164 protein-coding genes, 1 pseudogene and 1 riboswitch are annotated in these 179,052 nt (G+C 65.4%); of the genes and pseudogenes, 80 read left to right on the top strand and 85 right to left on the bottom strand.

Annotated elements, in window-relative coordinates:
- The 3 genes from RM96_RS40475 to RM96_RS40470 form a co-directional block, all read right to left on the bottom strand.
- Positions 1-242, bottom strand: a 242-nt coding sequence (locus tag RM96_RS40475) for a hypothetical protein (RefSeq protein WP_039016418.1), incomplete at its 3' end; no start/stop codon positions are given.
- A gap of 28 nt (positions 243-270) precedes the next feature.
- Positions 271-1,428 (bottom strand): methyl-accepting chemotaxis protein, encoded by a 1,158-nt coding sequence (locus tag RM96_RS35430; RefSeq protein ID WP_238587518.1) that lies wholly within the window; start codon positions 1,426-1,428, stop codon positions 271-273.
- Between the two features lie 45 nt (positions 1,429-1,473).
- Positions 1,474-1,992, bottom strand: a complete 519-nt coding sequence (locus RM96_RS40470; protein WP_238587517.1) for an MCP four helix bundle domain-containing protein — start codon at positions 1,990-1,992, stop codon at positions 1,474-1,476.
- Between the two features lie 412 nt (positions 1,993-2,404).
- On the opposite strand from RM96_RS40470, the gene flhC reads away from it, so the two are divergent.
- The 5 genes from flhC to RM96_RS35405 all read left to right on the top strand — a co-directional run bounded on the left by flhC (position 2,405) and on the right by RM96_RS35405 (position 6,115).
- Positions 2,405-3,010: a flagellar transcriptional regulator FlhC gene (gene flhC, locus RM96_RS35425; RefSeq protein WP_052279926.1), complete on the top strand. Its 606-nt coding sequence runs from the start codon at positions 2,405-2,407 to the stop codon at positions 3,008-3,010.
- 143 nt (positions 3,011-3,153) lie between these two features.
- Positions 3,154-3,504, top strand: a complete 351-nt coding sequence (locus RM96_RS35420) for a hypothetical protein (RefSeq protein ID WP_039016417.1) — start codon at positions 3,154-3,156, stop codon at positions 3,502-3,504.
- A gap of 196 nt (positions 3,505-3,700) precedes the next feature.
- Positions 3,701-4,450, top strand: a complete 750-nt coding sequence (locus RM96_RS35415; RefSeq protein WP_039016416.1) for an SDR family oxidoreductase — start codon at positions 3,701-3,703, stop codon at positions 4,448-4,450.
- 12 nt (positions 4,451-4,462) lie between these two features.
- Complete coding sequence (locus RM96_RS35410) at positions 4,463-4,786, top strand: putative quinol monooxygenase (protein WP_039016415.1); 324 nt, start codon at positions 4,463-4,465, stop codon at positions 4,784-4,786.
- A 183-nt stretch (positions 4,787-4,969) separates the two neighbouring features.
- Positions 4,970-6,115 carry an MFS transporter gene (locus RM96_RS35405; RefSeq protein WP_082016857.1) on the top strand — a complete coding sequence of 382 codons (1,146 nt, stop codon included), beginning with the start codon at positions 4,970-4,972 and terminating at the stop codon, positions 6,113-6,115.
- A gap of 302 nt (positions 6,116-6,417) precedes the next feature.
- Here the strand turns inward: RM96_RS35405 and RM96_RS35400 are convergent, their stop codons facing one another.
- The 8 genes from RM96_RS35400 to gtdA all read right to left on the bottom strand — a co-directional run bounded on the left by RM96_RS35400 (position 6,418) and on the right by gtdA (position 15,253).
- A complete protein-coding gene (locus tag RM96_RS35400; protein WP_338011449.1) occupies positions 6,418-7,824 on the bottom strand; it encodes a DASS family sodium-coupled anion symporter in 1,407 nt (468 codons plus the stop codon).
- A 50-nt stretch (positions 7,825-7,874) separates the two neighbouring features.
- On the bottom strand, positions 7,875-8,822 hold the full coding sequence (locus RM96_RS35395) for a lactate/malate family dehydrogenase (protein WP_039016414.1): 948 nt from the start codon (positions 8,820-8,822) through the stop codon (positions 7,875-7,877).
- 345 nt (positions 8,823-9,167) lie between these two features.
- Positions 9,168-9,950: a crotonase/enoyl-CoA hydratase family protein gene (locus RM96_RS35390; RefSeq protein ID WP_039016413.1), complete on the bottom strand. Its 783-nt coding sequence runs from the start codon at positions 9,948-9,950 to the stop codon at positions 9,168-9,170.
- A gap of 95 nt (positions 9,951-10,045) precedes the next feature.
- A complete protein-coding gene (locus tag RM96_RS35385) occupies positions 10,046-11,389 on the bottom strand; it encodes an MFS transporter (RefSeq protein ID WP_039016412.1) in 1,344 nt (447 codons plus the stop codon).
- A 114-nt stretch (positions 11,390-11,503) separates the two neighbouring features.
- Positions 11,504-12,718: a 3-hydroxybenzoate 6-monooxygenase gene (locus tag RM96_RS35380; RefSeq protein WP_039016411.1), complete on the bottom strand. Its 1,215-nt coding sequence runs from the start codon at positions 12,716-12,718 to the stop codon at positions 11,504-11,506.
- Positions 12,719-12,745: 27 nt separating this feature from the next.
- The gene (maiA, locus tag RM96_RS35375; protein ID WP_039016410.1) at positions 12,746-13,387 is read right to left on the bottom strand and encodes a maleylacetoacetate isomerase; all 642 of its coding nucleotides are present in this window, start codon (positions 13,385-13,387) and stop codon (positions 12,746-12,748) included.
- Positions 13,388-13,411: 24 nt separating this feature from the next.
- Entirely contained in the window at positions 13,412-14,110 is a 699-nt protein-coding gene (locus RM96_RS35370) for a fumarylacetoacetate hydrolase family protein (protein ID WP_039016409.1), read from the bottom strand.
- Between the two features lie 96 nt (positions 14,111-14,206).
- On the bottom strand, positions 14,207-15,253 hold the full coding sequence (gtdA, locus tag RM96_RS35365) for a gentisate 1,2-dioxygenase (protein WP_039016408.1): 1,047 nt from the start codon (positions 15,251-15,253) through the stop codon (positions 14,207-14,209).
- A 134-nt stretch (positions 15,254-15,387) separates the two neighbouring features.
- On the opposite strand from gtdA, the gene RM96_RS35360 reads away from it, so the two are divergent.
- On the top strand, positions 15,388-16,326 hold the full coding sequence (locus tag RM96_RS35360; RefSeq protein WP_039016407.1) for a LysR family transcriptional regulator: 939 nt from the start codon (positions 15,388-15,390) through the stop codon (positions 16,324-16,326).
- A gap of 6 nt (positions 16,327-16,332) precedes the next feature.
- Here RM96_RS35360 and RM96_RS35355 read toward each other — a convergent pair whose 3' ends face one another.
- The 3 genes from RM96_RS35355 to RM96_RS35345 all read right to left on the bottom strand — a co-directional run bounded on the left by RM96_RS35355 (position 16,333) and on the right by RM96_RS35345 (position 20,807).
- Positions 16,333-17,445, bottom strand: a complete 1,113-nt coding sequence (locus RM96_RS35355; protein ID WP_039016406.1) for a porin — start codon at positions 17,443-17,445, stop codon at positions 16,333-16,335.
- Positions 17,446-17,656: 211 nt separating this feature from the next.
- Positions 17,657-19,012 carry a serine hydrolase domain-containing protein gene (locus RM96_RS35350; protein ID WP_039016405.1) on the bottom strand — a complete coding sequence of 452 codons (1,356 nt, stop codon included), beginning with the start codon at positions 19,010-19,012 and terminating at the stop codon, positions 17,657-17,659.
- Positions 19,013-19,280: 268 nt separating this feature from the next.
- Entirely contained in the window at positions 19,281-20,807 is a 1,527-nt protein-coding gene (locus RM96_RS35345) for a cation:proton antiporter (RefSeq protein ID WP_238587516.1), read from the bottom strand.
- Positions 20,808-20,918: 111 nt separating this feature from the next.
- On the opposite strand from RM96_RS35345, the gene RM96_RS35340 reads away from it, so the two are divergent.
- The 3 genes from RM96_RS35340 to RM96_RS35330 all read left to right on the top strand — a co-directional run bounded on the left by RM96_RS35340 (position 20,919) and on the right by RM96_RS35330 (position 22,461).
- Entirely contained in the window at positions 20,919-21,101 is a 183-nt protein-coding gene (locus RM96_RS35340; protein ID WP_039016404.1) for a YjfB family protein, read from the top strand.
- 180 nt (positions 21,102-21,281) lie between these two features.
- Complete coding sequence (locus RM96_RS39665; protein WP_039016403.1) at positions 21,282-21,452, top strand: hypothetical protein; 171 nt, start codon at positions 21,282-21,284, stop codon at positions 21,450-21,452.
- A gap of 103 nt (positions 21,453-21,555) precedes the next feature.
- Positions 21,556-22,461: a YihY/virulence factor BrkB family protein gene (locus RM96_RS35330; protein WP_039016402.1), complete on the top strand. Its 906-nt coding sequence runs from the start codon at positions 21,556-21,558 to the stop codon at positions 22,459-22,461.
- Between the two features lie 23 nt (positions 22,462-22,484).
- Here RM96_RS35330 and RM96_RS35325 read toward each other — a convergent pair whose 3' ends face one another.
- Positions 22,485-23,447: a LysR family transcriptional regulator gene (locus RM96_RS35325; RefSeq protein ID WP_039016401.1), complete on the bottom strand. Its 963-nt coding sequence runs from the start codon at positions 23,445-23,447 to the stop codon at positions 22,485-22,487.
- Between the two features lie 103 nt (positions 23,448-23,550).
- Here RM96_RS35325 and RM96_RS35320 point away from each other — a divergent pair, with 103 nt between their 5' ends.
- Together RM96_RS35320 and RM96_RS35315 are read left to right on the top strand one after the other, a co-directional pair.
- On the top strand, positions 23,551-24,720 hold the full coding sequence (locus RM96_RS35320; RefSeq protein ID WP_039016400.1) for a M20 aminoacylase family protein: 1,170 nt from the start codon (positions 23,551-23,553) through the stop codon (positions 24,718-24,720).
- 34 nt (positions 24,721-24,754) lie between these two features.
- Entirely contained in the window at positions 24,755-26,077 is a 1,323-nt protein-coding gene (locus tag RM96_RS35315) for an MFS transporter (protein ID WP_039016399.1), read from the top strand.
- An 86-nt stretch (positions 26,078-26,163) separates the two neighbouring features.
- Here RM96_RS35315 and RM96_RS35310 read toward each other — a convergent pair whose 3' ends face one another.
- The 18 genes from RM96_RS35310 to RM96_RS35225 form a co-directional block, all read right to left on the bottom strand.
- Positions 26,164-26,943 carry an SDR family NAD(P)-dependent oxidoreductase gene (locus tag RM96_RS35310; protein WP_052279925.1) on the bottom strand — a complete coding sequence of 260 codons (780 nt, stop codon included), beginning with the start codon at positions 26,941-26,943 and terminating at the stop codon, positions 26,164-26,166.
- A 33-nt stretch (positions 26,944-26,976) separates the two neighbouring features.
- On the bottom strand, positions 26,977-28,053 hold the full coding sequence (locus RM96_RS35305) for a phosphotransferase (protein WP_039016397.1): 1,077 nt from the start codon (positions 28,051-28,053) through the stop codon (positions 26,977-26,979).
- 13 nt (positions 28,054-28,066) lie between these two features.
- The gene (locus RM96_RS35300) at positions 28,067-28,738 is read right to left on the bottom strand and encodes a hypothetical protein (RefSeq protein WP_039016396.1); all 672 of its coding nucleotides are present in this window, start codon (positions 28,736-28,738) and stop codon (positions 28,067-28,069) included.
- 37 nt (positions 28,739-28,775) lie between these two features.
- Positions 28,776-29,435: a c-type cytochrome gene (locus RM96_RS35295; RefSeq protein WP_039016395.1), complete on the bottom strand. Its 660-nt coding sequence runs from the start codon at positions 29,433-29,435 to the stop codon at positions 28,776-28,778.
- Between the two features lie 9 nt (positions 29,436-29,444).
- Positions 29,445-30,851 (bottom strand): flavin monoamine oxidase family protein, encoded by a 1,407-nt coding sequence (locus tag RM96_RS35290; protein ID WP_443112297.1) that lies wholly within the window; start codon positions 30,849-30,851, stop codon positions 29,445-29,447.
- Positions 30,852-30,935: 84 nt separating this feature from the next.
- A complete protein-coding gene (locus RM96_RS35285; RefSeq protein WP_238587515.1) occupies positions 30,936-31,205 on the bottom strand; it encodes a hypothetical protein in 270 nt (89 codons plus the stop codon).
- A gap of 186 nt (positions 31,206-31,391) precedes the next feature.
- The gene (locus RM96_RS35280) at positions 31,392-32,681 is read right to left on the bottom strand and encodes an acyl-CoA dehydrogenase family protein (protein ID WP_039016392.1); all 1,290 of its coding nucleotides are present in this window, start codon (positions 32,679-32,681) and stop codon (positions 31,392-31,394) included.
- Between the two features lie 167 nt (positions 32,682-32,848).
- Entirely contained in the window at positions 32,849-33,523 is a 675-nt protein-coding gene (locus tag RM96_RS35275) for a TetR/AcrR family transcriptional regulator (RefSeq protein WP_238587514.1), read from the bottom strand.
- A 182-nt stretch (positions 33,524-33,705) separates the two neighbouring features.
- Positions 33,706-35,055, bottom strand: a complete 1,350-nt coding sequence (locus tag RM96_RS35270) for an NAD(P)/FAD-dependent oxidoreductase (protein ID WP_039016390.1) — start codon at positions 35,053-35,055, stop codon at positions 33,706-33,708.
- A gap of 11 nt (positions 35,056-35,066) precedes the next feature.
- Complete coding sequence (locus RM96_RS35265) at positions 35,067-36,308, bottom strand: thiolase family protein (RefSeq protein WP_039016389.1); 1,242 nt, start codon at positions 36,306-36,308, stop codon at positions 35,067-35,069.
- A 27-nt stretch (positions 36,309-36,335) separates the two neighbouring features.
- Positions 36,336-37,892 (bottom strand): class I adenylate-forming enzyme family protein, encoded by a 1,557-nt coding sequence (locus tag RM96_RS35260; RefSeq protein ID WP_039016388.1) that lies wholly within the window; start codon positions 37,890-37,892, stop codon positions 36,336-36,338.
- 42 nt (positions 37,893-37,934) lie between these two features.
- On the bottom strand, positions 37,935-39,065 hold the full coding sequence (locus RM96_RS35255; RefSeq protein ID WP_039016387.1) for a saccharopine dehydrogenase family protein: 1,131 nt from the start codon (positions 39,063-39,065) through the stop codon (positions 37,935-37,937).
- Positions 39,066-39,155: 90 nt separating this feature from the next.
- A complete protein-coding gene (locus tag RM96_RS35250; protein WP_052279924.1) occupies positions 39,156-40,133 on the bottom strand; it encodes a WD40/YVTN/BNR-like repeat-containing protein in 978 nt (325 codons plus the stop codon).
- A 23-nt stretch (positions 40,134-40,156) separates the two neighbouring features.
- Positions 40,157-42,535 carry an efflux RND transporter permease subunit gene (locus RM96_RS35245; protein WP_039016386.1) on the bottom strand — a complete coding sequence of 793 codons (2,379 nt, stop codon included), beginning with the start codon at positions 42,533-42,535 and terminating at the stop codon, positions 40,157-40,159.
- Positions 42,535-44,481 (bottom strand): DUF1302 domain-containing protein, encoded by a 1,947-nt coding sequence (locus tag RM96_RS35240; RefSeq protein ID WP_039016385.1) that lies wholly within the window; start codon positions 44,479-44,481, stop codon positions 42,535-42,537. Before RM96_RS35240 ends, RM96_RS35245 begins: the two co-directional genes overlap by 1 nt.
- Positions 44,482-44,508: 27 nt before the next feature.
- The gene (locus tag RM96_RS35235; protein ID WP_039016384.1) at positions 44,509-45,873 is read right to left on the bottom strand and encodes a DUF1329 domain-containing protein; all 1,365 of its coding nucleotides are present in this window, start codon (positions 45,871-45,873) and stop codon (positions 44,509-44,511) included.
- A 134-nt stretch (positions 45,874-46,007) separates the two neighbouring features.
- Positions 46,008-46,424 carry a RidA family protein gene (locus tag RM96_RS35230; RefSeq protein WP_039016383.1) on the bottom strand — a complete coding sequence of 139 codons (417 nt, stop codon included), beginning with the start codon at positions 46,422-46,424 and terminating at the stop codon, positions 46,008-46,010.
- A 17-nt stretch (positions 46,425-46,441) separates the two neighbouring features.
- Positions 46,442-47,275 carry a phytanoyl-CoA dioxygenase family protein gene (locus tag RM96_RS35225; RefSeq protein WP_039016382.1) on the bottom strand — a complete coding sequence of 278 codons (834 nt, stop codon included), beginning with the start codon at positions 47,273-47,275 and terminating at the stop codon, positions 46,442-46,444.
- 260 nt (positions 47,276-47,535) lie between these two features.
- On the opposite strand from RM96_RS35225, the gene RM96_RS35220 reads away from it, so the two are divergent.
- From RM96_RS35220 to RM96_RS35200, 5 genes are all read left to right on the top strand, one after another.
- Positions 47,536-49,071, top strand: a complete 1,536-nt coding sequence (locus tag RM96_RS35220) for a flavin monoamine oxidase family protein (protein WP_082016855.1) — start codon at positions 47,536-47,538, stop codon at positions 49,069-49,071.
- Complete coding sequence (locus RM96_RS35215) at positions 49,072-49,752, top strand: c-type cytochrome (protein ID WP_039016381.1); 681 nt, start codon at positions 49,072-49,074, stop codon at positions 49,750-49,752. It abuts the gene before it with no gap.
- 131 nt (positions 49,753-49,883) lie between these two features.
- A complete protein-coding gene (locus tag RM96_RS35210) occupies positions 49,884-51,227 on the top strand; it encodes a M23 family metallopeptidase (RefSeq protein ID WP_052279923.1) in 1,344 nt (447 codons plus the stop codon).
- A 214-nt stretch (positions 51,228-51,441) separates the two neighbouring features.
- Positions 51,442-53,031 (top strand): PAS domain-containing hybrid sensor histidine kinase/response regulator, encoded by a 1,590-nt coding sequence (locus RM96_RS35205; protein WP_039016380.1) that lies wholly within the window; start codon positions 51,442-51,444, stop codon positions 53,029-53,031.
- Between the two features lie 18 nt (positions 53,032-53,049).
- Entirely contained in the window at positions 53,050-54,222 is a 1,173-nt protein-coding gene (locus tag RM96_RS35200; protein ID WP_039016379.1) for an adenylate/guanylate cyclase domain-containing protein, read from the top strand.
- A gap of 83 nt (positions 54,223-54,305) precedes the next feature.
- Here the strand turns inward: RM96_RS35200 and RM96_RS38300 are convergent, their stop codons facing one another.
- Positions 54,306-54,746 (bottom strand): MerR family transcriptional regulator, encoded by a 441-nt coding sequence (locus tag RM96_RS38300; RefSeq protein WP_082016854.1) that lies wholly within the window; start codon positions 54,744-54,746, stop codon positions 54,306-54,308.
- Between the two features lie 214 nt (positions 54,747-54,960).
- Between RM96_RS38300 and RM96_RS35190 the strand changes: the two genes are divergently transcribed.
- The gene (locus tag RM96_RS35190; protein ID WP_039016377.1) at positions 54,961-55,185 is read left to right on the top strand and encodes a DUF2188 domain-containing protein; all 225 of its coding nucleotides are present in this window, start codon (positions 54,961-54,963) and stop codon (positions 55,183-55,185) included.
- A 123-nt stretch (positions 55,186-55,308) separates the two neighbouring features.
- On the opposite strand, the gene RM96_RS35185 is transcribed toward RM96_RS35190, so the two are convergent.
- The 7 genes from RM96_RS35185 to RM96_RS35155 all read right to left on the bottom strand — a co-directional run bounded on the left by RM96_RS35185 (position 55,309) and on the right by RM96_RS35155 (position 64,654).
- A complete protein-coding gene (locus tag RM96_RS35185) occupies positions 55,309-58,425 on the bottom strand; it encodes an efflux RND transporter permease subunit (protein WP_039016376.1) in 3,117 nt (1,038 codons plus the stop codon).
- Between the two features lie 6 nt (positions 58,426-58,431).
- Positions 58,432-59,592 carry an efflux RND transporter periplasmic adaptor subunit gene (locus tag RM96_RS35180; protein WP_039016375.1) on the bottom strand — a complete coding sequence of 387 codons (1,161 nt, stop codon included), beginning with the start codon at positions 59,590-59,592 and terminating at the stop codon, positions 58,432-58,434.
- A 2-nt stretch (positions 59,593-59,594) separates the two neighbouring features.
- Positions 59,595-60,938: a TolC family protein gene (locus RM96_RS35175; RefSeq protein ID WP_039016374.1), complete on the bottom strand. Its 1,344-nt coding sequence runs from the start codon at positions 60,936-60,938 to the stop codon at positions 59,595-59,597.
- A gap of 184 nt (positions 60,939-61,122) precedes the next feature.
- Positions 61,123-61,530 carry a hypothetical protein gene (locus RM96_RS35170; protein ID WP_039016373.1) on the bottom strand — a complete coding sequence of 136 codons (408 nt, stop codon included), beginning with the start codon at positions 61,528-61,530 and terminating at the stop codon, positions 61,123-61,125.
- Between the two features lie 157 nt (positions 61,531-61,687).
- Positions 61,688-62,752: an acyltransferase family protein gene (locus RM96_RS36520; protein WP_052279922.1), complete on the bottom strand. Its 1,065-nt coding sequence runs from the start codon at positions 62,750-62,752 to the stop codon at positions 61,688-61,690.
- Between the two features lie 340 nt (positions 62,753-63,092).
- Positions 63,093-63,824 carry a hypothetical protein gene (locus RM96_RS35160; protein WP_238587513.1) on the bottom strand — a complete coding sequence of 244 codons (732 nt, stop codon included), beginning with the start codon at positions 63,822-63,824 and terminating at the stop codon, positions 63,093-63,095.
- 236 nt (positions 63,825-64,060) lie between these two features.
- A complete protein-coding gene (locus RM96_RS35155; protein ID WP_039016372.1) occupies positions 64,061-64,654 on the bottom strand; it encodes a uracil-DNA glycosylase family protein in 594 nt (197 codons plus the stop codon).
- A gap of 142 nt (positions 64,655-64,796) precedes the next feature.
- On the opposite strand from RM96_RS35155, the gene RM96_RS35150 reads away from it, so the two are divergent.
- The 6 genes from RM96_RS35150 (at position 64,797) to RM96_RS40465 (ending at position 67,843) form a co-directional block, all read left to right on the top strand.
- Entirely contained in the window at positions 64,797-65,135 is a 339-nt protein-coding gene (locus tag RM96_RS35150; protein ID WP_039016371.1) for an ArsR/SmtB family transcription factor, read from the top strand.
- A complete protein-coding gene (locus RM96_RS35145; RefSeq protein ID WP_039016370.1) occupies positions 65,132-65,584 on the top strand; it encodes an ArsI/CadI family heavy metal resistance metalloenzyme in 453 nt (150 codons plus the stop codon). Before RM96_RS35150 ends, RM96_RS35145 begins: the two co-directional genes overlap by 4 nt.
- Positions 65,581-66,102, top strand: a complete 522-nt coding sequence (locus RM96_RS35140; protein WP_039016369.1) for an arsenate reductase ArsC — start codon at positions 65,581-65,583, stop codon at positions 66,100-66,102. The genes RM96_RS35145 and RM96_RS35140 overlap by 4 nt, the downstream gene beginning before the upstream one ends.
- The gene (gene arsB / locus RM96_RS35135) at positions 66,089-67,168 is read left to right on the top strand and encodes an ACR3 family arsenite efflux transporter (RefSeq protein ID WP_039016368.1); all 1,080 of its coding nucleotides are present in this window, start codon (positions 66,089-66,091) and stop codon (positions 67,166-67,168) included. The genes RM96_RS35140 and arsB overlap by 14 nt, the downstream gene beginning before the upstream one ends.
- A 98-nt stretch (positions 67,169-67,266) precedes the next feature.
- Positions 67,267-67,590, top strand: coding sequence for a DUF190 domain-containing protein (locus tag RM96_RS35130; RefSeq protein ID WP_039016367.1), 324 nt, complete (start codon positions 67,267-67,269; stop codon positions 67,588-67,590).
- Between the two features lie 25 nt (positions 67,591-67,615).
- Positions 67,616-67,843 (top strand): GDCCVxC domain-containing (seleno)protein, encoded by a 228-nt coding sequence (locus tag RM96_RS40465; RefSeq protein WP_082016851.1) that lies wholly within the window; start codon positions 67,616-67,618, stop codon positions 67,841-67,843.
- Positions 67,844-68,251: 408 nt separating this feature from the next.
- On the opposite strand, the gene RM96_RS35125 is transcribed toward RM96_RS40465, so the two are convergent.
- Positions 68,252-68,482 carry a DUF2188 domain-containing protein gene (locus tag RM96_RS35125; RefSeq protein WP_052279920.1) on the bottom strand — a complete coding sequence of 77 codons (231 nt, stop codon included), beginning with the start codon at positions 68,480-68,482 and terminating at the stop codon, positions 68,252-68,254.
- A 515-nt stretch (positions 68,483-68,997) separates the two neighbouring features.
- Here RM96_RS35125 and RM96_RS38290 point away from each other — a divergent pair.
- Positions 68,998-69,297, top strand: a complete 300-nt coding sequence (locus tag RM96_RS38290) for a hypothetical protein (RefSeq protein WP_082016850.1) — start codon at positions 68,998-69,000, stop codon at positions 69,295-69,297.
- 191 nt (positions 69,298-69,488) lie between these two features.
- On the opposite strand, the gene RM96_RS35120 is transcribed toward RM96_RS38290, so the two are convergent.
- Genes RM96_RS35120 through RM96_RS35105 form a run of 4 tightly spaced genes read right to left on the bottom strand, consistent with a single transcriptional unit; the run spans position 69,489 to position 75,758 of the window.
- Entirely contained in the window at positions 69,489-70,223 is a 735-nt protein-coding gene (locus RM96_RS35120) for an MgtC/SapB family protein (protein ID WP_039016366.1), read from the bottom strand.
- A gap of 12 nt (positions 70,224-70,235) precedes the next feature.
- Positions 70,236-71,585 (bottom strand): TolC family outer membrane protein, encoded by a 1,350-nt coding sequence (locus RM96_RS35115; protein WP_238587512.1) that lies wholly within the window; start codon positions 71,583-71,585, stop codon positions 70,236-70,238.
- 44 nt (positions 71,586-71,629) lie between these two features.
- Positions 71,630-74,683 carry an efflux RND transporter permease subunit gene (locus tag RM96_RS35110; protein WP_039016364.1) on the bottom strand — a complete coding sequence of 1,018 codons (3,054 nt, stop codon included), beginning with the start codon at positions 74,681-74,683 and terminating at the stop codon, positions 71,630-71,632.
- 1 nt (position 74,684) lies between these two features.
- Positions 74,685-75,758: an efflux RND transporter periplasmic adaptor subunit gene (locus RM96_RS35105; protein ID WP_039016363.1), complete on the bottom strand. Its 1,074-nt coding sequence runs from the start codon at positions 75,756-75,758 to the stop codon at positions 74,685-74,687.
- 498 nt (positions 75,759-76,256) lie between these two features.
- Between RM96_RS35105 and RM96_RS35100 the strand changes: the two genes are divergently transcribed.
- Positions 76,257-76,877: a TetR/AcrR family transcriptional regulator gene (locus RM96_RS35100; protein WP_238587511.1), complete on the top strand. Its 621-nt coding sequence runs from the start codon at positions 76,257-76,259 to the stop codon at positions 76,875-76,877.
- Between the two features lie 15 nt (positions 76,878-76,892).
- Here RM96_RS35100 and RM96_RS35095 read toward each other — a convergent pair whose 3' ends face one another.
- The gene (locus RM96_RS35095; RefSeq protein WP_238587519.1) at positions 76,893-77,603 is read right to left on the bottom strand and encodes a TetR/AcrR family transcriptional regulator; all 711 of its coding nucleotides are present in this window, start codon (positions 77,601-77,603) and stop codon (positions 76,893-76,895) included.
- A gap of 292 nt (positions 77,604-77,895) precedes the next feature.
- Between RM96_RS35095 and RM96_RS35090 the strand changes: the two genes are divergently transcribed.
- The 14 genes from RM96_RS35090 to RM96_RS35025 all read left to right on the top strand — a co-directional run bounded on the left by RM96_RS35090 (position 77,896) and on the right by RM96_RS35025 (position 91,626).
- Positions 77,896-78,528 (top strand): paraquat-inducible protein A, encoded by a 633-nt coding sequence (locus RM96_RS35090; protein ID WP_052279919.1) that lies wholly within the window; start codon positions 77,896-77,898, stop codon positions 78,526-78,528.
- Positions 78,525-79,199 (top strand): paraquat-inducible protein A, encoded by a 675-nt coding sequence (locus RM96_RS35085; RefSeq protein WP_039016360.1) that lies wholly within the window; start codon positions 78,525-78,527, stop codon positions 79,197-79,199. Before RM96_RS35090 ends, RM96_RS35085 begins: the two co-directional genes overlap by 4 nt.
- On the top strand, positions 79,183-80,814 hold the full coding sequence (locus tag RM96_RS35080; protein ID WP_039016359.1) for a PqiB family protein: 1,632 nt from the start codon (positions 79,183-79,185) through the stop codon (positions 80,812-80,814). Before RM96_RS35085 ends, RM96_RS35080 begins: the two co-directional genes overlap by 17 nt.
- Positions 80,811-81,419 carry a PqiC family protein gene (locus RM96_RS35075; protein WP_039016358.1) on the top strand — a complete coding sequence of 203 codons (609 nt, stop codon included), beginning with the start codon at positions 80,811-80,813 and terminating at the stop codon, positions 81,417-81,419. Before RM96_RS35080 ends, RM96_RS35075 begins: the two co-directional genes overlap by 4 nt.
- 138 nt (positions 81,420-81,557) lie before the next feature.
- Positions 81,558-82,052 carry a YbhB/YbcL family Raf kinase inhibitor-like protein gene (locus tag RM96_RS35070; protein ID WP_039016357.1) on the top strand — a complete coding sequence of 165 codons (495 nt, stop codon included), beginning with the start codon at positions 81,558-81,560 and terminating at the stop codon, positions 82,050-82,052.
- Between the two features lie 99 nt (positions 82,053-82,151).
- Positions 82,152-82,985: a GntR family transcriptional regulator gene (locus RM96_RS35065; protein ID WP_039016356.1), complete on the top strand. Its 834-nt coding sequence runs from the start codon at positions 82,152-82,154 to the stop codon at positions 82,983-82,985.
- A 272-nt stretch (positions 82,986-83,257) separates the two neighbouring features.
- Entirely contained in the window at positions 83,258-83,806 is a 549-nt protein-coding gene (locus tag RM96_RS35060; RefSeq protein ID WP_039016355.1) for a 2,4'-dihydroxyacetophenone dioxygenase family protein, read from the top strand.
- A gap of 145 nt (positions 83,807-83,951) precedes the next feature.
- Positions 83,952-85,052 (top strand): SMP-30/gluconolactonase/LRE family protein, encoded by a 1,101-nt coding sequence (locus tag RM96_RS35055; protein WP_238587510.1) that lies wholly within the window; start codon positions 83,952-83,954, stop codon positions 85,050-85,052.
- 100 nt (positions 85,053-85,152) lie between these two features.
- Entirely contained in the window at positions 85,153-86,406 is a 1,254-nt protein-coding gene (locus RM96_RS35050) for a CaiB/BaiF CoA transferase family protein (RefSeq protein WP_039016354.1), read from the top strand.
- Positions 86,399-87,166 (top strand): enoyl-CoA hydratase/isomerase family protein, encoded by a 768-nt coding sequence (locus RM96_RS35045; protein ID WP_039016353.1) that lies wholly within the window; start codon positions 86,399-86,401, stop codon positions 87,164-87,166. Before RM96_RS35050 ends, RM96_RS35045 begins: the two co-directional genes overlap by 8 nt.
- A gap of 10 nt (positions 87,167-87,176) precedes the next feature.
- A complete protein-coding gene (locus RM96_RS35040) occupies positions 87,177-88,967 on the top strand; it encodes an acyclic terpene utilization AtuA family protein (RefSeq protein WP_039016352.1) in 1,791 nt (596 codons plus the stop codon).
- A complete protein-coding gene (locus RM96_RS35035; protein WP_039016351.1) occupies positions 88,964-89,779 on the top strand; it encodes a GntR family transcriptional regulator in 816 nt (271 codons plus the stop codon). Before RM96_RS35040 ends, RM96_RS35035 begins: the two co-directional genes overlap by 4 nt.
- A gap of 39 nt (positions 89,780-89,818) precedes the next feature.
- Complete coding sequence (locus RM96_RS35030) at positions 89,819-90,580, top strand: cupin domain-containing protein (protein ID WP_039016350.1); 762 nt, start codon at positions 89,819-89,821, stop codon at positions 90,578-90,580.
- Between the two features lie 53 nt (positions 90,581-90,633).
- The gene (locus RM96_RS35025) at positions 90,634-91,626 is read left to right on the top strand and encodes a Bug family tripartite tricarboxylate transporter substrate binding protein (RefSeq protein ID WP_039016349.1); all 993 of its coding nucleotides are present in this window, start codon (positions 90,634-90,636) and stop codon (positions 91,624-91,626) included.
- Positions 91,627-91,767: 141 nt separating this feature from the next.
- Here RM96_RS35025 and RM96_RS35020 read toward each other — a convergent pair whose 3' ends face one another.
- The 6 genes from RM96_RS35020 to RM96_RS34995 are packed head-to-tail and all read right to left on the bottom strand — an operon-like array spanning position 91,768 to position 99,826.
- The gene (locus RM96_RS35020; protein WP_443112296.1) at positions 91,768-92,970 is read right to left on the bottom strand and encodes a porin; all 1,203 of its coding nucleotides are present in this window, start codon (positions 92,968-92,970) and stop codon (positions 91,768-91,770) included.
- Between the two features lie 39 nt (positions 92,971-93,009).
- Positions 93,010-94,665, bottom strand: a complete 1,656-nt coding sequence (locus RM96_RS35015) for a bifunctional 3-(3-hydroxy-phenyl)propionate/3-hydroxycinnamic acid hydroxylase (RefSeq protein ID WP_039016348.1) — start codon at positions 94,663-94,665, stop codon at positions 93,010-93,012.
- Positions 94,666-94,700: 35 nt separating this feature from the next.
- The gene (locus RM96_RS35010; RefSeq protein WP_052279918.1) at positions 94,701-96,629 is read right to left on the bottom strand and encodes an acyl-CoA synthetase; all 1,929 of its coding nucleotides are present in this window, start codon (positions 96,627-96,629) and stop codon (positions 94,701-94,703) included.
- A gap of 30 nt (positions 96,630-96,659) precedes the next feature.
- The gene (locus RM96_RS35005; protein ID WP_039016347.1) at positions 96,660-97,682 is read right to left on the bottom strand and encodes an alcohol dehydrogenase catalytic domain-containing protein; all 1,023 of its coding nucleotides are present in this window, start codon (positions 97,680-97,682) and stop codon (positions 96,660-96,662) included.
- Entirely contained in the window at positions 97,679-98,635 is a 957-nt protein-coding gene (locus RM96_RS35000; protein ID WP_039016346.1) for a fumarylacetoacetate hydrolase family protein, read from the bottom strand. The genes RM96_RS35005 and RM96_RS35000 overlap by 4 nt, the downstream gene beginning before the upstream one ends.
- Positions 98,636-98,683: 48 nt before the next feature.
- A complete protein-coding gene (locus RM96_RS34995; RefSeq protein ID WP_039016345.1) occupies positions 98,684-99,826 on the bottom strand; it encodes a VOC family protein in 1,143 nt (380 codons plus the stop codon).
- Positions 99,827-100,166: 340 nt separating this feature from the next.
- Here RM96_RS34995 and RM96_RS34990 point away from each other — a divergent pair, with 340 nt between their 5' ends.
- The 6 genes from RM96_RS34990 (at position 100,167) to RM96_RS34965 (ending at position 105,498) form a co-directional block, all read left to right on the top strand.
- On the top strand, positions 100,167-100,475 hold the full coding sequence (locus RM96_RS34990; RefSeq protein WP_039016344.1) for a hypothetical protein: 309 nt from the start codon (positions 100,167-100,169) through the stop codon (positions 100,473-100,475).
- 87 nt (positions 100,476-100,562) lie between these two features.
- Entirely contained in the window at positions 100,563-100,829 is a 267-nt protein-coding gene (locus RM96_RS34985; RefSeq protein WP_039016343.1) for a PepSY domain-containing protein, read from the top strand.
- A gap of 43 nt (positions 100,830-100,872) precedes the next feature.
- Positions 100,873-101,412, top strand: coding sequence for a cytochrome b/b6 domain-containing protein (locus tag RM96_RS34980; protein ID WP_039016342.1), 540 nt, complete (start codon positions 100,873-100,875; stop codon positions 101,410-101,412).
- 381 nt (positions 101,413-101,793) lie between these two features.
- A complete protein-coding gene (gene xsc, locus RM96_RS34975; RefSeq protein ID WP_039016426.1) occupies positions 101,794-103,560 on the top strand; it encodes a sulfoacetaldehyde acetyltransferase in 1,767 nt (588 codons plus the stop codon).
- Between the two features lie 136 nt (positions 103,561-103,696).
- Positions 103,697-104,731 (top strand): phosphate acetyltransferase, encoded by a 1,035-nt coding sequence (pta, locus tag RM96_RS34970; protein WP_039016341.1) that lies wholly within the window; start codon positions 103,697-103,699, stop codon positions 104,729-104,731.
- Positions 104,728-105,498, top strand: coding sequence for a sulfite exporter TauE/SafE family protein (locus tag RM96_RS34965; protein ID WP_039016340.1), 771 nt, complete (start codon positions 104,728-104,730; stop codon positions 105,496-105,498). The genes pta and RM96_RS34965 overlap by 4 nt, the downstream gene beginning before the upstream one ends.
- 13 nt (positions 105,499-105,511) lie before the next feature.
- Here RM96_RS34965 and RM96_RS34960 read toward each other — a convergent pair whose 3' ends face one another.
- The 5 genes from RM96_RS34960 to RM96_RS34940 form a co-directional block, all read right to left on the bottom strand.
- Positions 105,512-106,429: a nucleotidyl transferase AbiEii/AbiGii toxin family protein gene (locus RM96_RS34960; RefSeq protein ID WP_052279917.1), complete on the bottom strand. Its 918-nt coding sequence runs from the start codon at positions 106,427-106,429 to the stop codon at positions 105,512-105,514.
- The gene (locus RM96_RS34955; RefSeq protein ID WP_039016339.1) at positions 106,413-107,462 is read right to left on the bottom strand and encodes a type IV toxin-antitoxin system AbiEi family antitoxin; all 1,050 of its coding nucleotides are present in this window, start codon (positions 107,460-107,462) and stop codon (positions 106,413-106,415) included. Before RM96_RS34955 ends, RM96_RS34960 begins: the two co-directional genes overlap by 17 nt.
- 159 nt (positions 107,463-107,621) lie before the next feature.
- Positions 107,622-109,352 carry a cobaltochelatase CobT-related protein gene (locus RM96_RS34950; protein ID WP_052279915.1) on the bottom strand — a complete coding sequence of 577 codons (1,731 nt, stop codon included), beginning with the start codon at positions 109,350-109,352 and terminating at the stop codon, positions 107,622-107,624.
- The gene (locus tag RM96_RS34945) at positions 109,349-110,347 is read right to left on the bottom strand and encodes an AAA family ATPase (RefSeq protein ID WP_274520268.1); all 999 of its coding nucleotides are present in this window, start codon (positions 110,345-110,347) and stop codon (positions 109,349-109,351) included. The genes RM96_RS34950 and RM96_RS34945 overlap by 4 nt, the downstream gene beginning before the upstream one ends.
- Before the next feature lie 75 nt (positions 110,348-110,422).
- On the bottom strand, positions 110,423-111,250 hold the full coding sequence (locus RM96_RS34940; RefSeq protein WP_039016338.1) for an IclR family transcriptional regulator: 828 nt from the start codon (positions 111,248-111,250) through the stop codon (positions 110,423-110,425).
- A gap of 305 nt (positions 111,251-111,555) precedes the next feature.
- On the opposite strand from RM96_RS34940, the gene RM96_RS34935 reads away from it, so the two are divergent.
- From RM96_RS34935 to RM96_RS34920, 4 genes are all read left to right on the top strand, one after another.
- Complete coding sequence (locus RM96_RS34935; protein WP_039016337.1) at positions 111,556-112,992, top strand: amino acid permease; 1,437 nt, start codon at positions 111,556-111,558, stop codon at positions 112,990-112,992.
- Positions 112,993-113,061: 69 nt separating this feature from the next.
- Positions 113,062-114,603, top strand: coding sequence for a MocR-like pyridoxine biosynthesis transcription factor PdxR (pdxR, locus tag RM96_RS34930; RefSeq protein WP_039016336.1), 1,542 nt, complete (start codon positions 113,062-113,064; stop codon positions 114,601-114,603).
- Positions 114,604-114,747: 144 nt separating this feature from the next.
- Positions 114,748-115,158 (top strand): nuclear transport factor 2 family protein, encoded by a 411-nt coding sequence (locus RM96_RS34925; RefSeq protein ID WP_039016335.1) that lies wholly within the window; start codon positions 114,748-114,750, stop codon positions 115,156-115,158.
- 16 nt (positions 115,159-115,174) lie between these two features.
- Positions 115,175-116,614, top strand: coding sequence for an NAD(P)/FAD-dependent oxidoreductase (locus RM96_RS34920; RefSeq protein WP_039016334.1), 1,440 nt, complete (start codon positions 115,175-115,177; stop codon positions 116,612-116,614).
- A gap of 115 nt (positions 116,615-116,729) precedes the next feature.
- Here the strand turns inward: RM96_RS34920 and RM96_RS34915 are convergent, their stop codons facing one another.
- Positions 116,730-117,500 (bottom strand): SDR family NAD(P)-dependent oxidoreductase, encoded by a 771-nt coding sequence (locus tag RM96_RS34915; protein WP_039016333.1) that lies wholly within the window; start codon positions 117,498-117,500, stop codon positions 116,730-116,732.
- A 545-nt stretch (positions 117,501-118,045) separates the two neighbouring features.
- Between RM96_RS34915 and RM96_RS34910 the strand changes: the two genes are divergently transcribed.
- From RM96_RS34910 to fusA, 6 genes and pseudogenes are all read left to right on the top strand, one after another.
- Positions 118,046-118,609 (top strand): (2Fe-2S)-binding protein, encoded by a 564-nt coding sequence (locus tag RM96_RS34910; RefSeq protein ID WP_039016422.1) that lies wholly within the window; start codon positions 118,046-118,048, stop codon positions 118,607-118,609.
- Complete coding sequence (locus RM96_RS34905) at positions 118,606-119,580, top strand: FAD binding domain-containing protein (RefSeq protein ID WP_039016332.1); 975 nt, start codon at positions 118,606-118,608, stop codon at positions 119,578-119,580. Before RM96_RS34910 ends, RM96_RS34905 begins: the two co-directional genes overlap by 4 nt.
- Positions 119,577-121,691, top strand: a complete 2,115-nt coding sequence (locus RM96_RS34900; RefSeq protein ID WP_039016331.1) for a xanthine dehydrogenase family protein molybdopterin-binding subunit — start codon at positions 119,577-119,579, stop codon at positions 121,689-121,691. The genes RM96_RS34905 and RM96_RS34900 overlap by 4 nt, the downstream gene beginning before the upstream one ends.
- Positions 121,692-121,768: 77 nt before the next feature.
- Positions 121,769-122,698: a LysR family transcriptional regulator gene (locus RM96_RS34895; RefSeq protein WP_039016330.1), complete on the top strand. Its 930-nt coding sequence runs from the start codon at positions 121,769-121,771 to the stop codon at positions 122,696-122,698.
- Positions 122,699-123,115: 417 nt separating this feature from the next.
- Positions 123,116-123,996: pseudogene (locus tag RM96_RS34890) on the top strand (oxidoreductase).
- 200 nt (positions 123,997-124,196) lie between these two features.
- Positions 124,197-126,242: an elongation factor G gene (gene fusA, locus RM96_RS34885; protein ID WP_039016329.1), complete on the top strand. Its 2,046-nt coding sequence runs from the start codon at positions 124,197-124,199 to the stop codon at positions 126,240-126,242.
- A 130-nt stretch (positions 126,243-126,372) separates the two neighbouring features.
- Here fusA and paaK read toward each other — a convergent pair whose 3' ends face one another.
- From paaK to paaA, 7 genes are all read right to left on the bottom strand, one after another.
- Positions 126,373-127,722 carry a phenylacetate--CoA ligase PaaK gene (gene paaK, locus RM96_RS34880; protein ID WP_039016328.1) on the bottom strand — a complete coding sequence of 450 codons (1,350 nt, stop codon included), beginning with the start codon at positions 127,720-127,722 and terminating at the stop codon, positions 126,373-126,375.
- Between the two features lie 80 nt (positions 127,723-127,802).
- The gene (gene paaN / locus RM96_RS34875) at positions 127,803-129,467 is read right to left on the bottom strand and encodes a phenylacetic acid degradation protein PaaN (RefSeq protein WP_039016327.1); all 1,665 of its coding nucleotides are present in this window, start codon (positions 129,465-129,467) and stop codon (positions 127,803-127,805) included.
- 58 nt (positions 129,468-129,525) lie between these two features.
- Complete coding sequence (paaE, locus tag RM96_RS34870; protein ID WP_039016326.1) at positions 129,526-130,602, bottom strand: 1,2-phenylacetyl-CoA epoxidase subunit PaaE; 1,077 nt, start codon at positions 130,600-130,602, stop codon at positions 129,526-129,528.
- A gap of 17 nt (positions 130,603-130,619) precedes the next feature.
- A complete protein-coding gene (gene paaD / locus RM96_RS34865) occupies positions 130,620-131,135 on the bottom strand; it encodes a 1,2-phenylacetyl-CoA epoxidase subunit PaaD (RefSeq protein ID WP_039016325.1) in 516 nt (171 codons plus the stop codon).
- Positions 131,136-131,140: 5 nt separating this feature from the next.
- Entirely contained in the window at positions 131,141-131,893 is a 753-nt protein-coding gene (gene paaC, locus RM96_RS34860; protein ID WP_039016324.1) for a 1,2-phenylacetyl-CoA epoxidase subunit PaaC, read from the bottom strand.
- 13 nt (positions 131,894-131,906) lie between these two features.
- Positions 131,907-132,188 (bottom strand): 1,2-phenylacetyl-CoA epoxidase subunit PaaB, encoded by a 282-nt coding sequence (paaB, locus tag RM96_RS34855; protein WP_039016323.1) that lies wholly within the window; start codon positions 132,186-132,188, stop codon positions 131,907-131,909.
- 56 nt (positions 132,189-132,244) lie between these two features.
- Entirely contained in the window at positions 132,245-133,231 is a 987-nt protein-coding gene (gene paaA, locus RM96_RS34850) for a 1,2-phenylacetyl-CoA epoxidase subunit PaaA (protein WP_039016322.1), read from the bottom strand.
- Positions 133,232-133,361: 130 nt separating this feature from the next.
- On the opposite strand from paaA, the gene paaX reads away from it, so the two are divergent.
- Positions 133,362-134,282, top strand: coding sequence for a phenylacetic acid degradation operon negative regulatory protein PaaX (gene paaX / locus RM96_RS34845; protein ID WP_039016321.1), 921 nt, complete (start codon positions 133,362-133,364; stop codon positions 134,280-134,282).
- Positions 134,283-134,470: 188 nt separating this feature from the next.
- Here the strand turns inward: paaX and boxA are convergent, their stop codons facing one another.
- The 4 genes from boxA to RM96_RS34825 all read right to left on the bottom strand — a co-directional run bounded on the left by boxA (position 134,471) and on the right by RM96_RS34825 (position 140,119).
- Positions 134,471-135,754 carry a benzoyl-CoA 2,3-epoxidase subunit BoxA gene (gene boxA / locus RM96_RS34840; protein WP_039016320.1) on the bottom strand — a complete coding sequence of 428 codons (1,284 nt, stop codon included), beginning with the start codon at positions 135,752-135,754 and terminating at the stop codon, positions 134,471-134,473.
- 142 nt (positions 135,755-135,896) lie between these two features.
- Complete coding sequence (gene boxB, locus RM96_RS34835) at positions 135,897-137,324, bottom strand: benzoyl-CoA 2,3-epoxidase subunit BoxB (RefSeq protein ID WP_039016319.1); 1,428 nt, start codon at positions 137,322-137,324, stop codon at positions 135,897-135,899.
- Between the two features lie 45 nt (positions 137,325-137,369).
- Positions 137,370-139,031 carry a 2,3-epoxybenzoyl-CoA dihydrolase gene (gene boxC / locus RM96_RS34830; RefSeq protein WP_039016318.1) on the bottom strand — a complete coding sequence of 554 codons (1,662 nt, stop codon included), beginning with the start codon at positions 139,029-139,031 and terminating at the stop codon, positions 137,370-137,372.
- Positions 139,032-139,147: 116 nt separating this feature from the next.
- Positions 139,148-140,119 (bottom strand): helix-turn-helix transcriptional regulator, encoded by a 972-nt coding sequence (locus RM96_RS34825; protein WP_039016317.1) that lies wholly within the window; start codon positions 140,117-140,119, stop codon positions 139,148-139,150.
- A gap of 89 nt (positions 140,120-140,208) precedes the next feature.
- Between RM96_RS34825 and RM96_RS34820 the strand changes: the two genes are divergently transcribed.
- The 4 genes from RM96_RS34820 (at position 140,209) to RM96_RS34805 (ending at position 145,501) form a co-directional block, all read left to right on the top strand.
- Complete coding sequence (locus RM96_RS34820; RefSeq protein WP_039016316.1) at positions 140,209-140,673, top strand: DUF4863 family protein; 465 nt, start codon at positions 140,209-140,211, stop codon at positions 140,671-140,673.
- An 8-nt stretch (positions 140,674-140,681) separates the two neighbouring features.
- Entirely contained in the window at positions 140,682-142,226 is a 1,545-nt protein-coding gene (locus RM96_RS34815) for a 3,4-dehydroadipyl-CoA semialdehyde dehydrogenase (RefSeq protein ID WP_039016315.1), read from the top strand.
- Between the two features lie 86 nt (positions 142,227-142,312).
- Positions 142,313-143,884 carry a benzoate-CoA ligase family protein gene (locus RM96_RS34810; RefSeq protein WP_039016314.1) on the top strand — a complete coding sequence of 524 codons (1,572 nt, stop codon included), beginning with the start codon at positions 142,313-142,315 and terminating at the stop codon, positions 143,882-143,884.
- Between the two features lie 243 nt (positions 143,885-144,127).
- Entirely contained in the window at positions 144,128-145,501 is a 1,374-nt protein-coding gene (locus RM96_RS34805) for an MFS transporter (RefSeq protein ID WP_039016313.1), read from the top strand.
- 105 nt (positions 145,502-145,606) lie between these two features.
- Here RM96_RS34805 and RM96_RS34800 read toward each other — a convergent pair whose 3' ends face one another.
- Entirely contained in the window at positions 145,607-146,284 is a 678-nt protein-coding gene (locus RM96_RS34800; RefSeq protein WP_039016312.1) for an isochorismatase family protein, read from the bottom strand.
- 363 nt (positions 146,285-146,647) lie between these two features.
- Between RM96_RS34800 and RM96_RS34795 the strand changes: the two genes are divergently transcribed.
- The 4 genes from RM96_RS34795 to RM96_RS34780 all read left to right on the top strand — a co-directional run bounded on the left by RM96_RS34795 (position 146,648) and on the right by RM96_RS34780 (position 148,475).
- Positions 146,648-147,202, top strand: a complete 555-nt coding sequence (locus RM96_RS34795; RefSeq protein WP_039016311.1) for a YbhB/YbcL family Raf kinase inhibitor-like protein — start codon at positions 146,648-146,650, stop codon at positions 147,200-147,202.
- 427 nt (positions 147,203-147,629) lie between these two features.
- Positions 147,630-147,893, top strand: coding sequence for a hypothetical protein (locus RM96_RS34790; protein WP_039016310.1), 264 nt, complete (start codon positions 147,630-147,632; stop codon positions 147,891-147,893).
- Positions 147,894-147,928: 35 nt separating this feature from the next.
- Positions 147,929-148,150 carry a translation initiation factor IF-1 gene (gene infA / locus RM96_RS34785; RefSeq protein ID WP_008646230.1) on the top strand — a complete coding sequence of 74 codons (222 nt, stop codon included), beginning with the start codon at positions 147,929-147,931 and terminating at the stop codon, positions 148,148-148,150.
- A gap of 70 nt (positions 148,151-148,220) precedes the next feature.
- Positions 148,221-148,475, top strand: coding sequence for a hypothetical protein (locus RM96_RS34780; protein ID WP_039016309.1), 255 nt, complete (start codon positions 148,221-148,223; stop codon positions 148,473-148,475).
- Between the two features lie 30 nt (positions 148,476-148,505).
- Here RM96_RS34780 and RM96_RS34775 read toward each other — a convergent pair whose 3' ends face one another.
- The 4 genes from RM96_RS34775 to RM96_RS34760 form a co-directional block, all read right to left on the bottom strand.
- Positions 148,506-148,883, bottom strand: a complete 378-nt coding sequence (locus RM96_RS34775) for a hypothetical protein (RefSeq protein ID WP_039016308.1) — start codon at positions 148,881-148,883, stop codon at positions 148,506-148,508.
- A 56-nt stretch (positions 148,884-148,939) separates the two neighbouring features.
- The gene (locus RM96_RS34770; RefSeq protein ID WP_039016307.1) at positions 148,940-149,254 is read right to left on the bottom strand and encodes a hypothetical protein; all 315 of its coding nucleotides are present in this window, start codon (positions 149,252-149,254) and stop codon (positions 148,940-148,942) included.
- An 81-nt stretch (positions 149,255-149,335) separates the two neighbouring features.
- On the bottom strand, positions 149,336-149,620 hold the full coding sequence (locus RM96_RS34765) for a hypothetical protein (protein ID WP_039016306.1): 285 nt from the start codon (positions 149,618-149,620) through the stop codon (positions 149,336-149,338).
- 162 nt (positions 149,621-149,782) lie between these two features.
- Positions 149,783-149,986: a cold-shock protein gene (locus RM96_RS34760; RefSeq protein WP_010812830.1), complete on the bottom strand. Its 204-nt coding sequence runs from the start codon at positions 149,984-149,986 to the stop codon at positions 149,783-149,785.
- 329 nt (positions 149,987-150,315) lie between these two features.
- Between RM96_RS34760 and RM96_RS34755 the strand changes: the two genes are divergently transcribed.
- Both RM96_RS34755 and RM96_RS34750 read left to right on the top strand, forming a co-directional pair.
- Positions 150,316-150,543, top strand: coding sequence for a hypothetical protein (locus RM96_RS34755; RefSeq protein WP_039016305.1), 228 nt, complete (start codon positions 150,316-150,318; stop codon positions 150,541-150,543).
- 31 nt (positions 150,544-150,574) lie between these two features.
- Positions 150,575-150,808: a hypothetical protein gene (locus RM96_RS34750; RefSeq protein ID WP_039016304.1), complete on the top strand. Its 234-nt coding sequence runs from the start codon at positions 150,575-150,577 to the stop codon at positions 150,806-150,808.
- Between the two features lie 123 nt (positions 150,809-150,931).
- Here RM96_RS34750 and RM96_RS34745 read toward each other — a convergent pair whose 3' ends face one another.
- A complete protein-coding gene (locus RM96_RS34745) occupies positions 150,932-153,169 on the bottom strand; it encodes an NADP-dependent isocitrate dehydrogenase (RefSeq protein ID WP_039016303.1) in 2,238 nt (745 codons plus the stop codon).
- Between the two features lie 323 nt (positions 153,170-153,492).
- Here RM96_RS34745 and RM96_RS34740 point away from each other — a divergent pair, with 323 nt between their 5' ends.
- Entirely contained in the window at positions 153,493-154,851 is a 1,359-nt protein-coding gene (locus tag RM96_RS34740; RefSeq protein ID WP_039016302.1) for an esterase-like activity of phytase family protein, read from the top strand.
- Positions 154,852-154,921: 70 nt separating this feature from the next.
- Here the strand turns inward: RM96_RS34740 and RM96_RS34735 are convergent, their stop codons facing one another.
- A complete protein-coding gene (locus RM96_RS34735) occupies positions 154,922-156,463 on the bottom strand; it encodes a methyl-accepting chemotaxis protein (protein WP_039016301.1) in 1,542 nt (513 codons plus the stop codon).
- Between the two features lie 263 nt (positions 156,464-156,726).
- Between RM96_RS34735 and RM96_RS34730 the strand changes: the two genes are divergently transcribed.
- Entirely contained in the window at positions 156,727-157,152 is a 426-nt protein-coding gene (locus RM96_RS34730; RefSeq protein WP_039016300.1) for a phasin family protein, read from the top strand.
- Positions 157,153-157,205: 53 nt separating this feature from the next.
- Here the strand turns inward: RM96_RS34730 and RM96_RS34725 are convergent, their stop codons facing one another.
- The gene (locus RM96_RS34725; RefSeq protein WP_039016421.1) at positions 157,206-157,514 is read right to left on the bottom strand and encodes a DUF1272 domain-containing protein; all 309 of its coding nucleotides are present in this window, start codon (positions 157,512-157,514) and stop codon (positions 157,206-157,208) included.
- A gap of 146 nt (positions 157,515-157,660) precedes the next feature.
- Here RM96_RS34725 and RM96_RS34720 point away from each other — a divergent pair, with 146 nt between their 5' ends.
- Positions 157,661-158,626, top strand: a complete 966-nt coding sequence (locus tag RM96_RS34720; protein ID WP_193752580.1) for a GlxA family transcriptional regulator — start codon at positions 157,661-157,663, stop codon at positions 158,624-158,626.
- 96 nt (positions 158,627-158,722) lie between these two features.
- Here the strand turns inward: RM96_RS34720 and RM96_RS34715 are convergent, their stop codons facing one another.
- Both RM96_RS34715 and RM96_RS34710 read right to left on the bottom strand, forming a co-directional pair.
- The gene (locus tag RM96_RS34715; protein ID WP_039016299.1) at positions 158,723-159,166 is read right to left on the bottom strand and encodes an EamA family transporter; all 444 of its coding nucleotides are present in this window, start codon (positions 159,164-159,166) and stop codon (positions 158,723-158,725) included.
- Positions 159,167-159,347: 181 nt separating this feature from the next.
- A complete protein-coding gene (locus RM96_RS34710) occupies positions 159,348-160,238 on the bottom strand; it encodes a LysR family transcriptional regulator (RefSeq protein WP_039016298.1) in 891 nt (296 codons plus the stop codon).
- Between the two features lie 99 nt (positions 160,239-160,337).
- Here RM96_RS34710 and RM96_RS34705 point away from each other — a divergent pair, with 99 nt between their 5' ends.
- The 5 genes from RM96_RS34705 to RM96_RS34685 all read left to right on the top strand — a co-directional run bounded on the left by RM96_RS34705 (position 160,338) and on the right by RM96_RS34685 (position 165,922).
- Positions 160,338-161,891: an AMP-binding protein gene (locus RM96_RS34705; protein WP_039016297.1), complete on the top strand. Its 1,554-nt coding sequence runs from the start codon at positions 160,338-160,340 to the stop codon at positions 161,889-161,891.
- An 11-nt stretch (positions 161,892-161,902) separates the two neighbouring features.
- A complete protein-coding gene (locus RM96_RS34700) occupies positions 161,903-163,084 on the top strand; it encodes an acyl-CoA dehydrogenase family protein (RefSeq protein ID WP_039016296.1) in 1,182 nt (393 codons plus the stop codon).
- 40 nt (positions 163,085-163,124) lie between these two features.
- Positions 163,125-164,108, top strand: coding sequence for a tripartite tricarboxylate transporter substrate binding protein (locus tag RM96_RS34695; protein WP_039016295.1), 984 nt, complete (start codon positions 163,125-163,127; stop codon positions 164,106-164,108).
- A 17-nt stretch (positions 164,109-164,125) separates the two neighbouring features.
- A complete protein-coding gene (locus RM96_RS34690) occupies positions 164,126-165,223 on the top strand; it encodes a CaiB/BaiF CoA transferase family protein (RefSeq protein WP_039016294.1) in 1,098 nt (365 codons plus the stop codon).
- Positions 165,224-165,406: 183 nt separating this feature from the next.
- Positions 165,407-165,922: a membrane protein gene (locus RM96_RS34685; RefSeq protein ID WP_039016293.1), complete on the top strand. Its 516-nt coding sequence runs from the start codon at positions 165,407-165,409 to the stop codon at positions 165,920-165,922.
- Between the two features lie 54 nt (positions 165,923-165,976).
- Here the strand turns inward: RM96_RS34685 and RM96_RS34680 are convergent, their stop codons facing one another.
- The 3 genes from RM96_RS34680 to RM96_RS34670 form a co-directional block, all read right to left on the bottom strand.
- Positions 165,977-166,360 carry a nuclear transport factor 2 family protein gene (locus RM96_RS34680; protein ID WP_039016292.1) on the bottom strand — a complete coding sequence of 128 codons (384 nt, stop codon included), beginning with the start codon at positions 166,358-166,360 and terminating at the stop codon, positions 165,977-165,979.
- 107 nt (positions 166,361-166,467) lie between these two features.
- On the bottom strand, positions 166,468-167,718 hold the full coding sequence (locus tag RM96_RS34675; protein ID WP_039016291.1) for a D-amino acid dehydrogenase: 1,251 nt from the start codon (positions 167,716-167,718) through the stop codon (positions 166,468-166,470).
- 158 nt (positions 167,719-167,876) lie between these two features.
- Positions 167,877-167,982: riboswitch (glycine riboswitch) on the bottom strand.
- Between the two features lie 163 nt (positions 167,983-168,145).
- Positions 168,146-168,865: a GntR family transcriptional regulator gene (locus tag RM96_RS34670; protein ID WP_039016290.1), complete on the bottom strand. Its 720-nt coding sequence runs from the start codon at positions 168,863-168,865 to the stop codon at positions 168,146-168,148.
- A gap of 179 nt (positions 168,866-169,044) precedes the next feature.
- On the opposite strand from RM96_RS34670, the gene RM96_RS34665 reads away from it, so the two are divergent.
- The 6 genes from RM96_RS34665 (at position 169,045) to RM96_RS34640 (ending at position 176,354) form a co-directional block, all read left to right on the top strand.
- Positions 169,045-170,265 carry a pyridoxal-phosphate-dependent aminotransferase family protein gene (locus RM96_RS34665; RefSeq protein WP_039016289.1) on the top strand — a complete coding sequence of 407 codons (1,221 nt, stop codon included), beginning with the start codon at positions 169,045-169,047 and terminating at the stop codon, positions 170,263-170,265.
- 136 nt (positions 170,266-170,401) lie between these two features.
- Entirely contained in the window at positions 170,402-171,706 is a 1,305-nt protein-coding gene (locus tag RM96_RS34660) for an MFS transporter (protein WP_039016288.1), read from the top strand.
- Between the two features lie 86 nt (positions 171,707-171,792).
- Positions 171,793-173,313 (top strand): amidase family protein, encoded by a 1,521-nt coding sequence (locus tag RM96_RS34655; RefSeq protein WP_238587509.1) that lies wholly within the window; start codon positions 171,793-171,795, stop codon positions 173,311-173,313.
- Between the two features lie 106 nt (positions 173,314-173,419).
- Positions 173,420-174,868, top strand: a complete 1,449-nt coding sequence (locus RM96_RS34650; RefSeq protein WP_039016286.1) for an MFS transporter — start codon at positions 173,420-173,422, stop codon at positions 174,866-174,868.
- Positions 174,869-174,881: 13 nt separating this feature from the next.
- On the top strand, positions 174,882-175,556 hold the full coding sequence (locus RM96_RS34645) for an aspartate/glutamate racemase family protein (protein ID WP_039016419.1): 675 nt from the start codon (positions 174,882-174,884) through the stop codon (positions 175,554-175,556).
- 33 nt (positions 175,557-175,589) lie between these two features.
- Positions 175,590-176,354, top strand: a complete 765-nt coding sequence (locus RM96_RS34640) for a fumarylacetoacetate hydrolase family protein (protein WP_039016285.1) — start codon at positions 175,590-175,592, stop codon at positions 176,352-176,354.
- A 119-nt stretch (positions 176,355-176,473) separates the two neighbouring features.
- On the opposite strand, the gene gdhA is transcribed toward RM96_RS34640, so the two are convergent.
- Positions 176,474-177,817, bottom strand: a complete 1,344-nt coding sequence (gene gdhA / locus RM96_RS34635; RefSeq protein ID WP_039016284.1) for an NADP-specific glutamate dehydrogenase — start codon at positions 177,815-177,817, stop codon at positions 176,474-176,476.
- 272 nt (positions 177,818-178,089) lie between these two features.
- On the bottom strand, positions 178,090-178,845 hold the full coding sequence (locus RM96_RS34630) for a DeoR/GlpR family DNA-binding transcription regulator (protein WP_039016283.1): 756 nt from the start codon (positions 178,843-178,845) through the stop codon (positions 178,090-178,092).
- Between the last annotated feature and the right edge of the window lie 207 nt (positions 178,846-179,052).

Raw genomic sequence — 179,052 nt, 5'->3', positions numbered from 1 at the left:
GCGATCTGCGCGGCAGGCAGTCCAGCTATGCCCTGAAGCAAATACCCGTACAAAAACGCCGGCACGCTACGATAAGACTCCCGCCCGGCGGGCAAGAAGGCGCTTTTTGCCTCCTTTTTGGCGCCGTCAAAAAGGAGGTCGCCGGCTACGCCGGCGAAACAGCAGCGCATCCAAGAACCCATACCCCCGATCCAGCGAAGAACCAAGAAAAAAGACGCTGTCCCGAAGAACAGCGCCCACATGCGCAACCACTGAAACCAGACGCCGCCCTCAGAATGACTGCCAGTCCTCGCTCCCACCGCCCGCAGCGCCACCGCCCTGTCCGGATGCAACAGGTTGAGCCGCCGCATGGCCCAATGCGGCCGGGTTGCCCCCACGCCGCGTCACTGGCGCCGGCTTGCTCCGAGGAATAACCGGCCTGCGCAGCGGCACGCCGGCACCATTCACATCGGCCACCTGGAACACCGCCACCGCATCAGCCATGGTGTTCGCCTGCTCCTCCAGCGACTGCGCCGCAGCCGCGGATTGCTCCACCAGCGCAGCGTTCTGCTGGGTCCCCGAGTCGATCTGGCTGATCGCGACGTGCACCTGCTCTACACCCTGGCTCTGCTCGGCGGACGCCACCGAGATCTCGCCGACGATGTCGGACACCTGCTTGATGGCGCGGATCACCTCGCCCATCGTCACGCCCACTTCGGCGGCCTGGCGCGCGCCGTCCTGCACCATCGTCGCGGACGATTCGATCAGCTCCTTGATCTCCTTGGCCGCAGCCGAGGAACGCTGCGCCAGCGCACGCACCTCGCCCGCCACCACGGCGAAGCCGCGTCCCTGTTCACCGGCTCGCGCGGCTTCCACCGCGGCGTTCAGCGCCAGGATGTTGGTCTGGAAGGCAATCCCCTCGATCAGGCTGGTGATGTCGGAAATCTTGTCCGAGCTGCCGCTGATCTTGCCGATGGTCTGCACCATGGCCTGCACCGCTACGTTGCTGGCGTCTGCCATGCCGCGGGCATTGCCCGCCAGCGAATTGGCCTGATGTGCGTTGTCGGCGTTGAGCTTCACGGTCTGCGAAATCTCGGTCATGCTGCCCGCGATTTCCTCGAGCGACGCGGCCTGCTGCTCGGTACGGGCCGACAGGTCCATGTTGCCGCTGGCGATTTCACGCGCCGCCACGCGCACCGACTCGCTCGAAAGCTTGATGCCGCGCACGGTGTCCGCCAGTTGCTGTGTCATCCGCCTCATCGCGCCAAGCGGCTGGCCGAACTCGTCCTTCGAATCCACCACGATCTGCTGATCCAGGCGGCCCGCCGCGATCTCGTCGGCAATGCTGACTGACCTGTTCAGCGGCCGGGAGATCGCCCGCTGCAGGTAGACCGAAGCACCGATCGAGACCAGTACGCCAAGCGCAATCAGGATGCCGGTGCTCCACAATGCCCGGCGTGCCTGCTCGGTGCTGTTGACGTCGTAGTCGTTGGCCTACTTCACGTTCAGCTCGACATCCCTGGTGATGGAATCGCCCAGTTTGTCGCCAACCGGGATCAGCCGTGTGTCCTGCAGCTTCGCGGCCTCCGCAACGGCGCCGGTGTTGATCAGCTGAAGCTCCTGGTCGACCAGGCTCAGGAAGGTCTTCAGCTCACCGTCCAGCGCATCCGCCACGACACGCTCGCCGTCCGAGATGACGCGCGCCGGATAGTAGGCGCTCCAGGCCTTCTGCAAGGTCCTCTGGTGAGCCGCGATCTCAGCCACGTCGGCACTCTCCGGCCCCTCCGAAGTCGCCCGGATCTTCCACAGCAGCCGGCGCACATGAAGCTGCGACGCGCGAACCTCCATCAGCTCGCCGATCGCCACCGTGTTCTGCACGTAGGCGTTATGCATGTTCTGGTTCAGATTGAAGATCGCCTCCAAGGCAAACAGGCCGATGCCAAGCATCAGCACGATGCAGATGCCGAACGCAAGAATGATCCTGAACTTGATCGTGTGTACGAACTGAGTCATGAAGGTTTCCCCAAATGCCGGTACGGAAGAACTGCCCCACGCAGGCGCAACGAATGCCGGCCGCACGCATGTGCCGCGTCTTGATGTTGCCGGGTTAACGGCAGGCGCTCACTCGGCATGACCACTACCCGCATGAAGGTTGATACGCCGCAAAGAGCGAGGGGAACCTGTACCCGTTCACGTACTGCGTGAGCGTTTTTCCCGCACAGCGCAATCGTTGTTTTCAGAAGTTGCAGCGAGGCGTCGTCAACTTGCCACTGTTGACAAAAGTCAATGCTACTTGGAGAGCGTGCTTCCTAGAATCCATCGCATTTCAGCGAGTTTGGGGAACGGGCGCGACGCAAATGAGCACTGTGCGCATGCCAGCCAGGTTCGATGTACCAGCCACCGACACAGAAGACGGAGCAATCAAGTGAATGCATTGCCGCAGGCCAGTACCCCGTTGTCATCCCCGATGCCCGCGCCGGCCCGCAAGAGCGTGCTGCAGGACGTCGAGCAAACCCGCCTGGCTATCGAGATGATCGCGCAGGGTGCGCGCCTCCAGGTGCTGGAATCGGAAGTCGCGCTGCCGCGCGTGCGCCTGATCAGGCTGTACAAGGAGCTGTGCGGCGTGTCGCCGCCCAAGGGAATGCTGCCATTCCCGATCGACTGGTTCGTGACGTGGCGGCCCAACGCGCATGCTTCGCTGCTGCTCTGCGCGTACCGGTTCATCGTCGCGCAAGGCCAGGTGGACGGGATCCACGCCATGCTGTCGAGCTACCGGCTCTACCGTGAGTACGTCTCGCAGGCCGATGAGGAACTCCTGATCAGCTTTACCCGTGCCTGGACGCTGGTGCGCTTCTATGAGCGAGGCATGCTTGAGCTGGCCCGCTGCAGGACCTGCGGCGGGCAGTATCTTGTCCACGCCCACGACCCACGCAGACGTCATGTCTGCGGGTTGTGCGAGCCGCCCGCGCGTGCTGGCAAGACACGCAAGGCACCGATGCAGGCGGTGCAGCACATCCCTCACGCCCGGTAGCAAGTCGCGGCCGCCGCACGAAGAACTGTCGGCTACCGAACAGTCCGGCGGCCAGTTGCCTTCCAAGATGAAGGCAGCCCATCATTGGCGACGGCTCCGGCCGTCGCGCGCGGCCTGCACAGGCCCGTTACGGAACCACGTCCATGTTCAAGCTACCCACGCTGGCCCGCAAGCCGAACGCATCCGCGGCGCCCGCTGCGCCGCAACAACCCGGTGCCGCGACGGCGAATGCCATGCCGGAGCAAGTGGCCCGGAACCTGAAGACGCACAGCGACGCCATGATCCAGTACGGCGCCAGGCTGCTGGTCATGCGCGAGATGCTGGTGGCGCTGTCGGCGCACATGCCGCCGCAGTGCCGGGCCGAGGTCGAGAAGGCCTTCCGCCAGCGGATCGACGACCTGCTGTCACTGACGGACGACCGCATGCTGACCGCGGACTTCCATTCGACCTTGCTCAGCGAAGTGAACTACTACCTGAACGAGATCAAGGCCTAGCGGCGCCGCTTCGCGCACCTGAGCCGGATTCCCGCCGCCCGCCGCTCTCCGCTGCCACTCGCCAGCGACGCTTCCGCGCATCCGCGCCCCCACACGTGCAATCCCGTCGAACGAGTTCATCGGGATGTTCGCATGGCAATTCGCCTTCCACCGACCACAATGCATTCACCAACCCAACTGTTCCAAGGAGAACGCAATGCAACGCTTTGAAGGCAAGACCGTACTGGTAACCGGCGGCAACAGCGGCATGGGCCTGGGCACCGCCCAGGCTTTCGCCGCGGAAGGTGCCCGCGTCGTCATCACCGGCCGCGACGCCGCCTCGCTGGAGTCGGCAAAGGCCACGCTGGGCGCCAGCGCGCTGGCCATCCGCAATGACGCCGGCTCAGTCGCCGCCGCGCGCGAACTGGCCCGCACGCTGAGCGATGCCGGCATCCGGCTCGATGCGGTGTTCATCAACGCGGGCATCGCGAAGTTCTCGCCCTTTGGGGATGTCGAGGAAAGTCTCTGGGACCAGACTTTCAACACCAACGTCAAGGGTCCGTACTTCCAGCTGCAGGCGCTGACGCCGCTGTTCAACAAGGGGGCTTCGATTGTGCTGAACGGCTCGATCAATGCCCATATCGGCATGCCCTCCTCGTCCGTGTACGCGGCGAGCAAGGCAGCGCTGATTTCGCTGGCGAAAACACTGTCCGCCGAACTGCTGCCACACGGCGTGCGCGTCAACGTGCTGAGCCCCGGCCCGGTCGAAACGCCGCTGTACGGCAAGCTCGGCATGGACGAGGAAACCCTGAAGGCGACCGCCGCCGGCATCCTGAGCCAGATCCCGGTGGGGCGCTTCGGCCACGTGAACGAAATCGCCGCTTCGGTGCTGCACCTGGCTTCGCCCGAATCCGGCTTCATCGTCGGCACCGAAATCATCATCGACGGCGGCATGAGCCAGCTGTAAAGAGACGCCATCATGAGCGACAACATCGCCTTTATCGTTCACCTGCCAGGCAAGCCGGAGCACCGCGCTGAGCTGGAAAGCCGCCTGATGGGCGTGCTCGAAGCCATGTCCAGGGAACCGGACTTCATCAACACCTACCTGAGCCGTTCCGCCGACGATCCGGACACGCTGGTGCTGTTCGAGACCTGGGCATGCAGCCGCGAGCACTTCCTGCAGCACCATCTGAAGCTGCCGTATCGCCAGGCCTATGAGGCCGAGCTGCCCCGGCTGCTTGCGCGCGCGCGCACGCTGGAATTCCTGCAGCCGCAGCGCGCCTTCGAGAAGCCGGCCGCCTGAGTCCGCCTGAGCCCGGGTCGTCGCCAGCAGGGTTGCAGCACAAGTGCTACCCTGCTGGCCGACAACACAAAAACAGAGCGGCGCCCGACGCCCGGCCAGTTGAAGATCAACGTGACTACCCCAACAAGCTCCCGGGTTGCCGCTGCGGCAGCTCCGGCGCCCGCCACGCCCGTTCCGGCGTGGATGACACCGCTGCTGGCCGCTGCCTGCGGCATGGTCGTCGCCAACCTCTACTACGCCCAGCCTCTGGTCGGCCCCATCGCCAAAGCACTGTCGCTGTCACCGGAAGCCGCAGGACTGATCGTCACGCTGATCCAGGCCGGCTACTGCCTGGGGCTGCTGTTGCTGGTGCCGCTGGCAGATATCGTCGAGAACCGGCGCCTGGTCTGCCGCCTGCTGGCAGGTACTGCGCTGGCGCTGGCCGCCGCCGCGCTGGCAACACACGCCGGCACCTTCCTGCTGGCGGCCTGGGTCATGGGCCTGTGCTCGGTGGCCGTGCAGGTGCTGGTGCCCTTTGCCGCGCACCTGGCACCGGATCATGCGCGCGGGCGCGCGGTCGGCAATGTGACCAGCGGCCTGCTGCTGGGCATCATGCTGGCGCGGCCCGTCTCCAGCATCGTCGCCGACCTGGCCGGATGGCATGCCATCTTTGCGCTGTCAGCCGTTGTCATGACTTTGCTGGCGGCCCTGCTGCGGCGGCGGCTGCCCGAGCGCCGGCCGCCGCCCGGCCCGGGTTACGCCCAAACGATTGCCTCGATGTGGGGCCTGCTGCGCACGCAGCCCGTGCTGCGCCGGCGCGCCGCCTACCAGGCGGGCATCTTCGGGGCGTTCAGCCTGTTCTGGACCACCGCGCCGCTGTGGCTGGCGGGCCCCGCGTTTGGGCTGACGCAGAAAGGCATCGCACTGTTTGCACTGGCCGGTGTGGCCGGCGCCGTGTCGGCGCCGATTGCGGGGCGGCTGTCCGATCATGGGCACGGCAAACCGGTGACGGCCTTTGCCCTGCTGCTCGGCGCCAGCTCGTTTGCGCTGAGCCGCGTGGGAACCGAAGGCTCGCTGCTCTCGCTGTCCGCTCTGACGCTGGCTGCAATCGTGCTGGACTTTGGTGTATCGGCCAACCTGGTGGTAGGCCAGCGCGCCATCTTCGCGCTGAGCGCGGAGCATCGCGGACGGCTCAACGGCCTGTATATGGCGATCTTCTTCGTCGGCGGCGCAACCGGCTCGGCACTGGGTGCATGGGCATATGCGCACGGCGGCTGGGCGTGGGCAAGCGCGATCGGCTTTGCGCTGCCGGTGCTGGCACTGGGGTATTTCGCGACCGAGCGGAAATAGGCCGGCGCGCCCGGTCAGGCGGATTGCCTCTCCCTGACCGCCCAGCGCAATTGCGGGATGACCCGGCCTTCCAGTGCGGCCACGCCGCCGCCCTGCGCCCGCATGTAGTTGCCCACGATGCCGGCAAAGTATGGCGTGCCAGGTACTATCCGCGACGACGAGGCGATACCCAGCGCAAAGCGACCTCTCGACCGATTGTGAGCCCTCTTCTCTCTGCACTCCGCTGCCGTCTCAAACATGCCCGAGGAACTGCCACCAAAGCGGGCCGACGACCAGCCAGACAACCATGTAGATGAGGCTCATCAGAAAGCCAGCCTTCCACCATTCCCCCTGGGTGAATAGCCGGCGCCGAACATGACCGGACCGGAGCCGATGCCGTATTGGGTCAGGCAACCGTTGATATTGCTCAGGATGCCGAGCGCGACCGCTGCGGTGAATGGCGGGATGCCGGCAGCGACCATAAGGGCCATGGAGAGGGGGAAGAGAGCACTGATATGTGCCGTGGCGCTAGCGAAGAAGTAGTGGATGTAGCAGTAGATCGCCGCCACCATCATGTAGACGGCCAGCCTCGGGAAGCCCTCCAGGTGTGCCCCGAACTCCTGGCCGAACCAGGAAACCATGCCGTATTCATTGAGTTTGGAGGCCATCATGATCAGCAGGCCGATCCAGATCATGGTGTCCCAGGCGGATTTCTCGTCCAGGGCATCCTGCCAGGTCAGCACGCCAGTGATGAACAGCAACGAGACGCCGAGGGCCGCCGCCAGCGTCGCTCCGATGTCCAGATCCTCACCGAAAATCCATAGCACCAGCAAGCCAAGGAAGATTACCGCCATGATGATCTCCTTGGCGGAGATCGGACCCATGGCAGCCAGCTCTCTCTGTGCCAGGGCCGTCGCATCGGGTGTTTGGCGAATCCGCGGCGGGGCAATCCACAGCATGGCTATTGGAATGATGGCCAGACACAGCAAACCGGGGACAGATGCTGCCACCGCCCAGTCGAGCCAACTGATTGAGACGCCTTGGTCTGCGGCAAGCTTGACCGCAAGGGGATTACCCGCCATCGCCGTGATGAACATGCCCGCGGTGATGATGTTCGCGTGGAAGGCGCAGAGGATCAGATAGCCGCCCACCTTGCCGCGGGATTCCGGGTCATTGGCATGGCTGCCGAGCACTTCCGCGATCGATCGGGTAATCGGCAGCATCACCCCACCGGCGCGGGCGGTGATGCTCGGCATGGCGGGCGAGATAAGGAGTTCGGTCATGGCCAGTCCATAACCCAGTCCCAGGGTTCGCTTACCCAACAGCCGCATGAACAGGAGTGCGATGCGGCGCCCCAGGCCGGTCTTGATCACGCCTCGGGAGATGAAGAAGGCGAGCATCACCAGCCAGACGAGGTCCGTGCCGGTGGATTTGGTGACATCGGCAAAGGACACGACGCCAACGAACACGCCCACCGTCGCGCCGATAATGGCTACCGCCGCCATCGGCAGCGGAGCGGTCATGATGCCGGCAATGGTGGCGACGAACACGGCGAACATGTGCCACGCCTTCGGCTCGAGACCGGCCGGCGCCGGCAGGAACCAGAGGACGATGCCGATGCCCACCGGGACGAGAAATTTCCAGAGATTCCTGAGATGCCCTACCGGCGGCGCCGATTTCATCGCCGTTGGGCTTGTGGGCGGCGGAGCCTTAGCGGGTGATACATCCATGATTAACTCCTGGCGGCGGCGTTGTTCGGTTCGGAGCGTGCGCAATGTCCCTACCGGTTCTGGAGCACGCTGTCGGTTGCCTCCTTGACGATGCGCGCGCTGCGCCGGAGGGCCTCGCGCTCGGTGGGGTTGAGTTCCGGATAAGCCAGCAACTGCGCTCCGCCGCCATTGACCACCATCGGCAGCGACAAACATACCTCTGGTACGCCTTCGACCTCGGCATGCACGATGCCGACTGTGAGAATGAGGTCAGTGTTGTGCACGATGGCCTGGCAAATTCGCCCGATCGCACTGGCGATCCCATAGTGGGTGGCGCCCTTGCCTTCCTTGATGAGCTTGGCAGCCTCGTGCACGGAGCGCAGGATCAGATCGCGGCTGGCAGGCCCCAGCTCCTTGCCGCTCCTGACCAGGAACGTTTCGAGGGGCATGCCGGAGACCGTCGCGCCGGCCCAGTCGATCACCGCGGATTCGCCGTGTTCGCCGAGAACGTAGGCGTGAATCCCGGGCGCCACCACGCCCAGCCGCTCGGAGAGAAGCGATCGCAGTCGCCCGGTGTCGAGGGCGGTGCCGGTGCTGATGACGCGCTCCCGCGCGCAGCGCAGGCGGTCAAAAACGACCCCGGCCAACACATCGCAGGGGTTGGCCGCGATGACGTAGATCGCATCCGGAGCCAATGGTGCAGTGCGATCCACCACCTCCATCGCGATGCCCGCATTGGTTTTGGCCAGGTCCAGACGAGTCTGCCCTGGCTTCACACCGACGCCGGCGGTGATCACGATGATGTCCGCGTCGCGCGCGTTCTCGTAATCGGCGGCATAGAAGCGGTTGTGTCCCCAGAATGCTGCAGCGTGGGCGAGGTCCAGCGCCTGCCCTTCGGCCCGCACTCGCGCGACATCGATGATGACGAACTCTGCACTCGGAATGGACACGGCCGCAAACAGGGCCGCCGACCCGCCTACCAGCCCTGCCCCGACGATGACGATCTTGGGTTGCCGCATAGCATGCCTCCCCCGTGCCTGGATATTCGAATAGCTGAACCAGGCGCCAGTCCGTGCGCGAACCAATTGAAAGGCAGAGCGAAACCCGCGCGGGCAGGCGGATAACCCTCCGTTTGCTATGGTTTATATGACCTTTTCGGCAGAAGTGCCAGTGTGGCGCCGCGACACGGCAGAGTGCGGCATACGAGGCCCGTCCTGGTGCCTGGACCAAACAGGACGTTGCCGCGCGATTCGGCCTGCCGCGGGGCAGCCTGTCGAGTACTATCCCTTGATGAAACGCGAGGTTTGGTCCTACCGGCGCTACGGGATCTCCTCTGCCGGAATATGGATAGAGAGGACAGTTCCCTAGCTCGCGGGATTGCCATGCCGCCCGGCGCCGCCGACAAAGCGGGCCGCTCCGGCAACGCCTTCCTCGAACACCACCGGCACGCCATGCGCCCCCTCCGCCCGCAGCGCCTCCGCGAGCGGCAGATCCCACTGGCCATAGGCCGATGCGCGATCGGTGAGCATGCAGCGCTGCGGAAAGGCAGCGATATCGCGCGCCAGCGCCTCAGCCGCCTCGCGTGCGTGGCCGGGCTCCACCACGCGATTGGCAAGCCCCATTGCCAGCGCCTCTTCGGCGCCGACCGCACGCCCGGTCAGGATCATGTCGAGCGCGCGGCCTATGCCGACCAGCCGCGGCAGCCGCACGGTGCCGCCATCGATCAGCGGCACGCCCCAGCGACGGCAGAACACGCCGAACACCGCGTCGCGCTCGGCCACGCGCAGGTCGGCCAGCAACGCCAGCTCCAGCCCGCCGGCTACCGCGCAGCCGCTGACGGCGGCGATCAGTGGCTTGGACAAGGCCATGCGCGTGGGCCCCATCGGGCCAGTGCCCCCGCCTTGAGGATCAAGTTCATGGCGGCGGGCAGGGTCGCTCACGGCGGCGAGGTCTGCGCCGCCGCAGAAATGGCCGCCCTCGCCCCACAGCACCGCGACACGTAGCGCACTGTCTGCTTCGAACCGCTCGAACGCGTCGCGTAGCGCGGCGGCCATGGGGCCGTCGACGGCATTACGTTTGTCGGGGCGGTCCAGGATGATGGTGCAGACCGGGCCGTCGGTCTCGGTGCGGATGGCGGGGCTGGACATGTGGGGGTCTCCTGTAGGGACGGCCGCCGTTCGGGCAGCCGTCTGTTTCCCTGAAAGATACCCCACGGCTCCTGCAACGGAACGCCGCCGCGCGCTTATTCGACCGCCAGCTTCCCCACCACCGGCGCCCGCCGCACCATCCCGAGCGAGAACATCGACACACCGGCAATCACCGCGGGCACGCCGATCAGCGCAAACAATGCCGGCATGCCCAGCCCCATCGACAGCATGGTCGCACCGCCCACCGAGCCGATCACCGAGCCCATGCGGCCAACGGCATTGGCCCAGCTGACGCCGGTGGCGCGGCAGTCGGTCGGGTAGAAGCTGGCGGACAATGCATTGCCTCCCACCTGCGAGCCGGAGATGCAGAATCCCGCGAAGAACACCGCGACGCCGGCAGCCACCGGATCGGACGCAAAGCTGCCCACCGCCGCGATGCAGAGCCCGGCCAGCGTGTAGCTGGCGGTCAGCACGTAGTGCGGATTGATACGGTCCATCAGCCAGCCCAGCGCGATGGCGCCCACCGTGCCGCCGACCTGGAACATCGTGGTCACCAGCGCGGCGGTGCGCATCGACTGGCCTGTGCTGCGCAGCAGCGTGGGCAGCCAGCTCGAGAGCAGGTAGATCACCAGCAGGCTCATGAAGAAGGTGAGCCAGAACAACAGCGTGCCGCGCAACAGCTCCGGCCTGAACAGGTGCCGCACCGGCGAGCCCGTAGCGCGCTGTTCCGACACCACGAAGGTCGCATCGCGCAGGTCAGCCTGCGGCGCGATACGCTGCAGCGTGGCGGCAATGCGCTCGCGCCCCTTGCCCGCCATCACCAGGTAGCGCACGGACTCCGGCAGCAGCGACGCCAGCAGCACGGCGAGTCCCAGCGGCAGCACGCCACCCACCACCAGCACCGAGCGCCAGCCGAACGCATCGATCAGCGCGGCCGAGGCCAGTCCGCCGAAGGCCGAGCCGAGCGTGAAGCCGCAGAACATGGTGGTCACGAGGAACGAGCGCCGCTTGTCCGGGCAGAACTCGGAGGTCAGCGTGATTGCGTTCGGCATAGCGCCGCCCAGGCCCAGCCCGGTCAGGAAGCGCAACGCGATCAGCGTCATCAGGTCGCCCGACCAGGCCGAGGCCAGGCTGGCAGCGCCGAAGAACAGCACCGACAGCACCAGCACGCTCTTGCGGCCGAAGCGGTCGGCCAGCGGGCCGAACAGGAAGGCGCCAGCCATCAGGCCGCCAAGGCCCGCGCCGAACAACGGCGCGAGCTGCGCTGGTGTCAGATGCCACTCGCCACGGATGGCGGGCGCGATAAAGCCGATGGCCGCGGTATCGAAGCCATCCACCGCCACGATCAGGAAGCACAGCACGACGATCGTCACCTGGAAGGCCGACAGCGGGTGGCGGTCGATAAACGCGGTGACGTTGAGGGGTTGGCTGGCAGGCATGGGTTGTCTCCTCCTTGTTGCCAGTGTTTCAGGGCGAGTCACGGCCGGCGGCTTCCGTGGCCGCCAGTTCGCTATCGGGATTTGCTGCGAGGGAACGAAGCCGTGGTCAGTGCTTCATAGCCACGGCGTGGGACTCAGGCATTTCTCCGCGCGCCAGCCATGCAGCCATTGCAGTGCGTCGTAGAACTGCGTCTGCGTGCGGCCGGTCCACAGGCTGTTGCGCACCAGGCGGTCCACACCTTTGGCGTGGTAGACCCGGCCCATGTCGCGCGCGGCGTAGAGCACGCGTGCGGTGCGGGGAATACGAGCCTGCTCATACAGCTTGAATGCCGCTTCGAAATCGCCGCCTGCAGCCTCAACCGCGGCGCCCAGCGTGACGGCATCTTCGAGCGCCTGGCAGGCGCCCTGCGCCACGTACTGCGTCATCGGATGGGCGGCATCGCCAAGGATGGTGGCGCGGCCGAAGCTCCAGCGCTCTACCGGGTCACGGTCGGCGGTAGCCCAGCGCTTCCACGAGGTCGGCCGGTCCAGCATCTGGTGCGGCAGCGGATGGATGCCTTCGAAGTACGACAGCACTTCTTCCTTGCTGCCGTCGCGCACACCCCAGGTCTCGGCTTCGCGGCTGTGGAACGTCACCACCAGGTTGTATTGCTGGCCGCCGCGCAGCGGATAGTGGACCAGGTGGCAATGCGGGCCGGCCCAGACCACCGGGGCGTTGACCTGCAAGTCTTCCGGCATGTTGGCCACGTCCACCACGGCGCGGTAGACCACATGGCCGGTCACGCGCGGCTCATCGCCGATCAGCGCCTGGCGGATGGCGGACTTGACACCGTCGCAGCCGATCACGGCATCGCCGCGGTGGTGCTCGCCATGCTGGTCGATCACCGTGACGCCCTGCTCGTCCTGCATCAGCTGTTCGACACGCGTGCTGGTGCGGAACGTGATCAGCGGATGGTCCTGCACGGCCTCGAGGATCGACAGATGGATGTCGGCGCGATGGATCACGGCATACGGATTGCCGAAGCGCTCGCGGTAAGCCTTGCCCACGTCGACTTCGGCGATGGTGCTGGCGTCGATCGCATCGCGCAGGCTGAGGTAGTCGGTAAAGACGGCACGGCTGCGCGCGGCCTCGCCGACGCCCAGTGCGTCCAGCGCGGCAAATGCGTTGGCGGCCAGCTGGATGCCTGCACCGATCTCGCCGATCTGCTCGGCCTGCTCCAGCAGTTCGATGCGGATGCCCTGGCGTGCCAGCGCCAGCGCCGCCGCCAGCCCGCCGATACCGCCGCCGATGATAAGGACCTTGCCGGTCGTGTTGGTTGTGCTGCTCATCGTTGTCTCCTGGCCTCGGTCGTGCCGTCAGGCCGTGTAATCGGGTTGGCGCGCCGGCGCCGCCTGGGCGAAGGCCGGATGGCTGCTGGCGTGTGCATAGACCGCCATCGCGCGCTCGTACCGGCCCAGGTCGCAACCCGTGCGCAGCGCATTGGCCACCTGCGGCACCAGCGTGACATCCGCCAGCGTGGGCGCATCGCCGAAGCACCAGTTGCCGTGCCCGTGCAGGGCCAGCAGGCGTTCCACGCCGGCCATGCCTTCGTCGATCCAGTGGCGGTACCACGCGTCTTTCTGCTCGGGCGTGACCTTCAGCACATCCTGCAGGTAGCGCAGCACGCGCAGGTTGTTGACCGGATGGATGTCGCAGCCGATCAGCGTCGACAGTTCCAGCACCCGCGCGCGCTGCACGGGGTCTTGCGGGATCAGGCGCGGTTCGGGATGACGGGCATCCAGGTAGTCCATGATCGCGAATGACTGGCCCAGGCTGAAGTTGCCGTCCACCAGCGCGGGCACGGCGGCCGACGGGTTGATGCTGTCGACGTACTCGGTCTCGTGGTGCTGCCCGGTACGGATATTGACCGGCAGGTAGTCGTACGGCAGGCCCTTGAGGGCCAGCGCGATGCGCACGCGGTAGGACGTCGAGCTGTTGAAGAAACTATAGAGCTGCATGATCGGAAATGCCTGTGGAGTGCTTCAGATCACGCGAACCGTCAGTTCGCCCAGGCCATCCACGCCGGTGACCATGGTGTCGCCGGCCTTGACCGCGCCCACGCCTTCGGGCGTGCCGGTGAAGATCACATCGCCCGGTTCCAGGCGGAAGAACTGCGACAGGTAGGCCACCGTCTCGGCCACCGACCAGATCAGGTGCGATACATCGCTGCGCTGCTTCGTCTCACCGTTGACGGTGAGCCAGATACCAGCTTGCTGCGGATGGCCGATTTCGCTGGCGCGGTGGATGGGGGCAACCGGCGCCGAGGCATCGAAGGCCTTGCCGATTTCCCACGGACGGCCCATTTCGCGCATCTTCATCTGCAGGTCGCGGCGCGTCATATCGAGGCCCACGGCGTAGCCCCACACGTGCTCGAGTGCCTGCTCCACGCCGATGTCCGAGCCGGCCTTGCCGATCACGGCCACCAGTTCGGCCTCGTAGTGGTAGTTCTGCGTCTGCGCGGGGTAAGGCAGTTCCAGCGTCTGGCCGGCCTGCACCGGCACGATGGCGTCGGCCGGCTTGCAGAAGAAGAACGGCGGCTCGCGGTCAGGATCGAAGCCCATCTCGCGGGCATGGGCGGCGTAGTTGCGGCCCACGCAGTAGACGCGGCGCACGGCAAACTGGTCGTCGCTGCCGGCAACGGGAATGGCAACGGTGGCGGGGGGCGTGAAAACGTAGGGCATGGTCGGTACTTTCAGGACAAAACGGGTGAACGGGGGCCGCGGCGGTGCCCGCAGGCACCCCGCATTCGGTTTCAGGTCAGTGGTTCGGAGCGGTTGTCAGGTGCGCGCTTCGCGCAGCAGGTTCAGGGCGGACAGCACGGGCCGGTCGGAATAGCTGAACAGCACGGCGTCTTCCAGCGCACCCAGCTGCACCGGCGCCCACGACGGGGCGACGAACACATCGCGTGGCTCGAACTGGAACTGCGCATCGCCGATGCGCACCGTGCCGCGGCCTTCCACCACGCTGTAGACGGTGGCATCGGTGCTGCGGTAGGTCTTGCCCTGGAAGCCCGCGGGCAGGTACTGCATGAAGGTGGCGATGGTGGGCATCGGCCAGCCGCCCGTGGCCGGGTTGACGTAGCGCAGCTTCACGCCGTCCCACGCATCGAGCTCGCCGTTGCGGTAGAGCTGGTCCAGCGCCTCGCGCGAGCGTTCGTACGGGTAGCTGAAGATCGGCGAGGTGGGGTCGGTCACGCGATGCCTCACCGGCACCATGTTGTGCCCGAAACGCGCAAAGCTGTCGCCCTCGGCGCGGGTGACCGGCTGCTGGGCTTCCGGGTAGTTCTCGGCAAAGCCGGCGTCGAACTGCTGCACGAGCGGGATATCCAGGCCGTCCAGCCACACCACCGGCTCGCCGCCGTCTTCGACGGTCGGGTTGCCGTGGTCATGCCAGGTCCACGACGGCGTGATGATGAAGTCGCCCGGATGCATGGTGGTGCGCTCGCCGTTCACGGCGGTCCAGGCGCCCTTGCCTTCCACGATAAAGCGCAGCGCCGACTGCGTATGGCGGTGGCTCGGCGCCACCTCGCCCGGCAGGATCAGCTGCAGGCCGGCGTACAGCGTGGACGTGATGCTCGACTTGCCCGGGATGCCGGGGTTCTCCAGCACCAGCACGCGGCGCACGGCTTCCTCGGCACTGATGACATTGCCGGCCTGCATGACCAGCGGGCGAATCTGTTCGTACTTCCAGATGGCCGGGACGATCTGCGGGCGCGGCTGCGGCGGCACCAGCGCATGCAGCGACTCCCACAGCGGGGTCATATGGCTGCGGCCGATGCGTTCGTAGTAGGCCACACGGGCCGGATCAGGGGTGTGATCGGACATGCTGTCTCCGTTACTTTTTTTGCGGGCGCTTTCTTTGCAGGTGCACTGCTTTGTTGTCGTTATACGCGCCGCGCTATAAGATTTGAAATGAACTTTTCATCTTATCGATACGATATTTCATATAGGTAGTCATCATGGACTGGACCCAGAGACTCCGGCTGCGCAACCTGCAGATGCTGCTCAGCCTGGCCGAGACCGGCAATATGAGCCAGTCGGCCGCGATGCTGAACACGACCCAGCCGGGCCTTTCCAAATGGCTGAAGGACCTCGAGGACGACATCGGCCTGCCGCTGTTCGAACGGCAGGCGCGCGGGCTGCGGCCGACGCCTTACGGCGAATCGCTGATCGAGCATGCCCGCCGGATCGAGGCGCAGCTCGACGCAGCGCGCGACGACCTGCAGGCCATGCGCGACGGCGGCAGCGGGCTGGTGGTGGTGGGGACTTCGGGGGCATCGGCGGCGGATACGGTCCCGCTGGCCGCGCTGCAGCTGCTGCAGCAGGTGCCGCGCGCCAGCGTGCGGCTGGTGGAGACCACCATGGACCGCCTGATGAGCCAGCTCGCGCGCAGCGAACTCGATATCGTGGTGGGCCGCTCCGCGCCCGAGCTGCAGGATGCGCACATGCGCACTGAATCGCTCTACATGGAGCCGATCCATTTCGTCGCACGGCCGCGCCATCCGCTGCTGCTGCGCGACACCATCGGCTGGGACGACATGTACCAGTACCGCTGGGTGGTCTGGCCGCGCGGCACGCCGATCCGCAACGCCCTGGAAGGGGCGCTCGCCAGCGCCGAGCGTGCCCTGCCCGCCGATTGCGTGGAGAGCAATTCCACCGTGCTGAACCTCACGCTGTTCAACAACAGCGACATGATCGGACTGGCCTCGCACCGCACGGCACGCCGGCTGGAAGAGCTCGGCGCGCTGCGCATCGTGCCGCTGCGGCTGGCGGGGTTCGGCTCGGTATCGATGTACTGGCGCGAAGACGGACTATCGCGCATGGCGGTGACGACGATGCTGGAATGCCTGCGGCGGGCGGCCGGTGCGCCGCAGGCGTCGGCCGCATTCCAGCTGTAGGGTCGGTCAGAACCGGTGCCGCATCCCCACTGCCACCGCGGTCATGCTCTGCTGCCCGCTACCGGGGAAATACCCGTTGGCGAAGCTCACGGCGGAGGTGTCGAAGTTGATCCCGGCATGCCGGACATAGGCCGTGGTCAGGTAGATATCGGTGCGCTTCGACAGGCTGTAGTCCGCGATCAGGCTGACCTGCCAGGGGTTCTTCACATTGGTACCGTTGAGCGACTTCACGTCGTCGTAGTAGTACGCGAGCGTGAGATCCAGCGCTTGCATGGCGCGGTAGTTGATGCCGGCCCAATAGTAGTCGTCACGGACGATGGTCGAGCCGCTGGACGATTTGTTCATTCCCCAGCGATAGCCGCCCATCAGCTTGACCGGACCCGCGCTGTAGCTGGCCGCCAGCCCGGCCTTCCTGAAGTTGCCCGTGTCGCCGCCCGGTGTCAGCGTGGGATCGTAGCGATTGAATGCCAGCGCCACGCCAAAGCCGCCCGCGAAGTAGTTGAGCCCGGCGCCATAGCCGGAATCGCGGCGCGACTGCCCCGGATTCTCGCCCGCGCCGAACACGCCGTTGCCGAATGACCAGTTTGCCGTGGCTGTCAGTCCGCCGAACGTGCCCGTGTACTTGACGGTGTTGTCCGAGCGGAAATCCAGGCCGAGCTGGGCGGCAATCGGCTCGTACTGCGTCGAATAGCCACTGGGCGAGAAGTTCGAGAACGCATCGAAGATTGCAGTGTATTGACGCCCGAACGTGAGCCGTCCGGCGCGCTCGCTAAGCAGTCCGACAAAGGCCTGCCGTCCAAACAGGCGTCCGGACTGTGTCTGCCTGCCGTCGTCCAGGCCGAAGCCGTTTTCCAGCACAAATACTGCCTTCAGGCCACCGTCCAGGTCCTCGGTGCCACGCAAACCCCAGCGCGAACCGGACAGTCCGCCTGAAGTCAGGCCCACGCGGCTGTGGGCAGGGCCGGGGAATCCGGCCTGGGTCGGCAGCACGGCCGACAGGTGGTTCACGTATTCGATATTGGCATCGGCCACACCATACAGCGTTACGGTGGCCTGCGCCCCGCCGGACAGCACGCCAAGCGCGGCTGACAGCCACAGTTTCTCGGTCTTCGTTCTCATTGTCTCCTGCCTGTGTCGTCGTTGTTCGTCATCGCCATGGCACGGTGGGCGCATGGCTGTGCCTGCATTCGAGGCGTCGGATCGGGATTGGTCGTGCGTGAACTCCTGCCGGCTCCTTTCGCATGCGAAGGCGTGCGTTTGACCATCCGCACGGCCTGCAGGCCTGCGGAGGGCTTGTGTCGGTAAGGAAAGCCGGCGCTGCCGGCGGGATTCAGCGGCTGGCTACGCGATGGATCGCCAGCGCGGCGGCCGCCATGGCCGCGGGTGTCTCGAGGACGCGCGACGGGTCGTCACGCTTGTGGATGCCAGCCGCGCTGGTCGGGCGCGCGGCATTGTCCGGGCTGGCCGAGAACTTGACCACGGTCAGGCCCAGGCGGGGATTGATGTAGATTTTCTGCCCGAAGCGCCCGCTTGCCTCGATGCTGCCGTCGCCGTCGTTGCGCTGGAACCAGTAGTTGCGATAGCCGTAGCCCTCGCGGCCCGGCGTCAGGTTGCCGCGCGCGAAGCGCGCCTGGTTGCTGGCTGGTTGCAGGGCGATGCGAACCACCGCGGGCGACATGCCGCCCGAGGCGTCTCCGGCAACTGCGCGGCGCACCGCTTCCGCAAAGCGCGCGGCGTCATGCAGCGTGGTGTTCAGGCCGCCGCTGGCCATTTCGGTACCCAGGCGGTCCACCTGTGCGTAGGCATCGTCCTCGGCAAAGCGGGACCACAACCGTTCAGTCACCAGCTGCGCCCAGCTCTTGCCCGTGATGCGGCGCAGTGCCCACGCCACCGCTTCTGGCGAACCGTTCTGGTAATACCAGACACCGGCATCCCCGGGACCGCCAGTCGCATGGACGACCTTGAGGAAGTCATAGATGTTGTCCGGCGCATCCGACTTGCGCGGCACGATCCCGACGGCGCCGAACAGGCCCAGATCCGGTGGCAGCGCCTCCGGATAGCCGACTGCCACCTCCATGTCCAGGTTCTGCTGCACGGTGGCCTCGCCGAACGGATTGCCGGCCAGTTCCGGCACGTACCGGGCCAGCCGGGCCTGCGGGTCGAGCTTGCCTTCTTCCACCAGCATTGCCGCCAGCAGCCCGGTCACCGACTTCGTCATCGATGCCCAGATATGCGGCTGTTCCGGGCCGAAGCCATTGAAGTAGCGCTCGTACACGACCTTGCCATCCTGCAGGACGATGAAGCCGTCGGTATGCGTGGCGCGGAGGTAATCGGCCAGCGTGACGGTGCTGCCGCCCACTGCGAACGTGGTGTCGTCCAAGGCCGCCACTTGCCGGACCGGCAGGGCCAATGGCTCCTTCGCATGCCGGATGCCCGCCGTGGGCGACAGCTCGCGTGTGTGGCGGAATGCCCAGCGCATATACGGCGGACGCAATCCGTTGCCACGGGTGACCTGCTGGTCGGGTGGCGGCGGAAAGCCCTGCATGACGGCGTCCGCCGCCCCTGGTCCCGTCTGGCCGGCGTCCTGCGCCAGCGCCACGCCAGCCGGCAGCACCAGCAATGCAGCGGCCAGCCAGGCGCGGCTGCGCCCGGAACCCATCCTGTGCGGCAACGAATACGCTCGCATGCGGTCTCCATTCCTCTTTTTTGGCGGCGCTACGCGCTGGCCGCCTGATGATGTGTCGGTGGTGCGCACCCGTTCAGGACAGGCCGCGGACGCCATATTGAACGACGCCCGTCATGACCACCATTGCGTGTCTGGCATAACGCGATAACTGGCGGGAATGTCTTAGAACCCATTTCATAATGAAGAAGGGGACCCTTCTTCATTATGAAATGGGTTCTTAAGGCCATCGTCGCTGCGCTGCGCCTGCGCCATCCTTACCGGGAGGAAATCAAGGTCGTCGAGGTGCCGTGAGCGTCGCGGCGGCCGGCGCCTTATCCGGATCCGGCGACTCATCCGCCGGCATCTGAATGCCGAGCCGCCGCATCAGCAGCCTGAGCGTCAACCCGTTGCAGACGAGGTTCAGCAGCACGAACGCCGTCGCGACCACTGCCGCAATATGCCGCGCGTCGGCCGGCAGCGCGTCGTTGCGCGCGACGCACAGCGCGAGCGTCAGCGTCACCGGCCCGCGCACGCCGCCCCATGCGATCAGCAGCCGGTGCTTGCGTGGCACCGGCTCGCACGCGCCCATCCGGCTCAGCAGCGGCAGACAGATCCCGATCGTGCCGAGCCGGCTCAACAGCGCGGCAATCACCACCAGGCACAGCACCAAGGCGTCCGCAGTGCGGAAGTCGCGCAGCATGGTCGGCACATGCAATGCCGCCAGAAGAAACACCGCGGAACCGGAGAACGCCGCAAGATGGCACCACAATTCGCGGAACATGACGGATTCCGCGGGCGTCTGCCGCGCGCGCAGCTGCCGCCCTGCCGCCAGGCCCGCGCACACCACCGCCACCACGCCGGACACGTGCAGCCAGTGCTCGGCGGCGGGATAGAGCAGGCTGGGCAAGGCAAGCGAAAGCGAAAACTCAGACAGTGCCGGACCGCGCAATACCCTCACCATGGCGGCAAGCAGAGAGCCGGCAAGCAGGCCGAATGCGGCGGCGCCGATCAGTGAAAGCAGGAGATCCCCCGCCGCGGAGCCAGTCAGCGATCGGGCCGCCGGCCCGCCCAGTGTGGCGATCAGGTGCGTGGTGATGGCAATCGCCGCCGCGTCGTTGAACAGGCTTTCCCCTTCGATCAGCCGGATCAGCCGCCTGGGCGCTCCGCCGTCCTGGAACAGGGCAATGACCGTGGACGGATCGGTCGTGCTGATGATCGCCCCGAGCAGGAAGCACACCGTCAGGCTTTGCCCGCTGGTCAGGTACGCGGCGCCACCGACAAAGGCAGTCGCGGTGAACACTGCGCCGATGGCGAGCACGAGGATCGGCGCAATATCGGCAAGCAGCTCGCTGGTGTCCACCTCCATCGCGGCCTGGAACAGCACTGGCGGCAGGAAGATCCAGAGATAGGCCTCGGGGGGCAGAGAGGGAGACAGGAACGGCGCGATCGTCTGCCCTGCCAGATCTGGCGCCACGCGCTGCAGAACCAGGTAGCCGACGCCAAGCAGCACGCCCATCGCGGTCAGGACAAGTGAATCCGGCACGCGCAGCCGTAGCGCGGCGGCGTGGCTGAATGCGATCAGCACCAGCAGGATGCCGATGCGTGTCATCAGCTCAACAGCAATTTCCAATCGGCCAGCTCCCGGATCCTGTTGACAGAAGGCGCCTGTGCTGGCCGGGCGGCCGCAACGGCAGGCGCAGCGTGTTTTTTTTGACCGGCCGGGCGCGGAAATATTGTGTCGGATCGCGCAACGGGGCTTTGCCCGCGGTGGCGCTATACACAAGTGCCGCGCCTGTGCTTTCGCTGGGGCATTCAAGAATCGGGGAATCCGGCCGTCATTGATGATGCAGGGAAGTCCGCGCGGGCTGGATTCGTCGCGCCTTCCCCGCGGCATTACCTTTCCCAATCTCGACCAGGAACAACCGCTATGGAAATATCCAACGTCAGCGCGGCAAGCAACCCGGGCACCGACCCGGTGTCCTTGCTGATGCTGCGCAAGTCGCTCGACCTGCAGGCCCAGGGCGTCGCCGCCCTGCTGCAGGCAGCACCGCAGGCAGGCGCGGCCAGCAATCCGCCGCATCTGGGCCAGAACATCGATATCAAGGTCTGAGTCCCGGCTTGCTCCTCTCCCGCTTCCGCGTGGGAGGAGCGGGAAACTGCCGCACCCGTCACCCGCCAGGTCAGAACAGACCTACGTCACGCTCCGCCATTGTCCGACCCCGCTTGCGCCGGTTCCCGCCTAGATTGAGTACAAGTCGCAGCATTCTGCTCCCCTCACAGGAGGTGCCTTATGTCGTTCGCGCTGTATCTGATAGGCGTGCTGTTGCTGGTCGGCGGTATCGCGTGGGGGCTCAGCACGGCAGGCCTGGCGCCGGTCTATATCGGCATCGCCTGCCTGATCGTGCTTGGCCTGGGCGTGATGGCAGCCGTGTCGCGTACGCGGTCCAAAGATCCCTCTTAGCGTCCCAACCGTCGCGCGGCCTGCGCCGCGCGAATGATCTGCGGCTTGCGCTGCGGCGTCCGAAGCACGATATTGCTGGGAGCACAGCTCACAGCACCCTGCCATGCAGATTCTCGACGCGCGCGTCCGCGACCTGCTTCACCACCCCGGCCCCTTTGCCTTGCGCACGCTGCGGCAGTTCCGCGCCAACCAGGGGCTGCTGCTGGCCGGCGCGGTGGCGTATTACGCGCTGCTGTCCATCGTGCCGCTGCTGATCCTGATGATGATTGCGCTGTCGCATGTCATCGATCCGGACCTGCTGCTGGCCACGCTTTCCCGCTACCTCGAATGGCTGGTGCCGGGGCAGTCGCGCGCGCTGGTCGGCGAGCTGGCCAGCTTCCTGCACAACCGCGGCACGATCGGCTGGGTGCTGCTGGTGACGATGATGTTTTTCAGCTCGCTCGCCTTCACCGTGCTGGAGAACGCCATGTCGGTGATCTTCGTGCACCGCGTGGCCATCCGGCGGCGCCACTTCCTGATTTCCGCGATACTGCCCTACTGCTATATCGTGGTGCTCAGCCTTGGCCTGCTGCTGGTGTCGGTGGTATCCGGCAGCCTGATGGCAATCGGCGAGCGCCATGTGGAAGTGCTCGGCCACGACTGGTCGCTCGGCCGGCTCTCCACCGGCCTCCTCTACGTGCTGGGGCTGGTGGGCGAGGTCCTGCTGCTGACTTCCATCTACCTGGTCATGCCGGTCGGCCGTCTTTCACTGCGCCACGCCTTCCTCGGCGCGGTAACGGCAGCCATCCTCTGGGAGATCTCGCGCCATGTGCTGGTGTGGTACTTCGCCACGCTGTCGCAGGTGAGCCGGGTCTACGGGTCGCTGACCACCGCCATCATCGTGCTGCTGAGCCTGGAGATTGCCGCGACCTTGCTGCTGCTGGGTGCGCAGGTCATAGCGGAGTTCGAGCGTAGCGGAGAGGAAGCGCAGGCGGCGAAGGCCTTGCCCTCACGGAGCTTCCATACCTGACTGCCGCGCCCGGCGGCATCGCGCTAGTAGCGCACGTCCAGCAGGTCGAACAGCTCGCGATCCTCGCGGGCGGCCGAACGGGCGCGGCGCCGGATGACCGCCTTCAGGCAATCGACAAAGCATTGCGCGGCACTCCCCTGCAGCGCGTTGCGGCGCGTGATGATGCCAAGGCCCGTGGTTTCGAACTGCTCGGCCAGCGGCAGGGCCGCCGACCAGCCACGCATGGCGCCGCTCAGCAGCAGCGGACGCGGGCAGTAGCTCAGCATGCCGGCATGGCGCACCATCTCCAGCAGCAGCGTGGTCGAGTGGGCGCAATGCAGCCGGCACGGCTCGATGCGCGCGCCATGCTGCCAGAACAGGTTCTGCATCAGCGCGGGGTAACTGGCCGAGGTGTAGTTGACCACCCAGTCCTGCTCCAGCAGCCGGTGCAGGGAAGTCTCTGTCGCGCACGGGTGCTCCCGGCTGGCGATCACGCAGGAACCGTAGGCCAGCAACGGTTCGCTGTCGAATTCCTGGTCCGACATGGCCGCCGTGAATGGCACCACGGCGAAATCGAGCAGGCCTTCGCGCAGGCGCGGCAGCGCCACCGCCGTCAGCCCTTCGAAGATTTCCAGCTGCACGCGCGGCATGCGCTCGCGAAAGCGCTGCAGGGTTTCAGACAGGAAGGTCAGCATGATCCACGGCGTCAGGGCTACCGACAGGCGCCCGGCCTGGCCTTCATCCTGGCCGCGCAGGTCCGCCAGCTCGGCGCCCGCGCGTTCGACCTGGTGCACGACCAGCCTGGCATGGGCAAGCAGCCGTTGCCCGGCCTCCGTGAAAGCGACGCCACGCGCAGTGCGATGAAGCAGCGATAACTGCACTTCGGATTCCAGTTCGCGCAAGGCCTTGGTGACGGCCGCCTGCGACAGCCCCAGCAGGCGGGCCGCGGCACGAATGCTGCCCGCGTCCGCGACGGCGGACAGGGCCTGGAGCTGATGGAGTTTCATGATGCGGCGGTGACAACCAGGGGTTGTCAGGATAACAAGATTGGGCCTCCCGCGGGCCACTGGCGCCTCCTATGATCCCGTCATCCCAACAGGAGACACAGTCATGCATCAGGACGCCGTCCTGCCCGGCATCCGGGCCATCGAAGACGAGATGGTGGCACTGCGCCACCGCATCCACGCCCATCCCGAACTCGGCTTCGAGGAATTCGCCACCAGCGACCTGGTGGCGGAATGCCTGCAGGCCTGGGGCTACAGCGTGCACCGCGGGCTTGGCCGCACCGGCGTAGTGGGCACGCTGCGCAATGGCGAGGGCCGCGCACTCGGCCTGCGGGCCGACATGGATGCCCTGCCCATCCGGGAAGCCACCGGCCTGCCATACGCCAGCCGCATCGAGGGCAAGATGCACGCCTGCGGGCACGACGGCCACACCGCCACGCTGCTGGCAGCGGCAAAGCATCTCGCCACGCACAAGCCCTTCCGCGGCACGCTGCACCTGATCTTCCAGCCTGCCGAAGAAGGCATGGGCGGCGCTCGCGAAATGCTCGAGGACGGCCTGTTCGACCTGTTCCCCTGCGATGCGGTGTTCGCCCTGCACAACATGCCCGGTCACCCGGTCGGCAAGTTCGGCTTCCTGCCCGGACCTTTCATGGCGTCTTCCGATACCGTCACGATCCGCGTGACCGGGCGCGGCGGCCACGGCGCGGTGCCACACAAGGCGATCGACCCGGTCGTGGCATGCGCGTCGATGGTGATGGCGCTGCAGAGCGTGGTGGCGCGCAATGTCAATCCGCTCGACATGGCCATTGTCACGGTCGGCTCGATCCAGTCAGGGCAAGCCCCCAATGTGATTCCGGAAAGCGCCGAGCTGCGCCTGTCGGTGCGCGCCCTGCGCGCCGAGGTGCGCGACCTGCTCCAGCAGCGCATCACCGCCCTGGCACACGCCCAGGCCGAGAGCTTCGGCGCACGCGCCGAGGTGGACTACAACCGCCGCTACCCGGTGCTGGTGAACCATTCTGCCGAAACCGAACTGGCGCGCGACGTGGCGCGAGAGTGGCTGGGCGAGGACGGCCTGATCGAGGACATGGTGCCGCTGACCGGCAGCGAGGACTTTGCCTTCCTGCTGGAACAGCGCCCCGGCTGCTACCTGATCATCGGCAACGGCGACGGAGAGGGGGGCTGCATGGTCCACAACCCCGGCTATGACTTCAATGACGCCTGCCTGCCGCTCGGGGCGACGTACTGGGTCAAGCTGGCGGAACGCTTTCTGGCCTGAGAAGCGCCAGCAGAAATATAAAAGGAGACACCGCATGACCCCGCAATCCATTGTCACCGCGCCCGGCGGCGCGCTCGCCCAGGACAGCCCCGTGGCACGCGCGGTGCCGAGGCGCGGTGCCATCGCCGCCATCACCATCGGCAACGGCCTGGAGTTCTACGACTTCACCGTCTACAGCTTCTTCGCCGTGCTGATCGGCAAGCTGTTCTTTCCGGTCGGCGGCGCACTCGCTCCGCTGATGCTGTCGCTCGCCACCTTTGGCGTGGGGTTCGTGGCCCGGCCGCTGGGCGGCGTCATGCTCGGCCTGTACGCTGACCGGGTCGGCCGCAAGCCGGCCATGACGCTGACGCTGCTGCTGATGGGTCTCGGCTCGGCGCTGTTCGTGGTGGCGCCCACCTACGCGCAGGCCGGCTGGATCGGGCCGGTGATGATCGTCCTGGCGCGGCTGGTGCAGGGCTTCGCCCTCGGCGGCGAGATGGGCGCATCGACCGCGCTGCTGATGGAATACGCCGATGACAATACGCGCGGCTACTACGGCAGCTGGCAGATGTTCAGCCAGGGGCTGAACGTGCTGCTGGGCTCGCTGGTGGGACTGGCGCTGACCAACCTGCTGCCGGCCGCGGCGCTGGAGAGCTGGGGCTGGCACGTGCCGTTCGTCATCGGCATCCTGGTGATTCCGGTGGGCATCTACATCCGGCGCCACCTTGACGAAACCGGCGGCAGCGCCGGACACGGCAGCGGCGAGCGTGCCGGGCTGGCCGAGCTGTTCACGCGCCATGGCCGCATGATCGTGGCGGGTGTGCTGATCACCATCGGCGGCACGGCGGCCACCTATATCGTCCTGCACTACATGACGAGCTACGCCGTCACGGTGCTGAAGATGCCGCTTTCGCTGGGCATGTGGTCCGGCTGCCTGGCGGCCACGGTGCAGGTGGCGCTGGCGGCCTGGGCCGGCCGCCTGTCCGACCGCGTCGGCCGGCGCCCGGTCATCCTGTGGTCGCGCATCGCCATGCTGGTGCTGATCTACCCGGCCTTCATGCTGATCAATGCCAGGCCCGGCCTGCCGACGCTGCTGGGCGCAGTGTCCGTGCTGGCCCTGACGCTGGTGATCAATGTGGTGCCCTCGGTCGTGATGCTCTCCGAGCTGTTCCCGCGTCGCATCCGGGCCACCGGCCTGTCGATTGTCTACTGCATCGGCGTGCTGGTATTCGGCGGCTTTGCGCAGTTCCTGGCGACGTGGCTGATTGGGGTGACCGGCAGCCCCAGTGCGCCGGCCCTGTATGTGATTGCCTGCGGACTGGTATCGCTGGTGGGGCTGGCGATGGTGCCGGAGACGGCGGGGCGGAAGCTGGACTGAGCCGGCCGGTCAGGTTCGGCCGTGTCGAGGTGATCGACGTTGTTCGGCGCCCCGTCCTGGCGCGCAGATGTGCAAGGGTTCTTTGCTCAGGCCAGCGTCAGGCCGCCGTCGGCGACCAGGGTCTGCCCGACCATGTAGGACGCCAGGGGAGAGGCCAGGAAGACGGCCGTTCCGGCTATCTCCTGTGGCAGGCCCATGCGGCCGAGGGGCACGCGGGAAAGGGCCGCATCGAGCCGCGCCGGCGAATTGGTTGTGACCTTGGTGAGCTTGGTGTCCACCAGCCCAGGGGCAATGCCGTTGACGCGGATTCCGTCAGGCGCCCAGGCTTCACCCAGAGTGCGGGTCAGCCCCACCACACCAGACTTGGATGCGGCGTAGGCCGGATTCCCCCGCACAGATCGGAAGCCAGCGATCGAACTCAGCGTGATCAGCGAACCGCGGCTCTCACGGAGCATCGGCTGGAATTTGAGCGCGCAGGCCATCGTGCTGGACAAATTCACGCGCAGCACCTGGTCGAAGGCAGCCATCTCGAACTCGGCTCGCTTGTACAGGATCGTGCCTTGCGCAAGGACCAGCACGTCAAGGCGTTCGAAGGCGGGTTGGGCGGCGTTGACGGCTGCCTGATCGGAGACATCCACCTGCGCGTAGTGCAGGCCGGAAAGATCGGAGCCTTCGTCGGCGCTGTAGTCGGAAGCCCGGGCACGCGTGCCCCAGGCATGAACCTGCGCACCGAGTTGCCGGAATGCCTGCGCGATGCCGTTGCCGATGCCGCTGGAGCCGCCCACGACAAGCACAGTCTTTCCTGTGAAATCAAGGGAGTCGGAGAAACTCGGCGGACCGAGAGTGGTGAGGGTTGAGTTCGTCATGCCGCAATGATGTTGAGAGGATTGTGGGCCGGGTCAGCGTGCCTGCTTTTGCAGGTACTTCCAGGCCAGCCCCGCCATTGGCCGGGCAAGCTTTCCCGCTTCGAGCGCCTGCGCCGATGACGCCGTGCCATCCGCCACACGCTTCATGATCCCCTGCAGAATGCCAGCGGTCCGGAACATGCTGAAAGCGAGGTAGAAATTCCAGTCGCCGGGAATCCTGCGTCCGGTGCGTCGTTCATAGGCACGGCGATACGCCGCCTCGTCCGGGATGCCGAGGCTTGCGGGGTCGATACCTGCCATGCCCCGGAGCGGGCCGGGTGCAACATGCCGGCTCATGCAGTGATTGCTGAAGTCCGCCATCGGATGCCCCAGCGTCGAGAGTTCCCAGTCGAGCAACGCGAGGACACGGGGTTCGGTTGGATGGAATATGAGGTTGTCGAGCCGGTAGTCACCATGCACGATGCAGACATGTTCCTCCGCTTCATGCGGAATATGGTCGGGCAACGATGCAATGAGCGCATCCATCGCCGGAATGGATTCTGTTTCGGAAAGCCTGTACTGCCTGCTCCATCGCTCGATCTGACGGGAAAAAAAGTTGCCCGGCTTGCCATAGTCGGCGAGGCCGATGGCCTTGTAGTCGACGCAGTGCAACGCCGCGATGACGCGATTCATCTCATCGTAGATTGCCTTGCGCTCATGGTTGCTCATGCCGGGCAGCGATGGATCCCAGAGCACCCGACCGTTGACGCATTCCATGATGTAGAAGGCACGGCCAATCACGGCCTCGTCCTCGCACATGGCAAGCATCCTCGCCACTGGCACCTCGGTATCGGCAAGCGCTGCCATCACGCGAAATTCTCGCTCGATCGCGTGCGCCGACGGCAACAGCTTTGCCCGCGGCCCCGGCTTGGCACGCATGACGTAGGCCTGGCGAGGCGTGACCAGCCTGAAGGTGGGATTGGACTGGCCGCCGTTGAACTGCTCGACGGTCAGCGGACCGGCAAAGCCCTCCACGTGCCGGGCCATCCACGCCTCCAGCGCGGCCGGGTCGAAGCCCGATGTTTCCGTCACCGGCCTGGTGCCGGTAAACGCCGAATAATCCTGGCTCATACGGTCGCCCTGCTCAGCGCAGCGCCGGCATGGGCGCCAGCGATCCCGCGCTCTTCTCCGCTCGCTCCAGCGCGCGATAGGCGTAATACAACTCGACGCACATGAAGGACCAGGTCAGGCAAGCGAGCGTAAAGAAGGTGAGGTGCTGCGCGTCATCGCCGGGAATCGTGTGGAAGTCGTAGATGCAGGCGATGGCCTGCGCGGTCAGCAGGACCACGAACACGCCGAATGCGTGCAGGCTCTCTCCGGCGCTCTGCAATTTCCAGGCGAACCAGGCCAGGTACAGCGAGAACGCCGACCACATCGCCACGTAGAAATACGGCTTGGGCTGCGCCACGGCGTCGACCGCCACCAGCACGATCGTCCCCGCGATCGCGCCGGCGAAGAACAAGACATCCATCAGGATGGACGGCTTGTAGCGATGCGTGACGGCCATCAGTCCCGCGAGGGCGATCACCGGGATGCCGAAGCCCCGTGAGAACGCGTCGCAGAAGTAAGAGATGCGATAGGAGAACTGCACGCCGCCCAGGGCAAAGAGCAGGAAATTCGACGCCGAGAAGGTCACGATCAGCCATTCGAAGCCAAGCAGATAGTTGCCCTTCCCGAGGAACTTCAGGCCGTAGATCGATGACGTCGTCACGAGGACGAACATGGCAAAACAGAGAAGATAAAGGTTGCGGTCCATCACGACTCCTAAGACTCGATTTGCAGGATTGGATTCATCACTCTTTGCGCGGCGCCAGGCTGGCGAGGTACGTCGCCATCGCCTTGCGGTCTTCCGCCGAGGCGGCCGTGGCAATGGCCTTCATCATGCCGCTCGGCTCGCTGCGCTTGCCGGCGGCAAACGCGTCGAACTGCGCCAGCAGATAGTCGTAGCCCTGGCCGGCGAGGCGGGGGAATGTGTCGTGGCCCGTCAGTCCGCTACCGTGACACGCGGCACAGCCGCCCGACGCCACCAACTGCTTGCCTTTCCCCAGCAATGCGGCTTCCGGCATGAAGTACCGGTTGGCGCCGGCCGGCTGCCTGGCGAAGTGTTCCGCCAGATGGCTGATCTCGGTCTCGCTCATCGTCATGGCCAACGGTGCCATGGTCGGATTGGCCCGCTCCCCGCTGGCGAACTTGTGAAGCTGGGCCGCCACGTACGGCGCCGGCTGGCCTGCGAGGCTCGGGTAGCCCTGATGGAGCGAGTTCCCCTTGACGCCGTGGCAGTGAACGCAAGCGTCGGTCACGTGTGGCCACGGGCCGCTGTCGGCATCGTAGGCTGCGGTCGAGGCCGAGATATAACGGTCAAGGCGATAGAACCCGAGAAGGTCGGGGCCGAACCAGGCGAGCAGTCCTGAGGCGACGAGCGCGACAGCGCCCAGCAATATCCGTTTCTTCATTTCCGCCTCCTAAACGCGACGCAGGGTATTGAGTACCTGGAGCGCGGCCTGGTGGCCGGAACGCACGGCGCCGTCCATATAGCCGGCCCAGATCTCGGCGGTCTCCGTCCCCGACCAGATCAGCTTTCCGCAGGACGGGCGCAGCGCCTCGCCGTGGGTGCTCCAGAAGCCTGGCGGAATGGCGGAGACGCAGGTGAGCGTCCAGGGGTCGGCGCGGCCCCAGTCGTGATCGTGGTATGACACCGGGGACAACGCTTCACTACCGAAAGCGCGTGCGTAGATTTCTGACAGGAACCGCCGAGCCGCCTGATGATCCGAGGGGACCTGCGCGTTCGAGATGAAGGCATTGATGACGCCGATCTCGCCCCCTGGCGGAGAGTTGTCGAAGGCCCAGATGATCGGCCCGTCGACCTGGAAGATATGTCCATTCAAGCCCTTGTCGCGCCAGAATGGCCGGGTATAGACCATCGCCGTCTTCCGCGCCGGCGAATGGGCGGGCCAGGCACGTTGCAGCGCGGCGCGCTTCTCCGGCAGCGGCGGATCGAACTGCACCTGATGGCACAGGGCCGGATGCATGGCAATGATGACCTGGCGGGCGCGCACCGCGCCCTGGTCCGTCTGCAGCGTGACAACCTCGCGGTCCCAGTTCGCAATCCGGCGGACCGGGCATGACAGGCGCACCTTTTTACCCAGTGCCTGCGCCATCCTGATGCTGAGCACTTGCGAGCCGCCGATGAATCGCGTCTCCTGGGCGCTGTGCTTGATGCTGTCGAGCTGCATGTAGTCGCAGGCCGCCGAGTTGATCATCGACAGGAAATGCAGCATCCCCATCTTGGCCGGCATCACGCCGCCGGAAAGCCCGATGCTCGCATTCCATCCGCTCCGATCCTCAGGCTTGACCTGTTGCCGGGCCAGCCAGTCACCGACCGACAGCTTGTCCAGCTCGGCCACCTTCGCAGACTTCCACGGCGAGCCCGCCGGCACGTTGCGCGACAGTTCACTGAGCCTGGCACCGATCGCCTCGTCGCTGCCGAAGGTGCCCTTCAGGTCGGCCTCCAGACGGCCGTCACCGCCGAGGACGACCGTGTTTCCCTTGTAGTAGGTTGGGAACGTGCCCACGTCGAGTTCGCGCGCCAGATCCGCCACGGCCGTCTGGCCGGGACCGATCCACTGCCCCCCGACTTCGGAAACGTGTCCGGAGCCCACCTCGTAGTTGAGCGTCCGCCCACCCACACGATTGCGCGCTTCCAGCACGACGAAGGACTCGCAGCCAGCCTGGCGCAAATCCCGCGCGGCGGTCAGGCCTGCCAGGCCTGCGCCAATAATGGCGATGTCGAGGACGTCCTCAGACTTGCCGGCCCTGGCCAGCCCCGGGCTCAAGCCGATGGTTCCCGCCGCCGTGGAGGCGCCGGCCATTTTTAGCCATTGCCTTCGCTGCCTGTTGATTGAAGTGCCAGAGGACGAAAACTTTCCCATGATGCTTTGCTGTCTCTTGTAGTCTTATTGCGGGTCCACCGCGAACCTGCGAACGCCCTTCCCGCCTCTCATGCTTCTGTGCCTGACAGCCCAGACGAGCCCGCGCAGCGCCTGCTGATCGGCCTGTTGCACGGCGGCAGTACACTGCTCCAGGACTTCCTGCTCCGGGAACAGCATGAGCTCGGCCGCGCTCCCCAGCACCAGCGCGATATCGAACGGCGAGCCCGTCGCGAGCGCGTGCCGCAAAAGGCTCGACAGGCGACGTTCGATGGCGGCACCGTCCGCGGCATCCATGCGAATGCTTGCCACCGACGCCCGGATCAAGTGGAGCAACTCACTGGAGTCAGGCTGTCGCCCCCAGGCGGCCGCGCCGGTCGCGCAGGAACATGAACTCATCACTGCTTCTCAATGCAAATGGCTGTCTTGTCTAGTGCGCGGCCGCCCGCTGCGACGGCCGGCATCTCGCGCATACTCGGTCACTTACTCCCGCGCCCACCCGTTCTGGTAGAGCTTTCCTGCCAGCACGCCCAGGCGCGACGTGAGGATGTAGTTCTCGCCGTCTTCGATCAGCGCCGAGCGCACGTCGCGGAAGAGCTTCTCAATCGGAAATTCGCGCGTGGTGCCGTTGCCGCCGAAAAGCTGGAACGCCTCGTGCGTGATCTTCATGGCTTCTTCGGTCACGCTGACCTTGGCCTGCGCCGTCGCGTAAGGGTGGCTCTGCGGGGACATGCGTGAAAAGGCCAGGCTGCGGCGGGCGATGGCGCGTGCCATCTCCAGCCGGCGCAGCATCTCCCCCACGCGCAGATGCGTCATCTGGTGCTCCATCAGAAGCGCCCCGCCCTGCTTGCGCTCGTGGCAATAGGCAAGCGCCAGCTCAAAAGCGGCGCGGGCCGCGCCGACGAAGACCTGGCACATGTGCGTGCCCGCGTACGACCAGGTCGAGGCCAGGTTGCCGAGATAGTCGTCCTTCAGCGCGACGGCGAAACGCCTCGGCACCCTGACGTTGTCGAAATAGATCTCGCCCTGGGGCAAGGCGCGTTGGCCGATCTTGTCCAGCGGCTTGCCGCGCGAAATGCCCGGCAGATCGAGCGGCAGGATCATGCCGATGCCGTTGGTGAACGCGCCATGCTCGCCCGTGCCGTGGAAGCCATCGCCATAGTCCGCCGCCATGTAGGCGAGCGCGACCTGCGCCACCGACCCGTTCGACACCCACGCCGAGCTCTGCCCGTTGATGACGATCTCGTCGGCGCCGACCTTCGCGGTGACGTTTCCAGTCGGCTGCTTTCCGCCCGCGCTCAATTCTTCGCGGTACAGGATCGCGGCATCGGAGCCGCGGTCGGGCTGCGTGTTCATCCAGCAGCCGACCTTGCCGGCGCACATGTCGATCAGCTCCTGATTTCCGATCGACTGCGCCATCATCATCGGCATCGTCGCGGCGCCGAGCGAAACGGCCAGGCCCGAATCCCCCCAGCCCAGCTCTTCACCGATCAGCGATTCGATGCGCACCGCGGTCTCGGGCGGGAACTGCGCGATGAGCTGCGGATCGAGTCCGAGCTTCGCGCTTTCCATCATCGCGGCCCAGTACGGCGACCCGGGGGCGATGACCTCCTCCGGTGTCATGCGGTCGAGCTCCCGGCCGACCGGCCGCAGCACGTCGCGCGCGAAGCGGTGGACAGTCTGCTGGATCGCGCTTTCCTCTTCGCCCAGCGGCGTCTCGAATCCGGTCATGCCGGTCGCCGGCAACGCTGCGGTCTTGTGCAAACGAATCATTTTGGTCTCCTCCTGTCGTGGAAACATGCGCACCGGCCTGCCGGGAATCCGGTTGCCGATTTAATAGAACACATTACAAAACATAGGTCATGTTGCCAAACATACAAGCGAAAAAAAAGACAGGGTATTCCCTGTCTCCCCGAGCCTGTGCAACGGCGTTGCAGCGGCTAGCCGGTCGCTTCGGTCGACCTGTCCCGCAGCACGATGTCATTGACGGCGGCCCGGAATGCCGCGTCGAGGCCGCGCGGGTAATCGCGCTTGCGCCGTCCCGCCCCGAGTTGCAGCGCGAGGCCGTCCGCCAGTGCAATCAGCAGCGAGGCCGCGTGCAGGCTGTCGGCCGTCTTCAGCTTCGGATTCACGGCGCGCAGCAGTTCCGCGATGCCGCGAGTCAGCGTGTCGTACCACTCGTCAAACATCCGGGCACACTCGGGATCCGTCGACGCCAGCGAAATAAAGTGCCACCACAGCGCCGAGTCCTTGGCATTCCTCGCGTCGGTGAGCGCCTTCTCCAGCAGCGCGTCGAGCGATTCGCGCGGCGAGACGCTGCTGTCCAGCGCGCACTTCAGATCCTCGAGATAGGCGTCGATAATCGGCGCCATGATCGCCCGCAGGACGGCCTGCCTGGTCGGAAAGTAGTACTGGAGGTTACTGATGCTGATCCCCGCGCCGAGGGCGACGGCACGCAGCGAGAACTCCAGGCTGCCGCTTTCAAGCAGCAGCTTTCTGGCAACGCGAACGATGGCATTGCGTGTGCGCAAGCCCTGGGCTCGCAAGGTCTCAGGGTCTGCTCCTGCCGGCGCCGCGCTCGACGCGCGCCGCTTTCTGGTGCTGCGCTGCTCCATAGGCACTGTCATTTTCTTCTGCCTCGTACAAGGGCGTTCCAGCCCTGCGAAAAGGATCGCGCCAGCGGTTCGCTGGGCGGGCGTCATTATATCTGACGCCCGTCGAGGCGCATGGCGCCCGGGTCGGTTCGGCGGCGGTTTCCTCCATTGTCGATAACAGCGGCGGCAATTGCAGGCCGGCCCTATTGGAGAGCTGCGTCCCGCGCCTTGCGGTTCACGCGCTCGTCCAGCATATTGGCCACGCCCAGCGCGGAATTGACGGCGCACCATTGCAGCGGTTCTGGCAGCGTAGACGGTGTCTTGTGGCGCAGCGCCGAAAGCAGCGGGTGCTCGGCGCCGCCAATCCGCTCGGCCAGCAATAGCCCCATCAGCGACTGAGTGCCGACGCCGTGCCCGGAACACCCGGCGGTATAGAGAATGTTCCGCTGCGCTCCGGCTTCGCCGACCACAGGTAGCGCATCGTAGGCAAAGCTTATATAGCCGCTCCAGCATGACCGGATAGCAACGGCTCCCAGCATGGGGAACCGCTCGTGCAGCGCCTTTGCCAGTGCACGATAGGACGCCTCATCCGGCACGTTGGGTGTCTGCGAGCCATAGACGTAACGGAGCCGCTTCGTGGTCAGCACCAGCGTATTGCGTGCCGTCAGGCGATGGCTTTCCATCGTCCAGTGCGAAGTCACGATGCCCTCGCGCCGGGGCCAGCCCAGCGACGCCAGTTGGGTCGCCGACAGCGGCTCGGTCTCGAGCGCCGACACCCGCAGCGGCATCACCTTGTTCCGCAGCAGGCCGAGCTGCGGCGTATAGGCGTTGGTGGCGAGCACCACGAACGGCGCGCTCGCGCTGCCCCGCGCGGTCCGCACCCTGACGGTGGCACCTTCGTCCCAGGACTGCACTGCCGTGTTCTCGCAGAGCCTCACTCCCGCGCGCAGCGCCGCGCGCCGCAGCCCCATCACATACTTGCCGGGGTCGAGTGTGCCGCCAGTGGGGACGTAGCAGCTGAACAGGAACGCCGGCGGGATGCCGCGTGCCCGCATCGCGGCCTGGTCCAGGAATTCCCCGGCAGAGCCGAGTTCAATGCCGGTGTGCATACTCTCGCGCAGCTTCTTCTCCTGGGACGGATGGACGCCCGCGCGGATAATGCCCGACGCGTTGTAGTCGCAGTCGATCCCGTACTCGCCCAGCTTCCGTTCCACGTAGTCGACGCCTTCGTCGTAGAAGCCCACGATATGCTTCGCCTGCTCGCGCCCCACGCGCTTGAGGAACAGGTCGTACTCCAGCCCCTGACCGCCGGCGAGATAGCCCGCGTTGCGCCCGCTCGCGCCGAAGCCGGCGAACTCGCGCTCGAGGACAATCACTTTGGCCCCGCGCGCGGCAAGCTCCAGCGCGGTTGACAACCCGGCAAAGCCGGCCCCGACCACTACCACGTCCGCACTGACGTCACCCTCCAGCTCGGGTTGCGGATCATCCAGCTTATCCACCCACCCGCCGAGCGGGCGATACGCCTGCCTGGCCTGCCCGTCGAACCGAACCATGTCTTTCTCCCTTAGTTCTTGCTCAAGATGTGGATGGCGAGCGCCGCCTCTTCGACGCCCTGCAATCCGCCGCCGTTTTCCTGGATCGCATGACGCGCGCCTGGCACCTGTCGCACGCCGGCATCCCCGCGCAGTTGGGTAACCAACTCGTAGAGCTGGCCAATGCCGGTCGCGCCGAGCGGGTGGCCCTTGGATTCGAGGCCACCGGAGGTATTGATGGGGATGCGCCCGCCAAGCGTGAAATCGCCGCGCTCCGCAGCGGGGCCACCTTCGCCGGGCGGCACCAGCCCCAGGTTCTCGGCCTGGATGATCTCTCCCATCGCTGACGCATCGTGCACCTCGGCGACATCCATGTCTTGCGGGCCCACGCCGGCCTGCTCGTATGCCTGCAGCGCAGCAAGGCGGCCGATGCCCCTTTCCGGTTCATCGATGCGCCGATGCGTGAAGCTGCGGATCACGCTGGCCGCAACCCGGATACAGCGACTGCGATCGGCACCGATGCGCCGCAAGCCCTCTTCGGTGCAGAGGATTGCCGCCGCCGCGCCGTCCGACACCGGCGCGCACATCGGCAGCGTGATCGGATAGGTGATCGGCGGCGCGGCCAGCACCTCGTCGATGGTGAAGGCCTGGCGGAACTGCGAATGCGGGTTGTGCACCGAATGCCGATGGTTCTTGGACGACACGGCGGCAATCTGACGCTGCGTGGTGCCGTAGGTCTTCATGTGATGCCGGCACATCGCCGCGTAGATCTTCATGAAGCGGCTATAGGGCCTGTCCGATTCCGATCCGGGCGGCGGCACGATGCCTTCGCCGAGCTTCGCCAGCGTCGCGAAGTTGTCTTCGACGCGAGACACGTCCCAGCCAGATTCGAACAACGCGAGAGACTTCGCCTTGTCCGCGACGTTCATCTTTTCCGCGCCTAGCGCCAGCGCGACGTCGCAGGCGCCGGCCCGGAGGTGCTGTACCGCCAGGTGAACCGCGGTGCTGCCGGACGCGCAGGCATTCTCGACGTTGAACACCGGAATGCCTTCGATCCCGATCTTGCTGAAGATGACCTGGCCCGGGATCGACCACTGCCCCTGCAACGCGCCGTTGGTGATGCCGGCGTAGAAGGCCGCGCCGATGGCGTCAGCGCGGCAGCCAGCGTCCTGCAAGGCACCGCGCAGCGCCTCGCCAGCGAGATCATCAAGGCTGCGTTCGAAGTGCCGACCGAACACGGTCATGGCGATACCAGCGATGTAGATATTGCTCATTGTGAAGTCGTTCCCGGGTGTCCCGGTTTAGATTTTGCGTTGCAGGCCCTGCCAGTACTGCTCGCGCAGGTCCTTCTTCAATACCTTGCCCACCGGGCTTCGAGGCAGTGCGGCGACAAAGTCAACGCTCTTTGGCGCCTTGACCGAGCCGAGCTTGTCCTTGCACAGTGCGACGAGCTCGTCGGCGCTCACGTCGTGGCCCGCATTGAGTTCCACCACCGCCTTCACCGCCTCGCCCCACTTATCGTCGGGCACACCGATCACCGCGCAGTCCTGCACCGCCGGATGCGCCCAGATGACTTGCTCGACTTCGCTCGGGTAGACATTGAAGCCGCCGCTGATGATCATGTCCTTCTTGCGGTCCGTGATGTGGAGGTAGCCCTCGGCGTCGAGGTGGCCGATGTCGCCGGTGTGCAGCCAGCCGTCGATGACGGTCTCCGCGGTCTTGTCCGGGGCCTTGTAATACCCCTTCATGACCAGGTCGCCGCGCACGCAGATCTCGCCGCTCTCGCCTTGCGGCAGCACCTCGCCGCGCTCGTTCATGATCTCCACGCGGATCAGCGGGTTGGGACGGCCGACCGAGGCGAGCCTTTCGTCGGAAGCGATCTTGCCTCCACTGAAATGCTCTGCCGGGGTCAGGTAGGAAATCGACGCCGGGGCTTCGGTCTGGCCGTAGCCGCCGGCCATGACTGGACCGAACACCTCGATCGCGCGCTTGAGCTTCTCTACCGACATCGGTGCCGCGCCATAGAGGAAGCACCTGAGTGACGAGAAATCCTGCTTCCCGATGCCGGGGATGTCGAGCAGCCGGTAGATCACCGTCGGCGGCAGGAAGAACTCCGTGACCCGATGCTTCGCAACCGCGCCGAGCACGGCCGCGGGATCGGGCTTCGGCAGCACGACCACCGTGCCGCCCCGCGCAGTGCAGGGCAGCGACAGCATCCCCGCCGTATGCGTCATCGGCGCGGCTGCCAGGTTCACCGGGCGCTCGTCCCCCTGGTAGGGGTACGCCATCATGAACTGCGCGAAGTAGGTCTGGTACGCGCGGTGCGTGTTCATCACCCCCTTGGGCGCGCCAGTGGTTCCACCGGTTGCCGAAAGCGTCACCATTTCGTCCATGTGGTAGTCGACCAGCGGCGCGGTGGCCGGTTGGCCCGCGCTCCACGTCGCCAGCGACGGCGCCCACGGCAGGCCGGCATCGACGCACACCCAAAGCCGGACCTTGGGCAGGCTGTCCCGCAGCGCTTCGATCACCGGCGCGAACGCTTGCTGGAAGAACAGTGCCTCACAGTCAAAGGCATCGAGAATGAACTGGTTCTCCGCAGGCGCGTTGCGTCCGTTGACAGGTATGTATGCCATCCCGGCGCGCCACGTCCCAAGGGCGCAACCCCAGGCGGTGACGTCGTTGTCCGCCCAGACGGCGGCTTTGGCTTCCTTTGCAAAACCGGCAGCGATCAGCCCGTTCGCGATTCGGCAGGACAGCTCGCCGATCTCCTGGAACGAAAAGCGGCGCTCGTCCTGGATATAGGCGATGCCGTGAGGGTTGATGCGCCACCCTCGGTCAAAGAAATCAATAATTGCCATGTCACGTATTCCTGAGAATCTCTATCGGCCCTGCGACGGCGCTCACAGGTGTGCAACCTTCGCGCGCGCCAGCCCGCGCTGCTCCAGGAAGCCGAGCAGGTAGCGGTGCCCGAACGCCTTCGAGCCGGACGCGAAGCCGACCCTGGCGGTGTCGCCGTCGAGGAGCTTGATGACGCCGGCCGTCTGGATCGCCCCGGTGGCGATGTACGGCGTGGTCCCATGCACGGTCGCCCGGACCGATGCCAGCTGGCCGCGGCCGATGGCGAAGTCGACAGTGCGCTGCACCGTGGTGCGCTCGCGCGGCGGCATGGCTGGCGTGGTCGAATCGACGATCTGCTTCAGCACCGCGTCCTGCTGCTCGCGCGGCAGGTCCTTGTACTCGGCGTCCCACTTCTGGCCCAGCGCATGCACCATTCGCATCGCATCGTTGTCATAGAAGCCCACGCTGGAGATGCAGCTGCGCACGCGCGGGTCGTGCTCGAAGTTGACGGGCAACGACGTGCCGCCCCACGGCAGGCAGAACACCGGTTGCATGAAGGCGGGATCGACGACATTGAACGACGCATGCGGAGCGTGCGGCGTCAGCTTCTTTTCCCACAGGAAGCAGGCATCGTGGCGATAGCCCTCGAAGATCGTCGCGGTCGAGCCCACGCTGACGCCAGCGCCGCCACGAGGGCCGCGGCACAGCGTGGCGGTCTCCAGCGCATCGACGCCGGGCGTCTCGAGCGCCAGCTCGGCGGCGATTTCAGCGAACGTGTACATGTAGGCATTGGACGGCGACACCAGCAGGCCGGCCTGACGATAGAGTTCGCCGAACTGGTCGCGCACCTTGCGGAGGTGCGGTTGCTCGCCGGTGGTGTCGAGATAATGGCAACCCGCCTTGAGCGCCGCTTCGACACCGACCAGCCCGACCGTGGAGAACGGTCCGACGGTGTTGCACACCACCTTCGCACCGCGGAAGGCTTCCACCAGCGCATCGACATCGTGTTCCGCTTCGATCAGCTCATAGTTGGCCGATTCCAGGCGCACGACGCGCTGCGCCATCATTTCCTTCGCCCGGCCGGCGTTTCGCGCCACCGCCGTGAAAGGAATGTCCTGGTCGATCAGCCAGTCCATGATCAACATGCCGGTGTAGCCGCTTGCGCCGTAGACGACGACTGGGTTTTTTGCCATGGTTGTCTCCTTGAGATTTGTGGTTTGGCAAGAATTGCGTTGATGAAGGTGCTGCCGTCCGTGTTCCGGACGACTGCTTGAGAAGGCTGGCTACCTGGCTGGACCCGCGCCCGGCAACGGGCCGGTCATCGACAGCAGGAGCGGGCGGGATCCGTCGGGGAGCACCGCCGTCAAGGCTTCCTGCTCGACGCGTTCCGTGAACGTGAAGGTCTTGCCGTGGTCCCTGCTTTCGAGCACGGTTCCGGCCATGCCGACGACGATCACGCTGCCGTCCGCGAGTTGTGCGATTCCTGTCAGCGATTGGCTGGTATGTGCTTCGACGCTCTGCCATGTTTTGCCGTCATCGCTGCTGCGATAGACGTGGCCACGCATTCCACAGGCGAGAAGCGTGCCGTCGGAGAGCACGAGTCCGTACCAGAGCGACCCCTTGTCTCCGGTGGTCGTACCCTCCCACGACTTTCCCCTGTCGGTCGAGCGGTAGATGGTTCCGCCTTCGCCGACGATGAACAGCGAACCGCGGCTGCTTGCAAACATGTGCAGCAGGTGCCGGTCGGCATTCTCGCCAGCTTCGACATCGAGCCCGGACCAGGTCCGGCCTGCATCGCGGGTCTCGATTGCCCAACCGTACAGGCCCACTGCGATACCATGCTCCAGGCTGTCGAAGTGCATCGAAAGGATCGGCTGCTCGACACCCGGCTCGGCGCGCAGGAGTATCCAGGTCTCGCCGCCGTCCTGCGTGCCAAGTACGACGCCATCATGACCCGCCGCGTAGCCACGCCGCGCGTCAAGGAACTGAACGGAAGTCAGCAACGAACGGACGGGGACCATCTTCGCTTGCCGGAACTTGACGCCGTCATCGGACAGGAGGATGACGCCATGGTCTCCCACCGCGACCACGCGGTTCCCTGCGCGGGCGGACGCGAGCAACGGTGCGGCAGCCGCATTAGAGACATGGCGGGCGGGCTCCATGGTCGGCCAGTGTTTAGCGGCAGCGGTCTCCGCCGCGTCCGCCGGCCACGCGAGCCAGAAGGCGATTGCGGCAAGCGGCAGGAATCGGTGCAGGTTCATGAAAATTGCCTCCTTCTTGCGTCCTAGTGCTTCAGAATTTCCGGCATGTGCACCGGGCCGCGACGGGGAAAGAACTTCTCGAGCATCGCCGCGAAAGCGGGCAGGAGCGTGATCGCCATCACCATGTTGACGATGAACATGAAGGTCAGCAGCGCGCCCATGTCGGCCTGGAACTTGAGGCTCGAGAAGGTCCAGGTTGCCACGCCGACCGACAGCGTGATGGCGGTGAATACCGTTGCGAGTCCCGTCTCCTTCATCGCGAGTTCGAGCGCCCTGGTGAACTCGAGCCCGTGTGCCAGTTGCACCTGCAGGCGGTTGTAGATGTAGAAGGCGTAGTCCACCCCGACGCCGACCGCGAGCACCATCACCGGCAGCGTGGCCACCGTCAGACCGATCTCCAGTTTCTTCATGAACCAGTAGCCGATCCAGGTCGCCACGGTCAGCGGCAGGCAGCAGGCGATCATCGCGCGCCAGTCCCGATACACCAGAAACACGAGGGCGAGGATGGCGGCGTAGACATAGAGCATCATCGGCAGCTCGCTCGCCTCCAGCACTTCATTGGTGGCAGCCTGAACGCCGGCGTTGCCGCTCGCGAGCCTGACGCGAACGCCGTCAATCCAGTTTGCGTCGCGGAACTGCTTCACCGCCGACACAACACTCTTGATCGTCGTTGCGCGGTGGTCCGGCAGATAGAGGTTGACGCCCTGCACGCGGCAGTCGATTGACGAGAGGCCGGCGATGCGGTTGTTCACACCCTGGAACTGCGAGCCGAGGCCGCGCCGATCTCGCGTCACGGTCGCCATCTTCGGGCTGCCTTCATTCATCCCGACGTTGTAAAGCTTGAGTTGCCCGGCCAGCGAATCCGTCGAGACCACGCCGGGAACGCTACCCATGCGCCAGGCAAAGTCATCGATGAACAGAAGCTCGTCCGCGCGGGAGCAGACCTCGCCCTTGCGCTCAGGCGCCGCCTCGAAGACAACCGTGAGCCAGTCCAGGCCTACGTCGAAGCGGTTGACGATCGCCGCCACGTCGGTGTTGTAGCGCGAATCCGCACGCAGTTCCGGTGCACCGGCCTGGAGACTGCCTATGTGCCGCCCCTGACTCTGCCACACCGCCAGGCCGAAGACCACGGCACCGGCGAGGGTCACCATCGCCGCGTAGCGTGGCTGTGCGATGCGGGCGACGGCCTCGAGCCACACGTTATGTCGCTCGCGCCGCGCGAGCGACCGACGCGCGAACTCCGGCGAGAAGCGGAAGTACGACGCCGCCACGGGCAACATCATCAGGTTGGTGACGATCTTGTAGCCCACCCCGATCGCCGCGGTGATCGCCAGCTCCCGGATCATCGGGATCGGAATCAGGATGAGCGTGACGAAGCTCACCAGCGCCGTGATGAGCGCAAGCGATCCGGGAATCAGCAGACCCGTGAAGCTGCGCCGGGCAGCCATGGCGGAGTCGGTGCCATGCGCCACCTCGCGGACGATGAAGTTGATCTGCTGGATGCCGTGCGACACGCCGATCGCGAATACCAGGAACGGCACCAGGATCGCCAGCGGGTCCAGCCCGTAGCCGAGCACGCGCAGCGTGCCGAACTGCCAGATCAGCGACACCAGCGAGCAGGCGAGCGGCAGCAGGGTCAGGCGGACAGACCGGCAATACCAGTACACTGCCAGCCCGGTGAGCAGGAAGGCAATGCCGAAGAAGCGTGTCACGTCTGCCGCGCGGTCGGCGATGTCGCCGGTCTGCTTGGCGAAGCCGATGATCTGGATCTCGACCTTGTCGTTCTCGAACGGGCGCCGGATCTTCTCCTCGAGCAGCCGGTTGAACGCGACGTAGTCGAGCTTTTTTCCGGTGCTGGCATCGACATCGCTCAGCGTGGCGGTGATCAGGGCACTCGACTGATCTCGCGCAACCAGCGTTCCGATGTGGCCGCCGGCCATCGTGCGTTGGCGCACCTTGCCGATCACCTCGGCGGTGAGCTTCTCCGGCACGATGTCCCCGCCCGTCACCGCCTCTGCCCGGAAGCCGTCCTCGGTGATCTCGGTGAAGAAGACGTTCGGCGTCCACAGCGATGTCACGCTGGTCCGATCCACGCCCGGAAGGTAGGTGACGGCCTCAGTCACCTTGAGTACCTGGGTAAGCGCAGCCGCATTCCAGACGTCGCCCTGGCGGGCATGGACGGTGATGGTCAGCCGGTTGGCGCCAAAGAGCTGGTCACGGAACTGCTCGAAGGTCTTGATGTACTCGTGACCTTGCGGCAACTGCTTCTCGAAGCCGGCCTCCAAGTGGAGCCTGGACCCAAGCATGCCCATGCAGGCCGTGAAAGCTGCCAGCACCAGCAGAAACGGAAGGCGATGCCCGAACAGGGCGGCTTCCAGACGGGTTATCAGACGTGAAAGCATCAGAATGAAGTGGTCAGGCTGACAGACATGAAATCGCGGTCGCGCAGCAGGTTGCTCGCACTACCGCCCCAGTTGTGCGTGTAATCGACGCGCATCTTTGTCTCCGGCTTGGTCTTGAAGTCGATGGTCGCGCCGATGACAGCGGCGCCCGCGCCCTGGATGAAGCCGGGCAACGCCGTTGCCGAGTACCCCCCGATCCCCTGCGATATGGCGATATCCGGTGACAGCGAGGCGCGCGTGCCGAAGATGTTCGGATACGTCACCGAAGCCGCGAGGACCATCCCGGCCGACAACTTGGTCGGCAGCGTGTAGTCGGCGGTGACCGCATACGGAATGCCGGCGTTGAGCTTGAGCTTCGGGTAGTACGCCAGCGCACCTTCGGCGGTAATCGTGCCCTCGGTGGCGCCCAGCGCGCGCAGCAGCCAGCCGAACGAACCCGACGGCGACATGATGTGGATGCCGGTCAGATGGAGCTGGTAGTGCTGCGTGTCGACCGCGCCGCGGCAACTGCTGCCGACCGGCTTGACCGCGAAATCGGCCAGGGCGTTGCAGTAGTAGGGGTTGCCCGGGTCAATGACCGTGGTCGGGTCGATGGCGACGCTGTCCCTCGGGCGGTACGACAGCTCGGTGCCGATCGCCCATTCGCCAACCTGGAAGTTATACGAGAGGCCGAACAGGTCGCGGTTCTTGCCATAGTCAAGGGAAGCCTGCCAGCCGAACGGATTGGCCGTGGTGTTGACCACCTTGTAGCTCACGAACGGCACCTTCTCGCTGTAGTGGTAGTAATACAGGCCGAGTTCATTGCCGCTGTCGGGGAACTTGTAGCGCATTGCCATCCCCCCTTGCCCGTTGTTGCTCGGGTCGTTGTCCGGGCCGCGCGGGATGAAGGTGCCGGTGCCGAGCAGGGGCCCCACCGGGTTGGTATTGGGGTTCGCCAGCTCCCCGGTGCTCAGGCGGCGGTTGTATGGCATCCCGGTCGCGGGATTGATGCCGACGATCCGGGTCCCCGTGTCGCCAATCGTGCCGCTGGGAAGCGGCGCCATTCCCGACGCTGCGAGCGCGCCATTGACGGCTGAGGTCGGGATATAGAAGCCCCGCCCACCCTTGCCGAGGAAGTCGCTGGTCGAAAAGAAGGTCCCGGGCGCGTCGAACTGGAAGCTGTTCCACTTCCACTGGTAGAAGGCCTCGAGGCCGAGGTCCTTGCCGAGCGAAGTGCTCGCCGAGACCATGGGTGCGGGGATGAAGAGATTCTTCAGCGGCGTTCCCGGCTGGTGCGCGGACGGCAGGTAGATCGCGTTGATCGAATTGACACCGCCCGGGATATAGAGGTCTTCACCCCAGCTCAGCACCTGGTTGCCGACCCGGACACGCGCCTGCTGGTCGCCGATGTCGAACTCCTTGGTAATGTAGGCGTCGAGCAGGCGTGGGTTGCTGGTGGCGAAGTTGCGCGCGTCCGGGTCGAGGTCGGTCCGCCTGGTGTGGTCGGTCGCAAAGTCATAGTTGACGACGCCGCGCACCAGCCCGCTCCAGCCATCGGTGCCCTTGACGTAGAGGTCGCTGGTCCACTGCGCATTGGCCGAGACCGGCTGCCAGCGCTTGTAGTTCAGGTTGCCGTCGTCCTGGTTCAGGCGCAGCGTGTCCAGGTTTGACGAGAAGACAGCCGGGTTGCTTTTCTGCAGCGGCGTTGGCGCGTCACCGACACAGCCGCCGTTGTCGTTGCCGACAAAGCTGCAGTTCGTCTTCGACGTGCGCATCGCCACGCCAAACGAGACTGTCGAGTCCAAGGCCACCGACCATCCGTTGTCGAGCGTCCACTGCGCGGCGTAAGCCGAGCCGGCATCCGCCGCCGCCAGCATTCCCACGATCACCGTGCGGGCCAGCTTCCGGTCCATTCGCATCCCCGCGACGGCTTGCGCCGCCGCCTCTGAAACATCACGCAGTTTCATGACTGTCTCCCCATGGCGCCTTTTTTCTTATCGTGTGGTGAACCGGCGCAGGCCGTCGGGCTCGAATGTCTTCTCCTTCAGGCGGCCTTCGCGCGCGGCGAGCCAGTCCGGCTCCTTGTGGCCGGCAACGATGCGGTCGAGCACCGCGCGGTGGGTCTGGTGGTCATAGCTGGTGTTGGCCGCCCAGACGCAGGCCGGGACTTCCCAGGCCATGTAGGGCCCCATCTCGGCGGTGCGCCATACCTTGCCCTGTGCGTCGTACATGTCCTCCACCAGGACGGTCCAGGTGTCCTCGTCGATATAGAAGACGCGCTTTGGGAAGGTGTGCCGCATGCCGGCCTTGAGCGTGGCCTCCACCACCCACATGCGGTGCAGCTCGTAGCGGCTGAGGTCGCGGCTGAGGAACTTGGGCTTGACGACGTCCTCGACCTTGTTCGCCGATGCATTGACCCGATACGTGTTGTAGGGGACGTACAGCTCCTTCTTGCCGGCCAGCTTCCAGTCGTAACGGTCGAGCGGGCCGTTGAACTGCATGTACTGGTCGACGATCAGCAGGTTCTCGGTGTTGAGTTGGGGGGCGTCGTACTGGTACGTCGGCGCCCGGCGCACACGGCGCTGGCTCGCGAAGTACAGCCAGATGTCATTGGCGTCGGAAAACTTGTACTGCGTGAGCGTGGCGTCCCCCGCGATCGACGGCGGGCTGGTAAAGGTGTTGAGGTACAGGCTCTCGATGCCGTGGGCATCGGCCACCCCCTTGTTCGACGGCGACCACATCGGCGACATCTGCCATTCCTCCTGGCCGAGCGGCTCGCCGATGCTGTCGCTGCCCTTCGGCGGGATGTAGCCCGCATAGCTCATCTGGAAGCCCTCGCCCTTCCAGTGCAGCTTGTGGTTCCACATCGCTTCAGCGCCGTTCTGCGGAATCGGGAACGGCACGGCGGCGCCGACCGCCTCGGCGAGGTTCTGGCCGTTGTCAGCAAGCTTCGCGGTCGTCGCATTCTTCTTCGTCCGCTCGTAGAAGAAGTCGGGGAAGCCGCAGGAGCGGTGCGTCGGGTAGACGTCCATCCGGTAGCCCGGGATCGTTTTCACCATCTCGACCTGCCCGGGCGCCAGCTTGTCCTTGTATTTGTCGACGTTGGACGCGTCGATCGAAATCACACGCTTATCGTTCGCGTAGGGGTCGGGGCGCGGCGCGCCAGGCTTCCAGCCACCAGGCGCCTTCATGTCGCCGCCGGTCCACTCGGGGATCGTCCCGTCCTTGTTGCCGGCGCGCTCGGCGCCCACCGGGGTGAGCTCCTTGCCGAGCCGGGCAACGTCCTGCTCGGGCGCAGCGGCATAGGCCGCGCCACCGAGCCCAAGGGCCACGCTCAGGAACAACGTTGTGTATTTCATCTCAGTCTCCTTCCAGCCTTGGCGACCGGGTCGTTGGCCCGGCCGCTCATAAATAGGACATAGAACCTAAATTAGGTCACTATGACAAAGATAAAAAGAAAAAAAGTGGCAGGGTATTCCCGGTCTGGCCGGGCTCAGGCCTCGCCGCATCCGGCAACCGCCGCCGCGCGGATCTCGATGCACAGTTCCGGAAGCGCCAGCTCCGTCACCCCGACCGCGGTCCAGGACGGATAGCGATTTGGAAAGTACTCGTCCTTGACCTTCGTGAAGGCCTCGATATCGCGTCGCAGTTCCGTGTGGAAAGTCGTCAGTTCGACAACATCGGCCAGGCTCGCGCCTGCCGCTGCCAGGACGCCCTTCAAAGCCTCGAAGGCAAGCCGTGCCTGTGCCTCCATGCCCTCGCCCGGTTGCAGCGTGGCATCGAGGCCAACCTGACCGGATACCCAGATGGTGTCGCCCACCCGGGTCGCCGGTGCGAAATGGAAGGCGTCGTAGAGCGCCTGGGTCCCGGGCGGAATGATCGAGTGCCGTTTCGTGGTTGAGTTCGTCATGATGTCAATACCTCTCCTCAGATGAGTTGGCGGAAGCACGGCGCACGGAAGGGATCGCCCGCCGTCAGCGAAGCCAGCTCTTCCACGAACAGCACGCCGGCCGGCGTGTAGCCCGAATCGCTGTGGTCCGGCAACGGACTGAAGACCGCGTCGTCGCCGAAGAAGCGCAGCACCAGCGTGTGCCGGTCCGGGAACTCGTCGTCGACCGGGCCGCCGCCATGCAGCGAACCCGGGTGCAGCAACAAGACGTCTCCGGGCTGCGTCGCCCACGAGACGATGTCATAGGCATCGGGGCTGGCGCGGCGCTCGGCCTCGATGTCCGGCAGGCGCGGCCAGACCCCGCCGCCGTGCAGTGGCTCGGTGGGGTCATCGGGGTTCTGGAAGGTGCTGCCGTCGTGGCGCGCACCGAGGTGCGAGCCCCTGACGATCTCCAGGGCATTGCGCCCGGGGACGGCTTCGAAGCTGATCCAGGCGTTGGCGAAGTGCTTCCCCGCCCACGGCAGGTAGGACGTGTCCTGGTGCCACGGCGAGCGCCCCGCCTTGCCCCCGGCCTTGAGGAAAAGCTCCTCGGCAAAGTACCAGACGTGCCTGGAGCCCCACAGGTCAGCCAGCAGACGGCCGAGCGGCAGCGAGGCGACCAGGTCATCCAGCCGCGCCTTTGCGAAGGGATTAGCGTTGTCGACATGCGACTTTTGCACGCTGCAGTCGAACGAGGTGTAGGCGTTGGGGCCGGGGTTTTCGATCCCCCAGTCAAAGGCCTGCCTGCACTGGGCCAGCTGTTCCGCGTTAAGGCAGCCTTCGATGAGGACGGCACCGTCCTCCGCGAAAGCCTTGCGCTTGGATTCATCCATGGATGTTCTCCTGATTCGTCATAGGGCCGAGCGCCCGGCCGAGAGGCGTTCCGGTCGCTTCGTTTGTAGAACACTCTACCAACATTAGGTCATAATGACAAAGATAAGACAAAAGAAAAAGGGAGGGTATTCCCTATACGGGCGCGGCCTGCCAGTCCTGCGGCGGCAATCTTGGCCAAGGCGCGAGTCATTTTGACTTGTTTGTGTTCTTGACCTATATTCGACACAAATATGTCATTCTTTTTACACTTGTCCTAAAAATGATAAAGCACGCGAACACACGTGAAGAGGCGACTGACGCCGATGCCGTACCGGCGAAGATCCCGAACCCCGATGCGGCCACACTGACCCGACGCCAGCTCCTCGGCCTGGCTGCGGCGGCAGGCGCTGCGGCGCTGGCGGCTGGCACGTCGCGGACAGCGGGTGCCGCCGTGGCATCGGCGCAGCGCGACGTGCTGGACGTCGCGATCATCGGCGCCGGCCTGGCGGGGCTGACCGCCGCACGCGATCTGAAGCGCGCCGGGTGTGAATCGTTCGTGGTCCTGGAGGCGCGCGACCGCGTTGGCGGACGCACCTACAACCACGAACTGGGGCACAACGTGATCTCCGAAGCCGGCGGCCAGTGGATCGGCCCTGGTCAAACGGCCATTGCCGACCTGGGGAGCGAGCTCGGCGTCGACACCTTCAATACCTACTACCAGGGCAAGACCGTCTTCCTGGCGGGCGACATCCGGGTGGCCCAGGACCTGCAGGGAGGCGTCGGCGGCAGCGGCGCAGTCGCCCGCAAGCTCGGCGCGATGGCGCGCGGCGTGCCTTCCGGCGCGCCGTGGAAAGCGTCGAACGCGACGGAGCTGGACAAGCTGTCGCTCGGCGCCTGGCTGGCACAGCAAGGCCTGACCAACGAGGAGAAATTTTCCTTCAGCATCGCTGCGACGCTGTCGCTCGGCGCGCCGCCTGCGCAGCTGGGGCTGCTGCACTACCTCTCGGTGATCAACAGCGCGAACAGCGATTACGACACGCTCGAGAGGATCAAGGACGGCGCCCAGGAAACACGCTTCGTCGGTGGCTCGCAGCTTCTCAGCATACGGATGGCGCATGACCTCGGCGACAAGGTGAGGATGTCCTGCCCGGTGCGCAAGATTTCCGGCTGGGACCGCGAGATCGTTGCGTTGCACACCGACCAGGGTGTGGTGCGGGCGCGCCGGGTCATTGCCGCGCTGAACCCGGCGCTCTGCAACCAGATCGTCTTCGATCCGCCGCTGCCCAACGGGCGGGCGCAGGTGCAGCGGCTATGGCCGGGGCATGCGCCCATGCGCAAGACGGCGCACGTCTATGCGCGGCCCTTCTGGCGGAATGACGGTCTCAACGCGCAGGTCATGCCGCTCGATGGCCCCCTTATCTGGTCTGTCGACAACTCGCCTCCGGACGGGTCGGTCGGTGTGATCAGCGCCTTCGTCAGGCCGGGATACCTGCCCGCCGATCCCAAGGCCGCCGAGCGGGAGCTTTCGGCCATCTATGCCCGGGCACTGGGGGACCAGGCGCTGCATCCGACGCAATACCACGACCTCGACTGGGGCAGGGCCGATCCGTGGTCAATGAGCTGTATCAACCCGATGCCCCCAGGCTTCTGGACAAAATGGGGCCAATACCTCCACCCCTCTGCGGGCCGGCTGATCTGGTCGGGGACCGAGACGGCCGATGTCTGGGCCGGCGCCATGGACGGCGCCGTTCGCTCCGGCCACCGGGCGGCGCTGCAAGCGCTGAATGCCCTGGCGCAACCCGCTCAGGAGGCTTGAATGAAGCGCGCGCTTGTTATTGTCGCCGCTGTTGCGGGAGTAGTGGGTCTGGGGGCGGCCGCGTTCTCCGGGCCCGATCTGCTGGACTATTACCGCTTCGACAAAGCGTTGGACAGCCACCTCGAAGCCAGCCAGGCCGAAGGCGGTGCCTGGCCACAGTTGCAGGAGAGCTGTTTCAGCTGCCACGGTCCGCGCGGCCAGTCCCGCAACGGGCACTACCCTGCCCTGTCCGGCCTGCCGGCAAGCTACATCGAGGCGCAGCTGCGCGCTTTTTCCAGCGAACAGCGCCACAGCCCGACCATGGGACCGCTCGCCAGGAGCCTCACCGAAGGGCAAATCAAGCTGTTGGCCGCCTATTACGCACGGCAGGCGCCGGCCGGACATACAAGTGCTCCGGCCAGCGCGGCGCTCGAAGAACGTGGAAGAACCGCCGTGCAGGCCAGCAGTTGCCAGGCGTGCCACGGTGATGGGCTGGTGGGCAAGGACCTGGCGCCGCGCCTCGCGGGACAAGGTGAGATCTATCTTGCGAACCAGCTCGCTGCCTTCAAGGCCGGCGAGCGCCGTGACCCGAGCGGCGCCATGAATGGCATCGCCGCTGCCTTGTCGAACGAGGACATCCCGGCGGTGGCCAGCTACTTGTCCAGGATCCCGACCGGACAAGGCGGTAGCGAAGTCAGATAGCGCCAGCGCGCTTGCGCCGCACGATGGGGAAGAAAGGAAAACGCTTTGGACCGCTGCGGCAGCAGCGCCCGAATCAAGCGTTAGTTGTATGGATGTAACCCAGACCCCGCGAAGGATTCGCGCGTAAGCCGATGGAACTGAACGATCCGACTCTTGCGGACCATAGGGGCCGCCGCAAGAAGCTGATAGCAGCAAGCGTGGCGGCCGTCCTCATGCTCTGCATGGCGGCCGCCACCGGCGTGGCTCCGCGCAACGCCTACCTTGACCCCATGGCGCCTCGCCAGCAGGAAAGCTTGCGCCTGCCTGACCTGCGCGAGCAACTCGAAAAGCTGACCGACGCCGCTGCCACCTATATCCACGAGGCGCCCATGCAGCGCGGCGACACCATTGCCTCGCTGCTCAAGCGGCTCGGTATAGACGACGCCGACGCGCAGGACTTTATCCGCACGAATGCAGCCGCGCGCAATCTCTTCAATCTTGAGCCGGGCCAGGTCGTGCTGGCCGAGGTCGACCAGGACAATCTGCTGGTCTCGCTGCGTGCCACCCTGGACGGCAACGTGTCCGCCTCGCGCGAACTGGTGATCGAGCGGGCGGGCAACGTTGACGAACCGGTTTTCAAGGCGAATGTGCACGCGGTCAAGACCGAACTGCGCCATGAATTGCGTTCCGGCATCATTGTGGCGGGCGGGTTCTCCAAGACCATGGACGCCGCGAATGTGCCCGACGAGATCGTCCGGCAAATGCTCTCGATCTTCTCGGGCGTGATCGACTTCCACCACGATATCGTCGCCGGCGATCGCTTTCGTATTGTCTATGAGGCCGGGTTCCATGACGGCGTCCTTGTGCGCAACGGGCGCGTCGTGGCGGTCGAACTGATCAACCGCGCCCAGCCTTACCAGGCTTTGTGGTACTCCGCCGAAGACAGCAATGCCGGCGGCTATTACACCTTCGACGGGCGCAGCATGGCGCGCCCGTTCCTGCGCTCTCCCGTCGAGCTCTCGCGCATGTCATCGGGCTTCGGCTGGCGCAACCACCCCCTGCACCACCGGTGGGTCCAGCACAAGGGGATCGACTTTGCCGCCCCTACCGGCGCCAGGGTCCTGGCCACGGGCAACGGGACCGTCGACTTCATCGGCCAACAGACCGGCTACGGCAATATCGTCATCCTCAGGCATGACGGCGGCTACTCGACTTACTATGCCCACTTGTCGCAATACGCCGGCATCCACTCCGGTCAGCGCGTCACGCAAGGTCAATTGATCGGATATGTCGGGCAAACTGGCTGGGCAACCGGGCCGCACCTGCATTACGAGCTGCGTTTTCACGACGTGCCGCAGAACCCCTTGAGCGTCATGCTGATGGAACCGGACACGCTGACCGGACAAACGCGCCAGCGGTTCCTGAGCTTTACCAGCGACCTGCTGAACCGGATTTCCATGCTGCGCGGCATTGAGGTGGCATCCAACGGCAACTGAGGTGACGATGCAATCGCACCCAGCCGGTTGAATGTGGCGCATTGGCGACTCACCAACCGGCTGTCAGCTTCTCCGCGCGCACCACCTTGCACCGGCGATGGCAGCGCGTATTCTGGTTTGTGGTTCCCTCTTTACCCCGATTCCAGCCGGTCGCGAGTGGCCTCTCCTCTCATGGAGACGTCACGTCTGCTCAGCCGGCCGCAGTTGGCAAATCATGCGCAAGCAGCCTTTTGACCGATCGGCGAAGGATCGTGCTTTGGCCCCCGACGTCAGGGAGGGCGAGCGGCACTTCCGATTGCTCGCCGACGGCATTCCTCACATCGTAATGACCGCCGGTCCCGATGGTCGGATCGATTACTGCAACCAGCGGTGGGCAAGCTATACCGGCCTCAGCCTTGAGCAGACACAGTCCGGCGCGTGGCAATCTGCCGTACACCCTGAAGACCTGAAGAACAACCTCGACCGCTGGGCCGACTCGGTTGCAAGCGGCCGTGAGTATGAGATCGAGTACCGCTTGAGAAGGGCATCCGATGGTGCCTATCGCTGGCACCTTGAGCGCGGGGCACCGCTCAAGGACGCCAATGGGAATATCGTAAAGTGGATTGCCTCCTGCACCGACATCGAGGAGCAGAAACGGGCGCAGGCTGCGGCTGAGAGTGCCAACCGCGCAAAGTCTGAGTTCCTGTCCAGCATGAGCCATGAGTTGCGGAATCCCTTGAACGCCATCCTGGGCTTCGCGCAATTGCTGGCCCTGGACACTCCGCCGCCGTCTCCGTCGCAGCAAGCCAGTATCGACCAGATACTGAAGGCGGGCTGGCATTTACTGGAGTTGATCAATGAGGTGCTTGATCTCGCCAAGATAGAAGCCGGCCAGGCGTCACTGTCCCCAGAGCCGGTATCGGTCATTGAAACCTTGCACGAATGTCACGCGATGCTTGAGCAACAAGCGCTGAAGCGTGCGGTCCGCATGCAGTTCCCCTTGCCCGACTCCCCGTGTTTTGTCCGCGCTGACAGGACCCGCCTGAAGCAAATCCTGCTTAATCTGCTTTCGAACGCGATCAAATACAACCGCGACCAGGGAACCGTCGAGGTGCGAGTGATGACAGGGGGTCGCGTTCGCGTCAGCGTGCGCGACACCGGCGCAGGCCTGGCACCGGAACGGCTCGCGCAACTATTCCAGCCGTTCAACCGTCTTGGGCATGAGGGCGGCCCCGTGGAGGGCACGGGCATCGGCCTCGTGGTGGCCAAGCGGCTGGTCGAACTGATGGGGGGAGACATCGGCGCCGAAAGCACGCTCGGCGTGGGCAGCGTATTCTGGGTTGAACTGCCGGTTGCACGCGCGCCGGAAATGACTGGTGAGGGAGCAGAGCCAGCGCTGTCCGTCAGGACGCAAATAGAGGGACACGCTTCGGGGCATACCTTGTTGTATGTCGAAGACAACCCCGCCAACCTGAAACTCGTTGAGCAACTCGTCGCGCTCCGGCCTGATGTGCGCCTGCTAACCGCGGTCACCGGCGCGTCCGGCGTCGAACTTGCGTGCACTTCCCTGCCAGATCTGATCGTGATGGATATCCATCTGCCCGACATCAACGGCATCGAAGCACTGGGACGCCTGCGCGACGACCCGAAGACGACGCATATCCCAGTCATCGCCCTCAGTGCCAATGCGATGCCGCGCGACATTGAAAAGGGCATGAAAGCGGGATTCTTCCGGTACCTGACCAAGCCGATCAAGCTCAATGAGTTCATGGACGCACTGGAAGCCGCCCTGAAACAACCGCGAGGCGGGACTGCTCGCGGCTGACGAAGCCAGGCGCTCGCCATGATCAACGCATCGGACATTCTGGCGGCGAGAATCCTGGTCGTTGACGACCTGGAGGCCAATGTCCTGCTGCTCGAGCAGATGCTGCGCGGCGCCGGCTATGTTTGCATTGAATCAACCACCGATCCGCGCACGGTTTGCGAGCTTCACGGCAGGAACCACCATGACCTGATCCTGCTTGATCTGCAGATGCCCGGCATGGACGGGTTCGAGGTCATGGAACGCCTCAAGGAAGTCCAGCCGGACAACTATCTTCCGGTGATCGTCATCACTGCCCAGCCCGATCACAAATTGCGCGCACTGCAAGCCGGTGCGAAAGACTTCGTCAGCAAGCCATTTGACCTGGCGGAGGTGCTGATGCGGGTTCGCAATATGCTGGAAGTGCGTCTGCTGCACGGGGAATCGTTGAAATACGGCAAGGAACTCGAGCGGAAGGTGCGTGAACTGGAAGCGAGCCGCGAGACGATCGTTCACCAGAGTCATGAACTCAGGCGTCTTTACGAGAAGCTCGTTTGCGAGCAACAGGTGACCGAGCGACTGCTCCTCAACGTGCTGCCCTCCCCCATAGCCGAGCGATTGAAGCTGCGCACCGATCTCATCGCCGCAGGCCCTCCGGACGTCATCGCCGACAAGTTCCGGGAAGTGTCAGTGTTGTTTGCTGACCTTGTGCAGTTCACCCGCTTCTCTCCCAGCATGAGCCCCGAACGACTGGTGGCAGTCCTGAACGAGATATTCGCCGATTTTGACAATATCGCCGACAGCCGGGGACTCGAAAAAATCAAGACCATCGGCGACGCTTACATGGCAGCCGCGGGTCTGCCTGTCCCGGCGGCCGATCACGCCGCTCGGGCCGCACATATGGCCTTGGACATGCTTGAGTCACTGGGCCAGTTCAATCAGCGAAGCGGCTACAACCTGCAATTGCGAGTGGGCATCCACAGTGGAGCTGTCGTCGCCGGCGTGATCGGGAGGAGAAAGTTCATCTATGACTTGTGGGGCGATACCGTCAATATCGCCAGCCGCATGGAATCGCAAGGCATAGTCGGTCGCGTTCAGGTAACTGATGCCACGCGACAGCAACTTGGGGAACCATTCCTGCTCGAAGAGCGCGGTTTGATTGCAGCGAAGGGCATCGGCGACCTGCATACATGGCTTCTGGTTGGAAGAACCTAGTGTCATCATTTTCTACCGGCGAGATACTGCACCCCTTCCGGCTACATCGCTTGCCGTTCAGTGCGTGCCGGCACGGACCTCGTTCACCGCTGCCGAAATGGAGCGTCACGCCTGTTCTCTGATCTCATGCTGGCAGACAAAGTGTCAATCAAGGGGCAAGTAGCCTCATTGGCGTTGGCATGGCATTGCCCGATGAGATGCTTCAGCTCCGTTCGCAATCGCCGCAATTCCTTCAGTTTTTCCTCCACAAGGCCGAGCTTTTGCTCGGCCAGTGCGCGGGCTGTGCTGCACGTGCCGCCATCGTGCTGTCGCAGCAGTACCCGGACTTCATCCAGGGTGAACCCCAGCGACTGGGCCTGGCGAATGAAATGAAGCCGCTGCAAGCTCTGCTGCGGATACTGGCGAATGGCGCCATAGGTACGCTCTGGCACCGGCAGCAGGCCACACCGATGGTAGTAACGTACCGTTTCCACGCCAACACCAGCCGCCTTGGCCAGCTTCCCGATTGTTAGTGTGTGCTCCATGGCTTGACTCCGTACCCGGGTACGGACCTAGGCTATGCCTAAACCGCGCATAAGGGAAGGACGGAGTGCATTTCGATGGGCAACGCCGGGGATCACCTGCCCAAAGTGCGCGCGTGCAAAAGAAGAAACCAGCCCGTTGATGCCTGCCAGTGGCGCCATGAGTTTGAGCGCTGCCACGCTGTGCCAAGGCCCAGGGCCACCAGAGAGGGGCATTATGCAATCGCGGATCATTCGCGTTCTGCCCGCAGAAAGTGGTTGGGCACTGGATTTTGGCGGCCTCAATATGAAGACCCAGAGATTTCCCACCATGGAAGCGGCAATCGCCGCGGGTTGGGACGTGGCCAGGCGAGAGAATGCAGAACTGCACATACAGCGTCACGACGGCGATGTGCACTGGTGCAACGCGTGCGGCGACGAGCAGCAGAAGCCGCCGCTGTGACGCCGTACTAGCCCGACCGCAAAATTCTGCCAAACCCCAAACAAAAAAGGCGCCCCACGCATCGCGCAAGGCGCCTTCGATGCTCGCGCCACCGGGCAGTATGCACCCGGTGGCAGAGACCCATCACACCGGCACGTCCTTCGTCGGATCCACCTTCCGGTCATCAAACCAGCGATAGAGCGTCGGCACCATCACCAGCGTCAGCAGCGTCGAGGTAATCAGCCCCCCGATCACCACCACCGCCAGCGGACGCTGCACTTCCGAGCCTGGCCCTGTCGAGAACAGGAACGGCACCAGCCCCAGCATCGCAATGGTCGCGGTCATCATCACCGGGCGGAAGCGCTGGGTCGCGCCCTGCACCACCGCCTCATCGACCGACAAACCCGAATCGCGCAGCGTGCGGATATATGACACCAGCACCACGCCGTTGAGCACCGCCATGCCCCACAGCGCGATAAAGCCCACCGACGCCGGCACCGACAGGTATTCGCCGGTGACGAACAGCCCGATGATGCCGCCAATGGAGGCGAACGGCAGGACCGTGATGATCAGCGTGGCGAAGCGAAGCGAGTTGAACAACAGGAACAGCAGGAAGAAGATCGCGGCGATGGTGACCGGCACAATGATCTTCAGGTGACCCATGGCGCGTTCCATGTTCTGGAACTGGCCGCCCCACTCGAGGTAGTAGCCTTCCGGCAGCTTCACCTTGGCGCCGGTGGCCTGCTGCAGCTCGGTCACGAAGCCGCCGAGGTCACGGTCCTTCACGTTGATCATCACCACCACGCGGCGCTTGGCCATTTCGCGGCTGATCTGGGCCGGGCCGTCGGTGACTTCGATCTTCGCCACGCTCTGCAGCGGCACCTGGATGCCATGCGGCGTCGGCACCAGCAGCTGGCGGACGGCCTGCACGTTGCTGCGGAATTCTTCGGGCAGGCGCACGGCCGCGGCAAAGCGGCGTTCGCCTTCGAAGATGTCCGTGGCGCGCTTGCCGCCGATGGCGATCTCGATCAGGTCGTGGATGTCCGACACATTGAGCCCGTAGCGCGCAATCGCCTGGCGGTCGATCTCGATCGACAGGTATTGCTGCCCCGAAATCCGCTCGATGCGGATATCCTGCGAGCCGTTGATGCCGCCGGCCACGCGCGCGATCTCGCCGGCCAGCTCGCGCAGCTTGTCGAGATCGTCGCCGAACACCTTCACCGCCACGTCCGAGCGCACGCCGCTGACCATCTCGTCCACGCGGTCCGAGATCGGCTGCGCCATCACGATCTGCACGCCGGGAATGGCCTTGAGCTTCTCGCGGATGGCGTTGGCGATATCGTCCTGGGTCCAGCCGTCGGGCCACTCGTCGCGGTCCTTCAGGCTGGCGATGGGCGTCGATTCGTTCTGGCCCTGCGGGTCGGCCGGGCTTTCGCCGCGGCCCACGCCCGAGACCACCGATTTCACGCCCGGCACGCTCAGCACCAGCTTGTTGGCCTCCTTCTCCAGCTTGATCGACTCTTCGAGCGAGATGTTCGGCACGCGGTCGATGGCCGGCACGATCGAGCCTTCCTTCATTTCCGGGATGAACGAGGTGCCCAGCAGCGGCACGATGGCCAGCGTGGCGACGAATGCTCCCACCGCGCTGATCACGGTCTTGCGGCTGTTGCCCAGCGCCCAGTGCAGCAGGCGCAGGTAGTGGCGCTTCATGAAGGCGATGACGCGCGTGTCATGCTCGGCGCCGCCCTTGAGCAGGTACGACGACAGCACCGGCGACAGCGTCAGCGACAGGAACAGCGAGATCGCCAGCGCGATCGAGATGGTGAACGCCAGCGGCGCGAACATCTTGCCTTCCATGCCGGACAGCGTCATCAGCGGCAGGAACACCAGGATGATGATGCCCACGCCGACGATCACGGGCGTGGCCACTTCCTGCACGGCCTTGACCAGGATCTCGGTCTTGGTCAAGCCAGGATCCTTGTGTCCGAGCCGCTCGAACGCGTTTTCGACCACCACCACCGAGCCGTCCACCATCAGGCCGATCGCAATCGCCAGCCCGCCCAATGACATCAGGTTGGCCGACAGCCCCACCTCATTCATCACCATGAAGGTCAGCAGCGGCGTCAGCACCAGCGTAGCCAGCACGATGACCGACGAGCGCGCGTCCCCCAGGAACAGGAACAGCACGATCACCACCAGCACCACGCCTTCGAGCAGCACCTTGGTCACGGTCCACAACGCGGAATCGACCAGTTCGCTGCGGTCGTAGTACGGCACGATCTGCAGCTTGCCCGGCAGCATGCCGCGCTCGTTGATCTCGGCCACGCGCGCCTTGACCCGGCTGACCACCTCCTTGGCATTGCCGCCACGCATCATCATGACGATGCCGCCGACCGCCTCGGTCTGGCCGTTCTTGACCAGCGCGCCCTGCCGCACCTCGTGCCCGATGGTGACGGTGGCCACGTCGCGCAGGTACACCGGCGTGCCGGCGATTTCCTTCAGCACGATGCTGCCCAGGTCGTCCACGCCCTTGGCCAGGCCCACGCCACGGATCAGGTACTGCTCGGCGTAGTGCGGCAGCACGCCGCCGCCGGAGTTGGCATTGTTGCGGGCCAGCGCCTGGTAGACCTGCTGGATCGGGATCTGGTAGTGGCGCATGCGCTCCGGGTTGACCAGCGCCTGGTACTGCCGCACGTAGCCGCCCTGCGAGTTGATCTCGGCCACGCCGGGGATCGAGCGCAGCAACGGGCGCACCACCCAGTCCTGGGCGATGCGGCGCTCGGCCAGCTCTTCCTGCGTCAGCTCGCGGTCGCCGTCGTCGGCGCGGTCCAGCGTGTACTGGTAGACCTCGCCCAGGCCAGTGGAGACCGGACCCAGCACCGGCGTCACGCCTTCCGGCATGCGCCCGGCCACTTCGATCAGCCGCTCCATGACGAGCTGGCGCGCGAAGTAGACATCGGTGGCGTCGGTGAAGACCAGCGTGATCAGCGACAGGCCGGCCTTGTTCAGCGAGCGCATCTCTTCCAGCCCCGGCAGGCCGGTCATGGCCATTTCCACCGGCACGGTGACAAAGCGCTCCACTTCTTCCGGCGAGCGGCCGGTGGCCTCGGTGGCGATCTGCACCTGCACGTTGGTCACATCGGGGAACGCATCCACCGACAATTTGGTGGCTGCGCGCAGGCCGAAGAAGAACAGCACCACGGCGATGACGCAGACCACGAGCCGCTGCTTGATCGCGGCTTCGACTAAGGATTTCATCATGGCCGCTTAACCCTGTTCCAGGCGCTTGCGCTCGTTGTCCAGGTGGAAGGCGCCGTCGACGACGATGCGGTCGCCGGCCTTCACGCCGTTCTGCACCACGCGCATGCCGTCGCTTTCGGCGCCCAGCTTGACCCTTGTCAGGCGGTACTGGTTGCCAGGCACTTCTACGTAGACGAGCTCGTCGTTGCCGTCGCGCACCACCGCCGCGGCCGGGATCACGAGCTGGTCGACCGGCTTGCCGGCAATCAGCATGCTCGCCAGCATGGCGGGCTTGAGGCGGCCTTCGCGGTTTTCCAGCTCGGTGCGGACCAGCACCGTGCGCGATTGCGGATTGACGGTGCGGCCCACGTAGATCAGCTTGCCGGTGACGTTGTGCCGGCCCGCGCCATTGGCGAGCGACGGCACTTCAATTTCGACGGTCTGGCCTTCTGCCACTTGCGCGGCCTGCTGCTCGGGCACCTCGGCCACCACCCACACGCGCGACAGGTCGGCCACCGTGTAGAGCGCATCGGCCGGCTGCACCACCTGGCCCTGCGCCACGTTGCGCTCGACCACCGTGCCGCTGATGCTGGAGAACACCGGCGAGTACGAATCGATGCTGCCGTTCTTCCCCAGTCTGGCGATGGCGCCGGCGGACATGCCCAGCACGCGCAACTGGTCGCGGTAGGCGCGCATCTCGGCCGAGGCGATCGCCAGTTCGCTCTCGCGCCGCTGCAGCTCGCCGCGGCCGATCACGTCGGCGGCGAAAAGCTGGCGCGCGCGTTCGGCATTGCGCGCCTGCAGCTCGCTCTGCGCTTCGCTCTTCAGAAAGGCCATCTGCGCGGCGCCCAGCTCGCTGCTGTGCAGGCGCGCCAGCACCTGGCCGGCCTTCACTTCCTGGCCCAGGATGGCGTAGAGATCGGTGACGCGGCCGGTCACGCTGGCGCCGATGCGGGCCACGCGCTGCTCGTCAAAATCGATGCGGCCGGCCACGCGCAGCATCTCGCTGAACGGGGATGTGGTGACGGGCGCGACTTTCAGGCCTTGCTGCAGGTTGGCTTCGGGCTTGATCACGCCGGGCGGAAGTTTGGCCGGCTCGGCGGCAGGCGCGGGCTTGTCGGAGCAGCCGGCCAGGGCAAACACCATGACGGCCGCGGCCGTCATCGAAAACAGGAAATTGGGGCGCATGGTTACTTGGATTCGGTAGTGGAGGACGGCAGCGGAGCCAGGGCAGCCGCGTTGGCGTTCGTCGACAGGAGCTTTTCGATCTGGATGGCGGCCACCTGCAGGTCGAACTGGGCGGCGATCAGGTCGCTGCGCGCGCCGCGCAGCACGCGCTGGGCATCGAGGTAATCGAGAATGCCGCGCTCGCCGAAGCGGTAGGCCGACTCGGCCACGCCCAGCGCGGACTCGGCCTCGCGCACGATGCCGGACTCCAGTGCCGTCACCTGCGCCTGGGTAATCTCGTACTGGCGGTAGGCGGTTTCCAGTTCCTGCGCCAGCTCGAACTCGCGCGCTTCCAGCGCGGTGCGCGCCTGCGTGGCCTGCGCGGTGGCCTCGCCCACCGGGCCGCTGCGGCGGTCCCACAGCGGAATGGTCATGACCAGGCCGATCTGCGAGACGTTGTTGTCCGGCTGGCGATCGGTGCTGGCGCGCAGGGCCACCTCGGGCCAGCGCAGCGAGCGCTGGTAGTCCACGCCCAGGCGGGCGCGTTCCAGCTCCATGCGGCGCTGGGTCAGTTCCGCATTGCTGCCCGTCATGGTGTCGCGCAGCGCAGGCAGCGGCGGCAGGTCGGGCGCCTGGCCGAGCGTGCCGGCCAGCCCGAACTGCGCGGGCAGCGCGCCTCCCACCTGCTGGCGCAAGGCGGCCTTGGCCTGGTTCACGCGCAGTTCGGCGGTCTGCTGGCTCTTCTGCGTGGCCAGCAGTTCGGTCTCGGCCTTGATCAGCTCATAGCGCGGCGCTTCGCCGACCTCCACCCGCAGGCGCGCGCGCGAATGGATCTGGCGCATCATCGCCAGGTCTTCCGTGGCCGCGGCAAGTTCACTCTCGCGCCGCAGTACCTCGTAGTAGGCGGTCTTCACGCGCGCGGCGAGTTCGGCGTGGAAGCCGTGGCGCTGCGCCTCGGAGGCCTCCAGCCCGCGGCCCGCCATGGCCTGGCGCAGGTTGCGTTGCTGCGGGTAGTCGAACTTCTGGGTGATGGCGTAGCTGGGCGAGTTGCCGCTGGTCACGCCGGGCTGGCGGCCCTGCAGGCGGCCCATCATCACTTCGACCTGCGGGTTGGGATAGGCGCGCGCGCTGGCGATGGCCGCGCTGGCGGCATCGACGCCGGCCTGTGCCGCCTCCACGCCCTTGTTGGTGGTCTGGGCCAGCGTCAGCAGCTGCGGCAGCGAGTAAGACGGCGCCGAGGCCGGCAAGGAAGTTGCAGAAACGGCGGCAGTTGCCGGCGGCCTGGTGTCCGTGGCGGCGCGGGCCGGCGCGACGGCGAACGCCATCAGCGAAAGCGACGCGATCAGGGTCAGCTTGGAGTGTGTCATGAGTCCGGAAAGCAAGCGGTACGGCTGCCTGCGCCATGCCGCCGCGCGTCCCGGTGTGCACGCACTGGGGGACGAACCACGGCAGCGGCGTGCCCGGCTAACTAAGCAGCGGACAGGCTGGCGATATCAGGCAAAGGGGGCGCGGCCCGGGCACGGCATACGCGTGCGTCAGGCGCGAAGGCGATCAGGCGAGGGAGATGGGCGGCTTGAAGAAAGCCGAAGGCGGCGGCCCGGCACGGCCCGGCGGGGCCTGCGCGACATCGCCGGCGGGCAGCAGCAGCCGCACCGTGGGGAGGTCAAACAAGGCGCTGGACTCTTCGATCTCGTCCAGCAGGTCGAGCGGATCGAGCAGATCGGCCGACCAGATATTGCAGTAGCCCGGCGGCGGCTCGTCGAAGGCGTCTTCGTCATGCAGGCCGTCGTCGCCGGGGGCGATGATCCGGCCCATCTCGTCGACGGCCGGGAGCACTGCCACCTCGGCAACCCTGGCGGATGCCCCGTTGCCCTGCATACCCGCGTGTGCATGCGCCGCCGCTCCGAAGGAGAGCAGCGACAGGCACATGGCAGTCAGCAGCAGGAACAGGAATCGCATGAGGGTCGGGGGTTTTGCACGGTGCCACAAAGATCACTTACTGGCTCTGTGGGGGTCGTGCTGCGGGACAGCATTGTAACTTAATGCTTACGATTGACTCGGAATCGCCTCAGGCGTTCCCGGCCGAGCGGCTCATATCGGCCCGGGTGGAAGGCGGCTAGCCGCGCACACCGAGCGGGGCGGGCCACCTGCTCACGCGGAAGAAGCGCCTCAGGGCGCTGCGGACGGGGCGGTCGAACAGGAGATACACGGCCGCCGACAGGAGCAGCAGGAATACGGTCACACAGGCCAGCCCGGTCCAGCGCGAAGCCTCGTCGAAGTACCGGTTCAGTAGCGTGATGCCGATATTCTGGTGCAGCAGGTACAGCGGATAGGTCATGCCACCGGCGAACGTCAGCCACCCGGCGGCCCGGGCCGAGCTAACCGGCACGCGGTGCGCGAGATGCACGGCACCGGCGCAGGCGGCCATGATCGCCACCATGACCGGCACGCTGACCGGCACGCCGGTCTCTGGCACCGCGTCATTGGCCAGCGAGATCAGCTTGATGACGACACCGGCGACCGAGGCGGCATACAGGCACCAGACATCCGGCCCGCGCTTGCCGTGTTCGAAGAAACAGATGGCGGCGCCAATGCCGAAGAAGCCAACGTACGTGGATCCCGGATAGCGTACATTGAGGTCGAACCACTCGCCCGTCGCGATGAACACAGTGCCAAGCGCCACCCACAGCACCAGTGCTCCTGCCAGGTAGCGGGCTGGCATGGTGAAATACAGTGCCGCCGCCACCGCATAGAACTGGAGTTCCATCGAGAGCGACCAGTAGACATCGTCGATATAGGGTGCGCGGAAGGCACCTGCCAGAATCGGGATGTTCGCCAGCGCCTCGACGGGCGTCCGGAAGAACTGCGCCGGCCCGAACAGGTTGCCGACCACGAGCGTCATGCCGGCGCACAGCCAGAATGTGGGATACAGCCGGACGATCCGGGCGACGGCGAAGTCGCGCAGTGTGCGATGCCGCAGGGTCATCAGGATCACGTAGCCGGAGATGAAGAAGAACAGCCCGGCGCCGAGGAAGCCGTACTTGGCAGCGCCCGCCAGTTCCGGATAGTGGAGAATCTGAGGGTTGCCCCCCTCGTAGGCGCGAAAGCCGAAGTGGTACAGCAGCACTGCCAGTGCCGCCACCATCCTCAGTCCGTCGAGCAGTGCGTTGCGTTGCGCCATGGCGATACCCCGTGAGACGTTGGTGACAGGACAACAGCGAACGCCCGTCGCCGGGGGGCGGGCGGCGGCGGGCAACGGCTTGTCCTGCTTGCGCATGCTATCCGCCGGTGAGGGCCGGGTGCATCCGCCATATGGCGGGGCGGAAGTTGCTGCGGCATGTGGCCTGCCGCACCGTTCGGACGCCTGCCTCGTATCCCTTATCGAGTCGGATCAAATGGCCGGTCGTGTCAGCCAAGGCGGGCGGGATCCTCGCGTTCCCGTTGCGGCAATTGGCTGATCGCAACTGCGGGCGGCCTTTCATCGGCCCCCAACCGGGCAACAGTCCCCCTTCGTGCCGGACTTATGGCAGCGGCACCTCGAAGATCCATTTCAATGTCCACCGGTCAGCCGCTTGCGAAAGCCCTCGGCCAATGCCGAAATTGAAGACCAGCGGGCCATGGTTGACATCAAACGCCATGTAGACGGTTTGCGCCTGGTCGGGGCCGGTTGACGGATGATTCACGCGCCCCAGATCCATGTAGTACTCGACGCCGGCACGCAACCACGGCAGCACCGTGCGCGCGGCCTTGAAGCCCGGTACGGCGCTTGGCACCCCGCTCTTTGTCGGGCCCGAGAGATCCCAATCAAGCACGGGGTTAAAGGCAAACAGCCAGCGAGCGTCCTGATAGCCGAAGATCGGGCGCAATTCCAGGGTCCGGGTGGCCGTCTCAAAGCGATGGTCGACGTGGGCGAGTTCGACGTTCGCACCGGCGAAATATCCTGTGCCATCCACGGGCCGTACTGGCAACCATTTCACGCGCACCTTGGGCCCGGTCACATAGTAGGAGTTGTCGCGCGTGAGGACAGTCGGGATGTACAGGCCCAGCTCCCACGAAGGCGCCAGACCGTAGGAGAACTCGGCCGTGGCGCGCCAGCCATGCGCATTGGTGACCTCGCCCGCGTAGCCCGGTTGCGAATTGCCGCTTGGCGTGGTGTTCAGGTGCAATTCGAGGCCAAATTCACCTGGAGTGTTGATATCGCCCGTATAGACCTGAATCTCATCCGGCAGGGCCGCGTGGACAGGCGATGCCATCCAGATAGCCGTCATGGCGCACAGCCAACAATGGAGAGTCTTCATGGGAACTGAGTGATCGCTGCGTGCCCTACATGATATTCATTGGTTATTGAGATACTATCTTTATTAGTTTTTGATAATGATGAGAAAAATAGGAGTCATTGCGAATCGCACATGGCATCCGGTGGTACGCGTCTCGGGTGCAGCGTCAGAATTTGAAAACGGCACGTGCCAGCGCGCCCGCCCCGCTCAGGCTAGTCGGCCAGGGCCATTGCCACCTGCTGCCGCAGTTGCGGCACCACCTCGGACTCGAACCATGCGTGGGTGCGCAGCCAGAAGCGATTGCGCGGGCTCGGGTGCGGAAGGGGGAAGTAACGCGGCAGGTACTCGGCGTAGGCGGCGACGGTAGCCGCAAGCGTCGCTTTGGCTGTGTTCTTCAGGTACCAGGCCTGCGCGTGGCGGCCGATCAGCAGGGTCAGGCGGATGCACGGCATGGAAGCCAGCAGCGGCGCATGCCAGAGCGGCGCGCACTCCGGGCGCGGGGGCAGGTCGCCACTGGCGCCCTTGCCCGGATAACAAAACCCCATTGGCACGATCGCCACCTGACCGGGATCGTAGAAACGATCCGGGGGCAACTGCAGCCACTCTCGCAATCGTTCGCCCGAGGGGTCATTCCACGGAATGCCCGTTTCGTGCACCCGCCGCCCGGGCGCCTGGCCGACGATCAGCAGGCGTGCGCCGGAGGCGGCCTGGACAACCGGCCTCGGTTCGTGCGGCAAGGCGCAAGCGCGGCAGTGGGCGATGTCGACGAGCAGGCGGTCAAGCGGGGAAGCTGAAACGGCTGGCAAAACGGGATTGGGATGTACAGGTGCGGGGCCCTCAGTGTAGGTGTATTGGCCGGCCAGTGCCCTCGCGTGACCCGACGCTCCGGGAAATCCTGTCATCAAACCTTCATTTGCGGCATTTCTTCATTTCGACTATCGTGGAAACATGGAAACGAACCAAGCCATCGCCTCGCTCGCGGCCCTTGCTGCCGCTTCGCGCCTGGAGGTCTACCGCCTGCTGGTCCGAGCCGGCCCTGACGGTATGCCTGCCGGCCGGATCGCCGAGGCCCTCGGCCTTCCGGCCTCTTCGCTCTCCTTTCACCTGAAGGAACTGGCGCATGCCAGCCTGGTGATGTCCCGGCAGGATGGCCGGTATGTCATCTACACCGCCAACTACGCAACGATGAACGACTTGATCCAGTACCTGACCGAGAACTGCTGCCAGGGGGAGCCATGCCTGCCGGCGCTGGCCACGGGCTGTGAATCTTGTGGAGATCAACCATGAAACGCCTGCACGTACATGTTTCGGTCGACAACCTTGCCGACAGCATCCGCTTCTACTCGGCCCTGTTCGCCAGCGAGCCCACCGTGACCAAGCCGGACTATGCCAAGTGGATGCTGGAAGACCCGCGCGTGAATTTCGCGCTCTCCATGCGCGGCAGCAAGCCCGGGCTGGACCATCTCGGCGTGCAGGTGGAGTCGGAGGAGGAGCTCGGCGAGATGCAGGCGCGCCTGGCCAGCGCCGAGCTGCCGGTGGAAGCGCAGATCGGCACGAACTGCTGCTACGCGAAGTCCGACAAGTACTGGACCGTCGATCCGCAAGGCATTGCCTGGGAGTCGTACCACACGCTGGATGCCGCGCCCACCTACGGCGAATCACGCGATGAACCAAGCGCCTCGGCATGCTGCGCCCCCACGCCAACCACCATTACCTTCCTGAACCGCGGCAAATGAGCAAAGACACCTACAACGTCCTCTTCCTCTGCACGGGCAACACGTCGCGCAGCATCATGGCCGAAGCCCTGCTGGCCACCATGGGCAAGGGCCGGTTCAGGACCTTCAGCGCAGGCAGCCAGCCCTCTGGCACGGTGAATCCGTTCGCCATCGAGCAAGTGACGAAGACCGGCTACGACCTCTCGAACCTGCGCAGCAAGAGCTGGGATGAATTTGCGGAGGACGGCGCACCGCAGATGGACTTCATCATCACGGTTTGCGACCAGGCCGCCGGTGAAGCCTGCCCGATCTGGCCGGGACACCCGGCGTCCGCGCACTGGGGTTTCGAAGACCCGGCGGCGGTCGAGGGCACGGATGCAGAGAAGCGTGCCGCCTTCGAGCGCATCTTCCGCCAGATCATGCAGCGCGTGAACGCGTTCGCCAGCCTTCCGCTGAGCGTGCTGGACAAGACAGCCATTCACCAGGAACTGAAGAAGATTGGCGATACCCCGGTCGAGGCCTCGAATGCGCGCGCCTGACGCTGTCACCAGCGCACCGGTTTCAACCAGGCCCGCTATCAGTTTCTTCGAGCGCTACCTGACCATCTGGGTCGCGCTGTGCATCGTGGCTGGCATTTTTCTCGGCCAGGCGCTGCCGGGCGCATTCCAGGCCATCGCGGGTATGGAATACGCGCAGGTAAACCTGCCGGTAGGCTTCCTGATCTGGGTGATGATCATCCCCATGCTGCTGAAGATCGACTTCAGCGCGCTGGGGCAGGTGAAATCCCACTGGCGCGGCATCGGCGTGACGCTGTTCATCAACTGGGCGGTCAAGCCGTTCTCGATGGCGCTGCTCGGCTGGCTGTTCGTGCGGCACCTGTTCGCGCCGATGCTGCCGGCCGGGCAACTGGACAGCTACATTGCGGGGCTGATCCTGCTGGCAGCCGCGCCGTGCACGGAGATGGTGTTCGTGTGGAGCCAGCTGTGCAAGGGCGACCCGTATTTCACGCTGTCGCAGGTCGCGCTGAACGACGCCATCATGGTCGTGGCGTTTGCACCCGTGGTTGCGCTGCTGCTCGGCTTGTCTTCCATCACGGTGCCGTGGGACACGCTGCTGACTTCCGTCGCGCTGTACATTGTCGTGCCGGTCGTGATCTCGCAGCTTGCGCGAAAGATGCTGTTGAAGAAAGGCGTGCAGCACTTCCAGCGCGTCGTGGCCAGGCTCGGCCCGTATTCCATCGCTGCGCTGCTGCTGACGCTGGTGCTGCTGTTTGCCTTCCAGGGTCGGGCCATCATCGAGCAGCCGCTGGTGATCGCGCTGCTGGCCGTGCCGATCCTGATCCAGGTCTTCCTGAACTCCGGGCTTGCCTACCTGCTGAACCGCAAGCTGGGTGTTGCGCATTGCGTGGCGGGCCCGTCGTCGCTGATTGGCGCGAGCAACTTCTTCGAGCTCGCGGTGGCCACGGCCATCAGCCTGTTCGGCTTCCAGTCCGGTGCGGCGCTGGCCACCGTGGTAGGCGTACTGATCGAGGTTCCGGTGATGCTGCTCGTCGTCGGCATCGTCAACCGGACACAGAAGTGGTACGAAGCCGGCGCCAGGGCCTGACGCAATCTGGGCCTTGGACCGGCGACGGCATTGAGCTAGCATGAAAAAAGCCCCTGAACAGCGCGCCACGCGTTGGAACCGGGTGGCAGGAGACGGCAATGCAAGGCTACCAGGTGACGTTCTTTACACAGGAGGGACGTCGCTATCACGGCAAGCAACTCTCGCACTGGCTGATGCAGTTGCTGCAGGAGATGCGTGTCCGCGGCGCCACGCATACGATCGCCGCGGAGGGGATCGGGCATAGCCACCGCCTCCATTCCTGGCATTTCGTCGAACTTGCCGACCGGCCGGAGGAAGTTACGCTGGTCGCTACCGCGGAAGAGCTCGAAGCTCTCTTCGAGCGCCTCAACCGCGAGGACATCCATCTCTTCTACACCAAGACACCCGTAGAGTTTGGCTCAGTTGGCAAGGCCCAGCCTTGAACCCCCTATCGTGCTCCTTTGCGCCATGAGCGGTATCCAATTGCAGTCCACCATCACTTGCCCGCTGTGTGGTCACGCCGCGGAAGAGACCATGCCGACCAGCGCCTGCCAGTGGTTCTATCAGTGCAAAGGCTGCGAAGCGGTGCTTCGGCCAAAGCAAGGGGATTGCTGCGTGTTCTGTTCGTATGGGAGCCGCAAGTGCCCGCCAATGCAACAGCGCGCGGATGCATGCAGGCCTTGTGTCGACAGCTAGTCCACCGCGGCCGCCACGCGGCAGACCAGATAGATTTAAAAGGCTTTTTTTGCCGATTTGTGCGGCTTGGGTTTTGGAGGGGCTGTTGCTGACGGGCCTGGGGGTAGTGGCTGCGGGTTGACGCTGTCGATGGTTCGACGGCCCCGTTTCGCCCTGTCGGGCGACTTCCTTTTTGACGGCGCCAAAAAGGAGGTCGCCGGCTACGCCGGCGAAACAGCAGCGCATCCAAGAACCTAGTCCCGCAATCCGGCGAAGAACCATTTAAAAGCCCCCCACGCAAGCAGAGGCGCCCCTCGATGGTGCCCAAGGCCGGAACTCAGGGTCGCCATGCAACGACCCACTGCCTGATGGCCACGGGCCCCTGCCAGGGGTTACGGCCTTGCCAGGACGGGAATAGCGAATTTCCAGCTAGCTGGCCTCAATCTTGGGTGGATCCTTGCTATCGGTTTTGCATGCGCGAATTTTTCCGTCCCGGCCGTGGACGAACAGTTCCACGCCATCCTCCTTCGCTTTTTCTGTGCCCGCGGCGACAGCCTGATCCTGCGTCAGGTATTCCGCGCTCCCTTCGTCTTCCCCTTCAACCTCGACGACCCAGCCGTGCTTCCCGGTTGGGATGACGTGGATGCTGTGTGCGTGCATGATGTCTTGCTCCTGCCACCTCGTAATGAGTCAATTTTTGCGCTGGCGGGCCGGAAGCGCCAGCTTCGACTGTGCGAAACCGCCCAATCCAAGCAAAGGCGCTTTCCACTTTCGCATTTGCTCTGGCAACAACAAGGTCCCGATCTGGCTGAACGCCTTCATCACGTTGAATTGGCGATGAACCGCCGTGTTCGCGGCTGAAACACACTTAATGGGGCAACGGCTTAGGCACTAAGGCGGATGCCATTTCCAAGGCCATCATCCAGCATGGATACGCGGGGCCGGTTTTCGCCTCGCCTTCACGGCCTCCCGGATCCCCCCGGTACCGGGGGGTCTTTTTTTCATCATTAGATGGGATAGCCGCAGGATGGTGTCCCTGAAAGCGCAGACCAAGGCAGTCGACATGAAGGATAGGCGTTCCACAAAACCCTTACCGTTTGTTACGCAGGTCAAATTTCAGCCGTTGTATATTAAGCATTTGTGAGGGTAATCCTCGAAATCTCAAAGGGGCGGTCATGTTCAAGAGGACACTGGTAGTTGCAGTTGGGAGTCTGCTGATTGGTTTGAGCTTCGCGGCCTCGGCGCGCGGTGGGGGCGCGGGAGGCGGCGGTTTTGGCAACGGTGGCAATATTGGCGGCGCGGCGTCAGGGCACGCAAGCAATGAGGCCGCAATGAATTCCAATGGCTCATTTTCCAATGACCGCGACAAAGGTTTGCAGCGTGCCGAGGACCGGAGGAGTTCGGAAGGGTCGAGTCATGAAAAGGCCCACACAAATCGCATGCATCGCAACAGCAATCACGCGCGGAAACACTGAATTTGGTTAGACATACCGTATGTCTAACCAGTTTGCGCGAGCCTCCCTGCCAGATGGGAGTCAAGCAGTTCTCCAGGGCGCTCTGGAGAAGCTGGGGCTCTAGCAGTGCCATGATGAATACCGGCCAGGCTTGAGCGCGCAGCATCCGTCTTGCCGCAGTGGGGGTGTTTCGGTGTACTCGCTTACCCGGCTCAACTGCGTACGGGCAGGATGCTGAACTGAGAGACACCCTGTGTTGCAGCCATCTCGGCCGCCAGCGCTGCCGGCGATGTTGCGCGCGCCTTGTCCGGTGCGACCAGGCTGACTCTCCACACGACCTGGTTGTCGGCAAATGTGATGGTCAGGCTGTCGTGCAGCACGCGATAGCCACGGGACTTTGCCCTGTCGATCAGCAGATCGAGGTCAGGCGCTTCTCCCGGTTGGAAAGTCAGCGATACATCAAGCGTCATGCGCCCCGGTAGCCTGGACTCCAGCCGGTGCAACAGCGACATCGAGCCCACGCAGAGCACCGCGAGCATCAATGCGGCGGCATAGAATCCAACGCCTAGCAACACGCCTATGGCCGAGGCAGCCCAGATCGATGCCGCGGTCGTGAGGCCGCGGATACTCATGCCGTCCTTCATGATGACGCCCGCGCAAAGGAAGCCGCAGCCGGTGACGACTCCCTGGACGATATGGGTCGGGTCTGCCTGGGCGTGCGCTGAAACACCGCCGTACCACAGCGCCGGGTAGCCGACGAACACAGTCAGCGCCGTCGACGCCATGCATACGAGGCCATAAGTGCGCATGCCGGCGGCGCGGCCATTGTATGAGCGCTCGTAGCCAACCAGCATGCCGAGCAGCAGCGCGCCCACCATGTTCAGCCCGATGAACGCGTTGGCGGCGAGGAAGGCGCCACTCCAATAGTGCTGCAGATGTCCGAGCATAGTGTTTCGCGATCAGGCTGCGAGCCAGGCATTCAGCGAGCGCAAGGTTTCCTCGCTCAATTCCCCCGCCGCCGCGGCAAGCCGCAGACGGCCAAGCAGGTAGTCCAGGCGTGCCTGGACCAGGTCGAGCTCGGCGGTGAACACGCGCTGCTGCGCGTCGAGCACGTCGGGTTGCGTACGGGTGCCGACGTCCCGGCCAAGCGTCGTTGCCGCGAGCGCGCTACGCGCCGAAGTCAGCGACTGCTCGAGTGCGGCGACGCGCGACACGCCCGTTTTCACCGAGAGGAATCCGTCCTGAACCTTCAGGCGCACGTCTCGGCGGGCGGCGGCAACCTCCTGCTCCGCCTGGCTCTTCTTCGCAACGGATTCCCGCTCGCGCGAATCCAGTCCGCCGCCCGCGTACAGCGGAATGTTGAGCTGCAAGCCGATCGTCGCGCTTCGGGTGTTGCTGGCTGCAATCCAGGGAGCCAGGTTGCCGGTTTGCCCTTGCGCGCCATAACGCGCCACGAGCGCGACGGTCGGGCGACTGCTGACGCGGTACTTGTCGATCTCCGCGCCGGCAATGTCGCGCTCCGACTGCCTGGTCTTGACCAGGTAACTCTGTTCTTCACCCTTTGCCTGCCACGCCGTGAGATTGTCCGGTTCCGGCGGCCTCGGCGCGAAACCGGGCGCCAGCCCGCTGAGCTGATCGGGCGGCATGCCGACGGTTTCCTGGAATCGCGTGCGTCGTTGCTGTAGCGCGGATTGCGCCGTGACTTCGCGACTCTCGACCCCATCCAGGCGCGCCTGGGCTTCATGGAGATCAGTGATCTTGCCCTGGCCGATGTCAAAGCGCGCCTTCGCGCGGTCGCGTTGCTGCCGCAAGGCCGCCTTCTCGGCTTGCACCACACGGAGCGTTTCCTCACCCAACACTACGCCGAAGTATGCCTCGGCCACCCTAAGGGCCAGGTCCTGGCGAGACTGGTCGAACTGGGTCTGCGCCAGGTTTGATTGCTCGCGGAACTGCTTCCGCGTGGCTACCGCGGTCCTGTCGTACAGCGGCTGAACCAGCACCACGCCGGCCTGCCGCGCAGTTCCCGAAGTATCGCTGGACACCAACGGCGCGAGGTCGGCCGGCGGGTTGCCGGACGAACGATTGTTGATCCTGTCCAGGGTCGCCTGGAGGCTAACGCGGGGACGCAGCAAGGCGTCGCCCTGCACTGCCTTCTCCCGCCCCGCCGTGAGCGCATCATTCGCGGCGAGGCTGGTCGGATCATGCGCCAATGCCTGCTGATAGGCCCCCACGAGATCGATCGCGCCCGACTCTCCGGCGTTCAAGAAAAGCACGCAGCCCAAAGCCACCTGCCCGGCCCGCAGGGCCATACTCAATCTTTTCATCGAAATTACTCTCAACGTCACATTCGCGATCAGACGGTCGCAGGGCGCCTGGCCCGGTACCAGGTCGCATACAGAGCGGGAAGGAAGACGAGCGTCAGTACCGTGGCGACGGCGAGCCCTCCCATGATTGCCCACGCCATGGGGCCCCAGAACACGGAATGGGTAAGCGGCACCATCGCCAGGATTGCCGCCAGGGCGGTCAGCACGATCGGGCGCAGCCGTCGCACCGCCGCCTCGACGATGGCCGTCCACAACGGGACACCGGCGGCTACGTCCTGATCGATCTGCACGACCAGGATCACCGAGTTGCGGATGATCATTCCAGCCAGGGCGATCACGCCCAACATGGCGACAAAACCAAATGGAATCCGGAACGCGGCCATGATCGCGCTCACGCCGATCAGCCCGAGCGGCGCGGTCAGCAGGACCATCGCCATCTTCTTCATGTCCTGCAGTTGAATCATCAGCAGCACGAGCACCACGATGAGCGTCACCGGCATCACCGCGAATACGGAACGCTGGGCCTTCGCGCTCGATTCGTAAGCGCCGCCGATCTCGATGCCGTAGCCAAGCGGGAGTTCCTTTTCCAGTGCGTCGATCTTCGGCTGAAGCGCATGCGTGACATCCGGTGCCTGCGCCCCTGCGATATCGGCACGAACAGTCAGCGTTGGCACGCGGTTACGCCGCCACAGCTCGCTGTCCTCGCTGTCAAGCGTGAGTCGCGCCACTTGCGAGACCGGTACAAACTTGCCGTCGCGGACATAGATCTTTGCGTCCTTCAGGTTGTTCAGGTCCGTGCGTTCTGCGGCGACGAGGCGCGAGACCACGTCGATACCCTGGTCCTGCTCGCGGTACTGCGTGATCGGCGTGCCGGACAGCGAGGCTTCAAGGGCCTCTTTGATCTGGCCCGAGCTGACACCCAGTGCACGCGCCTTGTCCTGGTCGACGTCGACCTGCACGCGCTTGATGCGTTCGCCCCAGTCCTGGTTAACCTGGCGCACGTGCGGCTCTTCACGCATGATGTCCGCCACCTGCTGCCCGATTGCACGAACTTTGGCGTTGTCTTGCCCGTACACGCGGAACTGCACCGGGTAACCGACAGGCGGACCGTTCTCCAGGTGATTGACGCGGCCACGCACGTTCGGGAATCTTCCGTTGAACAGCTGCTCGAGCTTTTCCCTGACGCGCTCCCGGGCCTCACCGCCCTTCGTCATCACCAGCATCTCGCCCAGGTTCAGATTGGGCGTCTGCGCATCGAGCGGCAGGTAGAATCGCGGCGCACCGTTGCCGACAAAGCTGGTCACCGCCGCAATGTCCGGATCGCCCTTGAGCAGGCCTTCCAGCTTCTGCACCTCGCGCTGGCTCGCCTCGAAGGTCGACGCCCTCGGCATCCACAGGTCAACAATCAGCTCGGCCCGGTCAGATGCCGGAAAGAACTGCTGGGGCACTGCCTTGAACAGCACCAGTGCGCCCACGAACGCAGCGAGCGTGATGCCGATCACCCACACGCGATGCTTCAGGCAGAAGTCGATGAAGCGGCGGAACCTGACATAGAAGCCGCGCTGGTAGACCGCATCTTCGTCATGCGACGCGTGCGCATGCTCCTTCAATAGCTTGAAGCCGATGTAAGGGGTAAAGAGGACGGCCACGATCCATGACAGCAGCAGCGAAATACCCACCACCTGGAACAGCGAGTACACATACTCGCCCGTACCCGACTTCGCAAAGCCGACCGGAAGAAAGCCCGCCGCCGTGATCAATGTGCCGGTGAGCATCGGGAAGGCTGTGGCCGTGTAGGCATACGTGGCGGCGCGGAATTTATCCCAGCCTTGCTCGAGCTTCAGCGCCATCATTTCGACGGCAATAATGGCGTCGTCCACCAACAGTCCGAGCGCAATGATCAGCGCACCCAGCGAGATGCGCTGCAAGTCGATGCCCATCACGTACATCGCCAGGAATGTCATGGCCAGCACGAGCGGGATGCTGAGCGCGACGACCAGTCCGGTGCGCAAGCCCAGCGACAGGAAGCTCACGACGAGCACAATGACCACAGCCTCGGCCAGGCTCTTCTTGAATTCGAAAACGGAATGCTCGACGATACGTGGCTGGTCGCTGACCGCATGGATCTGCACGCCCACCGGCAGGTTGGAGCCGATGCGCTTTACCGCTTCGTCAAGCTTTGTGCCAAGCCGGATCACGTCACCGCCCTTGCGCATGCTCACTGCAAGTCCGATCGCCTCGTTGCCGTTGAAGCGCATCCTCGAGGTGGCAGGCTCCACAAAGCCGCGACGGACCTCTGCGATATCGCCAAGGCGGAAGGTACGCTGGCCGGCACGGATGCCGATGGCGCGTATTCCTTCGACGGAGTCAAACTCGCCACTGACTGCAAGCCGCACTTGTTCCGCGGTGGTTTGCACCGTCCCGCCCGAAGTCACGGCATTGGTTTGTGCGAGCGTCGACGCGATCAGTGCCGGGTCGATCCCCAGCGAGGCGAGCTTGGCGGTGGAGACCTCCACATAGATTTTCTGTTCCTGCTTGCCTACCAGGTCGACCTTGTTGACGTCGCCGACACGAAGGAACTCGTTACGCGCAGCGTCCGCAATGCGTCTCAGATCGTCATAGTCGAAGCCGTCGCCCGTGATGGCATAGAGGTTACCGAAGGTGTCCCCAAACTCGTCATTGAAGAAGGGGCCCTGCGTGCCCTGTGGCAGGGTATGCTGGATGTCCCCCATCTTCTTCCGGACCTGGTACCACACATCGGGCACAGCGCCCGGTGGTACGTCCTCGCGCAGGTTGACCTTGACCTGCGTTTCGCCCGGCTTCACGTAGGTGGACGTATAGTCGATCTCCGCCACCTCCTGCAGCTTGCGCTCGATCTTGTCGGTCACCTGATCGGCCATCTGCTGGGCGGAACTCCCCGGCCAGTACGCCTGCACGACCATGGTCTTGATCGTGAATTCGGGGTCCTCCTTCTGGCCCAGGCTGCTGTAGGCCAGTACGCCGGCCACGGACAACAGCAACAGCAGGAACGCGATCATCTGCTGGTGCTTCAGCGCCCATTCGGACAGGTTGATGCCTTTCACTTCACCCCCCCACCTTGGCGATGACAGACACCGCCTCGGCCACTTTCACCTGCTGGCCAGGCTGCAGCATATGCACACCGGCACTGACCACGGTCTCTCCGCCCGCCAGTCCCCCAACCACGATGACGCTGTCGTTCTGCGCGGCGCCCAGCTTGACTTCACGCGCGATCACCCGCGACGTCTTCGGGTCAACCACCCATACCTGGCGGCCATGTTCATGATCGACGATGGCGGTCAGCGGCACGCGGACAACGCCACTGCCGTCCACGTCGGGTGCCATGACAGACGCGGTCATGCCTAGCCGCAGCAGGTCCGGATCCGCGTCCTGAATGGAAATGCGTGCCGAGTACGTCCGCGTGACGCTGTCCGCGTCCGGCGCAAGCTCGCGGAGCTTGCCCGTCCAGGACTTGTCCGGATGCGCCCAGGCCGTGATCTTCAGCGTCGACGCCTTGCGCAGTTCGTCGACTCGCGACTCCGGAATGCTGACCGAGACCTCGCGTTCGCCGTCAGCCGCGACGGTGGCGATGGTCTGCCCGGCTGCAACCACCTGGCCGGCTTCCGCGTTGATTGCGCTGACCACGCCATCGCGGTCGGCTACCAGCGTCGTGAATCCGCGCATGTTGGCATTCAGCTGCTGGCGCGCCTGTGCCGAACGCAGTTGTGCTTGCGCCTGGTTAAGGGCCAGCCGCTGCTGGTCCAGCTCGGCCTGCGAGGCAAAGTTCTGGGCCAGCAGCTGCTCAGTGCGCTGAACGTCCACCCGCGCCTGCGCTACCCGGCCTCTTGCCGCATCCGCCTCCGCACCCGCCGCGGCCACCTGCAGCGTTTCCTGCGTAGGATCGAGCTGGAACAACGGCTGGCCGCGCTTGACATGACTTCCAACTTCCACCGTGCGTGCGACGATCTTGCCGGCTGTGCGGAATCCCAACTGACTTTCGTAACGCGCACGAATCTCGCCTGAATAGGTCGCACCGACCGACCCGGCGCTGCGTCCGGCGACCACGGTCCGCACCGGCCTTACATCCGCGTGTTCAGATGCGGGGTCCGGTGTACACGCGGCCAGCACGTGCGCCGCCATGACGGCAAGAGCCGCCGCTCGATAGTTCCTGTTCAATTTCTACCCTCCACTAAGGTCCGTCGCTCGCCTGCGAGTCATCAGCAATCCACGCCACCGAGCCGTTCAACGGTCTCGTGCTGGCGTCGGTGACGGCAGGCCTGTTCGGGCTTTCGCCCTTTCCGATTGCCCGAAATATACATCATAATGACTTACATGTCATGATGACGTATAATTTATTTTGTTCGTGGCGACGGGCGACTTTGACGTCCCGGACCGCATGAGACGAAGAAAACGCGCGCACCCGGATGGACGTGGTGCGCAACGACAATCGCCATACGTGAAGTGATGCGACGGACATAGGTCAGCGACGCAGGAAACCGGCGCGCGGCGTTGTCGACGCATTGACGATGAGGAGAGAACAGATCGATGACCCGGATGCAGACGAGATTCGCAGCCGAAACAGAACCGCGGGTAACTCGCGACCACCGCCAGCGAGTTGCTGCACAGCGACGGCAGCGCATGCGCTCGCTGTTGCTGAACAGTGCGATGCGCCTGATGATGGAGAACAGCGCCGCGACGCCCTCCATCGACGACATCATTTCGGCGGCACGGGTTTCACGCGGAACGTTCTACAAGTACTTTCCGTCGTCTGACGCGATCGTGCAGGAGCTTGTCGGGAAGATTGCTGAACAGTGGGTACGGGCGGCCGATCCCATCGTGCGCGACCATGACGACCCGGCCGAGCATATCGCCAGGGGCATACGGCTGGCGTCGATACTTACGGTGCACCAGCCGGGTGCGGCTGGGATCCTTGGCCGGCTCGGATGGGCGGGCTACCAGGCACCGACCATGCTGGAGTTTGTCCGCAGGGATATAGAGGAAGGCGTTCGCCGCAATCGCTTCAAGCGCATGCCGATCGCCCTGGGGTTCAATATCGTTGCCGGCGCTGCAATGAGTGCAATGCAGAGCATGCTTGAAACCGAAGGTCGCGAAGATTTTTCGGAACTCGCCGCGGCCGTGGCATTGCGCGCCCTGGGCGTGGAGGAATCAGCGGCCGATGCGATATCCAGGTCGCCGCTGCATGCGAGCGGAGCGCTGTTCGACGGCTTGCTCGCGGAATCGATCAGCGATGCGCCGTAGCACCAGCTTCGCTTGCTAGCTGGAGGGCTCGGCCTTGGCGGCGAGCTTCTCCTGGGCCTTTTCGAGCAATGATTCCGGCGGCGCCACCAGCTTTGGCAACGGCGCGGAGGTCAACCGTACGGCACTCGAAGCCGGCACGCCCAGCGACCGCAACAATGCGCGGACGATCCGTTCGGGGTAGTCCCTGGTTGTTCTTCCCTTGGCCATGCGGTGAACAGCGATCAGGCCGGCGCCGGCCACCATGTCCAATGCAACGTCGGCCGACGCCTCGTCGAACGTGCCCGTCTTCAGGCCTTCCTTGATATCCGAGGGCAGGTATTCATACACGGCAGCACTCTTGTTGCTGACCAAAAGCAGCCCCGTAGCGGAAAGAAATTGCGCCACGACAGGATAGGATCGCGCAAGGTGCAGGTACAAGCGGATACCCGTTGCAACACGCAACGCCGGCTCTTCGATATCGCCGACCACGCTCTCGATCATTTGCACCATGTCGTGGCTGAGCGCGTCGCCGACAGCCGCCAGCAGATCCTCGTTGGTACGGAAGTAGTTGTAGAAGGAACCTTGCGAGACGCCAGCTGACGCGATGACTTCCGGGATCACGCTGGCTCCGACACCCCTCTGCGCAAAAACGATCATCGCGCTTTCAATGAGGCGCTGGCGCATCCGTGCGCGCCGCTCTGCGGCCACGCGAGGACGATGGTCTTTGGGATCTGGATCGGCAGGCATCTTCAATTAGAGGACCTTATGTGACGGGGCGATTATATCAACACACCGCTACAACGCCGCCAGCCTGGCATAGGCCATGAACCCCTGGCGGCTGCGGCATCAGTGCGCTTCTTATAACATACACAGTGTCACGATGACATGTCAGTCATTATGTGAAAGAATGCGGAACTCATGAAAGATTCCACTGCGCTCGCGCGCTGCTTGCCTCACGCAACGAGGCCGATAATTTCCCCCAGGACACGTCGTGCATCAGAACCACTCCTCGCTGCCAGTTCCGACGCAGGCTCCGGACATGCTGGTGGCATGCGAGCATTGCGACGCACTCCATACGCGCGTAGCGCTGACACCGGACGAACGTGCCACGTGCCTGCGCTGCGGCGGTGCGCTTTATCGCGACAGTTTGCGTGCCTATCGCCGCTTGCTTCCGCTCGTGGTGACTGCCCTGATCCTGCTTCTGATTTCTAACGCGTACCCAATTGTCGCCATGGACCTCAAGGGCTCGCGCATGGAGACCACGCTATGGAGCGCGGTACAGGCACTCTACGCGGGCGACATGGCGCTGGTGGCGATCATCGTGTTCGCCACGACCATCCTGTTTCCGCTGGCCGAGCTGCTGATGATGTGCTACCTGCTCGTGCCGATGGCGCAGCGGCGCAAGCCGCCCGGGTTCGACCGCATCGTGCGCGGCATTCTCCAGACGCGGCCCTGGGGCATGATCGAGGTATTCATGATCGGCGTGCTGGTGACGGTAGTGAAGCTGTCGACCATCGCGCAGGTACTGCCCGGCGTCGCGCTGTGGTCGTTCGGTGCGCTCGTGGTCGTACTTGCCGCCATCCTGTCCTTCGATCCGCGCGAACTGTGGCGCCACCTCGATGCGCACGGTGCAGATGACATGCCAGGCTGCCCGCCGGACTCCGCATCATGAGCGCGACTCAATTGCCCCGCGCTACCGCCACTTCGCACGGACTGCTGTCATGCCACGCTTGCGACCGGCTCAGTCCGAAGACGCTCGAGGGCCGGCCGTGTCCGCGCTGCGGCGCCGTACTGCATCATCGCAAGCCGGCCAGCGCGTCGCGCACCTGGGCCTTCCTGCTGGCCGCTTACCTTCTGTACATCCCGGCCAATCTGCTGCCGGTGATGGTGACGCAGTCAATTTTCGGCACGCAGCACGACACCATCATGTCCGGCGTGACCTATCTGTGGCTGTCCGGCTCATACATGCTGGCAATCGTGGTGCTGATCGCCAGCATCGTTGTCCCGCTGCTGAAGATGATGATCCTGACATTGCTGTTGATATCGGTGCGTCGCAGATCGACCTGGCGCATCCGCGAACAGACCCGCCTCTACGCCCTGGTCGAGGTCATCGGCCGGTGGTCCATGCTCGACATCTTCGTGGTGGCACTGCTGGCCTCGCTGGTGCAGGCCGGGGCGCTGGCCACGATTACGCCCGGGGCCGGGGCCCTGGCCTTTGCCTCGGTTGTCGTACTGACCATGCTCGCGTCACTGAGCTTTGATCCCCGCCTGCTGTGGGATGCGCTCGAGACGCCGCCTTCCCCCATCGAATTTCCGCAATCCGACCATGCCAGATCACGTTAATCATCCCCCGCCTCATGGTGTACCGCAGCCCGGACGCAAGCCTCGCGCGCGCTGGCTCCCTTCGCTCGTCTGGCTGATCCCACTTGTTGCGGCGGTGGTCGGGCTTTCGCTGCTGATCAACACGCTAGCATCACGCGGGCCCGAGATCACTGTCACATTCCGCACTGCCGAAGGGCTGACCCCAGGCAAGACCCCCGTGCGCTACAAGGACGTCGATATCGGACTGGTCAAGACGGCTCGGCTGGCAGCGGACCGTTCGCATGTGATCGCGACGATCGCGCTGACCAAGGATGCCAGGAGCTTCGCCGTGGCCGACACCCGCTTCTGGGTGGTGCGGCCGCGCTTTGCCATGAGCGGCGTGTCGGGGCTCGAGACGCTGCTATCGGGCGCATATATCGGCGTGGACGCCGGCAAGTCAGGCGAGACGACGCGCAGCTTCACCGGGCTCGAAGTCCCGCCGACTGTCACCGCCGATGCCTCAGGCAGGCAATTCGTGCTGCGTGCGCAAGACCTGGGCTCGCTCGACATCGGCTCACCGGTCTACTATCGCCGCGTGCAGGTCGGCCACGTCGTGGCCTATCAACTCGAGCCGAACGGCCGCGACATCACGCTGCGCGTCTTCGTCAACAAGCCCTATGACAAGCTCGTATCGGCCGATACGCGCTTCTGGCATGCCAGCGGCGTCGATCTCAAGCTCGACGCGAACGGGCTTAAGCTGTCCACGCAGTCGCTGGTCACCGTGATGCTTGGCGGCCTGGCCTTCCAGGCCCCGGAGCACTCGACCGCGCACGCCGCGGCCGCCGAGAACACCGAGTTCCTGCTGGCGGCGGACCAGTCCGAAGCCATGAAGGAACCCGAGGAACTGGCCCCCGCGCTGGCAGTGCTCAACTTCGATCAGTCCGTGCGCGGCCTGTCTCCGGGTGCGCCGGTCGATTTCCGCGGCGTGACGGTTGGGCAGGTACGCTCGATCGGCATCGAATACCAGCGTGACAAGAAGGCTTTCCGCATGCCCGTGGTGGTGGAGCTCTATCCGTCTCGCATGGGTCTGCGCGAGAAAGACGTGGCTGACGACACGCGCAAGCTTGCCATCGTGCATAGCCTGGTACAGCGCGGCATGCGAGCGCAGTTGCGCACCGGCAACCTGCTGACCGGCCAGCTATATGTGGCACTCGATTTCTTTCCGAAGGCGCCTCTGCCAGCTGATCCGGACCTGAACGCGCCGCTTCCGGAACTTCCCACCACGCCGGGCACCTTCGACGAACTGCAGGCCAAGCTTGGCGACATCGTGACCAAGATCGGCAAGGTGCCGTTCGACCAGATCGGGCAGGACGCGCGCACGGCGATGGTGTCGATGAACAGGATGCTGGTCAAGGCGGACAAGCTCGTGGCACAGGTCAATGGCGACGTGGCACCACAGGTGGTCGCCGCGCTGCAGGATGTGCGCCGCACGCTCGCCACGGCCAATGGCGCGCTGGCGCCCGACGCATCGCTGCAACAGGATACGCGCCGGATGATGCAGGAACTCACGCAAACCGCCGTCTCGCTGCGCACGCTCACCGATTATCTCGAGCGGCATCCCGAAGCGCTCCTGCAAGGCAAGAGGGAAGAGAAATGATGAAACGCCTGATGATGCTTGTTACGCTGGCTGCCGCGGCCACGGCCATGATGAACGGCTGCGCGTCGCCCGAGCCGCACTACTACACGCTGGCTGGCAGTCGCTCGGACGCCACGCCGGCGGTGACGGGGCGGACCAGCCGTAGCGGCGCCCCGTTATGGATCGAGGTCACGCCGGTGCGCGTGCCCGAGCGGCTGAACCGCATTCAGCTGGTAGTGCGTGACGGCACCAGCGGGGGCGTCACGCTGTCCGACAGATCGCGCTGGACGTCGCCGTTACCCAACGAATTGCGCGATGCGCTGTCGCAGCAACTGCAAGCGAGTCTTGATGCGGTGGATGTCTACCAGCACGGCCTGCCGGCGACGCAGCCGGCCTTTCGGGTGACGACCGATGTGGTAGCCCTCGACGCCGATGTGGGCAAGCGGGCAGCAGCGACCATCGCCTGGACCGTGCGGCGACTGCCGGACGGCAAGGTGCTGAGCGGCCGCACCGAAACAGAGGTGCCGGCGCCCGGGCAGCTGGAGGGCGTGGTGAATGCGTATCGGGAGATCCTCGCGGCAACGGCGGCCGATATCGCAGCCGGCGTGCAATCGCTTAACCGCTAGACGCGGGGAAATGCGCAAGGCATGGGTGGCGCCAGCCGCTTTGAGGCGGGCTGACGGCGATGGGTTCGTCCGGAGGCCGCAGGCAGCGCCGGACGATACGGATTTCCGCGTTATCAACATCAAGTGAAAGGAGATGGCATGAGCAACTTCACATTAACCTCGCCCGAATTCAAGGATCAGGATCCGTTGCAACTGGTGCATGAGTTCGATGGCTATGACGGCACCGGCCAGAACCGTTCGCCCGCGCTGCAATGGCAGGGGGCGCCGGAAGGCACCAGGAGTTTCGCGGTGACGCTGTACGACCCGGACGCGCCCACCGGCAGCGGCTTCTGGCACTGGATCCTGTTCGACATCGATTCGTCCGTCACCCGGCTCGACGCAGGCCTGGGCTCAAGCGACAGCACTGACCTGGGCGCCAGCGGCACTCAGGTCGCCAACGACTACGGCGCCATCGGCTACGGCGGTCCCTGCCCGCCCAAGGGCTTGCCCGCGCACCGCTACATCTTCACCGTGCATGCGCTGGGCGTGCCCGAGCTGGAGTTGCCGCCCAACCCGACCAACGCTGTGGTGCGCTTCTTCATCCACCGGAACACGCTCGCCACGGCTACCCTGACCGGCCTCTACAAACGCTAGATATCGCGGCGCCTGTTCGACGGCAAAGGCTCGGCGGACGCCGGCCAGCCAGGGCCCGTCTGGTGCATACTCCAGGGTTCTGGGTCTCAGGCAACGGGAATGACGGACGATCGAACTACGGGGAATGAGCGGGCGGAGCTGTCGGCTGAACGGGGCGTTACGCAATATCAGCGGCTGGCTTCGTTGCTGAGGTACCGCATCGCAAAAGGCGAGTATCCGCTCGGCATGCTGCTGCCGCCGATCACGCAGCTCGCGGCTGACCTCGGCGTGGCCGTCGTTTCCGTCCGGCAGGCGTATGAGCTGCTTTCCAAAGAAGGGCTGATTCGCAGCCAGCGGGGCATCGGGACCCACGTGGCTGCCCTGCCCGCCGCCACGGGCGACATCGAACTGGCGATCAACGATCCGTTCGCCGCGCCTGAGGCGCTCGCCTTTGAGGTACTCGAAGTCCGGCGCCGCACCGGGGTGCCGCAGGAACTGCTCGGACCGGGCGACCAGGCGGACGGCGAATACGTCTGTGTCCGCAAGCTGCACACCTACTCCGGCGAGCCGTTCTGCTACGCGGAGATCTATGTGTTGGCGCCGGTCTTCGACGCCTTGCCCAAGGACACCGCCAGGAAGAAAAAGCTTCTCGCCGCGGTGCTCGATGAACTGGGCTCGCGCAGCAAACGTGTGCGACAACGCATGACCGTGATGCCGGCGGATTTTCCTCTGTGCGACATGCTGAATATTCCGTTCGCCTCGCCCGTCGCGAAGATGTCGCGGCGTCTTCTCGACGGCAAAGGCGGTGTGCTGTACGCAGGCGTCACCTGGTATCGGGGTGACCGCTACGTCTCAGAGATCGACATCCCCGCGTCCGCATTGAAGACGGTGCCCGCCATCACCGAACCCCAGCGGCGGGCGACTGGTAACACTAGCGAGCGCAAGTCAGGCTAAAGGCCTCCTCGTTCAGTCCCTAGGGTAAACAAGGGGCAGAAAAAACCTTCCGCGGCCTATAAACTTCTAACATTAGAACTTTAGGAGTATTCAGTGGGAGGCAGCCCCGGCAGCGGTTGGCCAGGCTTCGCCGTCGCGCTGGACGCTTCTATTTCTGCGGCGCATTGCTGCCGCAGCTCTGAGTTTCCCGCCGGACCGGCGCGACTCTTCTGTCCCATAGAAGGAAGGCTTCCTTCCACTGTTTCACATCCTCTGACAAACGGAGACAACTCATGAATGCAAGAACTCTCGAGCAGCCCACCACGTCCACCGGCGCCAGGCTGCCGCTGCCCGCCCTGCCGCAGGACAAGCTCCTGACCGTCAACATCGAGCAGATTCCGCTGATCAAGGATGTCTTTCCGGGCATCCACATCAAGCCGCTGCGCCTCGACCCGGAGCGCGGAGAGTGGGTCTTTATGGCCATCGTGGAACCTGGTTGTTCCCTGCCGATTCACTACCACACCGGTACGGCGCAGGTGTGGACGATCCAGGGATGCTGGAAGTATCGCGAGTACCCCGACCAGCCGCAGACGGCGGGCTCCTACCTGTACGAGCCGGGCGGCTCGGTGCACACCTTCTACACCCCCGAGGACAACACCGAGGACACGATCACCATCGCCTGGATCGAAGGCGCGCAAGTGAGCTTCAATGAGGACGGCACCTTCCACTCGCTCAATGACGCGCTCTCGATCCAGTACGCGCTCCACACGCTCGCGGCGGCGCGCGGCATCGGACCGTTGCCCTACGTCCGCGGCAACGGCTCCGACGTTACCGAGGAATAAAAAAGCGACTTACCACCATGGCAGGCCGCCCGTCGGCCTGCGCGGTGCCGTTCCTCTGCGCCTGACAGACCAGCATGTACGACATCGATCAGATCAATCAGTGACGATCCATCAATCCGCGAGATTGAGAGAGTGCAACATGAGAATGATCCAAGCCAAGCGGATGCCGATACTGGCGATGCTGATTTTGCTCGTATTGCTGGCGGCGCCGCTGGCCGCGAGAGCCTGGGAGCGCGGCAAGGTTGAGACATTCGCCACCTTGCCCGCGGGTGAGGCGCATCCCGAGGGGATCACCGTGGACCGCGAAGGCAACGTCTACGTCGTCACGGTGGCGGTGGAAAAACCCAGGACGAGCGAGGGCGCGCTCATTGTGTTCGACCCGCAGGGCAAGCACCTGCGCACTGTCGGCATCAAGGGCTCGAGCCGATTGTTGCTTGACCTCGGCTTCCATCCCCGGACGGGCCAGTTGCTCGTGGTCGACTACCTGGGCGCGAAAGTCCTGAGCGTCGATCCCAGGACGGGTGCCTCGTCCGTGTTCATGACGGTCACCGGCAAGAACCCCGGCCTCGACGGGTTGACGTTCGACCCCGCCGGAAACGTCTACGTGACCGACGCCCACCAGGGCATCATCTGGAAGGTCGGGCCCGACGGCGGCGAAGCGTCGGCATGGGTCACCAGCGCGCTGCTGAAGCCCACGCGGATACCACCGACCATCGGCGCCAATGGCCTGGCGTTCAACAACAAGAAGACGGCCTTGTTCGTCGCCAATACGTCGAACGACACCATTGTCAGGATACCGGTGACCGGCTCGACGCTCGAGCCCGGCACGCCTGAAGTCTTCGTCAACCGGATCGGCGGTGGACCCGACGGTGTGAAGATCGATGAGCACGACAACCTCTGGATCGCCTGCAACCAGTCCAACGAGATTCTCGTGCTCGAGCCGACGCAGGGGCGAGTGATTGCCAAGCTCGGCGACTTCGGCGGCATCGATCGCAAGGGGGCGCCCATCGGCTTCCTCTGGTCGAACAGCCTCGTCTTCCATGGCGGCGACGTTCTTGTCACCAACCTCTCGCTCGATGTCGAGACGTCCCTTGCGCAGCTCAGCGACGAGCTCGGCCTGGCGCATCTCAAGGACAAGAATCTGCGCACCATCGATGGGCCGTGGGCGCAGCGGGTGAAGCTCCACACCGTCTCGAAAATCAAGAAGCGGATACCAGAGCTGGCCGGGCCGGAGTTCGACCGATGACCGATGCATTGCTGCAAGCCCGATGCCGCGGCCAATCGACAGGGAACGGCGGCCTTGGCGCCAGCCGTTATACATTGACCCACCGAGACAAAGAGAGAACATGAAAAAAGAGGAGACAACGGGGCCGCTGGCCGACGTGAAAGTCGTTGACATCACGTCGGTATTCATGGGGCCCTCCGCCACCCAGATGCTGGCTGACCTTGGCGCCGATGTGATCAAGGTCGAGGCTCCGGGCGGAGACAGTACGCGCGGCATCGGTCCCTGCGGCGATGAAAAGCTGGGGCCGCTCTTTCTTGGCCTGAACCGCAACAAGCGCAGCATCGTGCTTGACCTGAAAGCGCCCGAGGGGCGGGAGGCCCTGCTTTGCCTGGTACGGGATGCCGACGTGCTGGCCTACAACGTGCGCCCGCAGGCCATGCAGCGGCTGGGGCTGGACTATGAAACGCTGTCGGCCATCAATCCGCGCCTGGTCTATGTCGGCATGTTCGGTTTTTCGCAGCGCGGACGCTACGCGCCCCAGGCTGCCTTCGATGACCTGATCCAGGCCGCAACCGGCCTGCCGCTGGCCGTTTCGCTGGGCAGCGGCGACAGTCCGCGGTACCTGCCGATCACCATCGCCGATCGCTCGGTGGGCCTCTATGCTTTCGGCGTGATCTGTGCCGCCCTGTATTCGCGCACGAGCACCGGCAAGGGCCAGCGCGTTGATGTCCCCATGTTCGAGACCATGGTTCCCTATGTGATGGGAGACCACCTGTATGGCGAGACCTTCGTCCCGCCCAAGGGCGGCTTCGGCTATCCGCGCCTGCTCTCGCCAGAGCGGCGCCCGTACAAAACGAAGGACGGACATGTCTGCTGCCTGATCTATCACGATCATCATTGGCGGGCCTTCCTCGAGGTCATTGGCAAGCCGCAGCTGTACGACACCGATCCGCGCTTCGCCAACATCAACACCCGCACCGCCAACATCACCGACCTGTATGCCATGGTCAGCGAAGAAATGGCCAAGCGCACCACCGAGACATGGCGCACCCTGCTCAAGGAGGCCGATGTTCCGGTCTTTCCGATGCACACGTTCGAGTCGCTGCTGGATGATCCCCATTTGCAGGACATCGGTTTCTTCAGCGAATCGGACCACCCGGCCGTCGGGCGCATCCGGGAGATGGCGGTGCCCAGCGAATGGCATGGCACCCCGCCGACCAGCCGCCGCCATGCACCCAGCCTGGGTGAGCACAGCCGCGAGGTACTGCGTGAGGCCGGCTACGACGACGCCGCCATCGATACGCTGTTCGCGTCAGGCATCTCCAGGGATGGGTCAAGAGCGCAACGCACCGGAGGAGAAACTCCGCATGAATGATGAACTGCTGAGCGAGGTCCGGGACGCGGCACTCTACCTGACCATCAACCGGCCGGAGCGCCGCAATGCCATCACACCGGGGGTGCTCCAGGGACTTCGCGACGGCATCCTGCGCGCCAATCGCGATGCCGACATCCGCGCCGTGGTCATTACCGGAACGGGCGAGCAGGCGTTCTGCGCCGGCGCCGATCTGCAGACCGGCAAATCCTTTGCCTTCGATTACGCCGAGCCCTACCTGGGGATGGCCGGTCTGTTCCGCTGCGCCAGGCAGTCAACGGTGCCGCTGATCGCCCGTGTCAACGGCGCCTGCATGGCAGGCGGCATGGGCCTGATGGCGATGTGCGATCTGGCGATAGCCAGCGAAGGCGCCCGCTTCGGCCTGCCGGAGGTCAAGCTGGGCTTGTTCCCGGCGCAGGTACTGAGCGTGCTGCAGCACCTGGTGCCACGTCGCACGCTCACCGAATTGTGCCTGTGCGGCGAGCCGCTGTCCGCGCGGGAAGCGCTGGCCGCGGGGCTCATCAACGATGTCAGCGACGATCTCGACGCCAGGCTGGACGTGCTGCTGACCCGCCTGCTGAACAATTCGCCCGCCGCCATCCGTCGGGGGCTGTACACGCTCAAGCATATGGAAACCATGTCGTTCGAGCAGTCCATGGCGTTCACGGAAAGCCAGATCGGGCTGTTTGCACTGACCGAGGACGCGCGCGAAGGCCAGCTGGCATTCCGCGAAAAGCGCCAGCCCAATTGGACTGGCAGATAGGGAGATGGGAATGGACGCGAAAACGGTACGCATTGGCGGGGCTTCCGGCTTCTGGGGCGACAGCAGCGTAGGCGCGCCGCAGCTGGTGCGCCACGGCGATATCGATTACCTGGTGTTCGACTACCTGGCCGAGCTGACCATGTCGATTCTGGCCGCTGCCCGATTGCGCAAGCCGGAGCTGGGTTACGCCACCGATTTCGTGACGGTGACAATGAAGGCCCTGCTCGGAGAGATCGCCGCGCGCGGGATTCGCGTGGTCAGCAATGCCGGCGGCATGAACCCGCACGGGTGTGCGCAGGCAATTGCCGCGCTGGCGGCGGAACAGGGCCTGACGCTGCGCATCGCCGTGGTGGAAGGCGATGACGTGATGCCCCTGCTTCCCCAGCTGCGCGAAGCCGGTGTGCAGGACATGCAGAAAGGCATGCCATTGCCGGAGAAGGTGGTCAGCGCCAACGCGTACCTGGGGGCCTTGCCGATCAAGCAGGCGCTGGACCAGGGCGCCCAGATCGTCATCACCGGACGCTGCGTGGACAGTGCCGTGACGCTCGGCGTGCTGATGCACGAGTTCGGCTGGCTGGCGGACGACTATGACCGCCTGGCGCAAGGCAGCCTGGCCGGCCACATCATCGAGTGCGGATGCCAGGCCACGGGAGGCTTGCATACCGACTGGGAAAGCGTCCCGGACTGGCACGACATCGGCTATCCGGTGGTCGAGTGCCGTGCCGACGGCACCTTCCTGGTCGGCAAGCCGCCCGCCACCGGAGGACTGGTCAATACCGCCACGGTCGGCGAGCAGGTACTGTACGAGATCGGCGACCCGGCCACCTACCTGCTGCCAGACGTCACCTGCGATTTCACCCAGGTAAACCTTCGGCAAGCCGCACCGGACCTGGTGGAAGTCAGCGGCGCACGCGGGCGGGCCCCGGGCCATGCCTACAAGGTCTGTGCCACCTATGTCGACGGCTTTCGCTGCAACGCGCAGCTTTCCGTCGTCGGCGTCGACGCGGTCGCCAAGGCGGAACGCACGGCGCAGGCGATCCTTGCCCGCACGCGCAAGCTGTTCGGTGAGAACGGGTGGGGAGACTACAGCCGCACCCGGATCGAGGTGCTGGGAGCGGAGTCCTGCTTTGGGCCACGTGCTGCCGTCCGGCACACCCGCGAGGCAGTGATGCGGCTGGCGGTCATGCATCCGGAGAAGGCGGCGCTGGAACTGTTCGCGCGGGAAGTTGCCGCGGCGGGGACCAGTTGGGCGCCGGGCACGACAGGCTCTACTGGTGGACGTTCCAGTCCCTCGCCCTCGATTCGCCAGTATGCATTCCTGCTCGACAAGGCCGCCCTGACCCCGGCGGTGGTGATGGATGGCGTACGCAGCGGCGTCGCCGTTCCTTCGGGCAGCCCGGCGGCACCGGTCGCGCCCGCGGCACCTGCCGTCGCTGAACAAACGGGCACCGGCCCCGCGGAACGCGATACCGTCGAAGTGCCGCTGATACGGCTTGCCTACGGCCGTAGCGGCGACAAGGGGGATACCTCGAATATCGGGCTGATCGCCCGCCGGCCGGCGTATTTGCCCGTGCTGCGGGCCGAAGTGACGGTGGCGCGCGTGGCGGACTGGCTTGGGCACCTGGTGGAGGGGCCGGTCACATGCTACGACCTCCCCGGCTTCGACGCCATGAACTTTGTCTGCGAGTCGGCCCTGGATGGCGGCGGCATGGCCTCGCTGCGCAATGATCCGCTCGGCAAGGGCATGGCGCAGATCCTGCTGACCATGCCGGTGCGCGTGCCGCGGGAGTTGTTGTCATGACGAGGAATGCGTCCAGCGCAGCTGCCAACGACGGCGTCATCCTCGCCGACGACGGCACTGGCGGCGTGACGCGATATCGGCAACTGGCCAGCGTCATCCGGCACAGGATCGTTTCGGGCGAGTACCCGGTGGGCATGCAGCTGCCAACCGTGGACAGCCTCGCGCAAACCTACGGGATCGCCAAGGTCACCGTGCGCCAGGCCTTTGCCGCATTGACGGAAGAGGGGCTGGTCAGCAGCCAGCGCGGGCGTGGCACCCACGTCATCAGGCAGCCATCCGAACCCGGACAAGGGCTGCGCTCGGCCATCAATGACGAATCAGCCCATGGCAGCGACCTGGAAATCCGCATCCTGGAAATGCGCGAGGGCGTGGCGCTGCGGCCGGGCCTGGCCCGGCGCGGCACGCCGCTGGACAGCTATGTAATGGTGCGCAAACTGCATGTACATGGCGGCACGCCATTCTGCCTGATCGAGATGTATGTGGCCTCGTCGGTCTTTGCCCGCTTTCCCCGCGGCAGCGAAAAGCACCACAAGCTCGGTCATCTGCTGCGCCAGGTCGAAGGCGACCGCCTTGGCATGATGCAGCAGACCATGACGGTCGAGCCGGCCGACTACATCCTGGCACGCGACCTCGCCTATGGCTTCGGGGCGCCAATCGCCAGGATCGTCCGATCGACGCTGGACGTCGACGGCAATGTGCTCCTGGCAGGGCAGTTCTGGTATCGCGGCGACCGTTTCATCCTGGACGTGGAGATGCCGGCCAAGCTGACCGAGCACTACCCGGCGCTGGCCATCCCCGACAGCCGCCGCTGAGCGCGACAGACTTCACCATTTGAGTAAGGAGACATCGGAATGACATCATCCTATGTACGGAGGGCCACCGACGTGGCCGCGTACGCACCGGCCAACCACACGGGAACGGCGAACCAGCGCATCATCGGCAAGGAGACTGTCGGCGCGCGCCGGCTCGAGGTCCTGCTCGGCACGATTTCGCGGGGCCACGGCGCGTTGCCGCATGCACACCCGAACCTCGAGCAGGCGTCGTTCCTGCTCGCCGGCGAGGGTCTGGGCGAACTACCCGGGAAGCAGCGCATCTTGCGCGCAGGGGACTGGAGCTTCAACGCGGCCGGCGTCTTCCATCGCTTCGAGGTCATCAGCGACGAACCGGTGCGGGTGATGGTGGTCTACGCTCCGCCGTACAGCGAAAACCCCAACGCGGCAGTGACCGCGATCGGCCCCGACGATCCGCGCCTTCAGGCCGGCGCCGCCGATGTGCGCGACGTGCCAGCCAGCACCGAAGCAATCGAACTGCCGCACTACCGTGGCGCGTTCGCCAGGCCGGTCATTACACGCCAGACCGTCGATTCCCGGTTTCTCGACATCTACATGGTCGACCTTGACACGGATGGCGGCGCCGAGCCGCACCGGCTTGGCGAGAACGAGCAGGTGCTCTTCGTGCGCGGCGGCACGCTCCATGGGCGCATCGACGGGGAGCGCTTCGCCGCCGGGACCGGGGAGTGGGTCTACGTACCCGATGGTGCGGAGCTCAGCCTCCAATCGTCGGACGGGACGTGCGAGCTGATTGTCATTCGCGCACACGATCCGCTGTCCTGACGCAAGCCCGGCCAGGTCAATCAATCAGATCCCGAGATACGGGAGGAGACAAGATGATCCAGCGATTTCCCCGGCGACGCATGCTCGCCATGCTGTCCGGACTGGCCGCTGCTTGCGCGGCGCCGCAACTGGTGTGGGCCGCCGGCCCGAACGAGTATCCGGACAAGCCGATCCGCATCGTGGTGCCGTTCCCCGCAGGCAGCGGCACGGACAACACCGCGCGCTACATCGCGCAGACCATCACCGCCCAGACCGGCCAGTCCGTCGTCGTGGAAAACCGTCCGGGCGCCAACGGGTTCATCGCGGCCACGGCCGTCGCGAGAGCGCCCGCAGATGGCTACACGATGCTCATCACGACAAACACCACTCACGCGGCCAATGCGTCCCTGTTCAGGAAGCTGCCCTATGATCCCATCAAGGACTACGCGCCGGTTTCGTTGATCGCCAGGAGCGGATTGGTTTTGGTCGTGCCATCCGACAGCCCGGTGCAGAAGGTGGGAGAACTGACCACGCTGGCGAAAAACCGGCAAGGCAAGATGACCTTCGCCAGCGGCAGTTCCTCCACCCGGGTCGCCAGCGAGCTCTACAAGATGATGAGCGGCGCACCGGCACTGAATGTGCCCTACAAGGGCGTGCCGCAGGCCCTGACCGACTTGATGGGCCACCAGGTCGATTTCATGATTTCCGACATCAATCCAGCCCTGCCCCTGATTCAGAACGGCAAGCTGCGCGCAGTCGCCGTGACCACATCCAGGCGCAATCCCTTGCTCGGCCATGTTCCGACCATGGCGGAAAGCGGCCTGCCAGGCTACGAGATGACGGCCTGGGTTGCTGCCTTCTTCCCCGCCACCACGCCAAAACCAGTCATCGCACGTATGAGCCAGCTGATTCGACAGGGGCTGACGAGCCCGGCGGCTACCGAGCACTTCAGCCAGACAGGAGGCCAACCCTCCCCGTCGACGCCGGAAGAGCTGGCCGCGTTCGTGCGCAGTGAAACCGCGAAATGGGCCGAGGTGATCAAAGCCGCCGGCATCCAGCCGGAATAAACCGCGCCTTCGGCGGCCCGAGGATACTCGGCCATAACGTTCTGCTATGCGTAATGGCGCGAGGTCGTGGCCGCCGCGTATGCCGTCATCAGGATGGCGCGGTGCTTGCCGCTGCGGATGGGCACTCGGCGTCGAACCGCATCAAAAAATATGGCGGACTCCTGCAGCCACGCCGATCATCGATGTCTGCCCGACCCCTGGCGCGTAACTGTTATTCAGAAAAAGGCTTGCCCCATAGCCCGACGCCGATGATTCGAGCATCAATCCGGTGTTCCGCGCATAGGCTGTGGACAGATATAGATCCGTTCTCTTGCTCAAGCTATATCTCGCCATAAAAATCAGTTGCCAGGGATTCGCCACCGCTGCGTTGCCGTTCAGACGCCGGACATTCTCGTAGTCATACTCAAGCGTCAGCTCGACCACGGGAGTCAATTGGTAGTTCGCGCCCAACCAGTAGTAGTCATCGCGCAGGACTGTCAAGCCATTCTGATCCTTGTTTTGCCCCCAACGGTACCCACCCATTACCTTGGCCTTGCCATCGAACGTATAGCTCGCGGCGACCGCTGCGCGCTTATTGGTACCACTGCCCTGAGCGATTGACGGGTTGTACTGATCGTAGTCCACCGTGAAGCCGAACGCGCCAGGCATATAGATCAGTGCAGCACCATACCCGGTGTCAGCGCGGAACTGCCCCGGCATCTCACCATTGCCGCCGACCATGACTTGCTGTGCAAACGGACTGGTAGGCGGCAAAGATAAGCCGACACCAAAGGACCAATGGGCAATCGCTGTCACAGGCCCTGCTGCGGCCGCATACTGGACTGTATTGTTCTCCCGGAAGTTCGGACCGGCTATCACTGCGATCGGTTCATACTGAACGGCGTAGCTCGCAGGCATGAAATTGGCCAATCCCAGAAAGAGGGACGTGTACTGGCGCCCGAAGGTCAGCTGGCCGAAACTATTGCTGCGCAGCCCAACGTATGCCTGTCGATCAAAGAGTGTGCCCGGCATCTCCAGGGCGCCGGTATCGGCCTGGAACCCGCCCTCTAATACGAAAAGCGACTTCATCCCCCCACCCAGATCGTCCTCTCCCCGTAGACCCCAACGTGAGCCAGCAACGCCACCGGTGTTCATACGGACAACGCTATGTGCTTGCCCTGCGTTGTAAAAGTTCGTCGGCAGCGGGACCGATCCGACCCGATTGACATACTCCACGTTGGTATCAACTACGCCGTATAGCGTAACGCTGGACTGCGCCGATGCAGGCACTGCGCCTAGCGCGAATACTGCGGACATGATTGAACGAATTTTCACCGTCTTGTCTCCCGTTGTAATAATTGTCATGCGTTGATAGCGGAGCCCTTGTGCCCAGGCAAGCCGATGTCAGCTGAAGGCCCGCAACGCGGGAGGCAAGCCTTCTGGCAGCGGGCCGCCCACCCCCAGCATGGCAAGCGACTCCCGGACGATGTCGTCGACGGCTTCGAGCGGGCCGTCGTGCAGCACGGTGCGGTCGGGACGCACGACCGCGATCCAGCCGACGGGTGCGGCCCCCGGGACAAGCTGGTCCGACATGTCCTCCCAGGAATGTTGATCCCGCCGTTCGTGCGCCTCCTGCGGCCCGTGTTCGCCTTGCCCGCAATGGCGCAGCTGCACGATGTCGCCGCCCGCCTGCTGCCATGCGGCCAGAAGGTTACGGTCTAACAGCGGCGCGGGATCGCAGCCGAATCCCGCCAGCACGAGCCGCGACCCGAGCGCATCGTCGCTCGGCACGATGGGGGCGCCCGGCCCGCGGCGCACAAGCCCTTGCGGCAGCAGACCGCCGCGCACCAGCTTCGCGCGCGTCTTGCCGCGCTGGAACAGGCCGCGCCTGAAACGCGCGGGCGGCTTGATCTTCAGGTCCTCGAAGAAGGCTCGCGCCCAGGGCATGCGCTGCATCAGCGCCATCGCGCCATGGACGGCGAATGCCGCCAGCCGGTTGCGCGGCATCACCAGCCGGCCCATCAGGAGCGCCAGATTGATGATGGAGCGCGCGTGTGGGCGCCGCTCGGTGTCGTAGGTGTCGAGAATGGCGGGCGTCGCCCTTCCCTGCACGACCCATGCGAGCTTCCAGCACAGGTTGGCCACGTCGCGCAGTCCCGCAACGAGCCCCTGGCCGACGAAGGGCGGCGTGATATGCGCGGCATCGCCCACCAGGAAGGCCCGGCCCCTGGAGAAGCGATCGACGATGCGCGCATGGAACCGGTAGACCGCCGTGCGCTCGATCGTGATGTCCTCCGGCTTGCACCAGGGGGCCAGCAGTTCGCGGATCTTGTCCGGCGATTCCATCTGTTCACGCGTCTCGCCGGGCTGCAGCATGAACTCCCAGCGTTGCCTGCCGCCCGGGGCAACCATGTGCGGCGTAGGCCGGCGCGGGTCGCACAGGAATTCGACATGATCGATCGGGTTGGGCACGTTCAGGGCGTCGATGACCAGCCAGTCCTGCGTGAAGGTCTTGCCGGCAAAGGCAAGGCCGGCGTGGCGCCGCACGAAAGAATTGGCGCCGTCCGCGCCCACGATATAGCGCGCGCGCACGGTGGCCGTGTCGCCGCCGGGAAGGCGCACGGTGCACCGCACCGCTTCGCCGTCGTCGTCGAAACCGGTGAGATCGGCGCCGAGAGCGATACTCACGCAGGGATAGCGGCTGAAGCGGGCGCGCAAGGCGCGTTCGAGATCCGGCTGATAGAACGTGACCAGTCGCGGGTGGCAGTCCATGGTGCCCGCTGTGTTGGCACGCGCGTAGCTGCCGAACAGCGGCGAATGCATCTGCACCTTGGCAATGGCCAGCGTATCGAACGCGCCTTCCTCGAGTCCTGCCATCTGCAGGATGCGCAGCGCTTCGTTATCGAGCACGATGGCCCGGGGCGCGGTGAAAATATCCGTGGCCTTGTCGATGGCCAGGGTACGGACGCCGTAGCGGCCCAGCAGGTTGGCCGCGGCGGCGCCGACCGGACCCAGGCCCACCAGCAGGACGTCGACCTGCTCGGGCAATGTGGTGTTCATAAACGGGTTTCTCTACGAGAGGGGACTCGGCGCGTTCACACCGGGCAGTTGAAGTCGAGAGGGAACGGAAACCGTCCGAGCAGATCCTGCACGTACGCCACGTCCGCGGCGGGGCATTGGACGAAGGCGACGGTGCCGCGCCGGATATCCGGCCCCACGCGAACGCTGGCGGCCGTGCCGGCCTGCGCCAGGATCTCCTGGAACACCTGCTCGGCAGCGCGCATGCGCAGCTCCGCCCGGGCGACCTTGCCGATGGAGGTCAGCGGCATCTCCTGCAGGATGTCGATGCGCACTGGCACTGCAGCGCGTTCCGGCACGAGGTTGCGCGCGGCCGCCAGCAGTTCGTCGGCAGCCGCGGTGAAGCCTGGCTTGAGCGTGACGTAGGCGACTGGCAATTCCCCGGTGTGCGCATCCGGCTGGCCGACCGCGGCCGCCATTGCCACGGCCGGGTGCCGCAGCAGCGCGTCTTCGATCATCGCCGGATCGATATTGTGGCCGCCGCGGATGATCAGCTCCTTGGCACGGCCGGTCAGATGCAGATAGCCGTCGGCATCGAGATGGCCGAGGTCGCCGGTATTGAGCCATCCCGGATTGAGCCAGATGCCGCCATTGTCTTGCTCGCGCAGATAGCCGGGAAACACATTCGGGCCGTTGATGCCGATGACGCCGGTTTCGCCCGGCGCGCAAGGCTTGGTGGCGTGGCCGACGCCGTCGACCTTCCAGACGCCGATGGCCTGGTGCGGCAGGCGCAGGCCGACCGTGCCGAGGCGGCGTTCGCCCTGCGGCGGATTGAGGGCCGAGACGCACGCGCCTTCGGTCAGGCCGTAGCCCTCGTACAGCGGAATGCCGGCGGCGGCTTCGAAGCGCCGCGCGACCTCGGCCGGCAGCGGCGCGGCGCCGCAAAACGCGAAGCGCAACGAGGCAATGTCGGCGCCTTCCCGCGGCAGATCGGCCAGCGCGGCGTAGATCGTCGGCACGCCGCTGAAGCTGGTGGCGCGGAACCGTTCGACCAGCTTCCAGAAGTTCGGCATCACGGCGTGGCCCCGATAGCCGGCGGGCGTCAGCATCACGACCTCCCAACCGGCATGGAAGGCAGCAAGGCCGGTGATCATCGCGCCGTTCACGTGGAACAGCGGGAGGCCGCACAGGATCGTGTTTGGCGACGGGATCAGCGCCTTGAGCATCGACGCGACGAAGGCTTCATTGAGATGCGTGTGCGTCGCGACTTTGGGCAGGCCGGTCGTGCCGCCGGTATGGAAATACGAGCAGATGTCAGTCGCCAGGATGCGGCGCTTCGAAACCAGCGTGTCCGACGGCTCGGCCGCCAGCGCCTGGTCAAAACCGACCATCTTCACGTCCGCGCGGCACGGCCTTGAGGTCGTGTCGAAGGCCGCGTCAACCCGCGCACGCGCCGCGGCAGGAAGATACGCCGCAGCGCTGACAACGAACAGGGTCCGCACCGATGGGCAACGGTCGGCCACGGCGACGGCCTTGTCCCAGAGCGCGCTGTCAGAGACTGGGGCGCAGGCGACCAGCGCTTGCGCCCCCGTCTCATTGACGATGGCGGCGATATGGTCAACCTCCAGCATCGGGTTAATGGGACTGGCGATGCCGGCAGCCTGCGCGCCCAGCAAGGCGTAATGGGTCTCGGGCAGATTGGGCAGCAGCAACGCCACCGCCGTGCCGGTGGTAATGCCGGCGCGGTGGAAAGCGTTGGCCGCTTGCGTCACGCGCGCCTTGAGGGTTGCGTAATCGACGACAAACTCTGGCGCGTCGGCCGCCCCGGTCATGACAAAGCGCAACGCGGTCTTGTCCGGATGACTGTCGCAGGCCTGGCACAGCAGTTCGTAAGTGTTCTGCGCGGGCAGCTTTTCCTGCCAGGGCGTGCGTTCGAAGTCGTCGATATCGGCCTGGGTCCGGATGCCGCCGGTACGCGTCCCGCGGTCGTGTGTGGTATCGGGCATGCTTGTCTCCTTGTTGTGGCGCTGTTTTTTTTAGAGTTGCCCTGGCAGCAGGACGGCCCGCCGGGGTTGGCCTTGCTCGACGTGCAGGTACGCCTGGCCGGCCTGGCTGAGCGTAAAGGTCTTCACCGCGGGCGGAGCGAGCGCCGCCGCGCAATTGGCCAGTGCCTGCAAGGCCGACGGGTTCGGGCGGAAGGTCGTCCACCCATAGCGCGCGCCCCTTGGTATCAGCCCGCGTTTGCCACGCTTGCCAACCACCGTGGCCACGCCGCCTCCGAGCAGTCCTAGCCGGTCGAAGTTGCCGAGCAGCGGATGGACAGTGGTCGCATGACCGGCCGCGTCGGGCGCCAGCCGGTGCAGCAGGTCGACTTCGTCGTCCCAGTTGGCGAAATTCAGGGTGGCGGCGAAATGCCGCGGCAGGCTCGCCAGCGATTGGCGGTGGCGATCGACGAATTCGGCGGCGCCAGCGGCCAGGCAGGCATCGAGCCCTTTACGTCCGCCGACGGCAGTCACACTCGCTCCCAGCCTGTGCAGCAACCAGACCGCGATCTGGCCCAGGCCACCGGTCGCGCCGTGCACGAGCACGGGACGCCCGTTCACGGTCTCGCGGCAGATCCCCGCGTCGGCGAACGCGCGCGTCACGGTCAGGAAGTTGTACGGTAGCGTCGCCAGGGCGGCGGCCGGAACAGACGACGGCCTGAGGCGAGCGTGCTCGGCGCGCATGGTGGCATGGGTGGCATGCGTGCCCGCGCTCGATGGCGGCTTGGCGCCGAACACGGCATCGCCTTCGCGCAGCCCGCTCACACCCCGACCCACCGCGTAAACCGTCCCGACAAAATCGTTACCGAGCACGAGCGGCATGCGCGCCGCGCCCATGAGAGAAAAAAGCCTGCTGCCGTAGCCGCCGCGGCGGCGCACATCGATGGGATTGACCGCCGCTGCCTCCACTCGCACCACGATCTCGCCGTGGCGTGGCTGCGGGCACGGGGCCGAGCGCAGTCCCAACGCGACGGCATCGCCAAATCCGTCGATGGCGGCGATATAGCTGTGGCTCATGACGCCACCACCCGGTTGCGCTGCTCGCCCAGGTCGATGGCGCCGTCGTCGGTGCGGATTGAAGCGGTCATGATGTCGCCTGGCTGCAGGTAAGCCGGGTTCGACAGGCCCTTCTTGATAAAGAGGCGCCACTTCGCGCTCTCGGACAGCACATGCCGGAACACCCACATCGCCAGCTTGCCAGGCGCCCGGGCGGCGCAGCCGGCCGGCGTGCCGGTGGCGATCAGATCGCCGGCTTGCAGGTCGTGCAAGGCGGACAGCTCGGAAAGCGTCTGGTGCGGCTTGAAGATCATGTCGCCGCAATGGGCGTCCTGGCGGGGCTGCCCGTTTACATGCAGCCGCATACGGAACTCGGGCCAGCGCCGCCATTCCTCCGCGTTCAACAGCACCAGGAAGGGCCCGACCGGGCCGAAGCTGCGGTAGCTCTTGCCCTTGTAGAACTGGGCCTGCGGCAGCTGGACGTCGCGCGCCGAAATGTCGTTGACGATGGTTACGCCAGCGAGGAACTCGTGCAGCTGGTCCGGCCCGACGTCGACCGCGCCGCTCAGCGACTTGCGCACCACCAGACCGAGCTCGATCTCGTAGTCGAGCAAGTGCACATGCGCCGGCCGCACCACGTCGGCGTCGGCGGGCGCAAGGCAGGACGAGGCCTTGGTGAACAGGGTGTTGAAGCCGATCTTGCCGGGATCCATGCCGGACTCGCGCACATGGCTGGCGTAGTTGGTGCCCTGGCACAGGAACTGGCGGTCAGACGTGACCGGCGGCAGCAGCGTGACGGCGTCGAGCGGCAGCGTGGCCTGGTCGGGGGTGCTGCGCCACGCGGCTTCGAGGCCGTTCGCGACGAAGTCGGCGGTGCTGGCGGCGCCGCAAGGCAGGGGCGCGATGCGGCGGTCGTGGACCACGCCCCAGCCGGGCTCGCCGCCGTGGAGATATCGGACGACTTTGACGGACATTTGCTTTCCTTGACGTGAGAGGGTTCGTACGGGAGCGGGAGCGCAGGCTCAGAGCCAGGGCCGCGCCTGGGTCATCGCGCGCCCGAGCAGCTTCAGCCGCGCGGCCGAGAGCCGGCCGGCGCGCAACAGCCGCGCGACCCGGAACACCGTGGCGAGATTGCGCTTGACGCCCATGCTGGCGGGGACGTCGTCGCCCCATGCCCAGATGCCGGACATTTCCAGCGGCACGTAGTGGGTTTCCCGGTCGGCGGTGAAGACATCGCCGTCGGCGTAGTGCTCGAATTCCATGCCGTCCGGATCGAACCAGTAATCGAACAGCTGGCTGCCGAGCACATGGCGCCCGATACCCCACATATGGCGATGGCCGTTCGCGCGCAGCACGTTGTGGCCCTGGCCGAGCGCGTCGAAGTCAAGCACTTCGTAGGCGCTGTGCTCGTATTTCTCCTCGATGCCGCCGGCGAGCACGAAGGCGTGATGGTCCGCGGGCGTGCTGCCGAGGTCCAGGCGGAAGAAGCAGAGATTGGGCGACCCGTCCTCCAGATACTGGACATCGGTCGGGATCAGGCCGAGATGACGCATATACCAGCGCGCCATGCCGGGAAAGTCGACGGTCTGGAGCACGACGTGGCCGAGCTTGACCACGGCCGCGGGCTCCAGCGGCGGCCGGACCGTAGCATTCACCCGCCGAAGCTGTCCCGGGTCGTTGGTGAGCGAATGCAGCGGATCCCGCAATGGCAGCGGGTCGAACGGCTGCTGGCCGGTCACCAGCCACAGCAAGTTCCCGGCGGAATCGGTCAGCTCGACGCCGGCGCCGCCGCCCGGAATCTCGTCGGCCGACAGGCGGCGCGCACTCGCGTTGGCCTCGAGGCGGACCAGGTCTGCCTCGCTGCGCACCGAAAAGGCCGCGCCGACATAGCGCGAGCGCTGGCCTTGCGTCGCCAGCATCAGGCACGGCTGGGGGCCGGCGCCGCGCATCAACAGCCGGCTGCCGGTGCGCGACACGCAGCGCATGCCGAAATCCGTCAGGAAGGTCTCCGTCGCGCGCAGGTCGCGCTTCTCGAACATCAGGAAGGCGAGCGCCTGGGCCTTGACCAGGGCTTCGGGCCGGTCGAGCTTCTGGACGAAGGCAGGCAGCGCGCTTTCGGGGAAAGCCGTCGGCGTGCGCAGCACGCTGCGGGGCGGGCGGGTCATGGCGTCTCCTGAATGGCCGGGCGCCGCCATAGGTGACACCCGATGTTTTTATGACATTATCGTCATCATGACGATAATGTCAATATCAGGAGCGAGACGGTTCTTTTCGCACCCACAGCCCGCCCCGCTGCTGAAAGATGATGGCCCTGATATTTCAGCTGCTATCGGTGCGCCCGCCGGTGCTGCGCCTAAGTTGACATTTGGAAACAATTGGATGTGACCTAAATGTCAACGAGGCTCTCCAACCTCCCGTTGCATGGGGCAACCATTTCCAATTCGTGCGCGGAATCGTCTGCATAGTGACGGGCCGCGCCGGCCAGACTCAAGGATGAGCGTGACAATGAAAAAAGCCTTAGCACTTGGTTTCCTGACCGTGGCCGCAGCCATTGCGTCAGCCAGCGCCCAGGCGCGCGTGGATGTCGGTATCGGCATCGGTGTGCCCGTGTACGAAGCGGCGCCCGTCTACGCGCCTGCCCCCGTCTACGTTCCCCCGCCGCCCGTGGTGGTCCAGCCCCAGCCGGTCGTGGTGGCTCCCGGGTATTACCGGGACGACTGGCGCGAGCGCGAATGGCGGCGCGAGCAAAGGTGGCGTGAGCACGAGTGGAGAGAGCGTCACCGCGAATGGCGCCGCTGGCACGACGACGATTAAATCCCGGCACAGGGACAAATCCGTATTGCGAATCGTTATCGCCTCCATTATGCTGTTTCGTCCAATTGACGGAACCGGAGGCTTCCTATGCTGAGAATTGGCTTGTTCCTGCTGGCTGGCGTGTTTTCCACGGGCGCGTTCGCCAGCGCCAAATGCGCTTCCCATCCCAAGAATGAATGGATGACGGAAGCCGATGCCAGGGCGAAGATCGAGGCGCAGGGCTACACCATCAAGAAGTTCAAGGTGGACGGCAACTGCTACGAAATCTACGGCACCACCAAGGAAGGCAAGAAAGCCGAGATCTACTACGACACCAAGACGCTCGATGTCGTGAAGTCGGAAATCGAAAAGTAAGCGAAAGGTAAGCGCTGGTAACCGCGGCCTGACAGGCTTCCCCATGGCAACAGGCAAAGGCTCGGTACGCGTCTGGGATCTGGCCGTCCGGCTGACCCACTGGAGCGTAGCGGCGCTGGTGCTGTGGGATCTGATCGAAGACTCCGGCGGACCGCTGCACCGCGCCGCCGGCTATGCCGCTGCCGGACTGGTCCTGTTCCGGCTACTCTGGTGCGTGATCGGCAGCGAACCGGCGCGGCTCACTACCTGGCTACCCACGCCCTCCCGCATCTCCGCGGACATCCGGGCACTGATTGCCCGCCGTCCTGTCCGCCATCTCAGCCATACGCCGCTTGGCGGCGTCGTCATGCTCGCGATGTGGGCGCTGATCCTGGCGCTCGCCACAACGGGCTGGCTGTCACGGCTCGACGCCTTCTGGGGTGAAGACTGGCCCAAGGACGTGCATGCGGTGCTGGCCAGGATCCTGCTGGCGCTGATCGTGGTGCATGTGACGGCGGCCATCGTCATGAGCCTGCTCCACAAAGAAAACCTCATCGCCACCATGTTTACGGGGAAGAAGCGCCGGCGCGATACCGGCCAATAGACCGGCCATCAGCTTCCCCCGAACGCGCCCCGGCGCGTTCATCAGGTCCCTTCCCCCTCCGGCCATGACGGCCGCGCAGTTCCCTCCCCTGCTTTCCCTCCCCGCCGACCACCGGAAAAGTGCCACAAGAATCTCTTGATGTCACTTTTATCTCAATTTTTCGCTTTTTTTATTCCGAAAAGCTGAACTTCTTATTGACCATCATCGATCTTCCACCTACATTTTCACCAACGCATATTTTTCCGGAACGATATGTTCCATTTTATAACACCAGACCAGGAGACACCCGCCATGCGCGACCTCGACACTACCTCGCATCCTGCCGTTTCCGGTGGCTCGGCCGCCGCTACCGACAAACAGCTTCCGGCGGGCCCGCAGGCCATGACGCCGTCCGAGGCCTTTGTCGAGACCCTGGCCGCCAACGGCGTGACCGATATGTTCGGCATCATGGGCTCGGCATTCATGGACGCCATGGACATCTTTGCGCCGGCCGGCATCCGCCTGATCCCGGTGGTGCACGAGCAAGGCGCCGGCCATATGGCCGACGGCTACGCCCGCGTGTCGGGCCGCCATGGTGTGGTGATCGGCCAGAACGGCCCGGGCATCTCCAACTGCGTGACCTCCATTGCCGCCGCCTACTGGGCGCACAGCCCGGTGGTGATCGTGACGCCCGAGGCCGGCACCATGGGCATTGGCCTGGGCGGCTTCCAGGAAGCGCACCAGCTGCCGATGTTCCAGGAGTTCACCAAGTACCAGGGCCACGTCACGCACCCGGCGCGCATGGCCGAATTCACTGGGCGCTGCTTCGACCGCGCCATGGCCGAAATGGGCCCGACGCAGCTGAACATCCCCCGCGACTACTTCTACGGCCAGATCAAGGCCGAGATTCCGCAGCCGCAGCGCCTGGACCGCGGCCCCGGCGGCGAGCAGAGCCTGAATGAAGCAGCCGAGCTGCTGGCCAACGCCAGGTTCCCGGTCATCATCTCGGGCGGCGGCGTGGTGATGGCCGATGCGATCGAAGAATGCAAGGCACTGGCCGAGCGCCTGGGCGCGCCGGTAGTCAACAGCTACCTGCACAACGATTCGTTCCCGGCCAGCCATCCGCTGTGGTGCGGCCCGCTGGGCTACCAGGGCTCCAAGGCCGCGATGAAGCTGATCTCGCGCGCCGACGTGGTGATCGCGCTCGGCTCGCGCCTGGGGCCGTTCGGCACGCTGCCGCAGCACGGCATGGACTACTGGCCCAAGACCGCCAAGATCATCCAGATCGATGCGGACCACAAGATGCTTGGCCTGGTGAAGAAGATCTCGGTCGGCATCTGCGGCGACGCCAAGGCCGCCGCCATCGCGCTGACCCAGCGCCTGGCCAGCCGCACGCTCGCCTGTGACGCCACCCGCGACGGCCGCGCCACGGAAATCGCCAGCGAGAAGGCTGCCTGGGAGAAGGAACTGGACGGCTGGACGCATGAACGCGATCCGTACAGCCTCGACATGATCGAAGAGCAAAAGCAGGAGCGCACGCCCGCCGGCGGCAACTACCTGCATCCGCGCCAGGTGCTGCGCGAGCTGGAAAAGGCCATGCCCGAAGACGTGATGGTGTCCACCGACATCGGCAACATCAACTCGGTGGCCAACAGCTACCTGCGCTTCGATAAGCCGCGCAGCTTCTTCGCGGCAATGAGCTGGGGCAACTGCGGCTACGCCTTCCCGACCATCATCGGCGCCAAGGTGGCCGCACCGCATCGCCCGGCAGTCTCCTACGCCGGCGACGGTGCCTGGGGCATGAGCCTGATGGAAACCATGACCTGCGTGCGCCACAACATCCCGGTGACCGCGGTGGTCTTCCATAACCGCCAGTGGGGCGCCGAGAAGAAGAATCAGGTGGACTTCTACAACCGCCGCTTCGTCGCGGGCGAGCTCGACAACCAGAGCTTTGCCGACATCGCCAAGGCAATGGGTGCGGAAGGCATCGTGGTGGACCGCCTCGAAGACGTGGGCCCGGCCCTCAAGCGCGCCATCGACCTGCAGATGAACCATGGCAAGACGACCATCATCGAGATCATGTGCACCCGCGAACTGGGCGACCCGTTCCGCCGCGATGCGCTGGCCAAGCCGGTGCGGATGCTGGACAAGTACAAGGACTACGTCTGATCGGCGCACTGCATCCAGCTAGTGCTTCCCGCTAGCTGTCGGTGTGCTCCCTCTCCCGCTTGCGGGAGAGGTGAGATCGCCAAGGGCATAGCGCAAGCCGCTGGCCCTTTTTTCAGTTTTTCAGAGCCGTCCAGCCATGAAAGCCATCCTCCGCATCATCGACCGTGCCCGCGCCGCCCCCCGCTGCATCGTGCTGTGCGAAGCGGAAGACCCGCGCATCCTCCAGGCCGCCGAGCGTGCCACGCGCGAGGGCATCGCGCGCATCGTGCTGGTCGGCAATCCTCGCCAGATCAATGCCTCCGCAGCCATCCACGGCATCGACCTGGCCGGCATGACGCTGGTCGACCCGTCCACCTCTGCACTGACGCCCTCCTTCGCACAGCAGCTCTTCGCACTGCGCCAGAAGAAAGGCATGACGCTGGATGAAGCGAAGCGCGCCGTGCAGGACCCGCTCTGTTTTGCCAACCTGATGGTGCGGCTCGGCCATGCCGATGGCTCGGTGGCCGGCGCCGTCCACACCACGGCCGACGTGGTGCGCCATGCGATCCAGCTGATCGGGCTGGCGCCTACGTTCCGCCTGGTTTCCAGTTTCTTCCTGATGATGCTTTGCGAGCCCTTCCACACGCTCAAGGGCGGCATCATCTTTTCCGATTGCGGGCTGGTGGTCGACCCCGACGCCGAGGCCCTCTCCGAGATCGCCATGGCCGCCGCCGACAGCGCCCGCGCGCTGCTGATGGAGGAGCCGCGCGTGGCCATGCTGTCGTTCTCGACCAGCGGCAGTGCCAGCCATGCCGCAGTAGACAAGGTGGTGGCCGCCACCGAGCGCGTGCGCGCGCAGCGCCCCGCGCTGGCCATTGACGGCGACGTGCAGCTCGATGCCGCGATCGTCGCCGAAATCGCGGCACGCAAAGTCGCGCATTCGCAGGTGAACGGGCGCGCCAACGTGCTGGTGTTTCCCAACCTCGAAGCCGGCAATATCGGCTACAAGCTCGCCGAGCGCGTTGGTGGCGCCAAGGCCATCGGGCCGATGCTGCAGGGGCTGAACAAGCCGGCCAACGACCTGTCGCGCGGCTGCAGCGCCGACGATGTGTTCCATGTCATCGCCGTCACCGTGGTGCAGGCACAGGCCGCTTCGGCGGGTACCGGCCAGGGCGAGCAGGCGGCGGCATGAAAACAGAACTGCTGCTGCCGCTGCTGGGACTGCAGGCGCTGCTCGGCGCCGGCACCTACTTCCAGACGGTGACCGGCTTCGGCCTCGGCATGATCGTGATGGGCGCCACCAGCGGACTGCAGCTGGCGCCCGTGGCCACCGTGGCCGCGGTCGTGAGCCTGGTCACGCTCGCCAACAGCGCGTGCGCGCTGCCCGGCAAGCTGCAGCACATCGACTGGCGCGCGGTTGGCGCGGCCGCCGCCGGCATCCTGCCTTCCGTGGTGGTTGGCGTGCTGGTACTCAACTACCTGAGCACCAGTGCGGCAACACTCCTGCAACTGCTGCTCGGTGCGGTGATCCTGTATGGCGGCCTGAGCGCCGCCTTGAAGCCGGCACCACTGGCGAATCGCTCCGGCGATGGCAGCTTCTTCATGAGCGGCGTATTCGGCGGATTGCTGAGCGGCATGTTCGGCGTCTCGGGCCCGCCGCTGATCTTCCAGTTCTACCGGCAGCCGATGAAGCCGGTGGAAATCCGTTGTGCGCTGATCCTCGTCTTCACCGTGACCTCCAGCGTGCGCACAGTATTCTCGGCCTGGCAGGGGCAACTGGACGCCCACGTCTGCCTGCAGGCCGCCATTGCCGTGCCGGTAGTGGTCATCGCCACGCTGCTGGGCCGGCGCTTCCCGCCGCCGTTCTCTGCCACCACCACGCGCAGGGTTGCGTTTGGCGTGCTGATCGGGATCGGCGTGAGCCTGATGCTGCCGGCGATTGCGGGTTGGGTCCGGTAAGCGCCCGGCGATTTCATGCGGCGCCGCCCGGCGACGACGGCTTCATCTCAAGCGATATCAGGAACTCTGACCGGAACGCTTTCATGCGGGCGTATACGCGTCTGGGATCCATGCTGTCGCCTGGCACCGCCTGGCGGTCGCCGAATGCCATATGCTCGCACAGCAAGCGGAAAACGCGCTCGTCCGCGAGGATCGCGGTGATCTGCGTTGTCACGGCTTCCGAGCCGCGCGCAAGCGCCGCTGCATCGCGGGCGAGCAATGCCGCGGCGGCAATGTCCATGTCGAAGTCGGAGGCCTCCAGCAAGGCGGCCTCCTCCTCGTACAGCCGACCCTGGTTTCCAGCCGTCTCGTAGCTGCATAGCAAGGTAAGAAGATCCGTGGCGTCGCGCCTGTCTTCGTGATGACGGTCATGCCATGCCAGCAGTTTGAGCAATGCGAGACCCGGCAGCGATGCGAATGGAATGACCAGGCCGTCGTCAAGCACAATGCGGATCGCCGCGTCGAAGGCCTCGCGGAACCCGGCCACATTCATGACCGTGTCCATGGCCGGCGGCCAGGCGATGCTCGCAGCCGGCTTTTCGATGTCGCCGAACGGAATCACGTCAAGCACCATCAGCCGTTCCGCGCCGCGGTGGTAGGTCAGCCTGTGCGGGTTCTTCGCTACCGTCCGGAATCGTTCCGTGGCAACAAGTTCCTGCCTGAATGCCTCATGCTCGGCCCAGTCAGCGACGCAAACGCCAATATCGATATCGTATGTGCGCCGCCCGGGCCGGTTGCCAAAGATGTTTTCCAATATGACCTGCCTGGCCGTTGCACCGCCGACGAAGTATCGGATGCCAAGCTTTTGCGCGCTCGCATCCAGGTCGCGAAGCAGCGATTTGCTGTCCGCATCCAGCGGACGCGCAGCAGGGAGTTCATGGACGATGGGCAAGGTATTGCTCTCGTATCTGCCGGGCGGCTTCGACGTTGCGCGATTCGCCCGTATCCAGCAAGTCGGCGTACACCAGAACGGGGTGTGCCACGCCGGTCGGAATTGCCGCCGCGGGTGTGGCCGCAGCGGGCCAGAAGCGCTGCACGATCTCCACCTCCCCTTGCGGATCGGCTTTCAGCCTCGCTTCCAGGATGAGTTCCCTGGGTGTCGCCGTGTCGGCATACAGCGTCACGCGCTCCGGCCGCAGGGTGTGCGCCAGCTTCTCCGCGGCAACCTCGCCGCCAAAGACGGCATTGTGCCGGGCCAGGTCGATGGCACGCCACCAGTCGGGCCGCGTGGCCGCAAATCGTCGCGCAGGCAATCCTGGCCTCAGACGGATCGGATACAGCGACGCCCATTCGTCCACCACGCGATCCCAGTCGCCGAACCGGCGCTTGCCGTCGGGGCCGACGACCAGCAGGCCACGCGTCACGAAGTCGTCGAGCGCAATCTTGACTGTGCCCAGCGCAACGCCGGCAGCCGTGGCTATCGTGCGGTAAGGCGCCGTCACCAGCCCAGGATTGGTGATCAGGGCGAACAGGACTTCGAGCTGCTTCGGGCTCCCGGTCCGCCCGCGCGGCGTTGCCGGCACGTGCGCCGCCGGACGCCTGCCCACGACATATACCACGGTGTCCGGCAGGTTCAGCGATGCGTTCCCCGCGGTATCGAGGAATGCGATGTCATGGTCCCGTAGCCGCCCGGCCATCTCCGGGGAGACGTACGAAGTCACCAGAAGCAGCTTTTCCCCAGCCTGGACCTGGAGCTCGGCCAGCCGCGCTACGAAGGAAAACCGGTCAATCGAGCGCTTCACGGCCACCGGCATCATGACCTTTCGTCCCTGTCCCAACTCGAAACGCATGGTCCCGTCCAGCCCGAAGCCTGTGCCTGCCAGCACCTCGGCTCCGGGCTCGGCACGCATGCCGGTAGCTTCGCGGAAAGCCTGGGCAGCGGCATCCAGCAATGCGGCGTCGATCGGGCGCGTCTCTTGAGTCACGTTTTGGTTGTATGAATTTTCTAGCTGTACACGTAACGTGAACAGTCTGGAAATATCATACAACACGATCAGCTGCAGGATGTACGGTTTTTATCCATGTTCACGTAACGTGAACAAAGAGGGTTGACCGAACATCATAAGGGGATAACCGACCGACGCTCACCGCCGCCGCGCCGCAACCAACCCTGCCACCTCCTCCAGCATCGCCATGTCCACCGGCTGCGACAAATCCAGCGCCAGCGTATGCCGGTAGTACGGGCTCAGATCCAGCCCCACGCCCAGCCCCAGCACCTCGACATCGCGCAATGCCTCGTGCCGTGCGACCACGGCCTTGAGGTGGTTGTCCAGGTAGCAGGCGTCGTTGGCCTGCCCTGTCGCAGTGTCCATCGGACTGCCATCGGAGACGACGACCAGGATGCGGCGCGCCTTGCCGGTGCCATGCAAGCGCGTGCAGGCCCATTCCACGGCCTCGCCGTCCACGCCTTCGCGGAACAGGTCGGCCTTGAGCAGCGCGGCGATATCGGTGCGCGCGCGGCGCCAGCTGCGTGGCGCGTCCTTGAACACCATGTGGCAGGTTTCGTTCAGGCGGCCCGGGTGTGCCGGCCTGCCGCGCGCCAGCCAGTCGGCGCGCGCGCGGCCGCCGTTCCAGGCGCCGGTGGTGAAGCCGAGCACCTCGGTCGCCACGCCGGCCTGGTCCAGCGCGCGGACCAGCATGTCGATCAGGATGGCAAGCGGTTCGACCTGCGCCTTCATCGAGCCCGAGCAGTCCACCAGGAAGCCCACCACGCAATCGGCATGCGGCTTGTGGTCCTCGCGCCGGAACAGGCGCCGCTCGGCGGGGGAGCTGACCAGTTGCGCCAGGCGCCGGCCGTCGATGCGTCCGCTTTCCTCGCCGAAGGACCAGCCGTCCACGCGCTGCTGTGCCAATGCGGCGCGCAGCCGGCGCGCCAGCCGCGCCACGTTGACGCCGGCCCGCGCAATGCGTGCATCAAGCCGCGTTCGGTACTCGTCCAGCAAGGCGCGCCGCACCAGCGTGGCCGCGCGCACTTCGCGGTCATAGCGGGTGGTGAAGACGCGATAGCCATCGGTGGCGTCGGCCAGCACGCGGCTGTGGCCGCTGGGTGCAAGCGCGAAGGCATCTTCGGGGGTCTCTTCGAAATCGAGCCACAGCGCAAAGCCCGCGCGGGCAGCCGTGGCCGCATTGCCTTCGTCCTCTGCGGTGCGGGGCGCTTCGGCATGGACCATGTCCGCCACCGCGCGTGCCAGCGCGAGCGCATGGATAGCGTAGGCGGCCTGGTCGTGGCGATGCGCGCGCAGCCCAGCCAGCGAGGTGCCCAGCACGGGCACGATGGCCGCGCGCGTGGCTTCGATCAGGTCTTCGGTCTCGGCCAGCACGGGCTCGCCGGTCAAGCGTGACCACGCCACCTGTGCCACGGTGTAGAGCAGGATGCCAAGATGGCCTTCCACCAGCCCGGAACGATGGAACGCCTGCGACCACGCCATGAAACGGTGCCGCAGGTTGGCCGCCACGCCATGCATGCCGCGCGGCAGCCGGGTTTCGCAACGCAACTGCTCGAGCAGTTCGAACACCAGCCGTTCAACCGGATCGACGGGGCAAAGGCGGCGATGCAGCGCGGCATCGGAGTGCGCCTGGCGCAGCGCGGCACCGTCGGCGGCACCGCGCAGGCAGGCGGCCGTGTCGATGCCGGGATCGGTGCGCAAGTGCGGCGCGTGTTGCGGGACCGGGCGCATGGCGTGCCAGAGCTGCCCGTCGCGGAAGTGCAGTGCCGCATCGCCCGTGATCGCCCGCACCGCCGCGCCGCTGAGCGCATCCTGCTGCTGGCGCCGGCGCAATTGCTGTGCGGCCGATCCTGCCGGCGGCGATGTCATTGCGCGCGCTCCGGCTCGGCCGCCTCGCCGGATGCGCCGGCCGACTCGCCAGGCAAATGGCCAAAGCAGCGCTGGAAGTACTCCGCCACCACCGGCCGCTCGGCCTCGTCGCATTTGTTCAGGAACGTGAGGCGGAAGGCCAGCGCCGTGTCGCGGAAGATCTGGCAGTTCTCGGCCCAGCTGATCACGGTGCGCGGCGACATCAGCGCGGAGACGTCGCCCGCGGCAAACCCGCGGCGCGTCAGGCCGGCGAGCGCAACCATCGCGTCCACCAGCTCTCGCCCCGCCTCGTTGTCCAGCTCCGGCACGCGCGCCAGCACGATGCTGGCCTCCTCGTCATGCGGCAGGTAGTCCAGCGTGGCGACCACGTTCCAGCGGTCGATCTGCGCGTGGTTGAGCAGTTGCGTGCCGTGGTACAGGCCGTTGACGTTGCCGAGCCCGACGGTATTGGATGTGGCAAACAGCCGGAAAGACGGATGCGGATGGATCACCCGGTTCTGGTCGAGCAGCGTGAACTTGCCGTCGCGCTCCAGGATGCGCTGGATCACGAACATCACGTCCGGCCGGCCCGCATCGTATTCGTCGAAGATCAATGCCACCGGCCGCTGCAGCGCCCACGGTACGATGCCCTCCTGGAACTCGGTGACCTGCCGGCCGTCGCGCACCACGATGGCGTCCTTGCCGACCAGGTCCAGCCGGCTGATGTGGCCATCGAGGTTCACGCGCACGCATGGCCAGTTCAGCCGCGCCGCCACCTGTTCGATATGCGTGGATTTGCCGCTGCCGTGCAGGCCCTGCACCATCACGCGGCGGTCGCGCATGAAGCCAGAGAGAATCGCCAGCGTCACCTCGGGCTGGAAGCGGTAGGCCGGATCGATCTCCGGCACGTGATCGTCACGCTCGCTGAAGGCCGGCACCATCAGGCCGGAATCGATGCCGAACGCGCTGCGCACCGAAATCATCCGGTCCGGCTTGCCAAACTTCTCTTGCGTCACCTTGTGCTCCTCTTGCTCGTCTTGTCTTCATCTGGACGATGACGGGCAGGAGCCAGCGGTGCCGCTCAGCGGCTGCTACTCCTCCTCGTCCGCGCCGCCCCAGGCGTTGCCGCTTTCGGCCTCGATCGCCGCCAGCGCGCCCGCCGCACGCTGCAATGCGGGCAGCAGCTGCAGCGCCTTCTCGCGCGTCACGCGCATGACCGGTGCCTGCAGCGCCAGTCCCAGGTTCGATTTCCCGCCGTCTGCCGCCGGCACCAGCACGCCGATGCAGATCAGTCCCGGCAGGAACTCTTCGTCATCCATCGCATAGCCGTCGCCCTTCACGCGCTCCAGCTCGGCTTCCAGCTGCGCGTGGTCGGTCAGCGTGTTCGCCGTATAGCGCTCCAGCTCCGTGTGCGCCAGCAAGCGCTGGCGCTGCGCCGGCGCCAGTTGTGCCAGGAACAGCTTGCCCGTTGCCGAGCAATGGGCCGGCACGCGCGAGCCCGGGTGCAGGTAGAAGCGCAGCGGCGCCGCCGTCTCCACACGATCCAGGTACAGTACTTCGCCGCTCGAAAACGCGGTCAGGTTGCAGCTCTCGCCCACGTCTTCCACCAGCTTGCGCAGCACCATGTGGCGCGCGCCGTGCGAGGTGTTGTTCAGCAGCAGGTTTTCAGCCAGCCGGCGCAGGCGCAGGCCGGTGCCGTACTGGCGCCCGTCGCCATTGCGCTGGACCATGCCGGCCGCCTCCAGCTGCTGCAGCATGCGGTGCAGCGTGGGCTTGGGCAGGCCGGTTTCTTCCACCAGCGCCTGCAGGTTGAAGGCGTGGTCCTTGGCGGCGATGACCTCCAGCAAGCCGAACAGGCGCAGTGCAGGCGTGTCCCCGTCAGGCCGGGCATCACTTTTGGTGAGGCGCATATCGTTCATGACCTGGCTCCCATCATAGACAAGTTTCAGTTTCAGATACAAATCATATCAATTATCGAAACTTCCGGTTGACCTCTTCGTTCTGGCGACCTACATTCCCGTTAACAAAACATTTTTCGGAACTTTAAGTTCCATTTTTTAAGTAGCCACCGGAGAACGCCAGACATGGACGGATGATTTCCCGATCCTCCAAGGACACCCAAGGAGTGGAACCGACCACGGCCCGGGCCTGCATTTCCCTGCAGCGCCGCCTATACCAGAAAGAAGCCGTGGCGCCTGACTATCCGCAGTACAGGAGACACAACATGATCAGCAACCCGAAGCCCGAAACAGGGCTGTCGCACGGCCTGAAGCAGCGCCACATGACAATGATCGCGCTGGGCGGCGTCATCGGCGCCGGCCTCTTCGTCGGCAGTGGCGTCGTCATCAAGTCGGCCGGACCCGCCGCGGTCCTTTCCTTTCTCATCACCGGCACGCTCGTGGTGCTGGTGATGCGCATGCTGGGCGAACTGGCCTGCGCCATGCCCGGCGGCGGCTCGTTCTACGAGTACGCCCGCGAAGCCTGGCGCGACCGCCCCGCCGTCGGCGAGCTGTCCGGCTTCCTCACCGGGTGGATGTACTGGTATTTCTGGGTGATCGTGGTCGCGCTGGAGGCCGTAGCCGGCGCCGACCTGGTGCGCTACTGGCTGCCAGACGTCCCGAACTGGATCATCAGCCTGGTCTTGCTGGTCATGCTGACCCTGACCAACCTGATTTCCGTGAAGTCGTTCGGCGAATTCGAGTTCTGGTTTGCGTCGATCAAGGTCGCCGCGATCATGGTGTTCCTGTTCGTCGCCGGCGTGTACGTGCTGGGCCTGGCTCCCGGCGCGCACGGCATGCAGGTCGCCAACCTGACCGCCAACGGCGGCTTCATGCCGCATGGCATCGTACCGGTGCTGACCGGGGCGGTGGCCGCCACGGGCTTCTACTTCGGCGCCGAGATCGTCACCATCGCCGCCGCGGAAACCGCCGAACCGCAGAAGGCCGTGGCCAAGGCCACCAGCTCGGTGATTACCCGCGTGCTGGTGTTCTATGTCGGCTCGATCCTGCTGGTGGTCTGCCTGGTGCCGTGGAACTCCACGAACATCGCCACGCCGTATGTCAGCGCCCTGAACGCCATGGGCGTGCCGGCCGCCGCGCAGATCATGAACGCCGTGGTGCTGACCGCCGTGCTGTCCGCGCTCAACTCCGGCCTCTATGCCTCCTCGCGCATGCTGTTCGCCCTGACGCGCCGCGGCGACGCCCCCAAGTCGCTCGCCCGCGTGAGCCGCAACGGCGTGCCGGTGCGCGCCATCCTGGTGGGCACGCTGTTCGGCTACGGCGCGGTGGTGATGTCCTATGTCTCGCCGGACAAGGTGTTTGCCTTCCTGGTCAATTCGTACGGCACGGTTGCGATCTTCGTCTACATCCTGATTGCCGTCTCGCAACTGCGGCTGCGCAGCCGGCTGGAGCGTGAAGCCCCCGAGAAACTGCGTGTGCGCATGTGGTGCTTTCCGTATCTCACCTATGTGGCGATTATCGGCATGCTGGGCATCGTGGTGGCCATGGCATTCATTCCCGATCAGCGTACGCCGCTGGCGCTGGGGGTGGTGAGCCTGGCGATCCTGCTGGGTGCCTTCGGGGCAAGGCAGCTGTTTCGCCGTGGCGTGGTGCCGGTAGTGCCGCTGGCGGAGGTGCCTCGGCCGGATCTGCATGAGTATTGAGGTATGCTGGGGCGCGATCAGATTGCCGGATGCGTCAGCGGTCGTTGATGCGCCCCCAATACCCAAGCCATGAGCCTGAAATCCCCCACCACCCTCTGGGCCCAACTCTTCCAGCAACACGCCCAGTCCGGCCTGAGCCTGCAAGGCAAGATCCGCCAGATGCTTGTCTCCGCCATCCTGGACGAGCAATTGCCGCTGGGCGTGCCGCTGCCCAGCAGCCGCGAACTCTCCGCGCAACTGCGCGTGGCCCGCAACACGGTGGTGCTGGCCTACCAGCAACTGGTGGACGAAGGCTATCTCGTCGCCCGCGAACGCAGCGGCTACTTCGTCAATCCCGATATCCTCGGCACGCGGGTGAGTGGTGTCGCTTCGCTGCGCGGCGCGCAAGTCCCCACCCGCGACGGCGAGCCTGACTGGGATAGGCGTTTCGTCTTTCGTCCCACCCAGCAGCGCAATATCGTCAAGCGCGCCAACTGGCGCGACTACCCCTACCCGTTCATCTACGGCCAGTACGACCCTGCGCTGTTCCCCACGGCCGACTGGCGCGAATGCTGCCTGAAGGCGCTCAGCGTGCTCGACATCCACGAGTGGGCGCAGGACATGTTCCTGCGCGACGACGAGTCCCTGGTGCAGCAGATCCGCACGCGCGTGCTGCCGCGGCGCGGCGTGTGGGCGAGCGCGGACGAGATCGTGATCACGGTGGGTGCGCAGCAGGCGCTTTACCTGCTGGCCGACCTGCTGGTGAGCAGCGACACGCCCGTGGGCATCGAGGAACCCGGCTATCCGGATGCGCGCAATATCTTCGGCACCCATACGTCGCAACTGGTGCCGCTGCCCATCGACGCCGACGGGCTGGTGCTGTCCGACGCACAGCGCGCCTGCGACTACGTCTATGTCACCCCCAGCCACCAGTGCCCGACCACGGTGACCATGCCGCTGGCTCGCCGGCAGGCACTGCTGCGGCAGGCCGAAGAAGCGGACTTCGTGCTGATCGAGGACGACTACGAAAGCGAAAGCCGCTTCGAAGGCGACCCCACCCCGACGCTGAAGAGTCTGGACCGCAGCAACCGCGTGATCTATGTCGGCAGCCTGTCCAAGAGCCTGGCGCCGGGATTGCGTATCGGCTATATCGTCGGTCCGGCCAAGCTGATTGCCGAGTTGCGCGGCGTGCGCCGGCTGATGCTGCGGCATCCTTCCGCGTATATCCAGCGCGCCTTCTCGCTGTTCCTGTCGCTCGGGCACTACGATGCGCACCTGCGCCGCCTGTCCGCCTCGCACCGCGAGCGTGCCGAAGCCGTCCTGGCGGCGCTGGCCACGCACATGCCGGACTTCCGCGCCGTGCCCATCGCCGGCGGCGCGTCCTGCTGGATCGAGGGGCCGGCCTGGCTCGATGCCGATGCGCTGGCGCGCGTGGCCGAGACGCAGGGTGTGCTGATCGAGCCCGGCAGCGTCTTCTTCATGGCCGAGCCCGCGCCGCGCAACGGCTTCCGGCTGGGCTACTCGTCGATCGCCACCGAGCGCATCGAGCCCGGCATCCGCGTGCTGGCCGCCGTGGTGCGCGAGCTGCAGGCAGCGGCGCCTGCCGCACCACAGGTGTCCTCCGCGGCCTGACCCGCCCGTCCCGAGCGCTGGCCCAAGCGATTCCTGCCAACTGGTGCTACAGCCACGCGCGTGGCTTCCCTATCCTCGAGTCATGGCCGGTGCGCGTGTGCATCCCACACCCGACACCGGCAGACAACACCAAGGAGACCAGACATGCGCGCAAGCAACACCAACCAGGTCGGCACCGACCTCCTGCAGGCCTTCAACGACGCCTGGAACCGCCACGACATCGAAGCGCTGATGAGCTTCATGGCCGATGACTGCGCCTTCCACGGCGTGGCCGGCGGCGAGCTGCTCGGCCGCAGCTTTATCGGCCGCGAAGCCGTGCGCGAAGGCTTCCTGCTGGCCTGGCAGACTTTCCCGGATGCGGCGTGGGTGGACGGCGAGCACTTCGTGGCCGGCGATCGCGGCGTGAGCGAATCCACCTTCCGCGGCACCCGTGCCGACGGCGCGCGCATCGAGGCGCGCATGGTAGACGTGTTCACCTTCCGCGACGGCAAGATCGCGGTGAAGAACGCCTACCGCAAGGACCGGCCTCCCGTCGCTGTAAAGGCTGCTGCCTGAACCCGGGAGACGCGCCATGCAAGCCGTTGCCACACGCAGCATCCTCACCGGTGAACATTCGACGGCGCCGTCGCGCCCGTACGATCCCGCCTACGATCCGCTGCATACCCCTACCCCCGGCCACGGCCGCGAGTACGCGCCGACGTACTGGATCGGCACCGCCGGCGAACCGCCGGCAGACGACGGCCCGATCACGCACGACATCGATGTCGACGTGGCCATCATCGGTTCCGGCTTCACCGGCCTGACCTGCGCGATCTTCCTGGCGCAGGAACACGGCATCAAGGCCACCGTGCTCGAAGCCAACCGCGTCAGCTGGGGCTGCAGCACGCGCAACGGCGGCCAGGCGCAGTGCGCGTCGGGGCGGCTGAAGCGCTCGCAATGGATCCAGCGCTATGGCCTGAACACGGCGCTGCGCCTGCATGAAGAAGTCTGCGCCGGCATGGAGACCTTCAAGAGCCTGATCAAGGACATCGACTGCGATCCGCAGCCCGGCGGGCACCTGTACATCGCCCATCGCGCCAAGGTCATGCCGGCGCTGGAGAAGGAAGCGAAGATCCTGCGCGAAGTCTTCAAGTACGACGCACGCATCCTCGACGCCGATACCGTCAAGCGCGAATACGTCGACGACAAGGAAGCCGCCGGCGCCATGCACGAACCGGAAGGCATCGGCATCCACGCCGGCAAGCTTGCCTTCGGCTACCTGCGCCGCGCCCGCGCGCTCGGCGCGAAAGTCCACCCGTCCAGCCCGGTGACCGGCTGGGAGACGCGCAACGGCGTGCATTACCTGCGCACGCCTGGCGGCATCGTGCGCGCGCGCACGGTGGCGGTAGCGACCGGCGGCTATACGTCGCAGTCGCTGCACGCACAACTGAAGAACCGGCTCTTCCCGATCCTTTCCAACTCCATCGTCACGCGCCCGCTCACGGCGCAGGAGCGTGAGGCGTGCAACTTCCGCACGACGCAGGTCATCACGGATACCCGCATCCTGCGCCATTACTACCGCCTGATGCCCGATGGCCGCCTGCAGATCGGCAGCCGCAGCGCCATCACCGGCAACGACGCCCCGCAGGACCAGTACCGCCAGAAGCTGATTGCCGACATGCACCGCAAATTCCCGGCGCTGCAGGGCATCCAGGTCGACTACTCGTGGTGGGGCTGGGTGGATGTGAGCCATGACATGATGCCCCGCATCTTCCGTCCTGATCCCGCGCAGTCGGTGTTCTATGCACTGGGCTATGGCGGCAACGGCGTCATGTACTCCGCCCAGGCCGGCCGCCGCATGGCCGCGATGGTTGCCGGCAAGAGCCCGGGACCGGACCTGCCGATCTTCCGCTCGGCATTGCCGTTCCCCAATGTGCGCGAGATGGTGGAATCGCAGGCATTCGCGCCGTTCCGCCGGCTTGGCCAGCGGGTCCTCTACCACTGGTATCACCTGAAGGACGACGTGCTGTAGCACGCCGCCGGCAGCCCTGGATATGCCGGTGGTGGTCTCTCCTCTCCCGCTTGCGGGAGAGGGGCAGGGGGAGAGGGCAGGAGCATCTCGACGCGCGGTGCCTGGCCAGCTTCACTCAGAACAGCGTATAGCCGCCGTCGATGACGAAAGTATCGCCGGTGTGGTAGGCCGACGCCGGACTCATCAGGTACACGGCAATGCCGCCGAAGTCGCTGCCTTCGCCCCAGCGGCGCATCGGCACGCGCTTGTGCACCATTTCCTGGAAGGCGTCGTTGGCCTGCGCGGCGCCGGTCATCTCGGTCTTGATCCAGCCCGGCAGGATGGAATGCGCGCGGATGCCGCGGCGGGCGTACTCGACGGCCAGGCCGCGCATCATTGAAATGACGCCGCCCTTGGTGGCGGCGTAGTTCTCGCTGCGCGGCGCGCCCTCGATCGCCGCCACCGAGGCGGTGGCGCACAACACCCCGCCCTCGCCCTGCGCCAGCATCTGCCGCACCGCCGCACGCAGTGTGAAGAAGGCGCCGTCCAGGTTGACCCGCATGGTGCGGCGCCAGAGTTCGGCCGTCATGGCATCGAAGGGGCTCTTGTTGCCGCCCACGCCGGCATTGGCAAAGCAGCCGTCGATCCGCCCCAGCGCCGCCACCATGCGCTGCATTGCAGCATCGACCGCCTGTTCGTCGCCGACGTCGCACACCTCGGTATGCACCTTGCGGCCGTACTGGGCCAGCCGGTCGGCGGCGGCGGCGTTCTTTTGCGCGTTGGTGCCCCAGACCGCGATATCGGCACCGGCCGCGGCCAGCCCCTCGGCAATGCCCAGGCCGATGCCGCCGTTGCCGCCGGTCACCAGCGCCACTTTGCCGCTCAGGTCGAATGGATGCTTTGTCATGTAGTTGTCTCCTCGGGTGGTGGGACATTCTTCACATGCCAGGCGGCGCAAGGCGTCGTCGGAATGGATGAATTTACCGAGGCAGGCAATGAAGGCGCGGTGCGGCGGGAGGCCAGCACATACCCCGCAAGGGCCCACGGCGGTTGTGTCAGGGGAAGGGGCCAGGTCCCCGCTGCGCATGAAAGCCTATGAATTTGCCCCATCGAAGTAAACAGGCCTCCACAATCCGCAAGACCTGACGCGCTCCCTGCCGGCCACCCCTTCTTTCAAACCTATCATCCAAAGCGTCAGCGCAAGAATCGTCCACTGCAGCGCAACGGCGTTCTATTGCGATGGCCGCCGGTGCCTGTAGCGTTTCGACGACTGTGCCACCAGTCCGCGGGCGCTACACACCTTCCGGTTCCGATGCGGGCCAGGGCCAGGCCAGGCTGCAGAGACTTGCAGAATGCGCCACCCTGTCGCTCCCGCACCTGGTGCAGGCCCGAGCGAAGCCCCTGTTCCCAACAGCCCAGGTCCACTGGACCATGCAAAGAGGAATGTCGACCATGTCTGATTCTGTTCGTTCCGAAGGTAGCCAACCACAGCCAGGCGAAGGCGCGCCTGCCGGTTTGCAGGCCGGCACCATTTCCGGCTCAACTCACATACCGCTGCGCCTGACGGTCAACGGCACGCTGCATAGCCTGGATATCGATCCACGCGAATCCCTGCTTGACGTACTGCGCGAGCGCCTGGACCTCACGGGCACAAAGAAGGGGTGCAACCAGGGCGCATGCGGGGCCTGCACGGTGCTGGTGGACGGGCGCCGGATCAACAGCTGCCTGGCGCTGGCAGCCATGTACAACGATACGCACGTGAGCACGATTGAAGGCCAGGGGCCGGCCGACGGCGACTTGCATCCGCTGCAGGCCGCGTTTATCGCGCACGACGGATTTCAATGTGGATTCTGCACGGCAGGCCAGATCATGTCCGGGGTAGCCTGCATCGATGAGGGTCATGCGACTTCGGCCGGCGAAGTGCGCTTCTGGATGAGCGGCAACATCTGCCGTTGCGGGGCCTATCCGGGGATCGTCGCCGCGGTCGCCGAAGTTGGCGGGAGGAAGCTGCCATGATCCCGTTCACACTGCAGAAGGCCGGCTCGGAAGCTGAAGCGCTGGGGGCGGCCGCGGCCGGGGCCCGCTTCATCGCCGGCGGCACCACACTGGTGGACCTGATGCGCGAGCACGTGGAACAGCCCACGCGACTGGTGGACATCAACGCGCTGCCGCTGAGCCATATCCGGGTGGAGGGCGACGAGCTGGTCATCGGCGCGCTGGCCCGCATGTCCGATGTTGCCGCGCATCCCGACGTTTGCCGGCTTCACCCGGTGATCGCCGAGTCGCTGATCGAGGGCGCCTCTCCCCAACTGCGAAACATGGCCAGCATCGGCAACCTCCTCCAACGCGTGCGCTGTCCCTACTTCCGCATGCTCGATGCTGATTGCAACAAGCGGGCGCCCGGCAGCGGCTGCGCGGCCATCGACGGACTGCACGCGGGCAATGCAATTCTTGGGGTCAGCGACCATTGCTCTGCCACGCATCCGTCCGATCTTGCGGTTGCACTTGTCGCGCTGGACGCGGTGGTCCATGTGCGGGGTCCGCATGGCGCTCGCAGCTTTCCCGTGGAAGACCTTTTCCGCCTCCCCGGGACAACGCCTCATCTCGAACACACTTTGCAGGCCGGCGAACTCATCGTCGAAGTACGGGTTCCGCCGCTCTCCTTTGCACGGACCGCCCGCTACCTGAAGGTCCGGGATCGGGCATCGTATGAATTTGCGCTGGTATCGGCCGCGGCGGCCTTTGAAGTCCGAGATGGCGTGATCCAGGCCGCGCGCCTGGCCTGCGGCGGCGTCGGTACCCGGCCGTGGCGAATGCGGGCGGCCGAACTTCTCCTGCAAGGCAGTCCTGCCACGCGCCAGAGCTTCGAGGCAGCTGCGCTCACCACCATTGCGGACGCCTCTCCCCTGCCGGGCAACAGGTACAAGGTCGCGCTGCTGCAACGCACAGTGATACATGCACTCGAACTCGTGGGAGAAGGCAAATGAGCGAAAACCATATCGGCCAGCCGCATGCGCGCATCGACGGCCGTGCCAAGGTCACGGGCAATGCGCGGTATGCCGCTGATTTCAACCAGCCAGGCCAGGCCTACGCGGTGATCGTGGGCGCTTCGATTGGATTGGGACGCGTGCTCGAAGTCGATGACGAAGCGGCTCGGCAACTACCCGGGGTGCTGGCGGTGCTTACCCATGTCAACGCGCCGAAGCTGGCATATGCCCCCCACAAGGGCTTCATCGATCCGGCGCACGGCGAACGTCTCCATGTCCTGCAAGACGACCGCGTGCAGTTCTACGGCCAGCCGGTTGCCCTGGTCGTCGCGGAGACTTTGGACCAGGCCGAGCACGCGGCCGGCCTGCTGCGCATTCGCTATGCAGCGGAAGCGCCGGTCTCCGACCCGCTCGACAAGCGTGCCGAAGCCGTGGTGCCGGAGGCAGGACGCGAGCCAGGTCCCCGTTCGGCAGACCGCGTGCGCGGCGACCCCGAGGCGGCGCTGGCAGCAGCAGCCATCAGGATCGACGCTGGCTACGATGCCGCGCGGGAGAATCACGTTCCGATAGAGCCGAACGCCACGATTGCCGCCTGGTCAGGCGACCGGCTGACGCTCTGGAGCAAGAGCCAGTTCGTTGTCAACGAGCAGGCCGAAATCGCGGCCATACTCGGCATCCCCGCCGAGCATGTCCACGTCATCTGCCCGTTCATCGGCGGGGCCTTTGGCACCAGTCTGCGCACGTGGCCACACGTCACGCTCGCCGCAGTCGCCGCCCGCGAGGTGGGCAGGCCGGTCAAGCTGGTCCTGTCGCGGCGGCAGACTTTCCATCTCGCGGGGCACCGGCCGCGGACCCTGCAACGCGTGGCGCTGTCGGCAACGCCGGACGGCAAGCTGACGGGCATCCTGCACGAGGGCACAGGCGAAACCAGCCGGTATGAGCAGTTTGTCGAGGCGCTCACCTCGGTGACACCGTTTCTCTATGGCTGTCCCAATGTGCGCACCAGCTATCGGCTGGCCCCGCTGGACATCAGCACGCCGACTTATATGCGGGGCCCTGGCGAGGCCACCGGCGTCTTTGCGCTGGAATGCGCCATGGACGAGCTGGCCTATGCGCTGGAGATGGATCCGCTGGAACTTCGCCGCCGGAATGAACCCCGCATGGACGAGGGGCTGCAACTGCCTTTCTCCAGTCGCTCCATGCTGGCTTGCTACGAGCGGGGCGCCAGCGCGTTTGGCTGGTCGCGCCGCACGCACGCGCCGGGCTCGATGCGCGACGGTCGCATGCGCATCGGGTGGGGGATGGCATGTGCCACCTACCCGGCTTTCCACGGTGAGGCCAGCGCGCGCGTTCGCCTGCTTCCCGATGGCACGGCCGAAGTGGAGGCCGCAGCCAGTGACATGGGGCCCGGCACCTACACCTCGATCACGCAGATTGCGGCCGAGACGCTAGGGCTTCCCATGTCCGGCGTGCGCTTCAGGCTTGGCCAGTCGGATTTCCCGCCGACCCCGCCCCACGGCGGATCCATGACGCTGGCGTCGGTCGGATCGGCGGTGCGCTCGGCCTGCCTGGCAGCGCGAGACCAACTCGAGGCGCGCGCCGGCCGCATCGACGGCAGCATTGAAGCAAGCGCTACGGCGAGCCCGGATGCTGAAGCGCGCCAGCGCTTCTCCATGCATGCGTTCGGTGCGGTGTTCGTGGAGGTCGCGATCGACCCGGATGTCGGCACGATCCGTGTCCGCCGGGTGGTGGGCGCCTATGGCGCGGGCCGCATCGTGAATCCGCGGCTCGCAGCCAGCCAATGCACGGGCGGGATGGTCGGCGGCATCGGGATGGCACTGATGGAGCGCACGGCGCTGGATCCGCGCGATGGCCGGCCGGTGAATTCGCACATGGCAGACTACCTTCTACCGGTAAACCTGGACATCGGAACGCTCGAGCCGCATTTCGTCGACGAGGTCGACCCTCATGTCAATCAACTGGGCGTCAAGGGACTGGGTGAGATTGCCCTCGTGGGTGTCGCCCCGGCCGTGGCCAACGCTGTCTTTCACGCAACCGGAAAACGTATACGGGAGTTGCCGATTCGGATCGAGCACCTGATCGAACACTGAGCAGGACGGGCCGCGTTCACCATTGTGTTACTGACCGGCGCTATGATGGCCGCATTCTCAACCTCTGGTTGCCGGTCATGGACAAGGCCCGTGTTCTTACCCTTTTCCTCGGCGTGGTACGCGCCGGCAGCTTCCATCGCGCCGCGGTGGAAGCGGGCGTCACCCCGCAGGCCGTCAGCAAGGCCGTACGCACACTGGAAAGCGACCTCGGCGTGCGCCTGCTGCACCGGACCACCCGCAAGCTCAGCCTGACGAGCGAAGGCGCCCGCCTGTTCGAACTCGCCGCGCCTGGCATGCGCCAGCTCGACGAGGCGCTCGAACAGGTACGCAGCAGCAAGAGCGACGACGACGGCATGATCCGGCTGACCGCGCCGCCTTCGATCGGCAGCCGCGTGCTGATCCCGCTGGTCGGGGGCTTTCGCGAGCAGTACCCGGGCATCACCTTCGACGTGGTGCTGAGCGACCTCTTCACCGACCTCGTTGAAGCGAAGATCGATGTCGGCTTCCGGGCCGGCACCAGCCCCGGCCAGAACCTGGTGGTGCGGCGGCTGTGCGACCTGCCGCTGGTCATCTGCGCGGCGCCTGCCTATCTGGCGCGGTACGGCGAGCCGGCAACCATCGACGAACTGCTGCTGCACCAGTGCACCGGCTTCCGCCGCCCTGCAACGGGGCGCATGGTGCCATGGGAGCTGCAGGTGGACGGCAACCTGGTCTACCAGGAGGTGCCCGCGGTGGCAAGCTTCAATGACGTCGACGCCGAGGTCGAGGCCGTGCGGGCCGGCATGGGCATCGGCCAGCTGTCCGCCTACATGATCCACGCCGACCTGGTCAGCGGGCGGCTGAAGGCGATCCTGACCGGATACAGCAGCAGCAATGTCGGGCTGTACATGTACTACCCGCATCGCAGCCAGATGCCGGTGCGGGTCCGGCGTTTCATCGACTTCGTAGTGGAGGCGGGCCGGGGCGCGGAGCAGTCGCTGTCGCGCCTGGTCGGGCTCGTGCCCTGAGCCGTCCTTCTTGCAGAGCGGACCGCTTCAGGGACCGCCTGTTTGCTCCCCTCTCCCGCCTGCGGGAGAGGGGCCGGGGGTGAGGGCCGGTGCTCGCCGAAGCTACCGTGCCCGGAAAAAACCGTTGGCCCCGCTTGATGTGGTTCCTGGCCAAGCCACCCCTCACCCCGACCCTCTCCCCCTGAGGGGAGAGGGAGAACACTTTTCTCAGGCTAGTCTTTCCTCAATCGAAACGCTGCCGGTTGCAGGCCCGCAGAGGGCGCCGTCCGGCCGTGCCTATCCGCAACTTTCGGTTGTCATTGAAACGCAATTGCTGCGTCTAGATTTGCGAAGCCCGCGCGCCTAAATTTGTCCCCGTGGCCCCCGCCATCAGACGCACCCGAGACAACCCGAGCACCCGCCAAAAGGAGTTTCATCATGTCCGATATCACTACCCCGATCGCCGCCACCTCCACCGCCAAGGTCCGGTTCATCACCGGCGCCTCCCGCGGCTTCGGCCTGGAAATCGCCCGTGCGGCGCTTGCGCGCGGCGATCGCGTGGTCGCCACCGCGCGCCGCCCAGAGACCATCACCGCCACGCTGGGCGAACACGACAACCTGCTTGGCGTGGCGCTGGACGTCACCAGCGAAGCGCAGGCCATTGCCGCCGCCGATGCCGCCGTTGCCCGCTTCGGCCGCATCGACGTGCTGGTCAACAACGCCGGCTACGGCCTGCTTGGCGCAGTGGAGGAAGCTTCCGCGCAGGAGGTCGAGCACCAGTTCGCCACCAATGTCTTCGGCCTGCTCGCCGTGACACGCGCCGTGCTGCCCAGCATGCGACTGCAGCGCAGCGGCCATATCCTCAACATCTCGTCGGTCGGCGGCTATGCGGCCTACCCGGGCTGGGGCGTATACGGCGCCACCAAGTTCGCCGTGGAAGGCCTGACCCCGAAGCGCTGGCTGCGGAACTGGCGCCGCTGGGCATCCGTGCCACCGTGGTCGAACCCGGCTTCTTCCGCACCGATTTCCTCGATGCCAGCTCGCTGGTCCGCGCCGGCACGGAGATCCCGGCCTACGCCGAAACGGTCGGTGCCATGCGCGAGCTGATGTCTTCCGCCAACCACCAGCAACCCGGCGACCCCGCCAGGCTGGCTGCGGCACTGCTGACCCTTGCCGACAGCGACACGCCGCCGGTGCGCCTGCCGCTGGGCTCGGACACGGTGGCACGGATCGGGCAGAAGAACCGCCTGGTGGAAAGCGAACTGGCCGCCTGGCATGCGGTGGCGCTGTCGACCGACCACGACGATCTGCGGAAGTAGTCTGCTGCAGTGCATCAGCAACCGGCCTGTGCGGTCCTCTTCCGTCCCCGCACAACCGGTTGCCCGGCTTCCGGCGCGGCGCCCACGCCACTTCCGGCGCAAATCCGTGCGCCAATGCGCCTTAGTGGATTCCCGCATATGTTGTTCAGGGCGAATATCGCCAATAATGGCCGGACAGCCATTGCCGGACGAGAGCCACCATGCACTACAGTCCCGATGCCATCCGCACCGTCGCCCTGCTCGGGCACGCGGGGTGCGGCAAGACCTCGCTGGTCGAAGCGCTGCTGTATAAGGGGGGTGCGCTGCACAGCCCCGGCAGCATCGAGCGCGGCTCCACAGTCTGCGATTCCGATCCGCTCGAGCGCAAGTACCAGCGCTCACTCAACTCCGCCGTCGCCCACCTGCACTATCGCGACACCCGCATCTATCTGCTCGACACCCCTGGCTACCCGGATTTCTCCGGCCTGGCGATCAGCGCCCTGCCGGCGGTCGAGACCGCCGCCATCGTCATCAATGCGCAGAGCGGCATCGAGATGACCACGCGCCGCGCCATGGCGTGGGCCCAGGCGCGCAAGCTGTGCCGGATGATCATCATCAACGGCATCGACGGCGACAAAATCGACCTGGCCGCGCTGCTGACGGAAATCCAGGAAGCGTTCGGCAAGGAATGCCTGCCGATCAACCTCCCGGCGGGCCGAGGCAGCCAGGTCGTCGACTGCTTCTTCAATCCTGCCGGCGAATCCGATTTCCTGTCGGTGGGCGCTGCCCACGATGCGCTGGTCGACCAGGTGATCGAAATCGATCCCGACCTGATGGAGCTGTATCTAGAACAAGGCCAGGGCATCACGCCGGAACAGCTGCATGCGCCCTTCGAGCGCGCACTGCGCGAAGGCCACCTGGTGCCGATCTGCTTCACCTCGGCAACCAAAGGCACCGGCATTGCGGAGCTGCTCGACGTCTTCGTGCGCCTGCTGCCCAATCCCACCGAAGGCAATCCGCCGCTGTTCTACCGCGAGGCCGGCGAGCAGCGCAAGGAGGTGCGTGCCGAGCCGGTGCCCGACAAGCATGTGCTTGCCCACGTCTTCAAGATCGTGATGGATCCCTACGTCGGCAAGCTGGCCGTGTTCCGCATTCACCAGGGCACGGTCACGCGCGACAGCCAGCTCTACATCGGCGACGGGCGCCAGCCGTTCAAGGTGGCGCACCTGTTCAGGCTGCAGGGCAAGGAGCTCGAAGAAGTGCCGCAGGCCGGGCCGGGCGATATCTGCGCCGTGGCCAAGGTCGACGAGCTCGCCTTCGACGCCGTGCTGCACGATGCCACCGAGGACGGCAACATCCATCTGACCCCGCTGGAGTTCCTCACGCCCATCTACGGCCTGGCGATCGAACCGGCTCGCCGCGGCAACGAGCAGCGCCTGGCCGAGGTGCTGCACAAGCTCAGCGCTGAAGATCCATGCCTGCGCGTGGAGCACCCGGCCGGCACCAATGAGACCGTGGTGTTCGGCCTGGGCGAATTCCACCTGCGCTGTGCGCTGGAGCGGCTGACCGAGCAATACAAGCTGGAGGTGGTCACGCGCCCGCCCAAGATCGCGTATCGCGAGACCATCGGCGGCAAGGCCGAGGGCCACCACCGCCACAAGAAGCAGACCGGCGGCGCCGGGCAGTTCGGCGAGGTGATGCTGCGCGTGGAGCCGCTGTCGCGCGGCGAAGGCTTCGAGTTTGTCGATGCAGTCAAGGGTGGCGCGATCCCGGGGCAGTTCATTCCCGCGGTGGAAAAAGGCATCCGCCAGGTACTGGAGAGCGGCCCGCTGGCGGGCTTCCCGATGCAGGATGTGCGCGTCACCGTATACGATGGCAAGAGCCACCCGGTCGATTCGAAAGAAGTCGCGTTCGCCACCGCCGGGCGCAAGGCGTTCATCGACGCAGTGCTCAAGGCGCGTCCCGGCGTGCTGGAGCCGATCGTCGATATCGAGGTCATGACGCCGGGCACCGCGATGGGCGACATCATCGGCGATCTCTCAGCCAAGCGCGGCCAGGTCCACGGCACCCGCACCGCGGTTGGCAACGCAGTGATCGTCGCCGGGCAGGTGCCGCTGTCAGAGCTCAACGACTACCAGTCACGGCTGAACAGCCTCACCGGCGGCCACGGCAGCTACACCATCCAGTTCAGCCACTACGACAACGTCCCGCCGGCCCAGCAGGAGAAGATGGCGTCTCACCACAAGACGCAGCGGGAGGCTGACTGACGGATCGGGTTCCCGCGGCGTCAGTGCTGGCTTGCACCCGCGGCGCCGATGCCGGTCATCGCGCGCACGAACTGCGCAGCGAAGCGCTGGCGCTCGGCACCCGCCTGCTCCGACTGGTCCAGCACGGACTTCAGATCGCGCCGACCGGCTGCTCGTGCGTCACCTTCGGCCGCATGTCCAGCACGCGCCGGGCCTTGCCGACGGTGGACCGCTCGATGCCTTCGGCGGCCACCACCTGCACGCGCGTGGTGACGCCCACATAGGTCTTGATCTGGTCCTTCAGGTCTCGTTCCAGCGCCGCTTTTTCATCAGCAGAGAGCGAGGACGACCGCTCGGGCCGCGCCTCGACGCGCACTTCCAGCTTGTCCAGATGCCCGTCTCGGGTCACCACCAGCTGGTATTGCGGCGCCAGGGCCGGCGCCTTGAGGATCAGTTCCTCGATCTGGGAGGGGAACACGTTCACGCCACGGATGATCAGCATGTCGTCCGAGCGCCCGGTGATCTTGCCGATGCGGCGCATCGAGCGCGACGTGGGCGGCAGCAGGCGCGTGAGGTCGCGCGTGCGGTAGCGGATCACCGGCAGCGCTTCCTTGGTGAGCGAGGTAAACACCAGCTCGCCCTCGGACCCGTCCGGCAGCACCTCGCCAGTTACCGGATCGATGATCTCGGCGTAGAAATGGTCTTCCCAGATCACCGGGCCGTCCTTGCTCTCGATGCATTCGCAGGCCACGCCCGGGCCCATCACTTCGGACAGGCCATAGATGTCCACCGCGTCGATGCCGGCACGGGCCTCGATCTCGGCGCGCATGGCGTCGGTCCACGGCTCGGCGCCGAAGATGCCGACCTTCAGCGAGCTTTCCGACGGATCCATGCCCTGGCGCTCCATCTCCTCGATCAGGTTCAGCATGTACGACGGCGTGACCATGATGATGTCGGGCTGGAACTCACGGATCAGCTGTACCTGTTTCTCGGTCTGTCCGCCGGACATCGGGATCACGGTGCAGCCGGCCTTCTCTGCTCCGTAGTGCGCGCCCAGGCCGCCGGTGAACAGGCCGTAGCCGTAGCTCACGTGGACCAAATCGCCGGCGCGCCCGCCGGCGGCGCGGATGGAGCGCGCCACCACGCCGGCCCAGGTATCGATGTCCTTCGCCGTATAGCCGACCACGGTCGGCTTGCCGGTGGTGCCGCTCGACGCATGCACGCGCGCCACCTTCTCGCGCGGCACCGCGAACATGCCGAAGGGATAGTTGTCGCGCAGGTCCTGCTTGGTCAGGAACGGGAACTTCGACAGGTCCGACAGCGACTGCAGGTCGTCGGGATGCACCCCGGCCGCATGGAAGGCCTTGCGGTAGTGCGGCACGTTGTCGTAGGCATGGCGCACGCTCCATTTCAGCCGTTCCAGCTGCAGCGCCTGCAGTTCGTCGCGGCTGGCGCGCTCGATCGGCTCCAGCTCGTTGGGGTTGGGGATGCGTTGCACCATTGTCTACTCCATCTCGTTATGATTGCGCCGCAAGCGAGGGGGGGCCGGCGCCGGGGTACTACGACTGCAAGCTAGCTGTGCTAGATATGGGAACGGCTCTGCACCACGCGGAAGCGGTTGGCGACGAATGCCGCATCCGACAGCGAGGCATTGGCCGCAGGGTTGGCGCCGGTGGCATGGAAGTCGCTGAACGCGGCCGACTGGTTGACGAACACACCGCCGGTCAGGTTGAGCGACAGGGCAACACCCGCGTCTTCGGCGGCGTCGCGGATGGCTTCGGTCACGCCGGCATCGGTGGTGTAGGCCGACAGCGTCAGCGCGCCGTGTTCCTTCGCGCCGCGGTGCGCCAGCGCGATGCTGTGCGCGGTGTTGTCGGTGGCAACGATGAACGAGATCGGGCCGAACAGCTCCTGCATGATCTTGCCCTCATCGCTGGCGTCCACCTTCAGCACCAGCGGCGTGCGGATGCGGGCACCGGGGAATTCCGGGTGCTCGAGCACACGGCTGTCGGCAACGATCTCGCCGAGCGTGCGCGCCGATTCAATGCGCTGCACCACGCCGTCGTTCTGGATCGCGCCCAGCAGCTCCACGGCCTTGGCCGCATCGCTGGTGAGCTTGACGACGCCCTCCCCGATCGCCGCTGCGACCTGGTCGAAGCTGAGGTGGCCGTCCGGCGTGTCGATACCGTCCTTCGGCACGTAGATGTTCTGCGGCGCCGTGCACATCTGGCCCGAGTACAGCGACAGCGAGAAGGCGATATTGCGCACCATGCCCTTGAAGTCGCTGGTGGAGTCGATCACGATCTGGTTGACGCCGGCCTTCTCGGTGTAGACCTGCGCCTGGTGCGCGTTGCGCTCCAGCCAGTCGCCGTTGGCGCTGCTGCCGGTGAAGTCGATCAGCCGCACTTCCGGGCGCAGCGCAAGCGTCGACGCCATGCGCTCGGTCGGGTCATTGGCCACCAGCGTGACCAGGTTCGGGTCGAAGCCGGCTTCCTGCAGCACCTCGCGTGCCACCTCGACGGTGATCGCCAGCGGCAGGATGGCACCGGGGTGCGGCTTGACCACCACCGCGTTGCCGGTCGCCAGGCTGGCGAACAGGCCCGGATAGCCGTTCCAGGTCGGGAAGGTGCAGCAACCGATCACCAGGCCGACGCCGCGCGGCACCACGCTATAGCGCTTTTCCATGCGCAGCGGGTCGTTCTTGCCCTGCGGCTTTTCCCAGATGGCCTGCTTCGGGATGCGGCGCAGCTCGTCCCAGGCGTAGGCAACGGCTTCGAGCCCGCGATCCTGCGCGTGCGGGCCACCGGCCTGGAAAGCCATCATGAAGGCCTGGCCGGTGGTGTGCATCACCGCGTAGGCAATCTCGAAGCTGCGGCGGTTCAGGCGCTGCAGGATTTCCAGCGAGACACCGACCCAGGCTTCCGGCCCGGCCTTGCGCCATGCAGGCATGCCTTCGGCAACGCCGGCAAAGAGCTGGTCGAGGTCGGGCTTCGGATAGCTGATGCCCAGCTCGGGGCCATAGGGCGAGACTTCCTTGCCGGCCTGGCCGACGGTGCCCGGCTGCGACAGCGCGAACGGCTTGTTCAGGCGGGCTTCGAAGGCAGCCTTGCCGTCAGCATTGGCAGTTTCGCCGTAGGCCTTCGGGCTCGGCATTTCGGTGAACGGGCTCCAGTAGCCGCGTTCGGCAATGGCTTGGTTGGCTTGTTCCAGCAGCGCCTGGTGGCGCTCGAAAAACGGATGGGACACGGCTTGCTCCGGGGGCGATACTGTTTCTGAATTTGCAGGGACGGCTACGGGAAACGCCTCAGGTTTCCTGGTCGAAATCGATCACCAGCTTGTCGCTGACGGCGTAGCTCTGGCAGCTGAGGATGAAGCCGCGCGCGACTTCGTAGTCTTCCAGCGCGAAGTTGACGTCCATGTCCACCTCGCCTTCGATGCGCTTGCAGCGGCAGGTCGAGCAGACGCCACCCTTGCACGAGTAAGGCAGCTCGATGCCCTGCGCCAGCGCGGCGTCCAGCACGGTTTCCTTGTTCTTCTCCAGCGTGAAGGAACGCGTGCGGCCGTCCTGGATCACCGTCACCTCGCACTGCTGCTGGCCGACCTGCTTGTGCGCGTGCGCCGCCGGGCGGGCCGAAGGGATGCTGGTGGCGAACAGCTCGCGCTTGATGCGGGTCTTGTCGACGCCGTGGGCGATCAGCGCCTGCGACACCTCTTCCATCATCGAATGCGGACCGCAGATGAAGGCAACGTCGATGTCCTGCGGCTTCACCCAGTGCTTGAGCAGGGCATTGACCTTTTCGCCATCGATGCGGCCGTTGAACAGGTCGATGTCGAGCTGCTCGCGGCTGAGCACGAACACCAGGTTGAAGCGCTGCAGGTAGGCGTCCTTCAGGTCTTCCAGCTCTTCCTTGAACAGCACGGAAGACGACGCGCGGTTGCCGTAGAACAGCGTGAAGCGGCTGTCCGGCTCGGCGTGCAGAGTAGTCCTGATGATCGAGAGCATCGGTGTGATGCCGCTGCCGGCGGCAAACGCCACGTAGTGCTTCGCGTTGGCGGCGGACAGCGGCACGTGGAAGTGGCCGGACGGCGGCATCACTTCCAGCGTCATGCCGGGCTGCAGCTGTTCGTTGGCCCAGTTGGAGAACAGGCCGCCGTCGACGCGCTTGATCGCGACGCGCAGCTGTTCGTCCTGTACCGCCGCGCAGATCGAGTACGAGCGGCGCACGTCTTCGCCGTCGATGCCGGCGCGCAGCGTCAGGTGCTGGCCCTGCACGTAGCGGTAGGTATCCGCCAGCTCGTCCGGCACGGCGAAGGTCACCGCCACGGCATCGCGGGTCTCGCGCGTGACCGAGGCTACGGTCAGTTCATGGAATTTGCTCATCTCCCCACCTTTCCTTCTCAGTGAGCCTTGAAGTAGTCGAACGGCTCTTTGCAGTCGCCGCAGCGATACAGCGCCTTGCAGGCAGTCGAGCCGAACTGGCTGACCAGCCGCGTGTGCCGCGACCCGCAATGCGGGCAGGCCACCACCAGCGCCGGCGCCGCCTTGCGGCTGATGCCGCTGATATCGATCACCCGCTGGGCCGGCGGCGCGATGCCGTAGCCAGTCAGGCTGGCCTTGCCGCGCGGGGTCATCCAGTCGGTGGTCCAGGCCGGCGCCAGTTGCGTCTGCACCCGCACGGCATCCACGCCATGCGCGGCCAGTGCACTTTCGATGCCCTCGCGAATCACCGTCATGGCCGGGCAGCCTGAATACGTCGGCGTGATGGTGACGACGCAGGCGTCGTCCACCCATGCCACGTCGCGCACGATGCCGAGGTCCACCACCGAAATCACCGGGATCTCGGGATCCGGCACGGTGTCGAGCCAGCTCCAGACCTGCTCGACGGCCGGACGTTCGATCGCTTGCGCAGTCATGGCGCTCACCAGCGGGCGCCCGGATAGGCGCGCTGCAGGAACTGCATTTCGGCCAGCAGGTAGCCGAGGTGCTCGGTATGGCGGCCGTGGCGGCCGCCGCTCTGCGACCAGGTGCCGGCGGGCAGCCGCAGCGTGGCTTCTTCCAGCACTTCGGCCACGTGGCGCTGCCAGGGCGCGGCCAGCGCCTCGGGATCTGGCACGACGCCGTCTTTCACCAGCGCTGCATCGGCTGCGTCGGATTCAAACAGTTCGCCGGTGAACATCCACAGGTCGTCAAAGGCGTCCTGCATGCGGCGGTGGCTCTCCTCCGTGCCGTCGCCCAGGCGCACCACCAGGTCCGCGCTGCGGCGCACGTGGTAGGTCACTTCCTTGAGCGACTTGGCGGCGATCCCGGCGATGCGTGCATCGGTCGAGCGCTGCAGCCCTTCGAGCTGGAAGTAGTGCCAGGTATCGAACAGGAACTGCCGCGCCAGCGTGTCTGCGTAGCTGCCGTTGGGCTGCTCCACCAGCAGCAGGTTGAGGAACTGGTGGGCGTCGCGCAGGTAGGCCAGCTGGTCGGCTGTGCGGCCCGCGCCCTCCAGCTCGGCGGCGTAGCCCAGCCACAGGCGGGTCTGGCCGACCAGGTCGAGCGCGACATTAGTCAGCGCAATATCCTCTTCCAGCGCCGGGCCGCGGCCGCACCATTCCGACAGGCGCTGGCCCAGGACCAGCGTGGAGTCGCCGAGCCGCAGCAGGTATTCGAGCTTGTGGTTGTCCATGATGCGCGCCGTATCAGATGTGCTTGACGGCTTCCGGCATCGGGAAGAACGTCGGGTGCCGGTAGACCTTGCTGTTGGCCGGCTCGAACAGCGGGCCCTTGTCGCCGGGGCTGCTGGCGACCACGTCGCTGGCCTTCACCACCCAGACGCTGACGCCCTCGTTGCGGCGCGTATAGACGTCGCGGGCGTTGTTGATGGCCATTTCGCCGTCGGGCGCGTGCAGGCTGCCCACGTGCTTGTGGGCCAGGCCGTGCTGGCTGCGGATAAAGATCTCCCAAAGCGGCCACTCTTTCATGGCAACCTCCTGTGTGATGCGGGTTCGATGGGTAGCGGCGCCGTACGCCGCGGGAATCAGGCTGCGGCCTGTTGCGCGTGCTTGTCGGCGTGGGTCACCAGGGCGTCGCGGAACCATGCGCCGTCGTCCCAGGCCTTCACGCGCGTGCGCAGGCGGTCGCGGTTGCAGGGGCCGTTGCCCTGGATGACGTTGTAGAACTCGGACCAGTCGATCTCGCCGGAGTCATAGTGGCCGCGTTCCTCGTTCCACTTCAGTTCGGGATCGGGAATGGTCAGGCCCAGGTACTCGGCCTGCGGCACGGTCTGGTCGACCATCTTCTGGCGCAGCTCGTCGTTGGAGAACAGCTTGATGCGCCATTGCATGGACTGCGCGCTGTTGGGCGAATCACCGTCGGACGGGCCGAACATCATCAGCGCCGGCCACCACCAGCGGTTCAGCGCATCCTGCGCCATCTGCTTCTGCTCGGGCGTGCCGTTGCACAGCGCCAGCAGGATGTCGTAGCCCTGGCGCTGGTGGAACGATTCCTCCTTGCACACGCGCACCATGGCGCGGGCATAGGGGCCGAACGAGCAGCGGCACAGCGGCACCTGGTTGATGATGGCCGAGCCGTCCACCAGCCAGCCGATCATGCCGATATCGGCCCAGCTCAGCGTCGGGTAGTTGAAGATGCTCGAATACTTGGCCTTGCCGGTATGCAGGTCGCCCAGCATCTGGTCGCGCGAGACGCCCAGTGTTTCCGCCGCGCTGTACAGGTACAGACCATGCCCGGCTTCGTCCTGGATCTTGGCCAGCAGCACGGCCTTGCGCTCCAGCGTGGGCGCGCGGGTGACCCAGTTGCCTTCGGGCAGCTGGCCCACGATCTCCGAATGGGCGTGTTGCGAGATCTGGCGGACCAGGGTCTTGCGGTACGCCTCGGGCATCCAGTCCTTGGCTTCGATCTTGATGCCGGCGTCCACGCGGGCCTGGAACTCGCGCTCCTGCGGGTCCATCTCTTCCATTGCGCGGAGCCTTGTTGCTCCTGTCTCCACCAGCTGTGCGTACATTCCCTGCTCCACCTGTTTTGGTCGTGATCGACGTCTTGATTTGCGTCAATCTCGTAAGTTGAAATGGATGGTAGTGATACAATTTGATTCAAGCAATCGACGTTTGTGTATCACTTTTGGAGGCCAGCCGATGGCTACCCCAGACCCCGATCCGGTTTCCCCTCGCGTGGCGCGACTGGCACGCGGGCTGAAGCTGGGCGCCAATTCCATGCTGGTGACGCTGTTCGGCGACGTGGTCGCACCCCGGCCTCAGGCGATCTGGCTGGGCAGCCTGATCCGGCTGGCAGCGCCGTTCGGCATCAATGACCGGCTGGTGCGCACCGCCACCTTTCGCCTGACCGCCGACGACTGGCTGGCCGCCACGCGGATCGGGCGGCGCAGCTACTACGGGCTGTCAGAGGCGGGTCTGCAGCGCGTTTTGCACGCCGGCAAGCGCATCTATGCGGGCGAGGCGCCCGAATGGGACGGTCGCTGGACCCTGGTGCTCGCGCGCAGTGACGTGCGCGCCACGATCCGGCAGCGCCTGAAGCGCGAATTGCTGTGGGAGGGGTTCGGTGCGATTGCACCGGGGGTACTGGCACACCCGAATGCCGACCTGGCGTCACTGCGCGAGATCGTGCAGGCGGCACACGCGCAGGAGTATGTGGCGGTGATGGAGGCGCGCAGCCTGGAAGCGTTCTCGCCCCGTCCACTGCAGGCGCTGATGCACCAGACCTTCAGACTGGGCGACGTGGCCGCCGCATGGCAGGCGCTGCTGCGGCGCTTTTCACCGATGGCGGAGGAAGCCGCGCAGCTGGCGCCGGCGGATGCCTTCTTTGTGCGGACACTGCTGGTGCATGAATACCGGCGCGTACTGCTGCGCGATCCCAACCTGCCGGAAGAGTTGCTGCCGCAGGACTGGCCGGGGCGGACGGCGCGGGGGATGTGTAGTGGGATGTATTCGGCGTTGCTGGATGCGAGCGAAGATTATCTGCACGGAGTGATTGAGGTGGCAGATGGCGCGCTGCTGGACGCGAAGCGTGAATTGGACAAGCGCTTTACGCACAGCTGACGCTTCGCAGCCGGCCGGTTTGCTCCCCTCTCCCGCGCGCGGGAGAGGGGCCGGGGGTGAGGGCAGACGTGTGGCAAGCATGATATCGCCTGACTTCGTGGGCGCTCCTGCCCTCTCCCCCACCCCTCTCCCGCAGGCGGGAGAGGGGAGCGATTGCGAGTGACGATAGTGCTAGTCGCGGCGGCGCTTCAGTAAGTCTCCAGATGCAGCCGTCCCTCGCGCTTCAGACCATCAGCCAGCGCCTCCCATGACAGCCCCGCCTGCTGCGCCACGTCGCGCAGCGCCAGCACCACGCCCTCTTCCATGCTCTTGAGTCCGCACACGTAGAAGTGCGTGTCGGGGCTGGCCAGCAGCGCCGCCAGGTCAGCCGCGCGCTCGCGCATCAGGTCCTGCACATAGCGCCTGGGCTGCCCCTGGGTGCGCGAGAACGCCAGGTTGATGTCGATGAAGTCCTTGGGCAGGTTCTGCAGCGGACCGAAGTACGGCAACTCTTCCCGGGTGCGCGCGCCGAAGAACAGCATCAGCTTGCCGCCATCGAACTTGCCGGACTTGCGCAGCCGGCGGCGCCATTCGGTCATGGCGCGCATCGGGGCGCTGCCGGTGCCCGTGCAGATCATCACGATGTTCGAGCGCGGGTGGTTGGGCATCAGGAAGCTGGCGCCAAACGGGCCGATCACTTCGACCTTGTCGCCCACCTGCAGGTCGCACATGTAGTTGGAGGCCACGCCGCGCACGGGGTTGCCCTCGTGGTCTTCCAGCACGCGCTTGATGGTCAGCGACAGGTTGTTGTAGCCCGGCCGCTCGCCGTTGCGCGGGCTGGCAATCGAGTACTGGCGAGCGTGATGCGGCTTGCCGCTGGCATCGGTGCCGGGCGGCACGATGCCAATGGACTGCCCTTCCAGCACCGGGAACGGCGTGACGCCGAAATCGAGCACGATGTGGTGGGTATCGTATTCACGGCCGACTTCCGTCACGCGCACATTGCCGGTGACCGTCGCAGTGATGGTCTTCTGCGCGGATTTCGCGCCATACAGGTTGGTATAGGCATGCGCGGCCGACCACGGCGGCACGGTGGCGCCGTAGCGGGTGCTGTTGAAGACCTCCTCGCCCGTGCCCGCCAGCGGCGATGTGGCGGTGGCCACCTCAGGCGCAGCGGTTTCCATGACAGCGCCCGGCGCCAGGTCAGCCAGTTGCTCCGGCGACAGCTCTTCCGGCAGCGCATCCCAGCTCAGTTGCTCTTCGATGCTGTAGGCGCGAAGGCGCGGCATCGCGCGCCAGTTGTCGATCGAGCCGGTCGGGCACGGGGAAATGCAGGCCATGCACAGGTTGCACTTGTCGGCATCGACCACGTAGTTGCGTGAATCGTGCGTGATCGCTCCTACCGGGCAGGTGGCTTCGCAGGTATTGCAGCGAATGCAGATCTCGGGATCGATCAGGTGCTGCCTGATGACTTGAATTTCTGCCATGTCCATGGCGGTCTCCACAGAATCGGGGGGCTCGGGGTGAGGATCGTTGTTGCAGCGGCGCTTCGTTGCCGCGCCTGCCCTCTCCCCCGGCCCCTCTCCCGCAAGCGGGAGAGGGGAGCAAACAGGGAGCGATTGATAAGCCCGTGGCTCAGTTAAACCGCACGTACTCGAAATCCACCGGCTGGCGGTTGATGCCCATGACCGGCGGCGCGATCCAGTTGGCGAACTTGCCCGGCTCCACCACGCGGCCCATGAGGCTGGCGACGAAGGCGCGGTCGCCATCGCTCGGCAGCCACTGGTCGACGTTGTCGCGCCATTCCATGTCGGAGATCACGCGGCCGTCCGGCGACACCTTCACGCCGGCCAGCGCACCGATATTGCGGTGGAACGCCTTGTGCGGCACCTTCAGGCGGAACGGGATGCCGGCCTTCTCGATGACCTTGTTCCAGCGCTCCACGCCGCCCATGCTGTCCTTGATGTAGTCGTCGCGCAGCACCTCGTTGAGCGCGTTGAGCATCGGCACTTCCTTCTCGGTCAGTTGCCCGCCCTGAGCCTGCAGAATGCGGTAGGTCTGGCCCTTGAGCACGTGGTCGTCCATGCGCTTGCCTTCTTCATAGCGGCCCTTGAGGCCGGTGCTGTAGAAGGTGGCGGCGTTGCTGGACTCATCCGCGCCGAACAGGTCGATGGTCACGCTGTAGTGGAAGTTCAGGTAGCGCTGCAGCGTTGGCAGGTCGATCACGCCGGCCGCGCGCAGCTTCGCCGGATCATCGGTCTTCAGTTCGTTCATCACCTGGCAGGTGCGCTGGATCACGCGCGATACGCCGGACTCGCCCACGAACATGTGGTGGGCTTCTTCGGTCAGCATGAACTTCGTGGTGCGGGCCAGCGGATCGAAGGCGCTTTCAGCGAGCGCGCACAGCTGGAACTTGCCGTCGCGGTCGGTGAAGTAGGTGAACATGAAGAACGACAGCCAGTCGGGCGTCTGCTCGTTGAACGCCTGCAGGATGCGCGGGTTGTCCTGCTGGCCGCTGCGGCGCTCCAGCAGCGCTTCGCCTTCCTCGCGGCCGTCGCGGCCGAAGTACTTGTGCAGCAGGTAGACCATCGCCCACAGGTGGCGGCCCTCTTCCACGTTCACCTGGAACAGGTTGCGCAGGTCGTACATGCTGGGCGCGGTCAGGCCCAGGTGGCGCTGCTGCTCGACCGATGCGGGCTCGGTGTCGCCCTGCGTGACGATGATGCGGCGCAGGTTGGCGCGGTATTCGCCGGGCACGTCCTGCCAGGCGTCCTGGCCCTTGTGGTCGCCGAAATGGATCTTGCGGCTGGCTTCGGCCGGGTTCAGGAAGATGCCCCAGCGGTAGTCCGGCATCCTGACGTGGCCGAAGTGCGCCCAGCCCTGCGGATCCACGCTGATAGCGGTGCGCAGGTAGATGTCATGGGTGTGCGAGCCTTCCGGGCCCATGTCGTTCCACCAGCTCAGGTAGTTGGGCTGCCACTGTTCGAGCGCGCGCTGCAGCGTGCGGTCTTCGCTCAGGTTGACGTTGTTGGGGATCTTGTCGCTGTAGTTGATGCCGGACATGGTGGTCTCCTTGGGGGGACGATTCGAGTTTCGTTTGGCGTCGGATCAGACGCGGTTCCAGTCGAAGGCAGCCTTGTCGCCCTTGCCGTAGACCTTGAGCGCGCCCTTCTCGCCCACGGCGTTGGGGCGCTGGAAGATCCAGTTCTGCCAGGCGGTCAGGCGGCCGAAGATGCGGGTGAACATGTTTTCCTGGCCGTTGAAGCGCAGATTGGCTTCCATGCCGGTCAGCGCATCGGGCGACATCGCCACGCGTTCTTCCAGCGCGATGCGCACTTCGTCGGTCCAGTCGATGTCGTCGGGGTTGGCGGTGACCAGGCCCAGCGCGTAGGCCGCATCGGCATCGAGCGGCTGACCGGCCTTTGCACGCACCGCATCCAGCGCGGGCTGCTCATCGTAGAAGCGCCGTCCCAGCCGGCTCTGGCCGGTGACCATCGGATAGAGGCCGAAATTGACTTCCGCCACGGTGATCTTCGGCGCGCGCGCTTCATCGTCCGGCAGCGCCAGGTGGTAGCTGCGGTCGCAGGCCAGCGCCAGTTCGAGGAAGGTGCCGGCAAAGCAGGAGTCCGGCTCGATCAGCGCGAAGAGGCTGCGCGAGGACACGTCCAGACGGCTCAGCGTGCGGCGCAGCAGGCCGATGGTCTCGCGCACGAGCCAGTGGTTCTTGTGCGCCAGCAGCGTGGCGTCGGTGGCCAGCACCGCGGCGGCATCGCCGTTGGTCTTGATCAGCCAGGTGCCGATATCGAGCTCGTTGGTGCGCATCGACAGAATGGCGTCTTCGAGTTCGCGCGCCAATTGCAGCGGATACCACGAGGCGCCGGCTGCCACGATCTCGTCGATGCTTTGCGGCTGCTTGCCGGTGGGCGCCTTCACCGTGAAGGTGGCGGTGCGGCCGGCGCGGTCGATCTCTACCGTCATGTGCATATAGCGCAGCGCGTCGGCTTCGATGGTGCGCCCGATCGGAGCCAGCGCCACGCCCTTTGCATCGGCCGGGCGGTCGCTCTGCGCGGCCAGCGCCAGCGCGCGCTCCTGCACCTTCTGCGCGAACACGGCGGGCTTGGCGATGTCGTCCACCAGGCGCCATTCCTTGGCACGCTGGCCGCGCACGCCTTCGGTGGTGGTGCAGAAGATATCGGCCAGGTCATGGCGCACGTGGCGCTTGTCGGTCACGCGGGTCAGGCCGCCAGTGCCGGGCAGTACGCCCAGCAGCGGCACTTCCGGCAGGCTGACGGCCGACGAGCGGTCGTCCACCAGGATGATCTCGTCGCAGGCCAGCGCCAGTTCATAGCCGCCGCCGGCGCAGGCGCCGTTGACCGCGGCCAGGAACTTCAGGCCGCTGTGCTTCGAGGAATCCTCCAGGCCGTTGCGGGTTTCATTGGTGAACTTGCAGAAATTCACCTTCCACGCATGGCTGCTCACGCCCAGCATGAAGATATTGGCGCCCGAGCAGAACACCTTGTCCTTGCCGCTGGTGACAACGACGGTGCGCACTTCCGGATGCTCGAAGCGGATGCGGTTGACCGCGTCGTTCAGCTCGATGTCGACGCCAAGGTCGTAGCTGTTCAGCTTGAGCTTGTAGCCGGGGCGCAGGCCCGCGTTCTCGTCGATGTCCACCGCCAGCGTGGCGACAGAGCCCTCGAACTTCAGCTTCAGGTGATGGTATTGGGAGGGGTCGGTCTGATAGTCGACGCGGGGGGCGGTGGCGTTCACGGCGGTGTCTCCTCAGCGAAACTGCACGATAATGCATTGATCGGGGTCTGGTTATACGAACTATAGTTCATCAACCAGACTCGATGCAAGCAGTATTGTGCAGTTTTTTGCTGGGGTCAGGCCGGCATGCGCAGTGCGTTGCGCACGAGCTCCCTTAGCGCCACAAAGGTCGGTTCCAGCGGCTGCGTACTGGTATTCAGCGTAAATTCCGCCTTGGAGTAGAAGGCCGCACGGCCGGACAGAATGTGGCGCAGATCCTCCATGGCCTCCTTGCTGGCCGCCATCGGCCGGAAATCGCCCTGCGCCTGCACCCGGCTCATATGGTCTTCCGGGTCGGCCTGCAGCCAGACGGTGGTGCAGTGGGCCAGCAAGAGATTGAACGTGGCGGGATCGGACACCAGCCCGCCGGGCGTGGCGATCACCGCCTCGGGATAGATCTGGATGGCCTCTTCCAACGCGCGCCGCTCGTAGCGCCGGTACGCATTCATGCCATACAGGCCCTGGATTTCCGAGATGCTGCAGCCGGCGAACTGCTCAATCTCGCGGCTCAGTTCCACGAACGGAAAGCCAAGATCTTCGGCCAGCATCCCGCCCAGCGTGGTCTTGCCCGCGCCGCGCAGCCCCATCAGCGCCACGCGCGGACTGCGCGCGGCCTGCTCCGCGTTCTCGCCGCCGGTGCCCAGCATTTCGCCGACGGCGATGCGCACGCGGCGCAGCGTGGCTTCGTCGCGGTTCTCCAGCAATTCCCGCAACAGGACCCACTCGGGCGACGATGTCGTCACGTCGCCGAGCAGCCCCGCCAGCGAACACTGCAAGGCGCTGGCGATGTGCTGCAGCACCAGGATGGAAGCGTTGCCGCTGCCATATTCCAGGTTGGCCAGGTGCCGCTCCGACACCCCCGCCGCCTGCGCCGTGGCCTTGCGCGTCAGGCCGCGCCGGGAGCGCAGCTCGCGCACACGCTCGCCCAGCGCGACCAGGAACTGGTTCTTTCCGTTGCCCGCGCCATCGGACTCGCCGCGATCACCGGAATCATTATGCAGGTCGGCGTCGAGTGTTAACCCGGGTTCATGCAATATAGTGCTTGACATGATTTCTCGGTGGCCCTATTTTTCATACATGCACAATAATGCATGAAGCCTTGGTTAGCAACCCGGCTGAGCCTAACGGAGCCCCCGATATGTCCCCCACTGAACTTCGCGCCCGGATTGCGCAGCTGACGGCACAGCTCGCCGGCCGGCCCCTGGATGCCGCGCTGGACGCCTGGCTGAATGCCGAACACGGCGTCGGCAGCCCGACTTACCAGAGCCTGAAACTAGCCTGCGAAGCCGGCGTTGCCGAAGGCTGGCTGTGCGACCGCGAAGGCGGCGGCATCCGCTACGGCCGCATCTTCAAGCCCGCCGCCGACCTGCATGGTTTTTCCGTGGACGTGGTGGACATGCAGGACATTGCCGGTCCGCACCATACGCACCCCAATGGCGAGGTCGACCTGATCATGCCGCTCGAAGGCGATGCGCAGTTCGACGGCCGCCCGGCCGGATGGCTGGTCTGCCCGCCGGGCAGCGCCCATCGCCCCACCGTCAGCAACGGCCGCGCGCTGGTGCTCTACCTGCTGCCGGAAGGCCGCATCGACTTCACGCGCTGAGATCCGTCATGACCGAACTGCTTTCCAATTATCTTGGCGGCCAATGGCAGACCGGCAGCGGTGCCGGCACGCCATTGTCCGATCCGGTGCTGGGTGACGAGCTGGTGCGCGTGGACGCCACCGGGCTCGACCTGGCGGCGGGCTTCGCCTTTGCCCGCGAGCAGGGCGGCGCCGCACTGCGCGCGCTGACCTACCGCCAGCGCGCCGCGCTGCTGGCCGAGACCGTCAAGGTCCTGCAAGCCAACCGCGACGCCTATTACGAGATCGCCACCGCCAACAGCGGCACCGTGAAGAACGATTCGGCCGTCGATATCGACGGTGGCATCTTCACGCTGGGCACCTACGCGAAGCTGGGCGACTCGCTCGGCGACCGGCACTACCTGCTCGATGGCGAGGCCGCGCGGCTCGGCAAGGATCCGCTGTTCCAGTCGCAGCACGTGCTGGTGCCCACGCGCGGCGTGGCGCTGTTCATCAACGCCTTCAATTTCCCGAGCTGGGGCTTGTGGGAAAAGGCCGCGCCCGCACTGCTGGCCGGCGTGCCGGTGATCGTCAAACCCGCCACTGCCACCGCATGGCTGACCCAGCGCATGGTGCGCGACGTGGTCGAGGCCCGCATCCTGCCGGCAGGCAGCCTGTCCGTGGTGTGCGGCAGCTCGGCCGGCTTGCTGGACCAGCTTCAGCCGTTCGACGTGGTGTCCTTCACCGGCTCAGCGGAGACGGCGGCGGTCATCCGCTCGCACCCCGCCGTCACGCAACGCTCGGTGCGCGTGAATATCGAGGCGGACAGCATCAACTCGGCGGTTCTGCTGCCGGCGGATGGGCCTGACAGCGCCGCTTTCGAGCTGCTGGTGAAAGAAGTCTTGCGCGAGATGACGGTCAAGTCGGGCCAGAAATGTACGGCGATCCGGCGCGTATTCGTGCCCGAGGCGATGTACGGGCAGGCCGCAGAGGCAATCGAGGCGCGGCTGTCGAAAGTGACCGTCGGCAATCCGCGCAACGACGCCGTGCGCATGGGCGCGCTGGTCAGCCGCGCGCAGCTCAGGGCAGTGCGTGACGGTCTCGCGGAACTGCGCGCGCATGCGCAGGTGCTGCATGAGGGCGCGCAGCAAGCGCTGGTGGATGCCGATCCTGCGGTGTCCTGCTGCATCGGCCCCACCCTGCTCGGCGCCCGCGATGCGGATAGCGCGAACGTAGTGCATGACACCGAAGTCTTCGGCCCGGTGGCCACGCTGATGCCGTACCGCGATACCACGCATGCACTGGCGCTGGTGCGCCGGGGCCAGGGCTCCCTGGTGGCATCGCTCTATGGCAGCGACGCCGGCGCACTGGGCGCTGCCGCGGTGGAGCTGGCCGACAGCCATGGCCGCGTGCACGTGATCTCACCCGACGTAGCGCAGCTGCACACCGGCCACGGCAACGTCATGCCGCAATCGCTGCACGGCGGCCCGGGCCGCGCGGGCGGCGGCGAGGAACTGGGCGGCTTGCGCGCCCTGCACTTCTATCACCGGCGCAGCGCGATCCAGGCCAGCACCGGGGTCCTGGCCACGCTCTGACCCGCGCCAGATCAGCGCCGGACCTGCGCCGCCACGACCGCTGGCGGCGCGCCATCACACCGTACATCAGAAACGGGGAGACACCCATGACAGCCGATACGCCAGTCCAGCCACCGGGGACGCCGTTCAACTTCGCCGCCCACCTGATCACGCGCAATGCGGCGCGCGCCGGCAAGGTCGCCTATATCGATGACGACGGACAACTCGCCTATGGAGAACTGGCGCAGCAGGTGCGCCGCGTGGCCGCCGCGCTGCTCGGCGCAGGCATCCGCCGCGAAGAGCGCGTACTGCTGCTGATGCACGACTGCACCGACTGGCCGGTGTGTTTCCTCGGCGCGATGTATGCGGGCATCGTGCCCGTCGCCGTCAATACGCTGCTCACGGCCGGCGACTACGCCTATATGCTGCAGCACAGCCGCGCGCAGGCCGTGCTGGTGTCGGCTGCGCTGCTGCCGGTCTTGCAGGACGCGCTGGCACAGCCGGGACATGAGGTGCGCAAGGTGTTCGTGTCGCGGCCAAAGGAAGCGCTGCCCGAAGGCATTGTGGCGCTGGATGAGGCGCTTGCCAGCCACACGCCACTGGAAGAGCCCGCCGCCACCAGCCCCGACGATCCCGGCTTCTGGCTTTATTCATCAGGCTCCACGGGACAGCCCAAAGGCGTGGTGCACAGCCATGGCAACCCATACTGGACGGCCGGCCTGTATGCGGGCCCGGTGCTGGGCCTGGACGAGCAGGACATCTGCTTCTCGGCCGCCAAGCTGTACTTTGCCTACGGGCTGGGCAACAGCCTTGGCTTTCCGCTCAGCGTCGGCGCAACGGTCGTGCTGATGGCGGAGCGGCCCACGCCCGAGGCAACGTTCCGCCGCTGGCTCGAACACAGGCCCACGGTGTTCTTCGGCGCGCCGACGGGATACGCCGGCATGCTCGCCTCCTCCGCCCTGCCCGCGCGTGCCGATGTCGCGCTGCGCCTGTGCTCGTCGGCCGGTGAAGCACTCCCCGCCGACATTGGCCAACGCTTCACCGCGCATTTCGGCTGCGAGATCATCGACGGCATCGGCTCCACCGAGATGCTGCATATCTTCCTCTCCAACCGCCCCGGACAGGTGCGCTACGGCACCACCGGCTGGCCGGTGCCGGGCTATGCGATCGAACTGCGCGACGAGGAAGGCCACGCCGTTCCCGATGGCGAGATCGGCGACCTCTATATCCAGGGGCCGAGCGCCGCCATGATGTACTGGGCCGACCGCGAGAAATCGCGCGAGACCTTTCGCGGCGGCTGGACCAAGAGCGGCGACAAGTACCAGCGCAATCCCGACGGCACCTACAGCTACGCGGGCCGCAGCGACGACATGCTCAAGGTCAGCGGCATCTACGTGTCGCCGTTCGAGGTGGAAGCCACGCTGGTGCAGCACCCTGCCGTGCTCGAAGCCGCCGTCATCGGCGTGCCCGATCACGAGGGCCTGGTCAAGACCAAGGCCTTTGTCGTGCTCAAGGCGGGCACGCAGGTGGGCGACGGCGAACTCAAGGCCTTCATCAAGGAGCGGCTCGCGGCCTACAAGTATCCGCGCGCGATCGAGTTCGTCGAGTCGCTGCCCAAGACGGCGACCGGCAAGATCCAGCGCTTCATCCTGCGCGAACGCGAGATGGCGGCGACCTGACGCCTGCCTGAAGCAACACCAACAAAACCGCTGAGAGCCGGCCCCCTCTCCCGCTTGCGGGAGAGGGCTGGGGAGAGGGCCGGCATTTGCAGGAGCAGTGAACTGTGTTCTTCCAATGCACCGGCTAGCGGAAATGGAACGCATCTCGCGATGGCAGGCGCCTGCCCTCTCCCCCGGCCCCTCTCCCGCAAGCGGGAGAGGGGCGCAAACAAATTTCAGCATGCAATCACCCGGAGACAAACCATGCGTCAGATCGATGTACACAAGCTGGCCGACGAGGCCAGGTTCAATCGCTTCCACGGGCTCGTGCTGCTCTGGTGCGCGCTGATCATCATCTTCGACGGCTACGACCTAGCCGTGGCAGGCATCGCACTGCCCTCGATCATGAAGGCGATGGGCGTGAATCCCACCAGCGCCGGCTTTATGGTCAGCTCGGCCCTGTTCGGCATGATGTTCGGCGCCATCTTCCTGGGCACCGTGGCAGACCGCATCGGCCGGCGCCGCGCCATTGCCATCTGCATCCTGCTGTTCAGCGTCTTCACCGCGGTGGCGGGCTTCACCAGCGATCCGGTGCTGTTCAGTATCACGCGCTTTCTCGCCGGTCTCGGCATCGGTGGCGTGATGCCCAACGTAGTGGCGCAGATGACCGAATACTCGCCGCGCAAGCTGCGCGGGACGCTGGTCACGCTGATGTTCAGCGGCTATTCGGTGGGCGGCATGCTCGCCGCGCTGCTGGGCAAGGGCCTGATCGAAAGCTATGGCTGGCAGTCGGTGTTCATCGCCGCCGGCCTGCCGGTGCTGCTGGTTCCGCTGGTGCTGAAGTCGTTGCCGGAGTCGATGCCATACCTGATCCGCACCGGGCAGACCGCCAGGCTGCAGGCGATTGCCGCGCGCCTCGAGCCGGCCTACCAGCCGCAGGCCGGCGACAGCTTCAGCCTCCCCGCCGACGACAAGGCCGGCAGCGCGCCGATCCGCAAGCTGTTCCAGGACGGCCGCGGTTTCAGCACGCTGATGTTCTGGGTGGCGTTCTTCATGTGCCTGTTCATGGTCTACGCGCTGAGCTCTTGGCTGGCCAAGCTGATGGCCGGGGCCGGCTACAGCCTGGGCTCGGCGCTGACCTTCGTGCTGGTGCTGAACTTCGGCGCCATGATCGGCGCGATCGGCGGCGGCTGGCTGGCCGACCGGCTGCCGATCAAGTATGTGCTGATCGGCATGTATGGGTTGGCGGCGGTGTCGATCACGCTGCTGGGGTATCCGATGCCGACCGGCGCGCTGTTCGTCACCGTCGGACTGGCCGGCGCCTCGACCATCGGCACGCAGATCGTGACGTATGCCTATGCCGGACAGTTCTATCCGATGGCGGTGCGCGCCACCGGCATCGGCTGGGCATCGGGCGTGGGGCGCAGCGGTGCGATCCTGGCGCCGATCGTGATCGGCGCGCTGGTGGGGATGGCATTGCCGCTGCAGCAGAACTTCCTGGCGATTGCCATTCCGGCAGTCATCGCAATGATTGCGGTGGGGCTGATCGATCATCGGCGCGCAGCATCGGCCGATGAAGGTGCCGCGGCTGCCGCCCGGGCAGTTCCGGCTGGAGCGCCGGCTGCGACGAAGGCCTGAGGCAAGCCGGCCGGACAGGCGCTGCCTCGCACTGGCAGACCGTTATGCGAAAGCGCGTCCGGCCCCCCCCCGGGAGCCGTGGGCACGAACGCGCCTTGTCACCTCTTACCGTTGCGAGTCGAGGACTTCGTGGTTCTTCTGGACGTCCTGCGCCTTCAGGTAGCTCTCGATCAGCAGTTGGTAGGCAGGGAAGATCTTGGTGTAGACCTCGGCCCACTGCTGCGCGTCCGGACGGTTCCAGGTCTGCTGCAGTTCCGACGCCACGGCGGCCGTATCCATCGGCACGACACCGGCCTGGACCACGCGTGCCAGCGTGATTTCCTGCGCCATCTTGGAATAGGTGCCCGAGGCATCGACGACGGCAAAGACCTTGTAGCCGTCGGCAACCGCGCTGATCGCCGGGAATGCCATGCAGACGCTGGTGATGGTGCCGGCGATGATCAGCGTCTTGCGGCCGGTTTCCTTCACGGCGGCGACAAAGTCGGGGTTGTCCCACGCATTGATCTCGCCCTTGCGCGCCACGTATTTTGCGTGCGGCGCATTCTCGTGGATTTCCGGGATCAGCGGGCCGTTGGGGCCTTGCGGCACTGACGCCGTCGTGATGACGGGCAGCTTGCACAGCGTGGCCATCTTCGCCAGCGCCGCGGCATGTGCGCGCAATTCCGGCATGGGCATATCGCCGACGGTCTGGAACAGGCCGCTCTGGTGATCGATCAGCAGCATCGCGGTATCGGCCGGGTCCAGCACGGGTCGCTTGCCGTTGAAGTTTGCGGGAGTGGTCATTGCGGTTCTCCTGAATGGATATCTGCGGATATGGTGCGGTCAGGCATCGGTTGCTTGCCGGCGCCTTGCAAAATGCCTGCCGGTACGGAAACCGGGTAGCTTCTGAAGCCCCGTAGGCGACCTGTTCGCCGGGCGCCACGGCTGGCGAGCGGGTCGTGTGGGGAAAGCATAGGTGCTGGCAATCCGCGCCGGTAGCCATGGAAATTCGGCCTCAGCGTCCTACTGACAGGACGACGGAAGCGCCTGGCCGAGGGACGGCCGGGACGATTGCTGCGACGCAAGAAGCAACGGCGCGAGATTGGTTCTACCTTAGTGGGGACCGTATCTGTCTACGGCTGCATCCGATCACTTCCAGGAGATGCCATGACCTCCACGAACGTACTGCTTGCCTCAACCTTCGCCGCACTGTGCCTGGCCGGCCCCGCCAACGCCCAGACCGCTGCCATGACCGTGTCGTCCAGCTCGTTCACCGAAAACGGCGTCATTCCCCCGGAGCACGGTGGCAGCGAACCCGGCTGCGGCGGCAAGGGCATGGCGCCGCAGGTATCGTGGTCGCACCTGCCAGCGGGCACGAAGTCCGTGGCGGTGCTGATGTTCGACCCGGACGGCGCGAAGGGGCTGGGCGTGTCGCACTGGGTCGCCTACAACATTGCCGCGGAGCGCGGCCAGCTGAAGCAGGGAGAAGGCCAGACCGACGGCCACGGCGCCACCGTGGGCAAGAACATCTCCGGCGGCACGGCCTATCGCGGGCCCTGCCCACCCGTGGGCGAAGCGCCGCATCACTACATCCTGACCGTGGTGGCAACCGATCTGGCGCCGTCCGCGCTGCCTCCGGGCCTCACGCGGGATGATCTGCTTGCCGCGCTGAAGGGCCACGCCATTGCCGGCCAGAGCATTGTCGGGCGATATGCCCGCTGAAGTCGGCTACGGGGCGCGCGGCACATGAGGCGCCGGCGCCCCTTCTGCAGCCGATCGTCAAAGGTGGTATGATTCGCCTTTCCTGCCATTCGTCGGCATCCGTCGACGCCAAGGCACCGGCCGCCAGACATCAACAGTAGAACAGCACCAGCGGCCCGTCGGGCGTACACCCGACTCTTTCAGGGCGACTTTCGCCCACCACCCGATCCCGACCGGCGGCATGTCCGCTCCGCAACGACTGCGCATGTACCTGACGCGTCGGCTTGCGCAAGCACGGTCCATCTCACACCAGTTTTTCCGCCTGCGCCACTGCGTCGGCCGCGACACTGGCATCCGCAATGGCGACCGGTCGCCAGGCAAGCGCGCCGCACCCTGAATGGTGCGCGCGGCGCCGCCCGCGACCGCGCGCCCCTGAACAGGCTTTCATTTGAATCACAGCATCACTCCGTTCACCGTTTCGGTGTACCCCATCCAGCAAGAACCGGGCATCTGGTTCGCGAACTACATGATCGCCGAGTACCGCAACGGCGCCGAACGCATCGTTGCCAACGTCTCGATGCGGCATGCCACGCACCGCTCCGAAGCCAAGGCCAAACAGGCCGCCCGGCGCGCCGGCGAAAGCGCCGCTGCCCGCATGCGCACGCAGCAGTCCCCTCATCGGCTGGCACAGCCGTCTCAACAGCCCGCGTAAGCATCGCGGCAAGGAACCCAACCTAAGGAGCATCCTTGGCTAAAGAAGAACTGGTGGAATTTGGCGGCAAGGTCTCGGAAGTCCTCCCTGACAACCGCTTCCGCGTCATCCTGGAAAACGGCTTTGAGGTCTGGGCTTATTCGTCGGGACGGCTGAAGAAGAATCGCATCCGCGTGCTTGCGGGTGACCGCGTCACGCTCGAAATGTCGCCGTACGACCTGACGAAGGGGCGCATCAACTATCGCCACAAGTCCTGACCGGCGGCAGCGTGGTCCGGAACGGGCCACGCTCAACTACTCACCCCGTCTACATGAAGGAGAGGAAATTATGTCGATCAGCGAAGAATGGGAAGAACTGCACCTGACCCCGGCCGGCTGGATCGCCGGCAGCTACCGGCATACGCCGTGGCCGGTGGTTGACGTGGCGCCGCCCGCCGCGGGCGTGCTGACGGTGAAACGCCATGTGACCGCCACCTATTGCGGTCCGTCGCGCGCCGTTGAAGACCGCACGCCGCAGACGCATGACATGGCGTTGATTGAAGCGCTGCTGTCGCGCTATGGCAGCCCGGAATTCAGCATCTAGCCATCAAAGGTCCGGCACCGGGCCTCGTGCTCAGCTCTGGAAGCGCTGCTGCCGTGGGCGGTTCGCGCGAACGCCGGCACCGACCGGCTTGAGCTCGCCCTGCCAGGGCTCGGCATCCGGATCCAGCACGTAGTCGCCCTCGCGGGCCTTGTCGTAGAGATGGTCGCGGACCGCCTGTCCGATCGCCAGACGACATAGCGCCTCGGAACTCGAGGCGAGCGCCCCCTGCAGCGAGCCCGCATCGGTCAGCACCCCGAACGAACGCCTTCCGTCACCGACAAAGCTGGTGAAGAGCACCCCCGCGGGGTGGCTTGCATCGAGAAAACTGACCGCGACGTGATAGGCAATATCCTTGCCCTGACCCGGTAGTGTGCAGAGGAAACTGGATGACGCAGCAACGTTGTTCATGCATGGACTCCTGAGGGGCAGCAGGATGGGATGCCGGGATCAACCGGCAATCCCGGCTAGAGCGATACCACAGACTCGCCCGCTACCAGCCCGTTGATGATGTCCTCGCCGAATTTCACTGCGCCGCGGCGAGCGGTACCGATGTTTTCCCACAGCGTGTTTTCCAGGCGATACACGCGTGTGCGCTCGCTGCCGGGGCGATATCCTTCGCGGCAGATGACAACCGATGCATTAAAACTGCCATCCGGTTTTACGCGCGGCCAGGACTGAACGGGCTGATGCTTGTAGACCAGCGGATAGAGGTCAAACCCCTTGTAGCTGGCGAAAGGCGCATTGCCGCTACCACTGATACCAAGATTGGCATTACTCATGTTTGCTCCATGCGGCTTCGCGCCGCTGTTGCCCTGCTCCCTTGCGGGATTCACTGAGAATGCCGGTGGCTGCGATGACGCTCAGAGTGACAAGACTGACTGGCCCGGAACTGCGCCGTTGATAATATCTTCCGCATAGCGAAGCACACCACGGCGTGCCGCCCCGACATTATCCCAGGGCGTTGCATCGAGACGGAACGTGCGTGCCTGCTCGCCTTCGGGCAGTCCGCCTTCCCGGCAGATGACCACTGCGGCATCGAAGGACCGGTCGGGCCTGCGTTCGGGCCAGACGCGCGCCACGTCATGCTTGAAGACCAGAGGGTAGAGGTCATACCCTTTATAAGTGGCAGTCGGATAGTTATCCATGGCAGCCTCCGCAGTTGTATTGCTATTGCCCCACTCTACTCCTCTTGTGGGACCCGGAGTGCCTTTATTTCACCATGGCGAATAACCACGCGGATAACCATTCGACGGCGAAAAAAAAGCTCCGCTTGGCGGAGCTTTTTTATCCGACTTGCGCCGGGAGGATCAGATCGGCTCGATCTTGGTCGCTGCCGGGCCCTTTTGGCCGACGCCAGCAACGTAACGAACCTTCTGGCCTTCTTGCAGCGACTTGAAGCCGTTGCCTTGAATTTCGGAGAAGTGCGCGAAGAGGTCGTTGCCGCCTGCATCAGGCGTAATGAAGCCAAAACCCTTCGAATCGTTGAACCACTTGACGGTACCGGTTTCCATGTATGGATTCCTCAAAAAGTATTCTCGCCGGACAAAAGCGCCGGCAAGGCATGACGATCAAGGAAGGAACAAGGAGAAAAAGTGGCGCCGTGTGGGCAAGCACCTAGTACTTCGAGGTTGCTCTTTGATAGATCCTGCACTGATCGTTATACAGGTGCCCCTCCCCAGTGTCAACGAACATCGCCGAATCGTGCGAAAAAGTGCGGGTTGCGGGTCTCCGCACCTGGCCGTTGATGACATACGCGCGCATCCACGCGCTTGTTTGCCCGGCGATCCTTTTTGCACGTGTCCGCGTGCTACAGTTGGCCACCTACTGTACGGAATACGGCATGACACTCTGCCCTGCTTGCCAGGCCATCGAACTCCACAAACTCGGTTCACCCGGGCACGCTGCGCTGCGCATCACCGATACCCAGCGCATCAAGCCGCCCGGATCGGCGGCAATCACCATCAGCACCTTCGTGTGCCACACCTGCGGGACGCTCTGGACGTATCGCGACCAGAAGGAAGGCCCGGAGCAAGGCTGGCAATTTCTGCTGGAAGGGCAACGGCCTTAGTCCACTGCCTGCACACGCGCGAGGAGAGAACATGAAGCGAGACAGGCTGCTGGTAGAGCGGATACTTTCGACACTGCGCGCCGACAGCCAGGCGTCGATGACGGACATACAGCTCAGCAAGGCGCTCGGCAACGTGGACGCCTCCAGGCTTTCCCACCATCTGCTGCTCCTGCAGGATCACGGCCTGGTGGAGAAGACGCCGAACATGTCCTGGCGCCTGACGTGGAATGGCCATGACCGCGCTGACGGCGCGGCGACGGCATAGGCGCGGCAAACACAGCCTGCAGACGTGACTGAGGCCCACCGGCCCGGTCGGAAAACCAGGCGGGCGGGCCTCAGCAACAATCAAGAACGGCACCGCCCCCGACTGCGAGGGCAGTAGCGGGCGTCAGGCGTGCGCAGCCGCCAGCGCCGCGTTCAGCGTCTTGCTCGGGCGCATCACGGCATTCAGCTTCTCGGCCTCCGGCAGGTAGTAGCCGCCGATATCCGCCGGCTTGCCCTGCACGTCGGACAACTCGCCAACAATGGTCTTCTCGTTCTCGGTCAGCTTCTTGGCCAGCGGTGCGAAGTGCGCGGCCAGGGCTGCGTCTTCGGTCTGCGCGGCCAGTTCCTGAGCCCAGTACATGGCCAGGTAGAACTGGCTGCCGCGGTTGTCGAGCTGGCCGGTCTTGGGCGACGGGCTCTTGTTGTTGTCGAGCAGCTTGCCGGTGGCGGCATCGAGCGTCTTGGCCAGGATCTTGGCCTTGGCGTTGTCGGTCTTGATGCCCATGTCTTCCAGCGACACCGCCAGCGCCAGGAACTCACCGAGCGAATCCCAGCGCAGGTGGTTCTCTTCCACCAGTTGCTTGACATGCTTCGGCGCCGAGCCGCCCGCGCCGGTTTCGTACATGCCGCCGCCGGCCATCAGCGGAACGATCGACAGCATCTTGGCGCTGGTGCCCAGCTCCATGATCGGGAACAGGTCGGTCAGGTAGTCGCGCAGGATGTTGCCGGTCACCGAGATGGTGTCCAGGCCGCGGATCACGCGTTCCAGCGTGTAGCGCATGGCGCGCACCTGCGACATGATCTGGATGTCCAGGCCCTTGGTGTCGTAGTCCTTGAGGTAGGTCTCGACCTTCTTGATCAGCTCGGCTTCGTGCGGACGGTACGGGTCCAGCCAGAACACGGCCGGCATGCCGGAGTTGCGCGCGCGGGTAACGGCCAGCTTGACCCAGTCGCGGATCGGCGCGTCCTTGACCTGGCACATGCGCCAGATGTCGCCCTCTTCCACGTTCTGCGTCAGCAGCACTTCACCGGTAGTCAGGTCGACGATATTGGCCACGCCGGCTTCGGTGATCTCGAAGGTCTTGTCGTGCGAGCCGTATTCCTCGGCCTTCTGCGCCATCAGGCCCACGTTCGGCACCGTGCCCATGGTGGTCGGGTCGAAGTTGCCGTTGGTCTTGCAGAAGTTGATGATCTCCTGGTAGATGCGCGCGAACGTACTCTCCGGGATCACGGCCTTGGTGTCCTTCGGACGGCCGTCGGCACCCCACATCTTGCCGCCGATGCGGATCATGGCCGGCATCGAGGCGTCCACGATCACGTCGTTCGGCGCGTGCAGGTTGGAGATGCCCTTGGCCGAATCGACCATCGCCAGTTCCGGACGATGCTCGTGGCAGGCGTGCAGGTCGCGGATGATTTCTTCGCGCTTGGAGCTCGGCAGGGTTTCCAGCTTCTCGTACAGGTTGACCAGGCCGTTATTGACGTTCACGCCCAGTTCGTCGAACAGCGCGCCGTGCTTGGCGAAGGCTTCCTTGTAGAAGATCTTCACGGCGTGGCCGAACACGATCGGGTGCGAGACCTTCATCATGGTGGCCTTGACGTGCAGCGACAGCATCACACCGGTCTTGCGCGCATCTTCGAACTGCTCTTCGTAGAAGTCGCACAGCGCCTTCTTGCTCATGAACATGCTGTCGATGATCTCGCCGTCCAGCAGGGAGACCTTCGGCTTGAGGACGATGGTCTTGCCGCTCCTGGTGACCAGTTCCATCTTGACGTCGCGTGCGCGGTCCAGCGTCATCGACTTTTCGCCGTGGTAGAAGTCGCCGTGCTTCATGTGCGCCACGTGGGTGCGCGAGGCCATGCTCCACTCACCCATGCTGTGCGGGTTCTTGCGGGCGTAGTTCTTGACGGCGGCCGGCGCGCGGCGGTCCGAGTTGCCTTCGCGCAGGACCGGATTCACGGCACTGCCCAGGCATTTGGAATAGCGCTTCTGGATGGCCTTCTCTTCGTCGGTCTTCGGGTCTTCCGGATAGTCCGGCACCTTGTAGCCCTTGGCCTGCAGTTCCTTGATCGCGCTGACCAGCTGGTGCACCGAGGCGCTGATGTTGGGCAGCTTGATGATGTTGGTGTCCGGCAGCAGCGTCAGGCGGCCCAGTTCGGCCAGGTTGTCCGGCACGCGCTGTTCTTCGGTCAGGAATTCGGGGAATTCGCCCAGGATACGGCCCGCCACCGAGATATCGCTGGTCTCGACGTTGATGCCCGCGGGCGAGGTAAAGGTTCGGATGATCGGCAGGAAGGCACTGGTCGCCAGCAGCGGAGCTTCGTCGGTCAGCGTGTAGATGATGGTGGGTTGCTGGGTACTCATTGCTTCTCTCTGATCCTCGAACGGGTGGGGGGATAAGCGCCGGCCGGGTCGCAGCGCGACGCTAAAGGTGGAATTTTGCCTGATTTTGCTTTCAGGAATCTGAAAGCCATGGCATTTGCGCGGCAATCGGGCAAAAAAATCCACTTTGCCGTCGCTTGCCCGGCCTGCCGTTCGCTGATCGCACCGCAAACTGGCTTTCGCGCGGGTGCATGGCACGCCCGCGCCCGGCACGCCATGCGGCCTCCGAATCACAGTACTGTCAAACTTCGCGGCCAGAATGCCCGTTTTGTCCTCTTCATCGACACCGCGAAGGAACCCGACCAATGTCTCGACATTTCCTGCTGGCCGCGACCGCCGCACTGGGCTGCCTGGGCACGATGCCCTCATGGACGCTCGCGCAGACCGCCTACCCGGCCACCCTGGCGGGCCACGCCGTGCTGCCGGCCCAGACCATGCTGGCCGTGCCGAAAGACGCGCCGGCTGATCTGCAGATCAGCGGCAAGTTCACCACCGCGCAGCGCGTGGAGGCTCCGGGCAGCGTCGAAGGCAAGTCCAACGGCCGCCCGACCGGCGTATCGCTGCCCTTCCGCGGCCAGCCCGCGCAAGGCCATTCCGGCATCAAGCGCATGCCGGACGGCAGCTTCTGGATCCTCACCGACAACGGCGCCGGCGCCAAGGCGAACTCGCCGGACTTCATGCTGTACCTGAACCACTACAAAGTGGACTTCGGCAGCGGCCGCTTCCAGCGGCTGCGCACCATCTTCCTGCACGACCCGGACAAGAAGGTGCCGTTCCGCATCGTCCACGAAGGCACCAGGACACGCTACCTGACCGGCTCCGACTTCGATACCGAGAGCTTCCAGTTTGCCGGCGGCGCAATCTGGATCGGCGACGAGTTCGGGCCGTTCCTGATCAAGGCGGACATGAACGGCAAGGTACTGGCGGTATTCGATACGAAGGTCGACGGCAAGGTGGTGCGTTCGCCCGACCATCCTGCGATCACCACCCCGGGCGCTCCCGATGGCAGCGTGAAATTCCAGGTGCGGCGCTCGAAGGGCTTCGAGGGCATGGCGTCGTCGCCAGACGGCAGCAAGCTCTATGCGCTGCTGGAAGGCGCGCTGTGGGACGAGGCCTCACGCACTTATGAGACCGAAGGCGGCAAGCCCTACCTGCGCGTGCTGGAGTTCGACGTGAAGCAGGAAACCTGGACCGGCCGGCATTGGAAATACGTGCTCGAAGCCGGCCACCACGCGATCGGCGACTTCAACATGATCGATGGCACCACCGGCCTGATCATCGAGCGCGACAATGGGGAAGGCACGCCCGACAAGGCCTGCCCGGCCAGCCAGAAGCGGCCCGACTGCTTTGACGATGTGGCGAAGTTCAAGCGCGTCTACAAGGTCGAGCTGACCGATGCCAACGCCGGCGCGCCGCTGCGCAAGATCGGCTACATCGACCTGCTGCGCATTGCCGACCCCGGCCATCTGGCACGCAAGCCGCTGACCGATGGCGTGCTCGCGTTTCCGTTCTTCACCATCGAGAACGTAGACGTGGTTGATGCCACCCATATCGTAGTCGGCAACGACAACAACCTGCCGTTCTCGAGCAGCCGCGAGCCGAACCGCGCGGATGACAATGAGCTGGTGTTGCTGGAGGTGGGGGAGTTTTTGAAGGCGCGGTGAGCGTCCCGCCGAGATGAGTGTGCGCCGCTCTCCCGCGTGCGGGAGAGCGGCGAAAGCCAGCAACGCGCCGTTACGCCGCCAACCTGAACGAAGACACCGCCTCCTTCAATCGCTGCGCCTGCTCCTCCAGCGAACCCGCCGCTGCAGCAGCCTGCTCCACCAGCGCCGCGTTCTGCTGCGTCACGCTGTCCATCTGCGTGACAGCCTGGTTGACCTGTTCGATACCGGCACTCTGTTCCGACGACGCCGCGCTGATCTCGCCCATGATGTCAGTCACGCGCTTGACCGCGGCAACGATCTCTTCCATGGTCTGGCCGGACTGCATCACGAGCATCGAGCCCTTCTCCACGCGATCCACGGAATCGCCGATCAGTGCCTTGATCTCCTTGGCGGCCGTTGCACTGCGCTGGGCAAGGCTGCGGACCTCTCCCGCAACCACGGCAAAGCCGCGGCCCTGTTCACCCGCACGGGCCGCTTCCACTGCCGCGTTCAGCGCAAGGATGTTGGTCTGGAACGCGATGCCTTCGATCACGGCGATGATGTCGACCACCTTCTTCGACGCGCCATTGATCTCTTCCATGGTGTCAGCCACCTGGTCGGCCACGGTGCCGCCCTTGGCCGCGATTTCGGAAGCATTGACGGCGAGCGAGCTGGCCTGGCGGGCGTTATCGGCATTCTGGCGGACGATGCTGGTCAGCTCCTCCATGCTGGCCGCGGTTTCCTGCAGCGAAGATGCCTGCTCTTCGGTGCGTTGCGACAGGTCGGTGTTGCCGGCGGCGATCTGGCTGGTGCCGGACGCGATCGACTCGGTACCGGTTCGCACTTCGCGCACGATGCGCAGAATGTTGGCGTTCATGTCGCGCAGCGCCTCCAGCAGCTGGCCGGTCTCGTCGCGGCTGTCCACCTCGATGCGGCTGGTCAGGTCGCCTGACGCCACGGTGCGCGCAATGCCGACGGCACGGCTGAGCGGGCGCGTGATGCCCACCGTCAGCCACATCGAAAACGCAACGCCGATCGCCAGCACGAACACGCCCAGCACGATCAGGCTGATGCGGGCACGTTCGTAGATGCTGTTGATCTCGGCCGCCGTGGCGTCGATGCTGCTGCGCTGGATGTCCAGCAGTTTCTGGATCTCGGCCAGATAGGCGTCGCCTGCCGGCACGAACTCTTTTTCCAGCACCTGGTTGGCTTCTTCCGTCTGGCCTTCCTGCTTGAGTTTGGTGATCTTGTCGCGGCTGTTGTTGTAGGGCTCGCGCACGCTCAGGATCTTGGCGAAGGCGGCCTTCTCCGCCTCCGAGGTCAGCATCGGCTGGAGCTTGTCGCGCAGCGCGGCGATGCCTTCGAGCGAAGCCTTGGTCTCGGGGGCGAAGAATGTCCCCAGCGACGGATCGGCGCTGCGCGCCACGGCCGTCGTGCGGCGCACGCTGGTATGCATAAGCCGGTACCAGTCGCTGACCAGCCGCTCCTTGGCCAACGGCTGCTGCATCATCGCGTGGGTACGTTCGGCAACCTGCTGCAGGCGCAGGATGCCAAAGCCGGTCATGAGCGCAGAAAGCAGCAACACCACGCCAAAGCCGATGCCTAGGCGCACCCCTATTCCGAGATTCTTCATTTCTTCTACCTGATTAGGACCTGGTTACGGCGAAGTGCTGACACGCAAGGCAGCCATTCGCTCTCGTCGTCCGCATCAGCGCCCCGCCTTGGATGCCCGGGGCGCACGTGCGGGCTATGGAAGCCAACGGCAGCCAGGCGGAAAACTTTAGCAATCTGCTGCCATCGCGGATCCGGGCCTTGCGGGACTGGCCTTGGAGCGTCTAGAGTTTTCAGGTGCCCCCAAGCGATCGCATTCTTAGCAGCCCCCCGAGGAGACGCACCATGACAACGCCACCCAACCCGTTCGCGGACTTCAGCAAGATGCTCGAGCAGTTCAAGCTGCCCGGCGTCGACATGACGACGGTAATCGAAGCGCGGCGCAAGGACATCGAAGCGCTGACCGAGGCAAACAAGCTCGCCTATGAAGGGCTCCAGGCGCTGGTGCAGAAGCAGACGGAGATCTTCAACAAGACCATGCAGGAGCTCCAGGCCGCGGCGCAGCAATTCAAGCCGGGCACCACGCCCGCGGAAGCCATGACCAAGCAGGGCGAATTCGTCCAGCAGAGCCTGCACCAGGCCCTGGAAAATATGCGTGCGCTGGCTGAAATGGCGCAGAAATCGCAGGCCGAAGCCCTGGCCGTGATCAGCAAGCGCGCCGAGCAGAACGTGAAGGAAGCGGGCGAGATGCTCAAGCCCAAGTCAAAGTAAGCCACCCGCGGGGCGGGCGTGGCAGCATGCCCGCCCCCTGCCGGGCGGACGGATCAGCGCTGCTCCGGCGGGATCGCCCGGATTCCTGCGGCGAACCGCGCGTGCGCATCGGGATCGACTGGCTTGTGCCGGACCCTGGTGCTCGCCGGGTCGTGGCCGAGATAATTGTCGCCCTTCCAGTTCCTCGATGGCCGCACCGGCCTGGGCACGAACCCGCCCCCGCAGTTGGGGCAGACATTCCCCAGCACTTCGTCGACGCACGCGGCACAGAAAGTGCACTCATAGGAACAGATGCGCGCTTCCGTCGACGCCGGCGGAAGCGCCTTGTTGCAGTGCTCACAGGTCGGTCTGAGTTCCAGCATGCTTTCCACCTCGCGAAACAGGCGTTGGGTTAATTTCCTGCCATGATAGGTTTTCCTGTCTACCGCGAAAATCGGAAAATATGCCTGGATAGGAAAAAAATCTGCCATCATTCCGGTGACAATCGGAACCAAAAGGGCGGACGGCGATGCAACGCGTTTTCTTTGTGCTGCCACCGAAGGTGCACATGCTGGACCTCGGCGGCCCGCTCCAGGTGTTCGGGTCGCTCGCCGAACTGGGGATCGCGCCGGTGGTGCTGCACTGCACAGGGCCGCAACGGGAGGTGACCAGCTTTCAGGGCCTGGCGCTGACTGCGATCGAGCCCTTGCCGGCCGTGCTGGCACGCGGCGACCTGGTCATGGTGATCGGCTGCAAGCTCGACTTCAGCGCCACACCCCCGCCCTGGCTGCGCGAACTGGCCGAATGGCTGCAGACCGTGGCTCGCCCCCGGCTGGGCGAGATCACGCTGGCCAGCGTCTGCACCGGGGCCTATCTGCTCGGCGCCGCGGGGCTGCTCGACGGGCGCCATTGCACCACCCACCACGCACACCTTGCGCGCCTGCAGCAACGCCACCCGCGGGCGCGCGTGCTGGCCAACCGGATGCTGGTGGATGACGGCGCGGTACTGACTTCGGCGGGCGTCTCGGCTGGCATCGACCTGTCGCTGCACCTGATCGCCCGGGACTTCGGCGCCGCAACGGCCATCCGCGTCGCGCGCGACAACGTATTCCCGTTCCGCAGGCTGAGCCAGGACCCGGCGCTGGATGCGCAACTGCGCTACCGCAGCCACGACCATGCGGTCATCCATGCCGTGCAGGACTTCCTGACCGACCAGCCCGCATGCGCGCTGCCCTACGAGGCGCTGGCCGGCCGCTTTGCGCTCAGCTACCGGCACCTGGCGCGCCTGTTCCGCCAGGCATGCGGCATCACGCTCAAGCAGTATCACCAGCAGTTGCGGATCGCGCTGGCGCGCAGGCTGCTGCGGGACAGCGACTGGGCCGTCGAGATCGTGGCCGAGCGCTGCGGGTTCGCCAGCCCGCAGGCGTTCCGTGCGGCCTGGCGGCAGGAAGAAGCCGTCGCGCCATCGGCGTGGCGCGCGCAGGCCGTGGCGTAGCAAGGAACGCGCCCCTGGCGAGCCACCGGCCGCCACCGGAAATGACCGGCGCCACCATGATGCGGCCCTGAGGCCAGCCCATCCGACTGACGAAGGTCAACGGCGCAGGCTCAGCACCAGGACGCCCGTCGCCACCAGGCCAATGCCAAGCCACTCTCTTGGCGCGGGGCGTTCGCCCAGGAACAGCACAGCGAAGACGGCAACCAGCACCAGGCTGAACTTGTCGACTGGCGCCACCTTCGAGGCCTCACCGATCTGCAGCGCCCGGAAATAGCAGACCCAGGAGGCGCCGGTCGCCAGCGCGGACAAGCTCAGGAAGGTCCAGTTCTTGCCGGAGAACGCACGCGGATCGGTCCACTTCCCGGTGCCGGCCACGAACAGCGCAAGCACGCCCACGATGATCACGACGCGCACCAGCGTCGCCATGTCGGAATCGATGCCGACCAGGCCGATCTTCGCGAAGATCGCGGTGAGCGCGGCAAAGATGGCTGACATGAGAGCCCAGACGAACCATACGGGCAGGGTTGCGAGCGATGACATGGTGACTCCGTGGGAAGGACAGGATGCCGCGAAGTCTACCGTGTCGTGGTGACGATTTTCGTACCTGACGGGCAAAGCCCGAGCGCGGCGCGAACACCGGCAGATTGCGCCTGCAGGACCAGACCTGCCCCTTTCGGGTGAAGAAGGCTGGTGCTGGAGCTCTGAGGTGCCCGACGAACGCTCAGCGCTTCTGCTCCGTCAGCAGCACAGTCATGCGCTGCGCGAGCGGCGAAAGATAGGCGCCCGCGCGTGAAATCACGCCGATGCGCCGCCGGAAGTCCAGCTCCTCGACGCCGAGATTGAGGGGCCGCAGCCCGTATTGCATGGCATCGCCACTCTCGCTCGAGATGCTCAGCATCTGCGAGCCCTGCATCAGGTGATACAGCGAGGCGCTGCCGAAATCGATCTCGATGCGCAGGTTCGGGCCGGGCAGGCCCTGCTGGCGAAAGGCGGCGTCAAGCTGCTGGCGCAAGGTGATATGAGACTCCGGCAGCAGCCATTCCTGCGTGGCGAGGTCGGCCAGCCGCAGCTTGCGGCGGCGTTGCAGCGGGTGGTTTTCATCGGCCACCACGACCAGGCGGTCATCGAACAATTCCTGTACGGCGAACTCGCCCGCCGCCCGCGCTGGCACCGGAGCCACCGCGATATCGAGTTCTCCCGCCAGCAGCAAGTCCATCAGGTCGCGCGCCAGGCGCCTGCGCAGGCGTAGCCTTGCGACCGGCCGCTCGCGGAGCAGCTGGCGGCATGCGCCCAGCACGAGCGTGCTGGGGATGGACGGCGAATAGCCCATGCGCAGCACACCCAGCTCGCCGGTGCGGATGCCCTGCATTTCCTTCAGGCCATCTTCATATTCCAGGCGGATACGCCGCGCGCGCTCGAGGAAGACCGCCCCGGCGTGAGTCGGGGTCATGCCGTTGGCGGTGCGCTCGAACAGCGGCAGGCCGATCTGCGCCTCCACCCGCTGCACGGCCTTGGTCAGTGCCGGCTGGCTGATCCCGATTGCGTCCGCGGCCCTGCCGATTCCGCCCTGGGCGGCAACCGCGAGGATGTACTCGATATCCCTTGTCTCCATCGTCACATTCCCATTGGTTATGTCTTTATAGCCAACACCACATTGTAGTGATGCCTGGCATCTTACAGACTACGGCCAATCATCACCATGGAGACACCAGTGGGCTTTGCATATTTCCTGCGCCGCGCGGCGCGCTACTGGGGCGATCAGCCCGCCGTCCTGTACCAGGACAAGGTGCTCACCTACCGGCAACTGGATGAGCGTTCGACGCGGCTGGCCAATGCCCTGCTCGGCCTCGGCCTGGCCAGGGGCGACCGCGTGGCGGTCCAGTCCCGCAATCGTCCGGAACTGGTCGAGCTCGAGTGCGCGCTGTACAAGGCCGGGCTCGTGAAGGCGGCGCTCAACCCACGGTTTACGGCGGCTGAGGCGACGGATGTGGTCGAGAACTGCACCCCGCGCGTGCTGATTGCCGGGCCGGGCTACACCGGCTATTCGTCCGCAACGGCCGGTTTTGGCTCGGTCGAGACCTTCGTGGCCATTGGCGAATCAGCGCCGGGCTATCTCAGCTATGAGGCATTGCTGGCCGAAGCCGGCACCACCGCACCGGATATCACGCCGGAGGCGGACGACCTTGCCGTGTTGCATTTCTCGTCCGGTTCCACCGGCAAGATCAAGGCGGCCATGCAGAGCTACGGCAACCGCATGGCGGCGCTGCGCAAAATGCTGCAGGGCATGGATCGCCCTGCACGGCCGGGCGACCGGCTGGCGTTGATCGGCCCCGTCACCCATGCCTCCGGCATGCTGATGCAGCCCTACCTCTATTCTGGCGCGACGCTGGCGCTGTTCGACAAGTTCGAGCCGGCGCACTTCCTGGCGGAGGTGGCCAGGCTGCGCATCACCCACGTCTTCATGGTGCCGGCCATGATCAACATGCTGCTGGCCGAGCCGGCGCTGGCCAGCGCTAACCTGAGCAGCCTCAGGACGCTGGCCTACGGCGCGGCGCCGATGGCCCCGGCTCGCATCCGCGAGGCATGGGAGCGCATCGGCCCGATCCTGTCGCAGGGCTATGGCGCCAGCGAATCCACGTCCGGCGTCACGCGCCTGTCGACCGCGGACCATGCCCTGGCGATCACCCACAAGCCGGAACGGCTCGCGTCGTGCGGGCGGGCGCTTGGCGAGACCGAGGTGCGCGTGGTCGACGAGCACGGGCGCGAGGTTTCGGGCGATGCCATCGGCGAGCTGGTGATTCGCGGCGAAGACGTGTTCCAGGGTTACTGGGGCGAGCCGGTGCTGACGCAGGAAGCCATTGTCGACGGCTGGCTGCGCACCGGCGACATGGCCCGCGTGGATGAGGATGGCTACATCTACCTGGTCGACCGCAAGAAGGACATGATCATCTCCGGCGGCTTCAACGTGTATCCGACCGAAGTCGAGGCCACCCTGTACCAGCATCCCGACGTGATGGAGGCTTGCGTGATCAGCGTGCCCGACGATACCTGGGGCGAAAGCGTCAAGGCCGTGGTGACGCTAAGGCCCGGCCGCCAGGCCAGCGCGCAGGAACTCATCGCGCATTGCCGGGCCCGCATCGCCGACTACAAGTCGCCGCGTTCGGTCGATTTCGTTGCCGAGCTGCCCAAGAACGCCAGCGGCAAGCTTGCCCGCAAGCTGGTGCGGGAACGCTACTGGCAAGGCGCGTCGCGCCGCGTCAACTGAGGAGGATCGCCATGTTCGACCACCTGACCAATCCGGTGCTGGCCGAGACGCGCGCGGGCATCCGCCGCTTTATCGACGAAGAACTGCTGCCGCTCGAGCGCGAGCTGGGGCTGGGCTCCGAGGACCAGTGGCCACGCGAAACGCTGCGCGGCATCTGGCGCCGATCCAGCGAGCTTGGCTACTACGCCGCCTGCCTGCCGCAGGCGCTGGGCGGCAAGGGCCTGAACATCCAGGAGCAATGCGCGCTCAAGGCCGACCTTGCCGCCAGCGGATCCGTGCTTGCGCCGCATGTGCTGGGCGACCTGGGCGGTCCGCCGCGCGTGGGCAACATGCTCAAGTACGCCACGCCCGCACAGCTGAAGCAATACTTCGAACCGGTGATCCGCGGCGAGAAATCGACCTGCTTCGCGCTGACGGAGCCGCATTCGGGCTCCGACGCGCAGAGCATCTCCACCACGGCTGTCGCGGACGGCGATGCGCTGGTCATCAACGGCTGCAAGCACTACATCAGCGGCGCGCCCTTTGCCGACTTTGCCATCGTCATGTGCATCACCGACGCCGGCACCACGCCGCCCGCCATCACCGCGGTACTGGTAGACCTGGATCTGCCGGGCGTGACCGTGAGCAGCGAGTATGTGCCAATGTCCGGGCAGCACATCGATGCGGACATCACCTTCGAAAACGTGCGGGTGCCGCGCGCCAATATCTTCGGGGGCGAGGGCAACGGCTTCAAGCTGGGCATGTCGCGTATCAACGTCAATCGCCTGCTGCACTGCCCGACCATGCTCGGGCTGGCGACACGGGCCTACGAAGCTTCGGTCGAATACGCCGGCCAGCGGCGCCAGTTCGGCGGACCGATCGCACGCTTCCAGGCGATCCAGCATATGCTCGCCGACATGGCCGCCGCGCTGTGGGCATGCGAAAGCATGATTGCCCACACCGCCGCGCTGGCCGACAGCGGCGCCGACCTGCGCATGAAGGCCGCGGCGTGCAAGCTGTTCGTCTCGGAGCGCTGCTTTGAAGTGGCCGACAAGGCCGTGCAGATCCATGGCAATGTCGGCGTCACGCGCGGCCATCCGATCGAGCAGACCTTCCGCAAGCTGCGCATGTTCCGCATCTTCACCGGCACCAGCGAGATCCAGCGCAACACCATCGCGCGCGCGATCCTCGAACCGCTGCAGGCGCGGGCGTAGACGCCCGCCTGCTGAACAAAACATTAGACGGAGACTTCTCATGAATCGCCGAGAATGGCTTGCCACGACAGGCGCGGCAGCCCTGGGCAGCATGCTGCTGCCGGCGCGTGCCGCCGCGCCCTACCCCAACCGTCCGATCCGGCTGATCGTCCCGTTCCTGGCGGGCAGCTCCCCCGACAATATCGCCCGCACGCTCTCCGCGGAGCTGGGCGCCAGGCTGGGCCAGCCGCTGGTGGTGGAGAACATGCCCGGCGCCGGCGGCATCATCGGCGCCAACGCGCTCAAGCGTGCCGCGCCGGACGGCTATACGCTCGGCATCCTTGCCAACACGCATGTCATCAACGTGCACATGTACCGCAAGGTGCCATACGACGCCGCGCACGACTTCACCTCCATCGCCGCCATCTCCGGCGGGCCGACGGCGCTGGTCGTGCCGGCGGCTTCGCCGTACAAGACCGCGGGCGAACTGATCGCCGCCATGAAGAAGGCACCGGGCAAGTTCAACTATGGCTCGGGCGGCAAGGGCAGCATCGCCCATCTGGCCGTGGAAGCGCTGCTCCACCAGAACGGCTGCGACGCCGTGCACATCCCGTACAAAGGCGCGCCGGAAATCCTCTCGTCCATGCTGGGCGGCCAGACGCAGTTCGGCATGCCGGTGCTCGCCACCGCCACCCAGTATCTGCGCAACGGGCAGGTGCGGGCGCTGGCGGTGTCGTCGGCGGCGCGCTCCCCGTATTTCCCCGAGGTGCCGACGCTGGCCGAGGTCTTGCCGCCTGGCTTCGTCATCGACAACTGGAGCGGCCTGTTCGCCCCGGCACACCTGCCGGCGGAACTCACGCAGCTGTTCTTCTCCGCGCTCACCACGCTGCAGGCCAACGGCCGCCTGGACGCCCAGCTCAAGGCCAATGCCGGCGAGCTGCGCCGCAGCGCTTCACCCGCGCAGTTCAACACCATGGTGGCCAACGACTCGGCGCGCTACGGCGAGCTGATGAAGTCGATCGGCATGGACGGCGATATCAGCTGACCCAGGGAATGCAAAACATGAAACCGGAATGGTCCTGCCTCAAGGACGTCAGGATCATCGATGTCAGCCAGCTGCTGCCCGGTCCTCACGCGACGAGCCTGCTGATGCAATTGGGGGCGGACGTGATCAAGGTCGAGCAGCCGGGCGTCGGCGACAGCTCGCGCCAGCTCGGGCCGGCGGTGTATGCGCAATTCAACCGCGGCAAGCCTTCGGTCGCGCTCGACCTCAAGGCCGAAGCCGGGCGCACGGCGTTTCTCGACCTCGTGCGCGAAGCGGATGCCGTGGTCGAAGGCTTCCGGCCGGGCGTGATGCAGCGTCTTGGCCTGGGCTACGAGGCGCTGGCCGCAGTCAATCCTGCCATCGTGCTGTGCTCCATTTCCGGCTTCGGCCAGACCGGCCCTTATGCCGACCATGCCGGCCATGACCTGAACTACCTGGCGCTTGCCGGCTACTGGTCGGTGCCAGTACAGGTGGATGACAAGGTTTCGCGCCCGCGTGCGCGGATTTCCGACTATGCCGCCTCGGGCTACGCGGCGCTGGCCCTCGCGGTGGCGGTCATGAGCGCGCGGCAGAACGGGCATGGCCAGCATCTTGATGTGTCGATCCACGACGCCATCCTGTCGTGGACCGCGCATGGCGCCTGGGCCGCGCGCAGCTATGAGGACCGTCCGCGCGAATCGCCGACGGTAATGCCGGAGAACGACCTGTTCCAGACACGCGACGGCCGCTACCTGGCCATGGGCATCCTCGAGAACAAGTTCTGGCTGAACCTGGGCGATGCCCTCGGGAGGGACTTCCCCGCCCTGCTTGACCCACGCTTCGCATCCCGTGCGGCGCGCCAGCAGAACAAGCCGGAGGTGAACGGCTTGCTCGCGAGGATCTTCCTCACGCGCAGCCTTGCGCAGTGGGCTGAATGCTTTGCACCGCTGGACATTCCATTCTCGCCAGCGCTCGGGGCCGGCGAGCTGTTCGACGATCCGCATGTGCGGGCGCGGGAGATGATCCGGCATCTGCCGGCGGAGAACGCCATCGCCCTGAATTTCCCGGTGAAGTTTTCGCTGGGGTTGCCGCAGGGCGAAGACTTTGTGCCGGCGGTGGGTGAGCACACGCCTTAGTCGAAGTGGCAGGGAGGTTGGTAGCACGGCTTTTGCCGATCCGCAGCCGCCGGGATGGAATATTTCCCTTCGCCCGATTGTTTATCCATCGGGGCCCCGCGCGCAGCAAACATGCCCGCGTGAACTATGCTGAACAAGTCCCTGCCCCGTGCACGCCAACCACATCCACACCGGAGATGCGTCATGCTATTTCGCCTAGCCAGCCTGATCGGCGCCGCAGCAATCGCGCTGAGCGCCTGCGCCACGCTTCAACCCGTGGAGACGGCGCAGAAAATGATAGGCAGCCCGCAAAGTTCCGTGCGCGATACCTTCGGCACGCCGACCGAGACCTACCAGCTTGCAGGCGGCACCAGCCGCTGGATCTACTCGAAGCAGCCGCTGGGGTTCGAAGTCTATGCTGCGGATTTCGACGCCGGCGGCAAGCTGACGAACTTCCGCCAGATGCTGACCGAGAAAGAGATTTACGAGGCACGGCCGGGCGTCTGGACCAAGCAGGACGTGCTCGAGCGTTTTGGCACGCCGAAGGAACCGGTCCAGTACTATCCGCTCCTCAAGCGCGAGGCCTGGTCCTACCGCCTCTATGCGGGTTCGTACCTGCCGGCGCACTTCAGCGCTTACTTTGATGATCGCGGCGTGCTGGACCGCACCATGATCATCGTCGATCCGCTGGGTGGCGACGCGCGTGACGGGAGCAAGTAAAAGGGGCACCCACGCCCGGGGTGCCCGAGCCGACGCCGGCGCCGGCGCCGGCGCCTAGAGGAAACGCGCCGCGGTGTCGTAAAAGCCGCGCCAGCGCGTCACCTTGCCGTCGCGTATCGTGAAGACGTGGATCCACTCGGTTTCGAACGGCTTGCCTTCCGGGCGTGTCATGCCCCGTTCGAAGCCCAGCACGGTCACATGCTCGCCAGCTTCGATAAACTCGCGCGGCTCGAAGAGTTGCAGGTCATCCGCTTGCGCAACCTCCGCGAAGAAGCGCGCCACCTCCTCCTTGTTGTTGCGCTGTCCGGCATAGGGAATGGCGGGCGGCCCCACCAGCTTCCAGTCGACCTTGTCGGCAACCAGATCGAGAATGGCCGCGACATCGCCGCGCCCGAAGGCGTCGTAGGCGGTCTTGACGATGGAAAGTGCGCTGACCATGTGTGCTCCTGGTTCGGCACCGCGCGAAAACCGTGAATTCACCCGCGCGGGTGAATCCAACTTAGTGCCAAACCAGGGCGCGTTCAAGCCGGCGCATGGCCGGCGCCTCAGTGCACCGGATGGCTTGCGGCAATGGTCTGCCCGATCATCGCCGCGGTAGCGGCCGACAGCGTCCAGCCAAGGTGGCCGTGGCCGGTGTTGTAGAACACCCGCGTGGCCCTGCCGCGCGCCACGCGCGGCATCATGTCAGGCATCATCGGACGCAGCCCCGCCCAGGGTACTGCGCGCGAGGTTTCGATGCTGAAATTGCGGCGCACCCAGGACACCAGCGGCGCGATGCGGTCGGCCCGGATATCGCGGTTGTGGCCGTTGAATTCCGCCGTGCCCGCCACGCGGAAGCGGTCCGGGCCCAGCCGGCTGGTGACGATCTTGGCGCTCTCGTCGAGCAGGCTGACCCACGGCGCATGCTCTACGCTGCGCGCGTCGTCGAGATGCACGGTGATCGAATAGCCCTTGACCGGATAGACGTTGAGGCGGTCGCCCAGCATGGCGCCGATCTGCCGGCTACCCACACCGGCACAGACCACCAGGGCCGTGCCGCTGATCTCGCGGTCGCCGCCCGGCTCTCCGCTTGCGAGGGCGGCTTCCGATGGCGACAGCTTCATCCGCACGCCGCCGGACTCCATCCGGATGGCACGCACATCCACGCCCTGCACGAACGCCACGCCAAGGCGCTCGCACGCACGCGCCAGTCCACGCGTGAACTTGTGGATGTCGCCGGTGGAATCCGATGGCGTGAAGTAGCCGCCGTAGTAGTTGCCCTGCAAGGTGGGCTCGATGGAACGCATCTCTTCCGGCGTGACCGCATAGCGTTCCAGCCCGCCTTCCACCAGCATCTGGTTGGTGCGGCCGGCCGCCTCGAAGCTGGCGCGGTCGTGATAGAAGTGCAGGATGCCGCGGCGTTCCAGGTTGAAATCGATCTGCTCGCGCTCGGCCATGTCGAACAGGTGCTGGCGCGCGGCGATGGCCAGGCGCGTGGTCTCGATGGTGTTGGCGCGATAGCCGCGCAGATGCCCGACAAACTCGCCGAGCCACGAATACTTGTGCCACGACGGACGCGGGTTGAGCAGCAGCGGCGCGTCGCGCCGCATCATCCACTTCAGGCCCTTGAGCAAGGTGCCGGCATTGTTCCAGACCTCGGCGTTGCAGGCGGACAGCTGGCCACCATTGGCGAACGACGTTTCCATCGCCGGATAGTGATGACGATCCAGCACGGACACGCGATAGCCGAGGTTGGCGAGGGTATAGGCGGTGGTGACGCCGGTAATGCCGGCGCCAATGACGATGATATGAGACATGACAGACTCTCTGGCAAGGTTCGATATGACCGCGAGCGCGGTCCCCTGCCCCATCTGTCCTGTGACCTGAGAGCTTCGGCGTAACCTTGCGGTTGCCGCCGTCCCCTTCGGTGAGCACGCCATTCTTCAAGCGGGCGTGCCTCTCTCCAGATTTTTGCTGCGACGCCACAGTCCTGTGTGCCTGAGAGTTTCCGGGGCGGTTGCTCCATCGGCGCCGGATGCCCCATTCCCTGGTGGCGATCCGGTCTCTCCTGCGGTGTCGCACGGCGCCGCCGTGATCCTTGTGATCGTCCCGGGGGCGCCGTCATGTGAACGGGCCCTGCAGGGCCCGCCGTGCACGCGATATTAACGTCAGTTGCGGTGCCAGGCTAGTCCGGCAAACCCCCACCCGGTGGGGGTACGGCTGTGGAAGCTCCGGCACCCTGCGCTATGTGCCTGACGTTTCGCCGGCCTCGCTCGACTGAATGAGGAGAACGGCATCGCGCTTGTCCAGCAGATGCTGGCGCAGGATCGCGGCCATCCGCTTGCCGTCGCGCGCTTCGAGCGCCGCCAGCATCTCCTCATGGTCATGGACGGCACTGTCCCATTTCGGCTTCTGATAGTTCGAGCGGAAGCGCAGCGCCTGCAGCCTCCGGTTTACCGCCAGATAGGTCTGGCGCAACGCGGAATTGCGGGCCGCTTCGTTGATGCGGTCATGGATCTGGTGGTTGAGGCGGTAATAGCCGGGCAAGTCTTCGTTGGCCCGGCATGCCAGCATCGCATAGTGCAGCGCCTTGAGTTCCGCCAGCTCGACGGCCGTGATGCGCTCGCAGGCCAGTTCGCCGGACAAGGCCTCCAGGCCGCTCATCAACTCGAAGGTGTCCTGGATCTCCGTCGGCGACAGGCGCGATACCGTCGCCCCCCGGTTGGGCGAGATCTCGATCAGCCCCTCTGCCGCCAGCACCTTCATGGCTTCGCGCAGCGGTGTGCGGGAGATGCCCAGGCTCTCGCACAACTCGCGTTCGTTGAGCTTCCTGCCGGCCTCCAGGACGCCCTCGACAATAAATGTCCGCAGCTGACCCACGACCGTGTCATGCAGGCGCTGCCGTTCGACCCTGGGTAGTGCGGAAACCGGAGAAACAGCACTGAAAGAAGATGAATTTTGCATTCAAATTCAGCGTAGTTTAGTTTGCGTTCAATTTTAGCAGATACTTAACTCAGCTTCAAAAACTCCTGTCTCCCTTATTTCATCGGGTAAACACTACGAAATTCCAGCCGGATCCGACCTGTTTTCCTGCGGCACTTCTGCTAGAGTATTTTGTATTCAAAACTCAACAGGAGGAGTCAATGCTGAAAACCAACTTCCACCCCGCCGGTCGCCACTTCCTTCAGATCCCCGGACCGAGCCCCGTTCCCGATCGCATCCTGCGCGCCATCAGCTATCCGACCATTGACCATCGCGGCCCCGAATTCGGGGCGCTGGGCCTCAGGGTGCTGTCTGGCATCAAGAAGATCTTCAAGACCGAGCAACCGGTCGTGATCTACCCCGCTTCCGGTACGGGCGCGTGGGAAGCCGCGCTGTCGAACACCCTGAGCCCCGGCGACACGGTATTGATGTTCGAGACCGGTCACTTCGCCACGCTCTGGAAGAAGATGGCGGAGAACCTTGGCATCCGGCCCGAGTTTCTCGGCCTGCCGGGAATCGAGGGCTGGCGCCGCGGGGTGCAGGCCGACATGATCGAAGCCCGCCTGCGCGCCGATCCCGGTCATGCCATCAAGGCGGTATGCGTGGTGCACAACGAGACCTCGACCGGTGTGACGTCGGACATCGCCGCCGTGCGCAAGGCCATCGATGCGGCGGGACACCCGGCGTTGCTGCTGGTCGACACGATCTCCGGGCTGGCCTCCGCCGACTACCGGCACGACGAATGGGGCGTGGACGTGACCGTTTCCGGCTCGCAGAAGGGACTCATGCTGCCGCCCGGCATCAGCTTCAATGCGGTGTCGCCCAAGGCCATCGAAGCTTCCCGCAAGGCCCGGCTGCCGCGCGCCTTCTGGGGCTGGGATGAAATCATCGAAATGAACCGGACCGGCTACTGGCCCTACACGCCCAACACGAACCTGCTCTATGGCCTGTCCGAAGCCCTCGACATGATCCTCGAGGAAGGCCTGGACAATGTGTTCGCGCGCCACCAGCGGCTGGCCGAGGCATGCCGCCGGGCGGTCAATGCCTGGGGCCTGGAAATCCAGTGCGCGGATCCTGCGGTCTACAGCCCGGTGCTCACCGGCATGATGATGCCCGAGGGCATTGACGCGGACGTGGTGCGCAGGAACATCTATGACCGCTTCAATATGTCGCTCGGCGCAGGGCTGGGCAAGGTGAAAGGCCGCATGTTCCGCATCGGCCATCTGGGCGACTGCAACGACCTGACGCTGATGGGGACGCTCGCAGGCTGCGAAATGGGGCTGAAGACCTCGGGCGTACCGGTCGCGGCAAGCGGGACCGTTGCCGCCATGGACTATCTCGCCGCACACGCCACACCCCTGTCGCTCAAGGCCGCAGCCTGACGCAGCCATTTCCATCCGGGAGGGGGAAGGCGCCTGGCACGCACCGCGAGCCGCGTGCCCGCGATTCCCCCGACGGACTGATCCCGACAGGATCAGCGCAGCACTGCCGTACCTGACAAAAAACAGAGGAGACGCTGTGGATACAACCCTGCAGGCGGGAGCAAAGATCAGGACGTTCGAGGACGCGACATATCGCAAGGTAAGCTGGCGGCTCGTTCCTTTCCTGATGGTCTGTTTCCTGATCGCTTATCTCGATCGTGTCAACGTTGGTTTTGCAAAGCTCCAGATGTCCCAGCAACTGGGCTTCAGCGAAACCGTCTATGGGCTGGGCGCCGGCATTTTCTTTATCGGCTACTTCCTGTTCGAGGTGCCAAGCAACCTGGCGCTGCACCGGTTCGGCGCCAAGGTATGGATCGGGCGCATCATGGTCACGTGGGGCCTGCTCTCCGCGTGTTTCGTGTTCGTGGAGACGCCGACCGCCTTCTACACGCTGCGCTTCCTGCTTGGCCTGGCCGAGGCCGGCTTTACGCCGGGCATCGTGTACTACCTGTCCTGCTGGTATCCGGCGCACCGGCGCGCCAAGATCATGGCCATCTACTGCATGGGCTCGCCGCTGTCCGGCATCATCGGCAACCCGTTGTCCGGCTTCCTGATGGGCAGCATGGGCGGCGTCGCAGGCTGGGCGGGGTGGCAATGGATGTTCTTCATCGAGGCGGTTCCGGCCGTGCTGCTGGGTTGCTTCTGCTTCTACTACCTGGACAACTCCATTGCCAAGGCCAGGTGGCTCAGCAGCGAGGAGAAGCGCGTCCTTGAGCAGGCCAAGGCGGAGGACGCCAAGGCGGCCGACCCGCAGGCGCGCGTTGGCAAGGTATTCACCGACCCGCGCGTATGGCTGATCAGCCTGATCTGCTTCTGCTACGTCACGGGCCAGTACGGCATCACCCTCTGGCTGCCCACCTTTATCAAGTCGACGGGGGTCAGCGACCCGTTCCATATCGGCTTGCTGGGCGCAATTCCCTATATGGCGGCCATTGTCGCGATGTACTGCTTCGGGCGCAGCGCCGACAAGCATCGCGAACGGCGCTGGCACCTGATCATCCCGTGCATGATGGGCGCGATCGGCTTCCTGGCGTTGCCTTGGGTCATGCACAACACCGCGCTGTCACTGGTGTTCCTGTCGATCGCCGCGGCGGGCATCCTGACCTGCACGCCGTTGTTCTGGTCGCTGCCAACAGCCTTCCTGAGCGGCGCGGCGGCGGCCACGGCCATCGCCATGAGCAACTCGATCGGGAACCTCGCCGGCTTCACCAGCGGCTACATGATCGGCTACCTGCGGGACGTGACCCAGAGCGGCAACAGCGCCTACTTCATGATCGCCGGGATGCTGGTCCTTGGCGCCTTCGCCATCTGGACACTGCCGGCCAGGCTCGTCAATCGCTAACAAGTCGCTGCGGGGGCAGCAAGCCGCTGCCCCGCAGACCAGACACTCCACGCGCCGCTTGCCGCGCATCAACGACCCCGATGCAAATGACATTGCAACCGAATCCGGACGGACCCGGCAATCACGCACCGTTCAGCGTGGTGGAGGCCACCGTTGCCAGCGCCCACGCCGCGATGCGCGACGGCAGGCTGACCGCACCGCAACTGGCTCGCGGGTACCTCGACCGCATCGCTGCCTATGATCAGGACGGCCCCGCCCTGCGCAGCATCCTCCGGCTCAACCCGCAGGCGCTGGCCGAGGCCGGGCACATCGATGCCGCCGCCGGGCGCGATCCGTCGCAGGCGCTGGCGCCCCTGCATGGCATTCCGGTGCTGGTCAAGGACAACATCGAGTGCGCCGGCATCGAGACCACCGCCGGCGCATCCTGCCTGAGCGGCAATATATCCGCGGACGACGCCTTCGTCATCCGTCGGCTGCGCGAGGCAGGCGCCGTCATCCTGGCAAAGACCAACCTGCACGAGCTGGCCTCCGGTGGCGAGACAGTCAGCACGTTGTCCGGCCAGACCCTCAATCCCTATGACCTGACGCGCACGCCCGGCGGCTCCAGCGGAGGCACCGGCGCCGGCATCGCGGCCAGCTTCGGCCTGCTCGGGATCGGAACCGACGGTATCAACTCGATCCGGTCGCCGGCCTCGGCAAACAACCTCGTCGGCCTGCGTCCCACCATGGGCCTCGTCAGCCGCGCCGGCCTCATCCCATGCGGGCTGACCCAGGACACCATCGGACCTATCACCCGGACCGTCGCGGACACGGCGGTACTGCTCGACGTCATCGCCGGGTACGACCCGGCAGACCCGGTCACCAGCCAGGGCGAGCCCCATATTCCGGCGAGCTATGCCGCCTGCCTTGACCCCGACGGGCTCAAGGGTGCGCGCATTGGGGTATTGCGCCACTTCTTCGGCGACGGGGACGCGCACCGCCCCGTCAACGCCGTCATGCAGGAAGCACTGGCGATCGTCGCCGCACAAGGCGCCGAGCTGGTCGCCATTGATGACGCCATCAGCCCCGAGGAACTCCTCGCGTCGACGCTCGTGCACCACTACGAGATGGAGCACGATCTCGACGCCTACCTGGCCCGGCTAGCACCCGGCGTGCCGGTGCGGTCGACCAGGGACATCATCGCGGCGGGCACGGTGCATCCCAGCGTGGCGGGAACGCTGGCCACCGCAGTGGCGCTGAGCGGCCGGGAAGCGGAATACCGCGAGCGCCTGCAGCGCCAGCAGGCATTGCGCATGCGGCTGCAGGAGCTGATGGCGCGGCATCGGATCGACGCACTGGCATTTCCACACCAGCGGCGGCTGGTGGTGCCGGTCGGACAGACGCAGGCAGAACGCAATGGCGTGCTCGCGTCCGCCACCGGCTTTCCGGCCATCGTGATTCCGGCCGGCTTCTCCGCACCGGACCGCAACGCGCCCCAGGGCGTGCCGGTCGGCCTGGAGTTCCTCGGCCTTCCCTTCTCCGAGGCCGTGCTGATACGGCTGGCGTATGCAGCCGAGCAGGCTTTGCAAGCCCGCCGGCCGCCACACTCGACGCCTGCACTGGAATAGAGGCGGAAGAGACCAACTCTTATTGCTGCTCTAAAACGCCAGCCGGCCACGGCGGCGACAAGCTTGCGGATACACCGTGACGACCTCGAACGAGGAGGAGACAAAGATGGGCGCAGAAACAGTGGTTCAATCGTCGAGTTCCCCACAGCAGCACGAGCTCGATCGGGCAATGGATGGCATCGGCGTGACGGCCTCCCACAAGAAGATCATCTTCATGATCATGCTGGGTGTGATGTTCGATGTCTTCGAGCAGAACGCGGTCGGCCTGGTTGGCCCCATGTTGCGGGAGCAATGGGGCATTTCAGTGGCGCAGATCGGCTTTCTCAACACCCTGACCTTCAGTGCCGCCGCGCTGGGACGCATCGGCTCGGGCTATATCGCCGATCGCTACGGCAGGCGCACGATGCTGAGTGCAAACCTGCTGCTGTTCACGCTGGGCGCCATCATCTGCGCGCTGGCGCCGAACTACGCCGTGCTGGCGGCGGGCCGCTTTATCGTCGGCATCGGCCTGGGCGGCGAGATCTCGATTGCCGTGACGATGCTGGCCGAGTTGTGTTCGACCCGCTTCCGCGGCACCGCGGTGGGCATGGTCAGCGTGGGCAGTGGCGGCCTGGGCAATATGCTGGCGCCGGCCTTCGGCCTGGCCGTCTTCGCCATGTTCCCGGGCCCGGACAACTGGCGCTGGCTGTTCGCCTGCCTGGTGGTCCCGGCGTTCTTCGTCGTGTTCTACCGGCGCTTTGTTCCGGAGACGCCGCGCTTCCTGTTGTCCAAGGGTCGGGTGGATGAGGCCAACCGGGTGCTGTCGATCCTCGCCTCGGGCCGGCTGGGCAAGCTGGCAGGCGAGCCGACGCCGTACATCAAGGGATCGGCGCAGGCTGACGCGCCGCGCGCCAAGGTGCGGCTGCGCGACGTCTTCACCGGCCGGCTGGGACGGCGCACGCTTGCGCTCGGGATTGCGGTTTCCATGACATACGGCGCACAGATTTCCGTGCTGACGCTGATGCCGACCATCCTGGTGTCGCAGGGCTACACCATCTCCAAGAGTCTCGTCTTCACCATGGTGATGCAGAGCGGGAGCCTGTTCGGCGCGCTCGCCGCGTCCTACTGCGGCTATCACATCCCGCGCAAGCGCGTGCTGACGCTGGGCGCGGGACTGGCCTGCGCGGCCGGACTATGCTTCGGCTTCCTGACCTACAACGTGGCCCTCGTGCTGCTGTTCGGCGCCGCCTTCACGTTCTGCGTGGTGCTGCTCAACACCTCGATCTGGATTTTTGCCCCGGAGCAATATCCCACCGATGTGCGCGCATTCGGGACTTCGCTGATCCTCGCACTCGGCACGCTGGCCGGCGCGCTGACACCGCTGGTCAGCGGGCGCGTGTTCGAATCCTACGGCGTGGGCGGCATGTTCAGCATGCTGGCGGCGATGTACGCAGTGTTCGCACTGAGCGTACAGTTCGCCCCGGAAACTTTCGGCCGCGCCATGGGCGACACCGCCGCCGATGACGATGCCGGTCTCGCCGTCGATGGCAGGCCGGCCAACGCCAGCGGCTCCTGACCCGTGCATTGCGATGAACCATATCTTGCTGATCAATCCGAACACCTCGCCGGCAACCACGCAGATGATGGTCGACCTCGCGCGTGCCGCGCTTCCCGACGACCTGGAAGTTCGCGGCGTGACGATGGCAGGCGGGGTGCCGATGATTGTCGACGAGGCAAACCTGCGCGCCGCCGCGGACGCGGTCGGCGCCATGGATCTGCCCGGTGCCGGTCCGGAGCGCACCGGGCTGCGCGGTGCCATCGTTGCCGCCTTCGGCGATCCCGGTGCGGACGCGCTCCGGCGCAGGCTGGCCGTGCCGGTGGTCGGTATCGGCGAAGCCGCGATGCGGGAAGCGGCCGGGCACGGGCGCCGATTCGGCATCGCCACGACAACGCCGTTGCTGGCGTCTTCGATTGAAGCCAATGTGCGGCGCCACGGACTCGAGGCCAGCTTCACCGGCGTGCGTTTCACCCAGGGCGACCCTCGCGTGCTTGGTCTCGACCCGGCGGCGCTGGAAGCCGCGCTGGCGGAAGCGGTCCGGGCCTGCGTGGAAATCGACGGCGCACAAGCCGTGGTGATCGGCGGTGGCCCGCTGGGCCGGGCGGCCCAGGCCCTGAGCGCGCGCCTTGCCATTCCCGTTATCGGCCCGGTGCCGGCAGCGTGCCGCAGCCTGCTGCGCGCTTGCCGGGAACGGGTCACCGAGTGACTTTCATCCCTCATTCAAGGAGTTCCCCGAAGCATGACATCCACCAATATCGACAGGGTCGCCCGGGTCTTGCTCGACGCACGGCGCGAGCACCGTTGCGCCGACGCGGACAGCTTCGCCACGGCGCTCGACAGCCCCGAACAGGCCTACGCCGTGCAGGCGGTCGTCGCCCGCTCGCTTGGCTGGCAGCCGAAAGGCGCCGCGTACTGGAAATCCGGAGGGCCTTCACGCGAGGCGCAATTGACACACGCCGAACTCCCGTCCGCCGGGGTGTGGGCCAGCCCCGCGCATGCCGGCGACTGGCCTTTCACGTGGCGCGGCATCGAGGCCGAGATCGCGCTGCGGCTGGGGCACGACGTGGACGCGGCGCAGGCCGCCACCCTCGATGGTCCGGGCGCGGCTGCGCTGGTCGACGCGATGGCGGTCTCGATAGAGGTCGTCGACTCGCGCTGGCAGCAGTATGTCGCCGCACCCGCATTGCTGAAGCTGGCCGACCTGCAGGCCCATGGGGCGCTGGTGCTTGGCGAGTGGCGTGACTATGCAGCGCGAGACTGGGCGATGCAGCGTTGCCGGGTGCAGATTGGTGCGGAAACGATCGAGCGCCGCGGCACCCATGCCCTGGGCGATCCGGCCCATGGCCTGGTGGCCTGGCTGCGCCACGCCACACGGACTGGCCAGGGCGTGAAAGCCGGCACCGTCGTCACCACCGGCACCTGGGTCGGCATTCTGGCCGCGTCGGCTGGCGATCTTGTGACGGCCGAATTCGAGGGCATTGGCCAGGCGTCGATCCAGTTCTGAAGTGCCACAGGCGGACAACCGTTTGTGTGCTCCCTCTCCCGCAAGCGGGAGAGGGGAGCAAACCGGCAGCATGCGGGCGTTGTCGGCAGTCTGAGCCCGGCATTGCGCCGGCCCTTCTGTCAGATCACGCCCTGCGCCAGCATCGCATCCGCCACCTTGACGAAGCCGGCGACGTTCGCGCCTTCCACGTAGTTGATGTAGCCATCCGCCTTCTGGCCGTGATGGATACAGTTCTGGTGGATGTCCTTCATGATCGCGTGCAGCTTCTCGTCGACCTCCGCGTGGTGCCAGGACAGGCGCATGGCGTTCTGCGACATTTCCAGGCCGGAGGTGGCCACGCCGCCGGCGTTGCTGGCCTTGCCCGGCGCGTAGAGGATCTTCGCGGCCAGGAAGCGGTCCACGGCATCCAGCGTCGACGGCATGTTGGCGCCCTCGGCCACGCAGACGACGCCGTTGGCCAGCAGGCGTTCGGCATCGTTGCCGTCGAGTTCGTTCTGGGTGGCGCAAGGCAGGGCCACGTCGGCGGGCACATGCCACGGCGTGCGGCCATTCTCGAACTCCATGCCATGGCGCGCGGCAAAGTCCGCCAGGCGGCCGCGCTCCTCGTTCTTGAAGGCCATCACTTCAGCCAGCTGTTCGGTGGTCATGCCGGCCGGATAGTGCAGCACGCCGCCCGAGTCGGACAAAGTCAGCACCTTCGCGCCCAGCTCGATGGCCTTCTCCGCCGCGTACTGCGCCACGTTGCCCGAGCCGGAGATCAGCACGCGCAGCCCATCGAACGCGCGGCCGCGGCGATGGAGCATTTCCTGCGCGAAGTAGACCGTGCCGTAGCCGGTGGCTTCCGGACGCATCAGGCTGCCGCCAAAGGCCAGCCCCTTGCCGGTGAAAACGCAGGCGGACTGGTTCGAGAGCTTCTTCACCATGCCGGCCATAAAGCCCACCTCGCGCGCACCCACGCCGATGTCGCCGGCCGGGATGTCGGTGTCCGGGCCCAGGTGGCGGTACAGCTCGGTTACCAGCGCCTGGCAGAAGCGCATCACCTCTGCATCGGACTTGCCCTTGGGATCGAAGTCGGAACCGCCCTTGCCACCGCCCATCGGCAGCGTGGTCAGCGCGTTCTTGAAGGTCTGCTCGAAGCCCAGGAACTTCAGCACCGACAGGTTCACGGTCGGGTGGAAACGCATGCCGCCCTTGAACGGGCCGATGGCCGAGCTGTGCTGCACGCGGAACGCGCGGTTCACCTGCACGCGGTTCTGGTCGTCGGTCCATGCCACGCGGAACTGGATCACGCGTTCGGGCTCCACCAGCCGCTCGAGCAGCGCCTGGTCGGCGTAGCGGGGATGACGCTCGACGAACGGCCATAGCGTCATCATGACTTCCTTCACGGCCTGGAGGAATTCAGGTTGGTTGGGGTCGCGGCGGGCAACCCCGGCCAGGAATGCGTCGAGGGAGGGAGAATTCACGGGTTGTCTCTGCTGTGCTGGAATCTGGCGGCGCTGCCGGGTAGGAGTCCGGTCTCTCGTGCCGCCTGGCGTTGCGCCTGACGGAAGGTGGGTCTTTGGATGTCCAGACATTCACGGGCTACCATGCTTGTCGGAACAATGTGGCACTTTAGCACCAGCGTGGGGCATGTGACAGTCAAAACACCTGTGACTGCGGCGAATACGCCGCCTGATCGCCCCACCGCCTCCCAATTCCGTTCGATCAGCGGACAACCGCCAAACGCGCCCGGATCTCAGGCAATCAGCAGCTTCGGCCCGCGAGCCTTGATGGCCGCGGCCAGGTCCGGCTCCGGCGCCATGTCCGTGATCAGCCACGCCGCCTGCTCGAAGTGTTTCACGGTCACGCCGGTATTGCGCCCGAACTTGGTATGGTCCGCCACCACGCAGGCCACGTCGGCGGCCAGCAGCATGCGGCTGCGCAGCTCCGCCGCAGCGCGCGAGAAATCGCAGATCTCGCCGCCTGGCGTGATGCCGCCGATGCCGACAAAGGCGAAATCGGTGTGATAGCGCGACATCTGCTCGATGGTGTCCCAGCCATGGGTCGCGTCCTCGTTGTCCTGCAGCTCGCCACCGAGCACGATCACGCGGTTGCCGTTGCGCCGCCCCAGCAGGAGCGCGATCGACAGGTCGTTGGTATAGACCAGCAGGTTGTGATGGCTATGCAGCGCCTGCGCCACCGCTTGCGTGGTAGTGCCGTAGTCCAGGATCAGCGAGGCGCCGTCCGGCACCAGCTCGGCCGCCCGCATGCCGATGGCGCGCTTGCCTTCGGCATTGACGGCGGCGCGCGTCTGCGTATCCGGTTCGGTGCGATCCGACGCCAGCGCCCCGCCGTGCGTGAGCACCAGCAGGCCGCGCGAGGCGAGCGCGTTCAGGTCCCGTCGAATCGTCTCGCGCGAGACGTCGAGCTCCGTCACCAGTTCGCTGATGGCCAGCGCACCGGTGGCGGACAACTGGTCGAGGATGTATTTCTGCCGTTGTTCGGCCAGCACGGGGACTCCGGTTGCGTCAGGGGTTGGGCGCTGATTCTAGCGCAGCCGGGCTGGCGGCGCGCCAGGGCAGTGGCCCATGATCACCAATTGCGTGCTCCCTCTCCCGCTGGCGGGAGAGGGTTGGGGTGAGGGCCGGGTGTGTCGACGAAGTACAGCGCTATCGGTATGCCACCGCCTGGCCCCCCCCCCCCCCCCCCCCCCCCCCCC

Origin of the sequence: Cupriavidus sp. IDO, from assembly GCF_000812465.1 — a bacterium.
Taxonomy (GTDB): domain Bacteria; phylum Pseudomonadota; class Gammaproteobacteria; order Burkholderiales; family Burkholderiaceae; genus Cupriavidus.
This window is presented reverse-complemented; position numbering and strand designations above follow the sequence as displayed.

Excerpts from the sequence above, each read along its gene's own strand:
- RM96_RS35175 (WP_039016374.1), bottom strand. The coding sequence starts at position 60,938 with ATGACACACTCCAAGCTGACCCTGATCGCGTCGCTTTCGCTGATGGCG.
- RM96_RS34720 (WP_193752580.1), top strand. The coding sequence starts at position 157,661 with ATGCAACGCGTTTTCTTTGTGCTGCCACCGAAGGTGCACATGCTGGAC.
- RM96_RS35010 (WP_052279918.1), bottom strand. The coding sequence starts at position 96,629 with ATGCCCGATACCACACACGACCGCGGGACGCGTACCGGCGGCATCCGG.
- RM96_RS34800 (WP_039016312.1), bottom strand. The coding sequence starts at position 146,284 with ATGACCACTCCCGCAAACTTCAACGGCAAGCGACCCGTGCTGGACCCG.
- gtdA (WP_039016408.1), bottom strand. The coding sequence starts at position 15,253 with ATGTCCGATCACACCCCTGATCCGGCCCGTGTGGCCTACTACGAACGC.
- RM96_RS35380 (WP_039016411.1), bottom strand. The coding sequence starts at position 12,718 with ATGAGCAGCACAACCAACACGACCGGCAAGGTCCTTATCATCGGCGGC.
- paaC (WP_039016324.1), bottom strand. The coding sequence starts at position 131,893 with ATGGACAACCACAAGCTCGAATACCTGCTGCGGCTCGGCGACTCCACG.
- RM96_RS35330 (WP_039016402.1), top strand. The coding sequence starts at position 21,556 with ATGCAGATTCTCGACGCGCGCGTCCGCGACCTGCTTCACCACCCCGGC.
- RM96_RS35350 (WP_039016405.1), bottom strand. The coding sequence starts at position 19,012 with ATGCGAGCGTATTCGTTGCCGCACAGGATGGGTTCCGGGCGCAGCCGC.
- RM96_RS34810 (WP_039016314.1), top strand. The coding sequence starts at position 142,313 with ATGACAGCCGATACGCCAGTCCAGCCACCGGGGACGCCGTTCAACTTC.
- RM96_RS34665 (WP_039016289.1), top strand. The coding sequence starts at position 169,045 with ATGCTGAAAACCAACTTCCACCCCGCCGGTCGCCACTTCCTTCAGATC.
- RM96_RS35125 (WP_052279920.1), bottom strand. The coding sequence starts at position 68,482 with ATGCACGCACACAGCATCCACGTCATCCCAACCGGGAAGCACGGCTGG.
- RM96_RS38290 (WP_082016850.1), top strand. The coding sequence starts at position 68,998 with ATGTTCAAGAGGACACTGGTAGTTGCAGTTGGGAGTCTGCTGATTGGT.
- RM96_RS34820 (WP_039016316.1), top strand. The coding sequence starts at position 140,209 with ATGTCCCCCACTGAACTTCGCGCCCGGATTGCGCAGCTGACGGCACAG.
- RM96_RS35200 (WP_039016379.1), top strand. The coding sequence starts at position 53,050 with ATGATCAACGCATCGGACATTCTGGCGGCGAGAATCCTGGTCGTTGAC.
- RM96_RS35045 (WP_039016353.1), top strand. The coding sequence starts at position 86,399 with ATGAATGATGAACTGCTGAGCGAGGTCCGGGACGCGGCACTCTACCTG.
- fusA (WP_039016329.1), top strand. The coding sequence starts at position 124,197 with ATGCACTACAGTCCCGATGCCATCCGCACCGTCGCCCTGCTCGGGCAC.
- RM96_RS35035 (WP_039016351.1), top strand. The coding sequence starts at position 88,964 with ATGACGAGGAATGCGTCCAGCGCAGCTGCCAACGACGGCGTCATCCTC.
- RM96_RS34655 (WP_238587509.1), top strand. The coding sequence starts at position 171,793 with ATGACATTGCAACCGAATCCGGACGGACCCGGCAATCACGCACCGTTC.
- RM96_RS35300 (WP_039016396.1), bottom strand. The coding sequence starts at position 28,738 with ATGGACCGCAACCTTTATCTTCTCTGTTTTGCCATGTTCGTCCTCGTG.
- RM96_RS35320 (WP_039016400.1), top strand. The coding sequence starts at position 23,551 with ATGCATCAGGACGCCGTCCTGCCCGGCATCCGGGCCATCGAAGACGAG.
- paaX (WP_039016321.1), top strand. The coding sequence starts at position 133,362 with ATGGCTACCCCAGACCCCGATCCGGTTTCCCCTCGCGTGGCGCGACTG.
- RM96_RS34990 (WP_039016344.1), top strand. The coding sequence starts at position 100,167 with ATGAAAAAAGCCTTAGCACTTGGTTTCCTGACCGTGGCCGCAGCCATT.
- RM96_RS35160 (WP_238587513.1), bottom strand. The coding sequence starts at position 63,824 with ATGGCATCGCCTGTCCACGCGGCCCTGCCGGATGAGATTCAGGTCTAT.
- RM96_RS35310 (WP_052279925.1), bottom strand. The coding sequence starts at position 26,943 with ATGACGAACTCAACCCTCACCACTCTCGGTCCGCCGAGTTTCTCCGAC.
- RM96_RS35080 (WP_039016359.1), top strand. The coding sequence starts at position 79,183 with ATGCCAGATCACGTTAATCATCCCCCGCCTCATGGTGTACCGCAGCCC.
- RM96_RS34980 (WP_039016342.1), top strand. The coding sequence starts at position 100,873 with ATGGCAACAGGCAAAGGCTCGGTACGCGTCTGGGATCTGGCCGTCCGG.
- RM96_RS35000 (WP_039016346.1), bottom strand. The coding sequence starts at position 98,635 with ATGTCCGTCAAAGTCGTCCGATATCTCCACGGCGGCGAGCCCGGCTGG.
- RM96_RS35095 (WP_238587519.1), bottom strand. The coding sequence starts at position 77,603 with ATGCCTGCCGATCCAGATCCCAAAGACCATCGTCCTCGCGTGGCCGCA.
- RM96_RS34735 (WP_039016301.1), bottom strand. The coding sequence starts at position 156,463 with ATGAAGAATCTCGGAATAGGGGTGCGCCTAGGCATCGGCTTTGGCGTG.
- RM96_RS34675 (WP_039016291.1), bottom strand. The coding sequence starts at position 167,718 with ATGTCTCATATCATCGTCATTGGCGCCGGCATTACCGGCGTCACCACC.
- RM96_RS35395 (WP_039016414.1), bottom strand. The coding sequence starts at position 8,822 with ATGCGGCAACCCAAGATCGTCATCGTCGGGGCAGGGCTGGTAGGCGGG.
- RM96_RS35015 (WP_039016348.1), bottom strand. The coding sequence starts at position 94,665 with ATGAACACCACATTGCCCGAGCAGGTCGACGTCCTGCTGGTGGGCCTG.
- RM96_RS35020 (WP_443112296.1), bottom strand. The coding sequence starts at position 92,970 with ATGACAATTATTACAACGGGAGACAAGACGGTGAAAATTCGTTCAATC.
- RM96_RS35210 (WP_052279923.1), top strand. The coding sequence starts at position 49,884 with ATGGAACTGAACGATCCGACTCTTGCGGACCATAGGGGCCGCCGCAAG.
- RM96_RS34925 (WP_039016335.1), top strand. The coding sequence starts at position 114,748 with ATGCGCGCAAGCAACACCAACCAGGTCGGCACCGACCTCCTGCAGGCC.
- RM96_RS35030 (WP_039016350.1), top strand. The coding sequence starts at position 89,819 with ATGACATCATCCTATGTACGGAGGGCCACCGACGTGGCCGCGTACGCA.
- RM96_RS34710 (WP_039016298.1), bottom strand. The coding sequence starts at position 160,238 with ATGGAGACAAGGGATATCGAGTACATCCTCGCGGTTGCCGCCCAGGGC.
- RM96_RS34895 (WP_039016330.1), top strand. The coding sequence starts at position 121,769 with ATGGACAAGGCCCGTGTTCTTACCCTTTTCCTCGGCGTGGTACGCGCC.
- RM96_RS35325 (WP_039016401.1), bottom strand. The coding sequence starts at position 23,447 with ATGAAACTCCATCAGCTCCAGGCCCTGTCCGCCGTCGCGGACGCGGGC.
- RM96_RS35115 (WP_238587512.1), bottom strand. The coding sequence starts at position 71,585 with ATGGCCCTGCGGGCCGGGCAGGTGGCTTTGGGCTGCGTGCTTTTCTTG.
- RM96_RS39665 (WP_039016403.1), top strand. The coding sequence starts at position 21,282 with ATGTCGTTCGCGCTGTATCTGATAGGCGTGCTGTTGCTGGTCGGCGGT.
- RM96_RS35065 (WP_039016356.1), top strand. The coding sequence starts at position 82,152 with ATGACGGACGATCGAACTACGGGGAATGAGCGGGCGGAGCTGTCGGCT.
- RM96_RS35100 (WP_238587511.1), top strand. The coding sequence starts at position 76,257 with ATGCGCTCGCTGTTGCTGAACAGTGCGATGCGCCTGATGATGGAGAAC.
- RM96_RS34750 (WP_039016304.1), top strand. The coding sequence starts at position 150,575 with ATGAAGCGAGACAGGCTGCTGGTAGAGCGGATACTTTCGACACTGCGC.
- RM96_RS34700 (WP_039016296.1), top strand. The coding sequence starts at position 161,903 with ATGTTCGACCACCTGACCAATCCGGTGCTGGCCGAGACGCGCGCGGGC.
- RM96_RS34715 (WP_039016299.1), bottom strand. The coding sequence starts at position 159,166 with ATGTCATCGCTCGCAACCCTGCCCGTATGGTTCGTCTGGGCTCTCATG.
- RM96_RS35085 (WP_039016360.1), top strand. The coding sequence starts at position 78,525 with ATGAGCGCGACTCAATTGCCCCGCGCTACCGCCACTTCGCACGGACTG.
- RM96_RS35255 (WP_039016387.1), bottom strand. The coding sequence starts at position 39,065 with ATGGCAAAAAACCCAGTCGTCGTCTACGGCGCAAGCGGCTACACCGGC.
- RM96_RS35315 (WP_039016399.1), top strand. The coding sequence starts at position 24,755 with ATGACCCCGCAATCCATTGTCACCGCGCCCGGCGGCGCGCTCGCCCAG.
- RM96_RS35025 (WP_039016349.1), top strand. The coding sequence starts at position 90,634 with ATGATCCAGCGATTTCCCCGGCGACGCATGCTCGCCATGCTGTCCGGA.
- RM96_RS35260 (WP_039016388.1), bottom strand. The coding sequence starts at position 37,892 with ATGGCAATTATTGATTTCTTTGACCGAGGGTGGCGCATCAACCCTCAC.
- RM96_RS38300 (WP_082016854.1), bottom strand. The coding sequence starts at position 54,746 with ATGGAGCACACACTAACAATCGGGAAGCTGGCCAAGGCGGCTGGTGTT.
- RM96_RS34670 (WP_039016290.1), bottom strand. The coding sequence starts at position 168,865 with ATGCAAAATTCATCTTCTTTCAGTGCTGTTTCTCCGGTTTCCGCACTA.
- boxA (WP_039016320.1), bottom strand. The coding sequence starts at position 135,754 with ATGGACATGGCAGAAATTCAAGTCATCAGGCAGCACCTGATCGATCCC.
- RM96_RS35285 (WP_238587515.1), bottom strand. The coding sequence starts at position 31,205 with ATGGATGCCGCGGACGGTGCCGCCATCGAACGTCGCCTGTCGAGCCTT.
- RM96_RS35050 (WP_039016354.1), top strand. The coding sequence starts at position 85,153 with ATGAAAAAAGAGGAGACAACGGGGCCGCTGGCCGACGTGAAAGTCGTT.
- RM96_RS35390 (WP_039016413.1), bottom strand. The coding sequence starts at position 9,950 with ATGTCCAGCCCCGCCATCCGCACCGAGACCGACGGCCCGGTCTGCACC.
- RM96_RS34645 (WP_039016419.1), top strand. The coding sequence starts at position 174,882 with ATGAACCATATCTTGCTGATCAATCCGAACACCTCGCCGGCAACCACG.
- boxB (WP_039016319.1), bottom strand. The coding sequence starts at position 137,324 with ATGTCCGGCATCAACTACAGCGACAAGATCCCCAACAACGTCAACCTG.
- RM96_RS35235 (WP_039016384.1), bottom strand. The coding sequence starts at position 45,873 with ATGAAATACACAACGTTGTTCCTGAGCGTGGCCCTTGGGCTCGGTGGC.
- RM96_RS34740 (WP_039016302.1), top strand. The coding sequence starts at position 153,493 with ATGTCTCGACATTTCCTGCTGGCCGCGACCGCCGCACTGGGCTGCCTG.
- RM96_RS36520 (WP_052279922.1), bottom strand. The coding sequence starts at position 62,752 with ATGGCGCAACGCAACGCACTGCTCGACGGACTGAGGATGGTGGCGGCA.
- RM96_RS35265 (WP_039016389.1), bottom strand. The coding sequence starts at position 36,308 with ATGAGCAATATCTACATCGCTGGTATCGCCATGACCGTGTTCGGTCGG.
- RM96_RS34940 (WP_039016338.1), bottom strand. The coding sequence starts at position 111,250 with ATGAACGATATGCGCCTCACCAAAAGTGATGCCCGGCCTGACGGGGAC.
- RM96_RS35370 (WP_039016409.1), bottom strand. The coding sequence starts at position 14,110 with ATGCCCTACGTTTTCACGCCCCCCGCCACCGTTGCCATTCCCGTTGCC.
- RM96_RS34745 (WP_039016303.1), bottom strand. The coding sequence starts at position 153,169 with ATGAGTACCCAGCAACCCACCATCATCTACACGCTGACCGACGAAGCT.
- RM96_RS34920 (WP_039016334.1), top strand. The coding sequence starts at position 115,175 with ATGCAAGCCGTTGCCACACGCAGCATCCTCACCGGTGAACATTCGACG.
- RM96_RS35170 (WP_039016373.1), bottom strand. The coding sequence starts at position 61,530 with ATGCGATTCCTGTTCCTGCTGCTGACTGCCATGTGCCTGTCGCTGCTC.
- RM96_RS35405 (WP_082016857.1), top strand. The coding sequence starts at position 4,970 with ATGACACCGCTGCTGGCCGCTGCCTGCGGCATGGTCGTCGCCAACCTC.
- RM96_RS35005 (WP_039016347.1), bottom strand. The coding sequence starts at position 97,682 with ATGAGCCACAGCTATATCGCCGCCATCGACGGATTTGGCGATGCCGTC.
- RM96_RS34760 (WP_010812830.1), bottom strand. The coding sequence starts at position 149,986 with ATGGAAACCGGTACCGTCAAGTGGTTCAACGATTCGAAGGGTTTTGGC.
- RM96_RS35280 (WP_039016392.1), bottom strand. The coding sequence starts at position 32,681 with ATGATTCGTTTGCACAAGACCGCAGCGTTGCCGGCGACCGGCATGACC.
- RM96_RS34950 (WP_052279915.1), bottom strand. The coding sequence starts at position 109,352 with ATGACATCGCCGCCGGCAGGATCGGCCGCACAGCAATTGCGCCGGCGC.
- RM96_RS35230 (WP_039016383.1), bottom strand. The coding sequence starts at position 46,424 with ATGACGAACTCAACCACGAAACGGCACTCGATCATTCCGCCCGGGACC.
- RM96_RS35420 (WP_039016417.1), top strand. The coding sequence starts at position 3,154 with ATGTTCAAGCTACCCACGCTGGCCCGCAAGCCGAACGCATCCGCGGCG.
- RM96_RS35075 (WP_039016358.1), top strand. The coding sequence starts at position 80,811 with ATGATGAAACGCCTGATGATGCTTGTTACGCTGGCTGCCGCGGCCACG.
- RM96_RS34995 (WP_039016345.1), bottom strand. The coding sequence starts at position 99,826 with ATGACCCGCCCGCCCCGCAGCGTGCTGCGCACGCCGACGGCTTTCCCC.
- RM96_RS35400 (WP_338011449.1), bottom strand. The coding sequence starts at position 7,824 with ATGGATGTATCACCCGCTAAGGCTCCGCCGCCCACAAGCCCAACGGCG.
- RM96_RS35130 (WP_039016367.1), top strand. The coding sequence starts at position 67,267 with ATGCAAGGCTACCAGGTGACGTTCTTTACACAGGAGGGACGTCGCTAT.
- paaB (WP_039016323.1), bottom strand. The coding sequence starts at position 132,188 with ATGAAAGAGTGGCCGCTTTGGGAGATCTTTATCCGCAGCCAGCACGGC.
- RM96_RS35270 (WP_039016390.1), bottom strand. The coding sequence starts at position 35,055 with ATGGTTCGGTTCGACGGGCAGGCCAGGCAGGCGTATCGCCCGCTCGGC.
- RM96_RS34770 (WP_039016307.1), bottom strand. The coding sequence starts at position 149,254 with ATGAGTAATGCCAATCTTGGTATCAGTGGTAGCGGCAATGCGCCTTTC.
- RM96_RS35240 (WP_039016385.1), bottom strand. The coding sequence starts at position 44,481 with ATGAAACTGCGTGATGTTTCAGAGGCGGCGGCGCAAGCCGTCGCGGGG.
- RM96_RS34985 (WP_039016343.1), top strand. The coding sequence starts at position 100,563 with ATGCTGAGAATTGGCTTGTTCCTGCTGGCTGGCGTGTTTTCCACGGGC.
- RM96_RS35340 (WP_039016404.1), top strand. The coding sequence starts at position 20,919 with ATGGAAATATCCAACGTCAGCGCGGCAAGCAACCCGGGCACCGACCCG.
- RM96_RS34765 (WP_039016306.1), bottom strand. The coding sequence starts at position 149,620 with ATGGATAACTATCCGACTGCCACTTATAAAGGGTATGACCTCTACCCT.
- RM96_RS34935 (WP_039016337.1), top strand. The coding sequence starts at position 111,556 with ATGATCAGCAACCCGAAGCCCGAAACAGGGCTGTCGCACGGCCTGAAG.
- RM96_RS34650 (WP_039016286.1), top strand. The coding sequence starts at position 173,420 with ATGGGCGCAGAAACAGTGGTTCAATCGTCGAGTTCCCCACAGCAGCAC.
- RM96_RS35410 (WP_039016415.1), top strand. The coding sequence starts at position 4,463 with ATGAGCGACAACATCGCCTTTATCGTTCACCTGCCAGGCAAGCCGGAG.
- RM96_RS34695 (WP_039016295.1), top strand. The coding sequence starts at position 163,125 with ATGAATCGCCGAGAATGGCTTGCCACGACAGGCGCGGCAGCCCTGGGC.
- RM96_RS34680 (WP_039016292.1), bottom strand. The coding sequence starts at position 166,360 with ATGGTCAGCGCACTTTCCATCGTCAAGACCGCCTACGACGCCTTCGGG.
- RM96_RS35060 (WP_039016355.1), top strand. The coding sequence starts at position 83,258 with ATGAATGCAAGAACTCTCGAGCAGCCCACCACGTCCACCGGCGCCAGG.
- RM96_RS35120 (WP_039016366.1), bottom strand. The coding sequence starts at position 70,223 with ATGCTCGGACATCTGCAGCACTATTGGAGTGGCGCCTTCCTCGCCGCC.
- RM96_RS35355 (WP_039016406.1), bottom strand. The coding sequence starts at position 17,445 with ATGAGAACGAAGACCGAGAAACTGTGGCTGTCAGCCGCGCTTGGCGTG.
- RM96_RS35145 (WP_039016370.1), top strand. The coding sequence starts at position 65,132 with ATGAAACGCCTGCACGTACATGTTTCGGTCGACAACCTTGCCGACAGC.
- paaE (WP_039016326.1), bottom strand. The coding sequence starts at position 130,602 with ATGAGCAAATTCCATGAACTGACCGTAGCCTCGGTCACGCGCGAGACC.
- paaA (WP_039016322.1), bottom strand. The coding sequence starts at position 133,231 with ATGTACGCACAGCTGGTGGAGACAGGAGCAACAAGGCTCCGCGCAATG.
- RM96_RS35220 (WP_082016855.1), top strand. The coding sequence starts at position 47,536 with ATGATAAAGCACGCGAACACACGTGAAGAGGCGACTGACGCCGATGCC.
- RM96_RS35305 (WP_039016397.1), bottom strand. The coding sequence starts at position 28,053 with ATGAGCCAGGATTATTCGGCGTTTACCGGCACCAGGCCGGTGACGGAA.
- RM96_RS35290 (WP_443112297.1), bottom strand. The coding sequence starts at position 30,851 with ATGGCCGGCGCCTCCACGGCGGCGGGAACCATCGGCTTGAGCCCGGGG.
- pta (WP_039016341.1), top strand. The coding sequence starts at position 103,697 with ATGAAAGCCATCCTCCGCATCATCGACCGTGCCCGCGCCGCCCCCCGC.
- RM96_RS35250 (WP_052279924.1), bottom strand. The coding sequence starts at position 40,133 with ATGAACCTGCACCGATTCCTGCCGCTTGCCGCAATCGCCTTCTGGCTC.
- RM96_RS34915 (WP_039016333.1), bottom strand. The coding sequence starts at position 117,500 with ATGACAAAGCATCCATTCGACCTGAGCGGCAAAGTGGCGCTGGTGACC.
- maiA (WP_039016410.1), bottom strand. The coding sequence starts at position 13,387 with ATGCAGCTCTATAGTTTCTTCAACAGCTCGACGTCCTACCGCGTGCGC.
- RM96_RS34825 (WP_039016317.1), bottom strand. The coding sequence starts at position 140,119 with ATGTCAAGCACTATATTGCATGAACCCGGGTTAACACTCGACGCCGAC.
- RM96_RS35415 (WP_039016416.1), top strand. The coding sequence starts at position 3,701 with ATGCAACGCTTTGAAGGCAAGACCGTACTGGTAACCGGCGGCAACAGC.
- RM96_RS35090 (WP_052279919.1), top strand. The coding sequence starts at position 77,896 with ATGCTGGTGGCATGCGAGCATTGCGACGCACTCCATACGCGCGTAGCG.
- RM96_RS34910 (WP_039016422.1), top strand. The coding sequence starts at position 118,046 with ATGTCTGATTCTGTTCGTTCCGAAGGTAGCCAACCACAGCCAGGCGAA.
- RM96_RS34685 (WP_039016293.1), top strand. The coding sequence starts at position 165,407 with ATGCTATTTCGCCTAGCCAGCCTGATCGGCGCCGCAGCAATCGCGCTG.
- RM96_RS35180 (WP_039016375.1), bottom strand. The coding sequence starts at position 59,592 with ATGCGCCCCAATTTCCTGTTTTCGATGACGGCCGCGGCCGTCATGGTG.
- RM96_RS34965 (WP_039016340.1), top strand. The coding sequence starts at position 104,728 with ATGAAAACAGAACTGCTGCTGCCGCTGCTGGGACTGCAGGCGCTGCTC.
- RM96_RS34730 (WP_039016300.1), top strand. The coding sequence starts at position 156,727 with ATGACAACGCCACCCAACCCGTTCGCGGACTTCAGCAAGATGCTCGAG.
- RM96_RS34815 (WP_039016315.1), top strand. The coding sequence starts at position 140,682 with ATGACCGAACTGCTTTCCAATTATCTTGGCGGCCAATGGCAGACCGGC.
- RM96_RS34905 (WP_039016332.1), top strand. The coding sequence starts at position 118,606 with ATGATCCCGTTCACACTGCAGAAGGCCGGCTCGGAAGCTGAAGCGCTG.
- RM96_RS34725 (WP_039016421.1), bottom strand. The coding sequence starts at position 157,514 with ATGCTGGAACTCAGACCGACCTGTGAGCACTGCAACAAGGCGCTTCCG.
- paaD (WP_039016325.1), bottom strand. The coding sequence starts at position 131,135 with ATGACTGCGCAAGCGATCGAACGTCCGGCCGTCGAGCAGGTCTGGAGC.
- RM96_RS35215 (WP_039016381.1), top strand. The coding sequence starts at position 49,072 with ATGAAGCGCGCGCTTGTTATTGTCGCCGCTGTTGCGGGAGTAGTGGGT.
- RM96_RS34805 (WP_039016313.1), top strand. The coding sequence starts at position 144,128 with ATGCGTCAGATCGATGTACACAAGCTGGCCGACGAGGCCAGGTTCAAT.
- RM96_RS34775 (WP_039016308.1), bottom strand. The coding sequence starts at position 148,883 with ATGAACAACGTTGCTGCGTCATCCAGTTTCCTCTGCACACTACCGGGT.
- RM96_RS34900 (WP_039016331.1), top strand. The coding sequence starts at position 119,577 with ATGAGCGAAAACCATATCGGCCAGCCGCATGCGCGCATCGACGGCCGT.
- RM96_RS35225 (WP_039016382.1), bottom strand. The coding sequence starts at position 47,275 with ATGGATGAATCCAAGCGCAAGGCTTTCGCGGAGGACGGTGCCGTCCTC.
- RM96_RS40470 (WP_238587517.1), bottom strand. The coding sequence starts at position 1,992 with ATGACTCAGTTCGTACACACGATCAAGTTCAGGATCATTCTTGCGTTC.
- RM96_RS40465 (WP_082016851.1), top strand. The coding sequence starts at position 67,616 with ATGAGCGGTATCCAATTGCAGTCCACCATCACTTGCCCGCTGTGTGGT.
- RM96_RS34690 (WP_039016294.1), top strand. The coding sequence starts at position 164,126 with ATGAAACCGGAATGGTCCTGCCTCAAGGACGTCAGGATCATCGATGTC.
- RM96_RS35385 (WP_039016412.1), bottom strand. The coding sequence starts at position 11,389 with ATGCCTGCCAGCCAACCCCTCAACGTCACCGCGTTTATCGACCGCCAC.
- RM96_RS35040 (WP_039016352.1), top strand. The coding sequence starts at position 87,177 with ATGGACGCGAAAACGGTACGCATTGGCGGGGCTTCCGGCTTCTGGGGC.
- RM96_RS35275 (WP_238587514.1), bottom strand. The coding sequence starts at position 33,523 with ATGGAGCAGCGCAGCACCAGAAAGCGGCGCGCGTCGAGCGCGGCGCCG.
- RM96_RS35245 (WP_039016386.1), bottom strand. The coding sequence starts at position 42,535 with ATGCTTTCACGTCTGATAACCCGTCTGGAAGCCGCCCTGTTCGGGCAT.
- RM96_RS34755 (WP_039016305.1), top strand. The coding sequence starts at position 150,316 with ATGACACTCTGCCCTGCTTGCCAGGCCATCGAACTCCACAAACTCGGT.
- xsc (WP_039016426.1), top strand. The coding sequence starts at position 101,794 with ATGACGCCGTCCGAGGCCTTTGTCGAGACCCTGGCCGCCAACGGCGTG.
- paaK (WP_039016328.1), bottom strand. The coding sequence starts at position 127,722 with ATGGTGCAACGCATCCCCAACCCCAACGAGCTGGAGCCGATCGAGCGC.
- pdxR (WP_039016336.1), top strand. The coding sequence starts at position 113,062 with ATGAGCCTGAAATCCCCCACCACCCTCTGGGCCCAACTCTTCCAGCAA.
- arsB (WP_039016368.1), top strand. The coding sequence starts at position 66,089 with ATGCGCGCGCCTGACGCTGTCACCAGCGCACCGGTTTCAACCAGGCCC.
- RM96_RS35190 (WP_039016377.1), top strand. The coding sequence starts at position 54,961 with ATGCAATCGCGGATCATTCGCGTTCTGCCCGCAGAAAGTGGTTGGGCA.
- RM96_RS35070 (WP_039016357.1), top strand. The coding sequence starts at position 81,558 with ATGAGCAACTTCACATTAACCTCGCCCGAATTCAAGGATCAGGATCCG.
- RM96_RS35185 (WP_039016376.1), bottom strand. The coding sequence starts at position 58,425 with ATGATGAAATCCTTAGTCGAAGCCGCGATCAAGCAGCGGCTCGTGGTC.
- RM96_RS35140 (WP_039016369.1), top strand. The coding sequence starts at position 65,581 with ATGAGCAAAGACACCTACAACGTCCTCTTCCTCTGCACGGGCAACACG.
- RM96_RS35205 (WP_039016380.1), top strand. The coding sequence starts at position 51,442 with ATGCGCAAGCAGCCTTTTGACCGATCGGCGAAGGATCGTGCTTTGGCC.
- RM96_RS35150 (WP_039016371.1), top strand. The coding sequence starts at position 64,797 with ATGGAAACGAACCAAGCCATCGCCTCGCTCGCGGCCCTTGCTGCCGCT.
- RM96_RS35055 (WP_238587510.1), top strand. The coding sequence starts at position 83,952 with ATGATCCAAGCCAAGCGGATGCCGATACTGGCGATGCTGATTTTGCTC.
- RM96_RS34795 (WP_039016311.1), top strand. The coding sequence starts at position 146,648 with ATGACCTCCACGAACGTACTGCTTGCCTCAACCTTCGCCGCACTGTGC.
- RM96_RS35295 (WP_039016395.1), bottom strand. The coding sequence starts at position 29,435 with ATGAAGAAACGGATATTGCTGGGCGCTGTCGCGCTCGTCGCCTCAGGA.
- RM96_RS34780 (WP_039016309.1), top strand. The coding sequence starts at position 148,221 with ATGTCGATCAGCGAAGAATGGGAAGAACTGCACCTGACCCCGGCCGGC.
- RM96_RS34640 (WP_039016285.1), top strand. The coding sequence starts at position 175,590 with ATGACATCCACCAATATCGACAGGGTCGCCCGGGTCTTGCTCGACGCA.
- RM96_RS35360 (WP_039016407.1), top strand. The coding sequence starts at position 15,388 with ATGGACTGGACCCAGAGACTCCGGCTGCGCAACCTGCAGATGCTGCTC.
- RM96_RS35105 (WP_039016363.1), bottom strand. The coding sequence starts at position 75,758 with ATGGCGGCGCACGTGCTGGCCGCGTGTACACCGGACCCCGCATCTGAA.